Annotated in this window: 208 protein-coding genes, 4 tRNA genes, 1 pseudogene, 2 CRISPR repeat arrays and 1 riboswitch; of the genes and pseudogenes, 128 read left to right on the forward strand and 85 right to left on the reverse strand. The window is 55.2% G+C overall.

From position 1 onward, the window contains the following. Window positions 1-114 precede the first annotated feature (114 nt). Window positions 115-810, reverse strand: a complete 696-nt coding sequence (gene aqpZ, locus ACOTY5_RS03370; protein WP_026080729.1) for an aquaporin Z — start codon at window positions 808-810, stop codon at window positions 115-117. A 290-nt stretch (window positions 811-1,100) separates the two neighbouring features. Here aqpZ and ACOTY5_RS03375 point away from each other — a divergent pair, with 290 nt between their 5' ends. Next, a complete protein-coding gene (locus ACOTY5_RS03375) occupies window positions 1,101-2,759 on the forward strand; it encodes an ATP-dependent endonuclease (protein WP_017693708.1) in 1,659 nt (552 codons plus the stop codon). Here the strand turns inward: ACOTY5_RS03375 and ACOTY5_RS03380 are convergent. After that, the gene (locus tag ACOTY5_RS03380; protein WP_017693707.1) at window positions 2,756-3,712 is read right to left on the reverse strand and encodes a VirK/YbjX family protein; all 957 of its coding nucleotides are present in this window, start codon (window positions 3,710-3,712) and stop codon (window positions 2,756-2,758) included. The genes ACOTY5_RS03375 and ACOTY5_RS03380 overlap by 4 nt on opposite strands. A gap of 159 nt (window positions 3,713-3,871) precedes the next feature. Between ACOTY5_RS03380 and macA the strand changes: the two genes are divergently transcribed. Both macA and macB read left to right on the forward strand, forming a co-directional pair. Then, the gene (gene macA / locus ACOTY5_RS03385) at window positions 3,872-4,987 is read left to right on the forward strand and encodes a macrolide transporter subunit MacA (RefSeq protein WP_017384842.1); all 1,116 of its coding nucleotides are present in this window, start codon (window positions 3,872-3,874) and stop codon (window positions 4,985-4,987) included. Continuing rightward, complete coding sequence (gene macB / locus ACOTY5_RS03390) at window positions 4,984-6,924, forward strand: macrolide ABC transporter ATP-binding protein/permease MacB (RefSeq protein ID WP_015570984.1); 1,941 nt, start codon at window positions 4,984-4,986, stop codon at window positions 6,922-6,924. Before macA ends, macB begins: the two co-directional genes overlap by 4 nt. 70 nt (window positions 6,925-6,994) lie before the next feature. Here macB and cspD read toward each other — a convergent pair whose 3' ends face one another. Then, the gene (gene cspD / locus ACOTY5_RS03395) at window positions 6,995-7,216 is read right to left on the reverse strand and encodes a cold shock-like protein CspD (protein ID WP_006809408.1); all 222 of its coding nucleotides are present in this window, start codon (window positions 7,214-7,216) and stop codon (window positions 6,995-6,997) included. Between the two features lie 267 nt (window positions 7,217-7,483). Here cspD and clpS point away from each other — a divergent pair, with 267 nt between their 5' ends. The 9 genes from clpS to cas6f all read left to right on the forward strand — a co-directional run bounded on the left by clpS (window position 7,484) and on the right by cas6f (window position 20,666). Then, window positions 7,484-7,804: an ATP-dependent Clp protease adapter ClpS gene (gene clpS, locus ACOTY5_RS03400; RefSeq protein ID WP_006174393.1), complete on the forward strand. Its 321-nt coding sequence runs from the start codon at window positions 7,484-7,486 to the stop codon at window positions 7,802-7,804. Between the two features lie 27 nt (window positions 7,805-7,831). Continuing rightward, window positions 7,832-10,111: an ATP-dependent Clp protease ATP-binding subunit ClpA gene (gene clpA, locus ACOTY5_RS03405; protein ID WP_006809407.1), complete on the forward strand. Its 2,280-nt coding sequence runs from the start codon at window positions 7,832-7,834 to the stop codon at window positions 10,109-10,111. A 469-nt stretch (window positions 10,112-10,580) separates the two neighbouring features. Then, window positions 10,581-11,021, forward strand: a complete 441-nt coding sequence (locus tag ACOTY5_RS03410) for a hypothetical protein (RefSeq protein WP_045142249.1) — start codon at window positions 10,581-10,583, stop codon at window positions 11,019-11,021. Between the two features lie 177 nt (window positions 11,022-11,198). After that, window positions 11,199-12,306: direct repeats of the CRISPR family, unit length 28 nt; unit sequence GTTCACTGCCGTGCAGGCAGCTTAGAAA. A gap of 323 nt (window positions 12,307-12,629) precedes the next feature. Then, the gene (gene cas1f / locus ACOTY5_RS03415; protein WP_032647877.1) at window positions 12,630-13,613 is read left to right on the forward strand and encodes a type I-F CRISPR-associated endonuclease Cas1f; all 984 of its coding nucleotides are present in this window, start codon (window positions 12,630-12,632) and stop codon (window positions 13,611-13,613) included. Continuing rightward, complete coding sequence (gene cas3f / locus ACOTY5_RS03420) at window positions 13,610-16,831, forward strand: type I-F CRISPR-associated helicase Cas3f (RefSeq protein ID WP_045142248.1); 3,222 nt, start codon at window positions 13,610-13,612, stop codon at window positions 16,829-16,831. Before cas1f ends, cas3f begins: the two co-directional genes overlap by 4 nt. Window positions 16,832-16,847: 16 nt before the next feature. Then, the gene (gene csy1 / locus ACOTY5_RS03425; RefSeq protein ID WP_045142247.1) at window positions 16,848-18,158 is read left to right on the forward strand and encodes a type I-F CRISPR-associated protein Csy1; all 1,311 of its coding nucleotides are present in this window, start codon (window positions 16,848-16,850) and stop codon (window positions 18,156-18,158) included. Beyond that, the gene (gene csy2 / locus ACOTY5_RS03430) at window positions 18,155-19,090 is read left to right on the forward strand and encodes a type I-F CRISPR-associated protein Csy2 (protein WP_045142246.1); all 936 of its coding nucleotides are present in this window, start codon (window positions 18,155-18,157) and stop codon (window positions 19,088-19,090) included. Before csy1 ends, csy2 begins: the two co-directional genes overlap by 4 nt. A 13-nt stretch (window positions 19,091-19,103) precedes the next feature. After that, on the forward strand, window positions 19,104-20,102 hold the full coding sequence (gene csy3, locus ACOTY5_RS03435) for a type I-F CRISPR-associated protein Csy3 (RefSeq protein WP_045142245.1): 999 nt from the start codon (window positions 19,104-19,106) through the stop codon (window positions 20,100-20,102). A 9-nt stretch (window positions 20,103-20,111) separates the two neighbouring features. Then, window positions 20,112-20,666 (forward strand): type I-F CRISPR-associated endoribonuclease Cas6/Csy4, encoded by a 555-nt coding sequence (gene cas6f, locus ACOTY5_RS03440; RefSeq protein ID WP_045142244.1) that lies wholly within the window; start codon window positions 20,112-20,114, stop codon window positions 20,664-20,666. 22 nt (window positions 20,667-20,688) lie between these two features. Here cas6f and ACOTY5_RS03445 read toward each other — a convergent pair whose 3' ends face one another. The 7 genes from ACOTY5_RS03445 to trxB all read right to left on the reverse strand — a co-directional run bounded on the left by ACOTY5_RS03445 (window position 20,689) and on the right by trxB (window position 28,704). Beyond that, complete coding sequence (locus tag ACOTY5_RS03445) at window positions 20,689-21,162, reverse strand: RES family NAD+ phosphorylase (RefSeq protein WP_045142243.1); 474 nt, start codon at window positions 21,160-21,162, stop codon at window positions 20,689-20,691. Continuing rightward, window positions 21,159-21,602 carry a type II toxin-antitoxin system Xre/ParS family antitoxin gene (parS, locus tag ACOTY5_RS03450; protein ID WP_023296216.1) on the reverse strand — a complete coding sequence of 148 codons (444 nt, stop codon included), beginning with the start codon at window positions 21,600-21,602 and terminating at the stop codon, window positions 21,159-21,161. The genes ACOTY5_RS03445 and parS overlap by 4 nt, the downstream gene beginning before the upstream one ends. Before the next feature lie 240 nt (window positions 21,603-21,842). After that, a CRISPR array of direct repeats spans window positions 21,843-22,710; the repeat unit is 28 nt; unit sequence GTGCACTGCCGTACAGGCAGCTTAGAAA. Between the two features lie 170 nt (window positions 22,711-22,880). Further along, on the reverse strand, window positions 22,881-23,099 hold the full coding sequence (infA, locus tag ACOTY5_RS03455; protein ID WP_002211347.1) for a translation initiation factor IF-1: 219 nt from the start codon (window positions 23,097-23,099) through the stop codon (window positions 22,881-22,883). 284 nt (window positions 23,100-23,383) lie between these two features. After that, window positions 23,384-24,088, reverse strand: a complete 705-nt coding sequence (gene aat / locus ACOTY5_RS03460) for a leucyl/phenylalanyl-tRNA--protein transferase (protein WP_040117448.1) — start codon at window positions 24,086-24,088, stop codon at window positions 23,384-23,386. Window positions 24,089-24,133: 45 nt separating this feature from the next. Beyond that, a complete protein-coding gene (cydC, locus tag ACOTY5_RS03465) occupies window positions 24,134-25,855 on the reverse strand; it encodes a heme ABC transporter ATP-binding protein/permease CydC (protein WP_003858307.1) in 1,722 nt (573 codons plus the stop codon). Continuing rightward, window positions 25,855-27,621 carry a heme ABC transporter permease/ATP-binding protein CydD gene (cydD, locus tag ACOTY5_RS03470; RefSeq protein ID WP_015570980.1) on the reverse strand — a complete coding sequence of 589 codons (1,767 nt, stop codon included), beginning with the start codon at window positions 27,619-27,621 and terminating at the stop codon, window positions 25,855-25,857. Before cydD ends, cydC begins: the two co-directional genes overlap by 1 nt. 114 nt (window positions 27,622-27,735) lie before the next feature. Then, complete coding sequence (gene trxB / locus ACOTY5_RS03475; protein ID WP_003858303.1) at window positions 27,736-28,704, reverse strand: thioredoxin-disulfide reductase; 969 nt, start codon at window positions 28,702-28,704, stop codon at window positions 27,736-27,738. A 543-nt stretch (window positions 28,705-29,247) separates the two neighbouring features. On the opposite strand from trxB, the gene lrp reads away from it, so the two are divergent. From lrp to ACOTY5_RS03525, 10 genes are all read left to right on the forward strand, one after another. Further along, a complete protein-coding gene (gene lrp, locus ACOTY5_RS03480) occupies window positions 29,248-29,742 on the forward strand; it encodes a leucine-responsive transcriptional regulator Lrp (protein WP_000228469.1) in 495 nt (164 codons plus the stop codon). Between the two features lie 135 nt (window positions 29,743-29,877). After that, the gene (locus tag ACOTY5_RS03485; RefSeq protein WP_062933895.1) at window positions 29,878-33,591 is read left to right on the forward strand and encodes a DNA translocase FtsK 4TM domain-containing protein; all 3,714 of its coding nucleotides are present in this window, start codon (window positions 29,878-29,880) and stop codon (window positions 33,589-33,591) included. Between the two features lie 127 nt (window positions 33,592-33,718). Then, window positions 33,719-34,333 (forward strand): outer membrane lipoprotein chaperone LolA, encoded by a 615-nt coding sequence (lolA, locus tag ACOTY5_RS03490; protein ID WP_003858270.1) that lies wholly within the window; start codon window positions 33,719-33,721, stop codon window positions 34,331-34,333. Window positions 34,334-34,342: 9 nt separating this feature from the next. Then, the gene (rarA, locus tag ACOTY5_RS03495) at window positions 34,343-35,686 is read left to right on the forward strand and encodes a replication-associated recombination protein RarA (RefSeq protein WP_006809396.1); all 1,344 of its coding nucleotides are present in this window, start codon (window positions 34,343-34,345) and stop codon (window positions 35,684-35,686) included. A 92-nt stretch (window positions 35,687-35,778) separates the two neighbouring features. Then, complete coding sequence (gene serS, locus ACOTY5_RS03500; protein WP_003858266.1) at window positions 35,779-37,071, forward strand: serine--tRNA ligase; 1,293 nt, start codon at window positions 35,779-35,781, stop codon at window positions 37,069-37,071. Window positions 37,072-37,282: 211 nt separating this feature from the next. Further along, window positions 37,283-39,727, forward strand: a complete 2,445-nt coding sequence (dmsA, locus tag ACOTY5_RS03505) for a dimethylsulfoxide reductase subunit A (RefSeq protein WP_421631831.1) — start codon at window positions 37,283-37,285, stop codon at window positions 39,725-39,727. Window positions 39,728-39,737: 10 nt separating this feature from the next. After that, the gene (locus ACOTY5_RS03510; RefSeq protein ID WP_045142241.1) at window positions 39,738-40,355 is read left to right on the forward strand and encodes a DMSO/selenate family reductase complex B subunit; all 618 of its coding nucleotides are present in this window, start codon (window positions 39,738-39,740) and stop codon (window positions 40,353-40,355) included. 1 nt (window position 40,356) lies between these two features. Beyond that, a complete protein-coding gene (locus ACOTY5_RS03515; protein ID WP_421631832.1) occupies window positions 40,357-41,220 on the forward strand; it encodes a dimethyl sulfoxide reductase anchor subunit family protein in 864 nt (287 codons plus the stop codon). A gap of 274 nt (window positions 41,221-41,494) precedes the next feature. Further along, window positions 41,495-42,643 carry an MFS transporter gene (locus tag ACOTY5_RS03520; protein WP_003858254.1) on the forward strand — a complete coding sequence of 383 codons (1,149 nt, stop codon included), beginning with the start codon at window positions 41,495-41,497 and terminating at the stop codon, window positions 42,641-42,643. Window positions 42,644-42,765: 122 nt separating this feature from the next. Continuing rightward, window positions 42,766-43,287: an anti-virulence regulator CigR family protein gene (locus ACOTY5_RS03525; RefSeq protein WP_045142239.1), complete on the forward strand. Its 522-nt coding sequence runs from the start codon at window positions 42,766-42,768 to the stop codon at window positions 43,285-43,287. 36 nt (window positions 43,288-43,323) lie between these two features. On the opposite strand, the gene pflA is transcribed toward ACOTY5_RS03525, so the two are convergent. From pflA to ycaO, 4 genes are all read right to left on the reverse strand, one after another. Further along, window positions 43,324-44,064, reverse strand: a complete 741-nt coding sequence (gene pflA, locus ACOTY5_RS03530; RefSeq protein WP_003858250.1) for a pyruvate formate lyase 1-activating protein — start codon at window positions 44,062-44,064, stop codon at window positions 43,324-43,326. A gap of 204 nt (window positions 44,065-44,268) precedes the next feature. Then, complete coding sequence (gene pflB, locus ACOTY5_RS03535) at window positions 44,269-46,551, reverse strand: formate C-acetyltransferase (RefSeq protein ID WP_015570975.1); 2,283 nt, start codon at window positions 46,549-46,551, stop codon at window positions 44,269-44,271. Window positions 46,552-46,602: 51 nt separating this feature from the next. Further along, on the reverse strand, window positions 46,603-47,460 hold the full coding sequence (gene focA / locus ACOTY5_RS03540) for a formate transporter FocA (RefSeq protein ID WP_017384832.1): 858 nt from the start codon (window positions 47,458-47,460) through the stop codon (window positions 46,603-46,605). A gap of 406 nt (window positions 47,461-47,866) precedes the next feature. After that, entirely contained in the window at window positions 47,867-49,627 is a 1,761-nt protein-coding gene (gene ycaO / locus ACOTY5_RS03545) for a 30S ribosomal protein S12 methylthiotransferase accessory factor YcaO (protein WP_421631834.1), read from the reverse strand. 127 nt (window positions 49,628-49,754) lie between these two features. On the opposite strand from ycaO, the gene ACOTY5_RS03550 reads away from it, so the two are divergent. From ACOTY5_RS03550 to ACOTY5_RS03610, 13 genes are all read left to right on the forward strand, one after another. Then, window positions 49,755-50,447: a DUF421 domain-containing protein gene (locus ACOTY5_RS03550; RefSeq protein WP_017384830.1), complete on the forward strand. Its 693-nt coding sequence runs from the start codon at window positions 49,755-49,757 to the stop codon at window positions 50,445-50,447. A gap of 162 nt (window positions 50,448-50,609) precedes the next feature. Beyond that, entirely contained in the window at window positions 50,610-51,698 is a 1,089-nt protein-coding gene (gene serC / locus ACOTY5_RS03555) for a 3-phosphoserine/phosphohydroxythreonine transaminase (RefSeq protein ID WP_045142552.1), read from the forward strand. 68 nt (window positions 51,699-51,766) lie between these two features. Then, window positions 51,767-53,050: a 3-phosphoshikimate 1-carboxyvinyltransferase gene (gene aroA / locus ACOTY5_RS03560; protein WP_062934080.1), complete on the forward strand. Its 1,284-nt coding sequence runs from the start codon at window positions 51,767-51,769 to the stop codon at window positions 53,048-53,050. A gap of 185 nt (window positions 53,051-53,235) precedes the next feature. Then, window positions 53,236-53,919: a (d)CMP kinase gene (cmk, locus tag ACOTY5_RS03565; RefSeq protein ID WP_015570968.1), complete on the forward strand. Its 684-nt coding sequence runs from the start codon at window positions 53,236-53,238 to the stop codon at window positions 53,917-53,919. Between the two features lie 111 nt (window positions 53,920-54,030). Continuing rightward, window positions 54,031-55,704 carry a 30S ribosomal protein S1 gene (rpsA, locus tag ACOTY5_RS03570; protein WP_003858235.1) on the forward strand — a complete coding sequence of 558 codons (1,674 nt, stop codon included), beginning with the start codon at window positions 54,031-54,033 and terminating at the stop codon, window positions 55,702-55,704. A 170-nt stretch (window positions 55,705-55,874) separates the two neighbouring features. Then, window positions 55,875-56,162: an integration host factor subunit beta gene (gene ihfB / locus ACOTY5_RS03575; protein WP_003858233.1), complete on the forward strand. Its 288-nt coding sequence runs from the start codon at window positions 55,875-55,877 to the stop codon at window positions 56,160-56,162. A 212-nt stretch (window positions 56,163-56,374) separates the two neighbouring features. Continuing rightward, window positions 56,375-58,639, forward strand: coding sequence for a ComEC family protein (locus ACOTY5_RS03580; protein ID WP_062934081.1), 2,265 nt, complete (start codon window positions 56,375-56,377; stop codon window positions 58,637-58,639). A gap of 36 nt (window positions 58,640-58,675) precedes the next feature. Then, window positions 58,676-60,424 (forward strand): lipid A ABC transporter ATP-binding protein/permease MsbA, encoded by a 1,749-nt coding sequence (gene msbA / locus ACOTY5_RS03585; RefSeq protein WP_003858227.1) that lies wholly within the window; start codon window positions 58,676-58,678, stop codon window positions 60,422-60,424. Further along, window positions 60,421-61,398, forward strand: a complete 978-nt coding sequence (gene lpxK, locus ACOTY5_RS03590; protein WP_045142737.1) for a tetraacyldisaccharide 4'-kinase — start codon at window positions 60,421-60,423, stop codon at window positions 61,396-61,398. Before msbA ends, lpxK begins: the two co-directional genes overlap by 4 nt. A gap of 43 nt (window positions 61,399-61,441) precedes the next feature. Further along, on the forward strand, window positions 61,442-62,671 hold the full coding sequence (locus ACOTY5_RS03595) for a winged helix-turn-helix domain-containing protein (RefSeq protein WP_045142738.1): 1,230 nt from the start codon (window positions 61,442-61,444) through the stop codon (window positions 62,669-62,671). 45 nt (window positions 62,672-62,716) lie between these two features. Then, the gene (ycaR, locus tag ACOTY5_RS03600) at window positions 62,717-62,899 is read left to right on the forward strand and encodes a protein YcaR (RefSeq protein WP_003858220.1); all 183 of its coding nucleotides are present in this window, start codon (window positions 62,717-62,719) and stop codon (window positions 62,897-62,899) included. Next, a complete protein-coding gene (kdsB, locus tag ACOTY5_RS03605; RefSeq protein ID WP_045142739.1) occupies window positions 62,896-63,642 on the forward strand; it encodes a 3-deoxy-manno-octulosonate cytidylyltransferase in 747 nt (248 codons plus the stop codon). The genes ycaR and kdsB overlap by 4 nt, the downstream gene beginning before the upstream one ends. Window positions 63,643-63,784: 142 nt before the next feature. Continuing rightward, window positions 63,785-64,678, forward strand: a complete 894-nt coding sequence (locus tag ACOTY5_RS03610) for a YcbJ family phosphotransferase (protein ID WP_003858216.1) — start codon at window positions 63,785-63,787, stop codon at window positions 64,676-64,678. Here the strand turns inward: ACOTY5_RS03610 and elyC are convergent. Then, window positions 64,655-65,434: an envelope biogenesis factor ElyC gene (gene elyC / locus ACOTY5_RS03615; protein ID WP_045142740.1), complete on the reverse strand. Its 780-nt coding sequence runs from the start codon at window positions 65,432-65,434 to the stop codon at window positions 64,655-64,657. The genes ACOTY5_RS03610 and elyC overlap by 24 nt on opposite strands. Before the next feature lie 120 nt (window positions 65,435-65,554). Between elyC and cmoM the strand changes: the two genes are divergently transcribed. The 7 genes from cmoM to ACOTY5_RS03650 all read left to right on the forward strand — a co-directional run bounded on the left by cmoM (window position 65,555) and on the right by ACOTY5_RS03650 (window position 76,191). Then, complete coding sequence (cmoM, locus tag ACOTY5_RS03620) at window positions 65,555-66,334, forward strand: tRNA uridine 5-oxyacetic acid(34) methyltransferase CmoM (RefSeq protein ID WP_003858212.1); 780 nt, start codon at window positions 65,555-65,557, stop codon at window positions 66,332-66,334. Window positions 66,335-66,337: 3 nt separating this feature from the next. Then, window positions 66,338-67,660: a chromosome partition protein MukF gene (mukF, locus tag ACOTY5_RS03625; RefSeq protein WP_015570962.1), complete on the forward strand. Its 1,323-nt coding sequence runs from the start codon at window positions 66,338-66,340 to the stop codon at window positions 67,658-67,660. Continuing rightward, window positions 67,641-68,345, forward strand: coding sequence for a chromosome partition protein MukE (gene mukE / locus ACOTY5_RS03630; protein ID WP_017384823.1), 705 nt, complete (start codon window positions 67,641-67,643; stop codon window positions 68,343-68,345). Before mukF ends, mukE begins: the two co-directional genes overlap by 20 nt. Next, window positions 68,345-72,793 (forward strand): chromosome partition protein MukB, encoded by a 4,449-nt coding sequence (gene mukB, locus ACOTY5_RS03635; RefSeq protein ID WP_062934082.1) that lies wholly within the window; start codon window positions 68,345-68,347, stop codon window positions 72,791-72,793. Before mukE ends, mukB begins: the two co-directional genes overlap by 1 nt. 179 nt (window positions 72,794-72,972) lie before the next feature. Then, the gene (gene ldtD / locus ACOTY5_RS03640) at window positions 72,973-74,796 is read left to right on the forward strand and encodes a L,D-transpeptidase (RefSeq protein WP_015570960.1); all 1,824 of its coding nucleotides are present in this window, start codon (window positions 72,973-72,975) and stop codon (window positions 74,794-74,796) included. A 175-nt stretch (window positions 74,797-74,971) separates the two neighbouring features. Next, on the forward strand, window positions 74,972-75,523 hold the full coding sequence (locus ACOTY5_RS03645) for a YcbK family protein (RefSeq protein ID WP_003858202.1): 552 nt from the start codon (window positions 74,972-74,974) through the stop codon (window positions 75,521-75,523). 20 nt (window positions 75,524-75,543) lie between these two features. After that, window positions 75,544-76,191 carry an MBL fold metallo-hydrolase gene (locus ACOTY5_RS03650; protein WP_032619969.1) on the forward strand — a complete coding sequence of 216 codons (648 nt, stop codon included), beginning with the start codon at window positions 75,544-75,546 and terminating at the stop codon, window positions 76,189-76,191. Window positions 76,192-76,244: 53 nt separating this feature from the next. Here the strand turns inward: ACOTY5_RS03650 and ACOTY5_RS03655 are convergent, their stop codons facing one another. From ACOTY5_RS03655 to pncB, 4 genes are all read right to left on the reverse strand, one after another. Continuing rightward, window positions 76,245-77,435: an amino acid aminotransferase gene (locus tag ACOTY5_RS03655; protein ID WP_045142741.1), complete on the reverse strand. Its 1,191-nt coding sequence runs from the start codon at window positions 77,433-77,435 to the stop codon at window positions 76,245-76,247. 184 nt (window positions 77,436-77,619) lie between these two features. Beyond that, on the reverse strand, window positions 77,620-78,678 hold the full coding sequence (gene ompF, locus ACOTY5_RS03660) for a porin OmpF (protein ID WP_015570956.1): 1,059 nt from the start codon (window positions 78,676-78,678) through the stop codon (window positions 77,620-77,622). Between the two features lie 606 nt (window positions 78,679-79,284). Further along, window positions 79,285-80,685, reverse strand: a complete 1,401-nt coding sequence (gene asnS, locus ACOTY5_RS03665; protein ID WP_015570955.1) for an asparagine--tRNA ligase — start codon at window positions 80,683-80,685, stop codon at window positions 79,285-79,287. Between the two features lie 168 nt (window positions 80,686-80,853). Further along, window positions 80,854-82,056, reverse strand: coding sequence for a nicotinate phosphoribosyltransferase (pncB, locus tag ACOTY5_RS03670; RefSeq protein ID WP_015570954.1), 1,203 nt, complete (start codon window positions 82,054-82,056; stop codon window positions 80,854-80,856). Between the two features lie 254 nt (window positions 82,057-82,310). Between pncB and pepN the strand changes: the two genes are divergently transcribed. Continuing rightward, window positions 82,311-84,923 carry an aminopeptidase N gene (pepN, locus tag ACOTY5_RS03675; RefSeq protein ID WP_045142600.1) on the forward strand — a complete coding sequence of 871 codons (2,613 nt, stop codon included), beginning with the start codon at window positions 82,311-82,313 and terminating at the stop codon, window positions 84,921-84,923. A 100-nt stretch (window positions 84,924-85,023) separates the two neighbouring features. Here the strand turns inward: pepN and ssuB are convergent, their stop codons facing one another. The 5 genes from ssuB to ssuE are packed head-to-tail and all read right to left on the reverse strand — an operon-like array spanning window position 85,024 to window position 89,264. Further along, window positions 85,024-85,794 (reverse strand): aliphatic sulfonates ABC transporter ATP-binding protein, encoded by a 771-nt coding sequence (gene ssuB / locus ACOTY5_RS03680; RefSeq protein WP_045142601.1) that lies wholly within the window; start codon window positions 85,792-85,794, stop codon window positions 85,024-85,026. Then, on the reverse strand, window positions 85,791-86,582 hold the full coding sequence (gene ssuC, locus ACOTY5_RS03685) for an aliphatic sulfonate ABC transporter permease SsuC (RefSeq protein ID WP_003858185.1): 792 nt from the start codon (window positions 86,580-86,582) through the stop codon (window positions 85,791-85,793). Before ssuC ends, ssuB begins: the two co-directional genes overlap by 4 nt. A 9-nt stretch (window positions 86,583-86,591) precedes the next feature. Next, window positions 86,592-87,737, reverse strand: a complete 1,146-nt coding sequence (ssuD, locus tag ACOTY5_RS03690) for an FMNH2-dependent alkanesulfonate monooxygenase (RefSeq protein WP_017384817.1) — start codon at window positions 87,735-87,737, stop codon at window positions 86,592-86,594. Continuing rightward, on the reverse strand, window positions 87,734-88,696 hold the full coding sequence (locus ACOTY5_RS03695) for a sulfonate ABC transporter substrate-binding protein (RefSeq protein ID WP_045142603.1): 963 nt from the start codon (window positions 88,694-88,696) through the stop codon (window positions 87,734-87,736). The genes ssuD and ACOTY5_RS03695 overlap by 4 nt, the downstream gene beginning before the upstream one ends. Further along, entirely contained in the window at window positions 88,689-89,264 is a 576-nt protein-coding gene (gene ssuE, locus ACOTY5_RS03700) for an NADPH-dependent FMN reductase (protein ID WP_421631836.1), read from the reverse strand. Before ssuE ends, ACOTY5_RS03695 begins: the two co-directional genes overlap by 8 nt. A 249-nt stretch (window positions 89,265-89,513) precedes the next feature. On the opposite strand from ssuE, the gene pyrD reads away from it, so the two are divergent. Together pyrD and zapC are read left to right on the forward strand one after the other, a co-directional pair. Continuing rightward, entirely contained in the window at window positions 89,514-90,524 is a 1,011-nt protein-coding gene (pyrD, locus tag ACOTY5_RS03705) for a quinone-dependent dihydroorotate dehydrogenase (protein WP_015570907.1), read from the forward strand. 166 nt (window positions 90,525-90,690) lie between these two features. Then, window positions 90,691-91,233, forward strand: a complete 543-nt coding sequence (gene zapC / locus ACOTY5_RS03710) for a cell division protein ZapC (protein WP_015570906.1) — start codon at window positions 90,691-90,693, stop codon at window positions 91,231-91,233. On the opposite strand, the gene ACOTY5_RS03715 is transcribed toward zapC, so the two are convergent. Beyond that, on the reverse strand, window positions 91,230-92,339 hold the full coding sequence (locus tag ACOTY5_RS03715; protein WP_062934084.1) for a YcbX family protein: 1,110 nt from the start codon (window positions 92,337-92,339) through the stop codon (window positions 91,230-91,232). The two genes, zapC and ACOTY5_RS03715, sit on opposite strands and share 4 nt — an antisense overlap. A 98-nt stretch (window positions 92,340-92,437) precedes the next feature. Between ACOTY5_RS03715 and rlmKL the strand changes: the two genes are divergently transcribed. The 6 genes from rlmKL to rmf all read left to right on the forward strand — a co-directional run bounded on the left by rlmKL (window position 92,438) and on the right by rmf (window position 100,363). Then, entirely contained in the window at window positions 92,438-94,546 is a 2,109-nt protein-coding gene (gene rlmKL, locus ACOTY5_RS03720; protein ID WP_026080728.1) for a bifunctional 23S rRNA (guanine(2069)-N(7))-methyltransferase RlmK/23S rRNA (guanine(2445)-N(2))-methyltransferase RlmL, read from the forward strand. Between the two features lie 12 nt (window positions 94,547-94,558). After that, entirely contained in the window at window positions 94,559-96,466 is a 1,908-nt protein-coding gene (locus tag ACOTY5_RS03725; protein ID WP_023296269.1) for an ABC transporter ATP-binding protein, read from the forward strand. A 13-nt stretch (window positions 96,467-96,479) separates the two neighbouring features. Further along, entirely contained in the window at window positions 96,480-97,733 is a 1,254-nt protein-coding gene (pqiA, locus tag ACOTY5_RS03730) for a membrane integrity-associated transporter subunit PqiA (protein WP_023296270.1), read from the forward strand. Window positions 97,734-97,737: 4 nt separating this feature from the next. Continuing rightward, window positions 97,738-99,378: an intermembrane transport protein PqiB gene (pqiB, locus tag ACOTY5_RS03735; protein WP_045142605.1), complete on the forward strand. Its 1,641-nt coding sequence runs from the start codon at window positions 97,738-97,740 to the stop codon at window positions 99,376-99,378. Further along, window positions 99,375-99,941, forward strand: a complete 567-nt coding sequence (pqiC, locus tag ACOTY5_RS03740; RefSeq protein ID WP_017384809.1) for a membrane integrity-associated transporter subunit PqiC — start codon at window positions 99,375-99,377, stop codon at window positions 99,939-99,941. Before pqiB ends, pqiC begins: the two co-directional genes overlap by 4 nt. Before the next feature lie 254 nt (window positions 99,942-100,195). After that, entirely contained in the window at window positions 100,196-100,363 is a 168-nt protein-coding gene (gene rmf, locus ACOTY5_RS03745; protein ID WP_003858162.1) for a ribosome modulation factor, read from the forward strand. A 71-nt stretch (window positions 100,364-100,434) separates the two neighbouring features. On the opposite strand, the gene fabA is transcribed toward rmf, so the two are convergent. Both fabA and ACOTY5_RS03755 read right to left on the reverse strand, forming a co-directional pair. Then, a complete protein-coding gene (fabA, locus tag ACOTY5_RS03750) occupies window positions 100,435-100,953 on the reverse strand; it encodes a bifunctional 3-hydroxydecanoyl-ACP dehydratase/trans-2-decenoyl-ACP isomerase (RefSeq protein ID WP_000227926.1) in 519 nt (172 codons plus the stop codon). A gap of 68 nt (window positions 100,954-101,021) precedes the next feature. Then, entirely contained in the window at window positions 101,022-102,782 is a 1,761-nt protein-coding gene (locus tag ACOTY5_RS03755; protein WP_017384808.1) for an AAA family ATPase, read from the reverse strand. Between the two features lie 186 nt (window positions 102,783-102,968). Between ACOTY5_RS03755 and matP the strand changes: the two genes are divergently transcribed. Beyond that, window positions 102,969-103,421 (forward strand): macrodomain Ter protein MatP, encoded by a 453-nt coding sequence (matP, locus tag ACOTY5_RS03760; RefSeq protein ID WP_006809347.1) that lies wholly within the window; start codon window positions 102,969-102,971, stop codon window positions 103,419-103,421. Window positions 103,422-103,486: 65 nt separating this feature from the next. Here the strand turns inward: matP and ompA are convergent, their stop codons facing one another. Together ompA and sulA are read right to left on the reverse strand one after the other, a co-directional pair. Next, complete coding sequence (gene ompA / locus ACOTY5_RS03765) at window positions 103,487-104,539, reverse strand: porin OmpA (RefSeq protein ID WP_017694761.1); 1,053 nt, start codon at window positions 104,537-104,539, stop codon at window positions 103,487-103,489. Window positions 104,540-104,895: 356 nt separating this feature from the next. Then, a complete protein-coding gene (gene sulA / locus ACOTY5_RS03770) occupies window positions 104,896-105,405 on the reverse strand; it encodes an SOS-induced cell division inhibitor SulA (RefSeq protein ID WP_026094322.1) in 510 nt (169 codons plus the stop codon). 217 nt (window positions 105,406-105,622) lie between these two features. Between sulA and ACOTY5_RS03775 the strand changes: the two genes are divergently transcribed. Further along, window positions 105,623-106,249, forward strand: a complete 627-nt coding sequence (locus ACOTY5_RS03775) for a TfoX/Sxy family DNA transformation protein (RefSeq protein ID WP_062934086.1) — start codon at window positions 105,623-105,625, stop codon at window positions 106,247-106,249. Here ACOTY5_RS03775 and yccS read toward each other — a convergent pair. Both yccS and ACOTY5_RS03785 read right to left on the reverse strand, forming a co-directional pair. Beyond that, the gene (yccS, locus tag ACOTY5_RS03780) at window positions 106,206-108,368 is read right to left on the reverse strand and encodes a YccS family putative transporter (RefSeq protein ID WP_015570895.1); all 2,163 of its coding nucleotides are present in this window, start codon (window positions 108,366-108,368) and stop codon (window positions 106,206-106,208) included. The genes ACOTY5_RS03775 and yccS overlap by 44 nt on opposite strands. Before the next feature lie 18 nt (window positions 108,369-108,386). Next, entirely contained in the window at window positions 108,387-108,833 is a 447-nt protein-coding gene (locus tag ACOTY5_RS03785; RefSeq protein ID WP_015570894.1) for a YccF domain-containing protein, read from the reverse strand. Window positions 108,834-108,955: 122 nt separating this feature from the next. On the opposite strand from ACOTY5_RS03785, the gene helD reads away from it, so the two are divergent. After that, complete coding sequence (helD, locus tag ACOTY5_RS03790; RefSeq protein WP_045142606.1) at window positions 108,956-111,010, forward strand: DNA helicase IV; 2,055 nt, start codon at window positions 108,956-108,958, stop codon at window positions 111,008-111,010. A gap of 53 nt (window positions 111,011-111,063) precedes the next feature. Here helD and mgsA read toward each other — a convergent pair whose 3' ends face one another. Together mgsA and csgI are read right to left on the reverse strand one after the other, a co-directional pair. Next, window positions 111,064-111,522, reverse strand: coding sequence for a methylglyoxal synthase (gene mgsA / locus ACOTY5_RS03795; protein WP_003858146.1), 459 nt, complete (start codon window positions 111,520-111,522; stop codon window positions 111,064-111,066). Window positions 111,523-111,602: 80 nt separating this feature from the next. After that, on the reverse strand, window positions 111,603-112,265 hold the full coding sequence (gene csgI, locus ACOTY5_RS03800) for a curli synthesis inhibitor (RefSeq protein ID WP_045142607.1): 663 nt from the start codon (window positions 112,263-112,265) through the stop codon (window positions 111,603-111,605). A gap of 171 nt (window positions 112,266-112,436) precedes the next feature. Here csgI and ACOTY5_RS03805 point away from each other — a divergent pair, with 171 nt between their 5' ends. Then, window positions 112,437-112,850 carry a CoA-binding protein gene (locus ACOTY5_RS03805; RefSeq protein WP_006809337.1) on the forward strand — a complete coding sequence of 138 codons (414 nt, stop codon included), beginning with the start codon at window positions 112,437-112,439 and terminating at the stop codon, window positions 112,848-112,850. A 32-nt stretch (window positions 112,851-112,882) separates the two neighbouring features. Here the strand turns inward: ACOTY5_RS03805 and hspQ are convergent, their stop codons facing one another. Both hspQ and rlmI read right to left on the reverse strand, forming a co-directional pair. Continuing rightward, window positions 112,883-113,200 carry a heat shock protein HspQ gene (gene hspQ, locus ACOTY5_RS03810; protein ID WP_003858136.1) on the reverse strand — a complete coding sequence of 106 codons (318 nt, stop codon included), beginning with the start codon at window positions 113,198-113,200 and terminating at the stop codon, window positions 112,883-112,885. A gap of 60 nt (window positions 113,201-113,260) precedes the next feature. After that, on the reverse strand, window positions 113,261-114,451 hold the full coding sequence (gene rlmI, locus ACOTY5_RS03815) for a 23S rRNA (cytosine(1962)-C(5))-methyltransferase RlmI (RefSeq protein ID WP_017693677.1): 1,191 nt from the start codon (window positions 114,449-114,451) through the stop codon (window positions 113,261-113,263). Window positions 114,452-114,544: 93 nt separating this feature from the next. Here rlmI and yccX point away from each other — a divergent pair, with 93 nt between their 5' ends. Next, window positions 114,545-114,826 carry an acylphosphatase gene (gene yccX, locus ACOTY5_RS03820; protein WP_074132670.1) on the forward strand — a complete coding sequence of 94 codons (282 nt, stop codon included), beginning with the start codon at window positions 114,545-114,547 and terminating at the stop codon, window positions 114,824-114,826. Here yccX and tusE read toward each other — a convergent pair. Further along, entirely contained in the window at window positions 114,823-115,152 is a 330-nt protein-coding gene (tusE, locus tag ACOTY5_RS03825; protein ID WP_003858129.1) for a sulfurtransferase TusE, read from the reverse strand. The two genes, yccX and tusE, sit on opposite strands and share 4 nt — an antisense overlap. 88 nt (window positions 115,153-115,240) lie before the next feature. Beyond that, on the reverse strand, window positions 115,241-115,900 hold the full coding sequence (gene yccA, locus ACOTY5_RS03830; protein WP_003858127.1) for an FtsH protease modulator YccA: 660 nt from the start codon (window positions 115,898-115,900) through the stop codon (window positions 115,241-115,243). A gap of 270 nt (window positions 115,901-116,170) precedes the next feature. Between yccA and ACOTY5_RS03835 the strand changes: the two genes are divergently transcribed. Together ACOTY5_RS03835 and ACOTY5_RS03840 are read left to right on the forward strand one after the other, a co-directional pair. Beyond that, window positions 116,171-117,799 carry an ABC transporter substrate-binding protein gene (locus ACOTY5_RS03835; RefSeq protein ID WP_045142609.1) on the forward strand — a complete coding sequence of 543 codons (1,629 nt, stop codon included), beginning with the start codon at window positions 116,171-116,173 and terminating at the stop codon, window positions 117,797-117,799. Window positions 117,800-117,943: 144 nt separating this feature from the next. After that, window positions 117,944-118,031 (forward strand) — tRNA-Ser (locus ACOTY5_RS03840). Between the two features lie 60 nt (window positions 118,032-118,091). Here ACOTY5_RS03840 and ACOTY5_RS03845 read toward each other — a convergent pair. The 3 genes from ACOTY5_RS03845 to ACOTY5_RS03855 are packed head-to-tail and all read right to left on the reverse strand — an operon-like array spanning window position 118,092 to window position 120,885. Then, the gene (locus ACOTY5_RS03845; protein ID WP_045142610.1) at window positions 118,092-118,853 is read right to left on the reverse strand and encodes an ABC transporter ATP-binding protein; all 762 of its coding nucleotides are present in this window, start codon (window positions 118,851-118,853) and stop codon (window positions 118,092-118,094) included. Beyond that, window positions 118,850-119,881, reverse strand: a complete 1,032-nt coding sequence (locus ACOTY5_RS03850; protein WP_045142611.1) for a FecCD family ABC transporter permease — start codon at window positions 119,879-119,881, stop codon at window positions 118,850-118,852. The genes ACOTY5_RS03845 and ACOTY5_RS03850 overlap by 4 nt, the downstream gene beginning before the upstream one ends. Then, window positions 119,878-120,885 (reverse strand): ABC transporter substrate-binding protein, encoded by a 1,008-nt coding sequence (locus ACOTY5_RS03855; protein WP_045142612.1) that lies wholly within the window; start codon window positions 120,883-120,885, stop codon window positions 119,878-119,880. The genes ACOTY5_RS03850 and ACOTY5_RS03855 overlap by 4 nt, the downstream gene beginning before the upstream one ends. A gap of 173 nt (window positions 120,886-121,058) precedes the next feature. Between ACOTY5_RS03855 and ACOTY5_RS03860 the strand changes: the two genes are divergently transcribed. Then, window positions 121,059-122,672, forward strand: coding sequence for a mechanosensitive ion channel family protein (locus tag ACOTY5_RS03860; RefSeq protein ID WP_045142613.1), 1,614 nt, complete (start codon window positions 121,059-121,061; stop codon window positions 122,670-122,672). A gap of 40 nt (window positions 122,673-122,712) precedes the next feature. Here the strand turns inward: ACOTY5_RS03860 and ACOTY5_RS03865 are convergent, their stop codons facing one another. Further along, on the reverse strand, window positions 122,713-123,231 hold the full coding sequence (locus ACOTY5_RS03865; RefSeq protein WP_003858117.1) for a LuxR C-terminal-related transcriptional regulator: 519 nt from the start codon (window positions 123,229-123,231) through the stop codon (window positions 122,713-122,715). Between the two features lie 254 nt (window positions 123,232-123,485). Here ACOTY5_RS03865 and ACOTY5_RS03870 point away from each other — a divergent pair. Further along, window positions 123,486-123,573, forward strand: a tRNA-Ser gene (locus ACOTY5_RS03870). A gap of 42 nt (window positions 123,574-123,615) precedes the next feature. On the opposite strand, the gene ACOTY5_RS03875 is transcribed toward ACOTY5_RS03870, so the two are convergent. After that, window positions 123,616-124,617, reverse strand: a complete 1,002-nt coding sequence (locus tag ACOTY5_RS03875; protein ID WP_062934088.1) for a magnesium transporter — start codon at window positions 124,615-124,617, stop codon at window positions 123,616-123,618. A gap of 60 nt (window positions 124,618-124,677) precedes the next feature. Beyond that, window positions 124,678-124,847: riboswitch (M-box (ykoK) riboswitch) on the reverse strand. 159 nt (window positions 124,848-125,006) lie between these two features. On the opposite strand from ACOTY5_RS03875, the gene ACOTY5_RS03880 reads away from it, so the two are divergent. Next, on the forward strand, window positions 125,007-125,510 hold the full coding sequence (locus ACOTY5_RS03880) for a DedA family protein (protein WP_015570881.1): 504 nt from the start codon (window positions 125,007-125,009) through the stop codon (window positions 125,508-125,510). A gap of 1 nt (window position 125,511) precedes the next feature. Here ACOTY5_RS03880 and ACOTY5_RS03885 read toward each other — a convergent pair whose 3' ends face one another. Beyond that, window positions 125,512-126,261 (reverse strand): SDR family oxidoreductase, encoded by a 750-nt coding sequence (locus ACOTY5_RS03885; protein WP_033487266.1) that lies wholly within the window; start codon window positions 126,259-126,261, stop codon window positions 125,512-125,514. 100 nt (window positions 126,262-126,361) lie between these two features. Here ACOTY5_RS03885 and ACOTY5_RS03890 point away from each other — a divergent pair, with 100 nt between their 5' ends. Next, window positions 126,362-126,721 (forward strand): winged helix-turn-helix transcriptional regulator, encoded by a 360-nt coding sequence (locus ACOTY5_RS03890; RefSeq protein WP_017384779.1) that lies wholly within the window; start codon window positions 126,362-126,364, stop codon window positions 126,719-126,721. 66 nt (window positions 126,722-126,787) lie between these two features. Here ACOTY5_RS03890 and ACOTY5_RS03895 read toward each other — a convergent pair. After that, window positions 126,788-126,895: pseudogene (locus ACOTY5_RS03895) on the reverse strand (winged helix-turn-helix transcriptional regulator); the annotation flags it as partial. 152 nt (window positions 126,896-127,047) lie between these two features. Here ACOTY5_RS03895 and agp point away from each other — a divergent pair. Beyond that, entirely contained in the window at window positions 127,048-128,289 is a 1,242-nt protein-coding gene (gene agp, locus ACOTY5_RS03900; RefSeq protein WP_017693667.1) for a bifunctional glucose-1-phosphatase/inositol phosphatase, read from the forward strand. Window positions 128,290-128,321: 32 nt separating this feature from the next. Here the strand turns inward: agp and ACOTY5_RS03905 are convergent, their stop codons facing one another. Together ACOTY5_RS03905 and wrbA are read right to left on the reverse strand one after the other, a co-directional pair. Then, window positions 128,322-128,549 (reverse strand): YccJ family protein, encoded by a 228-nt coding sequence (locus ACOTY5_RS03905; RefSeq protein ID WP_006809324.1) that lies wholly within the window; start codon window positions 128,547-128,549, stop codon window positions 128,322-128,324. Window positions 128,550-128,567: 18 nt separating this feature from the next. Beyond that, window positions 128,568-129,164: an NAD(P)H:quinone oxidoreductase gene (gene wrbA, locus ACOTY5_RS03910; protein WP_006809323.1), complete on the reverse strand. Its 597-nt coding sequence runs from the start codon at window positions 129,162-129,164 to the stop codon at window positions 128,568-128,570. A gap of 391 nt (window positions 129,165-129,555) precedes the next feature. On the opposite strand from wrbA, the gene ACOTY5_RS03915 reads away from it, so the two are divergent. The 4 genes from ACOTY5_RS03915 (at window position 129,556) to ACOTY5_RS03930 (ending at window position 131,619) form a co-directional block, all read left to right on the forward strand. After that, window positions 129,556-129,726 carry a general stress protein gene (locus ACOTY5_RS03915; RefSeq protein WP_001273664.1) on the forward strand — a complete coding sequence of 57 codons (171 nt, stop codon included), beginning with the start codon at window positions 129,556-129,558 and terminating at the stop codon, window positions 129,724-129,726. A gap of 116 nt (window positions 129,727-129,842) precedes the next feature. After that, window positions 129,843-130,748 (forward strand): DMT family transporter, encoded by a 906-nt coding sequence (locus ACOTY5_RS03920; protein ID WP_045141440.1) that lies wholly within the window; start codon window positions 129,843-129,845, stop codon window positions 130,746-130,748. 73 nt (window positions 130,749-130,821) lie between these two features. Next, the gene (locus ACOTY5_RS03925; protein WP_001303459.1) at window positions 130,822-131,091 is read left to right on the forward strand and encodes a DUF1778 domain-containing protein; all 270 of its coding nucleotides are present in this window, start codon (window positions 130,822-130,824) and stop codon (window positions 131,089-131,091) included. Window positions 131,092-131,097: 6 nt separating this feature from the next. Further along, window positions 131,098-131,619 (forward strand): GNAT family N-acetyltransferase, encoded by a 522-nt coding sequence (locus ACOTY5_RS03930; RefSeq protein ID WP_045141441.1) that lies wholly within the window; start codon window positions 131,098-131,100, stop codon window positions 131,617-131,619. 58 nt (window positions 131,620-131,677) lie between these two features. On the opposite strand, the gene rutG is transcribed toward ACOTY5_RS03930, so the two are convergent. Genes rutG through rutA form a run of 7 tightly spaced genes read right to left on the reverse strand, consistent with a single transcriptional unit; the run spans window position 131,678 to window position 137,112 of the window. Continuing rightward, window positions 131,678-133,000, reverse strand: a complete 1,323-nt coding sequence (gene rutG, locus ACOTY5_RS03935) for a pyrimidine utilization transport protein G (protein ID WP_045141442.1) — start codon at window positions 132,998-133,000, stop codon at window positions 131,678-131,680. Between the two features lie 21 nt (window positions 133,001-133,021). Further along, window positions 133,022-133,513 (reverse strand): NADH-dependent FMN reductase RutF, encoded by a 492-nt coding sequence (rutF, locus tag ACOTY5_RS03940; protein ID WP_045141443.1) that lies wholly within the window; start codon window positions 133,511-133,513, stop codon window positions 133,022-133,024. Between the two features lie 12 nt (window positions 133,514-133,525). Then, window positions 133,526-134,116 (reverse strand): malonic semialdehyde reductase, encoded by a 591-nt coding sequence (locus ACOTY5_RS03945; protein WP_062934089.1) that lies wholly within the window; start codon window positions 134,114-134,116, stop codon window positions 133,526-133,528. 9 nt (window positions 134,117-134,125) lie between these two features. Next, window positions 134,126-134,926 (reverse strand): pyrimidine utilization protein D, encoded by an 801-nt coding sequence (gene rutD / locus ACOTY5_RS03950; RefSeq protein ID WP_039271149.1) that lies wholly within the window; start codon window positions 134,924-134,926, stop codon window positions 134,126-134,128. A gap of 7 nt (window positions 134,927-134,933) precedes the next feature. Then, a complete protein-coding gene (gene rutC, locus ACOTY5_RS03955; protein ID WP_015570870.1) occupies window positions 134,934-135,320 on the reverse strand; it encodes a pyrimidine utilization protein C in 387 nt (128 codons plus the stop codon). Between the two features lie 11 nt (window positions 135,321-135,331). Further along, complete coding sequence (gene rutB, locus ACOTY5_RS03960; RefSeq protein WP_045141445.1) at window positions 135,332-136,021, reverse strand: pyrimidine utilization protein B; 690 nt, start codon at window positions 136,019-136,021, stop codon at window positions 135,332-135,334. Continuing rightward, window positions 136,021-137,112 carry a pyrimidine utilization protein A gene (gene rutA / locus ACOTY5_RS03965; RefSeq protein WP_045141446.1) on the reverse strand — a complete coding sequence of 364 codons (1,092 nt, stop codon included), beginning with the start codon at window positions 137,110-137,112 and terminating at the stop codon, window positions 136,021-136,023. Before rutA ends, rutB begins: the two co-directional genes overlap by 1 nt. 245 nt (window positions 137,113-137,357) lie before the next feature. Here rutA and rutR point away from each other — a divergent pair, with 245 nt between their 5' ends. Beyond that, window positions 137,358-137,996, forward strand: coding sequence for an HTH-type transcriptional regulator RutR (rutR, locus tag ACOTY5_RS03970; protein WP_003858090.1), 639 nt, complete (start codon window positions 137,358-137,360; stop codon window positions 137,994-137,996). Here rutR and ACOTY5_RS03975 read toward each other — a convergent pair. Both ACOTY5_RS03975 and putA read right to left on the reverse strand, forming a co-directional pair. Continuing rightward, window positions 137,993-138,388 (reverse strand): lysozyme inhibitor LprI family protein, encoded by a 396-nt coding sequence (locus ACOTY5_RS03975; protein WP_017384770.1) that lies wholly within the window; start codon window positions 138,386-138,388, stop codon window positions 137,993-137,995. The genes rutR and ACOTY5_RS03975 overlap by 4 nt on opposite strands. A gap of 100 nt (window positions 138,389-138,488) precedes the next feature. Continuing rightward, window positions 138,489-142,451, reverse strand: coding sequence for a trifunctional transcriptional regulator/proline dehydrogenase/L-glutamate gamma-semialdehyde dehydrogenase (gene putA / locus ACOTY5_RS03980; RefSeq protein WP_045141447.1), 3,963 nt, complete (start codon window positions 142,449-142,451; stop codon window positions 138,489-138,491). 422 nt (window positions 142,452-142,873) lie between these two features. Here putA and putP point away from each other — a divergent pair, with 422 nt between their 5' ends. Further along, complete coding sequence (gene putP, locus ACOTY5_RS03985; protein ID WP_017384768.1) at window positions 142,874-144,382, forward strand: sodium/proline symporter PutP; 1,509 nt, start codon at window positions 142,874-142,876, stop codon at window positions 144,380-144,382. A gap of 78 nt (window positions 144,383-144,460) precedes the next feature. After that, window positions 144,461-144,880 (forward strand): DUF3574 domain-containing protein, encoded by a 420-nt coding sequence (locus ACOTY5_RS03990; RefSeq protein WP_045141448.1) that lies wholly within the window; start codon window positions 144,461-144,463, stop codon window positions 144,878-144,880. Window positions 144,881-144,952: 72 nt separating this feature from the next. Here the strand turns inward: ACOTY5_RS03990 and ACOTY5_RS03995 are convergent, their stop codons facing one another. Continuing rightward, the gene (locus ACOTY5_RS03995) at window positions 144,953-146,137 is read right to left on the reverse strand and encodes a NupC/NupG family nucleoside CNT transporter (protein ID WP_017384766.1); all 1,185 of its coding nucleotides are present in this window, start codon (window positions 146,135-146,137) and stop codon (window positions 144,953-144,955) included. 251 nt (window positions 146,138-146,388) lie between these two features. Here ACOTY5_RS03995 and efeU point away from each other — a divergent pair, with 251 nt between their 5' ends. The 5 genes from efeU to ACOTY5_RS04020 all read left to right on the forward strand — a co-directional run bounded on the left by efeU (window position 146,389) and on the right by ACOTY5_RS04020 (window position 152,893). Further along, window positions 146,389-147,222 (forward strand): iron uptake transporter permease EfeU, encoded by an 834-nt coding sequence (gene efeU, locus ACOTY5_RS04000; protein WP_017384765.1) that lies wholly within the window; start codon window positions 146,389-146,391, stop codon window positions 147,220-147,222. A gap of 40 nt (window positions 147,223-147,262) precedes the next feature. Continuing rightward, entirely contained in the window at window positions 147,263-148,390 is a 1,128-nt protein-coding gene (gene efeO / locus ACOTY5_RS04005) for an iron uptake system protein EfeO (RefSeq protein ID WP_032670154.1), read from the forward strand. A 3-nt stretch (window positions 148,391-148,393) separates the two neighbouring features. Further along, window positions 148,394-149,677 (forward strand): iron uptake transporter deferrochelatase/peroxidase subunit, encoded by a 1,284-nt coding sequence (gene efeB, locus ACOTY5_RS04010; protein ID WP_023296295.1) that lies wholly within the window; start codon window positions 148,394-148,396, stop codon window positions 149,675-149,677. Between the two features lie 500 nt (window positions 149,678-150,177). Next, window positions 150,178-150,969, forward strand: coding sequence for a phosphate starvation-inducible protein PhoH (gene phoH, locus ACOTY5_RS04015; RefSeq protein WP_032670149.1), 792 nt, complete (start codon window positions 150,178-150,180; stop codon window positions 150,967-150,969). 418 nt (window positions 150,970-151,387) lie between these two features. Further along, window positions 151,388-152,893 carry an alanine/glycine:cation symporter family protein gene (locus ACOTY5_RS04020; protein ID WP_017384761.1) on the forward strand — a complete coding sequence of 502 codons (1,506 nt, stop codon included), beginning with the start codon at window positions 151,388-151,390 and terminating at the stop codon, window positions 152,891-152,893. Window positions 152,894-153,137: 244 nt separating this feature from the next. On the opposite strand, the gene ACOTY5_RS04025 is transcribed toward ACOTY5_RS04020, so the two are convergent. The 3 genes from ACOTY5_RS04025 to ACOTY5_RS04035 all read right to left on the reverse strand — a co-directional run bounded on the left by ACOTY5_RS04025 (window position 153,138) and on the right by ACOTY5_RS04035 (window position 154,920). Then, window positions 153,138-153,225 (reverse strand) — tRNA-Ser (locus tag ACOTY5_RS04025). 137 nt (window positions 153,226-153,362) lie between these two features. Next, entirely contained in the window at window positions 153,363-154,040 is a 678-nt protein-coding gene (locus ACOTY5_RS04030; RefSeq protein ID WP_003858068.1) for an isochorismatase family protein, read from the reverse strand. A gap of 19 nt (window positions 154,041-154,059) precedes the next feature. Then, the gene (locus ACOTY5_RS04035) at window positions 154,060-154,920 is read right to left on the reverse strand and encodes a pirin family protein (protein ID WP_045141449.1); all 861 of its coding nucleotides are present in this window, start codon (window positions 154,918-154,920) and stop codon (window positions 154,060-154,062) included. 109 nt (window positions 154,921-155,029) lie between these two features. Between ACOTY5_RS04035 and ACOTY5_RS04040 the strand changes: the two genes are divergently transcribed. Further along, entirely contained in the window at window positions 155,030-155,935 is a 906-nt protein-coding gene (locus ACOTY5_RS04040) for a LysR family transcriptional regulator (RefSeq protein WP_045141450.1), read from the forward strand. A gap of 131 nt (window positions 155,936-156,066) precedes the next feature. Here ACOTY5_RS04040 and ACOTY5_RS04045 read toward each other — a convergent pair. Next, a tRNA-Ser gene (locus tag ACOTY5_RS04045) sits at window positions 156,067-156,154 on the reverse strand. 229 nt (window positions 156,155-156,383) lie between these two features. Here ACOTY5_RS04045 and ghrA point away from each other — a divergent pair. From ghrA to ACOTY5_RS04065, 4 genes are all read left to right on the forward strand, one after another. Then, entirely contained in the window at window positions 156,384-157,322 is a 939-nt protein-coding gene (gene ghrA / locus ACOTY5_RS04050) for a glyoxylate/hydroxypyruvate reductase GhrA (RefSeq protein ID WP_045141451.1), read from the forward strand. An 84-nt stretch (window positions 157,323-157,406) separates the two neighbouring features. Then, window positions 157,407-158,144, forward strand: a complete 738-nt coding sequence (locus ACOTY5_RS04055) for a phosphatase (protein WP_003858061.1) — start codon at window positions 157,407-157,409, stop codon at window positions 158,142-158,144. A gap of 19 nt (window positions 158,145-158,163) precedes the next feature. After that, window positions 158,164-158,718, forward strand: a complete 555-nt coding sequence (locus ACOTY5_RS04060; RefSeq protein ID WP_003858059.1) for a TorD/DmsD family molecular chaperone — start codon at window positions 158,164-158,166, stop codon at window positions 158,716-158,718. A 96-nt stretch (window positions 158,719-158,814) separates the two neighbouring features. After that, the gene (locus ACOTY5_RS04065; protein WP_072159654.1) at window positions 158,815-159,297 is read left to right on the forward strand and encodes a DUF1097 domain-containing protein; all 483 of its coding nucleotides are present in this window, start codon (window positions 158,815-158,817) and stop codon (window positions 159,295-159,297) included. 43 nt (window positions 159,298-159,340) lie between these two features. Here ACOTY5_RS04065 and csgG read toward each other — a convergent pair whose 3' ends face one another. From csgG to csgD, 4 genes are read right to left on the reverse strand one after another with little or no spacing between them, the layout of a single operon-like run. Further along, the gene (gene csgG / locus ACOTY5_RS04070) at window positions 159,341-160,174 is read right to left on the reverse strand and encodes a curli production assembly/transport protein CsgG (RefSeq protein WP_003858055.1); all 834 of its coding nucleotides are present in this window, start codon (window positions 160,172-160,174) and stop codon (window positions 159,341-159,343) included. Window positions 160,175-160,200: 26 nt separating this feature from the next. Continuing rightward, window positions 160,201-160,617 carry a curli production assembly/transport protein CsgF gene (gene csgF, locus ACOTY5_RS04075; RefSeq protein ID WP_003858054.1) on the reverse strand — a complete coding sequence of 139 codons (417 nt, stop codon included), beginning with the start codon at window positions 160,615-160,617 and terminating at the stop codon, window positions 160,201-160,203. A gap of 26 nt (window positions 160,618-160,643) precedes the next feature. Beyond that, window positions 160,644-161,033 carry a curli production assembly/transport protein CsgE gene (gene csgE, locus ACOTY5_RS04080; protein ID WP_003858052.1) on the reverse strand — a complete coding sequence of 130 codons (390 nt, stop codon included), beginning with the start codon at window positions 161,031-161,033 and terminating at the stop codon, window positions 160,644-160,646. Between the two features lie 4 nt (window positions 161,034-161,037). Further along, window positions 161,038-161,688 (reverse strand): biofilm master transcriptional regulator CsgD, encoded by a 651-nt coding sequence (gene csgD / locus ACOTY5_RS04085; RefSeq protein WP_045141452.1) that lies wholly within the window; start codon window positions 161,686-161,688, stop codon window positions 161,038-161,040. Between the two features lie 743 nt (window positions 161,689-162,431). Here csgD and csgB point away from each other — a divergent pair. The 5 genes from csgB to ymdB all read left to right on the forward strand — a co-directional run bounded on the left by csgB (window position 162,432) and on the right by ymdB (window position 164,862). Beyond that, complete coding sequence (csgB, locus tag ACOTY5_RS04090; protein ID WP_032647963.1) at window positions 162,432-162,887, forward strand: curli minor subunit CsgB; 456 nt, start codon at window positions 162,432-162,434, stop codon at window positions 162,885-162,887. Window positions 162,888-162,926: 39 nt separating this feature from the next. After that, window positions 162,927-163,382: a curli major subunit CsgA gene (csgA, locus tag ACOTY5_RS04095; protein WP_003858043.1), complete on the forward strand. Its 456-nt coding sequence runs from the start codon at window positions 162,927-162,929 to the stop codon at window positions 163,380-163,382. Window positions 163,383-163,438: 56 nt separating this feature from the next. Next, window positions 163,439-163,771 carry a curli assembly chaperone CsgC gene (gene csgC, locus ACOTY5_RS04100; RefSeq protein WP_017384752.1) on the forward strand — a complete coding sequence of 111 codons (333 nt, stop codon included), beginning with the start codon at window positions 163,439-163,441 and terminating at the stop codon, window positions 163,769-163,771. 153 nt (window positions 163,772-163,924) lie between these two features. Then, entirely contained in the window at window positions 163,925-164,245 is a 321-nt protein-coding gene (locus tag ACOTY5_RS04105; protein WP_045141453.1) for a type 1 fimbrial protein, read from the forward strand. An 80-nt stretch (window positions 164,246-164,325) separates the two neighbouring features. Continuing rightward, window positions 164,326-164,862 carry an O-acetyl-ADP-ribose deacetylase gene (gene ymdB, locus ACOTY5_RS04110; protein WP_015570849.1) on the forward strand — a complete coding sequence of 179 codons (537 nt, stop codon included), beginning with the start codon at window positions 164,326-164,328 and terminating at the stop codon, window positions 164,860-164,862. A gap of 41 nt (window positions 164,863-164,903) precedes the next feature. On the opposite strand, the gene mdoC is transcribed toward ymdB, so the two are convergent. Continuing rightward, window positions 164,904-166,043 carry a glucans biosynthesis protein MdoC gene (gene mdoC / locus ACOTY5_RS04115; protein ID WP_017384749.1) on the reverse strand — a complete coding sequence of 380 codons (1,140 nt, stop codon included), beginning with the start codon at window positions 166,041-166,043 and terminating at the stop codon, window positions 164,904-164,906. A gap of 255 nt (window positions 166,044-166,298) precedes the next feature. Between mdoC and mdoG the strand changes: the two genes are divergently transcribed. From mdoG to ACOTY5_RS04130, 3 genes are all read left to right on the forward strand, one after another. Next, a complete protein-coding gene (mdoG, locus tag ACOTY5_RS04120; RefSeq protein WP_015570847.1) occupies window positions 166,299-167,852 on the forward strand; it encodes a glucans biosynthesis protein MdoG in 1,554 nt (517 codons plus the stop codon). Next, the gene (gene mdoH, locus ACOTY5_RS04125) at window positions 167,845-170,373 is read left to right on the forward strand and encodes a glucans biosynthesis glucosyltransferase MdoH (RefSeq protein WP_003858032.1); all 2,529 of its coding nucleotides are present in this window, start codon (window positions 167,845-167,847) and stop codon (window positions 170,371-170,373) included. The genes mdoG and mdoH overlap by 8 nt, the downstream gene beginning before the upstream one ends. Window positions 170,374-170,457: 84 nt before the next feature. After that, window positions 170,458-170,685: a YceK/YidQ family lipoprotein gene (locus tag ACOTY5_RS04130; RefSeq protein ID WP_003858030.1), complete on the forward strand. Its 228-nt coding sequence runs from the start codon at window positions 170,458-170,460 to the stop codon at window positions 170,683-170,685. Window positions 170,686-170,692: 7 nt separating this feature from the next. Here the strand turns inward: ACOTY5_RS04130 and ACOTY5_RS04135 are convergent, their stop codons facing one another. The 3 genes from ACOTY5_RS04135 to ACOTY5_RS04145 form a co-directional block, all read right to left on the reverse strand. Beyond that, on the reverse strand, window positions 170,693-171,067 hold the full coding sequence (locus ACOTY5_RS04135; protein WP_015570844.1) for a MysB family protein: 375 nt from the start codon (window positions 171,065-171,067) through the stop codon (window positions 170,693-170,695). Between the two features lie 79 nt (window positions 171,068-171,146). Beyond that, entirely contained in the window at window positions 171,147-172,382 is a 1,236-nt protein-coding gene (gene mdtG, locus ACOTY5_RS04140; protein WP_062934092.1) for a multidrug efflux MFS transporter MdtG, read from the reverse strand. Window positions 172,383-172,523: 141 nt separating this feature from the next. Continuing rightward, window positions 172,524-173,450 (reverse strand): Kdo(2)-lipid IV(A) acyltransferase, encoded by a 927-nt coding sequence (locus ACOTY5_RS04145; RefSeq protein ID WP_003858019.1) that lies wholly within the window; start codon window positions 173,448-173,450, stop codon window positions 172,524-172,526. A 218-nt stretch (window positions 173,451-173,668) separates the two neighbouring features. Between ACOTY5_RS04145 and ACOTY5_RS04150 the strand changes: the two genes are divergently transcribed. Continuing rightward, a complete protein-coding gene (locus tag ACOTY5_RS04150; protein ID WP_045141454.1) occupies window positions 173,669-174,718 on the forward strand; it encodes a rhodanese-related sulfurtransferase in 1,050 nt (349 codons plus the stop codon). 38 nt (window positions 174,719-174,756) lie between these two features. On the opposite strand, the gene ACOTY5_RS04155 is transcribed toward ACOTY5_RS04150, so the two are convergent. The 9 genes from ACOTY5_RS04155 to mdtH all read right to left on the reverse strand — a co-directional run bounded on the left by ACOTY5_RS04155 (window position 174,757) and on the right by mdtH (window position 181,418). After that, window positions 174,757-175,335: a YceI family protein gene (locus tag ACOTY5_RS04155; RefSeq protein ID WP_022650779.1), complete on the reverse strand. Its 579-nt coding sequence runs from the start codon at window positions 175,333-175,335 to the stop codon at window positions 174,757-174,759. A gap of 1 nt (window position 175,336) precedes the next feature. Then, entirely contained in the window at window positions 175,337-175,903 is a 567-nt protein-coding gene (locus ACOTY5_RS04160; RefSeq protein ID WP_017384743.1) for a cytochrome b, read from the reverse strand. Between the two features lie 226 nt (window positions 175,904-176,129). Further along, entirely contained in the window at window positions 176,130-176,243 is a 114-nt protein-coding gene (locus ACOTY5_RS04165) for a YceO family protein (protein ID WP_003858014.1), read from the reverse strand. Window positions 176,244-176,293: 50 nt separating this feature from the next. Continuing rightward, window positions 176,294-177,412 (reverse strand): N-methyl-L-tryptophan oxidase, encoded by a 1,119-nt coding sequence (gene solA, locus ACOTY5_RS04170; RefSeq protein WP_045141455.1) that lies wholly within the window; start codon window positions 177,410-177,412, stop codon window positions 176,294-176,296. A 114-nt stretch (window positions 177,413-177,526) separates the two neighbouring features. Beyond that, window positions 177,527-177,781 carry a biofilm formation regulator BssS gene (gene bssS, locus ACOTY5_RS04175; protein ID WP_015570838.1) on the reverse strand — a complete coding sequence of 85 codons (255 nt, stop codon included), beginning with the start codon at window positions 177,779-177,781 and terminating at the stop codon, window positions 177,527-177,529. Window positions 177,782-178,055: 274 nt separating this feature from the next. After that, window positions 178,056-178,301, reverse strand: coding sequence for a DNA damage-inducible protein I (dinI, locus tag ACOTY5_RS04180; protein WP_003858011.1), 246 nt, complete (start codon window positions 178,299-178,301; stop codon window positions 178,056-178,058). A 74-nt stretch (window positions 178,302-178,375) separates the two neighbouring features. Beyond that, window positions 178,376-179,422: a dihydroorotase gene (pyrC, locus tag ACOTY5_RS04185; protein WP_017384740.1), complete on the reverse strand. Its 1,047-nt coding sequence runs from the start codon at window positions 179,420-179,422 to the stop codon at window positions 178,376-178,378. Window positions 179,423-179,550: 128 nt separating this feature from the next. Further along, window positions 179,551-180,111 carry a lipoprotein gene (locus ACOTY5_RS04190; RefSeq protein WP_017384739.1) on the reverse strand — a complete coding sequence of 187 codons (561 nt, stop codon included), beginning with the start codon at window positions 180,109-180,111 and terminating at the stop codon, window positions 179,551-179,553. A 98-nt stretch (window positions 180,112-180,209) separates the two neighbouring features. Next, window positions 180,210-181,418: a multidrug efflux MFS transporter MdtH gene (gene mdtH, locus ACOTY5_RS04195; RefSeq protein WP_421631840.1), complete on the reverse strand. Its 1,209-nt coding sequence runs from the start codon at window positions 181,416-181,418 to the stop codon at window positions 180,210-180,212. 236 nt (window positions 181,419-181,654) lie between these two features. On the opposite strand from mdtH, the gene rimJ reads away from it, so the two are divergent. The 4 genes from rimJ (at window position 181,655) to murJ (ending at window position 185,490) form a co-directional block, all read left to right on the forward strand. Beyond that, complete coding sequence (gene rimJ, locus ACOTY5_RS04200) at window positions 181,655-182,239, forward strand: ribosomal protein S5-alanine N-acetyltransferase (protein WP_003858007.1); 585 nt, start codon at window positions 181,655-181,657, stop codon at window positions 182,237-182,239. A gap of 9 nt (window positions 182,240-182,248) precedes the next feature. After that, on the forward strand, window positions 182,249-182,899 hold the full coding sequence (locus ACOTY5_RS04205; protein ID WP_032670133.1) for a YceH family protein: 651 nt from the start codon (window positions 182,249-182,251) through the stop codon (window positions 182,897-182,899). A 2-nt stretch (window positions 182,900-182,901) separates the two neighbouring features. Continuing rightward, window positions 182,902-183,825, forward strand: a complete 924-nt coding sequence (locus tag ACOTY5_RS04210; RefSeq protein ID WP_017384736.1) for a Gfo/Idh/MocA family protein — start codon at window positions 182,902-182,904, stop codon at window positions 183,823-183,825. A 129-nt stretch (window positions 183,826-183,954) separates the two neighbouring features. Beyond that, window positions 183,955-185,490: a murein biosynthesis integral membrane protein MurJ gene (murJ, locus tag ACOTY5_RS04215; protein WP_017384735.1), complete on the forward strand. Its 1,536-nt coding sequence runs from the start codon at window positions 183,955-183,957 to the stop codon at window positions 185,488-185,490. 59 nt (window positions 185,491-185,549) lie between these two features. Here the strand turns inward: murJ and flgN are convergent, their stop codons facing one another. From flgN to flgA, 3 genes are all read right to left on the reverse strand, one after another. After that, window positions 185,550-185,975, reverse strand: coding sequence for a flagella biosynthesis chaperone FlgN (flgN, locus tag ACOTY5_RS04220; protein ID WP_003858003.1), 426 nt, complete (start codon window positions 185,973-185,975; stop codon window positions 185,550-185,552). A gap of 4 nt (window positions 185,976-185,979) precedes the next feature. Beyond that, complete coding sequence (gene flgM / locus ACOTY5_RS04225; protein ID WP_003858002.1) at window positions 185,980-186,273, reverse strand: flagellar biosynthesis anti-sigma factor FlgM; 294 nt, start codon at window positions 186,271-186,273, stop codon at window positions 185,980-185,982. Window positions 186,274-186,366: 93 nt separating this feature from the next. Next, window positions 186,367-187,026: a flagellar basal body P-ring formation chaperone FlgA gene (gene flgA, locus ACOTY5_RS04230; protein WP_023296301.1), complete on the reverse strand. Its 660-nt coding sequence runs from the start codon at window positions 187,024-187,026 to the stop codon at window positions 186,367-186,369. 157 nt (window positions 187,027-187,183) lie between these two features. Here flgA and flgB point away from each other — a divergent pair, with 157 nt between their 5' ends. From flgB to flgL, 11 genes are all read left to right on the forward strand, one after another. Continuing rightward, on the forward strand, window positions 187,184-187,600 hold the full coding sequence (gene flgB / locus ACOTY5_RS04235; RefSeq protein WP_003857999.1) for a flagellar basal body rod protein FlgB: 417 nt from the start codon (window positions 187,184-187,186) through the stop codon (window positions 187,598-187,600). 3 nt (window positions 187,601-187,603) lie between these two features. Then, entirely contained in the window at window positions 187,604-188,008 is a 405-nt protein-coding gene (gene flgC / locus ACOTY5_RS04240; protein WP_003857997.1) for a flagellar basal body rod protein FlgC, read from the forward strand. Between the two features lie 11 nt (window positions 188,009-188,019). Then, window positions 188,020-188,730 (forward strand): flagellar hook assembly protein FlgD, encoded by a 711-nt coding sequence (gene flgD, locus ACOTY5_RS04245; protein ID WP_003857994.1) that lies wholly within the window; start codon window positions 188,020-188,022, stop codon window positions 188,728-188,730. A 26-nt stretch (window positions 188,731-188,756) separates the two neighbouring features. Next, entirely contained in the window at window positions 188,757-189,965 is a 1,209-nt protein-coding gene (gene flgE / locus ACOTY5_RS04250) for a flagellar hook protein FlgE (protein WP_015570832.1), read from the forward strand. 20 nt (window positions 189,966-189,985) lie between these two features. Further along, window positions 189,986-190,741 (forward strand): flagellar basal body rod protein FlgF, encoded by a 756-nt coding sequence (locus ACOTY5_RS04255; RefSeq protein ID WP_003857990.1) that lies wholly within the window; start codon window positions 189,986-189,988, stop codon window positions 190,739-190,741. Window positions 190,742-190,752: 11 nt separating this feature from the next. Continuing rightward, window positions 190,753-191,535: a flagellar basal-body rod protein FlgG gene (flgG, locus tag ACOTY5_RS04260; RefSeq protein WP_000625853.1), complete on the forward strand. Its 783-nt coding sequence runs from the start codon at window positions 190,753-190,755 to the stop codon at window positions 191,533-191,535. A gap of 57 nt (window positions 191,536-191,592) precedes the next feature. Continuing rightward, window positions 191,593-192,291: a flagellar basal body L-ring protein FlgH gene (gene flgH, locus ACOTY5_RS04265; protein ID WP_003857987.1), complete on the forward strand. Its 699-nt coding sequence runs from the start codon at window positions 191,593-191,595 to the stop codon at window positions 192,289-192,291. Between the two features lie 12 nt (window positions 192,292-192,303). Beyond that, the gene (locus tag ACOTY5_RS04270) at window positions 192,304-193,401 is read left to right on the forward strand and encodes a flagellar basal body P-ring protein FlgI (protein WP_017384733.1); all 1,098 of its coding nucleotides are present in this window, start codon (window positions 192,304-192,306) and stop codon (window positions 193,399-193,401) included. Then, on the forward strand, window positions 193,402-194,355 hold the full coding sequence (gene flgJ / locus ACOTY5_RS04275) for a flagellar assembly peptidoglycan hydrolase FlgJ (protein ID WP_045141456.1): 954 nt from the start codon (window positions 193,402-193,404) through the stop codon (window positions 194,353-194,355). Between the two features lie 75 nt (window positions 194,356-194,430). Continuing rightward, entirely contained in the window at window positions 194,431-196,071 is a 1,641-nt protein-coding gene (flgK, locus tag ACOTY5_RS04280) for a flagellar hook-associated protein FlgK (protein WP_045141457.1), read from the forward strand. A gap of 16 nt (window positions 196,072-196,087) precedes the next feature. After that, complete coding sequence (flgL, locus tag ACOTY5_RS04285) at window positions 196,088-197,041, forward strand: flagellar hook-associated protein FlgL (protein WP_017384730.1); 954 nt, start codon at window positions 196,088-196,090, stop codon at window positions 197,039-197,041. Between the two features lie 75 nt (window positions 197,042-197,116). Here the strand turns inward: flgL and ACOTY5_RS04290 are convergent, their stop codons facing one another. Further along, window positions 197,117-198,328 (reverse strand): MFS transporter, encoded by a 1,212-nt coding sequence (locus ACOTY5_RS04290; protein ID WP_421631842.1) that lies wholly within the window; start codon window positions 198,326-198,328, stop codon window positions 197,117-197,119. A 94-nt stretch (window positions 198,329-198,422) separates the two neighbouring features. Between ACOTY5_RS04290 and ACOTY5_RS04295 the strand changes: the two genes are divergently transcribed. Beyond that, a complete protein-coding gene (locus ACOTY5_RS04295) occupies window positions 198,423-199,376 on the forward strand; it encodes a LysR family transcriptional regulator (RefSeq protein ID WP_032671510.1) in 954 nt (317 codons plus the stop codon). Between the two features lie 40 nt (window positions 199,377-199,416). Here the strand turns inward: ACOTY5_RS04295 and rne are convergent, their stop codons facing one another. Further along, the gene (gene rne, locus ACOTY5_RS04300) at window positions 199,417-202,533 is read right to left on the reverse strand and encodes a ribonuclease E (protein WP_045141459.1); all 3,117 of its coding nucleotides are present in this window, start codon (window positions 202,531-202,533) and stop codon (window positions 199,417-199,419) included. Between the two features lie 570 nt (window positions 202,534-203,103). Between rne and rluC the strand changes: the two genes are divergently transcribed. Beyond that, window positions 203,104-204,051: a 23S rRNA pseudouridine(955/2504/2580) synthase RluC gene (gene rluC, locus ACOTY5_RS04305; RefSeq protein ID WP_003857970.1), complete on the forward strand. Its 948-nt coding sequence runs from the start codon at window positions 203,104-203,106 to the stop codon at window positions 204,049-204,051. Window positions 204,052-204,128: 77 nt separating this feature from the next. Here the strand turns inward: rluC and ACOTY5_RS04310 are convergent, their stop codons facing one another. Then, a complete protein-coding gene (locus ACOTY5_RS04310; RefSeq protein ID WP_045141460.1) occupies window positions 204,129-204,713 on the reverse strand; it encodes a Maf family protein in 585 nt (194 codons plus the stop codon). Window positions 204,714-204,853: 140 nt separating this feature from the next. Here ACOTY5_RS04310 and yceD point away from each other — a divergent pair, with 140 nt between their 5' ends. The 14 genes from yceD to ptsG all read left to right on the forward strand — a co-directional run bounded on the left by yceD (window position 204,854) and on the right by ptsG (window position 217,180). Next, on the forward strand, window positions 204,854-205,375 hold the full coding sequence (gene yceD, locus ACOTY5_RS04315; protein ID WP_003857966.1) for a 23S rRNA accumulation protein YceD: 522 nt from the start codon (window positions 204,854-204,856) through the stop codon (window positions 205,373-205,375). 16 nt (window positions 205,376-205,391) lie between these two features. Beyond that, window positions 205,392-205,565 (forward strand): 50S ribosomal protein L32, encoded by a 174-nt coding sequence (gene rpmF / locus ACOTY5_RS04320; RefSeq protein WP_003857964.1) that lies wholly within the window; start codon window positions 205,392-205,394, stop codon window positions 205,563-205,565. Window positions 205,566-205,646: 81 nt separating this feature from the next. Next, entirely contained in the window at window positions 205,647-206,681 is a 1,035-nt protein-coding gene (gene plsX / locus ACOTY5_RS04325; protein WP_017693638.1) for a phosphate acyltransferase PlsX, read from the forward strand. 6 nt (window positions 206,682-206,687) lie between these two features. After that, window positions 206,688-207,641: a beta-ketoacyl-ACP synthase III gene (locus ACOTY5_RS04330; protein ID WP_017384725.1), complete on the forward strand. Its 954-nt coding sequence runs from the start codon at window positions 206,688-206,690 to the stop codon at window positions 207,639-207,641. A gap of 15 nt (window positions 207,642-207,656) precedes the next feature. After that, complete coding sequence (gene fabD, locus ACOTY5_RS04335) at window positions 207,657-208,586, forward strand: ACP S-malonyltransferase (RefSeq protein ID WP_015570824.1); 930 nt, start codon at window positions 207,657-207,659, stop codon at window positions 208,584-208,586. A gap of 12 nt (window positions 208,587-208,598) precedes the next feature. Continuing rightward, window positions 208,599-209,333, forward strand: a complete 735-nt coding sequence (fabG, locus tag ACOTY5_RS04340; protein WP_003857956.1) for a 3-oxoacyl-ACP reductase FabG — start codon at window positions 208,599-208,601, stop codon at window positions 209,331-209,333. A gap of 154 nt (window positions 209,334-209,487) precedes the next feature. Further along, on the forward strand, window positions 209,488-209,724 hold the full coding sequence (acpP, locus tag ACOTY5_RS04345; protein ID WP_003857954.1) for an acyl carrier protein: 237 nt from the start codon (window positions 209,488-209,490) through the stop codon (window positions 209,722-209,724). 91 nt (window positions 209,725-209,815) lie between these two features. After that, window positions 209,816-211,057 (forward strand): beta-ketoacyl-ACP synthase II, encoded by a 1,242-nt coding sequence (gene fabF, locus ACOTY5_RS04350; protein WP_045141461.1) that lies wholly within the window; start codon window positions 209,816-209,818, stop codon window positions 211,055-211,057. A 120-nt stretch (window positions 211,058-211,177) separates the two neighbouring features. Continuing rightward, entirely contained in the window at window positions 211,178-211,987 is an 810-nt protein-coding gene (gene pabC, locus ACOTY5_RS04355; protein WP_062934093.1) for an aminodeoxychorismate lyase, read from the forward strand. 2 nt (window positions 211,988-211,989) lie between these two features. After that, window positions 211,990-213,012, forward strand: a complete 1,023-nt coding sequence (gene yceG / locus ACOTY5_RS04360; protein ID WP_017384722.1) for a cell division protein YceG — start codon at window positions 211,990-211,992, stop codon at window positions 213,010-213,012. Then, window positions 213,002-213,643 carry a dTMP kinase gene (gene tmk / locus ACOTY5_RS04365; RefSeq protein WP_045141463.1) on the forward strand — a complete coding sequence of 214 codons (642 nt, stop codon included), beginning with the start codon at window positions 213,002-213,004 and terminating at the stop codon, window positions 213,641-213,643. The genes yceG and tmk overlap by 11 nt, the downstream gene beginning before the upstream one ends. After that, the gene (holB, locus tag ACOTY5_RS04370) at window positions 213,640-214,644 is read left to right on the forward strand and encodes a DNA polymerase III subunit delta' (protein ID WP_017384721.1); all 1,005 of its coding nucleotides are present in this window, start codon (window positions 213,640-213,642) and stop codon (window positions 214,642-214,644) included. Before tmk ends, holB begins: the two co-directional genes overlap by 4 nt. A gap of 10 nt (window positions 214,645-214,654) precedes the next feature. Then, a complete protein-coding gene (locus ACOTY5_RS04375) occupies window positions 214,655-215,449 on the forward strand; it encodes a metal-dependent hydrolase (RefSeq protein WP_045141464.1) in 795 nt (264 codons plus the stop codon). 297 nt (window positions 215,450-215,746) lie between these two features. After that, window positions 215,747-217,180 carry a PTS glucose transporter subunit IIBC gene (gene ptsG / locus ACOTY5_RS04380; RefSeq protein ID WP_006809245.1) on the forward strand — a complete coding sequence of 478 codons (1,434 nt, stop codon included), beginning with the start codon at window positions 215,747-215,749 and terminating at the stop codon, window positions 217,178-217,180. A gap of 141 nt (window positions 217,181-217,321) precedes the next feature. On the opposite strand, the gene fhuE is transcribed toward ptsG, so the two are convergent. Further along, a complete protein-coding gene (gene fhuE / locus ACOTY5_RS04385) occupies window positions 217,322-219,511 on the reverse strand; it encodes a ferric-rhodotorulic acid/ferric-coprogen receptor FhuE (RefSeq protein ID WP_421631843.1) in 2,190 nt (729 codons plus the stop codon). Between the two features lie 353 nt (window positions 219,512-219,864). On the opposite strand from fhuE, the gene hinT reads away from it, so the two are divergent. The 8 genes from hinT to ACOTY5_RS04425 all read left to right on the forward strand — a co-directional run bounded on the left by hinT (window position 219,865) and on the right by ACOTY5_RS04425 (window position 225,948). After that, window positions 219,865-220,224, forward strand: coding sequence for a purine nucleoside phosphoramidase (gene hinT, locus ACOTY5_RS04390; RefSeq protein WP_006809243.1), 360 nt, complete (start codon window positions 219,865-219,867; stop codon window positions 220,222-220,224). A 1-nt stretch (window position 220,225) separates the two neighbouring features. Next, complete coding sequence (locus tag ACOTY5_RS04395) at window positions 220,226-220,600, forward strand: YcfL family protein (protein WP_003857939.1); 375 nt, start codon at window positions 220,226-220,228, stop codon at window positions 220,598-220,600. A 13-nt stretch (window positions 220,601-220,613) separates the two neighbouring features. Beyond that, window positions 220,614-221,258, forward strand: coding sequence for a penicillin-binding protein activator LpoB (lpoB, locus tag ACOTY5_RS04400; protein ID WP_085929697.1), 645 nt, complete (start codon window positions 220,614-220,616; stop codon window positions 221,256-221,258). Continuing rightward, complete coding sequence (thiK, locus tag ACOTY5_RS04405) at window positions 221,239-222,063, forward strand: thiamine kinase (RefSeq protein ID WP_017384718.1); 825 nt, start codon at window positions 221,239-221,241, stop codon at window positions 222,061-222,063. The genes lpoB and thiK overlap by 20 nt, the downstream gene beginning before the upstream one ends. Window positions 222,064-222,074: 11 nt before the next feature. Beyond that, window positions 222,075-223,100: a beta-N-acetylhexosaminidase gene (nagZ, locus tag ACOTY5_RS04410; RefSeq protein WP_003857934.1), complete on the forward strand. Its 1,026-nt coding sequence runs from the start codon at window positions 222,075-222,077 to the stop codon at window positions 223,098-223,100. Between the two features lie 31 nt (window positions 223,101-223,131). Then, on the forward strand, window positions 223,132-223,674 hold the full coding sequence (ycfP, locus tag ACOTY5_RS04415; RefSeq protein WP_006809239.1) for an alpha/beta hydrolase YcfP: 543 nt from the start codon (window positions 223,132-223,134) through the stop codon (window positions 223,672-223,674). A gap of 236 nt (window positions 223,675-223,910) precedes the next feature. Then, a complete protein-coding gene (locus tag ACOTY5_RS04420; protein WP_045141465.1) occupies window positions 223,911-225,215 on the forward strand; it encodes an NAD(P)/FAD-dependent oxidoreductase in 1,305 nt (434 codons plus the stop codon). A gap of 193 nt (window positions 225,216-225,408) precedes the next feature. Further along, window positions 225,409-225,948, forward strand: a complete 540-nt coding sequence (locus ACOTY5_RS04425) for a glycine zipper 2TM domain-containing protein (RefSeq protein WP_017384715.1) — start codon at window positions 225,409-225,411, stop codon at window positions 225,946-225,948. A gap of 60 nt (window positions 225,949-226,008) precedes the next feature. Here the strand turns inward: ACOTY5_RS04425 and ACOTY5_RS04430 are convergent, their stop codons facing one another. After that, the gene (locus tag ACOTY5_RS04430) at window positions 226,009-226,644 is read right to left on the reverse strand and encodes a TetR/AcrR family transcriptional regulator (RefSeq protein ID WP_015570813.1); all 636 of its coding nucleotides are present in this window, start codon (window positions 226,642-226,644) and stop codon (window positions 226,009-226,011) included. Between the last annotated feature and the right edge of the window lie 213 nt (window positions 226,645-226,857).

Below are 226,857 nucleotides of genomic sequence, written 5' to 3' on the forward strand. Positions count from 1 at the left end.
AAAGCTACAAAAAAAGCCGGGTGGCGGCTGCGCCTTACCCGGCTTGTCTATTTGGGGTGGTGCGGCCTGATGCCCTCACCCCGGCCCTCTCCCACAGGGAGAGGGGGAAAACCATTAATCGCGTTTTTCCAGCAGGGTGCGATACAGCACGCCGCCCAGAATACCGCCGATAATTGGCATCACCCAGAACAGCCACAGCTGTTCAAGCGCCCAGCCGCCCTGGAAAATAGCCACCGCGGTGCTGCGCGCCGGGTTAACGGAGGTGTTAGTCACCGGAATGGAGATGAGGTGGATCAGCGTCAACGCCAGACCAATAGCGATGGGGGCAAAGCCCGCAGGCGCGTATTTGTCCGTTGCGCCGTGGATCACCAACAGGAAGCCTGCGGTGAGCACAATTTCAATCACGATGGCAGACAGCATCGAGTAGCCGCCTGGAGAGTGTTCGCCGAAGCCGTTCGACGCAAATCCGCTGGCCGCGGCGTCAAACCCGGCTTTTCCGCTGGCAATTACGTACAGCACCGCCGCGGCAATAATACCGCCGATAACCTGGGCAATAATATAGCCAATAATATCTTTCGCCGGGAAACGTCCGCCCGCCCATAAACCTAATGTGACGGCCGGGTTGAAATGACCGCCGGAAATATGCCCCACGGCGAATGCCATGGTTAATACAGTTAAACCGAATGCCAGCGCGACGCCGACAAAGCCAATACCTAATTCCGGAAATGCGGCTGCCAGTACTGCGCTACCGCAGCCACCAAACACCAGCCAGAATGTACCAAAGCATTCTGCCGCTAATTTTCTGAACATAACCACCTCAATAATAAACGTCCGCGCCCATTCCTGCGCGCGGGTTATATCGCCATAAAGGGATGACGACTCAAAGAGCCAGTATTTTGAAACCATCAACATCCCTTCGCCACTCAAATAAATTCACTAAATTTGATTTAAGGCAATGTGATGTCAATCCTTGTTCAGATCGGAGGTAATAAGAGCATAGCCCAATAATTAAGGGGCGTATATTCTGCTGTCGTGACCCACAGCCTGCCGCTATACTGCTGATAACTTGAAGGAAAAAGTGGCCGAATTGCGGGGGATGTATGCTACTCGAACGTGTGGAGATTGTCGGGTTTCGCGGGATTAACCGCCTGTCGCTGCAACTGGAACAGAACAACGTCCTGATAGGCGAAAATGCCTGGGGTAAATCCAGCCTGCTGGATGCCCTGACGCTGCTACTTTCGCCCGAAGAGAACTTGTACCACTTCGTTCATGATGACTTCTGGTTTCCGCCGGGGGATGTCAACGGACGCGAGAAACACCTGCATATCATTCTGACCTTCCGCGAATCCGAGCCCGGTCGCCATCGCGTGCGTCGTTTTCGCCCTATGTCGCCCTGCTGGGTGCCCTGTGAAGATGGTTTCCAGCGTATTTTCTATCGCCTTGAGGGCGAAATGGCGCAAAACGACGGGGTGTTAACCCTGCGTGAATTTCTTGATGAGAAGGGAAATCCGATCCCGCTCGATAATATTGACGAGCTTGCCCGCCATCTTATCCGCCTCTCCCCCGTGCTGCGCTTACGAGACGCGCGCTTTATGCGGCGGATCCGTAACGGCACCGTGCCGAATATGCCCGAGGTGGAGGTGACCGCCCGCGAACTGGATTTCCTCGCCCGTGAACTGGTCTCACGGCCGCAGAACCTCACCGACGGCCAGATCCGTCAGGGACTGTCTGCCATGGTGCAACTGCTGGAGCACTATTTCTCCGAGCAGGGAACGGGGCAGGCGCGCCACCGTCTGATGCGTCGCCGCTCGCACGATGAACAACGAAGCTGGCGCTATCTCGATATTATCAACCGCATGATCGACCGCCCCGGCGGGCGCACGCATCGGGTGATCCTGCTGGGATTATTCTCCACGCTTTTACAGGCGAAAGGGACGGTGCGCCTGGATCGGGACGCGCGCCCGCTGCTGCTGGTGGAAGATCCGGAAACGCGGCTGCACCCGATTATGCTTTCCGTGGCGTGGCATCTTCTTAATTTGCTGCCGTTGCAGCGAGTCACCACCACGAATTCCGGAGAGCTGCTCTCTCTGACGCCGGTGGAGTATGTCTGCCGCCTGGTGCGTGAATCCTCGCGGGTCACCGCCTACCGGCTCGGGCCCGGCGGGTTAAATGCCGAAGATGGCCGACGAATTGCGTTTCATATCCGTTTTAACCGTGCCTCTTCCCTGTTTGCCCGCTGCTGGTTGCTGGTGGAAGGGGAAACGGAAACCTGGGTGATAAACGAGCTGGCTCGCCAGTGCGGACACCACTTTGATGCCGAAGGGATCAAAGTGATCGAATTTGCTCAGTCTGGCTTAAAACCGCTGATCAAATTTGCGCGCCGGATGGGGATAGAGTGGCACGTACTGGTGGATGGCGATGAGGCGGGTAAAAAATATGCGGCGACCGTGCGCAGCCTGCTCAATAACGATCGTGAAGAGGAGCGGGAACATCTGACCGCGCTGCCTGCGATGGACATGGAGCACTTTATGTACCGCCAGGGATTTGACGACGTCTTTCACCGCGTGGCGATGATCCCGGTAGATGTGCCCATGAATATGCGCCGGGTGATTGCCAAAGCTATCCATCGGTCGTCAAAACCGGATTTGGCCATTGAAGTTGCGACGGAAGCGGGCAGGCGAGGCGTGGAGTCGGTGCCCACGCTGCTGCGTAAAATGTTCTCCCGCGTCCTCTGGCTGGCTCGCGGGAGGGCCGATTAACGGGCAGTCGCCTGCGAAACCTGTTGGATCAGGCTATCAAGCAGGGCATAGCGGCGGCGGTATTCGGACCGTTTTTTACTCGCAATCTCTTCCATCGGTTTGCGTGGCATGGTCAGCGGCAGGGCAAAGTTGCCGTTATCCTGCTGCTGTCCGCCAAGGGAGCGCCAGAAGCTGTCATAGTCAGCCAGCAATTTTCCCTCTTTTTTCTTGCGATAGCGCCAGCTGCGGTAGATGTGGGTGGCGTTACTCACCGCGAGGATCTGCTCGACCGGGAAGGCGCCTGCCAGCGTCATGACCGCTTCAACCAGCAGACGTTTTGGGAACAGTCCGTGACAGGCTTTGGTCGCCAGCTGAATGTGCTCGTGCGGGACATGCGCTTTCGCCCCCTGCATTCCGCCGATGAAGAGCGTTGGCTTGCCCTGGTATGTGCACAGCGTAAAGGTCAGCTCGGCCAGCACCGTGTTCTGGTGGTCGCAAAAAGTGAGGGTCGCTTCCCCTTCTTTGTCCAGAAACGCATCCGCGCTCAGGCGAACGCTAAACTGCTGCTCCTCTTTGCCCGTTAACGTCACCAGCGTGATGCCCTGGCTGGAGAGGTAGCCGTTCAGCAGCGACGCCGGAAGATGGCGGCTCATCATCTCATAGTGATCGTTCAGTGCGTCCAGCGTAGTCTGGCGGCCCATATTGACGGTCAGCCACGGCCGGTGCAGGCGGCACGGCAGGCCGGGCTGCACGCGCAGGATCTGCATCAGACGGGGCTGTTTTGCAAGGTTTCCAAGCAGGCGCGCAGTGGTGAACGGCGTTGCCAGCGAGCGCAACATAAACTTACGTCGATAGGCCGGATTTTGCCACGCCAGCCCCGGCGTGAGGGAACCCGATGCCAGGCTTTTAAACAGTTGCCAGCCCGATTTAGGCTGGGGCAGCGTTGAATAAGGTGTATCGACGATGGAAGACATGTTAGATCCTGCTTCTGGTGGAATATCGCTATTTCAGCAGGCGCTTTATCAACATCGGGTAAACAATTCCCGACGATTACGGGGATCGGGGGTTTCGTTGAGGAGTGGTTTAGATAAAATCAACGGTGATGATAGCCAGAACAATTATTTGGAATATTTATGAACCTGAAGGGAAAACGCAGAAAGCTGTTTCTGCTGCTGGCGGTAGTGGTGTTAGCGGGCGGATTCTGGTTATGGAAGGTACTGAACGCGCCGGTACCACAGTATCAAACGCTGATTGTTCGTCCGGGCGAGCTGCAACAAAACGTGCTGGCGACGGGGAAACTGGATGCCCTGCGTAAGGTTGACGTGGGCGCGCAGGTCAGCGGTCAGCTTAAAACCCTGTCAGTTGAGATTGGCGATAAGGTTAAAAAAGGCCAACTGCTTGGGGTGATCGATCCTGAGCAGGCGCAAAACCAGATCCGCGAAGTGGAAGCGACGCTGATGGAGCTGCGCGCGCAGCGCGCGCAGGCTCAGGCGGAGCGTAATCTCGCTCAGGTCACCCTGACGCGCCAGCAGGCGCTGGCGAAAACGCAGGCTATCTCGAAACAGGATCTGGACACCGCCGCCACGGAGCTGGCGGTGAAGCAGGCGCAGATTGGCACCATCGATGCGCAAATCAAACGGAATCAGGCCTCGCTGGATACGGCGAAAACCAACCTCGATTACACGCAAATCGTTGCGCCAATGGCCGGAGAAGTGACGCAGATCACCACCCTGCAAGGCCAGACGGTCATCGCCGCGCAGCAGGCGCCGAACATTCTGACTCTGGCGGATATGAGCACCATGCTGGTGAAAGCCCAGGTATCCGAAGCGGACGTCATTCACCTTAAGCCGGGGCAGAAAGCCTGGTTTACGGTGCTGGGCGATCCGCAAACCCGCTATGAAGGGGTGCTGAAAGATATCCTGCCGACGCCGGAGAAGGTCAACGACGCCATCTTCTACTATGCGCGTTTTGAGGTGCCAAACCCGCAGGGCGTGCTGCGGCTGGACATGACCGCCCAGGTGCATATCCAGCTGACCGGCGTGAAAAACGTGCTGACGGTTCCGCTCTCCGCGCTGGGTGAATCCGCCGGGGACAATCGCTACAAGGTGAAAGTGCTGCGCAACGGCGAAACCCGCGAGCGGGAAGTGGTGATTGGCGCGCGTAACGACACCGATGTGGTGGTGGTAAAAGGGCTGGAAGAGGGTGAGGAAGTGGTCACCAGCGAAACCCTGCCCGGAGCCGCGCAATGACGGCGCTGCTTGAGCTGAATGACATTCGTCGCAGCTATCCGTCCGGCGACGGGCCGGTGGAGGTGCTGAAGGGCATCTCCCTGCGCGTTGAAGCCGGTGAAATGGTGGCGATTGTCGGGGCGTCGGGCTCGGGTAAATCAACGCTGATGAACATTCTTGGCTGTCTGGATAAGCCCACCAGCGGCACCTATCGCGTGGCCGGGACGGATGTTTCCACCCTGGACGGCGACGCGCTGGCGAAGCTGCGTCGCGAGCATTTTGGCTTTATTTTTCAGCGTTACCATCTGCTTTCACACCTGAGCGCGGCGCAGAACGTGGAGGTGCCGGCGGTGTATGCGGGCGTCGAGCGCAAAAAACGCCTTGAACGCGCGAAGGCGCTGTTAACGCGTCTTGGGCTGGCGGAGCGTGTTGATTATCAGCCTTCGCAGCTTTCCGGCGGTCAGCAGCAGCGCGTGAGTATTGCCCGTGCGCTGATGAACGGCGGACAGGTGATCCTCGCTGATGAGCCAACCGGTGCGCTCGACAGCCATTCCGGTGAAGAGGTGATGGCGATCCTGCATCAGCTGCGCGATCAGGGGCATACGGTGATTATTGTCACCCACGATCCGCAGGTGGCAGCGCAGGCGGAACGCATCATTGAGATCCACGACGGCGAGCTGGTCAGCAACCCGCCGCCACGTCAGTCCAGAGCGGCGGCGCCGAAAGAAGCCTTACCTGCGTCCACCGGCTGGGGACAGTTCTCCAGCGGCTTTCGTGAAGCGCTGACCATGGCCTGGCTGGCGATGGCGGCCAACAAAATGCGCACCCTGCTGACCATGCTCGGCATCATTATCGGTATTGCCTCGGTGGTGTCGATTGTGGTGGTGGGCGATGCGGCGAAACAGCTGGTGCTGGCGGATATTCGCGCCATCGGGACTAACACCATCGACGTTTACCCCGGCAAAGATTTTGGCGACGACGAGCCGCAGTATCAGCAGGCGCTGAAATACGACGATCTGGCGGCTATTCAGAAGCAGCCGTGGGTGAACTCCGCCACGCCTGCCGTGTCGCAAAACCTGCGTCTGCGCTACGGCAACATCGACGTGGCGGCCAGCGCTAACGGCGTCAGCGGAGATTACTTCAACGTCTACGGCATGACCTTCAGCGAAGGGGCGACCTTCAACGCGGAACAGCTGGCGGGCAGGGCGCAGGTGGTGGTGTTAGACGCTAACTCGCGCAGACAGCTTTTCCCCAATAAAACCCGCGTGGTGGGGGAAGTGATCCTGGTGGGTAACATGCCCGCCACGGTGATTGGTGTGGCGGAAGAGAAACAGTCCATGTTTGGCAGCAGCAAGATCCTGCGCGTCTGGCTGCCGTACAGCACCATTTCCGGGCGCATTATGGGACAGTCCTGGCTCAACTCCATTACCGTGCGAGTGAAAGAGGGCTACGACAGCGCGCTGGCGGAACAGCAGCTCGAGCGGCTGTTAACGTTGCGCCACGGGAAAAAGGATTTCTTCACCTGGAACATGGACGGCCTCTTGAAAACGGCCGAAAAGACCACACGTACTCTTCAGCTGTTCCTGACGCTGGTGGCGGTGATTTCGCTGGTCGTCGGCGGGATAGGGGTGATGAACATTATGCTGGTGTCGGTGACCGAACGTACGCGCGAGATCGGCATTCGCATGGCGGTCGGGGCCAGAGCCAGCGATGTGCTCCAGCAATTTTTGATTGAAGCGGTGCTGGTGTGTCTGGTGGGAGGCGCGATGGGGATTGCGCTCTCGATGATGATCGCCTTCGCGCTCCAGCTCTTTTTACCGGGGTGGGAGATTGGCTTCTCACCGATGGCGATCCTCACCGCGTTTTTGTGCTCCACCTTTACCGGCATTTTGTTTGGCTGGCTGCCGGCACGAAACGCGGCGCGGCTGGATCCGGTGGATGCGCTGGCGCGGGAATAACCCGAAAATAAAAATGCCAGCCGATCGGGCTGGCATTTTGCCTGCGGGGTGTACACAATGAATCAGAGAGCTATGCAACCGTTTCTGCTTCAACGGGCACGATAAGACTGGCGTGATTGCCTTTTGGCCCCTGGTGTACATCGAACCGGACGGACTGCCCGGCTTTGAGCGTCCTGTAACCATCCATCTGAATGGTGGAATAGTGAGCGAAGATATCCTCGCCGCCGCCTTCGGGGCAAATGAAGCCAAACCCCTTGGCGTTGTTGAACCACTTAACAGTACCCATTTCCATGCTTCGACATCCTTCGTAAATCTTATAAATTAAGATGGAATGAACCGGTGGTGGAGTGGGGGCTGTTCAAAACCTCGCCAACTCACGCTTGTACAATTTAGAGAAACGGAAGAAGCCGTCAAGCGTTTGGCGCTGGAGTTGGGACAATAATCAACCAAAATTTGAGGCAGTTAACGCTATTGCAACAGTTTGTGACAGACATCGCGGATGACAGTAATAGATGATTGTTATCTAACATCTGAGGTAGATTCAAAGTGGTTATGCATAATGGGTAAGACCAACGATTGGCTGGATTTTGACCAGCTGGCGGAAGATAAAGTGCGCGACGCGCTAAAACCGCCATCTATGTATAAAGTTATGTTAATGAACGATGATTACACGCCGATGGAATTTGTTATTGACGTGCTACAAAAGTTCTTTTCTTATGATGTTGAACGTGCAACGCAACTGATGCTTACCGTTCATTATCGTGGCAAAGCGATCTGCGGCATCTTTACTGCCGAGGTTGCGGAAACCAAAGTAGCGATGGTGAACGACTATGCAAGGGAGAACGAGCATCCGTTGCTGTGTACGCTGGAAAAGGCCTGATAAGGCATAAAATTGGGGGAGGTGCCTATGCTCAATCAAGAACTGGAACTCAGTTTAAACATGGCTTTCGCCAGAGCGCGTGAGCACCGACATGAGTTTATGACCGTCGAGCACCTGCTGCTCGCACTGCTTAGCAACCCATCTGCCCGCGAAGCGCTGGAAGCCTGCTCCGTGGATCTGGTGGCGCTACGTCAGGAACTCGAAGCCTTCATCGAACAAACTACACCGGTGCTGCCAGCCAGTGAAGAAGAGCGCGACACGCAGCCGACGCTCAGCTTCCAGCGCGTGTTGCAGCGCGCGGTTTTCCACGTCCAGTCTTCCGGACGTAGCGAAGTGACTGGCGCCAATGTCCTGGTCGCCATCTTCAGCGAGCAGGAGTCCCAGGCGGCCTACCTGCTGCGTAAACACGAAGTCAGCCGGCTCGACGTGGTCAACTTTATCTCTCACGGAACGCGAAAAGACGAGCCTAACCAGGCATCGGATCCCAGCGGACAGATCAACAGCAATGAAGAGCAAGCAGGCGGGGAGGATCGTATGGAAAACTTCACCACCAACCTTAACCAGCTTGCTCGCGTTGGCGGTATCGACCCGCTGATTGGTCGCGACAAAGAGCTGGAGCGTGCCATCCAGGTGCTGTGCCGTCGCCGTAAGAACAACCCGCTGCTGGTGGGGGAATCTGGCGTGGGTAAAACCGCGATTGCCGAAGGGCTGGCCTGGCGCATTGTGCAGGGCGACGTGCCGGAAGTGATTGCCGACTGCACCATCTACTCGCTGGATATTGGCTCGCTGCTGGCGGGCACCAAATACCGCGGTGATTTCGAAAAACGTTTCAAAGCGCTGTTAAAACAGCTGGAGCAGGACACCAACAGCATCCTGTTTATCGATGAGATCCACACCATCATCGGCGCAGGTGCGGCCTCCGGTGGCCAGGTGGATGCCGCTAACCTGATCAAACCGCTGCTCTCCAGCGGCAAGATCCGCGTGATGGGCTCCACGACGTACCAGGAGTTCAGCAACATCTTTGAGAAGGATCGTGCGCTGGCGCGTCGTTTCCAGAAAATCGACGTTACCGAGCCGTCGGTTGACGAAACGGTGCAGATCATCAACGGCCTGAAAACCAAGTACGAAGCACACCACGACGTGCGTTACACCGCGAAAGCGGTCCGTGCGGCGGTGGAACTGGCGGTGAAATACATCAACGATCGTCATCTGCCGGATAAAGCGATCGACGTGATTGATGAGGCGGGTGCGCGTGCACGCCTGATGCCAGCCAGCAAGCGTAAGAAAACTGTGAACGTGGCGGATATCGAGTCCGTGGTGGCCCGCATCGCGCGTATTCCTGAGAAGAGCGTTTCTCAGAGCGACCGTGATACGCTGCGCACCCTCGGCAATCGCCTGAAAATGCTGGTCTTTGGTCAGGATAAAGCCATTGAGGCCTTAACCGAAGCGATCAAGATGGCCCGTGCTGGTCTTGGGCATGACCACAAGCCTGTCGGTTCCTTCCTGTTCGCCGGCCCGACCGGGGTGGGTAAAACCGAGGTGACGGTTCAGCTCTCCAAAGCGCTGGGCATTGAGCTGCTGCGCTTTGATATGTCCGAGTATATGGAGCGTCATACCGTCAGCCGTTTGATTGGTGCGCCTCCGGGATACGTGGGCTTTGACCAGGGCGGCCTGCTTACGGACGCGGTTATCAAGCACCCGCACGCGGTACTGCTGCTCGATGAAATCGAGAAAGCGCACCCGGACGTATTCAACATCCTGTTGCAGGTGATGGACAACGGGACGCTGACCGATAACAACGGGCGCAAGGCCGATTTCCGCAACGTGGTGCTGGTGATGACCACCAACGCCGGGGTGCGGGAAACCGAGCGTAAATCCATCGGCCTGATCCACCAGGATAACAGCACCGATGCGATGGAAGAGATCAAGAAGATCTTCACGCCGGAGTTCCGTAACCGTCTGGACAACATTATCTGGTTCGATCATCTGTCTACCGAGGTGATTCATCAGGTGGTGGACAAGTTCATCGTCGAGTTGCAGGTTCAGCTGGATCAGAAAGGCGTGTCGCTGGAAGTGAGCCAGGAGGCCCGCAACTGGCTGGCTGAGAAAGGCTACGACCGTGCGATGGGCGCCCGTCCGATGGCGCGCGTGATTCAGGACAACCTGAAGAAACCGCTGGCAAACGAGCTGCTGTTTGGCTCGCTGGTGGACGGCGGCCAGGTAACGGTGGGGCTGGATCAGGCGAAGAACGAACTGACGTACGATTTCCAGAGTGCGGCGAAGCACAAGCCGGAAGCGGCTCACTGAGTTGAACGTTAGGCTAAAAAACCGGGCAAATGCCCGGTTTTTTTATGCGTGCCTTGCTCCCTCTCCCTGAGGGCTGAGAGTTCCCCACAAAATAATGCCTGCACAGACGGCCCCCTCTCCCTTGAGGGAGAGGGCTGGGGTGAGGGCATCAGGCCGCAATGAAATTTTGCGAGGCGCTTTCCAGTTTCTTTCGAGGCTTATTGCTGGATAAATTCACAGGCATAAAATGGCGGCGCACCTGCAAAATCAGGTGTCGGGATTGGCGTCCTGAAAGTGTGTAACCAGCAGTATTGCTGTAGGCTTCGTTCGCCCTAAGGAAAAGGGTATAATTCTGCATCTGGCGGGCGAATCGGAAGCTTCTTTTGAAGCGCCAGGTGCACACACTGGTACGCCAATTCCTTTTCGTCCGCCGCCAGCGAATCTGGCGTTTCCTGCGGTGGTAAATTCATGTGTGTGAAGGAATTACCCAATGAATACAGAAATCAATTACTCCCAGTTCTATAGCGAACTATCTCTCAACCCCGATCTCCCAACTCTCGTCGAGCGCTGTAATCTGCTCACGGAAATCCTGCTGGACTGCAATTCGCTCCCGCAAACGCAGCCCGTTTGCCGTTGTCTTGGTGCTTATCTGGACGTAGTCAAAACTGAACTCGCAGAATCAATGTGTGATTTCCGGGTAGTTGAATTTGACGACGAGGCGGAACGGCCGAAGGAAAAAGAGTGGCTTCTGGAGGATACCGAAACCAAATGCGATTACTGCCGGGCATTAAACCACGCGCTGCTGGTGTCGTATTTTGACCGCGAGATGCTGCCCCATCTGACAGGATTGCTGCATGACATTACATATTCGATGGCGGCAGATGTGGCTGCACCTGAATGTGGAAAGCCTGTAATTCATATCATTAATTAAGTTTAGTGTCGTGCGTCGGGGGAGGGGTTCCGGCGCGGTATGGCGAAACCCTTTTTTCGAGCGGTTCTTTAAGTTATTGATTTTTATTGTGCGAATAAAGGCCGCAGAAAAAAGGGTTTGAGGTAGATATGTTGATTATTTTCTTTTCGAACAATAAGATGGCGAAGATTTCTTCCAGTTCACTGCCGTGCAGGCAGCTTAGAAAGTGTTAACTCGCGATGGTGGTGGCCATGTTGGGTTCACTGCCGTGCAGGCAGCTTAGAAATCCATCTCGATGTAGACAAGGGTTTTCCCGTCGTTCACTGCCGTGCAGGCAGCTTAGAAAAGAGATTGTTGACGACATCAGGATGATGGGGTGTTCACTGCCGTGCAGGCAGCTTAGAAAAATCAGCAGCTGATCCATACAAGGGTTCTTTTGTTCACTGCCGTGCAGGCAGCTTAGAAAGTGCGTCTCGGTCGATGCAAAGTACGTCCCGGGTTCACTGCCGTGCAGGCAGCTTAGAAAACAGAGTCAGAGACCAGGCCGCCACCGAACCCGTTCACTGCCGTGCAGGCAGCTTAGAAAAGCAGGTAGACGACGCGCGCCACAGACTGTGTGTTCACTGCCGTGCAGGCAGCTTAGAAACTTCCCGCGTCGGTCACGCAATCGGACATGACGTTCACTGCCGTGCAGGCAGCTTAGAAAGCGATATCGACGTAGCTGAAAAAGAGACAAAAGTTCACTGCCGTGCAGGCAGCTTAGAAAAGTTCAAGGCTGGCATCTTTGAGCAGTATTACGTTCACTGCCGTGCAGGCAGCTTAGAAAGTGGAGTTCGCCCGTTTCTGGGTCGAAGACCAGTTCACTGCCGTGCAGGCAGCTTAGAAAGCATTTTGAGGCCCATCGTTTTGATGGTCTTCGTTCACTGCCGTGCAGGCAGCTTAGAAAATCGCATCCTTGACGGGCTTCGCCAGCGCAAGGTTCACTGCCGTGCAGGCAGCTTAGAAATTTGAAGCCGGTATAAGTATCTGCACCAAATGGTTCACTGCCGTGCAGGCAGCTTAGAAACATAACGACACCTTTCAAAATCGTTAATTAACGTTCACTGCCGTGCAGGCAGCTTAGAAATGATTGAGCATTAACAGGGGCAGACTGTAGACGTTCACTGCCGTGCAGGCAGCTTAGAAACTGACGGGTCCCGATTTTGCGCTGGGCGTGAAGTTCACTGCCGTGCAGGCAGCTTAGAAACTGCTCTTCGCGAAGACCAGTTAAAACATAACGTTCACTGCCGTGCAGGCAGCTTAGAAAGTAGACCCCGCGATGAATATTCCATACTTAGAGTTCACTGCCGTGCAGGCATCATACCCCCCAAATATTCACTCCAGCTATTTTAAAACCCATAATCATCACCACAATCCTCTTTGTATTTTAAATAAAATCAATACTCATTCACCCCACAACCATATTTCCTCATATATATTATTCACAAAAATAATACATTAAATATGTCAGAGGTTTTTTATCTCGATATTCCGACAATTATTATTCATTTGATACGCGTCACATTTGTCTTCATCTAATCTCCGCTAACATACCTCGCATTCAACATATTGAAATAAAAAGCACTTGCTATGCCAGCGAACAGCATTACCCCATCCGACTTAAAAACCATTCTTCATTCAAAACGTGCCAATATCTATTACCTAGAGAAATGCCGTATTCAGGTAAATGGTGGACGCGTTGAATATGTCACTCAGGAAGGTAAAGAGTCTTTTTACTGGAATATTCCCATCGCTAATACGACGGCAGTAATGTTGGGAATGGGAACATCCGTGACGCAAATGGCGATGCGGGAGTTCGCGCGAGCGGGCGTGATGGTCGGTTTTTGTGGCACGGATGGCACGCCACTCTATTCCGCGAATGAAGTGGATATTGATGTCTCCTGGCTATGCCCGCAGAGTGAATATCGTCCGACGGAATATTTACAGAACTGGGTCTCCTTCTGGTTTAATGAAGAAAAGCGCTTGCAGGCGGCAAAACACTTTCAGTTTATTCGATTACAACAAATTGAAAAACAGTGGTCAGGGTTGCGGATGCAGCGCGAAATGGCCTTTCAGCCAGATAAAGATGCTCTGAATACTCTCCTCGAACGTGCCAGACAGGGTATGGAAAAGGCTCAGGACCACACCTCTCTGATGCTCCAGGAAGCCCAGCTCACGAAATCGCTCTATAAACTAACCAGCCAGACGACAGGTTATGGCAATTTTACCCGAGCCAAACGGGGTGGCGGGGCGGATATGGCAAACCGTTTTCTCGATCAGGGTAATTATCTGGCCTACGGGCTGGCGGCGGTCGCGGCCTGGGTGACGGGCATTCCGCACGGTCTGGCGGTGATGCATGGCAAAACCCGACGCGGCGGGCTGGTTTTTGATATTGCCGATTTAATCAAAGACGCCCTCGTTATGCCGCAGGCATTTATTGCGGCTATGGAGGGTGAAGATAATCAACAGTTTCGCCAGCGCTGTATTAATGCCTTTCAGCAGGCCGATGCGCTGGATGTGATGATTACCACGTTGCAGGAAACCTCGCAGTCGCTGGCGGGGAGCACAAAATGAATGTGCTGATTATCTCTCGGTGTACCAAACGTGCGCGCGAGCAAAGCTGTCAGATTATCGATCAGTTTGCTGAGCGCACTGGAGACGCGGCGTGGCAGACGACGATTACGATGGAAGGTGCCATAACACTGCGCAAGCTGCTGCGTAAAACTGCGCGACGTAATACCGCCGTGGCCTGCCACTGGCTGAAAAAAAACGGTCAAACCGAACTGCTGTGGATAGTCGGGAATTTGCGTCGCTTTAACGCGCAAGGGCGCGTGCCAACAAATCGTACGACGCTGCAAATTATCCGCAATGACAGCGAACACCGCTGGCAAAGTGCAGAAAGCATCGCCTTGCTGGCGGCCATCGCTGGGCTGTTTCACGATTTTGGCAAAGCGGGGATGTGCTTCCAGCAAACGCTGCTGAAAGAGAGTAAGCACCGTTTTCAGCCATACCGACACGAATGGATTTCGGTGCGTCTGTTTCAGGCTTTTGTCGGGCAACAAACCGATGCGCAGTGGCTAGCCTCGCTGGAACATCTCAAGGCAACTGACGAAAAAGCCATGCTGAAAGCCCTGACGATGGATACGCCGGAAAAAAGCGGCAGTCCGCTCGGTAACCTGCCCCCTCTGGCGCGAGTAGTGGCCTGGCTGATGCTGTCACACCATCGTTTACCACAGTCCCATTCGGCAGAGCCACAATTACTGTACTGCGATGGCTGGCTTGAGCGACAGCTGAATGCGGACTGGAACTCGCTTAATCACCGATCTGAAAAGCCTAAATGGACCGGGCGTGATCTAAAAAATGTCTGGAAATTCCCCCACGGCACGCCGCTAAGAAGTAAAACCTGGCGCGAGAAAGCCCGACAGATTGGCAAACGTATCAGGAATACCCCCGCGTTACTTGACTTTGGGTCGCTTGATAACCTGTTTACTCTCCATCTTTCGCGTCTGTCGCTGATGCTGGCAGATCATTTCTACTCGTCGCAGCCTGCGTATTCAGGTTGGCAGGACGACGTTGTCCAGATCTGGGCCAACAGTAATCCTGAGCCCAACCAAAAGCTGGATGAACATAACGTGGGCGTGGCGCATCATGCTCTGCTGATGGGCCGTTCCCTTCCCACATTACGGCGCGCATTACCCGCCATCGCCCGACATAAAACGTTCAGGGAAAGGGCGAAAGATCCGCGTTTTCACTGGCAAAACAAGGCCTGGGATGTCGCCTCTTCGCTACGGGATAAAAGTGCTGAACAGGGATTTTTTGGCATCAATATGGCCTCGACCGGATGCGGTAAAACCTTTGCCAACGCCCGGATTATGTACGCTCTGGCAGACGAGCAGGAGGGATGCCGCTTTAGCGTCGCGCTGGGGTTGCGGACCTTAACGCTACAGACGGGACATGCGTTGCAGTCTCGCCTGGGACTGGACGATGACACACTGGCCGTCGTGACCGGTGCCGCAGCAGTGAAGGAGCTGTATCAGGGCAATGATACCGAAGATACTAGTAGCGCCAGCGGCGAAGCGTTCTTCGCCAGCCATCATTACGTGCATTATGAAGGGGCAATCAGTAGCGGGATCGCTCAGCAGTGGCTGGCGAAAGAACCCGCGCTAAATCGCCTGGTCAGCGCGCCGGTGCTGGTGACAACGATCGATCACCTGATGCCGGCAACGGAAGGCGTGCGCGGCGGCAGGCAGATCCCTGCCATGCTGCGTCTGCTGACCAGCGATCTGGTGCTTGATGAGCCTGACGATTTCGACATTGATGATTTGCACGCCCTTTGTCGACTGGTGAACTGGGCCGGAATGCTCGGTTCCCGGGTGCTGCTTTCCTCCGCCACGCTGCCGCCTGCGCTAACGGAAGCGCTGTTTGAAGCCTATCGGGAAGGGCGCAAAGCCTGGCAGGCCGCATGCGGTCGGTCTGACAGACCGATGAATATCTGCTGCGCCTGGTTTGATGAGTATTGCGCGCAGTCGCAGGACGTGGCCGACGACGCGCATTTTCACCGGGCGCATGGCGATTTTGTTCGCCAGCGGATCAAACGTCTGCCTGACCAGCCGCGGCTTCGTCTGGGGAAACTGGCTGCCGTGGAGCCGCAGTCTTCCAGCAAGACAGATGTTGTCTCCGCGCTGGCGCAGACGCTACGCCAGCAAATGATCGCGCTGCACGGCCTTCATCACAGCACGCATAACGCTGGCAAAACCGTGTCGTTTGGTCTGGTGCGCATGGCCAATATCAATCCGCTGGTTGCCGTCGCGCAAACGCTGATGGCATTACCCTCCCCGGATAATTACAGCATCCATTACTGCGTTTATCACAGCCAGCATCCGCTGGCGGTGCGGGCGGCGATTGAGAGACGACTCGATTGTGCATTTACGCGGCACGAGCCGGAGCGGATCTGGCAGTTGCCTGAAGTTAAGCAGGCGCTGGCATCGCAGGAAAAGCATCATCTTTTTGTCGTGCTCGGCTCCCCCATACTTGAAACGGGGAGAGATCTGGATGCTGATTGGGGAATAATTGAGCCGAGCTCAATGCGCTCGCTGATTCAATTCGCCGGACGTATTCAGCGCCATCGTCAGATCGTGCCTGATAACGAAAATCTGGTGATTCTGGAACGCAACGTGCACGCGCTTCGCGGAGAAAAGGTCGCTTATTGCTTACCCGGTTTTGAAACCGGGCAGCATCTGCTGCCTCATCATGACCTCCATGCACTGATCGATGAAGAGGGTTATCGCACCCTGAATGCGATCCCGCGCATCGCTGAGGATGTTCCCGGCAATGCCCTTGCGGCGCTGGAGCACACCCGGTTGCGTGCCGCACTGCTGGAAGGCGGCGATAAATCAGATGCGGTCGCCGCATTGTGGTGGCGACTACCGCTGACCTGGAACGGTGAGCTTCAGAAACGGACTCCATTTCGACACGCTTCAGCTCAGGCCTCGTTCTTTTTGAGTATGGAAGAGGAGGGCGATGAACCTGAGTTTTGCCTGATGCAGGAAGACGGGGTGTTAAAACCTGCGGGACGGTTTTGCGTGCAGCCGTTATCGATGGCTGACGGCGTTAAGCCGTGGATTGCAATTGATTATGCCGAGGTATTACAGGCGCTGGCCGATGAAAAGCAGATGGAGCTGGAGGCGGTATCGCGTCGTTATGGCGAAATCACGTTGAGAGTGACTAGGGAGGAGGAGACAGAGCAATGGCTGTATCACCCGGTATTGGGTGTGTTCAGGGAATATCTATAAAGAGCCAGGAGCGAGTATGTCAGTTGAAGCACTAAGCGCTTTCATCGCTGAGTACATTGCCGGACGACGGCAAACAAAGCTGGAAGCATTTGATAAAGAGGCCGCAAAGCGCAGCGATACAGATAGCGCAACGCTTGCGGCAGAACGCCGGGAGCTGGAGCTTCGCTATGAACCGAAAGCATGGCTGACGGATGCCGCGAAGCGGGCCGGACAAATTAACCTCGTGACCCATGCGGCGAAATTTACCCACGGGGATTCAAAAAGTTGCAGTATTTACAGCGAGGCAGTGGCGCAGGAAGGGTATCTCAGCACCGCTGCGTTGTCAGGTCTGGATACGGATGCGGTGGGAAACGCTGCTGCGCTGGATGTTGCAAAGCTGCTGCAAACGCGGGTTGACGGTGGCGACTCCCTTCTGGCAAGCCTGAAACGGGGCGATCACGCTGCGCTGGCCGCTTTTGCCGATGACGAGAATCAACTGAGGGAGTGGATTGCGGGGTTTTCCCGTGCGTTAACCCCCGGAGAACCAGCTTCGCACAAGCTGGCGAAACAGGGGTATTTTCCGGTAGAAGAAGGTTACCACCTCTTAAGCCCGTTATTCGCCACCTCGCTTGTACACGCCATGCATCAGAAAATGATTGCCTTCCGTTTTGGCGATGAAGTTAAAGCCATCTGGAAAGCACGTCGCGAGAAAACATGGCACCCCACTCCGCTGACGTTATTCCCGGATGCGGCGGAAATACACTTCGGGGGGACTAAACCGCAAAATATTTCCTATCTCAATAGCGTGCGCGGTGGGCGGTGCTGGCTACTTTCCTGCCAGCCGCCGCAGGGGAAAAGAGCAGAAAAGGCGCCAACAAATCTGCGTTCTGTTTTCGCCTCGGGTGGGCAGTTTGACCGTCGTGCCAGGAGTCAAATACAGTTGCTGGTTTCCTTGCTCACGAAAACGGGCAGTTACACCAGTTTTCGTATTCGCGAGGCTCGTGATGGCTATATCAATATGCTTATCGATCTGTTGTTCGAAATTGCATCTGAACTTCAACGCGAAGCCTGGCAAAACTGGACGCTTAACTGTCCCAATCTGAAACCTCATCAACAGCTTTGGCTCGATCCCTGGCGCACAAAAACAGACGAAGCCTTCCGACTTGAGCGAGAAAAGGACGACTGGCAGGGCGCAATGGCAGAAGATTTTTCCCTGTGGCTGAACGCACGTCTGCGCAAGGCGATGCCGGATTTAGGTGCCGTGGAAAAACGTGAATGGGAAACTCGCGAACGTTTACGCTCTAACCTTCGCGAGATGGAAAAAATCATTCAGGAGGCGCTGAAATGAGCTCACTGATCCTGCTTCGCCGCATCAGAGTTGAAAACGCCAACGCCATTGCTGGCCTGACGTATGGTTTTCCCGCCATCACCCATTTTCTGGGATTTTCCCATGCGTTATCTCGCAAGCTGACGAAAACCCACGGGCTACAAATCGATGGCTGTGCTGTCGTCAGCCACGAGCACCAGATCCACGCGCATACGTCCGGTCGTGATTATCAGTTTGCACTGACGCGCAATCCGCTCACCCGGGACACGAAAACAGCCTCCTTTAATGAAGAGGGCCGGATGCATATGACGGTTTCGTTGCTGCTGGAATGCCATGGGGAAATTCCTAATGGCGAATACGGGCAGCGCGATCTGGCAGAGCATCTCAGCCAGGTTTGCCCTACGCTCAGGCTGGCGGGTGGCATCATCGTCGATATTCAGGCTATTACCGTCATGGCGATGCCGTCCGACAGTCGTGACCTGTGTCGGTTGCAGTGGCAGCTGATGCCCGGTTTTGCCTTACGCGATCGCAGCAGCTGGCTGGGGGAACATTATCAAACGCTTCTTGAGAGCGACCCCAATACCTCGCTGCTTGATGCCTGGCTCGATTTCGCTGCGATGAAGTTTCAGGCTGAAACGCCGGAGGAGGGCGACATCCGTGAGGGCGAACCGGCAAACTGGCACTATGTTCCTAAACCTAACCCCGGTTATCTGGTGCCCTTAATGACTGGCTATCAGCGGATTTCTGCGCTCTATTCCCCCGGCATGGTAAGTAACGCACGTGATGCAGAAACACCCTTTGCGTTTACGGAGGCGGTGTATGGCGTGGGCGAGTGGTGCGGTCTACACCGCATTCATTCTCTTAATGAAATTTTCTGGCGTTTTCATACGACAGAAACGGGCTACTACTGTCAGGGCGCGGGCGCGCCGGTGACATCTGCACATTCAAAATAAAAAGGATTTAGCTATGGCAAAGGCTCCAACTGCCGTTAAAACGGCATCTGTTCTGGCATTTGAACGTAAACTGGCGACGTCGGATGCAGTGATGTATTCCGGAAGCTGGCAGGGGGAAACCTGGCAACCCATCTGCATTCAGGAAAAAGCAGTGCGTGGCACGATTTCCAACCGCCTGAAGAACGCGCTTACTAACGATCCGGCAAAACTGGATGCCGAGATCCAGAAAGCTAACCTCCAGAGGGTGGATGTGGCTGCGCTGCCCGCAGACGCCGACACCTTACAGGTGAAGTTTACCCTACGCGTGCTGGGCAACCTGTCCACGCCTTCCGTGTGTAATGACCGCGCCTATCAGGATGCGCTTCAGCAGGTTATTGACGGCTATATCAGTGAACACGGCTTTGCAGAACTGGCGCGCCGCTATGCAACTAACCTGGCGAACGGGCGTTTTTTTTGGCGTAACCGCGTCGGCGCTGAAAAAATTATCGTGCGTGTGACGGGCAGTAAAACGTGGACGTTTGATGCTTATTGCTACGCACTGCGAGATTTTTCTGCAAGCGATAAGGATCTTGAAGCGCTGGCGCAGGAAATTGAAAAAGGGCTTAGCGGTGAGGGATTTGTGCTGCTGAACGTAGAGGCGCAGGTGTTGCTCGGTGCCGGACAGGAGATCTTCCCGTCGCAGGAGCTGGTTCTTGACAGCAACAGCAGTAAGAGTCGCCTGCTGTATCAGGTTGATAATGTGGCTGGCATGCACTCGCAGAAAATCGGCAATGCGATTCGGACGATCGATACCTGGCATCCAAAGGTGGATGAGCTTGGCGCGATAGCCGTTGAGCCGTATGGATCGGTCACCAGCCGCGGCGTGGCCTGCCGTCAGCCAAAAGAGAAAATGGACTTCTACACGCTCCTTGATAACTGGGTGACGAAAGGGCAGAAACCCGACGCTGAGCAGCAGCATTATGTGATGGCTGTACTGATCCGTGGCGGTGTCTTCGGCGAGAAGGGCGAGTAAGGAGTGATTATGGATCACTATATTGAGATCCGCGTGCTGCCCGACCCGGAGTTTAGCGAGGAGATGCTAATGGCCGCGCTGATGGCCAAACTTCATCGTGCGCTGGGTCAGCGAGGGAAAGGGGATATTGGCGTTAGCTTCCCTGCGCACGGTATTAAGCCCGGCGCGGTGTTACGCCTGCACGGCGAACACCTGGCGTTAAGCGAACTCGAATCGCTGGCATGGCGAAAAGGTCTGAGCGATTACTGTCTGTGCTCGGCAATTAAAGCCGTACCAGAGGTACATCACTGGCGATGCGTATCCCGTGTCCAGGTGAAAAGCAGCGCGCCGCGGCTTATGCGTCGTTCGGTAAAGAAAGGATGGATAACCGAAGAAGAGGCGCAGCAAAGGATACGCACAATGGAGGAAGCGAGGACCGATTTACCCTGGCTCAATTTACGTAGCCTCTCGACGGGCCAGTCTTTCAGGCTTTTTATCCGTCATGGTGAGTTGCTTTCCGCACCTGTGGTTGGCATGTTTTCAACCTACGGACTCAGCGCGACAGCGACAGTTCCCTGGTTCTGATAAATCACAGCCGCATCAGCTTTCAGGGTGCGGTTTTTTCTGCGAGACGGGTATCAAAATTAAAAGGCATTAATTCAACAGAATTGAGTGCTTTGTGGAATGCCGGATGCAATGGATTAAGTATGGCGTTGTTTTCATAGGGAATGATGCAGGAGGGTAAGATGAGTGCGAGAGCGCTGTTAGCCTGCAACCAACCGGTACCCAGATCCATCGTTGATACGGGCGCCGGATTTTCCTGCCAGTCCTCGGGCAGCCACGCTTTATCCAGGTAATCAATCTGGTCATCCGGGATATCAATGCTGAAAAGCTGGTACTGGTTCAGCACGGTGTCTTTTCTGACGTGCACCAGAATTTCCAGTGAAGCTAGCGAGATGGAGGTGGAGACATACACGGCAGGATGGCCTTTATGATTCCAGCGTCCGCCATACTGGTTTGCACCACTGCCACTCCACGCTTCGCTGGCAAAACGTCCTGTCACCAGACGATAAAAAATCATGCGAACACTCCGTGCTCCAGCCGACCAATCAAATCGGTAACTTCCAGCGCACCGGTTTCCGTGGCGATCAGATCGACAGGCGCAACATTGCCAAGCCCACGTACCGGTAACTGCAACCAGTTCCATGCCTCTTCTTTACTGCCGAAATAATCGACAGCCGCATCAAGTACCCGAACGAAACGCGCCACACGTTCGCTCTCGTCGGGCGTCAGCGTCCGGCCCGTACTTTTGCGGCGGGCAACGTTACGCTCGTTGATTCCCGTGACGCGTAAAATCTCCGCTTTCGACATGTCCGTCCACTCGTGAATATTGTCGAGGACGCTGACGGGTAATCCTTGATTGAGATATTCTATCAGCCGCATGCCTCTGCTTGCAGGCAAACCGGCGTAGCGCCACAGCGTGTTATCAGCCGGCCTTTGCGCAGGAACCCATGTTCTCATGATACCTCCTGAGTGATGTCATTTGTCATGAGTAAGTATAGCCATTTGTGAGGGGGTATGGAACGGGTGTTTTTTGTTCAGGGTGGGGTAAAAGAAGGATGGGAGTTGACCCTAATTTTTGACCAAAATGTAATCTATTGATTTTTCGGTTAAATATCCTGGAGCGCAAAAAAAGGGGTTTGAGCAGGGATTTTAGCTTTTTTTGTATGAAAATCATGATGGTGGAGAGGTATTATTTCAGTGCACTGCCGTACAGGCAGCTTAGAAATCCTCCAGTGCCGCGCCTTCGATCGCTTCACCGTGCACTGCCGTACAGGCAGCTTAGAAAAGCACGAATACAAAAGCAGTAGTCATCAACTTGTGCACTGCCGTACAGGCAGCTTAGAAACTCAGCTGTAATGCGCTCCACGCTGTTGATACGTGCACTGCCGTACAGGCAGCTTAGAAATTTGCCGAGACCGTCGAGCAGGTCAAACAACAGTGCACTGCCGTACAGGCAGCTTAGAAATCCATCGCTACGGCCTGGTTGATTACCATTTTGTGCACTGCCGTACAGGCAGCTTAGAAAGGTGAGCGCAGCAGCATGACGGCGCTGAAGAAGTGCACTGCCGTACAGGCAGCTTAGAAAATTGCACTGAAACTATCCAGCGCACGGAAAAAGTGCACTGCCGTACAGGCAGCTTAGAAAGTTATGGATTTCGACGCCAGTAGGGAATGACAGTGCACTGCCATACAGGCAGCTTAGAAATGACTGCCCAGGGTGATTTTGTACCGCCGAAAGTGCACTGCCGTACAGGCAGCTTAGAAAAGTCGAATTGTTGCCAGTCGGCTTTATCCATAGTGCACTGCCGTACAGGCAGCTTAGAAATGGAGCCTGAAAGGTGATGCGCCAGCTCCGGCGTGCACTGCCGTACAGGCAGCTTAGAAAGACAACATCAACAATCGTCATTGCTGCCATCAGTGCACTGCCGTACAGGCAGCTTAGAAAGATGGGGAGCGGCAAAACACAGGCGCTGCTTCGTGCACTGCCGTACAGGCAGCTTAGAAAGCTACGGCTGCGGGTATGAATCCGGTTTTATCGTGCACTGCCGTACAGGCAGCTTAGAAATCATCGAGTGTAAGGCTGTGTGATTTTATTGTGTGCACCACCGTACAACCAACACAAAACCCGAAACAACCCAACCAATCGTTCAAATAATCGACTGTACTAACAAAAAAATAAGGCCGGGTATATCCCGGCCTTATTTAATATTCATCTGCCATTACAGGCGAAAACAATTAGCGACTACGGAAGACAATGCGGCCTTTGCTCAGGTCGTACGGGGTCAGTTCAACAGTCACTTTGTCGCCCGTCAAAATGCGGATATAGTTTTTGCGCATTTTACCGGAGATGTGCGCAGTTACCACGTGACCGTTTTCCAGTTCTACGCGAAACATGGTATTAGGCAACGTATCAAGTACGGTACCCTGCATTTCAATATTGTCTTCTTTGGCCATCTAATCCTCTGGGGTATCACTACCAAGTTTTGAACCGGCAAGATAATGCCGAAATTCCTCAATTAAGTAAAGAATTGCGCGTTTAAAACGCAGCAAAACAGTCTCAGCGTATTGCCCAAGCGTCACGGTACAACCGAACAGAAAGCGCATTCGTAAAGGGGAGACGACAGGATAAACGTCAGGACGTTATCTGAAGCGAGGGTCCCAAACGGCGGCGGGGCAACAGGCAGAAGCTACTCTGCGGCGTAATTATAACACCCTCATAAAAAATATGCGGAAAACATTTAGGCATTGGGTATAAAGAGCGTTCTGGGAACCCAAAAATCGCGTGGTAGGGTCTCCTTTCGGCACTGTTCCAGGTGTTCGATATAGTGTCGGCGGGAGATTTCAACGGCGCCGAGCGAGGCGGTATGCTCATTCAGCACCTGACAATCCATTAACTGTCCTCCACGTCGGGCAAATTCCTGGCTAAAAACCAGCAGCGCGGTTTTCGACGCATTCGTGGCGCGGGAGAACATCGACTCGCCGCAGAACAGCGTACCCTGCGCCACGCCGTACATGCCCCCGACGAGGTCGTCGCCGCTCCACACTTCGATCGAATGCGCGTAACCCAGCTCATGAAGCTGGTGATAGGCGATAATGATATCGCGGGTTATCCAGGTGCCTTCGTGACGATCTTCAGCGCAGCCTTCGATAACCTGGCCGAAGGCGTGATTAAGCGTGACGCGAAAGGGTGATTTTGCATGAAAACGCTTCATGCTGCGGCTCAGGTGAAACTGCCCAGGCCACAGTACGGCTCGCGGGTCAGGAGACCACCATAAGATCGGGTCGCCAGGAGAAAACCACGGAAAGATGCCGCGCTGGTAAGCCATTAAGAGCCGTGCCGGGCTGAGATCGCCGCCCAGAGCCAGCAAGCCGTTAGGTTCACGCAGCGCCCCCTCCGGAGAAGGGAACGCAATATTATGGCGAGAAAGCTGCACCAGGCGCATGACAACAGAACTCCAGTACGCGAGAGAGGACGCTACAAATATAGTCTACAGGCGCTGTTTAAACTGGTAGTAGCGACCTTGTTTTGCCAGCAGCTCTGCGTGACTACCTTGCTCAATTATGTGTCCGTTGTCCATCACAATTATCTGATCGAAATTCACCAGCCCGCGCAGACGGTGCGTGACCATCAGCACGGTTTTACCTTTCATCACATTCGCCAGTAAATCAAGGATTTGGCTCTCTGTCGTGGCATCCAGTCCTTCTGTCGGTTCATCCAGCAGCATCAGCGGCGCATCGTGCAGCAGCGCACGCGCAATGGCCAGACGACGCAGTTCGCCGCCGGAAAGCTGTCGACCCCCTTCACCCAGCCAGCTGTTCAACCCGTCGTCTTCAAGCAGCTTGTGCAGCCCAACCTGCTCCAGCATTGCCCGCAGCGTATCGTCGGAGGCGTCTGGTGCCGCCAGAAGAAGATTATCGCGCAGCGTAGCGCTGAACAGATGCACCCGCTGGGGCACGACGCTGACCGTTTTACGCAAGGCCGCTTCGCTAAAACCAGACAGCGGAACGTCGTTAAACCGAATCTCGCCCTGCTGTGGGTCCCACGCGCGCGTGAGAAGTTGCAGAAGTGTCGATTTCCCACATCCCGTACGGCCAAGGATCGCAATGCGCTGCCCGGCATCAACAGAAAGGGTGATGTCTTCCAGCGCGTTTTGCGCCTGCTTGTCGTAGGCGAAAGTGACATTGCTGAGCGTCAGCGCGACCTGCTCTGGCACAGCGGTTTGACCCGCGCTGAACTTCACTTCCGGCTCCTGCTCGGCAATATCCGTAATGCGCAGCGCAGAGGCAATCACCTGGCCGAGATGCTGAAAAGCGCCCGTGACCGGGGCTAAGGCTTCAAAGGCTGCCAGGGCACAGAAAACAAACAGCGCAATCAGCGGGCCAGGCTGCGCGTTACCGCCCACGCCACCGGAGGCCATCCAGAGCATGGCGATGACGGCAATCCCACCAATTAACATCATCAGCGCCTGGGAGAACGCGGTCAGTTCAGACTGGCGCCGCTGGGCTTCATGCCAGTTCAGCTCCGTATTTTCCATGCGGGCGCGGTACCGTTTGCTGGCACCAAAAAGGGTGAGCTCGGCCTGTCCCTGCAACCAGGCGGTGAGCTGCTGGCGATATTCCCCTCGCAGGCGCGTCAGGTTTTCCCCGGTGGTTTTACCTGCACGATAAAACAGGGGCGGCAGAATAATCAGCGTCATCAGCATGATGCCGCCGAGCGTCAGTGCGATGGGAACATCCAGGAAACTCAACCCCAGCGTGACCACGACAATCACTACAAACGCGCCCACCATAGGTGAAATGACGCGCAGATAGAGGTGATCCAGCGTATCCACATCTGCGACCACGCGGTTGAGTAATTCGCCCTGTCGAAAACGTGCCAGCCCGGCAGGGGAGAGGGGCAGCAGTTTGCTGAAGGTGTAAATACGCAGGTGTTGCAGCACGCGGAAGGTCGCGTCGTGGCTGACCAGACGTTCGAAGTAGCGTCCGGCAGTTCGCGTAATCGCCGTGCCGCGCACCCCGGCGGCAGGCAGCATGTAGTTAAAGCTGTACAGCCCGGCAAAGCCTGCGGCCGCAGATGCGGAGAGGAACCAGCCGGAAAGCGTAAGCAGACCGATGCTGGCCAGCAGAGTGACGATCGCCAGCACGATCCCGAGCGTCAGCATCCATTTGTGGCGTTTATACAATGCAAGATACGGAAGCAGGGCGCGCATCAGATATCCTCCTGACGGTTCGCCAGCAGGGTCGCAAACGGCCCCTGCGCGGCAACAAGCGCGGCGTAATCGCCTTGTTCAACAATGTGTCCGTTTTCCATCACCCAGATCTGATCCCAGTCGGCAATACCTTCCAGCTGGTGAGTCACCATCAGTGTGGTTTGCTGGCGTGAGGCTGCGTTAAGCGCATCCATCACGCGCTGCTCGCTGTGAGCGTCCAGGCTGGCCGCAGGTTCGTCCAGCAGCATTAGCGAAGAGGGATTCAGCAGCGCACGGGCGACCGCGACGCGCTGTGCCTGGCCAACTGACAGCCCGGCAGACTGATCGCCAATGACGGTATCGACACCCTGCGCAAGCAGCGGCAGAAACTCGCTGACCCAGGCGCGGTCGAGGACCGATTGCAGCTCATCTTCACGCGCATCCGGGCGTGCCAGCAGCACATTCTCGCGCAGCGTCGGAGCTGGCAGCTGAGGGTTTTGCCCCACCCAACTCAGCTGTTTACGCCAGGCATCAGGATCGAGCTCGCGCAGCTCCGTTTTGTTGATACGCAGCGATCCGGTGTACGCCATAAAACCTGACAGCGCATTCAACAATGAGCTTTTACCTGAGCCGCTGGTACCCACCAGCACCACACGTTGCCCGGCAGGCAGGGTAAAGTTCAGCGGACCGGCCAGCACTTTGCCTTCAGGCGACAGAACAGAAAAATCCTGTGCTTCAATGGTCACCGGATCGTTCGTATTCAGCGTTACCTCACCACGCTCCGGATTCGCTAGCGGCGTTTCCATGAAGGTTTTCAGGCTGTCGGCAGCACCCACCGCCTGCGCTTTGGCATGGTAAAAGGTGCCGAGATCGCGAAGCGGCTGGAAAAATTCCGGGGCCAGGATCAGCGCCAGGAACCCGGCGGAAAGCGTGACCGCCGTACCGTAGTGGCCAAAGTCCAGCGCGCCGAGGTAGGAGAAGCCAAAGTAAACCGCCACCAGCGCAATCGACAGGGAGGTGAAAAATTCGAGCACGCCAGAAGAGAGAAAGGCCATGCGCAACACTTCCATGGTGCGCTGACGGAAATCCTGCGACGCCAGGCGAATGTTTTCGGTTTCCGCTTCACCACGACCGAAGATCCGCAGGGTTTCCATTCCGCGTAGACGGTCCAGGAAATGACCGCTCAACCGACCCAGCGCCAGGAAGTTACGACGGTTAGCATCTGCCGCGCCCATGCCGACCATCGCCATAAACAGCGGGATGAGCGGGGCGGTGCCTAGCAGGATCAACGCCGCCACCCAGTTAACAGGGAAGATGGCGATAACAATCATCAGGGGCACAAACACCGCCAGCGCCATCTGGGGAAGATAACGCGCGTAGTAATCGTGCATATCGTCGATTTGCTCAAGGATCAGCGTCGCCCAGCTGCCGGCTGGCTTACCCTGGATCCACGCAGGTCCGGCTTCCGAAAGCCGATCGAGTACCTTGCGGCGAATCTCATAGCGGATGTGCTGCCCGGCGTGGAACCCAACCCGCTCGCGCAGCCAGACCACCCACGCACGCAGAACGAAAACCAGCACCAGAACGATAAACGGCAACAGCAGCGCTTCGCGCGGGATGTTCTCCATGATCATATGGTTGAGAATGCGGGCCAGCAGCCATGCCTGGGCAACAATCAACAGACCGCTGATGAATCCCAGAACGCGGGAAATCATAAGCCAGCGGCGGGACAGAACGCTTTGCTGTTTCAGCCAGCGGGTTAACTCTTGTTGACGGGTTTTTTCCATTGCGTACTTTGCAGGTGACGTTATAAGAAATTAGACCTCTGCATGTTACACGCGAGCAAAAATAAAGGCGACCAGTGGCCGCCTTTATTTACGTTTGTTACTGACTTGTAAAGATTATTTGCCTTGTTCAGCCAGCCCGTCCAGGTAGCGTTCTGCGTCCAGCGCGGCCATACAACCGGTGCCCGCAGAGGTGATCGCCTGACGATAAATATGGTCCATCACGTCGCCAGCTGCGAAGACACCCGGAACGCTGGTCTGGGTGGCGTTGCCGTGAATGCCAGACTGCACTTTGATGTAGCCGTTCTCCAGCTCCAGCTGGCCTTCAAAGATAGCCGTGTTCGGGCTGTGACCGATTGCCACAAACAGGCCTGCCACTTCCAGCGTTTCGACGTTATCGGTGTTCTGGGTATCACGGATACGCAGTCCCGCCACGCCCATCTGATCGCCAGTCACTTCTTCCAGCGTACGGTTGGTATGCAGCACAATGTTGCCGCTCGCCACTTTGTCCATCAGGCGTTTAATCAGGATCTTCTCCGCGCGGAAGGTGTCGCGACGGTGAATCAGGTGTACTTCTGAGGCAATATTTGCCAGATACAGCGCTTCTTCCACAGCGGTGTTGCCGCCGCCGATAACCGCAACTTTCTGGTTGCGATAGAAGAAACCGTCGCAGGTCGCGCAGGCTGACACGCCGCGGCCTTTGAACGCTTCTTCAGACGGCAGGCCGAGATAGCGGGCAGAGGCGCCGGTGGCGATGATCAGCGCATCGCAGGTGTATTCGCCGCTGTCACCCGTCAGGCGGAACGGACGGTTCTGCAAATCCACTTTATTGATGTGGTCGAACAGGATTTCGGTTTCGAATTTGGCGGCATGCTCGTGCATGCGCTCCATCAGCAGCGGCCCGGTCAGGTCGTTCGGGTCGCCAGGCCAGTTTTCCACTTCCGTGGTGGTGGTCAGCTGACCGCCTTTTTCCATCCCGGTGATCAGTACCGGTTGCAGGTTAGCGCGTGCAGCATAGACCGCTGCGGTATATCCCGCAGGTCCAGAACCAAGGATTAGCAGCTTACTGTGTTTGGTCGTGCCCATGAGATCCCCATTGTTGTTGGCAGGCAATGGGCTGGATTGTAGGGAATTTGTTGCCGTAAAAAAAGAGCAGGAGAGTTTTGCTTCCGATATATGCAATAGACGCGCCCTATGGGTCAGAGGCGGTCACATCACTTCTGCTACTGAAAACCGCGCGTTTATAAGGCAATAAAATGAGGATTAATACCCCTCCGTAATGAATATCCGGCATGTTGTACTAAAAATCGATGTTTTGCTTTGACAATCCCCTGCGCTTTTGCGAAAACATTCAAGGAAGAAAAAAAGACGCACGAACTGCATGCCGCATAGACATGCACGGAAATGCCATTTTTACCGGGTCAGTGAAATCTACGCATGGTGTGGACAGACGCCATACGTGATGTCTGTGACTGCTTTCGGGCAACGGTCTTCTTACCGCAGAACCCGAATCTACATCGCGTCTAATACATAACCAGGCGATGTGATGAATAACGGGTCCAGGCTCTGAACAGTGATGTGCACAGGGTCCAGGCAGGAGTAGGGAAGGAATACAGAGAGACAATAATAATGGTAGATAGCAAGAAGCGCCCTGGCAAAGATCTCGACCGTATCGATCGTAACATTCTTAATGAATTGCAAAAGGATGGGCGTATTTCCAACGTCGAGCTTTCAAAACGTGTGGGACTTTCCCCGACGCCGTGCCTTGAGCGTGTGCGTCGACTGGAAAGACAGGGTTTTATTCAGGGCTATACGGCTCTGCTGAACCCGCATTATCTGGATGCCTCACTTCTGGTATTTGTTGAGATTACTCTGAATCGTGGTGCACCAGATGTGTTTGAGCAATTTAACGCCGCTGTACAAAAACTTGAAGAAATTCAAGAGTGTCATCTGGTTTCCGGTGATTTTGACTACCTGTTGAAAACCCGTGTGCCTGATATGTCCGCCTACCGTAAGCTGCTGGGTGAAACCCTGCTGCGTCTGCCAGGCGTGAACGACACCCGTACTTATGTGGTGATGGAAGAGGTCAAACAGAGCAATCGTCTGGTTATTAAGACGCGCTAACACGGAACAGGTGCAAAATCAGTGTAGTTTGATTACACTCCTGTTAATCCATACAGCAACAGTGCCGGGGAGTCCCGGCGCTGTTGTCCGTTTTAGCACACAGGCAGGACATGCCTGATACCTGGAGAGCCTTTCTTGAGCCAGGAATACACTGAAGACAAAGAAGTCACATTATCTAAGCTAAGCAGCGGACGTCGTCTCCTTGAGGCGTTACTGATTGTTATTGCCCTTTTTGCCGTCTGGCTGATGGCTGCCTTACTCAGTTTCAACCCCTCAGACCCTAGCTGGTCGCAAACCGCATGGCATGAGCCTATCCATAATTTAGGCGGCGTTCCCGGCGCCTGGCTTGCGGACACGCTCTTCTTCATTTTCGGTGTGATGGCCTATACCCTTCCCGTCATCATTATTGGCGGATGCTGGTTTGCCTGGCGTCATCGACAGAACGACGACTACATCGATTATTTTGCCGTTTCGCTGCGCCTGATTGGCGCCCTGGCGCTGATCCTCACCTCCTGCGGACTGGCGGCGATCAACGCCGATGACATCTGGTACTTCGCCTCAGGCGGGGTGATTGGCAGCCTGTTGAGCTCCGCGCTGCAACCGATGCTTCACAGCAGCGGCGGCACGCTGGCGCTGCTTTGTATCTGGGCAGCGGGCCTGACGCTGTTTACCGGCTGGTCTTGGGTGAGCATTGCCGAAAAAATCGGCAGCTTTATTCTGACTCTGCTGACGTTTGCCAGCAATCGCACCCGTCGTGATGATACGTGGGTCGATGAAGATGAATATGAAGATGAGTACGAAGAGGAAGACGAGGCACCCGTGCAGCGTCGTGAATCCCGCCGTGCCCGTATTCTGCGCGGTGCTCTGGCGCGCCGCCAGCGCGTTGCTGAAAAATTTGCTAACCCGTTAGGCCGTAAAACGGATGCCGCGCTTTTCTCCGGCAAACGTATGGATGAAGAGGAGCAGATTGAGTATCGCGGCGCGGCCGTCGATCCTGATGATGTGTTGTTCTCTGGTCATCGAGCTACGCCGGGTGAGTATGATGAATACGATCCGCTGTTGCATGGTCATTCCGTGACTGAACCGGTAGCCGCTGCTGCTGCCGCAACGACGGCTGCGCAGGCCCATGTTGCGCCTGTTGAAGCCGTGATGCCGTCCTCGCCTGTTCCGGCACCGGAGTCCGCGATCCAGCAACCGCAGGTGGACTGGCAGACTGCGCCAGGTGTCCATACGCCTGAACCGACCATTGCGCCGGAGCCTGAAAGCTATATTCCTGTGCAGCAGGAACAGTGGCAGCAACCGTATCAGCCGCCTGAGCCTGCCAGCGAGCCGCAACAGCCGTATCAGCCGCCTGAGCCTGCCAGCGAGCCGCAACAGCCGTATCAGGCTTATACGCCCGAACCTGCTGAACCTGAACAGCCATACGTTGCGCCGGTGTCTGAACCCGAAGTGGTGGAGGAAGCGAAGCCATCCCGTCCGCCATTGTACTATTTTGAAGAGGTGGAAGAGCGCCGTGCCCGAGAGCGCGAGCAGCTTGCCGCCTGGTATCAGCCCGTGCCTGAGCCGGTGCAGGAGCCTGTTGTAAAAGCGCCTTCTGCGAGCGTTGCACCTGTAGACCCAGCGCCAGCCGTTGCGTCGAGAGCGGAAACCGTGAAGCAGGCAACGGCAGCCGCTGCCGCTGCCGCGTCCGCTCCGCTATTCAGCCCGGCAACCGATGGTGCGCCGCGTCCTCAGGTAAAAGAGGGCATTGGTCCACAATTGCCGCGTCCTAATCGCGTGCGCGTACCGACGCGCCGGGAGCTGGCCTCTTATGGCATTAAACTGCCTTCCCAGCGTATGGCGGAAGAAAAAGCCCGTGAGTCCGACTACGAAGATGATGCCGACGAACTGCATCAGGATGAGCTGGCGCGTCAGTTTGCCGCCCAGCAGACTCAACGCTACGGGAATGAGTACCAACACGATGTTCATTCTCAGCAGGATGAAGATGATGCTGCCGAAGCGGAATTAGCGCGTCAGTTTGCGGCCACGCAACAGCAACGTTATTCCGGTGAGCAGCCTTCGGGGGCAAACCCGTTCTCGCTCTCGGATTTTGAATTTTCACCGATGAAAGATCTGGTGGATGACGGTCCGAGCGAACCGCTGTTCACGCCGAGCGTGATGCCAGAAGCGGAACCGGTGCGCCAGGCGCCAGCGCCGCAGGTTAATGCGCAGCCACAACAGCCAGCGCCGCAGGCTTATGCGCAGCCGCATACACCGCCGGCCCAACCGCCGCAGCCGCAGTTCCAGCAGCCAGCACCACAGCCGCAGGAAAGCCTGATTCACCCGCTGCTGATGCGTAACGGAGACAGCCGTCCGCTGCAACGACCAAGTACGCCGTTGCCGTCGCTGGATCTGTTAACGCCGCCGCCAGCGGAAGTCGAACCGGTGGATACTTTTGCTCTTGAGCAGATGGCCCGTCTGGTGGAAGCGCGTCTGGCTGACTTCCGTATTAAAGCGGACGTGGTGAACTACTCCCCTGGCCCGGTGATCACCCGTTTCGAACTGAACCTGGCGCCAGGCGTAAAAGCGGCGCGTATTTCTAACCTGTCCCGTGACCTGGCGCGTTCTCTGTCGACCGTGGCGGTACGCGTGGTGGAAGTGATCCCAGGTAAGCCTTACGTTGGCCTTGAGCTGCCAAACAAGAAACGCCAGACCGTTTATCTGCGTGAAGTTCTGGATAACACCAAATTCCGCGACAACCCGTCCCCTCTGACCGTGGTGTTGGGTAAAGATATCGCTGGCGATCCGGTGGTTGCCGATCTCGCGAAGATGCCGCACCTGCTGGTTGCGGGTACCACCGGCTCCGGTAAATCGGTCGGGGTGAACGCCATGATCCTCAGTATGCTCTACAAAGCGCAGCCTGAAGATGTGCGTTTCATCATGATCGACCCGAAAATGCTTGAGCTGTCCGTCTACGAAGGCATTCCGCACCTGTTAACGGAAGTGGTGACCGACATGAAGGACGCCGCCAACGCATTGCGCTGGAGCGTCAATGAAATGGAGCGTCGCTACAAGCTGATGTCTGCGCTGGGCGTGCGTAACCTGGCCGGTTATAACGAGAAAATCGCTGAGGCGGCACGTATGGGCCGTCCGATTCCGGACCCATACTGGAAGCCGGGTGACAGCATGGATGCCCAGCATCCGGTGCTGGAAAAACTGCCTTACATCGTGGTGCTGGTGGATGAGTTCGCCGACCTGATGATGACCGTTGGCAAGAAAGTGGAAGAGCTGATTGCGCGTCTGGCACAGAAAGCGCGTGCGGCGGGCATCCACCTGGTGCTGGCAACGCAGCGTCCGTCCGTAGACGTTATCACCGGTCTTATTAAGGCAAACATCCCGACCCGTATCGCGTTTACCGTGTCGAGTAAAATTGACTCGCGTACTATCCTTGACCAGGGCGGTGCAGAGTCGCTGCTGGGTATGGGTGATATGCTCTATTCCGGCCCGAACTCCACCTCGCCGGTGCGCGTACACGGTGCGTTTGTTCGCGACCAGGAAGTGCATGCGGTGGTGCAGGACTGGAAAGCGCGCGGTCGGCCGCAATACGTTGACGGCATCACCTCCGACAGTGAAAGCGAAGGTGGCGGCGGTGGTTTTGACGGCGGCGAAGAGCTGGATCCGTTATTTGACCAGGCGGTTAATTTCGTTACCGAAAAACGTAAGGCGTCCATCTCCGGCGTCCAGCGCCAGTTCCGTATTGGCTACAACCGCGCGGCGCGTATTATCGAGCAGATGGAAGCCCAGGGTATTGTGAGCGAACAGGGGCATAACGGTAACCGTGAGGTGCTGGCGCCACCGCCGTTTGATTAACCTTCAGCGATTGCAAAGAAGGGTAAATCAGCAAAAATTAAGCATATTCTTCTGTCGCCTGCCTTCGGGCAGGTCCAGAATAGAAACGGAACCCCCATATCGGGAAGACGTATTTTAAGGAATAACAATGAAAAAAATCGCCATCGCCTGTGCATTACTCTCCAGTTTTGTTGCCAGCAGCGTCTGGGCTGATGCAGCCAGCGACCTTAAAAGCCGACTGGATAAAGTGAGCAGCTTCCACGCCAGCTTCACGCAAAAAGTGACTGACGGCAGTGGCAACGCGGTGCAGGAAGGTCAGGGGGATTTGTGGGTGAAACGCCCGAATCTCTTCAACTGGCACATGACCCAGCCGGATGAAAGCGTGCTGGTGTCCGACGGGAAAACCTTATGGTTCTACAATCCGTTTGTTGAGCAGGCGACCGCCACCTGGCTGAAAGACGCGACCAGCAATACGCCGTTTATGCTCATTGCCCGTAACCAGTCCAGCGACTGGCAGCAGTACAACATTAAACAAAACGGTGATGAGTTCGTCCTGACGCCAAAAGGCAGCAACGGTAACCTGAAGCAGTTCACCATTAACGTGAGCAGCAACGGTACCATTAATCAGTTCGGTGCGGTTGAGCAGGACGATCAGCGCAGTAGCTATCAGCTTAAGTCTCAGCAAAACGGCGCTGTAGATGCTTCGAAATTCACCTTTACCCCGCCGCAGGGCGTAACGGTGGACGACCAACGTAATAAGTAAGAGGCATGAGTGAGCAACCTGTCGCTCGATTTTTCAGATAATGCGTTTCAACCTCTGGCCGCCCGTATGCGGCCAGAAAATTTAGCGCAGTACATCGGCCAGCAACACCTGCTGGCTGCGGGGAAACCCTTGCCGCGCGCCATAGAGGCCGGGCATCTGCACTCCATGATCCTCTGGGGGCCACCCGGCACCGGCAAAACAACCCTCGCTGAAGTGATCGCCCGCTATGCTAACGCGGACGTTGAGCGTATCTCGGCGGTTACCTCCGGCGTGAAGGAGATCCGTGAGGCGATCGAGCGCGCGCGGCAAAACCGTAATGCCGGGCGCCGCACCATTCTTTTTGTTGATGAAGTCCACCGCTTCAACAAGAGCCAACAGGATGCGTTTCTGCCGCACATTGAAGACGGCACGATTTTCTTCATCGGCGCAACCACGGAAAACCCGTCGTTTGAACTCAACTCCGCGCTGCTTTCCCGCGCCCGCGTTTACCTGCTTAAATCCCTGACCACAGAGGATATCGAAAAGGTTCTGACCCAGGCGATGGAGGACAAAGCGCGGGGTTACGGCGGACAGGATATCGTTCTGCCGGACGACACGCGTCGTGCGATCGCTGAACTGGTCAACGGCGATGCGCGTCGGGCGCTGAATACGTTGGAAATGATGGCCGATATGGCCGAAGTGGATGATGCCGGAAAGCGGGTGCTAAAGCAGGAGCTGCTGACCGAAATAGCCGGTGAGCGCAGCGCACGCTTCGATAATAAAGGCGATCGTTTTTACGACCTGATCTCTGCGTTACATAAGTCCGTGCGCGGCAGCGCCCCGGATGCGGCGCTCTACTGGTACGCGCGTATCATTACCGCCGGTGGCGATCCGTTATATGTCGCGCGTCGCTGTCTTGCCATCGCGTCAGAAGATGTCGGTAATGCCGATCCACGCGCCATGCAGGTCGCTATTTCCGCCTGGGACTGCTTTACCCGCGTCGGACCCGCGGAAGGTGAGCGTGCCATTGCGCAGGCAATTGTCTATCTGGCCTGCGCGCCGAAAAGTAACGCGGTGTATACCGCCTTCAAAGCGGCGATGTCAGATGCACGTGAACGTCCGGACTACGATGTGCCGGTTCATCTGCGCAATGCGCCAACCAAATTGATGAAAGAGATGGGGTATGGGCAGGAGTATCGCTACGCCCATGATGAACCCAACGCCTACGCCGCCGGGGAAGAGTATTTCCCGCAGGAGATGGCACAAACCCGCTATTATCACCCCACAAACAGAGGTCTTGAGGGTAAGATTGGCGAAAAGCTCGCCTGGCTTGCCGGACAGGATCAAAATAGCCCTATAAAACGCTACCGTTAGTTCAATCGTTGCGGTAATGTTGGCAATATATCTCTGTGGCCGCAGGCTGTGGTCACTTTTTCCTTTTTTAATTCGATAAGCACAGGATAAGCATGCTCGATCCCAATCTGCTGCGTAATGAGCCAGACGCAGTCGCTGAAAAACTGGCACGCCGGGGCTTTAAGCTGGATGTAGATAAGCTGCGCGCTCTTGAAGAGCGTCGTAAAGTTTTGCAGGTACAAACTGAAAATCTGCAAGCAGAGCGTAATTCTCGATCGAAATCCATTGGCCAGGCGAAAGCGCGCGGGGAAGATATTGAGCCATTACGCCTGGAAGTGAACAAACTGGGTGAAGAGCTGGATCAGGCGAAAGCTGAACTGGATGTTCTTCAGGCTGAAATTCGTGATATCGCTCTGGCGATCCCGAACATTCCTGACGACAGCGTGCCTGTCGGCAAAGACGAAAACGACAACGTTGAAGTGAAACGCTGGGGCACGCCTCGCGAGTTTGACTTCGAGGTGCGCGATCACGTCACGCTGGGCGAAATGCACGCGGGCCTGGACTTTGCGGCTGCGGTTAAGCTGACGGGTTCTCGCTTTGTGGTCATGAAAGGTCAAATTGCCCATCTGCATCGCGCTCTGGCGCAGTTCATGCTGGATCTGCACACCGAGCAGCACGGCTACAGCGAAACCTACGTTCCGTATCTGGTTAACCACGATACGCTGTACGGTACCGGCCAGTTGCCGAAATTTGCCGGCGATCTGTTCCACACCCGTCCGCTGGACGAGGAAGCAGACAGCAGCAACTACGCACTGATCCCAACCGCGGAAGTGCCGCTGACCAACCTCGTGCGTGATGAGATCATCGACGAAGACGATCTGCCAATCAAACTGACCGCGCACTCTCCATGTTTCCGTTCTGAAGCCGGTTCTTACGGTCGCGATACGCGCGGTCTGATCCGTATGCACCAGTTCGATAAAGTTGAGATGGTGCAGATCGTTCGTCCGGAAGAGTCTATGGACGCGCTGGAAGAGATGACCGGTCATGCTGAGAAAGTGCTGGAGCTGCTGGGCCTGCCGTACCGCCGTATGGCGCTGTGCACCGGCGACATGGGCTTCGGTGCCTGCAAAACCTTCGACCTTGAAGTCTGGGTGCCTGCGCAGAACACCTACCGTGAAATCTCCTCCTGCTCCAACGTCTGGGATTTCCAGGCGCGTCGTATGCAGGCGCGTTGCCGCAGCAAATCTGACAAGAAAACCCGTCTGGTTCATACCCTGAACGGTTCCGGTCTGGCAGTAGGCCGTACGCTGGTTGCTGTGCTGGAAAACTACCAGCAGGCTGACGGACGCATTGAGATCCCTGAAGTGCTGCGCCCTTACATGAAAGGCCAGCAGTTCATCGGCTAATTATTTGCTCTAAGACAAAAAAGCGCCTCAGGGCGCTTTTTTTATGCCTCTGATTTGATACGAAGCAATAACCCCTCCCTCTAAAGTAGTAATACTCCTCCGAACGAAAGTCAGCATAAAACACTGATAACCAAAAATATCGTTATACATAAAACTATATAGCGGTGTATGCCGCCCTTTATTTCTTTGTGAGCAACCAAAGTGAGTCTTTATGAAAATCAAAGCGCCTGAAGCGTTAATGGCTGCCGAGGTCACTCGCCGTGGGTTGATGAAAACCACGGCAATAGGCGGTCTGGCGGTTGCCAGCAGCGCCTTTACGCTCCCTTTTACCCGTCTGGCGTCGGCGGCGGAGGCTCTGTCTCCCGCTTCAGCCCCGGAAAAAGTGGTGTGGAGTGCCTGTACCGTTAACTGTGGTAGCCGTTGTCCCCTGCGTATGCACGTGGTGGACGGTGAAATCAAATATGTCGAAACCGACAATACCGGCGACGATAACTACGAAGGGTTACATCAGGTTCGTGCCTGTCTGCGTGGCCGATCAATGCGCCGTCGCGTTTATAATCCGGATCGTCTGAAATACCCAATGAAGCGCGTCGGTAAGCGTGGGGAAGGGAAGTTCGAGCGCATCAGTTGGGACGAAGCCTACGATATCATCGCGACCAACATGCAGCGCCTGATCAAAGAGTACGGCAACGAATCCATCTACCTCAACTATGGCACCGGGACGCTGGGCGGTACCATGACCCGCTCCTGGCCGCCGGGTAAAACGTTGGTGGCGCGCCTGATGAACTGCTGCGGCGGCTATCTCAATCATTACGGCGACTACTCTTCCGCACAGATTGCTGCGGGGCTGAACTACACCTACGGCGGCTGGGCAGACGGTAACAGCCCGTCGGATATCGAAAACAGTAAACTGGTGGTGTTGTTCGGCAACAACCCAGGCGAAACCCGGATGAGCGGCGGTGGGGTAACCTATTATCTTGAGCAGGCGCGCGCCAAATCCAACGCACGTATGATCATCGTCGATCCGCGCTATACCGATACCGGTGCGGGACGTGAAGATGAGTGGATCCCTATCCGCCCTGGTACCGATGCGGCGCTGGTCAATGCGCTGGCGTATGTGATGATCACTGAAAACCTCGTCGATCAGCCGTTCCTTGATAAATACTGCTTGGGTTATGACGAGAAGACCCTGCCAGCCAGCGCACCGGCTAACGGGCATTACAAAGCGTATATTCTTGGTCAGGGCAGCGACGGGGTAGCGAAAACCCCTGAGTGGGCATCCACCATCACCGGCATTCCAGTCGAACGTATTGTTCAGCTGGCCCGTGAAATTGGTTCAGCAAAACCGGCCTATATCAGCCAGGGATGGGGACCACAGCGTCACGCGAACGGCGAAATTGCCACCCGCGCTATTTCTATGCTCTCGATTCTGACTGGCAACGTTGGTATTCACGGCGGTAATAGCGGGGCGCGTGAAGGCTCGTATGAAGTCCCGTTTGAACGTATGCCAACGCTGGATAACCCGGTTCAGACCAGCATCTCCATGTTTATGTGGACGGACGCGATCGAGCGCGGCCCGGAAATGACCGCGCTGCGTGACGGTGTTCGAGGCAAAGATAAGCTGGACGTGCCGATCAAAATGATCTGGAACTACGCCGGTAACTGCCTGATCAACCAGCACTCTGAAATCAACCGCACCCATGAAATTTTGCAGGACGACAAGAAGTGCGAAATGATTGTGGTGATCGACTGCCACATGACCTCATCGGCGAAGTATGCCGATATTCTGCTCCCAGACTGCACTGCGTCTGAGCAGATGGATTTCGCGCTGGACGCCTCCTGCGGCAACATGTCCTATGTGATCTTCACTGACCAGGCCATCAAACCGCGCTTCGAGTGCAAAACCATCTATGAGATGACTTCCGAGCTGGCGAAACGTCTTGGCGTTGAGCAGCAGTTCACTGAAGGACGTACTCAGGAAGGGTGGATGCGCCATCTGCACGAGCTTTCCCGTAAAGCCATTCCTGACCTGCCGGACTTCGATACCTTCCGCAAGCAGGGCATGTACAAGCAGCGCGATCCGGAAGGGCATCACGTGGCGTATAAAGCCTTCCGCGACGATCCGCAGGCCAATCCGCTGACCACGCCGTCGGGCAAAATCGAGATCTACTCCGAAGAGCTGGCAAAAATTGCCGCAACGTGGGAATTGCCGGAAGGGGACGTTATCGATCCGCTGCCGATTTATACGCCAGGCTTCGAAAACTACAACGATCCGCTGACGGCGAAATTCCCGCTTCAGTTGACCGGTTTCCACTACAAAGCGCGTGTTCACTCCACCTACGGCAACGTTGACGTACTGAAAGCGGCCTGCCGACAGGAGATGTGGATCAACCCGATGGATGCGAAAGCGCGCGGCATCAGTAATGGCGATCGCGTACGTATCTTCAACGGACGTGGCGAAGTGCATATCGAAGCTAAAGTGACTCCGCGTATGATGCCTGGCGTTGTCGCGCTGGGGGAAGGGGCCTGGTATAACCCGGATGCGAACCGTATCGATCAGGCGGGCTGCATCAACGTTCTCACTACGCAGCGTCCGTCGCCGCTGGCGAAGGGCAACCCATCCCACACAAACCTCGTTCAGGTTGAAAAGGCGTAAGGAGTAACCGATGACAACCCAGTATGGATTTTTTATTGATTCCAGCCGCTGCACCGGGTGCAAAACCTGCGAGCTGGCCTGTAAGGATTACAAAGATCTGACCCCGGACGTCAGCTTCCGGCGTATCTATGAATACGCGGGCGGCGACTGGCAGGAGGACAACGGCGTCTGGCATCAGAATGTCTTCGCCTATTACCTGTCGATTGCCTGCAACCACTGCGAAGATCCGGCCTGCACCAAGGTCTGCCCGAGCGGGGCAATGCACAAGCGCGACGACGGTTTTGTGGTGGTGGACGAGGATGTCTGCATCGGCTGTCGCTACTGCCACATGGCCTGCCCGTACGGCGCGCCGCAGTACAATGCCGCCAAAGGCCACATGACCAAGTGCGACGGCTGCCACAGCCGCGTGGAGGACGGCAAAAAGCCCATCTGCGTCGAATCCTGCCCGCTGCGCGCGCTGGACTTTGGCCCGATTGAAGAGCTGCGCAAAAAACACGGTCAGCTTGCTGCCGTCGCGCCGCTGCCGTCTGCGCACTTCACGAAGCCGAGTATTGTGATTAAACCTAACGCCAACAGCCGTCCGACGGGTGACACCACCGGCTACCTGGCAAACCCGAAGGAGGTGTGAGATGGGAAGTGGATGGCATGAATGGCCGCTGATGATCTTCACGGTCTTTGGGCAGTGCGTGGCGGGCGGGTTTATCGTCCTTGCGCTGGCGCTGTTAAAAGGGAACCTCAATGCTGAACAGCAGCAGCGTTTGGTGTTAAGCATGTTTGGCCTGTGGGTGTTGATGGGCATTGGGTTTATCGCCTCTACGCTGCACCTGGGCTCACCGATGCGCGCGTTCAACTCCCTGAACCGCGTAGGTGCCTCTTCGCTGAGTAACGAGATTGCCAGCGGCGCAATCTTCTTTGCCGTTGGTGGGCTGGGGTGGTTACTGGCAGCGCTGAAAAAGCTGCCTTCAGGGTTACGCGCGTTGTGGCTCATCGTCACCATGGTACTGGGCGTTGTCTTCGTCTGGATGATGGTCCGGGTGTACAACACCATCGATACCGTTCCGACCTGGTACAGCGTCTGGACGCCGATGAGCTTCTTCCTGACCATGTTTATTGGCGGGCCGCTGCTGGGTTATCTGCTGCTGCGTGTGGCTGGCATTAATGGTTGGGCGATGCGCCTGCTGCCCGCGGTCTCGCTGCTGGCGCTGGTAATCAGTACCGTTGTCGCGCTCATGCAGGGAGCGGAGCTGGCGACCATTCACAGCTCTATCCAGCAGGCTTCGGCGCTGGTGCCGGATTACGGTTCGCTGATGGCCTGGCGTGTGGTGCTGCTGACGGCGGGGCTGGTGTGCTGGATTGCCCCTCAGCTTAAAGGTTACTCGCCTGCGCTGCCGTTACTGTCCCTGGCCTTTGTGCTGGTGCTGGCAGGGGAGTTAATTGGTCGCGGCGTATTTTACGGTCTGCATATGACGGTCGGTATGGCTATCGCCAGCTAATTTTAGATTTTGTTATAAAAAGCCGGGACATAGCGCCCGGCTTTTCTTTTTTCATTCATGAAATTTTTCGACTGATGTTTCGTTGTAAAAATTCCCGGAAATAAATAAAAACAAATAGATAATTAATATCAGTAGCAGGCTTTGCATTAGCAGGATGAGTTTTTTAAATCGACAAGGCGCATAACGTGCGTGACGCCTGAATCGGTGGATTGACTTTGTTTTTGCCAGTGGCATGATGCGCACGAAATCTGAACTTCCTCACGGTTTTTAATCCATGACCACCTATACCCGCCCGGTGCTTTTGTTGCTCTGTGGCCTGCTTTTGCTGACCCTGGCGATCGCGGTGTTAAACACACTCGTCCCGCTATGGCTCGCCCATGAAAACTTACCGACCTGGCAGGTGGGTATGGTTAGCTCGTCCTTTTTTACGGGCAATCTGCTGGGCACCTTATTAACGGGCAGCCTTATTAAGCGCTTTGGTTTTAACCGCAGTTATTATCTGGCGTCGCTGATCTTTGCCGTCGGCTGCGCCGGTTTAGGCCTCATGGTCGGCTTCTGGAGCTGGATGGTCTGGCGCTTTATTGCGGGCGTCGGCTGCGCCATGATCTGGGTGGTGGTTGAAAGTGCGCTAATGTGCAGCGGAACGTCCCGTAATCGCGGGCGTCTGCTGGCGGCCTATATGATGGTTTACTACGTCGGTACCGTTCTGGGACAGCTGATGGTCAGCAAACTGCCAACCGACCTGATGAGCGTGCTGCCGTGGGTGACGGGCATGGTTCTGGCGGCGATCCTGCCGCTGCTCTTTACCCGCATTGTGAATCAAAACAGCGAGCATCAGGAAGCTACCCACGTCTGGCCGATGCTGAGACTGCGCCAGGCGCGTCTGGGGGTTAACGGCTGCATTATTTCCGGGATTGTGCTGGGCTCGCTCTATGGCCTGATGCCGCTCTATCTTAACCATCAGGGCGTCAGTGATTCCGGGATCGGTTTCTGGATGGCGGTGATGGTCAGCGCGGGGATTGTCGGGCAGTGGCCGATTGGCCGCCTGGCGGACCGCTTTGGTCGTCTGCTGGTGCTGCGCGTCCAGGTTTTCGTGGTCATCATGGGCTGTCTCGCCATGCTCAGCAACGCCGCAATGGCGCCTGCGCTGTTCATTCTGGGAGCTGCGGGCTTTACGCTCTATCCGGTCGCGATGGCCTGGGCCTGTGAGAAAGTTGAGCATCACCAGTTGGTTGCAATGAACCAGGCTTTGTTGCTGAGTTACACCATCGGCAGTTTACTGGGGCCGACTTTTACCGCTATGCTCATGCAAAATTATTCTGACAATCTGCTGTTTATTATGATCGCCAGCGTGTCGTTTATTTATCTGTTAATGCTGCTGCGCAAAGTGGGCGAACATCCAACGCCAGTGGCCCATGCATGACTTATTAAAAGCCTGTCGATGACAGGCTTTTTTGTCCCTGTCACATATAAGACTTTTACTTATTGTGAGTTTTTACTGCCTGGCGATAATTCAAATGAGTTTACCACTAAAAGGCAGCAATCATGTCTACTCGTCGTTTTTCCACTACCGCACTTGCCGTAGTGTTGGCTTTAACGTTTGCAACGGTTCCGGCCATGGCTAATCCTGGAAACGGGAATGGTGGTGGTCACGGAAACGGTGGCGGACAAGGTAATAGCGGCAATCATGGTAACGGGAACGCTGGTAACCATGGTAATAAACACAATAACGGTCAGGCTAACCCTGGGAAATCGGATAAGAGCTTTAAAAACAGCAAAGATGTCGGTAATGATGTGGATGCTCGCGTGAGCTTCGATCATGCCCGCCATCTGGCACTGAATTACGGCTTAACAGGCTACGACTCTCTGCCTCCGGGAATTGCGAAAAACCTGGCGCGCGGTAAGCCACTGCCTCCGGGCATTGCGAAGAAAACCGTGCCAGCCGATATGCTGGGTCAGCTTCCTTCCTATCCGGGCTATGAATGGCGCGTGGTAGGTGACGACCTGGTCTTAATTGCGCTAAGTACGGCGATTGTGACTTCCGTTATTAACGGCGTCTTTAAATAGAATATAAAAAGGCCCGGTTTTCACCGGGCCTTTTCGTTAATACATGACCTTGTGGCCATACTGCTCAAGAATACCTTTGACGCGCTCCATCGTCTCTTTTTTCGGCGGCTTCACGCCATCGAGTTTGTACTCTTCACCCATCGCCACCCATTTATGTTTACCCAGCTCGTGATAGGGCAGGAGTTCAATTTTCTCCACGTTACCCATATCCCGGGTAAATTCACCCAGACGATGTGCAGAGTCATCATCATCTGACCAGCCCGGCACCACCACGTAGCGGATCCAGGTCTTGACGCCTTTATTGGCAATGTATTTGGCAAATTCCAGCGTACGGTGGTTTGAAACGCCAACCAGATTCTGGTGGATCTCATCGTTCATCTGCTTGAGATCGAGCATCACCAGATCGGTCACTTCAAGCAGTTCATCAATAACCGGATCGTAACGGCGCACAAAGCCGTTGGTGTCGAGGCAGGTATGAATGCCTTCTTTGTGGCAGGCGCGGAACCAGTCGCGCACAAACTCAGCCTGAAGAATGGCTTCACCGCCGGATGCCGTCACGCCACCGCCGGACGCGTTCATGAAGTGGCGATAGGTCACCACCTCTTTCATCAGATCTTCAACGGTGACTTCTTTACCGCCATGGGTGTCCCAGGTGTCACGGTTATGGCAGTACAGGCAGCGCATCAGGCAGCCCTGGAAGAAAGTGATAAAGCGGATCCCCGGGCCATCGACGGTGCCACAGGATTCAAAGGAGTGAATGCGACCAATAATTGACATTGCGGTGATATCTCCGAATTTGGCCCATCCGGGGGCCTATGTAGATGCACAGCTCAAAGGCTATGTCGAGTCTGTTTTGGCTGTTATCCATTAAAGTATAGATAGCGGACAAAAGAGACTGATGAAGCGAGGGTGTTAAAAAGGCCCCACTTGCGTGGAGCCTTTATTGTACGCTTTTTAACGCGTGATTTCAGTCAATTCCACTTACATGGACTGAGTGAAAGTACGAGTAATAACGTCCTGCTGCTGTTCTTTCGTCAGGGAGTTAAAACGTACTGCGTAGCCAGATACGCGGATGGTCAGCTGAGGATATTTCTCAGGGTGTTCCATCGCGTCGAGCAGCATTTCACGGTTCATCACGTTCACGTTCAGGTGCTGACCACCTTCGATGGACGCTTCGTGGTGGAAGTAACCATCCATCAGACCCGCCAGGTTAGTTTTACGCACTTCGTCGTCTTTACCCAGCGCGTTTGGCACGATAGAGAAGGTGTAAGAGATACCATCTTTCGCGTAAGCAAACGGCAGTTTAGCAACGGAGGTCAGAGAGGCAACCGCACCTTTCTGGTCACGACCGTGCATTGGGTTAGCACCTGGGCCGAATGGCGCGCCAGCACGACGACCGTCTGGGGTGTTACCGGTTTTCTTACCATACACAACGTTAGAGGTGATGGTCAGAACAGACTGAGTCGGGATAGCGTTACGATAGGTAGTGAGTTTCTGAATTTTCTTCATGAAACGTTCTACCAGGTCAACCGCCATGTCATCAACGCGAGCGTCGTTGTTACCAAACTGCGGATATTCGCCTTCGATTTCGAAGTCGATAGCCAGACCATCTTCGTCACGAATTGGTTTAACTTTCGCATATTTGATTGCAGACAGGGAGTCAGCAGCAACGGACAGACCTGCGATACCACACGCCATGGTGCGAACGACGTCACGGTCGTGCAGCGCCATCAGAGAGGCTTCGTAGCTGTACTTGTCGTGCATGTAGTGGATAACGTTCAGCGCGGTCACGTACTGTTTAGCCAGCCAGTCCATGAAGTGGTCCATGCGCTCCATGACTTCGTCATAGTTCAGCACGTCGCCTTTGATCGGTTCAGACTTAGGACCAACCTGCATTTTCAGTTTTTCATCAACGCCGCCGTTGATTGCGTACAGCATGGTTTTCGCCAGGTTTGCACGCGCACCGAAGAACTGCATTTGTTTACCAACAACCATTGGACTTACGCAGCAAGCGATAGCGTAGTCATCGTTGTTGAAGTCAGGACGCATCAGGTCATCGTTCTCGTATTGCAGAGAAGAAGTGTCGATGGACACTTTAGCGGCGAATTTCTTGAAGTTCAGAGGCAGTTTTTCAGACCACAGAACGGTGATGTTCGGCTCCGGAGAAGGACCCATGGTGTACAGGGTGTTCAGGAAGCGGAAGCTGTTTTTGGTTACCAGAGTACGGCCATCTACGCCCATACCGCCGATAGATTCGGTTGCCCAGATTGGGTCACCAGAGAACAGCTCATCATATTCTGGGGTACGCAGGAAGCGAACCATACGCAGTTTCATGACCAGGTGGTCAATCATTTCCTGAGCGTCTTGTTCGGTGATTTTGCCTGCTTTCAGGTCACGTTCGATGTACGCATCCAGGAAGGTGGATACGCGGCCGAAGGACATTGCTGCACCGTTCTGAGACTTAACAGCGGCCAGGTAGCCGAAGTAGGTCCACTGGATAGCTTCCTGAGCGTTGGTTGCAGGACCAGAGATATCGCAGCCGTATTTAGCCGCCATCTCTTTGATCTGACCCAGCGCACGGTGCTGTTCAGCGATCTCTTCACGCAGACGGATAGTCGCTTCCAGGTTTACGCCGTTTTCCAGGTCAGACTGGAGAGAGACGAACTGTGCGTATTTGTCTTTCATCAGGAAGTCGATACCGTACAGCGCAACGCGACGGTAGTCACCGATGATACGGCCACGGCCATAGGCATCTGGCAGACCGGTCAGAACGCCAGATTTACGGCAGTTCAGAATGTCTTTGGTGTAAACATCGAATACGCCCTGGTTATGGGTTTTACGGTATTCGGTGAAGATTTTTTTCAGCATTGGGTCCAGCTCGCGGTTATACGCTTTGCAGGAACCTTCAACCATTTTGATACCACCGAACGGGATGATTGCGCGTTTCAGTGGTGCTTCAGTTTGCAGACCAACGATTTTCTCAAGGGCTTTGTTGATGTAGCCAGCATCGTGAGAAGTGATGGTAGAAGCAACGGAGGTGTCAAAATCAACTGGCGCGTGAGTGCGGTTTTCCAGTTTAACGCCTTCCATTACGCTGTCCCACAGCTTGGTGGTTGCGTCAGTCGCACCAGCCAGGAAGGATTCGTCACCTTCATACGGGGTATAGTTTTTCTGAATGAAGTCACGGACGTTGACTTCATTCTGCCAGTCACCTTTCGTAAAACCTTCCCAGGCTGTGGCTAACTTTTCATTAAGCTCGGACATGTAACACCTACCTTCTTAAGTGGATTTTTTATTTACTGCCTGAGACAACCATTAATGATGATCGCCGCCACGCAGGTAAATGACCCAGTATGTCAACCCAACTAACAGACCCCCACCGATAATGTTCCCGATAGTGACGGGGATCAGGTTATCAGTAATGAAGTTCATAATAGTCAGGTGTGAAAAACTTTCCGGGGTTGAACCTACAGCAGTCCAGAACTCCGGGCTTGCAAAGTTGCGGATAACAATCCCCATCGGGATCATGAACATATTCGCAATACTGTGCTCAAAGCCGCTGGCAACAAACATCGCAACCGGCAGAACCATAATCATGGCTTTATCCATTAGGCTACGACCAGAGTAGCTCATCCAGACCGCCAGGCAGACCATCAGGTTTGCGAGGATGCCGAGAGCAACAGCTTCGATAAATGTATGGTGCATTTTGTGGTCGGCGGTTTGCAGGACGTTAAGCCCCCAGCCGCCGTTGGCGGTCATATACTCGCCAGAGAGCCACATCAACAGAACAAAGAGCAGACAGCCAATCAGGTTGCCAACGTAAACGTTGAGCCAGTTGCGCCCCAGTTGACCCCAGGTAATTCTTCCGCTGGCTTTTGCCACCACAATCAGCACCGTTGAGGTGAAGAGGTCGGCGCCGCAGATGACGCAGAGAATCAGGCCCAGTGAGAAGCAAATACCACCAATCAGTTTCGCTATGCCGAAAGGCATCCCGGCAGTGCCGGTGGTGGCTGTGATATAGAAGACGAAAGCGATGGAGATGAACACCCCAGCCGTAATGGCCAGAAAGAACGTCGTCATCGGATGTTTCGTGGCTTTGTAGACACCCGCTTCTTCGGCAACTTTCGCCATCGCAGCGGGGAGTAATAGATCAAAAGGGTTGTCAGCTTTCACACTAACTCTCTCTTTATTAAGTCGGCGACGAGATACTAACAAAGCATTATAGAAGAGAAATTGATATAGATCATATCTCGCCTGGCTTATAGGCCCGCAGTGTGTATGGTTTTACAGCAAGGGCGGAGTAAGTATTTGATTATCCGTATAAAAATAAATTTTAAAAGTTATGAAAAGAGTTGAATTTTTTCCTTCAGCCTCCCGTGGAACAGTTAATTAAAATGGAGTATTTATTATAATTAGTAACAGTAAAGCTCAGGTAAGCGTTTTTATATTTACCCGCGATTAACTTAATTATTACAATTAAACGTCATTGCGGAAAAATAAAAAAAAAGGGGCAATGAAATTGCCCCGTAATATAGCTCAGGCGATTGAATACGCCTACAGCCATTAATGTTATATGCGCTTATTTTGACCAGTAAGCGGCTTTTGCCTTCTGCAATTTTTCATACGCATTCAGCAGTGACTGATGCGCCGGGAAGGCTTTCAAATCGCTGTCAACCGCTTGCAGGCCGTAGAATGGTTCTTCACCGCTCAGCGCCGCGCTGGCAGCTTCAACGGCATCCGCACCGTACATACGTACAAAGGCGTTCAGATACTGCAATGGCTCGCGGTCGTCTTCCTGAGAAAGCAGGAGCAGCGTTTGCAGGCAACGGTAATAGTTTGTGCGCTCGGCGGAGAAGACGGACTGGTTAAACTCCATCGTCCACTCGGTCCAGGCCAAAGCCTGATCCAGATCGCCGCCCGCCAGCGCCAGCATCGCTTTCAGCTCGCCGATGCGCAGGGTGTACCAGCCGTTATCTTTTCCGGTCGCCAGACCCAGCAGTTCGCGCACGCGGGTGAAATCATCGTGTCCTTCTTCGTCCAGCTGGGCGATCAGGTTCAGATAATCTTCTTTATCCCGCTCGCTGCCTGGCAGGGCCAGCAGGGTTTCACGCAGATGCGCGCCCATGCTGTTGTTCGCCAGCCACAGATCTTCTGCCGGATAAATGTCCGACATACCTGGCACAATAATACGGCACGCGTAAACACCGAGGTGTTCATAGTCGGCAATGTAGACTTCCTGATCTTCCGCGTTGAAGATCGCCATCAGGGTGGCGAATTCTTCTTCCGTCGTACCGGCAAAGCTCCAGTCCACGAACGGATAGTCCGCGTCCTGTTTGAACATATCCCAGGAGATCAAACCGCTGGAGTCGATGAAGTGCGTTTCGAGGTTGGTGTGCTCGGCGACTTCTTCGTCATCAAAGGTTGGCGGAGTAAAGACATCGAGATCTTTCAGGCTACGACCTTGCAGCAGTTCGGTTACGGTACGCTCCAACGCCACGCCGAAGTCCGGGTGCGCGCCGAAGGAGGCGAAACAGGTGCCATTTGCCGGGTTGAACAGTACCACGCAGATAACCGGATATTTGCCGCCCAGAGAGCCGTCATAAGCAAAGATTGGGAAACCTTCTGCTTCCAGTTTGGCGATGGATTCCACCACGCCCGGGTAGCGCGCCAGCACGTCAGCCGGGATCTCCGGCAGGCTGATGGATTCAGCAATAATGCGGTTTTTGATATGACGCTCGAAAACTTCAGACAATCCCTGCACGCGCGCTTCGTTGCGGGTATTACCGGCAGACATGCCGTTAGACACATACAGGTTGCCGACGATGTTCATCGGGATATAAACGGTCTGCTCGTCAGACTGACGGGTGAACGGCAGGGCGCAGATCCCACGATCCTCATTGCCGGATTGCAGGTCGATCAACATGCTGCCGGTCAGTTCGTTTTCCGGATCGTAGAACGCGCGCAGGCGGGCATCGAGAATGCCTTCCGGCAGTTCATCGTTTTCGGTCAGCGGGAACCATTTTTCGTTCGGATAGTGAACGAACGGACCGTTGGCAATAGTTTCGCCCAGCCAGAAGTCGGCGAAGAAGTAGTTGGTGGACAGACGCTCAAAATACTCACCCAGCGCAGAGGCCAGCGCCGCTTTTTTGGTCGCGCCTTTACCGTTGGTAAAGCACAGCGCACAGTCTTTGTCGCGAATATGCACGGACCAGACGTGAGGCACCGGATTCAGCCAGGAGGCTTCTTCGATATTAAAGCCCAGGTCGGTCAGTTTCTGCTGGAAGCGAGCGATGGAATCTTCCAGAGCGGCGTCTTTGCCGGGGATAAACGTTTGAGTCATGGCGTTCACTTTTATCGTACGTAAAGCGCGCAATGATACGGGTTTTGCGTGACGGGTGCTATCTCCGGCGAAAATAAATGGCTGGACTATGCTTATAAGCAGTAACCTACTGTTAAGGCATAAAAAAATGAAAGCTTTCGATCTCCAGCGGATGGCGTTTGATAAAGTCCCTCCTGAGTTTTTAGGCGAAGTAGCGCTGCGCAGCCTGTACACCTTTGTACTCGTTTTCCTGTTTCTGAAAATCACCGGACGTCGCGGCGTGCGGCAGATGTCGCTGTTTGAAGTGCTGATCATCCTGACGCTGGGGTCGGCGGCAGGGGACGTTGCCTTTTATGACGATGTGCCGATGGTGCCGGTCTTTATCGTCTTCGTGACGCTTGCACTGTTGTACCGGCTGGTCATGTGGCTGATGTCGAAAAGTGAGAAACTGGAAGATCTGCTCGAAGGGAAGCCGGTGGTGATTGTCGAAGATGGTCAACTGGCCTGGGAGAATGTGCAAAGCGCCAATATGACGGAGTTTGAGTTCTTTATGGAACTCCGTTTGAGCAGCGTTGAGCAACTGGGGCAGGTGCGTCTGGCGATTATGGAAACGAATGGTCAAATCAGCGTCTATTACTATTCCGACGATGAGGTGAAGCCCGGCCTGTGCATCCTGCCGGATATGCTCATCGAGCGATACAAAACTGTACCTGAAGCGGGCGAGTACGCCTGCATAAAATGTAGTCATGTCGTGGTTATGCAGGCGGGCGAACATCAATTATGCCCCCGCTGTACGAATCCAGAATGGACGAAGGTTAGCCGGGCTAAACGTAACACCTGACAGCGATTTTGTCGGTTTTGTGACAACGGTACGGCAGATTGTATTGTGTGACGAGGGGCACATTTCTTCGGCCATCAGTTTTAGACATTGCGGCGCGTGTCACTGAATGATAAAACCGATATCCACAGTTATAACTTATGGCTTTTAGCGTGGTGAGGGGAAATGGCTCAAGTCTTTAATTTCAGTTCAGGTCCGGCAATGTTACCGGCAGACGTGCTCAAACAGGCTCAACAGGAGCTGTGTGACTGGAACGGTCTGGGTACGTCGGTGATGGAAGTCAGCCACCGGGGTAAAGCGTTTATTCAGGTGGCGGAAGAAGCAGAAAAGGATTTTCGCGATCTGCTGAACATTCCCTCGAACTACAAAGTATTGTTCTGTCACGGCGGTGGACGCGGCCAGTTTGCGGGTATCCCGCTCAATCTACTGGGCGACAAAACCACCGCTGATTACGTTGATGCCGGCTACTGGGCGGCCAGTGCGGTAAAAGAAGCGCACAAATATTGCACGCCGAATGTCATCGATGCCAAAGTGACCGTTGACGGTCTGCGCGCCGTGAAGCCGATGAGTGAGTGGCAGCTTTCTGACAACGCCGCGTATCTTCACTACTGCCCGAACGAAACCATCGACGGTATTGCCATTCACGAAGAGCCAGACTTTGGCGAAAATGTCATTGTGACGGCGGATCTCTCTTCAACCATTCTGTCCACCCCGCTGGATGTCAGCCGCTACGGCGTCATCTACGCGGGTGCCCAGAAAAACATCGGTCCTGCGGGTCTGACTATCGTTATTGTGCGTGAAGACCTGCTGGGGAAAGCCCATAAGTCTTGCCCGTCAATTCTGGATTACACCGTCCTGAACGACAACGATTCCATGTTCAACACCCCACCAACGTTTGCCTGGTATCTCTCCGGCCTGGTCTTCAAATGGCTGAAGCAAAAAGGCGGTGTGGCGCAGATGGATAAGATCAATCAGCAAAAGGCTGAACTGCTGTACGGCGTGATCGACAAGAGCGATTTCTACCGTAACGATGTCGCCAAAACTAACCGTTCGCGCATGAACGTGCCGTTCCAGCTGGCGGACCGCAACCTGGATAACGTGTTCCTGGAAGAGTCCTTCGCGGCGGGTCTGCATGCGCTGAAAGGCCACCGTGTGGTAGGCGGAATGCGCGCCTCTATCTATAACGCCATGCCGCTGGAGGGCGTTAAAGCCCTGACTGATTTCATGATCGACTTCGAACGTCGTCACGGTTAATTGGCTGTTTTTCACCCCCGCAGCGTTCCTGCGGGGTTTTTATTATGTTGAGTTGAGAGTTGAGTTTCATGGAATCCCTGACGTTACAACCTATCGCGCGGGTAGATGGCACCATTAATCTGCCTGGTTCAAAAAGTGTCTCGAACCGCGCTCTGCTGCTGGCAGCTCTGGCAAACGGCACCACCGTCCTCACTAATCTGCTGGACAGCGATGACGTGCGCCATATGCTCAATGCACTGAAAGCGTTGGGCGTTCAGTACGCGCTGTCTGACGATCGTACCCGTTGTGAAGTCACCGGTAACGGCGGCGCGTTACATTCTGCTGAAGCGCTGGAGCTTTTCCTGGGTAACGCCGGTACCGCGATGCGTCCTCTGGCCGCAGCGCTGTGTCTGGGGAGTAACGATATTGTGCTGACCGGTGAGCCGCGAATGAAAGAGCGTCCGATCGGCCATCTGGTGGATGCCCTGCGTCAGGGCGGCGCGCAGATTGATTATCTTGAGCAGGAAAATTACCCGCCCCTGCGTCTGCGCGGGGGATTCACTGGCGGCAATGTTGAGGTTGACGGTAGCGTTTCCAGCCAGTTCCTGACCGCGCTGCTGATGACCGCACCGCTGGCACCACAGGACACCGTCATCAGCATTAAAGGCGACCTGGTTTCTAAGCCGTACATTGATATCACCCTGCACCTGATGAACACCTTTGGTGTTGAGGTGGAAAACCAGTCTTATCAGCGTTTCGTGGTGCGCGGAGCGCAGCAGTATCAGTCCCCGGGCCACTACCTGGTTGAAGGCGATGCTTCATCCGCCTCCTATTTCCTTGCCGCAGGCGCGATTAAAGGCGGTACGGTTAAAGTGACGGGCATTGGCCGCAACAGCGTGCAGGGCGATATCCGTTTTGCTGACGTGCTGGAAAAAATGGGCGCGGTGGTGACCTGGGGCGATGACTTCATCTCCTGCACCTACGGTGAGCTGAACGCCATCGATATGGATATGAACCATATTCCGGATGCGGCGATGACCATTGCCACCGCTGCGCTGTTTGCGAAAGGCACCACCACGCTGCGAAACATTTACAACTGGCGTGTGAAAGAGACGGACCGCCTGTTCGCGATGGCAACCGAGCTGCGTAAAGTGGGGGCCGAGGTAGAAGAGGGCGAAGACTACATTCGCGTCACGCCGCCGGCAAAACTGCAATTTGCAGAAATTGGCACCTACAACGATCACCGCATGGCGATGTGTTTCTCGCTGGTGGCGTTGTCAGATACGCCAGTCACTATCCTTGATCCGAAGTGTACGGCAAAAACGTTCCCGGACTACTTCGAACAGCTGGCGCGCATTAGCACCCTGGCCTGATGATCGTATGCCGCATCACCTGATGCGGCATTTCCTTACGCTTTCTGACACTCATCCTCTTTCATTTCTTCTACACTCTGCTTCAATCATTCCGTAATTTGCACGCAAAGGTAACAGTTGCGCACGTTGGCGCGTATAATGCGCGGCGTTCATGTAAACGGTATGCCTTAATTAAGGAGAAAAAGATGACGGCAATTGCCCCGGTAATCACCATTGATGGGCCAAGTGGCGCAGGGAAAGGTACTCTGTGCAAAGCGATGGCGGAAGCATTGCAATGGCATCTTTTAGATTCGGGAGCAATCTATCGCGTGCTGGCGCTGGCTGCGCTGCATCATCATGTGGATGTTGCGTCTGAAGAAGCGCTGGTACCGCTGGCTGCGCATCTGGATGTGCGCTTTGTCTCGACCGATGGCAACCTTGAAGTGATCCTGGAAGGGGAAGATGTCAGCGGTGAAATCCGTACCCAGGAAGTGGCCAATGCGGCCTCTCAGGTGGCGGCTTTCCCACGCGTTCGTGAAGCGCTGTTACGTCGCCAGCGCGGTTTCCGTGAAGCGCCGGGGCTGATCGCCGACGGCCGCGACATGGGAACCGTGGTATTCCCCGATGCGCCAGTGAAAATTTTCCTTGACGCCTCTTCAGAAGAACGTGCTCAACGCCGCATGCTTCAGTTGCAGGAAAAGGGGTTTAGTGTTAACTTTGATCGCCTTTTATCCGAGATAAAAGAGCGCGATGACCGCGATCGTAACCGCGCCGTCGCACCACTTGTTCCCGCGCAAGACGCATTAGTGCTGGATTCAACCAGTTTAACTATTGAGCAAGTGATTGAAAAAGCGCTACAATATGCGCGCCAAAAACTGGCACTCGCGTAATCGCGACCGATTTAGCAGTACCCCCGCTGCAAGGGATTGACGGCGGGTATGTGAAACAACCCCATCCGGCACGGAGCCAGGTGGACGTTAATATTAACCTGAAGATTAAACATGACTGAATCTTTTGCTCAACTGTTTGAAGAATCCTTAAAAGAAATCGAAACCCGTCCGGGTTCCATCGTTCGTGGCGTTGTTGTTGCTATCGACAAAGACGTTGTACTGGTTGACGCCGGTCTGAAATCTGAGTCTGCCATCCCGGCTGAGCAGTTCAAAAACGCCCAGGGCGAGCTGGAAATCCAGGTTGGTGACGAAGTTGACGTTGCTCTGGACGCAGTAGAAGACGGCTTCGGCGAAACCCTGCTGTCTCGTGAGAAAGCTAAACGTCACGAAGCATGGATCACGCTGGAAAAAGCTTACGAAGAAGCTGAAACTGTGGTCGGTGTTATCAACGGCAAAGTTAAAGGTGGCTTCACTGTTGAGCTGAATGGTATTCGTGCGTTCCTGCCAGGTTCTCTGGTAGACGTTCGTCCAGTCCGTGACACCCTGCACCTCGAAGGCAAAGAGCTTGAGTTCAAAGTAATCAAGCTGGACCAGAAGCGTAACAACGTTGTTGTTTCCCGTCGTGCCGTTATCGAATCCGAAAACAGCGCAGAACGCGATCAGCTGCTGGAAAACCTGCAGGAAGGCATGGAAGTCAAAGGTATCGTTAAGAACCTCACTGACTACGGCGCATTCGTTGACCTGGGCGGCGTTGATGGCCTGCTGCACATCACCGACATGGCGTGGAAACGCGTTAAGCACCCAAGCGAAATCGTGAACGTGGGCGACGAAATCACTGTTAAAGTGCTGAAGTTCGACCGCGAGCGTACTCGTGTATCCCTCGGCCTGAAACAGCTGGGCGAAGATCCATGGGTAGCTATCGCTAAGCGTTACCCAGAAGGTACTAAACTGACTGGTCGCGTTACCAACCTGACTGACTACGGCTGCTTCGTTGAAATCGAAGAAGGCGTTGAAGGTCTGGTGCACGTTTCCGAAATGGACTGGACCAACAAAAACATCCACCCATCCAAAGTTGTTAACGTTGGTGATGTAGTGGAAGTGATGGTTCTGGATATCGACGAAGAACGTCGTCGTATCTCCCTGGGCCTGAAGCAGTGCAAAAACAACCCATGGCAGCAGTTCGCGGAAACCCACAACAAGGGCGACCGTGTTGAAGGTAAAATCAAGTCTATCACTGACTTCGGTATCTTCATCGGCCTGGACGGCGGCATCGATGGCCTGGTTCACCTGTCTGACATCTCCTGGAACGTTGCAGGCGAAGAAGCAGTTCGTGAATACAAAAAAGGCGACGAAATCGCAGCAGTTGTTCTGCAAGTTGACGCAGAGCGTGAGCGTATCTCCCTGGGCGTTAAACAGCTCGCAGAAGATCCGTTCAACAACTGGGTTGCACTGAACAAGAAAGGCGCAATCGTAAACGGTAAAGTGACTGCTGTTGACGCTAAAGGCGCAACCGTAGAACTGGCTGACGGCGTTGAAGGTTACCTGCGCGCTTCCGAAGCTTCACGTGACCGCGTTGAAGATGCAACTCTGGTTCTGAGCGTTGGTGACGACGTTGAAGCTAAGTTCACCGGTGTTGACCGTAAGAACCGTGCAATCAGCCTGTCTGTTCGTGCTAAAGACGAAGCTGATGAGAAAGATGCAATCGCAACTGTGAACAAACAGGAAGATGCAAACTTCTCTAACAACGCAATGGCTGAAGCTTTCAAAGCAGCTAAAGGCGAGTAAGTTCAGGTTCGCACCATCATTTGAGCTGTAACGCATTTACAGCGCGAAGGATGGAGAGCAGACTTGACAGATTGCAGGATTCGTCCTGTAATCAATAACAAAGGGCGGCTACGGCCGCCCTTGTTTAATAAGCTGTTCAGCTAATGGGTTTGAAAGGAACCGGAGGAATCATGACCAAGTCAGAATTGATTGAAAGACTTGCCAGTCAGCAACCGCATATCCCTGCCAAGGCTGTGGAAGATGCCGTTAAAGAGATGCTGGAGCATATGGCTACCACTCTTGCCCAGGGCGAGCGCATTGAAATCCGCGGTTTCGGTAGTTTTTCTCTGCACTATCGTGCACCACGTACCGGGCGTAACCCGAAGACTGGCGATAAAGTGGAGCTGGAAGGAAAGTATGTTCCGCACTTTAAGCCGGGTAAAGAACTGCGCGATCGCGCCAATATTTACGGTAACTGAGTTTAATCATCAGGGTTAAACTGAGTTTAAAGAAAGCACCTTAGGGTGCTTTTTTTGTATCCCGCCCCTGCATTTCTGAATACGCGCCGCATTTAAATTTTCTCTTTGCTGTAAACGCTTAAAAACGTTGCAGCGCCCGCTGTAAATCACGCCTTTTCTGTCTGACGACGCATCAGTCCCGCCGCATAATCGCCTGAAACATGGAGGTGAAGATGGGGATCCACGTTATCAGTATGTGCGCCATTCTGGCCATAATCCCGCTCTTTTGGTTACCCGTTTTGCCAGATGTGCATCTTGTCTGGTTGCTGATTGCCGCAGGAATTGCGTTATCCGTACAGCAGAGAAAATGGCTCAGGTTTTCAGGCCTCGCATTGCTTTTTATGTGCTGGGGGATCCTGGCCGCTCAGGAAAGCGTGTGGCCGATGAACTATTTAACGCAAGCACCGCAGCAGGCCGAGGTGGTCATTACCGCAACGGACGGCGCAACGATGCATCAGGGAAAGATTGTCAGCCTCAATGGAGAACGCGTATGGGCTGCCATGGGCGTGGCGCTGTATGGCAACTATCTGCCGCAAAACGTCTGCGTGGGTCAACGCTGGGCAATGACCCTGCGGCTCAGGGCGGTACACGGAGAACTCAACGATGGCGGCTATGATTCACAGAAAAATGCCTTTGCCCGACACCAGACGCTGAGTGGACGGTTTACCCATGCGGCGCTCGTTGACGAAGGCTGTAGTCTGCGTGCGCAATACCTGACATCACTACAGAATACTCTTTCAGCATATCAGTGGGGACCCGTGATCCTGGGGCTGGGGATGGGGGAGCGGCTATCGGTCTCGCGGGAGATAAAAAACCTGATGCGTGATACCGGAACGATGCATCTGATGGCAATCTCGGGACTACATATTGCGCTGGCCGCTTCTGTCATCTGGTTTCTGGCGCGGGGCATTCAGTTCTTCCTGACGGGCCGCTGGATTATCTGGCAAATCCCCTTGCTGGCAGGGCTGATTTTTGCCGCGTTTTACGCATGGCTAACGGGCTTGCAGCCGCCCGCGCTGCGCACGGTTATCGCGCTTGTGGTACTGGCTGCATTAAAAATGAGTGGTCGCCAGTGGTCGCCCTGGCAGGTATGGCTTACCTGCGTGGCGGCGATCTTGGTTTTCGATCCACTAGCGGTCCTGTCACAAAGCCTGGCGTTGTCAGCGTTTGCGGTCGCCGCGCTTATTTTTTGGTATCAGTGGTTGCCTCTCCCGCACTGGCAACGTGGCCGGTGCCTGCGGCCGCTGGTTACGCTGTTGTATTTGCAGGTCGGAATGCTGCTGCTTCTGTTGCCGCTTCAGGTCCTGATTTTCCATGGTTTCAGCCTCTCCTCGCTGGTGGCGAACCTGTTTGCCGTTCCTCTGGTCACGTTTATCTCAGTTCCGCTGATCCTACTCGGCATGTTTCTGCATCTGTTTCCGGTCGCTGCGCTGGAAAGTATCGTCTGGCTGGCTACTGATAAATCTCTGGCAGGGCTTTTCTGGCTATTGATGCGTTTACCGAATGGCTGGCAGGACGTTGATGAACGCTGGCAATACCTGACGTTACTGCCGTGGCTGCTGGTCATTGGCTGGCGATTCAGGGCCTTCAGCGCAGCACCCGCAGTCTGTCTGGCAGGCAGCGTGGTGCTGGCCTTTCCCCTCTGGCACAGGGTTAAAACAGACAGCTGGTCCCTGCATATGCTGGATGTAGGGCAGGGGCTGGCGATGGTCATTGAGCGTCACGGCAAGGCCATTCTGTATGACACCGGGCTGGCATGGCCCGGTGGGGACAGTGCGCAGCAGCTGATTATCCCCTGGCTACGCTGGCATCATCTGAAACCGGAAGGGGCGATCCTGAGCCATGAACATCTCGACCACGCGGGGGGACTGGCATCGCTAAAAGCTGCCTGGCCCGCAATGTGGATCAGGAGCCCCTTATCCTGGTCCGGACATCTTCCGTGCTTTCGAGGACAGCGATGGCAGTGGCAGGGTTTAACGTTCTCCGTGCACTGGCCACCCGAAAACACCTCGGCGAAAGGTAACAACCGCTCCTGCGTGGTAAAAATCGATGACGGCGAACAGAGCGTTTTACTGACCGGAGACATTGAAGCGCAGGCAGAACTGGCAATGCTGAGCCACCGCTGGCGTCAGCTTGCGTCTACACTGATTCAGGTGCCGCATCATGGAAGTAACACGTCATCTTCAACACCGTTGCTACAGCGCGTAGAGGGGCAGGTTTCGCTGGCCTCGATGGCTCGCTATAACGCGTGGCGTTTCCCTTCTATTAAAGTGGTCCGGCGCTATCGAACGGAGGGATATCTCTGGCTTGATACCCCGCATTCCGGGCAGATATCTGTGACCTTTTCGCACCATAGTCGGCAAATTCGTCGCTTACGCGAACACTATTTACCGCGTTGGTATCATCAGTGGTTTGGCGCGCCCGTAGATAACGGGTAGAATATGCGGCTATTTCAACAAATGCTGGTTTTTTGAATGCATAACGACAAAGATCTCTCCACGTGGCAAACGTTCCGCCGGCTCTGGCCGATGATTGCTCCTTTCAAAGCAGGCTTGATCGTGGCGGGCGTAGCGTTAATCCTCAACGCAGCCAGCGATACGTTTATGTTATCGCTTCTCAAACCGTTACTGGATGACGGTTTCGGTAAAACGGATCGTTCAGTGCTGCTATGGATGCCGCTGGTGGTTATTGGGCTGATGATCTTACGCGGAATCTCCAGCTATGTATCCAGCTACTGCATCTCCTGGGTATCCGGTAAAGTGGTGATGACCATGCGCCGCCGGCTGTTCAGCCATATGATGGGGATGCCGGTCTCATTCTTTGACAAACAGTCAACCGGCACCCTGCTGTCGCGTATTACATACGATTCAGAGCAGGTGGCGTCGTCCTCTTCCAGCGCACTGATTACCGTTGTGCGTGAAGGCGCATCCATCATCGGCCTGTTCGCGATGATGTTCTATTACAGCTGGCAACTGTCGCTGATCCTTATTGTGCTGGCGCCGATTGTCTCCATCGCGATCCGCGTGGTATCAAAGCGTTTTCGCAACATCAGTAAAAATATGCAGAATACGATGGGGCAGGTGACTACCAGCGCCGAGCAGATGCTGAAAGGCCATAAGGAAGTGTTGATTTTCGGCGGTCAGGAAGTCGAAACCAAACGCTTTGACAAGGTCAGCAACAGAATGCGCCTGCAAGGAATGAAAATGGTATCGGCCTCGTCGATTTCCGATCCGATCATTCAGCTGATTGCCTCTCTGGCCCTGGCCTTCGTCTTGTATGCCGCCAGTTTCCCGAGCGTCATGGAAACCCTGACTGCGGGTACCATTACGGTGGTGTTCTCATCCATGATTGCGCTGATGCGTCCGCTGAAATCGCTGACTAACGTCAACGCCCAGTTCCAGCGCGGGATGGCAGCCTGTCAGACGCTGTTCAGCATCCTCGATTCCGAACAGGAAAAAGATGAAGGTACACGCGTGATCGAGCGCGCTAAAGGCGACCTGGAATTCCGTAACGTCACCTTTACCTATCCAGGCCGTGAAGTGCCGGCGCTGCGTGATATCAGCCTGTCCATCCCGGCGGGTAAAACCGTTGCGCTGGTCGGTCGTTCCGGTTCGGGCAAGTCGACCATTGCCAGCCTGATTACCCGTTTCTACGATATCGACCAGGGCGAGATCCTGCTTGATGGTCACGACCTGCGGGAATATACCCTCCAGTCGCTGCGTAACCAGGTCGCGCTGGTCTCGCAGAACGTGCATCTGTTCAACGATACGGTGGCGAACAACATTGCGTATGCCCGTACCGAAGAGTACAGCCGTGAAGAGATTGAGAATGCGGCGCGTATGGCCTATGCGATGGACTTCATTAACAAAATGGATAACGGTCTGGATACGATCATTGGCGAAAACGGGGTGCTGCTTTCCGGTGGTCAGCGTCAGCGTATCGCGATTGCCCGTGCGCTGCTGCGCAACAGCCCGATTCTGATCCTCGATGAAGCAACGTCCGCACTGGATACGGAATCTGAACGCGCTATCCAGTCTGCTCTGGATGAATTACAGAAAAACCGTACCTCGCTGGTTATTGCGCACCGTCTGTCGACCATCGAACAGGCTGACGAAATCGTGGTGGTGGAAGATGGCGTGATCGTTGAACGCGGCAGCCATGCGGACCTGCTGGAACAGCGTGGTGTTTACGCGCAGCTTCATAAAATGCAGTTCGGTCAATGATTGCACGCATCTGGTCGGGTGAATCCCCTCTGTGGGTGCTGCTTCTCCCGCTCTCCTGGCTGTATGGCCTGGTGAGCGGTGCTATTCGTCTGCTTTACCGCCTCGGGATCAAGCGCGCCTGGCGCGCACCGGTACCTGTGGTGGTGGTCGGCAACCTGACGGCGGGTGGAAACGGCAAAACCCCGGTGGTGATCTGGCTGGTAGAACAGCTCCAGAGGCGCGGTATCCGCCCGGGAGTTGTCTCACGCGGTTACGGTGGTAAAGCGGCGCAGTATCCACTGGTGCTGAGCCCAGCTACGACAACCGCTGAAGCCGGTGATGAGCCGGTACTGATTTACCAGCGTACCGGCGCGCCGGTTGCGGTATCGCCGGTGCGCAGTGATGCCGTGAAGGCACTGCTTGCGGAGCATGACGTACAAATCGTTATTACCGATGATGGTTTGCAGCATTACGCGCTGGCGCGTGACAAAGAGATCGTGGTCATTGACGGCGTGCGGCGTTTTGGCAACGGCTGGTGGCTGCCAGCCGGTCCAATGCGTGAGCGTGCGTCGCGCCTGAAGAGCGTCGATGCTGTGATTGTAAACGGTGGTGAAGCCAGAGCGGGCGAAATCCCGATGCATCTTCGTCCCGGACAGGCCGTGAATATGTTGACCGGCGTGCGTAAAGACGTCGCGCAACTGGAACATCTGGTTGCGATGGCCGGTATAGGTCATCCGCCGCGTTTCTTCGCAACGCTGGAGCAGTGCGGCGCAAAGCTTGATAAACGGGTGCCGCTGGCCGATCACCAGGCGTTAGTTGCCGAAGAGGTTGAAAGGCTGGCAGCGCCGGGACAGACGCTGATCATGACGGAAAAAGACGCGGTAAAATGCCGGGCCTTTGCGAAGGAAAACTGGTGGTATCTGCCGGTTGACGCTGAACTCAGCGGCGAACAGCCGGAACATTTGCTCAAGGAACTGCTCGCGTTAGTGCAGTAACTTCTACGCGGTTCCGGTGGCGCTTTGACTGACAGGAAAACGCATGTCTCTACCGCAATTCTCACTTGCAGCCGCACGAAACCTGCATCTTGCCGCCCAGGGGCTTCTGAAAAAGCCCCGCCGCCGCGCGCAGCCAGCTGATATCCTCTCTACCGTGCAACGCATGTCGTTGCTGCAAATCGACACCATTAACATCGTGGCGCGTAGCCCGTATCTGGTCCTGTTTAGCCGCCTGGGAAACTATCCTCCGCAGTGGCTGGATAATGCGCTAAATCAGGGCGAACTGATGGAATACTGGGCGCATGAAGCCTGTTTTCTCCCGCGAAGCGATTTTGCCCTGATGCGTCACCGCATGCTCGCCCCGGACAAAATGGGCTGGAAATACCGTCCGGAGTGGATGGTGGAACACGCGGATGAAATAGAGCAACTGATTGCCCATATTCAGGAAAACGGGCCGGTACGCTCCGCGGATTTTGAACACCCGCGAAAAGGCGCAAGCGGATGGTGGGAGTGGAAACCGCACAAACGCCATCTTGAAGGGCTGTTTACGTCGGGCAAAGTGATGGTGGTCGAGCGCCGCAACTTTCAGCGCGTCTATGACCTCACGCACCGTGTTATGCCTCACTGGGACGATACGCGTGACCTGCTGTCTCAGGACGCAGCCGAAGCCATCATGCTCGGGAACAGCGCCCGCAGCCTTGGCATCTTCCGCCCACAGTGGCTGGCGGATTATTATCGTCTGCGTCAGCCGCAGCTAAAACCACTGCTGGAATCGTGGCAGCGCGAACAGCGCGTCATGCCGGTCTCGGTAGAGTCGTTAGGTGAAATGTGGTTGCATGCGGATTTGTTCCCTCTGCTGGCGCAGGCGCAGGAGGGCAAACTCCAGGCGACCCACAGTGCCGTGCTGTCGCCGTTCGACCCCGTTGTCTGGGACAGAAAGCGGGCCGGGCAGTTGTTTAATTTCAGCTACCGTCTGGAATGCTACACTCCGGCGCCCAGGCGGCAGTATGGTTATTTTGTTTTGCCGCTGCTGCACAAAGGCCAGCTAGTCGGGCGCATGGACGCTAAAATGCACCGTAAAACCGGCATGCTTGAAATTATCGCGCTCTGGCTTGAAGAGGGCATAAAGGTGACGGCTGGCCTGGAAAAAGGGTTAACGACTGCGCTCAGTGAATTTGCCCGCTGGCAGGGGGCGCATGAAATTGTACTCGGTCGCGTGCCTGCGGGGCTGTTTACGACCTGTCGAGGTGGCTGGGAAACAGGCACTCCCTGAAAAGGGAATGTGATAAGCTTTAGCGATTACCCATACGGAGGAAATATGGATCACCGTTTACTTGAAATTATTGCCTGCCCGGTGTGCAACGGCAAACTGTATTACAGCCAGGATAAACAAGAGCTGATTTGCAAACTGGACAGCCTGGCGTTCCCGCTGCGTGACGGTATTCCGGTCCTGCTGGAAAATGAAGCCCGTTCCCTGGTGGCAGAAGAGATCAAACCATGAGTTTTGTTGTCATTATCCCTGCGCGTTATGCTTCAACGCGCCTGCCAGGTAAACCGCTGGTGGATATCAATGGCAAACCGATGATTGTGCATGTCCTTGAACGGGCACGCGAATCGGGCGCCGGACGCATCATCGTCGCCACCGATCACCCGGATGTTGCGCGCGCGATTGAGGCCGCGGGTGGGGAAGTGTGCATGACCCGTGCCGATCATCAGTCAGGCACCGAGCGCCTGGCGGAAGTCGTCGAAAAATGCGGTTTCAGCGACGAGACGGTGATTGTGAACGTGCAGGGCGATGAGCCGATGATCCCGGCGGCGATTATCCGTCAGGTGGCCGACAACCTGGCACAGCGTCAGGTCGGGATGGCGACCCTCGCGGTGCCGATTCACCACGCTGAAGAGGCGTTCAATCCGAATGCGGTGAAAGTGGTCATGGACGCAGAGGGCTACGCGCTCTATTTCTCCCGCGCCACCATTCCGTGGGATCGCGATCGTTTCGCGCAATCGAAAGAGACAATCGGCGAAACCTTCCTGCGCCACATCGGTATTTACGGCTACCGCGCCGGCTTTATTCGTCGCTACGTCGCCTGGGCACCAAGCCCGCTGGAGCATATTGAAATGCTCGAACAGCTTCGCGTGCTGTGGTACGGCGAGAAAATTCACGTTGCGGTTGCCCAGGAAATCCCAGGCACCGGCGTGGATACCCCTGAAGATCTCGAGCGCGTACGCGTCGAAATGCGTTAATTCGCTGGCATCCCCTCGTCTGGGGGGATGCTCTCCCGCCAGGCTATTTTCCTTTTCTTTTTCATTATTGATCTCTACCGGGTGACATCCGGGTTTCGCGCGCTCATTATAAAAGCAGTAGTCTTAATGGGGGTAATCTCATATGGAACAGCTGCGTGCTGAACTCAGCCATCTCCTTGGCGAAAAGCTAAGCCGGGTGGAATGCGTGAATGAAAAGGCCGACACCGCACTCTGGTCGTTGTACGACAGTCAGGGAAACCCCATGCCGCTGATGGCCAGAAGTTTTACCTCGCCGGGCGTCGCCAGACAGCTGGCCTGGAAAATGTCGATGCTGGCGCGGGAAGGGACTGTCCGCATGCCGACGGTCTACGGCGTGATGACCCATGAGGAGCATCCCGGCCCGGATGTTCTGCTTATCGAACGTTTACGCGGGGTTTCTGTTGAAGCCCCGACGCGTACACCGGAGCGCTGGGAACAGCTGAAAGATCAGATTGTCGAGGCTCTGCTTGCCTGGCATCGGCAGGACAGCCGGGGTCTTGTTGGCGCGGTGGACAGCACGCAGGAAAACCTGTGGCCGCTGTGGTATCGCCAGCGTGTTGAAGTGCTGTGGGGCACGCTGAACCAGTTCAACAACACCGGTTTAACGATGCAGGACAAACGTATTTTATTCCGCACCCGGGAGTGTCTGCCGACGCTGTTTGAGGGCTTTAACGACAACTGCGTGCTGGTTCACGGCAATTTCACGCTGCGCAGTATGCTTAAAGACTCGCGCAGCGACCAGCTGCTGGCGATGGTCGGGCCGGGGATCATGCTCTGGGCGCCGCGCGAGTACGAACTGTTCAGGCTGAGCGAGGGCGGGGCGGCGGAAGATTTGCTCTGGCACTATCTTCAGCGCGCCCCTGTTGCGGAGGCCTTTCTCTGGCGACGCTGGCTCTATCTTCTCTGGGATGAGGTGGCGCAGCTGGTCAACACCGGGCGCTTTAATCGCGCCAGTTTCGATCTGGCCGCAAAATCACTCCTGCCCTGGCTTGCCTGACGAACCTTTGAGCCACTGCCAGAGGCGGCCAAGCGTCTCGTAGCCGACACGATCGCTGTGCATCAGCCATACCGGGGACGGGATTATCCGTTCCCACGGATTGAGCGGGGCGTCAATAGCCATCTGGTTTGCCGGAGCAGGAAGCGGATGCAGGCCCTGCTTCACAAAGAAAATCATTGCGCGCGGCAGGTGTGAAGCAGAGGTCACCAGCAGGAACGGTACATCACCGATGGCCTGTTTCACCGCCGCCGCCTCTTCTTCGGTATCTTTTGGGCTATCCAGCGTGATGATGGCGGAACGTGGTACGCCAAGCGATTCAGCCACTCTTGCTCCTGCTTCAGCGGTACTGACCGGGTTGGTTTTTGCCGCAGCGCCCGTGAAGATCATCTTCGATCCCGGATTGGCCAGCCACAGGCGGATCCCCTCGTTCAGGCGAGGCAGGCTGTTGTTGATCAGGTTCGAGCTGGGCGCCCAGTTCGGATCCCAGGTATACCCGCCGCCCAGCACCACGATATAGCCCACCTTCTGATTTCCCTGCCATGTCGGGTAGGTGTTTTCAATCGGACGTAATAAACCGTCAGCGACCGGTTGCAGGCTGAGTAACAGCAGCGCCAGCCAGCCCACGGTAACGAGGGATTTACCGCTTTTCTGAAAACGGCTAAACCATATCAATGCCAGCCCCAGCGCGATGAGAAGCAACAGCAGGGGAAGGGGAAGCATCATGCCTCCGATATATTTTTTTAGGGTAAAAAGCATCCTTTTTGGTTCCTTTTTTAACCATACAGCAGGCGATTGTCGGTGATATTACACCAGAGTGGTTCATTCTCCGCGCGGGTGTGACAAAATAGCGGTTTTGTAGTGAGTGGAACCCTCCCAATGCGGGATCGCAATTTTGATGACATCGCGGAAAAGTTTTCGCGCAACATTTATGGCACCACCAAAGGTCAGCTTCGTCAGACGATCCTCTGGCAGGATCTGGACAAGCTGCTGGCTGAATTCGGTGACCGACCGTTGCGCGTGCTGGATGCCGGCGGTGGGGAAGGTCAGACTGCAATTCTGATGGCGCAGCGGGGACATCACGTCACGCTTTGCGATCTTTCTGCCGAGATGGTTGCGCGCGCAGGGCGAGCGGCAGAAGAGAAAGGTGTGAGCGACAACATGCATTTTATACATTGCGCCGCTCAGGACATTCCGCAGCATTTGGAAACGCAGGTTGATCTGATATTGTTTCATGCTGTGCTCGAATGGATCGCCGAACCACAAGCGATGTTAAAAACGCTGTGGTCGATGTTGCGCCCGGGCGGTGCGTTATCGCTGATGTTTTACAATGCCAACGGCCTGCTAATGCGAAACGTGCTGGTCGGCAATTTTGGCTATGTACAGCAGGGCATGTATAAAAAGAAACGACGCACGCTTTCACCGGATTTCCCCCGTGAACCGCAGCAGGTCTATGGCTGGCTGGAGGAGATCGGTTGGGAAATTACCGGCAAAACCGGCGTGAGGGTGTTTCATGATTATCTGCGTGATAAACAAAAACAGGATGACTGTTTAGACGCCTTAACAGAAATAGAGACGCGGTACTGCCGCCAGGAGCCTTATCTGAGCCTTGGCCGCTATATACACGTCACCGCGCGCAAGCCGCAGATGCAAGGATAATCTATGAGTGAATTTTCCCAGACAGTCCCCGAACTGGTTGCCTGGGCCAGGAAAAACGATTTCTCCATCTCGCTGCCGGTAGACAGACTCTCATTCCTGCTGGCGGTTGCGACGCTAAACGGCGAACGCCTGGATGGCGAAATGAGTGAAGGCGAACTGGTGGATGCGTTCCGCCACGTCAGTGATGCGTTTGAGCAAACCAGCGAAACCATTAGCGTGCGTGCCAACAACGCAATCAATGATATGGTGCGTCAACGTCTGCTGAACCGCTTTACCAGCGAGCAGGCGGAAGGAAACGCCATCTATCGTCTTACGCCACTGGGCATTGGCATTACCGACTATTACATCCGCCAGCGCGAATTTTCCACGCTGCGTCTCTCCATGCAGCTCTCTATTGTTGCAGGCGAGCTGAAGCGTGCCGCCGACGCGGCTGATGAAAACGGTGATGAATTCCACTGGCATCGCAACGTTTACGCGCCGCTGAAATATTCGGTTGCCGAGATTTTCGACAGTATCGATCTGACTCAACGTCTGATGGACGAACAGCAGCAGCAGGTGAAAGACGATATCGCTCAACTGCTTAATAAAGACTGGCGTGCGGCCATCTCCAGCTGTGAACTCTTGCTGTCAGAAACGTCGGGTACGCTGCGTGAGTTGCAGGATACGCTGGAGGCGGCGGGAGATAAGCTACAGGCCAATCTGCTACGCATCCAGGACGCGACGATGGCGCACGACGACCTGCATTTTATCGACCGTCTGGTGTTTGATTTGCAGAGCAAGCTTGACCGCATTATCAGCTGGGGCCAGCAGTCGATCGACCTGTGGATCGGTTACGACCGCCACGTGCATAAATTTATCCGTACCGCCATCGATATGGATAAGAATCGCGTCTTTGCTCAACGTCTGCGCCAGTCGGTACAGACCTACTTCGATGCGCCGTGGGCGCTGACCTACGCCAACGCCGATCGTCTGCTGGATATGCGCGACGAAGAGATGGCGCTGCGTGATGAAGAGGTCACCGGTGAACTGCCGCCGGATCTGGAATACGAAGAATTTAACGAAATTCGCGAGCAGCTTGCGGCGATGATTGAAGAACAGCTCGCTGTCTACAAAACCAGACAAGCACCGCTGGATCTTGGCCTCGTGGTACGCGACTATCTGGCGCAGTATCCGCGCGCGCGCCACTTCGATGTTGCCCGCATTGTTGTAGACCAGGCGGTGCGCCTGGGCATCGCACAAGCCGATTTCACCGGACTGCCGCCGAAGTGGCAGCCGATTAACGATTACGGAGCCAAGGTACAGGCGCATGTCATTGACAAATATTGAACACGTGATGCCAGTTAAGCTGGCACAGGCGCTGGCGAATCCGTTGTTTCCGGCGCTGGATAGCCAGCTGCGTGCCGGTCGTCACATTGGCCTTGACGAGCTGGATAATCACGCCTTTTTGATGGACTTTCAGGAGTACCTGGAAGAGTTTTACGCTCGCTATAACGTTGAGCTGATCCGCGCGCCGGAAGGGTTTTTCTACCTGCGCCCGCGCTCTACCACGCTTATTCCGCGCTCGGTGCTTTCCGAACTGGATATGATGGTCGGCAAAATTCTCTGCTACCTCTATCTCAGCCCGGAACGTCTGGCGAATGAAGGGATCTTCACCCAGCAGGAGCTTTACGATGAGCTGCTGTCGCTGGCGGATGAAAGCAAGCTGCTCAAGCTGGTTAATAACCGCTCAACGGGGTCCGATCTGGACCGTCAGAAATTACAGGAAAAAGTTCGCTCTTCCCTGAACCGTCTGCGCCGTCTGGGAATGGTCTGGTTCATGGGTCACGACAGCAGCAAGTTCCGTATTACCGAATCGGTCTTCCGTTTTGGCGCCGACGTGCGTGCGGGTGACGATGCGCGTGAAGCGCAGCTGCGCATGATCCGCGACGGTGAAGCGATGCCGGTGGAAAACCATTTGCAGCTCAATGACGAGCACGAAGAGAATCAGCCGGATAGCGGGGAGGAAGAGTAATGATTGAACGCGGTAAATTTCGCTCACTAACGCTGATTAACTGGAACGGCTTCTTTGCCCGAACCTTCGATCTGGATGAGCTGGTGACAACGCTCTCCGGCGGTAACGGGGCGGGTAAATCCACCACCATGGCGGCCTTCGTGACGGCGCTTATCCCTGACCTGACCCTGCTGCACTTCCGTAACACCACTGAAGCGGGCGCCACGAGCGGCTCTCGTGATAAAGGTCTGCACGGTAAGCTGAAAGCGGGCGTCTGTTATTCAGTGCTGGACGTGATCAACTCCCGCCATCAGCGCGTGGTTGTAGGCGTGCGTCTGCAACAGGTTGCTGGCCGCGACCGTAAAGTAGATATCAAACCGTTTGCGATCCAGGGACTACCAACCTCCGTACAGCCGACCGCGCTGCTGACGGAAACCCTGAATGAACGTCAGGCGCGCGTCCTCACGCTCCAGGAGCTGAAAGACAAGCTGGAAGCTATCGAAGGCGTGCAGTTTAAGCAGTTTAACTCCATTACCGACTATCACTCTCTGATGTTCGATCTCGGCGTGGTAGCCCGTCGTCTGCGCAGCGCGTCAGATCGTAGTAAATACTACCGTCTGATTGAAGCCTCCCTGTACGGCGGTATCTCCAGCGCCATTACGCGCTCCCTGCGCGACTACCTGCTGCCGGAAAACAGCGGCGTGCGTAAGGCTTTCCAGGATATGGAAGCCGCGCTGCGTGAAAACCGCATGACGCTGGAAGCGATTCGCGTCACACAGTCTGACCGCGACCTGTTTAAGCACCTGATCAGCGAAGCCACCAACTACGTGGCGGCGGACTATATGCGCCACGCCAACGAGCGCCGTATTCATCTCGACCAGGCGCTGGAGTATCGCCGCGAGCTGTTTACCTCCCGCAAACAGCTGGTGGCTGAGCAGTATAAGCATGTCGAAATGGCGCGCGAACTGGGCGAGCACAACGGTGCGGAAGGGGATCTGGAAGCCGATTACCAGGCGGCCAGCGATCACCTGAACCTGGTGCAGACCGCGCTGCGTCAGCAGGAAAAAATCGAGCGCTATGAAGCCGATCTGGATGAGCTGCAAATTCGTCTTGAAGAGCAAAATGAAGTGGTGGCCGAAGCCGCCGATTTGCAGGAAGAGAACGAAGCCCGCGCGGAAGCCGCCGAGCTGGAAGTGGATGAGCTGAAAAGCCAGCTTGCTGATTACCAGCAGGCGCTGGACGTGCAGCAGACGCGTGCGATTCAGTACAACCAGGCGTTGCAGGCGTTGCAGCGTGCCAAAGAGCTGTGCCATCTGCCGGACCTGACCCCGGAAAGCGCTGACGAATGGCTGGATACCTTCCAGGCCAAAGAGCAGGAAGCCACTGAGAAACTGCTTTCTCTCGATCAGAAAATGAGCGTGGCGCAAACGGCGCATAGCCAGTTTGAGCAGGCGTACCAGCTGGTGGTGGCGATCAACGGTCCGCTGGCGCGTAACGAAGCGTGGGACGTTGCCCGTGAGCTGCTGCGCGACGGCGTCAATCAACGCCATCTGGCCGAACAGGTGCAGCCGCTGCGCATGCGCCTGAACGAGCTGGAACAGCGTCTGCGTGAACAGCAGGAAGCCGAGCGTCTGCTGGCGGAATTCTGCAAGCGTCAGGGTAAAAATTACGATTTCGACGAGCTTGAGGCCCTGAACCAGGAGCTGGAAGCGCGTATTGCGGCCCTGTCGGATACCGTATCGAACGCCAGCGAACAGCGCATGACGCTGCGTCAGGAGCTGGAACAGCTTCAGTCCCGTTCGAAGACGCTCTTACAGCGTGCGCCGATCTGGCTGGCCGCACAAAGCAGCCTGAACCAGCTCAGCGAACAGTGTGGCCAGGAGTTTTCCTCCAGCCAGGACGTCACCGAATACATGCAACAGCTGCTGGAGCGCGAGCGTGAAGCGATTGTTGAGCGTGACGAAGTGGGTGCGCGCAAGCGTGACGTCGATGAAGAGATTGAGCGTTTAAGCCAGCCTGGCGGCTCAGAAGATCCGCGCCTGAATGCCTTAGCCGAGCGTTTCGGCGGCGTGTTGCTGTCTGAAATTTACGACGATGTCGGCCTGGACGATGCGCCGTACTTCTCCGCGCTGTACGGTCCATCCCGTAACGCGATTGTGGTGCCGGATCTGTCGCTGATTTCTGACCAGCTTGCAGGGCTGGAAGACTGCCCGGAAGATCTCTACCTCATCGAAGGGGATCCGCAGTCGTTTGATGACAGCGTATTCAGCGTCGACGAGCTGGAAAAAGCGGTGGTGGTGAAAATCGCCGATCGCCAGTGGCGCTATTCGCGCTTCCCGGAACTGCCGCTGTTTGGCCGCGCCGCGCGTGAAAACCGTATTGAAAGCCTGCACGCTGAGCGCGAAACGCTTTCTGAGCGTTTTGCAACCCTGTCGTTTGATGTTCAAAAAACGCAGCGTCTGCATCAGGCGTTCAGCCGCTTTATCGGCAGCCACCTGGGCGTTGCCTTTGAGCCCGATCCGGAAGCTGAAATTCGCAAGCTCAACACCCGCCGTGGTGAGCTGGAGCGTGCGCTTGCCAGCCATGAAAATGACAACCAGCAAAGCCGCGTGCAGTTCGAGCAGGCGAAAGAGGGCGTTGCGGCCCTTAACCGCATCCTGCCGCGCCTGAACCTGCTGGCGGACGATACGCTCGCCGACCGCGTAGACGAAATTCAGGAACGTCTGGACGAAGCGCAGGAAGCGGCGCGCTTTGTGCAGCAGCACGGCAATCAGCTGGCAAAACTGGAGCCGATGGTTTCCGTTCTCCAGAGCGACCCGGAACAGTTTGAGCAGTTAAAAGAGGATTATGCCTGGTCACAGCAGGTGCAGCGCGAAGCGCGTCAGCAGGCGTTTGCCCTGACGGAAGTGGTGCAACGTCGCGCACACTTCGGCTACTCCGATTCAGCAGAAATGCTGAGCGGGAACAGCGATCTTAATGAAAAGCTGCGCCAGCGTCTTGAGCAGGCCGAAGCAGAGCGTACGCGCGCCCGTGAAGCGATGCGTACTCACGCCGCACAGCTGAGCCAGTACAGCCAGGTCATGGCCTCGCTGAAAAGCTCCTTCGACACCAAGAAAGAGCTGTTAAACGATCTGCATAAAGAGTTGCAGGACATCGGCGTTCGCGCCGACAGCGGTGCAGAAGAGCGGGCGCGTATTCGCCGCGATGAGCTGCATGCTCAGCTCAGTAACAACCGCGCGCGTCGTAATCAGCTGGAAAAAGCGCTGACCTTCTGTGAAGCAGAGATGGACAACCTGACGCGACGCCTGCGCAAGCTGGAGCGTGACTATCATGAGATGCGTGAACAGGTTGTGACCGCGAAGGCGGGGTGGTGCGCGGTGATGCGCATGGTGAAAGATAACAACGTGGAGCGTCGTCTGCATCGTCGCGAGCTGGCGTACCTGTCAGCCGATGAACTGCGCTCTATGTCGGATAAGGCGCTGGGCGCGCTGCGTCTGGCGGTGGCGGATAACGAACACCTGCGCGACGTGCTGCGTATGTCCGAAGATCCGAAGCGTCCTGAGCGCAAAATTCAGTTCTTCGTGGCGGTTTATCAGCACTTACGCGAGCGTATTCGTCAGGACATCATCCGTACCGACGATCCGGTGGAAGCGATCGAACAGATGGAGATCGAACTGGGCCGTTTGACGGAGGAGCTGACCTCCCGCGAGCAGAAGCTGGCAATCAGCTCCCGCAGCGTGGCGAATATTATTCGTAAAACCATTCAGCGCGAGCAGAACCGTATCCGTCAGCTGAACCAGGGCCTGCAAAGCGTGTCGTTTGGCCAGGTCAACAGCGTGCGGCTGAACGTGAACGTGCGTGAGGCGCACTCCACGCTGCTGGACGTGTTGTCTGAACAGCACGAACAGCATCAGGATCTGTTCAACAGTAACCGCCTGACCTTCTCCGAAGCGCTGGCGAAGCTATATCAGCGTCTGAATCCGCAGATTGACATGGGCCAGCGTACGCCGCAAACCATCGGCGAGGAGCTGCTGGACTACCGCAACTATCTGGAAATGGAAGTTGAGGTTAACCGTGGCTCAGACGGCTGGCTGCGCGCGGAATCCGGTGCGCTCTCTACCGGTGAAGCCATCGGTACCGGTATGTCGATTCTGGTGATGGTGGTGCAGAGCTGGGAAGATGAAGCGCGTCGTCTGCGCGGCAAAGACATCTCGCCATGCCGTCTGCTGTTCCTCGATGAAGCCGCGCGTCTCGACGCCCGCTCCATCGCCACGCTTTTTGAGCTTTGCGAGCGACTCGATATGCAGCTCATCATCGCGGCGCCGGAAAACATCAGTCCGGAAAAAGGGACAACCTATAAGCTGGTGCGTAAGGTGTTCCAGAACAGTGAACACGTACACGTCGTGGGCCTGCGTGGTTTCGCCCCGCAGCCACCGGAGTCATTACCGGGCACGGCTGACGCCTCTTAACCCGGGGTGCGACAAATAGCGGCGCTCATGCGCCGCTTTTTTTATTCACTTAACTTGTGTTCAGGGCTGCGTTATCTTTAAACTTCTTTACATAAGGTAAGGCAGCAGCGAGTATGCCTTTCTATACTGAAGGAAAGCTCCAGAATAATGGGCATGTCGTGAAAAACAGGGGGCAAGGGATGTTGCTTAAGAAAAATCGTGGTCGTCAGCTGTCTGCGCTGAGTTTGTGCCTGACAGTGATGTTTGCTCCACTGTTTACCGCTCAGGCCGATGAGCCTGAAATTGTACCGACTGACAGCTCCGCGACGATGGGCGCGCAGCCGACGTCGCTGTCACAACCGCTGGATCAGTCTCCGGCGACGGCCATCATGGCCGGCATTAAACCGCTGCCGGAAGGCATCGATACTGAATCATTACGCCAGCAGCTTATGACCGGCCTGCCCTCGGGCTATACTCCCGCTTATATTAACCAGCTCACGCTGCTTTACGCTGCGCGCGATATGAAACCGATGTGGGAAAATCGCGAGGCGGTACGAGCCTTCCAGCAGCAGCTGGCTGAAGTGGCGATTGCAGGCTTTCAGCCGCAGTTCACGACCTGGGTTGAGCTCCTGACCGACCCTGCCGTTTCCGGACAGGCGCGTGACGTGGTGCTGTCTGATGCCATGATGGGCTACTTACAGTTTGTGGCGGGGATTTCGGTGAACGGCAACCGCTGGTTATACAGCAGTAAACCGTACAAGCTGGCGACGCCTGCGCTGTCCGTCATTAATCAGTGGCAGCTGTCGCTGGATAACGGCGAACTGCCGCGCTTTATCGCAAGCCTTGCGCCTGCCCATCCGCAATATGCCACGATGCATCAGTCGCTTCTTGAGCTGGTCGCGGATTCCCGCCCGTGGCCTCAGCTGCGTGGCACCACAACGCTGCGTCCGGGGCAGTGGAGCAGCGATGTGCCTGCGATCCGCGAAATTATGAAACGCTCCGGCATTCTCGACAGCGGCCCTAAAATTGCGCTGCCCGGTGACGAGACGCAAAATGCGGTCGTCAGCCCGTCGGCGCCGGTAAAAGAGAAAACGGCCGTTGCGTTGAGCAATAAGCCCGCCGCTTACGATCGCGAGCTGGTCGCCGCAGTGAAGCAGTTCCAGGCCGCGCAGGGGCTTGGCGCTGACGGCGTGATTGGTCCATCTACTCGCGACTGGCTGAACGTCTCTCCGGCCCAGCGGGCAGGGGTGCTGGCGTTGAATATCCAGCGCTTGCGCTTGCTGCCGGGCACGTTATCCACCGGCATTATGGTCAACATTCCGGCGTACTCCCTGGTCTACTATCAGGACGGTAGCGAAGTGCTGGCGTCCCGCGTGATTGTCGGCCGACCTGACCGAAAAACGCCAATGATGAGCAGCGCGCTGAATAACGTGGTGGTTAACCCGCCGTGGAACGTGCCGCCGACGCTGGCGCGCAAAGATATCCTGCCTAAGGTATGGAATGACCCGGGTTATCTGGAGCGACACAACTATACGGTGATGCGGGGCTGGAACAGCAAAGAAGCGATTGATCCCTGGATGGTCGACTGGTCAACGATTACGCCTTCGAACCTGCCGTTCCGTTTCCAGCAGGCACCGGGCGCACATAACTCGCTGGGACGTTACAAATTCAATATGCCAAGTTCGGACGCTATCTACCTGCATGATACCCCGAACCATAATCTGTTCCAGAAAGACGCTCGCGCGCTCAGCTCGGGCTGCGTTCGCGTGAATAAGGCCTCGGAGCTGGCGAATATGCTGTTGCAGGATGCAGGCTGGAACGATACGCGGATATCAGATGCCCTGAAGCAGGGGGATACGCGTTACGTCAATATCCGCCACAATATTCCGGTCAATCTTTACTATCTGACGGCGTTTGTAGGCGCGGACGGACGCACCCAGTATCGTACAGATATTTACAATTATGATCTGACAGCGCGATCCGGCGCACAAATTTTGCCAAAAGCGGAACAATTAATCAGGTAAATGAAGTAGTTCGGTAAAAATGATTGTCGTAAGTTATGGTGAATATGAGGCGATCTGGCTGCAAGCCGCGTATTCACTGGGGTTGGGCGCCTTGACGTAGCAGGCTTTGCCAGTTATGGTGCCCTTCGTGCGCTAAGCATATTGACAATTTCTTTTACCTGTAGACCTGATTATCATGGACAAATTTGACGCTAATCGCCGCAAATTGCTGGCGTTAGGTGGCGTTGCGCTGGGCGCAGCAGCCATCCTTCCGACGCCAGCATTTGCCACCCTCTCGACACCTCGTCCGCGTATTTTAACGCTCAACAATCTGCATACTGGTGAGACGCTTAAAGCGGAATTTTTCGATGGCAGAGGCTATATTCAGGATGAATTAGCAAGACTCAACCATTTTTTCCGTGATTTCCGCGCGAATAAAATCAAAGCCATCGACCCTGGATTATTCGATCAGCTTTACCGCTTGCAGGGACTGCTGGGGACCAAAAGGCCGGTGCAACTCATTTCTGGCTATCGCTCTCTGGATACCAACAATGAACTGCGCGCCCACAGCCGTGGGGTAGCGAAAAAAAGCTATCACACTAAAGGGCAGGCGATGGATTTCCATATTGAAGGCGTTTCGTTAGCCAATATTCGCAAAGCGGCGTTATCTATGCGCGCAGGTGGTGTAGGATACTACCCACGTAGCAACTTTGTGCATATTGATACCGGGCCGGTTCGGCACTGGTAATAACGAAACACAGGAGCAGTATGAACTATCGTATTATTCCGGTTACCGCGTTCTCACAGAACTGTTCATTGATCTGGTGTGAACAAACTAAACTGGCCGCGCTTGTCGATCCCGGTGGAGACGCCGGGACAATCAAGCAGGAAGTCGCTGCCAGCGGTGTAACGCTGATGCAGATTTTACTCACCCATGGTCATCTCGACCATGTGGGTGCAGCGGCTGAACTGGCTGAACACTACGGTGTGCCGATTATCGGCCCGGAAAAAGAAGATGAGTTCTGGCTTCAGGGGCTGCCTGCCCAAAGCCGCATGTTTGGTCTGGATGAGTGTCAGCCACTGACACCGGACCGCTGGCTGAACGAAGGCGATCGAGTTAACGTAGGGAATGTAACTTTACAGGTGTTGCATTGCCCAGGGCATACGCCCGGCCATATCGTCTTCTTTGATGATGTGTCGCGCCTGCTGATTTCCGGTGACGTGATTTTCAAAGGGGGCGTAGGACGCAGCGATTTCCCACGCGGCGATCACGGTCAACTGATTCAGTCGATTAAGCAGAAGTTATTGCCGTTAGGTGATGATGTGACGTTTATCCCTGGACACGGACCAATGTCGACGCTGGGCGATGAGCGGTTGCATAACCCGTTCCTTCAGGATGAAATGCCTGTCTGGTAAACCCGGTAAAATAAAAAAGCCTGCGCGATGCAGGCTTTTTTTATGGGTGCAGGTTACAGCACCACGACAATGGCTTCGCACAGCGGCGCCATGTTGTCAGGCGTCATACCTGCAACGTTCACGCGGCCAGAGGCAACGGCATACACGCCAAACTCTTCACGCAGGCGCAGCACCTGCTCTTTGGTCAGGCCGCTGAAGGAGAACATGCCGTTCTGCTTGATGATGAAGCTGAAGTCACGGTCAGCGCCTTTCTCAGCCAGCGTGTTCACAAACAGCAGACGCATGCGCTGAATGCGCTGACGCATATCGTTCAGCTCTTGTTCCCAGATTGCGCGCAGCGCATCGTTGCTCAGGATCGTCGCGACCACAGACGCACCGTGTGCCGGTGGGTTAGAGTAGTTAGCGCGGATCACGGACTTCATCTGGCTGAATGCGCGATCGACGGTTGCTTCGTCAGCAGCCACCAGCGTACAGGCGCCGACACGCTCGTTATACAGACCAAAGTTCTTGGAATAGGAGCTTGCGACAATCAGCTCCTGATGCACGGCGGCGAATGCGCGCAGACCTTCTGCATCTTCTTCCAGACCACGGGCAAAGCCCTGGTAAGCGAAGTCGAACAGCGGCAGCCAGCCTTTTTCAACGGACAGCTTAGCCAGCTGTTCCCACTGTTCAAGCGTAGGATCGATACCGGTTGGGTTATGGCAGCAGCCGTGGAACAGCACCACATCGCCCGCCTGGGCTTCGCTCAGGCTGGCCAGTAGACCGTCGAAATCCAGCGCGTGGTTTGCCGCGTCGTAGTAGGCGTATTCACGCACTTCCAGACCCGCAGAATTAAAAACGCTCTTGTGGTTCGGCCAGCTTGGATTGCTTACCCACACACGCTTCACAGAGGTGTTTTTCGCCAGGAAATCTGCCGCTACGCGCAGTGCGCCGGTACCGCCTGGGGTCTGCGCCGTGCGGGCGCGTTTTTCGCTCACAATGGTGCTGCCTTTGCCGAACAGCAGCTCCTGGGTGCAGCGACCAAATTCAGGGATACCATCAATACCGAGGTAGTTTTTGGTGGTTTCGTTTTCCAGCAGATACTGCTCAGCTTTTTTGACGCTGGTCAGTACCGGAGTTTTGCCGGTTTCATCTTTATATACACCAATACCCAGGTTGATTTTGCCAGGGCGGTCGTCGGCACGAAACAGATCGGCCAGGCCCAGAATTGGGTCGGCAGGAGCGGCAGTAATGTTCTCAAACATGACGAAGTTCCATTGTGATTACAGAAGTGAAATCCGCTATCAGGTTAACGGTAGATTTACAAAATGCCAACCGTTTGCGACGAAAAGCGTGCGGCTTTTCAAAAGTCGCTATTATTTTCTCTCAGGAATAAAAAAACAGGGCCGAAGCCCTGTTCATTAAGCATATAACAACGAGGTGTGCTGATTAGAACTGGTAAACCAGACCCAGAGCCACGATGTCGTCGTTGTTGATGCCCAGCTTGTTGTCATCTTTCAGCTGGTTGATCTGATAGTCAACATAGGTAGACATGTTTTTGTTGAAGTAGTATGTCGCACCAACGTCGATGTAGTTGATGTAGTCTTCGTCACCGATACCTTCTACGTCTTTCGCTTTAGATTTGTAGTAAGCGATGGATGGACGCAGACCGAAATCGAACTGGTACTGAGCGACGACAGAGAAGTCCTGAGACTTGTTAGCGAAACCACGGCTGCCCAGACGCGCTGCGTTACGCATTTCGCCATAAATAGCTGCCAGGTAGATGTTGTTCGCGTCATATTTCAGGCCGGTTGCCCACTGCTCAGCTTTGTCGCCTTTACCCCAATCCAGCGTCTGCTGGTTGTTGGTACGGTCAGCTGCACCATAAGCACCCACAATGCCGAAACCGTCGAAATCATAGCTCAGAGAGGTTGCCCAGCCGTCACCGTTGGAACGTACTGCGTCATCACGTTCATTTTTGCCCAGGTACTGAACACCAAAGTTCAGACCGTCAACCAGGCCGAAGAAGTTGCTGTTACGGTAAGTCGCCAGACCACCCGTACGGCCTGCGAAGAAGTTATCGCTCGCGCCGGTGTCGCCGCCGAACTCAGGCAGCATATCGGTGATGCCGATTGCGTCATAGACCAGACCGTAGTTACGACCGTAGTCGAAGGAGCCTGCGTCACCAAATTTCAGACCTGCGAATGCCAGACGGGTTTTGTTGCCGTTCTGTGCATCGCCACCTTCAGAGTTGTTACCCTGGAAGTTGTATTCCCACTGACCGTAGCCAGTCAGCTGATCGTTGATCTGAGTTTCACCTTTGAAGCCCAGACGCGCGTAAGTGTTGTCGCCATCGTTGCCCGCGTAATCAGAGAAGTAATGCAGGCCAACTGCTTTCCCGTAAAGATCTAATTTGTTGCCGTCTTTGTTATAGATTTCAGCAGCGTTTGCTGCACCGGCTACCAGCAGGGCAGGGACTACCACTGCCAGGATATTGCGCTTCATCATTATTTATTACCCTCATTGGTTTTTTATGACACTCGCCACTGCCGCCAATAAATTCTGTCAATAAATATTTCCGGAACTATTGATGAGAGTTAGGTGTCTTTATGTGTCTGACAGGCATCTTTCCATTCATAGAACCGTTTCGCTACACTGAAAGTGCTACAATCTTCAAGATTAAGTTACCAAAAGAAAATATGTGTAACTAAATATGTATTTTTGGGAACTTTGTGAAGCACCTCAAATTTCAGTGTCGCCTGGCGAATTAAACATCCGCTTTATTCTTATATATATGATTTCCTTATGTTTAATTTAGCTAAAGGCCTTTCGTATAAACAGAAGTTAAACGGCTCATTTTTTCTTATGATCGACAAAAGCCATCCAGATGGCTGTGAAATTGGTTGTTTTTTATGCTATTGCGTAAGAATTGTTTTAAGCGCAATAAGAATGGGGTTATTTTTTTTGTCTCAGGATATTTCGTGGAAACAAAACGTAACAGGTAGAGGTAATGGCGGGGTTGTGGTTTAAAGACGCTTACTTCTGACTGACGAAAACTGACATTGCAGGATAAAATAATGGCCAGCATTTGCTGGCCATTAATGATTTGGTCGGTTAGAAACTTGCGTTACGCGGTGTGCGTGGGAACGGAATCACATCACGTACGTTCTGAACACCTGTTACGTAAGCAATCAGACGTTCGAAGCCCAGGCCAAAGCCGGAGTGTGGAACGGTGCCGTAGCGACGGAGATCGCGATACCAGCTGTAGTCCGCCGGGTTAAGGCCCATCTCCTGCATACGCGCGTCCAGCACATCCAGGCGCTCTTCACGCTGGGAGCCACCAATGATCTCACCAATGCCCGGCGCCAGGACATCCATCGCGGCAACGGTTTTACCGTCTTCGTTAAGGCGCATATAGAACGCCTTAATGTCTTTCGGATAGTTTTTCACCACAACCGGTGCTTTAAAGTGCTTCTCTGCCAGATAACGTTCGTGCTCGGAGGAGAGATCCACGCCCCAGTAAACCGGGTTTTCGAATTTCTCACCGCATTTTTCCAGGATAGCGACCGCGTCGGTGTAATCCACCTGCGCGAAGTCTGCGGAGACGAAGCGCTCAAGACGGGCGATGGCGTCGTTATCGACACGCTCAGCGAAGAATTTCATGTCGTCTGCGCGCTCTTCGAGAACGGCTTTAAACACGTATTTCAGCATCGCTTCTGCCAGGGCTGCCGCGTCATTCAGATCGGCAAAGGCCACTTCCGGCTCCAGCATCCAGAATTCCGCCAGGTGACGGCTGGTGTTGGAGTTTTCCGCACGGAAGGTTGGGCCGAAGGTATAGATCTTAGACAGCGCACAGGCGTAGGTTTCACCGTTGAGCTGGCCGGAAACCGTCAGGAAGGCTTCTTTACCAAAGAAGTCTTTGTCGTAATCGACTTTACCTTCCGGCGTACGCGGCAGGTTTTCCATATCCAGCGTTGAAACGCGGAACATTTCACCTGCGCCTTCGGTATCGGAAGCCGTGATCAGCGGAGTAGAAACCCAGAAGTAACCCTGCTCGTCAAAGAAACGATGCAGCGCCTGCGCCAGCGTATGACGCACGCGGGCAACCGCACCAATCAGGTTGGTGCGCGGACGCAGGTGCGCGACTTCACGCAGATATTCGATGCTGTGACGCTTTGCAGCCATCGGGTAGGTGTCAGGATCTTCAACCCAGCCGGTCACTTCCACCGAGGTCGCCTGAATTTCGTAGCTCTGACCCTGGCCCGGAGAGGCCACCACAACACCGGTGACGATCACGGAACAGCCGGTTGTCAGGTGCAGAACGTCATCATTGTAATTGGGCAGAGAATTATTAATGACGGCCTGTACAGGATCAAAGCAGGAACCGTCATAGACGGCGAGGAAGGAGATGCCAGCTTTAGAATCTCGGCGAGTACGCACCCATCCGCGCACGGTGACCTCCTGGTCAACGGCGACACGGCCCTGGAGTACGTCGGCTACAGGCACAACGCTCATAATATTCTCTCTGTTAATAGTCGGAAAAAATAAACACTTGTCCGCCCTTATAGGGGGGATATCTATGTTACCTGCCATCCGCTATCAGACAAGTAAATTTCACCGTCTTAAGAGAAGAAATAAGAAATTAATAAGAGAAGGGGAGCCATGAAGGCTCCCCCGAAGCCGTTAGCTGGCTTTTTTAACCTGAGGCAGATCGAAGGCTTTACGTAATGCGCGGACAAAGGCTTTGTCATGGCAGATGGTTTTGCCCGGACTGTCGGAGAGCTTCGCGACCGGCTTACCGTTACATTCCACCAGTTTTATGACGATGTTCAGCGGTTTCACCTGAGGAATATCACAGGTTAACCGCGTACCAATCCCGAAACTCAGGTTCACCCGCGATGAGAAATGGCGATAAAGGTCGACGGCTTTCGCCAGGTCAAGGTTATCGGAGAAGACCAGCACCTTACTCATGGGGTCGATGCCCAGTTTTTCGTAATGGGCGATGGCTTTCTCACCCCATTCAACCGGGTCCCCGGAATCATGGCGCAAACCCTGGTAGCGTTCGGCAAACTCAGGGCCAAAGTCGCGCAGGAACGCGTCCATGGTAATGCAGTCGGTAAGGGCAATACCCAGCCGATCCGGGTATTCCTCAAGCCACGCGGCGAGGGCGGCTCGCTGGCTGTTGGCAAGGTCAGGGCTGATCTGCTGGTGCGCCTGAAACCATTCGTGCGCCTGGGTGCCCATTGGCGTTAAATCAAGGCGACGTGCCAGATCGTAGTTACTGGTGCCAACGAACCACGGCTCCTGTTGCAGACGTCTGACAATGGCTTCCTGAACCTCGCGAGAGAAGCGGCGGCGCGTGCCAAAGTCCATCAGACGGAATCGGGACATATCCAGCCCTTCGGTCAGTCTGGAAAACTCAACGAGTTTATTCTCCAGAGCGGCAACCGCCTGCGTCACACCGGTTTCAGGGGAGCGATAGCGGTGGGCCAGCTCGCTGATCACGGCCAGAAGCGGCACTTCCCACATGATCACCTCACGCCATGGGCCGGTCAGACGAATGTCCAGCTTGCCGTTATCATTGGTGACGGTGACCTGTTCCGGGTTATAGCGGAACTCACGCAGCCAGTTCAGATAATCCGCTTTAAAGAAAGGCAGGCCTGAAAGCCACTGATATTCGTCATCGGTGAGCGCCAGATGCTGCATGGCCTCGACCTGTTCACGAATGGAATCTGCGTAGATACCCAGCAAGTCGTCACCCCGGCAGCGAAATTCCGCCGCAACATGGACATCATGATAGTGGTGAAACACGGCTTGCTGCATATGCAGCTTGTACGCGTCGGTATCCAGCAACGTATGCAGAACCGGAGAAGCGAATTGAGTCATAGGTGCGCTGTAGCATCCTCTCACGGGAGCGTTTAGTACAATAAACAACTCCGGAGTATACCCTGTTTAGTGATTTATTGAACCCCGATCACAACATAAGCACACTTTATGGTCGAGAGCATTTCGTGCCCCGTGTTATAAAAATGTAGCTAAAAAGGGCGTTGTGCCTGAAAAGATGAACATTCTGCATAGCGCGTTTTACACAACAGGAATATATTGAATCGTTACTCGACAAACGATGCATAAGGTTTTCTATGACACAACAGCCACAAGCTAAATACCGCCACGACTATCGTGCGCCGGAATACCTGATAAGCGATATCGATCTGACTTTCGACCTGGATGCCACAAAAACCGTGGTGACGGCGGTAAGCCAGGTGACGCGCCAGAGCGCGACAGCCGTGCCGCTGCGTCTGGATGGTGAAGACCTGACGCTGGTTTCCCTGCATATTAACGATGAAGCCTGGTCAGACTATAAAGAAGAAGGCAACCAGCTGGTCATCGACAACCTGCCGGAACGCTTTACCCTGCGCATCGTGAATGAAATTAGCCCTGCCGCCAATACCGCGCTGGAAGGACTTTACCAGTCAGGCGTAGCCCTGTGTACCCAGTGTGAAGCCGAAGGTTTCCGCCACATTACCTGGTATCTGGATCGCCCGGACGTCCTGGCGCGCTTTACCACCAAAATTATTGCCGACAAAACGCTGTACCCGTACCTGCTTTCCAACGGCAACCGGATTGGTGAAGGGGAACTGGAGAATGGCCGTCACTGGGTACAGTGGCAGGATCCGTTCCCGAAACCCTGCTATCTGTTTGCGCTGGTGGCGGGAGATTTCGATGTCCTGCGCGACACCTTTAAAACGCGCTCTGGCCGTGAAGTCGCGCTGGAGCTGTTCGTGGACCGTGGCAACCTTGACCGCGCACCGTGGGCAATGACCTCCCTCATCAACTCCATGAAGTGGGATGAAACGCGCTTTGGCCTCGAATATGACCTCGACATCTATATGATCGTTGCGGTCGATTTCTTCAACATGGGCGCGATGGAGAATAAAGGTCTTAACATCTTTAACTCTAAATACGTGCTGGCGCGTACCGATACCGCCACGGATAAAGATTACCTCGATATCGAACGCGTTATCGGCCACGAATATTTCCATAACTGGACCGGGAACCGCGTCACCTGTCGCGACTGGTTCCAGCTGAGCCTGAAAGAGGGCTTAACCGTCTTCCGCGATCAGGAGTTCAGCTCCGATCTGGGATCGCGGGCGGTGAACCGCATCAACAACGTGCGCACCATGCGTGGTCTGCAATTTGCAGAAGATGCCAGCCCAATGGCCCATCCGATCCGCCCGGATAAAGTCATTGAGATGAATAACTTCTACACCCTGACGGTGTATGAAAAAGGCGCTGAAATTATCCGTATGATCCACACCCTGCTGGGCGAAGAGAATTTCCAGAAAGGGATGCAGCTCTACTTCGAACGCCACGACGGCAGTGCGGCCACCTGCGACGATTTCGTCCAGGCGATGGAGGACGCCTCTAACGTCGATCTGTCTCATTTCCGCCGCTGGTACAGCCAGGCCGGTACGCCGATCGTGACGGTCAAAGACGACTACAACCCGGAAACCGAGCAGTACACGCTGACCATCAGCCAGCGCACGCCGCCAACGGCCGAGCAGGAAGAGAAACATCCGCTGCACATTCCGTTCAGCGTTGAGCTGTACGACAACGAAGGCAACGTGATCCCGTTACAGAAGGGCGGCCACCCGGTGCATAACGTGCTGAACGTGACTCAGGCAGAGCAGACCTTTATCTTCGATAACGTCTATTTCCAGCCTGTTCCTGCCCTGCTGTGCGAATTCTCCGCGCCGGTGAAACTCGAATATAAGTGGAGCGATCAGCAGCTGACGTTCCTGATGCGTCACGCGCGCAACGATTTCTCGCGCTGGGATGCGGCACAAAGCCTGCTGGCGACCTACATCAAGCTGAACGTCAACCGTTACCAGCAGGGCCAGCCGCTGACGCTGCCGGTTCATGTGGCAGACGCGTTCCGTGCCATCCTGCTGGATGAGAACATTGACCCGGCGCTGGCGGCTGAAATTTTGACGCTGCCGTCTGCGACTGAAATCGCCGAGCTGTTTGACATCATCGACCCGATTGCCATCGTCGCCGTGCGTGAAGCGCTGACCCGCACGCTGGCGACCGAACTGGCAGATGAGTTCCTCGCCATTTACAACGCCAACAAGCTGGACGCGTATCGGGTGGAACATGCGGATATCGGTAAACGTTCCCTGCGCAATACCTGCCTGCGCTATCTGGCGTTTGGTGAGGCAGAGCTGGCGAACACGCTGGTCAGCAAGCAGTACCACGAAGCCGATAACATGACGGATGCCCTGGCCGCGCTGGCCGCAAGCGTTGCCGCCGAGCTACCGTGCCGCGATGCGCTGATGCAGGAGTACGACGACAAGTGGCATCAGGATGGTCTGGTGATGGACAAGTGGTTCATCCTTCAGGCCACCAGCCCGGCAGCCGATGTACTCAGCAAAGTACGCAGCCTGCTGAAGCACCGTTCGTTCACCATGAGCAACCCGAACCGCGTCCGCTCTCTGATTGGTGCCTTCGCCAGCAGCAACCCGGCCGCGTTCCATGCCGAAGACGGCAGCGGTTATCAGTTCATGGTTGAAATGCTGACCGAGCTGAACAGCCGTAACCCGCAGGTGGCGTCTCGTCTGATTGAGCCGCTGATCCGCCTGAAACGTTACGATGCGCAGCGTCAGGCGAAAATGCGCGCCGCGCTTGAGCAGCTGAAAGCGCTGGAAAATCTGTCTGGCGATCTGTACGAGAAGATTGCTAAGGCGCTGGCCTGATGTAAAAAAGCCCGGTGGCGCTACGCTTACCGGGCCTACGTGGGGTCGCGGGGCATCGGTTTTCTCCCTCTCCCTGTGGGAGAGGGCCGGGGTGAGGGCATCAGGCATTAGCCTTTATCCGCTGAATCTCCGCTTCCCCACGTTTCATCACCCGATCCAGTACTTCGGCTTCCAGCTCCGCCAGTCTGGCCGATCCCACGCGGCGAGGACGTGGAATATCTACCGTCAGATCCAGACCAATTTTGCCCTCTTCTATTAACAGCACTCTGTCTGCCATTGCCACGGCTTCACTGACATCATGCGTCACCAGCAATACCGTAAAGCCGTGCGTCTGCCAGAGGGTTTCAATCAGATCCTGCATCTCGATCCGCGTCAGGGCATCAAGCGCGCCGAGCGGTTCATCGAGCAGCAACAGGCCGGGACGGTGAATCAGCGCGCGTGCCAGCGCTACGCGCTGCTTTTGTCCACCCGACAGGGCCGCAGGCCACTCTCCCGCGCGATTCTCCAGCCCTACCGCAGCGAGTGCCTGCCGGGCGTCCTCCCGCCAGCTGCCCTTCAGGCCCAGCCCGACGTTATCCATCACCGTTTTCCACGGCAGCAGACGCGCGTCCTGAAACATCATGCGCGTATCATCCTGAATCGTGGCCAGCGGCGTAGTGCCTGCCAGAATGTCACCGCTGTTTGGCGCTTCCAGCCCGGCTAAAAGACGCAGCAGGGTACTCTTGCCGCCACCGCTGCGGCCGACAACGGCCACAAACTGTCCGGCAGAAATATGCAGATCCAGTGCATTCAGAATGGTGTTGTCGCCGTAGCGTTTGGTCACGCCGTTCAGCAGTAACGGTGTTCCCTGGTTCAGTCGTGCAGTATTCATGCTTTCGCCTCCTGAGCGGTGTAGGCCGGGTTCCAGCGCAGCCAGCTACGTTCCAGCCACTGGGCGCTGACGTCCGCAAGTTTGCCGAGCAGGGCATAAAGGATAATGGCAACCACCACCACGTCCGTTTGCAGGAACTCGCGGGCGTTCATCGCCAGATAACCAATGCCGGAGTTAGCCGAAATGGTTTCCGCCACGATCAGGGTTAGCCACATCAGGCCGAGCGCAAAACGCACCCCAACCATAATGGAGGGCAGGGCGCCCGGCAGGATCACATGGGTAAACAGGGCAAAACCTGACAGGCCATAGCTGCGGGCCATCTCCACCAGACCGCGATCGATATTACGGATCCCATGCCAGGTATTGATATAAATCGGGAATAACGTTCCCAGCGCCACGAGGAAAATTTTGGCGCTCTCATCAATGCCAAACCACAGGATAACCAGCGGAATAAGCGCCAGATGCGGCACGTTGCGCAGCATCTGAACGGAGGTATCCAGTAGCCGCTCACCCCAGCGTGACAGGCCGCTGATCAGCCCCAGCGTCAGGCCGATGCTTCCGCCAATCGAAAAGCCAATTACCGCGCGCCAGGAGCTGATGGCAAGATGTTGCCACAGCTCACCGCTGGCGCTTAGCGACCAGAACGCTTCCACAACGCCCTCCGGAGAGGGCAAAATGCGGCTCGACAGCCAGCCAGTTGAAGACGCCAGTTGCCAGACGAGGACAATGCCGACGGGCAGAAACCACGGCGCGGCGCGCAGCAGCCATTTTTGTGCGGTTGCAGACATGGTGGCTCCTTAGCTTTGCGCGACTTTTCTCGGGATAAACGCGTTCGCCACGGCTTCGCCCTGCAACTGAAGCTGACGTGGCTGCGGAATTTCCGGGATAGCGACATCCAGGTGCGGGAACAGCAGTTCACCCACCTTGTACGCCTCCTCCAGATGTGGGTAGCCAGACAGGATAAAGCTGTCGATCCCCAGCGCCGCATATTCATTAATGCGTGCCGCTACGGTTGGACCGTCGCCGACCAGTGCCGTGCCGGCACCGCCGCGCACCAGACCTACCCCGGCCCACAGGTTCGGGCTGATCTCAAGGTTTTCACGCTTGCCGTTGTGCAGGGAGGCCATTCGATGCTGGCCCACGGAGTCGGTTTTGGCAAACGCTGCCTGTGCTTTAGCGATAGTGTCGTCGTCCAGATGAGCGATCAGACGGTCGGCGGCTTGCCAGGCCTCGTCGTTTGTTTCGCGGACGATCACGTGCAGGCGAATGCCGAAGCGTACCGTACGGCCATGTTCTGCGGCTTTAGCGCGTACCTGAGCAATTTTCTCTTTCACCAGCTCCGGTGGCTCGCCCCAGGTCAGATAGAGATCGACCTGCTCAGCCGCCAGTTCCTGCGCCACGTCCGACGATCCGCCGAAATAGAGAGGAGGGCGCGGCTGCTGTACCGGCGGGAAGTAGAGCTGCGCATCGCGAACGTGGATATGTTTCCCTTCGAAGGTGACAGTTTCCCCTTCCAGCAGACGTCGCCAGACGCGGGTGAACTCTGCGGAGGCTTCATAGCGCTCGGTATGATCGAGAAAGACGCCATCGCCCGCCAGCTCCTGCGGATCGCTGCCCGTCACCAGGTTGAACAGCGCACGGCCGTTGGAAAGCCTGTCCAGCGTTGCCGCCTGACGCGCCGCGACGGTGGGCGACACCACGCTCGGGCGCAAGGCTACCAGGAATTTCAGACGCTGGGTGACGGGGATCATTGACGCGGCAACCAGCCACGCATCCTCACACGAGCGGCCCGTCGGGATCAGTACCCCGGTAAAACCGATGCGGTCTGCCGCCTGGGCGATCTGCTGTAGATAGCCGTGATCGACCGGGCGGGCGCCTTCTTCTGTGCCAAGATAGTGTCCATCACCGTGGGTGGGTAAAAACCAGAAAAGATTCAGACTCATGATTTTTTTCCTTCAATGCCAGCGGGTTGCCAGATGCGTTCGCGAATATTCACCTGCTTTGGAACCAGGCGGTTTTGATAAAAGAGGTCTGCCGTTTGCTGCTGGAGAGCGGCAACGTGGGCGTCAATCGGTGCTATGGTGGTGGGAGGACGGTGGTCAAGATAGGTGGCGATCACCGGTTCAGGCAGGCCCATGGTTTTTGCCAGCAGCGTGATGCTCTGCTGACGCTGGCTTTGGGTCAGCGCATCGGCCTGAGAGAAGGTATCCAGCACCTGCTGAATAAATGCGCCATTTTTCTCAGCGTAAGGACGTGCCGCCAGGTAGAACGAACCGGTCTGCTTCAGGGTGGTGCCGTCTTTCAGCACCCGCACACCGCCCTGCAACAGTGCGGCGGAGTAGTACGGATCCCAGATAGCCCAGGCATCAACATTTTTTTGCTGAAACGCCGCGCGCGCATCGGCAGGCGTCAGGTAAACGGGCTGGATATCGGTGAATTTTAGGCCGGCCTCCTGCAACGCGCGCAGCAGCAGGTTGTGCGAGCTTGAACCTTTCTGGAAAGCAACCTTATGGCCTTTGAGGTCGGCGACGCTTTTGATCTCGCTGTTTTCCGGCACCAAAATAACCTCTGCCTTCGGCTTGGCGGGCTCAACGCCAACGTAAACCAGATCCGCCCCGGCAGCCTGCGCAAAGATTGGCGGGATATCGCCGGTGCTGCCTAAATCAATACTCCCGACGTTCAGCGCCTCCAGCATCTGCGGCCCGGCAGGAAACTCGACCCATGAGAATTTGGTCTCCGGGAAACGCTTCTCCAGCAACGCATGGCTTTTCGCCAGCACCATGCTGACGCTGCCCTTCTGATAACCGATACGCAGGCTATCCGGCGCTTTCTCCGCCGCCTGAGCCAGCGACGCCACTGCCAGCAGACCTGCCAGACCGATACGGGTAACTGTTTTAAACATGCGCCACTCCTTGTGATTGATGAAATGCCGCCGCGTGGCGATCCCGACGGTTCAGGGCGTGCCAGAAGGTGTCGAGCGCACTGTCGAGGCGGGTTTGCAGATTCGGCGTGAAATGGGGTTTATGCTGGTAGTCGATTACCTGTGAGTCGTCAGCGAAGACGCCATGCAGGATCTCCTGCGCTTTCAGCGCGTTCAGAACCGGCTTGAGGGCATAATCCACCGCCAGTAAATGAGCTACCGTACCGCCTGTGGCCAGCGGCAGGACGACCTTACCGTCCAGCGCGCGTTCGGGCAGCAGATCGAGCAGCGTTTTCAGTGCGCCGGAAAAAGAGGCTTTATAAATCGGTGTCGCGACGACCAGCCCTTCAGCACTCTTAAGTTGTTCGATCAGGGTTTTCAGCGCCGGGCTGTCGAAACGGGCGTAGAGCAGATCTTCAGGCGCGAAATTGTGCAAATTCCAGTGACACACTTCGACATCCAGAGCATTAAGCTTTTCGCGAGCGTATTCCAGCAGTGCGCTGGAGCGAGAGGGGAAGCGGGGGCTTCCGGCCAGGGTAATGACGCGCATGGTTGCTCCTTATAACTAATTGTTTGCTTTTATCTAACATTCATAACAATTTTCAGGAGTGTGACATTGCGTGGTTATTCCACTAAATGATTTATCCTCAGGATGAATGCAGAAAAATGCATAAGAAGCGAACCGATAAGTAAACGATTGCGTTTTACGTGGCTTTTTTTGCCACAGGTCAATTCCCTTTCCGGGCGGAATCGCACATAATCTCCTCCCGGTTTGCACACCGGGAATCCAGGAGAGTTCATGTACTACCCCTTCGTTCGTAAAGCCCTTTTCCAACTCGATCCTGAGCGCGCTCATGAATTTACATTTCAGCAGTTACGCCGTATTACAGGAACGCCTCTGGCCGCGCTGGTGCGTCAAAACGTGCCGGAAAAACCAGTTCAGTGCATGGGCCTGACTTTCAAAAATCCACTGGGCCTGGCGGCCGGTCTGGACAAAAATGGCGAATGCATTGATGCACTCGGCGCGATGGGCTTTGGCTCGATCGAAATCGGGACGGTGACGCCGCGTCCGCAGCCGGGAAATGACAAGCCACGTCTGTTTCGCCTGGTTGAAGCCGAGGGGCTGATCAACCGCATGGGCTTTAATAACCTTGGCGTCGATCATCTGGTTGAGAACGTTAAGAAAGCCCATTTTGATGGCGTGCTGGGTATTAATATTGGCAAAAATAAAGACACGCCGGTCGAGCAGGGTAAAGATGACTATCTGATTTGTATGGAAAAAGTCTATGCCTATGCCGGTTATATTGCGGTGAATATATCTTCGCCTAACACCCCAGGGCTGCGTTCATTACAATATGGCGAAGCGCTCGACGATCTTCTTAGCGCCATTAAAAATAAACAAACGGCGCTACAGGCGATCCACCATAAATATGTTCCGGTCGCGGTTAAGATCGCCCCGGATCTTTCGGCAGAAGAATTGATCCAGGTTGCCGACAGTTTAGTTCGCCATAATATTGATGGTGTGATTGCAACCAATACAACACTCGATCGCTCTCTCGTTCAGGGAATGAAAAACTGTGACGAAGCGGGTGGATTAAGTGGCCGTCCGGTACAATTAAAAAGCACCGAAATTATTCGCGCACTCTCCGCAGAATTAAAAGGTCAGCTGCCGATTATTGGCGTGGGTGGCATTGACTCTGTCATCGCTGCACGTGAGAAGATGGCGGCAGGTGCATCGCTGGTGCAAATTTATTCCGGCTTTATTTTTAAAGGGCCGCCGCTGATTAAAGAAATCGTCACGCATATCTAATCTTTTCTCTTAATCAGACAACCAGGGCTTTATTTCCAGCCCTGGTTGTTTTATATTCCGTCATTGTTGCTTATTTAAACATTATAGTCTTTTATTACTAGTGTTATAAGCGAAGCGGCAAACAGGACATTTTTAGTACAGGACGTTTAGGGGACGGGAGAGAAACATGCGAATTAAACCTGACGATAACTGGCGCTGGTATTTTTGTGACGAGCATGACCGTATGATGCTCGACTTAGCCAATGGCATGTTGTTTCGCTCTCGTTTTGCGCGCCGAATGTTAACGCCAGACGCGTTTGCTCCCTCAGGCTTTTGCGTTGACGACGCTGCACTCTATTTCTCTTTTGAAGAAAAATGCCGCGAGTTCGATCTCTCCAAAGAACAGCGCGCTGAACTGGTACTAAATGCGCTGGTGGCGATCCGTTTCCTGAAACCGCAAATGCCGAAAAGCTGGCATTTTCTCGCCCACGGCATGTGCTGGACCCCGGCTATCGGCGATGCGGCGAGCGTCAATCTGAGCGATACCGAAGAAGAGGTGAATTTGCTGGTGGTTGAACCCGGTGAAAACGCTGCGCTCTGTTTGCTGGCCCAACCCGGCGTGACCATTGCCGGGCGAGTTATGCAGTTAGGTGATGCCATCAAAGTGATGAATGACAGGCTGAAGCCACAGCTGCGCGTTGATTCCTTCAGCCTTGAACAGGCAGTTTAAGCTTCCAGCTGTACGGATGTTTTCGGGACACAGCTACAGCACAGGATCGTGCCGTCACTGCCAATCGCAGATTTCTTCAGGGCACTTACTTCACCATCGACCAGTTTAATGCGACAGCATCCGCAAATCCCCGCGCGACAGGAATACGGTACGCGGATACCTGCCTGCTCCAGCTGTTCCAGTAGCACCTGCTGATTGTTACCACGGATAACTTTGCCTTCCCAGTGAATATCCACCGCGGAAGCGACGTTGGTGACAACGTCAACCATCTCTTCTTCCTGACCTGCGCCGTACACCCTGGCAGGCCCGCGGGTGAGAATTTCGACCTCGTCGCCCACGCGGATCACGCCGCTGGAGCGGGGGATCAGGTTCTGGCCGAAGTCGACATCGCCGTTATCCTGCGCGGTACGAAATGACTGCAAGGTTTTCAGCGGTTCGCCGGAAGGGTGTTTCTGGCCTTTCTCCGGGCTGACGGTGGTAAAAATACAGCGGCTGCACGGCTTCACGACATCAAAAATAACGCTGCCGATGCGGATCACTTTCCAGGTATCTTCATCCCAGGCATTCGCTCCGGTCACCACCAGATTCGGGCGAAATTGCTCCATCTGCACGCTGGCTTTGCAACGGTTTTGTAAATCACGCAGCGAGGCCTCGCTGGTCAGAAGGAAGGGAAAACCATCCGCGAAGGAGAGAGGAACCGCATCGTGGCGCTTCACGCGACGGGTCAGCGCAGGCCCAACCCAGCGCAGCTGAACGTCACGGGAGAAAAAGCCGCTCAGCCACTGGTTAATGTTATCCGGCGCGATACGCGCGGTAAAATGATTGCCCCACACTTCCGTTGGCGCATCAAGCGGCGCAAAATCAGCAAAGCGGATCACGACGCTTGAACCGTCCGGCGCAGTCAAATGCAGCCCGTCATGAAGCGGGGAAGGGGTAAAGCGAACCATCTGCGGGAACTGACGTGCGGTGATAAACGTACCGTCAGGCTCGGTGACCATAAAAATACGATCGAAGGCGAATCCGCTCATATCGGCCAGCGCGTGAGAGACGCCGATGCCGCGCATGGATTTCACCGGATGAATAAAAAGCTTGGATAACGTCGCCACTGCACACTCCCGCTAAAGAAAATAAGCCTTCAACTTTATGACATACACGCCATATTAGCTATAATGCGCGACAATTTTCTATGAGTAAAAGTGACGATATGAATTCTCTGTTTGCCAGTACGGCCCGTGGGCTGGAAGAGCTGTTAAAAACTGAACTGGAAGCCCTGGGCGCGAAAGAGTGCCGGGTGGTTCAGGGTGGTGTCCATTTTGAGGGCGACACGCGGCTTATTTACCAGAGCCTGATGTGGAGCCGTCTGGCGTCGCGCATCATGCTGCCGATGAAAGAGTGCAAGGTCTACAGCGATCTTGATCTCTACACCGGCGTACAGATGATCGACTGGACAGAGATCTTCACCCCGGACGCTACCTTTGCGGTGCATTTCAACGGCGTCAACGATGAGATCCGCAACAGCCAGTACGGTGCCCTGCGCGTTAAGGATGCCATTGTGGACTGCTTCACGCGTCGCAATAAAGAACGTCCGAACGTTGACCGTGAAAACCCGGATCTGCGTATCAACGTCTGGCTGAACGGCGATACGGCCAGTATTTCCCTGGATCTGAGTGGCGCAGGCCTGCATCTGCGCGGCTATCGCGATCGCACCGGGATGGCGCCGATCAAAGAAACGCTGGCTGCCGCTATCGTGATGCGCTCCGGATGGCAGCCAGGTACGCCGCTGCTCGATCCGATGTGCGGTTCCGGTACGCTGCTGATTGAAGCCGCGATGCTGGCCACCGACCGTGCGCCAGGACTGCACCGCGGCCACTGGGGCTTCAAAGGCTGGGCGCAGCACGATGAGGCCATCTGGAAAGAGGTCAAAGACGATGCGCAGACCCGCGCCCGTAAAGGGCTGGCGGAGTACACCTCTCACTTTTACGGTTCGGACAGCGACGCACGGGTGATTGAACGCGCGCGCAGCAACGCCCGTCGTGCCGGTATCGGCGAGCTGGTGACCTTCGAGGTGAAGGACGTGGCGAATCTGACCAATCCTCTGCCAAAAGGCCCGTACGGTACGGTGATCAGCAACCCGCCGTATGGTGAGCGTCTGGACAGCGAGCCGGCGCTGATTGCACTGCACAGCCTGCTGGGCCGCAACATGAAAGCGCATTTCGGCGGCTGGAACCTCTCCCTGTTTAGCGCCTCGCCGGAGCTGCTGAGCTGCCTGCAATTGCGTGCCGATCGCCAGTTCAAAGCGAAAAACGGCCCGCTGGACTGCGTGCAGAAAAACTACCATCTGGCAGAGGTAGCGGCGGATAGCAAACCGTCAGGCGTGGCGGAAGATTACGCCAACCGCCTGCGCAAAAACCTGAAGAAATTTGAGAAGTGGGCGAAGCAAGAAGGCATCGAATGTTATCGCCTGTACGACGCTGACCTGCCCGAGTACAACGTTGCGGTTGACCGCTATGCGGACTGGGTGGTGGTTCAGGAATACGCCCCGCCGAAAACTATCGATGCGCAAAAAGCGCGTCAGCGTATGCTGGATGTGATTGCGGCCACCATCGCCGTACTCGGCATTTCGCCAAACAAGCTGGTGCTGAAAACACGTGAGCGTCAGAAAGGCAAAAACCAGTATCAGAAGATGGGCGAGAAGGGTGACTTCATCGAAGTGGGCGAATATAACGCGCGGCTGTGGGTTAACCTGACCGACTACCTTGATACCGGCCTGTTCCTCGATCACCGTATCGCCCGCCGCATGCTGGGCCAGATGAGCAAGGGCAAAGACTTCCTGAACCTGTTCTCCTATACCGGCAGCGCCAGCGTTCATGCGGGGCTTGGCGGCGCGCGTAGCACCACCACGGTAGATATGTCCCGGACTTATCTGGAGTGGGCAGAGCGCAACCTGCGTCTTAACGGCTTAACCGGCCGTCAGCATCGCCTGTTACAGGCCGACGTGCTGGGCTGGCTGCGCGATACCGACGAGCAGTTTGACCTGATCTTTATCGATCCGCCGACCTTCTCTAACTCCAAGCGTATGGAGGATAGCTTTGATGTTCAACGCGATCACCTGCGCCTGATGACCGACCTGAAGCGTCTGCTGCGTAAAGGCGGCACCATTATGTTCTCGAATAACAAGCGCGGATTCCGCATGGATCACGACGGCCTGGCCGAACTGGGACTGAAAGCACAAGAAATCAGCCAAAAAACGCTGTCTCAGGACTTTGCCCGTAACCGTCAAATCCACAACTGCTGGCTGATCTCCGCGGTCTGAAAGGAAAAATAAATGTCTTTAATTAGTATGCACGGCGCGTGGCTCTCTTTCAGCGACTCACCGCTTCTCGATAATGCAGAGCTGCATATCGAAGATAACGAGCGCGTCTGTCTGGTGGGCCGTAACGGCGCAGGTAAATCGACGCTGATGAAAATCCTCAACCGTGAGCAGGGGCTGGATGACGGCCGTATTGTTTACGAGCAGGATCTGATCGTCTCTCGTCTGCAACAGGATCCGCCGCGTAACGTCACCGGCAGCGTGTACGATTTTGTGGCCGAAGGGATTTCAGAGCAGGCGGAATACCTCAAGCGTTACCACGAGATTTCGCATCTGGTGATGACGGACCCGAGCGACAAGAATCTCAACGAGCTGGCAAAAGTGCAGGAGATGCTCGATCACCACGGTCTGTGGCAGTTGGAAAACCGCATTAATGAAGTGCTGGCCCAGCTTGGCCTGGAAGCGGATATGGAGCTGTCGGCGCTCTCCGGCGGCTGGCTGCGTAAAGCGGCGCTGGGTCGTGCCCTGGTGAGCGGGCCTAAGGTGCTGCTGCTGGACGAACCGACGAACCACCTGGATATCGAAGCGATTGACTGGCTGGAAGGGTTCCTGAAAACCTTTAACGGTACCATTATCTTCATCTCCCACGACCGTTCGTTCATCCGCAACATGGCTACGCGCATTGTCGATCTCGATCGCGGCAAGCTGGTGACCTATCCGGGCGATTACGATACCTATCTGCTGGAGAAAGAAGAAAACCTGCGCGTGGAAGAGCTGCAAAACGCCGAGTTCGACCGCAAGCTGGCCCAGGAAGAGGTATGGATCCGTCAGGGCATTAAAGCGCGTCGTACCCGTAACGAAGGCCGCGTTCGCGCCCTGAAGGCGATGCGCCGCGAACGTAGCGAACGCCGCGAAGTCATGGGTAGCGCCAAAATGCAGGTGGAAGAGGCGTCCCGCTCGGGCAAGATTGTCTTCGAAATGGAGAACGTGAATTATTCGGTTGACGGCAAAGTGCTGGTGAACGATTTCTCCGCTCAGGTTCAGCGCGGCGACAAAATTGCGCTGATCGGCCCGAACGGGTGCGGTAAAACCACACTGCTGAAACTGATGCTCGGTCAGCTCCAGGCCGACAGCGGTCGTATCCACTGCGGTACCAAACTGGAAGTGGCGTACTTCGACCAGCACCGCGCCGAGCTGGATCCAGACCGTACGGTGATGGATAACCTCGCCGAGGGTAAACAGGAGGTCATGGTTAATGGCAAGCCGCGTCACGTGCTGGGCTACCTTCAGGACTTCCTGTTCCACCCGAAACGCGCTATGACGCCGGTGCGCGCGCTGTCCGGGGGAGAACGTAACCGTCTTTTGCTGGCGCGTCTGTTCCTGAAACCCAGTAACTTATTGATTCTCGATGAACCGACTAACGATCTGGATGTCGAAACGCTGGAACTGCTGGAAGAGTTGATTGATGGTTATCAGGGAACCGTAATGCTGGTCAGCCACGATCGTCAGTTTGTCGATAACACCGTGACCGAGTGCTGGATCTTCGAAGGCAAAGGGCGCATCGGGCAATATGTGGGCGGCTATCATGACGCGCGTGGACAGCAATCGCAGTCGCTGGCGCAAAAACAGGCGAAGACCAAAAATGTCGCTGAACCTGTTGTTGCAAAGGCAGAAACTGTCAAAAAGTCTCCTGCTAAAATGAGTTATAACTTGCAGCGCGAGCTGGAAGGGCTGCCGCAGCGTCTGGAAGAGCTGGAAGCTGCACTGGAAGCACTGCAAATCCAGGTCGCTGATGCGTCATTCTTTACGCAGCCTCACGACTATACTCAGAAAGTATTGGCTGAACTCTCCCAGGCTGAACAGGCGCTGGAAGAGGCATTTGAGCGCTGGGAGTACCTTGAGTCTCTGAAAAACGGCGCATAAACAGGGATAATCTATGTGTGACCAGCACCATGCCGATCGGCATATATTATGCTCGCAATGCGATATGCTCGTGGCGTTGCCAGAGCTTGGTCACGGACATAAGGCTGCCTGCCCGCGCTGCGGCGCTACGCTGACGACCGAGTGGGACGCGCCAAGGCAGCGTCCTACGGCTTATGCGCTGGCAGCCTTATTCATGTTACTGCTCTCCAATCTCTTCCCTTTCATCTATATGAAAGTGGGCGGGATGACCAGCCAGGTGGATTTACTGGAAATACCAGGCGTGATGTTCTCGGAAGATTACGCCAGCCTTGGCACCTTCTTTCTTCTTTTCGTGCAGATCGTCCCGGCTTTTTGCCTGGTCGTCATTCTGCTGCTGGTCAACCGCGTCAGGATGCCCACTGTCCTTAAAATCAAACTCGCGCGGATCCTGTTCCAGTTGAAAAGCTGGGGGATGGCGGAAATTTTTCTCGCGGGTATCCTGGTCAGCTTCGTGAAGCTGATGGCCTACGGCGATGTGGGGATTGGCAGCAGCTTTATTCCGTGGTGTCTGTACTGCGTGCTACAACTGCGCGCGTTCCAGTGCGTGGACCGACGCTGGGCCTGGGACGATATTGCCCCGGCGCCGACGCTCTTGCAGACGGTAAAGGTGGGCGTACCGGGTATCCGTCAGGGGCTTCGCTCCTGCTCGTGCTGCACCGCCGTGCTGCCCGCGGATGTCGAGGTGTGTCCACGCTGTGAAACAAAAGGTCACGTCCGGCGTAAAAATAGCCTGCAATGGACCATGGCGCTGCTGGTGACCTCTGTCATGCTCTATCTGCCCGCCAATATCTTGCCGATCATGATCACCGATCTGCTCGGCGACAGAATGCCCTCGACCATACTGGCCGGGGTGATTTTGCTGTGGAGCGAGGGGTCTTACCCTGTGGCAGGCGTCATATTCCTCGCCAGTATTATGGTTCCGACCTTAAAGATGATTGCCATTGCCTGGCTTTGCTGGGATGCAAAAGGGCACGGTAAGCGAGACAGCGAGCGTATGCATCTGATTTATGAGGTCGTGGAATTTGTTGGCCGCTGGTCGATGATTGACGTGTTCGTGATTGCAGTTCTCTCAGCGCTGGTGCGTATGGGGGGGCTGATGAGTATTTATCCCGCTATGGGGGCGCTGATGTTTGCGTTGGTCGTCATTATGACCATGTTTGCGGCCATGACCTTCGACCCTCGTTTATCGTGGGATCGTGAGCCCGATTCAAGCCATGAGGAAGAGTAAGAGCATGGAAAATAAGAGTGGAGAGGCTAAAGTGCAGAAGGTCAGAAACTGGTCGCCGGTGTGGATTTTCCCCATCGTGACCGCGCTGATCGGTGCATGGATCCTGTTTTATCATTACAGCCATCAGGGACCGGAAGTCACGCTAATTACCACCAATGCAGAGGGGATTGAGGGCGGAAAAACCACCATCAAGAGCCGCAGCGTGGATGTGGGTGTCGTGGAAAGCGCGACCCTGACGGATGATTTAACCCATGTTGAAATCAAGGCCCGCCTGAATGCCGGCATGGAAAAACTGCTCCATGAAGATTCTGTTTTTTGGGTAGTGAAACCGCAGGTCGGGAGAGAAGGGATCAGCGGCTTAGGGACGCTATTGTCCGGGGCTTATATTGAACTCCAGCCCGGCAACAAAGGCGCCCAGCCAGCAAACTATCAGCTGCTGGATTCACCGCCGCTTGCGCCACCGGATGCAAAAGGGATCCGCGTTATTCTGGACAGCAAAAAAGCGGGCCAGCTCTCGCCGGGCGATCCGGTGCTGTTCCGTGGATATCGCGTCGGTTCGGTTGAAACAAGCACCTTCGATCCGCAAAAACGGACCATCAGCTATCAGCTTTTTATCAATGCGCCTAATGATCGCCTGGTGACCAGCAACGTTCGCTTCTGGAAAGACAGCGGGATCGCGGTGGATCTCACCTCTGCGGGGATGCGCGTTGAGATGGGCTCACTCACCACGCTGTTTGGTGGGGGCGTCAGTTTTGATGTGCCGGAAGGTATAGATCTGGGACAACCGGTGGCGGAGAAAACCGCCTTCAGGCTGTTTGACGATCAAAAAAGCATTCAGGATGCGCTCTATACCGATCACATCGACTACCTGATGTTCTTTAAGGACTCTGTACGCGGCTTGCAGCCTGGGGCGCCAGTTGAGTTCCGGGGTATCCGTCTGGGGACCGTGGGACAAGTGCCTTACTTTGTTCCGGGACTCAAGCAGATGCTTGATGATGATTATCGTATTCCGGTGCTGATCCGCATTGAGCCTGAGCGTTTGATTAACCAGATAGGCGAGGACCAGGATATTGGGGAGCATATCAGCGATCTGATGAATCGCGGTCTGCGTGGCTCGCTGAAAACTGGCAACCTGGTCACAGGGGCGTTATATGTCGATATGGACTTCTATCCAAAAGCGCCACCAATGACGGGGATCCGTGAATTTGGCGGCTACAAAATTATTCCTACGGTCAGCAGTGGCCTGGCGCAGATCCAACAGCGCCTGATGGAAACGCTGGATAAGATCAACAATCTGCCGCTGAATCCAATGCTTGAGGCCGCGACGGGATCACTGCATCAGAGCCAGGCGACGATGCAACGTCTGCAAACCGCGCTGGATAATATCAACAAGATCACTGCCAACCAGTCCATGCAGCAGCTGCCGCAGGATATGCAGAAAACGTTGCGCGAACTGAATCGCAGTATGCAGGGCTTCCAGCCGGGCTCAGCGGCTTACAACAAGATGGTGGCGGATATGCAACGTCTTGATCAGGTTTTACGCGAGCTACAGCCCGTTCTGAAAACGCTCAATGAAAAGAGCAACGCGCTGGTGTTTGAAGCGAAAGACAAAAAGGATCCTGAGCCTAAGAGGGCGAAACAATGAAAAAATGGCTAATCATCGCAGGCGCACTGGTATTAACGGCCTGTAGCTCTGGAAGCGATAACAAAAGTTACTACCAGTTGCCGTTAAGCGCGCAATCCGGTGCGCAGAGTAGCACCTCGCAGGGCAGCCGTCTGCTGTGGGTTGAACAGGTTGCCGTGCCAGATTATCTGGCGGGCAACGGGGTGGTCTACCAGACCAGCGATGTGCAGTACGTTATTGCCAACAATAACCTGTGGGCCAGCCCGCTGGATCAGCAGCTACGCAATACGCTGGTGGCGAATCTGAGCAGCCAGCTTCCTGGTTGGGTAGTCGCCTCGCAGCCTCTGGGAAGCGATCAGGACACTCTGAATGTTAACGTGACGGGATTCCATGGCCGCTATGATGGTGCGGTTGTTATCAGCGGGGAGTGGCTCTTGAATCATCAGGGCCAGCTGATTAAGCGTCCTTTCCATCTGGAACTGAAGCAGCAGAAAGATGGCTATGACGAAATGGTGAAAGTGCTTGCGCAGGGGTGGGCACAGGAGTCGGCTGCTATCGCAAGAGAGATTTCCCGGCTGCCATAAGTAAAATTCATCGACGAAAGCCGCACTCAGCTTCTTGCTGATTGCGGCTTTTTTTTCGTTTTATGTTCAGTTTGTTACTTGTCCCGCGTCACATTTTTTGTACAAACGATCTTCCATGTAGCTCACAAATATGACACCCGTATGAATTTTGAACGTTGACGCTGACGCCGATTCGGGGTATTCGTTAACTGTGCTTGCACATATTGCAACCACTGTTTTCTTTCCACCAGACAAAAGAATGAGGGAAACGAGGCATGAAGAGACAGAAACGAGATCGCCTGGAAAGGGCTCATCAACGTGGTTATCAGGCTGGCATCGCCGGACGTTCAAAAGAAATGTGTCCCTATCAGGCCCTGAATCAAAGGTCCCAATGGCTAGGGGGCTGGCGAGAAGCCATCGGAGACAGGGCAGTACTTGCTTGATACCGTCTCTTTAAAAAGAAACCTCCGCAATGCGGAGGTTTCGCCTTTCTGGAAGGGGCTAAATGCCGTTATCAGAAAGCGGAGGTATCCTGGAACAGACCCACTTTCAGGTCGTTCGCGGTATAGATAAGACGACCATCTACCAGCACTTCACCGTCCGCCAGGCCCATAATCAGGCGGCGGTTAACGATGCGTTTGAAATGGATACGGTAGGTGACTTTCTTCGCGGTAGGCAGAACCTGACCGGTGAATTTCACTTCGCCTACGCCCAGCGCACGGCCTTTGCCTTCACCGCCAAGCCAGCCCAGATAGAAGCCAACCAGCTGCCACATGGCATCGAGGCCCAGGCAGCCAGGCATTACCGGATCGCCAATAAAGTGGCAACCGAAGAACCACAGGTCCGGGTTGATATCGAGTTCTGCTTCTACGTAACCCTTATCAAAGTTGCCGCCGGTTTCGGTCATTTTCACGACACGGTCCATCATCAGCATATTTGGGGCCGGTAACTGCGGGCCTTTCGCACCAAACAGTTCACCGCGACCAGAGGCAAGAAGGTCTTCTTTAGTATAGGATTCGCGTTTATCTACCATGTTCTCAGTAAGCCTTATTTTAGTGAAGGACGCAGGATAGCTAACACGTGTACGCTGAACAAGTCCGATCAGTTAGCACTAAACCAACTTAACCAGCGTAACGGCCACGGATAACGATGACGAGCATCCTGCTGTGTCGCCTGAGCTATACGTTCCTGAATGGTCTGCATCAGGGTTGTCTGGCCTTCGCCGTCCCAGACCAGGTTTGTCAGTAAGGGTAGAGCATCCTCAACCCCTTCGATGGCCCAGACGGCGAATTGTTCCTGCTCTACCGCATCCAGAATCGCCTGGCTCAGGCTCAAATGGCGAGCGTTAGGCGCCGGAATAATCACGCCCTGTTTGCCGTTTAAACCGCGCTGCTGGCAGATAGCAAAGAAGCCTTCGATTTTCTCATTCAGTCCACCCACCGGTTGAGCACGACCAAACTGATCTACGGAACCGGTAATCGCAATATTCTGATTAATCGGTACGTCTGCAAGCGCGCTGATCACGGCGCACAGCTCTGCCATCGAGGCGCTGTCGCCGTCGACTTCACTGTAGGACTGCTCAAAGGTCAACGAGGCAGAGAAGGGGATCTGCTGCTCCAGCTGAAGTTCAGACATCAGGAATGCCTGCATGATCATCATGCCTTTGGCATGAATGTTTCCGCCCAGTTCGGCCTTGCGTTCGATATCGGTAAATTCGCCGTCACCAATGTGCACGACACAGCTGATACGGGAAGGCTCGCCAAAGGCGCGCGGGTGTCCGGGGAACTCGATGACGGACAAGGCGTTGATTTGCCCGATACGTTCGCCTTCGGTCTCCACCAGAATCTGTTCCAGCAGAATTTCATCCTGCATACGGTCAGCAAGATAACCTTCACGCCATTCACGCTGGGCCAGCATCTGGCTAAGCTGCTCACCGGTAAACGGACCGTTGCCGCTGATAACGCCCACTTCACGTAGCTGTTTACCGATCCAGAGCGGGCAGAGCGGCAGGGTTTCCTGATCGCCAGTGTATCGTACGGCCTCGCGGATTAAGCCCGGCCACGCATCCTCGGCAGGCGAGGGCAGCGCGAAACGTTCCGCCACGGCCATAACCCACTGACACCACTGCGCCATGTCATCGGCATCGGCGATCTGAATATTGTCTTCAAATTCACTGTAAACCGCCTGCTCCGCGAGTTCTGGCTCCATTTCCTGGAAATCAGCCAGAGATTCACGGTCACCCGTCAGCACGACGGTCAGCGACAGCGGCATAGACGGAATGGAAACAGGCAGCGGACGTGAATCGTCGTAGCCTATCCAGTCAAAACGTTGCTGCATCACCACCGTTTTCAGACGCATCCACAGCAGAGGCTGTGCGAGCAGGGTGCGAAGGGAGATGAGCAACACACCACCGTTCGCGCGGTGTACCAGACCGGGTTGCAGTGACACATCGCCATTGAACTGACGAAGGCAGCCGAACAGCTGTTCTGCTTCCACCCAGTTGGCGGTGATCACTTCGCCTTTTGCAGCGAATTGTCCGTCTGCCTGCGTGGCAGGTTCGAAGGTCACGTCACGTCCGGCAATATGATACTGACCACCAAAAACGGCATTCGTTTTTGGATGCAACTGGCGCATGGCATCACCGAGAAGCGTCAGATACTCGGCTTCTTCCGGGGCTTTGAGCAGCATGAAAGGAGATGTAGCCCATGGGGATGACATCTGCTCCAGCGCGTAATGCAAACGCGGTTGTGTATCGCTAAGTATGAATTCGTGTTCTTTTGTGAGGTCTGGCTGTGCAAACAGCTCCTGATAGCTCTCGGTATCCGGAACCAGGTCACGCCATGCAAGTTTCGTAATGGTCAAAGTTGATGTTTTTTAGTCAGAAGTAAAACCGTGGAGTATACCGTAAGCGGCGCACTCTGCCCAATCAGGATTCGGGATTTCGTCATGCGGATCGCCTGCGGCGTTTCACAGGATATGATTTCTTTTCAGCAGATTGCCAAAAAACTGATATTCTGAACAGAGTTACACGGTAACACTGAGATCGCAATGAAATATCAACAACTGGAAAACCTCGAAAGCGGCTGGAAATGGAAGTACCTGGTCAAAAAGCACCGTGAAGGGGAGCTGATCACCTGCTACATCGAAGCCAGCGCGGCACAAGAAGCTGTGGATATGTTGCTGACCCTCGAAAACGAACCGGTACAGGTCAACGGCTGGATTGAGAAACACATTAATCCGGCCTTGTTAAACCGGATGAAGCAAACTATCCGTGCTCGTCGTAAACGGCATTTCAATGCCGAGCATCAGCACACCCGTAAGAAATCCATCGACCTGGAGTTCATGGTCTGGCAGCGTCTGGCCGGGCTTGCGCAGCGGCGCGGGAAAACCCTGTCGGAAACGGTGGTGCAGCTGATTGAAGATGCCGAGCACAAAGAGAAGTATGCCAGCCAGATGTCGACGCTGAAGAACGATCTACAGGCACTGTTAGGTAAAAAATAAGCTTTTTACTTTTCTTCAGATAATAAAAAACCCCGCATCGCGGGGTTTTTTTATAAGACGATAACTTATGCCGCAGGCTGAGTTACAACGTCTTTGATACCTTTAACTTCGATCTCTACGCGACGATCTGGTGCCAGGCAGTCGATCAGTGCAGCGCGTGGTTTCACGTTGTCACAGGTAGAACCGGTAACTGGGTTAGATTCGCCCATACCACGTGGGGAGATCTTGTTAGCTGGGATACCTTTAGATACCAGGTAATCAACTACAGACTGAGCACGTTTCTCAGACAGACCCTGGTTGTAAGCGTCAGAACCGATACGGTCGGTGAAGCCCAGAACCACTACAGAACCGTCTTTAGGATCCAGGTTGCTCAGCTGGGTGTACAGCTGATCAAGTGCCTGCTGACCTTCTGGTTTCAGGGTAGCTTTGTTGAAGTTGAACAGAACGTCAGACTTCAGAGTGAAGTGCTTGGTCTGTACTTCTGGAGCTGGAGCCGGAGCTGGAGCTACGACTGGCGCATCTTCCTGCTGACCGAAACGGTAAGAAACACCAACGCTCAGCATGCCGTTGTCTGGACGAACGCCAACGGTAGCACCGTCACCGATGTTGTTAACCCACTGGTATTCCAGACGGGTAGCGATGTCACGGGTCATTGCCCACTCAACGCCACCAGCGAATACTGGGGAAACACCAGTGTCGTGGTCGTCACCAGCGATGCTGTTGCTGGAGTCTGCACGCCATACCATGCCGCCCAGACGGGTGTACACGTCCAGGTCGTCAGTCACTGGGTAACCCAGTTTAGCGGTCAGCTGTACGCCTTGAGCTTTGAAAGCGCCATTTACGTTGTCGCCTTTGTAAGGCATACGACCTAACCAGTCGTAACCCATTTCAAAGCCAACATACGGGTTAACCTGATAGCCACCGAACGCACCTGCACCCAGCTGGCTCTCGTGAGTAGGGCCATCGTTGTTCAGGCTGCTGTTGTACCAACCGGTGTCATGGAACTGAGACCAGCCCAGTTTACCACCTGCATACCAGGTATTATCTTTCGGAGCGGCCTGCGCTACGGTAGCGAAGCCAGCCAGTGCCACTGCAATCGCGATAGCTGTCTTTTTCATTTTTTGCGCCTCGTTATCATCCAAAATTTGCCATGAATATCTCCATCGGAGGAATCACGGTTAAATCCTTCACCGGGGGGCGTGGTCAAATATAAACCTACCGATATCTTCGGCTTAGGCCGAGCACCCCTGGCGATGTAAAGTCTACAACGTAGCTGAAAACTTACAAGTGTGAAGTCCGTCAGGCATATGAAAAAAAAAGTTCCGTATACCTAATATTTAACAATTTTTGAACGAATTTTGTGCAGTAAAATTAACGAGAACCGCGTCAGACAAGCCTTGCCGCAGTTTTGGCGCGTTGAACTTTTTTTGCATACTGCGGTCGAAAAAAATTCCAGGAAAACTCTTAAAATGACTCAATGGTACACATTTGAGTGAATTTTTAGCCCGGGATGTTGTCCTCTGCGATAGGAATCTCCACGAACCGGCCGCATGATGAAACCCATCGCGTTACCTTCTTCAGCCGCTTCAGTCAGACGCAAATGTTCCTCTTGCGACAGATCCTCAGGCAACCACCCAATCACGACGCTATAGTTCCCGGTACGTAATGCCCGGACCATCGACTCGACCGTATCGCAAGGGGAGAGTTGATTAATCTGCATCACCTTCGCTAACGGCAGGCCAGCCGACTGAACCCATTCACGACTTAATTTTTGCTGTGGCGTCAGCCAGAGCTGCCAGCGAGACTGTTGCCCGAGCTGCTGCAAAAGCGGCAGGAGTAAGAGTTGTGTTAACAGCGGCTGGTCTTCACGGTAAACCACTTCACTGATAAGCCCTGTCGATACACGCCCGATAGAATTCTGCGCAGCATTGCCTGCGGCAGAAGTGGAAGGTGTTAAGTGATTTGCATAGCCTGAAGTGTACATATTCATTCCAGCCCTGTAGTTACTGTATGGATATACAGTAACCCCTGTGTGCATAAAGATCAACCTCATTTTCGGAAAGCGACTCGCAAATTTCATCCATTCCTGGTGAACCTGAAAAAATCATCTTGCCCAACGGCAATAAGTTGCCTATTTTCCTGCTAACGGATCCGTTAGTAAGAAATATCGTGTTTACTGTATGATTTTTAATGGAATTATCATGAAAAAGATATCTTATGATCGGATTTATCAATCTCAGGAATACCTCTCTCCGCTGGGCGAAATTCATCATCGCGCCCTGTTTGGCGGTTATACCCTGGCCGTGGATGAAGCGGTGATCGCGATGGTGTCTGACGGCGAGCTGTACCTTCGCGCCTGTGAGCAAAGTGCAAAATACTGTGTAAAAAACGCCTCCTCTTTTCTGACCCTGATGAAACGAGGACGGCCAGTGCTGCTTAATTACTACCGTGTGGATGAAGGTCTGTGGCAAAACAGGGAAAAGCTGCTTCAGCTCTCCTCGTTTGCGCTCGATGCCGCCAGGAAAGAGCGCTACCAGCGCCATCAGCGTAACCGGCTTAAGGATCTGCCGAACCTGACCTTTCAGATTGAGGTCCTGCTTATGGAGGCGGGCATTACCAATGAAGAGACGCTACGACAGTTGGGGGCGAAGACGAGCTGGCTGAAAATGCGCTCTAAGAATAAAGCGCTGAGTATCCGGGTATTGTTCGCGCTTGAAGGCGCCATCGAAGGGTTACATGAAGCGGCACTCCCGGCGGATATTCGCCGGGAGCTTATGGAGTGGTTTAATGCGCTGCCTGAGTCGCAGGGCCATCATTCCGCCAGGTAGCGATCTTCTGTCGCAGCCGACAAATTTCCGGCAGCAAAGCGATAAGCAGGCCAATTTGCTGTAGGACCAGCGGAGCTTTGTTGTCGGTGCCAGGATCAAGGTGTGCGATACGTTGCACCAGTTCATCCAGTGCCTGGTGAACCCGTGGCTCATCCGCAGGTTGATGATGAAGCGCATCATCAACGTAGCAAACGGCGTCGTCCAGCAGCGCCAGGATGCCCGGATTTGTCAGTTTCTCACGGTGGGCGCCAAGGGTAGAGATATAGCTGGTGAACGTGTGGTTCAGACACAGCAGGCGGAAGGCTGTCTCCCGGATTTCTGCCGTGGCGCGCGGCTCAGTTGACATATTCGAGACAACGGAAGCCAGCTCTGCGTCCGTGTTATGCGCATCGCGACGGGCAATCCGATAGGCCAGACGGTTATCGCGACCCTGATGGTATTGCTCAAGAATAGCATCCAGATAGCGGCAGTTGGCGTTCATTGCTCTGTCGGACACGCGCGGTAAGTTACGAAAACGCCAGTCCGGCCAGATAAAGCTCACCGCCGCCCAGGCAATGGCGCAGCCGATTAGCGTGTCGATAACGCGGGGGAGGGCCACTTCAAAGCCTTCACCCAGCAGATTGAAGCAGAGCAGCACCAGCAGCGTGATGAACATCGTGGCGTGGGCGTACTGCACATTGCGGAAGGCGAAAAACAGTACACCGGTAATCACAATCAGGATCAGTTGCCCTTCTACGGATGGCACAAAGTAGAGCACCGGCAGCCCGATGGCGACCCCGACTAATGTCCCGACAATACGCAGCGCGAGCCGATGGCGGGTAGCGTTATAGTTCGGCTGGCAGACAAACAGGCTGGTCAGCAGGATCCAGTAACCGTGGTGCAACCCTGTTATCTGGATAAATGCATAGCCGACGCACAGAACCAGCGACATCCTTACCGCATGGCGAAAGAGGGCGGATTCCGGCGTAAAATGACGGCTCAGGCGCAGCCACATATCGCTGAAACCGTTGAGACTGTCGTCGGCAAGCTGGTTGTCGGCGTCATTGCCCGGCATTGCCATCGCCTGTTCAGACTCAATGGTGGCGAGCTGAGCATCGATGGCTCTCAGGTTGTTGAGCAAGAATCCCAGGGCTTTGAACTGTTCCGGCGATGTCCCACTGGCCTGAACGCGATCGAGGGCCGCATCCAGATGACTGAATGCGCGTTCAAAGCGAGGATCGTGCTGATAGGGCGTGCGCAGCAGTATTGAGCGCGCAAGTTGCTGGCAGGCCTGAGACTGCATCGACAGCAGGCGCTGGAAACGGAACATCACGTCGCTGTAGCGGAATTTCTCGCGCAGGTCAGCGTACTGCACATGCGAGGAGCTGGCGCGCTCGTGAATATCCTGGGCGACAAAGTAGTAGTGCAGTGTGCGCCGGGTACCGCGCTGACCGCGATCGCCGCGCAGACGGGTGAGCAGAGACGCTTTGGTCTGATTCAGCGTGGCGACCAGTTGGCCATTTGCCAGCGCCAGATCGTACAGGGGCGCCTGGCTGTCCTCTTCAATATCCGGATCAAACAGCCGGGATTTCAGCTCCAGATAGTGGGCCAGCTGTTCGTAACTGCGGGCAATGTTGTCCTGTAAGGCACGAACCGGAAAAATAAGATGTCCGGTTAAGGTCAGCAGGTTATACCAGATAGCGCCCAACAGCAGCAGGACCGGCTGCTGATACCACTGATCGTAAAGAGAGACGCCCAGCATGGTGTAAATGGCAATCAGCAGGGCGCCAAACGCGATAGTGGCGTAGCGTTGCCCGAGGCCGCCGAGCAAAATGAAGCCGCTGGTGGACACCGTCAGCCCTAAGGCAAACAGCCAGGGCCAGGGGAAAAGCAGCTCAACGGAGGCGGAAGCAATAAAGAAGCAGACCAGCGTGATGACCAGATTACGCAAACGACCGGCCAGGCGGTCGTCGAGATCCGCCAGCGCACCGGCCACCACCCCAAGCGTGAGGGGGATGGTGAGCTTCACGTCATTTAGCCACCACGGCAGAGCGACGGTGCCGCAGAGGGCGATAAAGATCCTGACGTTATACAGCCAGTTACTGTTCCACGTATAGCGACGAAGCAGGGGGCTTAGCATGAGTGCGGCCAGTCCTTATTACTGAAAACGGCGACGGGCGTTGGCTTCACGCGCGGCTTGCGCGACTTCGACCGGGACAACACGGCGTCCTACCGGCCACAGGGCGATGGTAGCAATTTTGAAATTAGCGATGCCAACCGGAATGCCTATAATCGTGATGCACTGGGCGATACCGGCGAAGATATGCATCAGACACAACCACCAGCCAAAGAAGATCAGCCATAAAATATTCAGCAGCGTGCCGCCGGTATTCATGAAGGCATTTTTTCTTTCCGGCTCCAGCTCATCCACGTGTACGGCTTCATTTCCATAAGGAACGAGGGACAGTTTGGTGATTTCCCAGCAGGAGCGCGTCAGCGGAAGGGTGAAGATGAGCACGATGCTCACCAGGGTGGCAAAAAGCCAGGAAAGGGTGGTGGCAAAACCGCCAAGGACAAAATTCAACACATTCAGAACGGTACGCATAAACCCTCATTTCCTTCGATATGATTAACGCCCGGTGATTGTAACGTTTTTTTGGGCTGGAGCACCTTAAAACTGGCAGTTAAACTGTCTGACAAATTATGACCTCGTGGATCCGGCAGGATATGGAACTGAAAGCAACTTCAATGGGCAAACGCCTGGCGCAGCACCCTTACGACAAGATTGTCCTGCTCAATGCAGGAGTGAAAGTCTCCGGTGAACGCCACGAATACCTTATTCCGTTTAATCAGCTACTGGCCATTCATTGTAAACGAGGGCTGGTATGGGGGGAGCTGGAGTTCGTCCTGCCGGCAGACAAAGTGGTGCGACTCCACGGGACCGAGTGGGCGGAAACCCAACGCTTCCACCATCATCTGAACACGCGCTGGCAGCAGTGGAGCCAGGAGATGAGCGTGATTGCCGCACAGGTTCTGCAACAGGTGCTGGACGATATCGCGCTAAGCAATACGCAGCAGAAGTGGCTGACGCGCCAGCAAACCGCCGGGCTTCAGCAAAAAATCGCCCAGGCGCTGACGGCATTGCCTTTACCGGTGGCGCGGCTTGAGGAATTTGATAACTGCCGCGACGCGTGGCGGAAGTGCCAGGCCTGGCTGAGCGATATCGAGAAAAGCCGTCTGGCGCATAACCAGGCCTGGACTGAGGCGATGCTTACGCAATATGCCGACTTCTTCAGTACGGTGGAGTCATCGCCCCTCAATCCTGCCCAGGCGCGCGCCGTGGTGAATGGCGAACAGTCTTTATTGGTGCTGGCAGGTGCCGGGAGCGGCAAAACGTCGGTGCTGGTGGCGCGCGCGGGTTGGCTTCTGACAACGGGCGAGGCGGTTGCAGACCAGATTTTGCTGCTGGCCTTTGGTCGCAAGGCTGCGCAGGAGATGGATGAGCGCATTCAGGCGCGTTTGCATACCCAGGATATCTCGGCGCGCACGTTCCACTCCCTCGCTTTACACATCATTCAACAGGGCAGCAAAAAAGTTCCTGTTGTCAGCAAGCTGGAGAACGACGCTCAGGCTCGCCAGGCGCTGTTTATCAAGGCATGGCGTCAGCAGTGCAGTGAAAAAAAGGCGCAGGCGAAAGGCTGGCGTCAGTGGCTTGAAGAGGAACTCAACTGGGAGGTGCCGGAGGGCAGCTTCTGGCAGGATGAAAAGCTGGCGCGCCGGCTGGGCTCTCGTCTAGACCGGTGGGTAAGCCTGATGCGCATGCACGGCGGCTCTCAGGCGGAGATGATAGAAAGCGCACCGGAGTCGATCCGCGCTGTGTTTTCTAAACGGGTTAAGCTGATGGCGCCGATGCTGAAAGCGTGGAAAACCGCGCTGAAAGACGAAAACGCGGTCGATTTTTCGGGGCTGATCCATCAGGCCATCATCATTCTGGAGAAAGGGCGCTTCGTCAGCCCGTGGAAACACATTCTGGTGGATGAGTTTCAGGATATCTCGCCGCAGCGCGCTGCGCTGCTTTCGGCGCTGCGGGCGCAGAATAAACACACGTCGCTGTTTGTCGTGGGCGATGACTGGCAGGCTATCTACCGTTTCAGCGGGGCGCAACTATCCCTCACGACGGCCTTCCACCACTATTTTGGGGAAGGCGATCGCAGCGATCTGGACACCACCTACCGCTTCAACGCGCGGATTGGCGAAATAGCCAACCGTTTTATTCAGCAGAACCCGCACCAGCTGTCGAAACCGCTTAACAGCCTGACGTCGGGTGATAAAAAGGCCGTCACGCTGCTGGCGGACGATCAGCTGGAGCCGCTGCTGGATAAACTGAGCGGCTATGCGAAACCGGATGAGCGCATTCTGGTGCTGGCGCGTTATCACCACCTCAAGCCGACGGCGCTGGAAAAAGCGGCGACGCGCTGGCCAAAACTTCAGCTCGATTTTATGACCATTCACGCCAGTAAAGGGCAGCAGGCCGACTACGTGATTGTGGTGGGGCTAAAAGAGGGGAGCGACGGTTTCCCTGCACCGGCGCGGGAATCCGTGATGGAAGAGGCGTTATTACCTGTTCCGGAAGATTTCCCGGATGCAGAGGAGCGGCGTTTACTGTACGTGGCGATAACCCGCGCGCGCCATCGCGTGTGGCTCTTGTTCAACAAAGAGGAGCCGTCGGTGTTTGTCGATATTTTGAAAAGTATTGACGTGCCGGTGGCGAGAAAGCCGTAACGCGCCGGGCAAATTCTGTAGGCCCGGTAAGCGCAGCGCCACCGGGCAAAAAACTACTTCAGTCTCTCCGCAAGATAACGCTGATAATCCGGGATCAAAATCTCCACCGGATCGTTAAACTGCGGCGATTCAATGATGAAATCTGCCGTTGAAAGATTGGTGGCTACCGGAATGTTCCACACCGTCGCCAGACGCAGCAGCGCTTTAACGTCCGGATCATGCGGAACCGCGTTCAGCGGATCCCAGAAGAAAATCAGAACGTCAATTTTACCTTCTGAAATCTGAGCACCTACCTGCTGGTCACCCCCCATCGGGCCGCTCAGCATGGCATTCACTTCCAGACCGGTTTCGCGGTGGATCAGGTTGCCGGTTGTTCCCGTGGCAGAAAGGGCATGATGCTGTAAAAGAGGCTGATGGCGACGAACCCAGTTAAGCAGCATTTGTTTACAGTGATCGTGCGCAACCAGAGCAATGTGCTTGCGCGCCGGAAGTGTGCGTGTTGTCAGTTCCATAATCTTATCCGTGAGGTTACCTCGTTACACGATGACGGGAACTGGCTGATGCTGCAAGAGAAAGGACGAAAAAATGTGGCTTACGACGAAGGTTGTTGCTTCGCCCATTGCAGAAAACGGGCGCGCGTGTCCGGATCGGCATTCTGGAACCAGAACTTGAGGCGTTGCTCAGTAAGGGTCTGCGACTGAGGGGGGAGTACATCCAGCTCCGATACGCCCGAAAGCAGGGTACTGTCATCCGCCATCATGGTGGCGAACTGGGGCAGCGAGGCGCGCCTGCTGGCCCTGTTGTAGGTCTCGGTGTCCGCTTCATAGTCTGTTCCCTTTGGCCTTTTTGTCAGCGCCAGAATATCCAGTTTTACCGGGATGGGCATGGAGTCCCCGTCCACCAGTTCTATGCGCGGCGAGGCATCAAATGCCAGTGACTCCTTTTCTGTCTCAAGGCGCGGGAGACGAAAATTGACCTGGCTGATAAGCTGGGTATTAAAGCTGACCACCAGCGGAGGCGAAATGTACACCTGCTGTTCGTTGTCGGCGAGGCGAATGGTCTTTTCCACCCGAAAAACCACCTGGTGCGGGCCGTTATCCAGCTCGATACTGTCTGCACCCCGCAGCAGGGAGCTGGAGACTTTTTTCCCGTCCAGCACCAGCAGGTCAATGTCGGTTGAGAGTCTGAGGGTGGTTGCGAAAACACAAACCGGCATGATTAACGCAACCATAGCCCAGGCAATGCCGGTTTTCATAGCAGACTCCTGTAGACAAACTACCCGGTAAGAATGTATCAAAAGTTTTCGACAAACACGTTTACTAACATATAGACATATTCTGCCGTTTTGCCCTCATACTTCTGTATGGGATGCGTGGTTGAGATGTCCGCTTTGACGTACACTTTGAAAAAAGCCAGGAGGAAGAGCATGAAAGAGAACGACATTGTCGAGATTCTGACGTCCACGCGCACTATCGCGCTGGTCGGCGCGAGCGATAAACCGGATCGCCCAAGCTATCGGGTCATGAAATACCTTCTGGATCAGGGTTATCACGTGATCCCGGTCTCGCCGAAGGTGGCGGGGAAAACGCTGCTGGGCCAGCAGGGCTATGCGACGCTCGCGGACGTGCCGGAAAAGGTGGATATGGTGGACGTTTTTCGTAATTCAGAGGCGGCCTGGGGCGTGGCGCAGGAGGCGATTGCCATTGGCGCGAAAACGCTGTGGATGCAGCTGGGCGTGATTAATGAGCAGGCGGCCGTGCTGGCGCGCGATGCCGGGCTGAAGGTGGTGATGGATCGCTGTCCGGCAATCGATATTCCCCGTCTGGGGCTGGCAAAATAAAAAAAGCCCGTTTGACGGGCTTTTTTACACCTTTAGTTGCGCAGTCTTGGTGCCTGTAACTGTTTGCGGATGGTCTGAGCAAGCTCGTCCATAGTGGGTTGTTCCGGATGCTCATCCTGTAGTTCACCACTCAGCTGCGCTTCGGCAAGATAGGTATGGACAGGCTGACCATCGTCGCCCTCCATAACCACATGATACCAGGGCGCGGCGCGAAGCTCTGCGTCAACGGCCAGATCGTCTGCTGACGGTTCATCAAGGGAATACTCCGGGTCGATATCCACGACCACACCCAAATATCCAAGCAAGGTGTGGCGGACCTGCTGGCCGATACCGAATTTGCTGGCAATCATAGTCACCTCCCGGGAAACATTACATACACACTATGTGCGGGCAATATTTCTCTTTTCAAGTTACATGACGCGACAGGCAAACCCTTTCAGATACAGCCCTTCCGGGTAGGTAGCGATCACCGGGTGATCGGCGGCCTGACGGAACTGCTCTATAAATTGTACATCACGACCCGCATCTATTGCGGCATCGGCGATGATTTTTTGGAATAAATCTGTCGTCATCAGGCCAGAGCAGGAGAACGTCAGCAGCACGCCGCCCGGGTTCAGCAGCTGGATCGCCAGCATGTTGATGTCTTTATAGCCACGGCAGGCGCCCATCAGCTGGCTTTTGTTTTCAACAAACTTCGGCGGGTCCATCACGATGACGTCAAATTTCTCGCCCTGGTCGCGGTATTTACGCAGCAGTTTGAATACGTCGTCGCGCACAAACTCCGCTTTGCTCAGATCCAGCTTATTCAGCTCAACGTTCTGCTTCGCCACGTCCAGCGCTTCCTGTGAGGTGTCGACGCTCACCACCTGAGCACAGCCGCCCATCAGGGCAGAGACCGCAAAGCCGCCGGTATAAGAGAAGCAGTTCAGCACGCGTTTATCGGCAACGTACTGGCGCGTTGCCAGACGGCTGTCACGCTGGTCGAGGTAATAACCGGTCTTATGGCCGCCCTGGATATCCACCAGCAGCTTCATGCCATGTTCTTCGATAGGCAGCAGGGCAGGCGGCAGTTCGCCGGTGACCGGGCCTTGCGTCAGCTCCATGCCCTCTTTTTTACGTACCGCCACGTCGCTGCGGTCGTAAATGGCACATTCCGGGAACAGGGTTTGCAAGGCGCTAATCAGCGCGGCACGCTGGTATTCCGCCCCGGCGCTCAGCAGCTGCAACACCAGGAAATTGCCGAAGCGGTCAATGGTCACGCCCGGCAGCCCGTCGGACTCTCCGGCAATCAGACGATAGCTGTCCAGCCCGTCACGCTTTGCCAGCCACTCGCGCCACTGCTGCGCCTGTTGCAGACGACGGACAAAGAAGTCGATATCGATGGTTTCGTCTTTATCGAACGTCCAGACGCGCGCGCGGATCTGAGATGCTGGCGAGTATGCGCCGCGTGCTAACCATTTCCCCTGATGGTCAACAATATCGATGGTTTCACCGAGGCTGGCTTTACCTTCCATGCGGGCAACCGCGCCGGAAAAGACCCAGGGATGACGGCGCAGTAATGACTTCTCGCGCCCTTTGGCTAACACTAAACGTACACTCATAATTTGCTATTCTGTCGATTCCAATGAAATGGCCGCCATTTTCCCGACTTCAGTGAGGAAATGCAACGCGCCAGTCGGATAAGGAGAAGGATGATGTCAAATGTTTGCACCATTGCCTGGGTCCATGGCCTTGTACAGGGCGTCGGATTCCGCTACAGCACCCAGCGCGAAGCCCTACAGCTCGGGCTGACAGGGTATGCGCGTAACATGGATGATGGCAGCGTGGAGGTTGTGGCCTGCGGTGAGGCGGATCGGGTTGAGAAGCTGGTGGCGTGGCTGAAAGCGGGCGGACCGCGCAGCGCGCGGGTTGATAAGGTGCTAACGGAACCGCATCAACCCGACCGGGAATACGCTGACTTCAGAATTCGCTATTAAATGCATTTTACCGGCTTTGGCAGGCCGGCGATTTTTGTCGCCTGTTTAGCCGGGCCTTTCGGAAACAGGCGATACAGATAACGGCTGTTGCCTTTCTCTTCGCCAAATTTATTCGCCATGGCTTTGACCAGCATGCGGATAGCCGGCGAGGTGTTGAATTCAAGGTAAAATTCTCGCACGAAGCGCACCACTTCCCAGTGTTCCGGGGAGAGGGTGATTCCTTCGTTTTCCGCAATTTTCTCCGCCAGCGCTTCGCTCCACTGGCTGCTCTCTTTCAGATAACCGTCGTTATCGGTTTCGATCTCTTTGCCTTCAAAACTCAACATATTCATTCACACGTTAGTCAAAAACAGCCTCAGTCTACCAAAAAAACAAAGCCCCGCATAAGCGGGGCCCTGTTCACAGCACGGTGAGTTAATCGCGGCTGGCGAAGCCCAGGATGCTCAGCAGGCTGACAAAAATGTTGTACAGCGACACATACAGGCTCACGGTGGCGCGGATATAGTTCGTCTCACCGCCGTGAATGATGTTGCTGGTTTCATACAGGATTGCGCCGGATGAAATCAGGATAAACACCGCGCTGATTGCCAGATGCAGCGCAGGCAATTGCAGGAAGATGTTCGCCAGCATACCGACCAGCACAATCACGATACCTGCCATCAGCATACCGCCAAGGAAGGACATGTCCTTACGGGTGGTCAGCACGTAGGCCGAGCAGCAGAAGAACACCAGCGCGGTACCGCCCAGCGCCATACCAATCACGTCGCCCATTCCGGCAGACAGATAGGCATTCAGGATTGGCCCCAGAATGTAGCCCAGGAAGCCGGTAAAGGCGAACGCGGAGAGAATACCCACCGGTTTATCCGCGGTTTTGTAGGTCAGGAACATCAGACCGTACATACCTACCAGCGTGAGGATCAGGCCCGGAGAAGGCAGCATCAGTACGGTGCTGGCCGTCGCGGTGATCGCCGAAAACGCCAGCGTCAGGCTGAGCATGAAATAGGTATTGCGCAGCACCTTATGGGTGCTGAGTAGCGATGTGCGGTCGCGTGAAGAAGTAATTATACGATCCATGAGTCACTCTCTTATGACAGATGTAATTAGCGCAAAGAATAGGAAACGGCGCGGCAGACGCAAAGTGGTTTTACCCATCTTTACTCAGCCCCTTAGGGATTATGCTGGTTTTTTATTCTGGCAAAGCCTTTGTACTCAGAATGAAGTGCGGTTTGTAGGGCGTATTCAGATCAACCTCTTATAGGTCACTGAAAAATATTGCGTTATTTCCCTAAGGCCGCTAAGAGTTATTTCCGGATCGTCATAAAAACAGACAATAAGGCGAAGGAAATGAAACCACAAACACGCACGCACTTTACACTCTCTTTGTTAACCGCAGGGATCCTGTGCGCCAGCACGGCAACCTGGGCGGCTAACGTGCCGGCAGGAACCCAGCTGGCAGATAAGCAGGAACTGGTCAGGAACAACGGCAGTGAACCCGCCTCGCTCGACCCGCATAAAGTCGAAAGCGATGTCGAATTCAATATTATCAGCGATTTATTCGACGGGCTGGTCAGCGTCTCTCCGGCAGGTGAAATCCAGCCGCGCCTGGCGGAGAAATGGGAAAATAAAGACAACACCGTCTGGACGTTCCATCTGCGTCCGGGCATTACCTGGAGCGATGGAACCCCCATCACCGCAGAAGATATTGTCTGGAGCTGGCAGCGGCTGGTCGACCCGAAAACCGCCTCTCCGTATGCCAGCTATCCCGGTAGTATGCGTATCGTCAACGGCACTGATATCGCAGAAGGCAAAAAAGCGCCCGAGTCGCTGGGGGTGAAAGCCATCAATGACACCACGCTGGAAGTTACGCTCACGCAACCTAACGCCGCTTTCCTGGCGATGCTGGCTCACCCGTCTCTGGTGCCAATTGATAAAGTCCTGGTAGGCCGTTTCGGTGATAAGTGGACCAAACCGGAGCACTTCGTCAGCAGCGGGGCCTATAAACTGTCACAGTGGGTGGTTAACGAACGCATTGTGGCGGTGCGTAACCCGAAATATTGGGATAACGAACATACCGTCATCAAGAAGGTGACCTATCTGCCCATTTCCTCTGAAGCTGCTGACGTCAACCGCTACAAAGCGGGCGAAATCGACATTGTCTACACGGTGCCGATCAACCAGTTTGCTCAGCTGAAGAAAACGCTGGGGAGCGAGCTGGACGTTTCACCGCAGCTTGCCACCTATTATTATCAGTTCAACACCACCCGGCCGCCGTTCAACGACGCCCGCGTGCGCAAGGCGCTGAACCTGGCGCTGGATAAAGACATCATCGCCGGGAAAGTATTAGGGCAGGGCCAGCGCCCGGCATGGCTGATCAGCCAGCCGGATATTGGCGGCGTCAAGCTCCAGAACCCGGATTACGCCAGCTGGCCGATGGATAAACGCATTGCCGAGGCGAAAAAGCTGCTGGCCGAAGCCGGATTTAACGACAGCCATCCGCTCAGCTTTAATCTCCTCTATAACACCTCGGAATCGCACCAGCGTATTGCCATTGCCGCCAGCTCAATGTGGAAGAAGAACCTCGGCGTGGAGGCGAAGCTGCAAAATCAGGAGTGGAAAACCATGCTTGATACCATGCACACCCATAACTTTGACGCGGTACGCTACGCCTGGATTGCCGATTACGACGATGCGGCAACCTTCCTGAACAACTTCCGTACCGGGGACAGCCAAAACACCACTCAGTACAGCAATCCGGACTACGATCGGGCACTGGTGAACGCGGCGAAATCGAAAACGGCGGAGGAGCGCGGTAAATTCTACCAGCAGGCAGAAGATCTGCTGGGACGGGATGTACCGGCGATCCCGGTCTATCATTACGTGCGCACGCACCTGGTGAAACCGTGGGTAGGGGGCTTCACGCCAGACAAGCTCGGGTACTACTACACCAAAGATATGTACATCAAAAAGCACTAACGATCCGCAGTGGATATTATGCTGCCAAAACGGCCAATCTGTCGTCTATTCAACCGATTAAACGCATTTTGGCTATTTTTAAAGCGAACGAATGCGCGCACTCTTTACAGCGCGCGGTGAGGTGTTTATAGTTCGCCTCACTTAGGAAGCGTGGCCGAGCGGTTGAAGGCACCGGTCTTGAAAACCGGCGACCCGAAAGGGTTCTAGAGTTCGAATCTCTACGCTTCCGCCAAATTCGAAACCCCTGCGATAGCAATATCGCAGGGGTTTTTGCTTTTGCGCCAGGCTTCCGTCATGCCACCATGTTATAGCTTATCGTGATCCCGGCGTCGGCCTTGCAGACCTGAGCTTTTACGCACCAGGTGTCCTCGATGTTTGCCGGCGTCAGAACCGCTTCTGGCGCGCCCGCGGCGGCGATCTGCCCGGCCTTCAGGAGGATCAGACGCTGGCAATAATTGGCCGCAAGATTGAGATCGTGCAGTGCAACCACCACCGTAAGCGGCAGCTGTGAAACGAGCCGCATCAGCTCCAGCTGGTGCTGAATGTCCAGGTGGTTTGTCGGTTCATCGAGCAACAGCACCTGCGGCTGCTGGGCCAGCGCGCGGGCTATCTGGCTTCGCTGGCGCTCTCCGCCAGACAAAGAGTGCCATCGCCGCTGGCGTAAGCGGCATAACTGCATCAGGCCAATCGCCTGCTCAACCGCAGCCTCATCGTCGCGCGAGGTTTTCTGGAATGTTTTCCGGTAGGGCGTACGCCCCAGTCTGACAATGTCCTCAACGGTCAGTTCTCCGTCGACCTCAGCATGTTGCGGGACAAATGCCATGTGCTGCGCGCGTTTTTTCAGCGGCATCATGCCTAGCGTTGTGCCATTAAGCGCCACGCGTTCGCTGAGTCGTGGAAACAGCCCGGCGAGACAGCGCAGCAGCGTCGACTTGCCCGAGCCGTTTGGCCCTAACAGGCCGATAATCTGCCCGGATGGCAGGTCGAGATCGATATCCTTAAGCACCGTCTGCGCTTGTCGGGTTACGGTTAACCCGGCCACAGTAATATTCATGGATGCTCCTTTCGGTTTTGATAAAGCAACGCCACAAAGACGGGGGCGCCTACCAGCGCAGTCACCACCCCGATGGGCAGAACCTGGTGCACAATCAGCGTGCGTGAGACGATATCGGCGAGGATCATAAAGTGGGCGCCGATAAGAAACGTCAGCGGGATAGATAGACGATGGCCCGGCCCACATAGCATGCGCGTTACATGGGGAATGACCAGCCCGACAAACCCCACTGCGCCCGTGGCGCTCACCAGCGTTGCGGTAACAATGGCACAGGTCAGCAATAAGACAATACGCACGGCGGTAACCGGGATCCCCAGCGTGGTGGAGACCTCATCCCCGAAGGTGAAGGTGTCCAGCGCCCGTGAAAAGAGCAATACCACCAGTAAACCCGCAAGCGTAACGGCCAGCGCCAGCAGCGTGTCAGGCCAGCGCACGCCGCTCAGACTTCCCAGCAGCCAGAACATGACGCTACGGGACTGCTCGGCATTGGCGGACGTACTGACGACGTACGCGGTCATGGCGTTGAAGAGCTGGGTGCCCGCAATGCCAGCCAGCAAAATGCGCGACGGGCTTTCACTCATCCCGTTCGTAATCACCATGATGAGCGCAAAGGCGGCGCACGAACCGACAAACGCACCGCTGCTTACGCCAATCACGCTCCCCCCGATGCCGAGAAGCATCACGCAGACGGCCCCCAGCGATGCGCCCGCGGAAATCCCCAGCAGATAAGGCTCAGCCAGAGGGTTACGCAGGATCGATTGTAACACCAGCCCGCACAACGCCAGGCCGCCGCCGTTGCACGCGGCCATTACTGCCCGGCTCATGCGATATTGCCAGACGATACCTTCCTCCGTTTGCGGCAACGCATAAGAGGTCAAACCCAGTCCGTTGAGGATCGCTTTCCCGGTACTGGCATACGACACCGGCATATCACCGATACTGGCGGCAAAGACCAGCATCAGCGGCAGCGCCATGGCACCTGCTGCCAGTAAACCCTGCTGGCGGCGGTCAAAAGCGAAATGACTCATTGTTCATCCCGGAAAGAAGCCAGCCGATCGCTGATAAGCTCAACCGCATCGACGTTACGCAATGAAGGGTTTAACGACATCGCTGACACCACGATGATGTGGTTGTTCCTGACCGCAGGCATGTTCTTTGTCACCGGGTCACTGCGCAAGAACGCTTTTTTTACCTCAACGTCATCGGCAGGGTAGAGCCTGCGGGACATCCCGGCGATAACAATCACGTCCGGCTGCGATCGGGCTATATGTTCCCACGTTACAGCGGGCCATTCGTCGTGAGAGTCAATAATGTTCTTCAACCCCAGCGTGCGGCTGATCCAGCCAGGCGCGCCGTAATTCCCGGCCACCCAGGGATCGCCATTCAGACGGCTGCTGGAGAACCAGAATACAACGCTAAGCGGTTTCGTGGAGGCGCGCGCCTGGGCCTTTTTAATACGCTCCGCCAGCGCACGATTGAGCTGCTCACCTCGCGCGGAAACATCAAAAATCGTCGCCAGATCTGTCACTTCCCGTGTAATTTCAGCCAGTGAAAACGGCGCGCTACGTGCTCCGTCTGCGTTTGAGGTTTCCGTTACCGTTTTATCCGTGCAGTCGGCAGGGGAGATCCACGTATTAATCCCCAGCGACGCAAACTGCTCACGGGTTCCCACTTCTCCCTGCGGACCAATGTGCCAGTGATACTGTGCGAGAACGAGTTCAGGTTTCTGTCCTACCACGGCCTCAAAGGAGGGGGAATTATCCGCAAGCCGGGGGAGGTTTTTCCCGGCATCCTCCAGCGTGGGTGGGAGCTTGCCGAACCAGACTGACGTCGCGGCGATCGTTTTCTCCAGCCCCAGTGCGAGCAGTAATTCTGTTTCATGCTGACCCACGGTCACGACGCGCTGAGGAGCATGCGTAAAGGTCTGCTTAACGCCGCAATTTTCAATCGTGAGGGGCCAGGTGGTTGCGGCGAAAGCGGCAGGCGCCATGGAGAGCAGTGAAGCCAGAAATAACCCATTTTTAAGTAACATAGAACGCAATCCGAAATTGTTATGTTATAACATAATACATATATTGTGACTGAGAGCAACACGCTCACCGTCGCTTGTTGCAGAAACGAAAGGCTGGACTATTCTCAACATACCCACCTGGCATTCGCGGGTTGCCTGAAAAATAACAAGATTTCTGACCTGGGGTAGTAAGGATGAAAAAGATCCTGCTCGCGTTTGCGTTCTGTTTTGCCGCCCTGAGCGCCTTCTCATCGTATGCCGCAGAGCCCCGCCAGGCGCCTACGGAGCAGGAGCGCGCCCGAACGGTCTACATCTTCCATCAGCCCATCGTCATGCTCCAGGCGAAATTTGGCCTGACCACGCCGGAAGAACGCGTTTTACGCATCCGCAACACCCTGCGCAATTTTACCGAGGCGGATGTGCGTGAGCCGCTCAGCATCGTCCCCGTGACCCGCTATAACCAGCAGGGACGGCTAATAGTGATGAACGGGAAACCTGTGATGCTGCTGACGGAAGGGGATTTGGACGAAGGGGACGATCTTACCCTCGATCAGGCCGCACAGCGCGTGCTGGCGCGCATGGAAGCGCAAAGGATGGCGCTGCGCGATCAATACGATACCGGCTGGCTGGCGCTGTCGACGGTAAAAACAGCCGCTGGCCTGCTGGCGCTGTTGCTGCTCTGCTACGGCGCGTGGCGATCCTGGCGCTGGTTCCGGCGCGTCTACCGTCGGCGTATTGTGGAGAATCGCAGCCGGGTGCCGCAAAGCTGGCGGCGGTACATTGGCGCAATTGAGATTCGGCTTTACGCCTTGCTGATGTTCCTGCTGGGGTTGATCGGCTTTTACGTCTGGCTGAGCTGGGCATTCAGTCTGTTTCCGTGGACGCGGGTGTGGGGCACGTCGCTGGGAGACTGGACGCTTCGCGTGGTGCAGCAAATCGCCCTGGCGATTGTCTCGGCCTTGCCGGGGCTGACGATTGTGCTGATCATTTTCCTCATTACCGCATTTATTCTGAAGCTTCTTAAGATGGTGCTGAATCAGGTGGAGGCTGGTCGTCTGCAACTTCCCGGCGTACATCCGGAAACCGTGGGGGCTACCCGTAAGCTCATTTCCGTTGCCGTCTGGCTATTTGCTCTCTCCGCCGCCTGGCCGTTTCTTCCCGGTGCAAACTCGCTGGCGTTTAAAGGTATTAGCGTCTTCTTTGGCCTGATGCTAACGCTGGGCTCGGCAGGGGTGATGAACCATGCCATGAGCGGTCTGGTCCTGATTTACTCCCGCGCGCTGCGCAAAGGCGATGTCATTCGGGTGGCGGATAACGAAGGCAAGGTCAGTGAAATTGGCATGCTGGCGACCAAAATTATTACCCGGGAAAATTATGTCGTTACCGTGCCCAACGCGGTGGTGGTGAGCGGTAAGATCACCAATCTGAGCGCGCTACAGCCCGATGGCAGCCTCAATCTGACGGTCAGCGTCACGATCGGTTATGACACCCCATGGCGTCAGGTGCATGCCATGCTGGAGCTGGCCGCGAAACGGGCAAAAGGGATTGACCTTTCCGAGCCGCCGCTGGTACGCCAGTTAGGGCTAATGGACTGGTATATCGCTTACGAATTGCAGGTCCGTCTGCTGCCCGAACAGTCCCTCGCGGTTGCCCGCAATGAACTGCATAGCCAGATACAGGATGTGTTTAACGAATTTAACGTGCAGATCATGTCCCCGAATTTTGTTATGCAGCCAGAGGGCAGCGTAATGGTTGCCAAAGAGAACTGGTATACCGCGCCAGCCAAACCCCCTCAGGGCGAAACGTGACGGCCCGGTTTTTCCGTGGCAAGGCAAAATGTTACAGCTTTTAATCGACGATCGCCGATTTTACACGGGTCATCGCCAGAATGTTTTTTGAGCGCATATTTAATTTCTCGAGGATCCTCACGCGGTAGGTGCTGGTCGTTTTTTGTGACAGTTGCAGCTTTTTCGCGATCTCATGGTTTTCCAAATGAAACAGCTTCAGCACGTCATATTCGCGTCGCGTAAAGGAGTGTGTTCTGAGCGCCCGGTAAAAGCGCATCAGCTGCTGAAAAGGGTGAGCAGTAAAATGCATCGACGAATAGATAATATTATCGATTCTCACTGCGCGGTTGGCTTCTATCTCATGCATCAGGACAATGTAATCACGCTTAACTTTTTTGACCTGCCGAATGGTTTTATTGCGTAACTTATCCTGTTCAATCGCAATGATAAAATCCATCGCCTGATCGACCCCATCAAGATCGTGAATATCCGCGTCATCGCGAATCAAATGGGTTGATGTCAGGGAGCTTGATACACCATGGCAAAGGTAATAGTTATCACTGATAAATAAAAAATTCATAATCGTCGTTAAATAAAGTCATGGCTAATCTCTTATCGCAGTGATCTACGGTTAATGGGTGTTGTGCGAAAAAGAGTCTAAATGACCACCCGCGAATCTAATAAACGTTATGAATGTAAAAATAAATGTTTACATTTTAGCCAGTCGATGGCGAAGAAATCAGCGGGACGGAAGGGGAGGACGGAAGACGTGTAATGTTATGCAATTTCGTGCTTTACATCATGCTCAGAGATGTTTATAGTGCGCCTCACTTTGGAAGCGTGGCCGAGCGGTTGAAGGCACCGGTCTTGAAAACCGGCGACCCGAAAGGGTTCTAGAGTTCGAATCTCTACGCTTCCGCCAAATTCGAAAACCCTGCGATAGCAATATCGCAGGGTTTTTTCGTTATTCCAGCCCCAGCGTATACTGCGCGATTTTGAAGTAGATAATCAGCCCGGTCCCGTCGATTAGCGTGGCGATAAACGGTGCGGAGACCACCGCCGGATCGATTTTGCAGCGTTTCAGTACCATCGGGATCACCGACGAGACGATGGCGCTCCACAGCGTAATGCAGACCAGCGTCAGGCTGACGATGAGCGTGATTTCCATCCCAATACCCATCATCCAGGCGCGAACGCAGCCCGCCAGACCCAGCGTGGCGGCAATCATTAACGAGGTGCTGATCTCTTTGCGCAGCACGCGACCCACATCGCGAAGGTGGACTTCACCCAGCGCCATGGCGCGCACCAGCGTCGAGGTGATCTGCGTCCCGCTGTTTCCGCCGGTGCCAATCAGCAGCGGAATAAAGAACGCCAGCGCGATGGCAGATTCCAGCGCCTCTTCAAAATGCTGGATCACCGAACTGGTATACGCTTCCGCAACAAACAGCAGCAGCAGCCAGACGGAGCGTTTCTTCCACAGGCTGAAGGCGCTGGTTTCCAGATAGGGCTTCTCCAGCGGCAGCGTCGCCCCCTGAAGCTGGGCATCTTCAGTAACGTCATCTTCGAGCAGATGGGCGATTTCACGCTCGGTAAGGCAGCCCACCAGCTTGCCGTGGGTCACCACAGGCACCACATCCGCACCCGCGTGCGCCGGCAGCCCGGCGACATCCGCCCGCTCATCTTCCGGTTTGAGCTGAATAAAATCCGATATCATCAACCCCTTAACAGGCTGCACGGTATCCGTGGCCTGCAATAATTTGCGTACGGCGATTAAACCTGCGAGGCGACCGTTATCTTCGATAAAAATATGCGACGGAATATCATCATCTTTTAATTTTTCAAAGAACTGCTCGCGTGCCAGAGCTACGCATAATGAAATATCGATAACGATAAAATCGGTATTCATATATTGCGCGATGGCGCTGTCATTAAAAACCAGGTTTTGGTTGTGAATAGCGTAAGACATAGTAAATTCCCTTTGAATATTAAAATCTCTCAGGGGCGAGCAAGACAGGGCATGTCGGAAAGGAGATCCCCACGTCCTGGGTTCAGCACTGTACACCGTATCCCACAAGGGAAGTTATACTGACAAAGCCTTGATTCGACAGTGCCTGTTTTACCCTGTGCCGGTTCTCTCGAACCCACCAGAGCGATAACGTGTATTTGTACAGGAGCCTCGCCATAACGAGATCGTTGTAAAACGAGAGGGATAATACGCCTGTTTAAATTTAGTGCTCAGAAAATTAAATAATGTTTAAGAACGGTTTAGGTAAATCTTATTAATAAAATGTTGAGGGTTTATTTAAGGTTATTCATTTTAAATGGACAATTAAATTATTAACGGGGGAGGGGAAAATGACATGGTTTGATAACCTGCTGAATCATTTTGCGCTATATCCGGCACATCTGTTTGTGCTGTTATTCGTGATGGCGCTGAGCAAATCGACGGTGCTGATCTCCTCCGTGCTGCCGCCTGCGTCGGTGATGCTGCTGGCGGGCATTACCGTCAGCCAGGGGAGCATGCATCCTGCGCTGACGTGGCTCGCCGTGGTGATGGGGGCAACGGCGGGTTCGGTGCTGAATTACCATATCGGCCAACTGATGGGGCATACCAGGATGGTCACGCGCTTCACCTCAAAGCATGCCAATAAGTTCCTGCGGGTCCAGCATCAGCTGCAAAAGAACGGGGTCATCGTGCTTTTTACGTCGCGCTTCCTGGCGGTGTTGCGTTACATCGTCCCGCTGGCGGCCGGGATGCTCAGGCTGAACGCCGTCAAGGTCTACGCCGTCAGCCTGCTTTCCGCCTGTGCGTGGGCGGCGCTGTATGTCGGCGCGGTCACCGGCATCAGCGCCTTTTGAATTACAGGCTCCCCATTCCGCCGTCCACCAGCAGTTCCGTTCCCACCGTGTAGCTCGACTCGTCGGAGGCCAGATAGAGTGCGGCTTTTGCCAGCTCGGTCGTCGAGCCCATTCTGCCCAGCGGCACCAGCTTAATGACCTCTGCCATCATCGCGTTAAGCGCCTCGTCGCTTAAGCCCGTTTTTGTAAACGCCGGGGTTTCCACCGGACCGGGACTCAGACCGTTGACGCGGATCCCGCGCGGCAGCAGCTCCGCCGACAGTGTACGCGCCAGCGACAGCAGGGCGGCCTTGCTCGCGGCATACGCGCTGCTGGTGGGCAGGCCGATGCGCGCGCTCACGGAGCCGCAGAGGATCACCGAGGATGGGTTATTCAGCAGCGGCAGCAGCGCCTGAATTAAAAAGAACGGTCCCTTCAGGTTGATGTTCATCAGACGGTCCCAGGCCTCTTCCTGCCAGGCTTCCAGCGGCGCGTGCGTCACGTCACCGGCGTTGAGAAAGACCGCGTCGAGGCGCGGCCAGCGGGCGGCGAGGGTCTCCGCCAGCGCTTTTTGCGACGAAATATCGCCTGCGTCGGTTGGGATCACCCAGGCCTTATCGCCCAGAATGCGCTCTGCTTCGGCGAGGGTATCCGGGTTGCGTCCGGTCACGGCGACGCGCGCCCCTTCGGCGATAAACGCCTGCGCGGTGGCGAGACCGATACCGCTGGTGCCGCCGGTAATCAACGTATACTTATCGGTTAAACGACCCATGTTCTTCTCCTGAAATGTCTCTGGAGAAAGCACTATAGAAACGTTAGTATCGAAAGGAAACCAGGTACCAAATGGATACTAACGAGGCAAGAGGTGTGAAATGGCAGAGCTGCTGGAAGCGTGCTGCGAAAAAAAATCTGAGGCGTATACCTGCCCGATGACGCAGTTTGTGAATCTGATTTCCGGTAAGTGGGCGATCCCCATTCTCTATCGCCTGATTGTGTTCAATACGCCCGTTCGCTTTGGCGATCTGCTGCGTGCCGCTGCCCCCATCACCCAGAAAGAGCTGACGAAGCAGCTGCGCCTGTTTGAGCAGCGCGGGCTGGTGACGCGAACGGTCTACCCGGAGATCCCGCCGCGCGTGGAGTATCAGATCACCGAGCTGGGGCTAACCCTTCAGGACGCACTCTCGCCGCTGGCCGCCTGGATGAGCGAGTACGGCGACCAGCTTCAGCGTTAGGCTACTGTTTTACGTAGCGCGGATCCCCGCTTCATCGGTGAGATCGGCCAACAGAATATCGACTGCCACCCCGTAGCGCGCGTCGCGAACAATCAGCAGCGACCACCAGTCGCCGATAATATCCAGCGAACGGGCGACGGGGCAGGTGCTCTCTTCAAGGCGGGTACGTTTCACAGCGAATTCTCCGGTGGGGTATGGTTTTTTTATAAAACTAATCGGCACACGCCGTAAGCACGTTAATCATCAGTTTGAGAAATGCTTCCCGAAAAACCTGTCACGGATCTGTCACACTCAGGGCGACATTAAAAACGTGTGAGGAATTAGGGATGAGAAAAGCACTACTCGCAGTTGCCGTGGCAGGTACCCTTTCCGTGACCTTTGGCGCACAGGCGCAGGACACGCCGGACGGCTATCAGCTGGAACAGGTGCTCATCATGAGCCGCCACAATCTGCGCGCGCCGCTTGCCAATAACGGCAGCGTGCTGGAGCAGTCCACGCCGAAGCAGTGGCCGGAGTGGGACGTCCCGGGTGGACAGCTCACCACCAAAGGCGGCGTACTGGAAGTGTATATGGGTCACTATATGCGCGAGTGGCTGGCAGAGCAGGGGATGGTGAAGACGGGTGAATGCCCGCCAGCGGATACCGTCTATGCCTACGCCAACAGCCTCCAGCGCACCGTGGCGACCGCGCAGTTCTTTATCACCGGCGCGTTCCCCGGGTGCGATGTTCCTGTGCATCACCAGGAAAAAATGGGCACCATGGACCCCACCTTCAATCCGGTCATTACCGATAACTCCCCTGAGTTTCGCGAGAAAGCGCTGAAAGCGATGGAGACGGAACGGCAGAAAATGCAGCTGGATGAAAGCTACAAACTGCTGGAACAGCTGACAAACTACAGCGACTCGCCGTCCTGCAAGGAGAAAAAAGTCTGCTCCCTGACGGAGGCGAAAGATACGTTCAGCGCCGATTATGAAAAAGAGCCGGGCGTCTCTGGGCCGCTGAAGGTGGGTAACTCGCTGGTGGATGCGTTCACGCTACAGTATTACGAAGGCTTCCCGACAGACCAGGTGGCCTGGGGGGAAATCAAAACCGATCAGCAGTGGCGCGTGCTGTCGAAGCTGAAAAACGGCTATCAGGACTCGCTGTTTACGTCGACGGAGGTGGCGCAGAACGTGGCTAAACCGCTGGTGAAGTACATTGATAAAGCGCTGGTGACCGACCAGGCAAAAGCGCCAAAAATCACCCTGCTGGTGGGGCACGACTCTAACATCGCCTCGCTGCTGACCGCGCTGGACTTCAGGCCTTATCAGCTGCACGACCAGCAGGAAAGAACCCCGATTGGCGGTAAAATTGTCTTCCAGCGCTGGCATGACAAAAACACTAATCAGGAGCTGATGAAAATTGAGTATGTCTACCAGAGTTCAGAGCAACTGCGTAACGCCAGCGTACTGTCGCTGCAATCCCCTGCGCAGCGCGTGACGCTGGAGCTGAAGGGCTGTCCGGTGGATGGCAACGGCTTCTGTCCTGTCGATAAATTCAATGCGGTGATGAACAACGCGGCGAAATAGAAGATAACCCCCCGCGTGGGCGGGGGGAACGTTCAGACGTTTTTACGTTCGATGGTTTGCTCGCCCCAGAACAGCGAGTCTTTGTCGGTTTTTTCGAAGGCGCGAACCAGCACTTCATCGTTGCCTTCTTCCCAAATCTGCTCAGCCAGCTTTTCGTCATAATTGGCGACTTCAAAGATGGCTTCGGCAATCTCCGGAGAGGTATTGCGTAAACTTGCCCATTCGCCCACGTGGTGAGCTTTGGATTCTTGAGTTGGCATACTTGTCCTCCTGTTGGGTTAGCCGTTCAGTTTTTTGGCAAGACCCGCGACGTATTCACCCTGATAGCGGGCGATTGAAAGTTCTTCATTGCTTGGCTGACGTGAACCATCGCCACCGGCAATGGTGGTCGCACCATACGGTGTCCCGCCACGAACCTGGGAAACATCGAACAGTTCCTGCGCGCCGTAGCCAATCGGCACAATCACCATCCCATGATGGGCAAGAGTAGTCCAGGTGGAGGTGATCGTCTGCTCCTGGCCGCCGCCCGTGCCGGTAGAGCTGAACACGCTGGCCAGCTTGCCGTATAACGCGCCGGAGGCCCAGAGCCCGCCCGTCTGGTCGAGGAAGGTGCGCATCTGGCCGGACATATTGCCGAAGCGGGTCGGGGTGCCGAAGATAATGGCATCATAGTCCGCGAGCTCCTGCGGGGTGGCAACCGGGGCGTTTTGTGTTTTCCCCCCGGCTTTGGCGAAGGCTTCCGCCTGCATGGTTTCCGGTACGCGTTTAACCACGACCTCAACGCCGTCTACTCTGTTTGCGCCTTCTGCTACTGCGTGAGCCATGGTTTCAATGTGTCCATACATGGAATAATAGAGCACCAGAACTTTTGCCATTTTGCATCACTCCTCGTTGGTTTTTCTTACAGCGGATCGCTGCGTTCCTTTAAAGATATGACATCACAGCCAGACTGCAAAAATGAACGGCATTTCTTTGATATATAACAATATCTTTTGGTTACGCGCCTTGTAGCAAAATGAAACAACTTTCGCAGCGCGGATTTTTCAAAATATAAGAACGGCTTATGAATGACTTCCCCGATATTTCATACGAAAGGCTGAGATCATGTTGCAGAATATTACCTCTCGCTTGCCTGATAGCCGCATTACACTAAGCTTAGTTTCACGCGGCACAGATAAAGGCACTGTCCTTGAGCCGCGAGGTGAAAGAATCCTCTTTTACTGAATGCAATATGATGTCTAATGTTTCACACTCTGGAGGTTAGAGATGGCAAACCATCGTGGTGGTTCAGGTAATTTCGCTGAAGACCGTGAAAGAGCATCAGAAGCAGGTCGTAAAGGTGGCCAGTCTAGCGGGGGCAACTTCAAAAACGACCCTCAGCGCGCATCAGAGGCTGGTAAAAAAGGGGGTAAAAATAGCCACGGCAGCAACAAGTAGTACGCCGGGTTAACTCCCTGCCGCCGGGTTTCCCGGCGGTTTTTTTATGTCTGTTACATTGAACTGTCATCAAAGGCATCGCACACTACAGGATTGATTCTTCGTGCTGGTGTCCCATGTCCGTTTCCCGTTTTACCTTCTCCATTAAGCCTCAGGAAGCGATCCTGATTTTGATCACCATGTTCTGGGGCGGAACCTTTCTTGCCGTTCAGTACGCGGTCACGATGAGCGATCCGTTTTTCTTTGTAGGGCTGCGCTTTGCAACCGCGGCGATTGCCGTGGCGCTTATTTCGCTGAAAACCCTGCGCGGGTTGACCCTGAGAGAGCTTAAGGCGGGTGTCGCCATTGGTGTGGCGATTGCCATGGGCTACAGCCTGCAAACGTGGGGGCTCCAGTCTATCTCCAGCAGTAAATCCGCCTTCATCACCGCCATGTACGTACCGCTGGTGCCGCTGTTGCAGTGGCTGTGCCTCGGCAGAATGCCGGGCCTGATGTCGTGCATTGGCATCGTGCTGGCGTTCATCGGCCTTATTTTATTAGCCGGGCCGGAAAATAATCTGCTGGCGCTGGGGCCGGGGGAGATCATCACTCTGGTGGGGGCCGTTGCCATTGCGGCAGAAATTATTCTGATTAGCGCCTGGGCAGGAAAAGTGGACGTCAAGCGGGTGACGGTGGTGCAGCTTGCCACCGCGTCGCTGGTGGCGTTCGCGACGATGGTGCCGGCAGGGGAGTCCGTCCCGCCGATGTCTACCGGGCTTATCGTCGTGGCGCTGGGGCTGGGCATTTTCAGCGCCATTATCCAGGTCACCATGAACTGGGCGCAGCGCAGCGTATCCCCGACACGGGCGACGGTCATTTATACCGGTGAACCGGTGTGGGCGGGTATTTTCGGGCGACTCGCCGGGGAACGTCTGCCCCTGCTGGCGCTGGTGGGCGCGGCGTTTATTGTTCTCGGCGTGCTGGTGAGTGAGTTAAAACTCAGAAAGCGTCGGAATGCGGTGAACGATTTTACGGCCGAATAAGCTTTTGATTGAAATAAAGGGCAGGTTTAACTACGATGTGTACGGATGAAAACCGTACACGATAAATGAAACCATGCCAGCACTCAAAAAACAGCGTATCGATCTTCGCCTGTCGGACGAAGACAAAACAATGATTGAAGAAGCGGCAGCGATGACCAACCAAACGATCACCCAGTTTATGGTGAACAGTGCGTCAGAGCGTGCTGCCGAAGTCATCGAACAGCATCGGCGTCTCGTATTAAACGAAGCCTCATGGAATGCCGTTATGGATGCCATCGACAATCCGCCAGAGCCAAATGAACGCCTGAAGCGAGCGGCGAAACGTCTTCGAAACATGGAGTGAAGCGTCGTGGCAAATCTCACGATCGAAATGTTATCAGAGGGAACCGATTACGATTTCGGCGATTTCGATTGTGGTGAACCCTCGCTAAATGCCTTCCTTACCGAGCACCTGGTACGTCAGCACGGCGGGCGTATTTTACGCGGCTACCTGCTTAAAGAACGCGACCATCCGCGTGTCCTGGGCTATTACACACTCTCGGGAAGTTGCTTTGAAAAAGCGATGCTTCCTTCAAAGACTCAGCAGCGCCGCATCCCATACAGCAACGTCCCCAGCGTGACGCTGGGGCGTCTGGCTGTCCATAAAGAACTCCAGGGAAACGAGTGGGGAACAGCGCTTGTCACACACGCTATGCGCGTTGTTTATCTGGCGTCGCAGGCTGTGGGCGTCCACGGAATTTTTGTGGATGCGCTTAACGAACGGGCCAAACGATTTTATCTGAAGCTGGGGTTTATCCCGCTGGCAGGTGAAAACAGCAGTTCGCTGTTCTTCCCCACGCAATCTATAGAACGACTGTTTGAGCAGGCGTGATCGCTCTTAAGGAACATGCAGGTCGGGTAAGGCGTCGCCGTTACCCGACGTGTTGATTTCACGGATCCTGAGTCACCACGGCGCCCTGCGGCGCGGCAGCCATCCGGCGGCTCAGCAGGGCGTTGAGCAGGATCGCGCCGAAGGTCGCCGTGCCAATCCCGCCCACCGTAAACCCGCCCAGCGTCAGGGCGAAATCACCCGCCCCCAGCACCAGCGTTACCGCCACCATGATCAGGTTACCGTTCTGGCTCAGATCAACATGGTTCTGCACCCAGATGCGTGCCCCCGCGACGGCAATCAGACCAAATACCACAATCGAGGCGCCGCCAATCACGGGTGCCGGGATGGTGTGGATCAATGCGCCGAATTTCGGGGAAAAGCCGAGCAGCATCGCCATCACCGCCGCCGCCACGAAGACCAGCGTCGAATAGACTTTGGTCACTGCCATCACGCCGATGTTTTCCGCGTAGGTCGTCACGCCGCTGCCGCCGACCGAGCCGGAGAGCATGGTCGCCAGACCGTCTCCCACAAACGCCCGCCCTATATACGGATCCATATTGCGCCCGGTCATTCCCGCTACGGCTTTCAGGTGGCCCAGGTTTTCAGCCACCAGAATCACCGCGACAGGCGCGATGAGCATCATCGCCTGAGCGTTAAAGGTGGGGGAGGTCATCTGCGGCAGGCCGAACCAGGCGGCCTGGTGAATCAGTGTGAAATCAACCGGTTTGCCGAGGCCGAACACGTTCGCCAGCAGCGCGTAGACCAGACAGGCCGCAATCAGCCCGACCAGGATCAGCAGCCGCTGGATCATGCCGCGCGTAAAGACCGCCACCACGCCGATGCACAGCACCGTAATCACCGCCATCCAGCTTTCAAACGGCGAAGCGGAGACGCTCTTCACCGCAATCGGGGCGAGGTTCAGGCCTATCGCCATCACCACCGCCCCGGTGACGACGGGGGGCATCATCCGCTCGATCCAGCGTGTGCCGACTTTCATCACCACCAGACCGGTCAGGGTGTAGACCAGCCCACAGGCGATAATGCCGCCGAGGGCCACGCTCAGGTTGGGGTTAATACCCTGACCGTTAAACCCGGTCGCTGCAATGACCACCCCAACGAAGGCGGCGCTGGAGCCCAGATAGCTGGGCACACGCCCGCCGGTGACAAAAAAGAACAGCAGGGTACCCATACCCGACATCAAAATGGCGAGGTTAGGATCCAGCCCCATCAGCATGGGCATCAGCACCGTCGCCCCAAACATCGCGACCGCATGCTGCACGCCCATCACCATGGTCTGCCCGAGCGGGAGCCTTTCATCCGGCGCGACCACGCCTGCTTCTGTGGAGGTCGATTTCAACTGCCAGTGGGGAAGTCCGAACATGATCTGTCTCCTGAAGGCGGATTAACAGGCGGGTCGCATAAGTGCGTGATAGCCGCGGTCGAACCACACCAGCCCTTGCGGCGCCGGGTGGCGTACGATGGATACGATGTCGCAGAACAGAATGTCGTGAGTGCCAACGCTCACCACCTGGCTGATACGGCAGTCGAACGAGGCCAGCGCATTTTCCAGACGCGGGCAGCCCGTGTCGCCCGTTTGCCAGCGAGCGGCGGCAAAGCGTTCCGCCATCGGCGTTTTCCCGCCAAACAGGTTGGATAATGGCTCCTGTCCGGCACTCAGCGTATTAACACACAGGGTGCGGTTCTCGCTGAAAATCGGCCAGACGGACGCGCCACGGTTGAGGCAAACCAGCAGAGTGGGCGGGGAATCGGTTACGCTGCACACCGCGCTGGCGGTGAAGCCCGCTTTTCCCGACGGGCCGTCGGTGGTGATGATATTGACCGCTGCGCCGAGGCAGGCCATGGCGTCGCGAAAGGTTTGTTTATCCGGTGTCATCACGTTCGCTCCTTACGCCAGCCCGCAGGCATCGTCAAAGGCCAGACGCGGCAGGCGTCCGTACAGTTTGCTCATATCGCCATAGCCGATGTTAATCAGCAGATTGCTTTTGAGTAGCGTGCCCGTGAAAAAGGCCGCGTCCACTTTTTCCCGGTCAAAACCCGACATCGGCCCGGTGTCCAGCCCGAGCGCGCGGCAGGCGAAAATCAGGTACGCGGCCTGCATTGAGCTGTTGCGAAAGGCGGTCTCTTCCGCCAGCGCGGGGCTGGAGGTAAACCAGCTTCTGGCATCGCCGTGTGGGAACAGTTCAGGCAGGCGCTCATAAAACTCGCTGTCCCAGGCGACAATCGCCGTGACCGGGGCAGTGAGCGTTTTCTCAAGGTTGCCGCTGGAGAGCGCCGGGCGCAGCTTCTCTTTTCCTTCCGGGCTTCGCACAAACACAATGCGCGCCGGGGAGCAGTTGGCGGACGTCGGCCCCCATTTCATCAGGTCATAAATCTCGCGCAGCGTCTCGTCACTGACCGGTATATCCAGCCAGCCGTTATGGGTACGTGCGCCGGTAAACAGCGTTTCCAGCGCGGCGGGCGTGATGGCTTCGCTCATTCAAGCTCCTTACAAAGCGGGTTCTGGGCTGTGCAGCAGGCTGGCAAGCCCGTTCAGCAGCAGAGTGTTAAAGGTGTCCGGCGCGGTCACGTTGCAGGCATGCCCGCCCTGGCGCATGACCGTTTTGCGGGCGTGCGGGAGAGCGGCGTGCAGTTCAGCGGAGCAGACGGACGGCACCAGCAGATCGTCGGTGGAACAGATAATCTGCACGGGGCAGCGAACGCGTGCAGCGTGGCGGCTAAAATCGGCCTGCTTCAGGGCATGCAGCCTGCGCAGCAGATTGGCTTTGCCCTGAAAATGGGCCAGCGCCAGCGCCTCCTCGGCCTCAAGCCGCGGGGCGCGGGCGGCCATCCAGTCTGCCGGGTAGAGGAACAGCGGCTGTGCTTCTACCCACGCCTGCGCGCCGCCCGCATGCAGCAGGCGTTCGCGAACGTCAAAACAGCGGCGGGTATGGGCATTGAGGGTCAGCCAGCCGTTGACGCAGACCAGCGCGGTGAGGGCGTCGGGCTTATCGATAGCCAGCCGCAGGCCGACCAGCGCCCCCAGCGCGTGACCGACCACGCAGTAACGGGCGATCCCGGCCTCGGCTAACGCCAGCGCGAGCTCGTCGGCTATGTGTGCGAGGGTGTAGTCTTCCGGCAGGGTATCCGGGTTATTCCCCGTGCCCCGCTGGTCGTAGCACACCACCTGATACTCCTGCCCCAGCACGGCGAGCTGGGGCAGCCAGTAGCTGCCGCTGCCGCCGAGCCCGGCAATCAGTACCACCACGGGCGCGCCCGCAAAGGGGGGCGGTGAAATGGACAGTTTCATGGCCGCCTCACTTCGCGATGTGCGCAACGGTGGCAATTTCAACCAGCGCTTCGGGCTTTACCAGCCCGCACTGGATGCAAAACCGCGCCGGTTTATCGCCGGGGAAAAACTCCGCGTAAATCTCGTTAATCGCGGCGTAGTTTTTCCAGTCGGTGATAAAGATGCTGTTGAAGGTCACGTCCTCCATCGTCCCACCCGCCGTTTCGATCACGGTTTTGATTGTCTCCAGCACGTGGCGGGTTTGCGCCTTTGGGTCATCGATAAACACCACGTTGTTGTCTTTATCAAACGGCAGCGTGCCCGAGACATACACCACGCCGTCGGCGAGGGTGCCGGGGACAAACGGGGCAATCGGGGTGCTGGTGCCCGGCGGAATAATCACGGATTTCGGCATAGCGGTTCTCCTCAGGCGATGTGGGCGAGCGGGGGATCCAGCGCGTCGCAGAAATCATTGACGTTACTGACCCAGCCAAAAAAGGTTTCGATATTGAACAGGGCGGCTTTCTGGGCAAAATCCGGCCCGGCCTGATGGGTGGCATCCTCCAGCACCACCCCAAAATACTCGAGGAAAAAGCCGTCGCGCAGGGTCGACTCCACGCACACGTTGGTGGCAATGCCCGTAAAGACCAGATGGCGAATGCCCCGGCTGCGCAGCAGGCTGTCGAGCGGGGTATTGAAAAAGCCGCTGTAGCGCGGTTTCGGCAGCACGATATCGCCGGGTTCCGGTACCAGCTCATCCACCAGCTGATAATCCCAGCCGCCTTTCGCCAGCAGCGTGCCCTGGAGTTCGGGCCGTTGGCGCATGGTTTTCAGGGCGTTGGATTTGTGAAAGTTGGGTGAGCCGGGACCGCCAGCCTCGACGTACTGGTCGTCCCAGCCGTTCTGGAACCAGACGATCAGCATGCCCGCAGCACGCGCGGCGCTCACGGCGGTTTTGATGTTCTCAATCATCGGCTGCGTGGTGGAGACGTCAAACCCGGCCAGATCCAGATACCCGCCTTTACTGGCATAGGCGTTTTGCATATCCACCACGATCAGCGCGCTGCGCTGCGCGTCTAAGGTAATGGCTTCCGGGCGAGCGTTGAGGGTCGTCATTACGCCACCTCCTTCGTCACGGCAGGGATGTGGGCGCGGCACTGCATCAGCGGCTGAATGCGCTCGCCGAAAGTTTCCACGCCGGTGAGAAAATCATCGAAGGTCAGCAGCACGCCTTCGGCGCCGGGCACGGCAGCCACTTCGTCGAGCATTCTGGCCACGCTGGCATACGAGCCAACCAGGGTGCCCATGTTGATATTGACGGCAGACGTCGGGTCGGCCATCTGGCGAACGTTGGTGTCCGCGCCGGAGCGGGTATCCTTCTGGCTCTGCTCGGTAAGCCAGCTCAGCGCTTCGTCATCCGCGCCGTCCTTGTATCGTTCCCATTTGGCGCGCGCGGCGTCGTCGGTTTCGTCGGCAATCACCATAAACAGCACGTAGGAGCCCACGTCGCGCCCGGTTTTGTCGGCGGCCGCTTTCATACGTGACGCGGTGGGCGCGAAGGCGGCCGGGGTGTTAACGCCTTTGCCGAAGCAGAAGTTGAAGTCGGCGTATTTCGCCGAGAATTCCATTCCCGCGTCGCTCTGCCCGGCGCAAATCACCTTCATCGGCACCGACGGCTGCGGACTGACGCGGCAGTCGTTCATGGTAAAGAAGTCGCCTTTGAAATCGCTTTTGCCGGTGCCCCATAGATCGCGCAGCACCTGCACATATTCAGTCAGGTAGTCGTAGCGACGGGAGAAGTAATCGTCCCCCGGCCAGATCCCCATCTGCTCGTACTCCGGCTTTTGCCAGCCGGTGACCAGGTTAACGCCAAAGCGCCCGCCGGAGATGGAGTCGATGGTGGAGGCCATCCGCGCCACGATTGCCGGGGGAAGGGTAAGGGTGGCGGCGGTGGCGTAAATCTGGATGCGCGAGGTTACCGCCGCCAGGCCCGCCATCAGGGTGAAAGACTCCAGGTTGTGGTCCCAGAATTCGGTCTTACCGCCGAAACCGCGCAGCTTGATCATCGAGAGCGCAAAGTCGAAGTGGTAGTGCTCCGCTTTCTGCACGATGGCTTTATTCAGCTCAAAGGTCGGCATGTATTGCGGGGCAGTGGTCGAGATAAGCCAGCCGTTGTTGCCGATCGGTACAAATATGCCAATTTTCATCACGAACCTCTCTTCATTACGTCGCAGGTGTCACGATGTTTTTGCAAAGGCAGTGCCAGTTTTGAAAATCACTTTGTTATTAATGTGTTAAATGATGGTTGTTAAAATTAACAGCGAAAATGTGGACTGGATGGTCAAAATCATTGCACAGAAAACAGGCACTCATGCGCGCTGAGGGTGCAGAAGGTCGTGGCGAGACGGGGGTTTTGCTATGCTGAGCGCAGGACAAAAAATGGAGAGCGAAAATGACACAAGGCGCAGTGAAAACACCCGGTAAACGTTCGCAGGCGGTGAGCGCCAAGAAACAGGCGATCCTCAGCGCTGCGCTGGAGACATTTTCGCAGTTTGGTATTCACGGTACGCGCCTTGAGCAGGTGGCGGAGCAGGCCGGGGTGTCCAAAACCAATCTGCTCTACTACTACCCGTCAAAAGAGGCGCTCTATATCGCGGTGATGCAGCAGATCCTCGATATCTGGCTGGCACCTCTCAAGGCGTTTCGCGAAGAGCTGGCCCCGCTGGTGGCGATAGAGGAGTACATACGCCTGAAGCTGGAGGTATCGCGTGATTACCCGCAGGCATCAAGGCTGTTCTGCCTGGAGATGTTGCAGGGCGCGCCGCTGTTGCAGGCGGAGCTGACGGGAGATCTAAAGCAGCTGGTGGACGATAAATCGGCCATTATTGCCGGATGGGTCGCCAGCGGAAAACTGGCGCCCGTCGATCCGCATCATCTGATCTTCATGATTTGGGCCTCAACCCAGCACTACGCTGACTTCGCGGCCCAGGTCGAGGCGGTGACTGGTAAAACGCTCCAGGACGAGGCGTTTTTCCAGAGCACCCTGGAAAACGTACAGCGGATGATTATCGAAGGGATCCGCGTGCGCTAGTTTCCCGGCGGAAGAGGACAGCTTAAGTCGCCCTCTTCACACTGCATCAGCGTGGCCAGAAACGCTTCGCGCTCCGCGGTTTTCTCCGCCAGACACTGGTTCACAATCATTGGCTGAACGCTCCCGCCTTCCGTACCCGAACCGATAAACGCACAGTCCGCGTCGCGCAGGCTAATCCACGCCTGCTGCGCCTTTTTCAGGAGATCGCGCTGAGGCGCTGCCGCACGTTTGATGGCGGCCTGATACGTCTCGTTGAGCTTTTTATCGGCGGCCTGGTACTGCTGCGCGCTACAGGTGTTCAGTTCAAGCTGGGTGGTCGCGTTATCGCACTCGTCGGCCAGCGCGCTGGCGCTCATGAGCAGGGCTGCACCTGCGAGAAATACTCTTTTCATCATCCCCTCCATGTAAAAAAGCCGGATACGCTGTGCTTATCCGGCCTGGGCTATTTTGTAGCCCCGGTAAGCGTAGCGTCACCGGGGAGAGTTTACACGATTAACCGATTGTCATCAGGCTGGCGTTACCCCCCGCCGCCGCGGTGTTGACGCTGAGCGAGCGCTCAACGTACAGGCGCTCCAGCAGCAGGTTGGTCTCCCCGCGGGCGAAGCCCTGCACCGAGACAATCGCGCCGCTGCGGGCCGCCACCTGCTCGCACAGTTCGCGCAGCTGGTCGGAATCACCGTGGTAGATCACCGCGTCAAACGGCTGGGTCAGCAGGGCATCGGCCTTCGCAAAGCGAATGCGGGCCGAGACCGCTTTTGGCAACTGTTTGGCGAGGTCGCGATGCAGGGCATCTTCCGGCCACAGCACCTCACAGCCCGTTGCCGTTGCGGCTGCCAGCTGCACCAGCGCATCCTCCTCGTTATCCGCCACGCACAGCACACGCTCGCGCGGCATCAGCGTCCAGGTGTTGCGCTCACCGGTTGGACCCGGCAGCAGACGCTGTGTTCCCGCCTGCGCCAGCTCGCCGTACTGCTGTGCAATCGCATGCAGTTCGGGACGATTTTCAGCCCACTTAATCAGCGCGTCCAGCGGCTGGGTCAGCACGGCTTTCACCTGCGCATCCACCGGATATTCCGCGTCCTGACGCGCCAGCGTCACGCCCAGCGCATTTTCCGGACGGTTTGCCAGCAGGCGGTACAGATAGAGCGGACCGCCCGCTTTCGGGCCGGTGCCGGAGAGACCTTCACCGCCGAACGGCTGCACGCCCACGACCGCGCCAACCATGTTGCGGTTGACGTACAGGTTGCCGACTTTAGCATTACCGGTCACCTGGGCAATGGTTTCGTCGATACGGGTATGCACGCCAAGCGTCAGGCCGTAACCCGAGGCGTTGATCTGATCGATCAGCTCGTTGAGGTTGTTACGGTTGTAGCGCACCACGTGCAGTACCGGGCCGAAGACCTCTTTTTTCAGCTCGTCGAAGCTTGCCAGCTCAATCAGCGTTGGCGGCACGAAGGTGCCTGTCTGCCACTCGCGGGCATCTTCGCTGTTCTCGCGCACCGCCTGGAACACCGGACGGCCTTTGGCACGCATGGTCTGAATGTGATTTTCAATGTTGGCTTTGGCTTCCGCGTCGATCACCGGCCCGATGTCGGTGGTGAGACGGCCCGGGTTGCCCATGCGGCATTCCGCCATCGCACCGCGCAGCATCTTCAGCGTGTGGTCAGCCACGTCATCCTGTAAGCACAGTACGCGCAGAGCGGAACAGCGTTGGCCCGCGCTGTCGAAGGCAGAGGCCAGCACGTCAACGACGACCTGCTCGGTGAGCGCGGAGGAGTCCACGATCATGGCGTTCATGCCGCCGGTTTCAGCGATCAGCGGGGTAGGACGGCCCTGCGCATCCAGACGGGTGGCGATGTTGCGTTGCAGCAGGGAGGCCACTTCGGTCGAACCGGTAAACATCACGCCGCGCACGCGGTTATCGGAGGTCAGTTTGGCCCCGACCGTTTCACCGCGCCCTGGCAGGAGCTGCACCACGCCCGCCGGTACGCCCGCTTCCAGCAGAATGTTAATGCCCTGGGCGGCAATCAGCGGGGTCTGCTCTGCCGGTTTTGCCAGCACGCTGTTGCCTGCGGCCAGCGCCGCGGCAATCTGGCCGGTGAAGATCGCCAGCGGGAAGTTCCACGGGCTGATACACACCACCGGGCCGAGCGGACGGTGGGTTTCGTTGTCGAAATCATCGCGCACCTGACCGGCGTAGTAGTGCAGGAAGTCGACCGCCTCGCGCACTTCGGCGATGGCGTTGCTGAAGGTTTTACCCGCTTCACGCACCAGAATGCCGATCAGCTGCTGCATCTGATCTTCCATCAGCACCGCCGCGCGTTCCAGAATGGCGGCACGCTCCTGCGGCGGGGTGGCAAACCAGATTGGCGCATTGTTCACCGCGCTCTCCAGGGCCTGCTCCACTTCCGCTTCCGTGGCTTCGCGCACGTAGCCGACGATATCCTTCGGCTCTGCCGGGTTGATCACCGGCTGCATTTCACCGTCCTCAACGGACTGCTCAAGGATCGGTTTGGCCTGCCACTTCTGCAATGCGCTGTTAAGCAGGGCGGAAGAGAGCGACGCCAGACGGTGTTCGTTGGCGAGATCCAGACCCGCCGAGTTGACGCGACCTGCACCATACAGCTCGCGCGGCAGGGCAATCTTCGGATGCGGCAGACCAATCTGGCCTTCCTGCGCCGCCATCTTCTCAACGGCCTGTACCGGATCGGCCACCAGTTCGTCCAGCGGCAGGGTGGTATCGGCGATGCGGTTAACGAAGGAGGTGTTCGCCCCGTTCTCCAGCAGACGACGCACCAGGTAGGCCAGCAGGGTTTCGTGGGTACCTACCGGGGCATAGATTCGGCACGGACGGTTCAGCTTGCCGTCGGCCACTTTACCGGTCACCTGCTCGTACAGCGGTTCACCCATGCCGTGCAGGCACTGGAACTCGTACTGGCCCGGATAGTAGTTTTGCCCGGCCAGGCTGTAGATCGCCGCCAGGGTGTGGGCGTTGTGGGTAGCGAACTGCGGATAAATCAGGTTCGGCACGCCGAGCAGTTTTTTCGCGCAGGCGAGGTAAGAGACGTCGGTATAGACCTTGCGGGTATAGACCGGATAACCTTCCAGACCTTCCATCTGGGCGCGTTTGATTTCGCTGTCCCAGTAGGCGCCCTTCACCAGACGGATCATCAGGCGGCGACGGCTGCGGCTGGCCAGGTCAATCAGGTAGTCAATGACGAACGGGCAGCGTTTCTGGTAGGCCTGGATAACGAAACCAATCCCGTTCCAGCCCGCCAGCTCCGGCTCGAAGCACAGTTTTTCCAGCAGGTCGAGGGAGATCTCCAGACGGTCCGCCTCTTCGGCGTCGATGTTGATGCCGATGTCATACTGGCGCGCCAGCAGGGTCAGGGACTTCAGGCGCGGGTAGAGTTCTTCCATCACCCGGTCGTACTGCGCACGGCTGTAGCGCGGGTGCAGGGCGGAAAGCTTGATAGAGATGCCCGGACCTTCATAAATACCGCGACCGTTGGACGCTTTACCGATGGCGTGGATCGCCTGCTGGTAAGAGACCATGTAGGCCTGCGCGTCGGCGGCGGTCAGCGCCGCTTCACCCAGCATGTCGTAGGAGTAGCGGAAGCCTTTGTCTTCCAGCTTGCGGGCGTTCGCCAGCGCTTCGGCAATGGTTTCCCCGGTGACGAACTGCTCGCCCATCAGGCGCATCGCCATGTCCACGCCCTTGCGGATCAGCGGCTCGCCGCTCTTGCCGATGATGCGGTTCAGAGAGCGCGACAGGTTGGCTTCGTTATGGGTGGAGACCAGCTTGCCGGTAAACAGCAAGCCCCAGGTGGCGGCGTTAACGAACAGGGACGGACTGCGGCCAATGTGGGAGTGCCAGTTGCCGTTACTGATTTTGTCGCGGATCAGGGCATCGCGGGTGGCTTTATCCGGAATACGCAGCAGCGCTTCCGCCAGACACATCAGCGCCACGCCTTCCTGCGAGGAGAGGGAGAACTCCTGCAACAGACCCTGCACCATACCGGCGCGTCCGCTGGCGGTTTTCTGGTTACGCAGCTTGTCGGCGAGCTGATACGCGAGGCTGTGCGCCTGAGCGGCAACGGCTTCCGGCAGGCGCGCCTGCTCCAGGAGCATCGGCACGGCGTCGGTTTCGGCACGGCGGTAGGCGCCGGTAATGGCGGCGCGGCTGACGGACTGCGGCAGGATCTGCTCGGCAAATTCCAGGAACGGCTGGTGGTTCTCTTCAACGGCCGTCGCGGCCTCTTCGCTTTCGTTCGCTGCACCCGCCAGCAGGGCAGGCAGCTCCGGCAGACCTTCTTCACTCTCCAGTCTTTCCAGATAGTTAAAAATCGCCTGCTTGATTAACCAGTGCGGTGTGCGGTCGATGCGGGTCGCAGCGGTTTTAATCCGTTCGCGGGTAGCGTCATCCAGCTTAACCCCCATGGTGGTCATCCCCATGCCAAAACTCCTGTTGTTCTGTAATAGCGTTCTGTTGATAGCGTGAAATATCCACCATGTTGCAACTTTGTGCAACCGTGTTAAATGTGACCTGGTCTGCAAGCTGGAAAATGAATGGATTGTTAACGATTGGTTAGCTGTGAAAAAGAACGTGCGGCGGTTTCTGAGCCCAGTTTTTATGCGGTGCTTAACACTTTTTAAAGGTGCAACCCGTAAAAGCGTGAGCGAGTGCAACCTATAGGAAAGACGTATAAAACCAGGGATGAAATTCATGTAAATGCAGTGTTAAATCGTTTGTCAGTGGGATGCGTATACGGCAGGATAGCGCGCCCAACGGAAACACATACACACATCACTACGTTCCGGTGATGACATAACAAGGCAACCCGGACGGTTGTCGCTCGACATTTTGGAGAATTTGAATGGCTATTAGCACACCGATGCTGGTGACATTTCTCGTTTATATTTTTGGCATGATCCTGATAGGGTTTTTGGCATGGCGTTCCACTAAAAACTTTGACGACTACATCCTCGGCGGGCGCAGCTTAGGCCCGATGGTCACCGCACTCTCTGCGGGCGCTTCCGACATGAGCGGCTGGCTGCTGATGGGGCTGCCGGGCGCGATTTTCATCTCCGGTATCTCCGAAAGCTGGATCGCCATCGGCCTGACCGTTGGCGCGTGGATCAACTGGAAGCTGGTGGCAGGCCGTCTGCGCGTGCACACCGAAGCCAACAACAACGCCCTGACGCTGCCGGACTACTTCACCGGACGCTTTGAAGATAACAGCCGTATCCTGCGCATTATCTCCGCGGTGGTGATCCTGCTGTTCTTCACCATCTACTGTGCCTCCGGCATCGTGGCGGGCGCGCGCCTGTTCGAAAGCACCTTCGGCATGAGCTATGAAACCGCCCTGTGGGCCGGCGCCGCAGCAACCATCCTCTATACCTTCGTGGGCGGATTCCTGGCGGTAAGCTGGACCGATACCGTGCAGGCGAGCCTGATGATCTTCGCCCTGATCCTGACTCCGGTGATTGTCATTTTCACCGTCGGCGGCTTTGGCGAATCGCTGGAAGTGATCAAGCAGAAGAGCATCGAAAACGTCGATATGCTGAAAGGGCTGAACTTCGTCGCCATTGTCTCTCTGATGGGCTGGGGCCTGGGCTACTTCGGCCAGCCGCACATTCTGGCGCGCTTCATGGCGGCGGATTCTCACCACACCATCGTTCACGCGCGTCGCATCAGCATGACGTGGATGATCCTGTGTCTGGCGGGGGCGTGTGCGGTCGGCTTCTTCGGTATCGCGTACTTCAACAACAACCCGGCGCAGGCGGGCGCGGTGAACCAGAACGCCGAGCGCGTGTTCATCGAGCTGGCGCAGATCCTGTTCAACCCGTGGATTGCCGGTATTCTGCTCTCCGCGATCCTCGCGGCGGTGATGTCCACCCTGAGCTGTCAGCTGCTGGTGTGCTCCAGCGCCATCACCGAAGACCTCTACAAAGCGTTCCTGCGTAAGGGCGCGAGCCAGAAAGAGCTGGTGTGGGTAGGGCGCTTTATGGTGCTGGTGGTTGCGCTGGTGGCGATTGCGCTGGCGGCAAACCCGGAAAACCGCGTCCTGGGGCTGGTGAGCTACGCCTGGGCGGGCTTCGGTGCGGCATTTGGTCCGGTGGTGCTGTTCTCTGTACTGTGGTCACGCATGACCCGCAACGGCGCGCTGGCGGGGATGATTATCGGTGCGGTAACCGTTATCGTCTGGAAACAGTTCGCGTGGCTGGGCCTGTACGAAATCATTCCGGGCTTCATCTTCGGCAGCCTCGGTATCGTGGTGTTTAGCCTGCTGGGTAAAGCGCCGTCTGCGTCTATGCAGAAACGCTTTGCGGAGGCGGACGCGCACTATCACTCAGCGCCGCCGTCTAAGCTCCAGGCTGAGTAATTTTCCCCTCACCCTCACCCTAACCCTCTCCCCGGTGGGGAGAGGGAACAGACCGTTCACCAGTGTGAGTAATAATAAATGATGATTAAAACAGGGTTGATGGCGGCGGCATTAATGCTGCTGGCGGGTTGTAACGCGCCCACGCAGCACGCGCCGGTAGAAACCTGCAAAGCAGAAAATCAGATGCAGCAGACCGCGCTCTATTTCGGCTTAAACCGTCCTGCCGGGGCGCAAATCACAGGCAACGAATGGCAGCAGTTTGTCGACCAGGACGTGACGCCACGCTTTCGCGATGGTTTAACGGTATTTGATGCGCGCGGTCAGTGGCTGGGGAATGATGGAAAAGTGGCGCGCGAGCCGAGCAAGGCATTGATGCTGATCCACGGTAAAAATGCGCAGAGCGAGAAGAACATCGAAGCGTTGCGCGGAATTTATAAATCACGCTTCGCGCAGGAGTCGGTGATGCGGGTCGACCAGCCGGTGTGCGTGCAGTTTTAATGAAAACGGCGGGATAACCCGCCGTTGTTGTATCGTAGGCCCGTGCAAGCGAAGCGCCGCCGGGCACAAAACTTACAGCACCAACCCCGCAAAGCTCGCCGACAGCAGGCTTACCAGCGTTGCCCCGTATACAAGGCGTAAACCAAACCGCGACACCACGTTACCCTGTTGCTCATTCAGACCTTTTATTGCCCCCGCCACAATGCCAATGGAAGCGAAGTTAGCGAACGATACCAGGAACACGGACAAAATCCCCAGCCCGCGCGGTGACATTTGATGGGCTATTTTTTGCAGCTCGATCATCGCCACAAATTCATTCGCCACCAGTTTAGTTGCCATAATGCTCCCCGCGCTTAAGGCATCGCTCAGCGGAATACCAATAAGCCACGCCAGCGGATAAAACACATAACCCAGAATCTGCTGGAAGCTCATGCCAAATATGCCGGAGAAGAGGGCGTTAATGGCGCTAATAAGGGCGATAAAGCCAATCAGCATCGCCAGAATAATCATCGCCACCTTAAAACCGGCCAGAATATACTCGCCCAGCATTTCAAAGAAGCTCTGGGATTCGTGCAGTTTTTCCAGCCTGATATCCGGCTCCGCTTCCGGGCGGGCCGGGTTAATGACCGAAAGAATAATAAAGGTGCTGAACATGTTCAGGATCAGCGCCGCGACGACAAACCTGGCGTCGAGCATAGTCATATAGGCCCCGACAATCGACAGCGAAACCGTCGACATGGCCGTGGCAGCCATCGTAAACAGACGACGCGAGGAGAGATCGCCCAGCACGCCTTTGTAGGCAATGAAGTTTTCCGACTGACCGAGGATCAGCGAACTCACCGCGTTAAAGGATTCCAGCTTGCCCATGCCGTTCAGTTTTGACAGGAGCGTCCCGATCACCCGAATAAAGATCGGCAGAATACGCCAGTGCTGAAGAATACCAATCAGCGCCGAGATAAAAATAATGGGGCAGAGCACGCCAAGGAAAATGAACGCCAGCCCTTTTTCACCCATCCCGCCAAAGACAAAATTCGTCCCTTCGGCAGCGAATTTAAGCAGCGACTCAAAGAAACCGGAAACGTATTTAATAATAAACAGGCCGCTTTCTGCGTGGAGGAAAAAGAACGCCAGCGCGATTTCGATCACGATCAGCTGTAAAACGAAACGAATACGAATTTTTCGGCGGTCGAAACTCACCAGCCAGGCGAGCGCAAGAATAATCACCAGCGCCAGCAGGAAATGGACAATTTTAAACATGGCTTATTTTCAGTTGGTTTTCGAGGCGGACATTTAGCCACAGCCCCGGTTAACCGTAAATGGGCATTTTCGTTATACCTTATAAACGTAACGGTTACTCAGGCAATTATTACTCCGCAATGCGTTTACATCTGGTCATCAAAACGCAACACATTTCGCTTGTTTTTCTTGTTGCCGTAATGATAATCACTATCACAAGAATTTACTTTTCTTTGCATCAGTTGACCGCGATAAACATTTAAGGTGTCGGCATGTTTGTTCCTTTTCTCATTATGTTACGTGAAGGCCTTGAAGCGGCCCTGATTGTTAGCCTTATCGCCAGTTATCTGAAGCGTACCCAGCGCGGACGCTGGATTGGCGTCATGTGGGTTGGGGTTTTCCTTGCTGCGGCGCTCTGCCTGGGCCTCGGTATCCTCATCAACGAAACCACCGGGGAGTTCCCGCAGAAAGAGCAGGAGCTGTTTGAAGGGATCGTCGCCGTGATTGCGGTGGTGATCCTCACCTGGATGGTGTTCTGGATGCGCAAGGTCTCCCGTAACGTGAAGGTACAGCTTGAGCAGGCGGTGGATAACGCCCTGCAAAAAGGCAACCACCACGGCTGGGCGCTGATCATGATGGTCTTTTTCGCCGTGGCGCGTGAAGGCCTGGAGTCTGTGTTCTTCCTGCTCGCGGCTTTTCAGCAGGACGTGGGCATCTGGCCGCCGCTGGGCGCGGTGCTCGGGCTGGCCACGGCGGTTGTGCTTGGCTTCCTGCTCTACTGGGGCGGCATTCGTCTTAACCTGGGCGCGTTCTTCAAGTGGACCAGCCTGTTTATTCTGCTGGTGGCCGCAGGGCTGGCGGCAGGGGCGATCCGCGCCTTCCACGAAGCGGGTCTGTGGAACCACTTCCAGGACGTGGCGTTCGATCTCAGCAACGTCCTGTCGACCCATTCACTGACCGGTACCCTGCTCGAAGGGATCTTCGGCTACCAGGAAACGCCGAGCGTCAGCGAAGTGGCGATGTACTTTATCTATCTGGTTCCGGCGCTGATCCTGTTCGCTATGCCGCCGCGTACCGGCTCGCAGACGTCGCGCGTAGCGCCGTAAGTGCTGTTTTAGTTACAACATACTTTTAAAGGGATGAGTCATGGCCATTCAGTTCCGTCGTAGTGCGTTACGCGCAGGCATTGCCGCGCTGTTCGTGTCTGCCTTCACCGCTCAGGCGGCAGATATTCCGCAGGTAAAAGTCACCGTCAACGATAAACAGTGCGAGCCGATGACCATCACGGTTAACAGCGGTAAAACGCAGTTTATTATTCAGAACCACAGCCAGAAGGCGCTGGAGTGGGAAATCCTGAAAGGCGTGATGGTGGTGGAAGAGCGCGAGAATATCGCGCCGGGCTTCAGCCAGAAGATGACCGCAAATCTTCAGCCCGGGGAATATGACATGACCTGCGGCCTGCTGACTAACCCGAAAGGTAAGCTGATCGTCAAAGGCGCAGCGACGGCGGACGCGGCCAAAGGCACGGCGCTGCTGAGCCTCGGCGACGCCATTACCGCCTATAAAGCCTACGTCACCAAAGAGACAGCGGACCTGGTGGCAGGCACCAAAGCCTTTACCGACGCGGTGAAAGCGGGCGACATCGAAAAAGCGAAATCCCTGTATGCGCCTACCCGTCAGCACTACGAGCGCATTGAGCCGATTGCCGAACTGTTCTCTGACCTCGATGGCAGCATTGACGCCCGTGAAGACGACTATGAGCAGAAGGCCGCCGATCCGAAATTCACCGGCTTCCACCGTCTGGAAAAAGCCCTGTTTGGCGATAACTCCACCAGTGGGATGGAGAAATACGCCGAGCAGCTCAACAGCGACGTGCTGGAGCTGCAAAAACGCATCAGCGAGCTGGCATTCCCACCGTCGAAAGTGGTGGGTGGCGCAGCGGGCCTGATTGAAGAAGTGGCCGCCAGCAAAATCAGCGGTGAAGAAGATCGTTACAGCCACACCGACCTGTGGGACTTCCAGGCGAACGTCGACGGCGCACAGAAAATTGTCGATCTGCTGAGGCCTCAGCTGCAAAAAGAGAACGGCGAGCTGCTGGCGAAAGTGGATGCCAACTTTAAGAAAGTTGACGCTATCCTGGCGAAATACCGCACCAAAGACGGGTTCGAAACCTACGACAAGCTGACCGATGCTGACCGTAACGCGCTGAAAGGCCCGATAACCACCCTGGCGGAAGATCTCTCCCTGCTGCGTGGCGTACTGGGTCTGGATTAAGCGATGAACAAGCATGACGAATACGACGTGGCGGAACCTTCCCGACGTCGGTTGTTAAAAGGGGTAGGGGCGCTGGGCGGCGCGTTTGCCCTGGCGGGAGGCTGTCCGGTGGCGCATGCGGCAAAACCGCAAAGCGCCCCTGGCACGCTCTCCCCGGATGCGCGTATGGAAACGCAGCCGTTTTATGGTGAGCACCAGGCGGGGATCCTGACGCCACAGCAGGCCTCGATGATGCTGGTGGCTTTCGATTCGCTGGCGAGTGATAAAGCCGACCTTGAGCGTCTGTTCAGGCTGTTGACCACGCGTATTGCCTTCCTCACCGCCGGCGGTCCCGCACCGGAAACACCGAATCCGCGCTTGCCGCCGATGGATTCCGGCATCCTCGGCGCGTTTATCGCTCCCGATAATCTGACCATCACCGTGTCGGTGGGGGAATCGCTGTTTGATGATCGCTACGGACTGGCGAAGCAGAAGCCGAAAGCGCTGCAAAAAATGACGCGATTCCCGAATGATTCTCTCGACGCGGCGCTGTGCCACGGCGATCTGCTGTTGCAGATCTGCGCTAATACCCAGGATACGGTGATCCATGCCCTGCGCGATATTATCAAGCACACCCCGGATCTGCTGAGCGTGCGCTGGAAGCGGGAAGGTTTTATCTCTGACCACGCCGCGCGCAGTAAAGGGAAAGAGACGCCGGTCAACCTGCTGGGCTTCAAAGACGGCACCGCCAACCCGGACAGCAGCAATACCGCGTTGATGAAGAACGTGGTATGGGTGACGGCGGATCAGGGCGAACCGGCCTGGGCGGTCGGAGGCACCTATCAGGCGGTGCGTATCATTCAGTTCCACGTGGAGTTCTGGGACCGCACGCCGCTGAAAGAGCAGCAAACTATCTTCGGTCGCGATAAGCAAACCGGCGCACCGCTCGGCATGAAGCACGAGCACGATGAACCCGACTACGCCCGCGATCCGAACGGGGATGTCATCGCGCTGGACAGCCATATTCGCCTCGCCAATCCTCGCACCAAAGAGACGCAATCCAGCCTGATGATGCGCAGGGGCTACAGCTACTCGCTGGGGGTGACCAACTCCGGTCAGCTTGATATGGGACTGCTGTTTGTCTGCTATCAGCACGATCTGGAGAAGGGATTCCTCACCGTGCAGAAGCGGCTCAACGGCGAAGCGCTGGAGGAATATATTAAGCCCATCGGCGGCGGCTATTTCTTTGCCCTGCCCGGCGCGCGTGACGCGAACGCCTGGCTCGCTCAGGGTCTGATAGAAGCCTGATAATCGTCCCTGCGACAGTTCGCGGGGACATTATTTTTTCGAAGGACTATCTTATTGTTATATTTCTGTAATATTTCTATATAAGACTGATTTTCCATGTAGGGGTAGTCCTAAAAGTTGCATTCAGGTAAAATAAATGTTGCATTTATGATAATTCCTGATGTACTTAAGAGAAGACAGCGGTAGTTCCCGGCAGTGATGCTAACTCACTATGGAGATCGCGAATGGTTGCGTCCTGTACTGGACAAGGTAAACACATCAACCGCAGTACCCGGCGCGGAGGCTCAGACTCCGGCAGCGATTTCTTCACCACCAAATTCTCTCCTTCACCTCAAGAACCTTTTTCTACCGACGTGCATAACGGTGCGCGTAGCCGTTGTATATCGTCATCCGGTAATGCAAGCAATGGCTTACAAGGAAGCCAACCCTCTGATGTTCGTGCGCATAATCGTGCCGATGCTGGCGCGTGTGATGAATACCAACAACTCAAGGTGCTATCCATGGGAAGACAGAAAGCAGTGATCAAAGCTCGTCGTGAAGCAAAACGTGTGCTGAGACGGGATTCACGTAGCCATAAGCAGCGTGAAGAAGAATCGGTCACCTCGCTTGTGCAGATGAGCGGCGTAGAATCCATTGGCATGGCGCGGGACAGCCGCGATGCATCGCCAATTGTGGCGCGGAATGAAGCTCAGGCGCACTACCTGAATGCTATCGAGAGTAAACAGCTCATCTTTGCAACCGGGGAAGCCGGATGCGGGAAAACCTGGATCAGCGCCGCCAAAGCGGCGGAGGCGCTGATTCATAAGGACGTGGAAAGGATCATCGTTACCCGTCCGGTACTGCAAGCGGATGAAGATCTGGGCTTCCTGCCCGGCGATATTTCCGAGAAGTTTGCCCCGTACTTCAGGCCCGTCTATGACGTGCTGGTGAAGCGGTTGGGCGCTTCCTTTATGCAGTACTGCCTGCGACCAGAGATTGGCAAGGTGGAAATCGCGCCGTTCGCCTATATGCGCGGACGTACATTTGAAAATGCGGTCGTTATTCTTGACGAGGCTCAGAACGTGACCGCTGCGCAAATGAAGATGTTTTTAACGCGCCTCGGGGAGAACGTGACGGTTATCGTCAACGGCGATATTACCCAGTGTGACCTGCCGTCGGGCGTGAAGTCCGGCCTGAGCGATGCCATGTCACGTTTTGATGAAGATGAGATGATAGGGGTGGTCCGCTTCACAAAAGAGGACTGCGTCCGCTCAGCGCTGTGCCAACGAACGCTGGAAGTGTACTCCGACTAAGATCATTTCACATTTTAAGTCATTTCTTCCCGGCGTTATGCCGGGAAGCTTCCTTTATTCCCTCTGCACGCGTGGCTTTTTTAAATCATATTTATTTCCTATAGCATTCAACAGGATGTACGCCCCGTTTTGCGGTAATAATAATATTACTGTTAATTTGCTGCGAACGCTTTTTATACAGGTCACGGAAATGTGATATGTATTTATAATACCCACAAAATATCTATGAATATAATGATCATGCTAATTATTGGTTTAAAATTAAACGTGAATGTTGTCACAGAACATGACTAAGCAGTAAAAATTAAGTTGGTGTCTTTTGGGTAATTATCTATGTTTCGTACTTGTTCAGACAAAATTCTAAAAAGAAACTCGCCAGGGGATCGTTTCCTCTGGAACATCACGCTAAGGGTCATACATGAACGAACTGGTTAGTGCAATTAATGGTGTTATCTGGAGCCCGGCGTTAATATTTTTATGTCTGGGTGTCGGCCTCTATTTCTCGCTGCGTAGTCGCTTTCTGCAATTACGGCATATAAAACTTATGATTACCCTGATGTTTCAGGGGCGTCCTACCGAGGCAGGCGTGTCGTCGTTTCAGGCGCTGACGATGACGCTGGCGGGCCGCGTGGGGACAGGGAATATTGCCGGTGTAGCGACCGCCATTACCTTTGGTGGACCCGGTGCGCTTTTCTGGATGTGGATCGTGGCATTTTTGGGGGCGAGCTCTGCTTTTGTCGAATCCACGTTAGGGCAGGTTTATAAAGAGAAAATTAACGGCGAATATCGTGGTGGTCCTGCCTTTTATATTGAGAAAGGGTTAGGCGTGAAGTGGTACGCATGGTTATTTGCCATCGTAACGATTTTCTCCTGCGGATTATTACTGCCAGGTGTGCAGGCAAACTCTATTGGTGCGAGCCTGGATATTGCCTTTGGTCTGAGCCCAAATGTCACGGCGGCGTTACTTGCTGTGCTGTTGAGTTTTATTATTTTTGGTGGCGTAAAAAGGATTGCCAGCTTTAGCAGCATGGTGGTTCCGTTTATGGCGCTCGGCTATATTATTGTGGCGTGCGTGATTATCGCTATCAATATTGATCAGCTTCCTTCAGTTATATTGCTGATCTGGAAAAGTGCTTTTGGCCTTGAAGCTGGGTTTGGCGCTATTCTGGGCCAGGCCATCATGTGGGGCGTGAAGCGTGGCGTCTATTCCAACGAGGCGGCGCAGGGTACCGGGCCACATGCCTCCTCGGCGGCGGCCGTAAGCCATCCGGTGAAACAGGGGCTGGTTCAGGCGTTCTCCGTGTACATCGACACGCTGTTTGTCTGCTCCGCGACCGGGTTTATGCTGTTGATCACCGGGCTGTATAACGTGCAGGGCGTCGACGGCGCAGCGCTCTATACCGGAATAGCGGGCGTGGCCGCAGGACCGGGATATGTCCAGACGGCAATGGAAAGTATGATGCCGGGCTTCGGTAATTATTTTGTTGCCATCGCGCTGTTCTTCTTTGCCTTCACCACGATCATTGCTTACTACTACATCGCTGAAACGAATATCGCCTACATCAACCGTAAGATTCATCGCCCGTGGCTGACGTTCCTGCTCAAGCTGTGTCTGATGGCTTCGACGGTATATGGCACGGTACGCACCGCGGATCTGGCCTGGGGATTAGGGGATATCGGCGTAGGGCTGATGGCATGGCTCAACATTATTGCCATCGTTCTGTTGCATAAAAAAGCGTTTGCCAGCCTGAAGGATTATGAAATCCAGAATGCACAGGGGTTGGATCCACACTTTGACCCGGTTCGGCTGGGGATTAAAAATGCGGATTACTGGCTGGAGGAGCGTAAGGATGAAGCGGGTTTGAATATTGGCCAGAGACTTGCTCCCGAGGGAAAGCAACCGGCTGGAAAGCTGAATAGCTGAGGAATGGTTGAGACAGGCCCGTGCTTTTGTACGGGCTTTTTTTTGTAGGTGAGGCAGCTCGTGTCGCACCGGGGGGGATTGACTCGCTTCGCTCGCCCTGCGGGCAGCCTGTTCGCTATGCTCTCAGTCTGTCCAACTGGCTGCCGCCAGTTGTCGAACCCCAGTCGGGGGTTCTCATCCCCCCCTTTTCGGAGAATATAAAAGAAAAAAGCCCGTACTTTCGTACGAGCTCTCATCTTAAATATGGCGGTGAGGGGGGGATTCGAACCCCCGATACGTTGCCGTATACACACTTTCCAGGCGTGCTCCTTCAGCCACTCGGACACCTCACCATATTGTTTTGCTGCCTGACCGCTTGGGGGGCAACGGGGCGCTACTATAGGGAGTTGCGCTAAAACGGTCAAGCAGATTTTCAGCATTCGTGCTTGTTCGGTTAAGCCTTAATCAGCTTATGTCGCAGCGCGCAGGATTAACGCTGCGAATCGAGCACTTCGCTATTTTTCACCACGTCCTGCGCTTTGCTGTAGCTTTCGATCAGCAGCTGGTAGGCCGGGAAGATGTGTGTGTACACCTCAGCCCATTCACCCGCATCTTCACGGTTCCACGTGCGCTGAATTTCGGAAGCAACAGCAGCCGTGTCCATCGGCACCACGCCTGCCTGCACCACGCGCGCCAGGGTGATCTCCTGCGCCATTTTGCTGTAGGTGCCGGAGGCATCAATCACCGCAAACACTTTATATCCGTCCGCCACCGCGCTGATGGACGGGAAGGCCATGCAGACGCTGGTGATCGTCCCCGCGATAATCAGCGTTTTGCGCCCGGTGGCTTTCACCGCCGCCACGAACTCCGGGTTATCCCAGGCGTTGATCTCACCCTTGCGTGCCACATACTGTGCGTGCGGCGCGTTGGCGTGGATCTCCGGGATAAGCGGGCCGTTCGGTCCCTGTGGAACCGACGCCGTGGTGATCACCGGGATCTTCGCCAGCGAGGCGATTTTTGCCAGCGCTGCTGCACGGGCGCGCAGCTCAGGCATTGGCATGTCTCCTACGGTCTGGAACAGCCCGCTCTGGTGATCGATAAGCAGCATAACGGCATCGTTTACGTCAATAACGGGACGTGCACCGTTGAAGTTTGCAGGGGTAGACATAATGCGCTCCTTATTACGTTTAGATTTGGCCAAAGCGGCCGGAGTTGAAATCGCGAATAGCCTCGGCAATTTCGGTTTTACTGTTCATCACAAACGGGCCATAGCCCACGATGGGTTCATTCAGCGGCTCCCCGGCCATCAGCAGCACTTTGGCATCGCTGCTGGCTTCGAGATGCAGTTTGTCACCGCTCTGACTCAGCACGACCAGTTGCGCCTCACCGGCAGGCGTGGTGCCGTTCACCGTCACGCTGCCTTCAACGACAACCAGCGCCGTGCTCCAGCCTTCGGGCTGATTGAGCGTCAGATGGCTACCCTGGCGCAGCGCGAGATCCCACACGTTCAGCGGTGAGAAGGTATGCGCCGGGCCGGTTACCTCTCCAAAACGGCCAGCAATCACGCGCAATGTTCCGCTGTTATCCGGCAGGGTGACCACCGGGATATCCGACTGAGTGATGCTCTGGTAGCCAGGCGTCGCCATTTTGTCTTTAGCGGGCAGGTTGACCCACAGCTGCATCATTTTCAGTTCACCGCCTTTCTGCGAAAACGCGCTGGAGTGGAACTCCTCGTGCAAAATACCTGCGCCTGCCGTTATCCACTGCACATCGCCTGGGCCAATAACGCCGCCTCTGCCAGTGGAATCACGGTGCTCCACTTCGCCTGAGTAGACGATGGTCACCGTTTCAAAACCGCGATGAGGATGCTCGCCCACGCCGCGTTTCGCGCCGTCCGCCGGGAAGGTATGCGGTCCGGCGTAGTCCAGCAGCAGGAACGGGCTCAGGGGCTCGCCGTGCGTCTGGTAAGAAAACATCGAACGAACCGGAAAACCGTCACCGACCCAGTGCGGACGAGGTGCGGTATACACGCCTGTTACGTTTTTCATGATTAACTCCTGATGTCCTGTTGATGGAATTAGCTTATATTCAGGGCTAATATCCCGGTAGATAGCAAAAATGACATTCACTGTTCCTTAAATGGAACAATGGAGGCGTATGCAGGATCTCAATGATTTCGTATGGTTTGTGAAGGTGGTGGAGCATGGCGGCTTTGCGGCGGCGGGGCGGGCGCTCGATCAGCCTAAGTCGAAACTGAGCCGTCGGATTGCGCAGCTGGAAGAACGCCTGGGCGTTCGGTTGATACAACGTACCACGCGGCAGTTTGCGGTGACGGAGGTGGGGCAGACATTCTATCAGCACTGTAAAGCCATGCTGGTGGAAGCTGAAGCTGCGGAGGAGGCGGTGGCTGCTTTACAGGCTGAGCCGCGCGGTATGGTCCGGATCACCTGTCCTGTCACCTTGCTGCACGTTCACGTGGGGCCCATGCTGGCACGGTTTATGGCGCGCTATCCAGGGATCAACCTCCAGCTCGAAGCCACCAACCGCCGGGTCGATCTGGTGGCGGAGGGGGTGGATGTGGCGATCCGCGTTCGTCCGCGCCCGTTTGATGACAGCGATCTGGTATTAAGGGTGCTGGCGGACAGGGGGCACTGTCTGGTTGCCGGGCAGGCACTGATTGAACGGATGGGCAACCCGGCGATGCCCTCTGAACTCAGCGAGTGGCCGGGGTTAAGTATGGGGGCGGGCAAGCACCTGCATAAGTGGGAATTGAGCGGGCCGGAGGGCGCAAAGGCAGAAATTCACTTCACGCCGCGCCTGGTGACTACCGACATGCTGGCGCTGCGGGAGGCGGCGATGGCGGGCGTGGGCGTGGTACAGCTGCCCATTTTGATGGTGAAGGATCAGCTGGCTTCAGGTGAACTTGTTCGGGTGCTGAATGCCTGGGAACCCAGACGGGAAGTGATCCACGCGGTGTATCCATCCCGGCGCGGCCTGCTGCCATCGGTCAGGACGCTGGTGGATTTTCTGACTGAAGAGTATGCAAAGATGGTTGAGGACTAGCTTTTTGTAGGTCGGGTAAGCGTAGCGCCACCCGACACAATTACCGCAGAGGCTGCAAAGTTCGAACCCCCCACAGGCGTGCAACATGCGAAAAAAAAGCCCGCATTTTCATGCAAGCTCTTCTTGAAATATGGCGGTGAGGGGGGGATTCGAACCCCCGATACGTTGCCGTATACACACTTTCCAGGCGTGCTCCTTCAGCCACTCGGACACCTCACCATATTGTCATCCCGTTGTTGTCGGGACGGGCGCTAATGTAAGGAAAAGCCGTACTGCCGTCAACCCACTTTTTCAGTAATTTAGCGTGTTTAGACAAACTTCAGGCAACCTGATTCCGAAATGTGCGAAATGCGCCTCTTTTATCAGCAACGCGGTTTAGCGATAAATTTGTTATGCTGGCAAGCCAGTTGAAAATGAAAATAAAACAGCGCAATAAAAGGCAATGACTATGGATATTATCTTCTATCACCCCACTTTTGATACGGCTTACTGGATTAACGCGCTCACGGCGGCACTGCCTGGCGCACGCGTTCGCGAATGGAAACAGGGCGATAATGAACATGCCGACTACGCGCTGGTCTGGCATCCCCCGGTCGAAATGCTTCAGGGACGCCGTTTGAAGGCGGTGTTTGCTCTTGGTGCGGGTGTGGATTCCATTCTCAGTAAGCTGAAGGCACACCCTGAAATGCTGCCGGAGGATATTCCCCTGTTTCGTCTGGAAGATACCGGTATGGGGCAGCAGATGCAGGAATATGCCGTGAGCCAGGTGCTGCACTGGTTCCGCCGCTTCGACGATTATCAGGCGTTTAAACAGCAATCCCACTGGGAACCGCTTCCGGATTATCAGCATGAAGATTTCACCATCGGCATCCTCGGCGCGGGTGTACTGGGTTCGAAAGTCGCCGAAGCGCTCGCGCCGTGGGGCTTCCCACTGCGCTGCTGGAGCCGGAGCCGTAAGGATTATCCAGGCGTCGAGAGCTTTGCCGGAACGGACGAACTCCCGGCGTTCCTGAAAGGGACTCGCGTCCTCATTAACCTGCTGCCGAATACGGCGGAAACGGTCGGCATTATCAATGGCACGCTCCTCAACCAGTTGGCAGAAGACAGCTACTTAATGAACCTGGCGCGCGGGGTACACGTTGTGGAAGACGATCTGCTGAAAGCGCTGGATAGCGGTAAACTGAAAGGCGCAATGCTGGATGTCTATAGCCGCGAACCGCTGCCGACAGACAGCCCGCTCTGGGCACATCCGCGCGTGGCGATGACGCCTCATATTGCGGCCGTGACGCGACCGGCGGAGGCCGTGGCGTACATCTCGCATACCATCAGCGAAATAGAGAAGGGCAACACGGTGACCGGACAGGTCGACAGACAGCGAGGCTACTGAGAGAAACCCGGCGTTCGCCGGGTTTTTGCTAATATTCGCCGCTGATAACTGCTATCCTTTGGAAAAACCGCAGAGGAGAGAAAGATGTATCCCGTTGACCTGCATATGCACACCGTCGCCAGTACCCACGCTTACAGTAACCTCCATGATTATATCGCTCAGGCGAAGCTGAAAGGCATTAAACTGTTTGCGATAACCGATCACGGTCCGGATATGGCGGATGCGCCGCACTACTGGCATTTTGTGAATATGCGTATCTGGCCACGCCTGGTGGACGGTATCGGGATACTGCGCGGCATCGAAGCGAACATCAAAAATACTGACGGTGAGATTGACTGCACCGGCCCGATGCTGACCTCGTTAGATCTGATCCTCGCCGGCTTCCACGAGCCGGTCTTTGCGCCCCAGGATAAAGAGACCAACACCGCAGCGATGATTGCCACTATTGCCAGCGGCAACGTGCACATTATCAGCCACCCGGGAAATCCGAAATACCCGATTGATATTCAGGCCGTGGCGCAGGCGGCAGCGAAGCACCGCGTGGCGCTGGAGATTAACAACTCCTCCTTTGTTCACTCGCGTAAGGGCAGTGAAGCCAACTGCCGCGAAGTGGCGGCGGCCGTGCGTGACGCGGGCGGCATGGTGGCGCTGGGCTCTGATTCACACACGGCCTTCACGCTGGGTGATTTCAGCGAGTGCCTGAAAATATTGCGGGACGTGAATTTCCCGGAAGAACAGATCCTGAACGTCACGCCGCGTCGTATGCTCGACTTCCTTGAGTCGCGCGGCATGGCACCGATTGATGAATTTGCCGATCTTTAATTAATAACGGAATAAAAACATGAATGAGTTTTCCATCCTTTGCCGCGTGCTGGGCACCTTATATTACCGCCAGCCGCAGGATCCGCTGCTGGTTCCGCTGTTTACCCTGATTCGTGAAGGTAAACTGGCGCAGAGCTGGCCGCTGGAACAGGATGAGTTGCTGGAACGCTTGCAAAAAAGCTGTGATATGCAGCAGATTTCAACGGATTACAACGCGCTGTTTGTGGGGGAAGAGTGTCGCGTGTCGCCGTATCGTTCTGCCTGGCAGGAAGGTGCGACCGAAGCGGAAGTTCGGGCGTTTCTTTCAGAACGGGGCATGCCGCTGACGGATATGCCTGCCGATCATATCGGTACCCTGCTGCTGGCGGCCTCCTGGATTGAAGATAATGCAGGTGATGATGAGAACGAGGCGATTGAAACCCTGTTCGAAACGTATTTGCTTCCGTGGGTTGGCACCTTCCTGGGTAAAGTTGAAGCCCATGCCACCTCGCCGTTCTGGAGAACGCTGGCTCCGCTGACGCGTGACGCTATCGCTGCCATGTGGGACGAGCTGGAAGAAGAGAACGAAGAGTGATTCGAATCACAAAAATCCTGCAACGATACATTTCAACTTGCACGTAATGTGCTTCTGATCTCATTTCTAAGGTGCGCATCTGCTAAGATGCGCACCATGAACATACTACTTTGTATTGCAATCACGACTGGCATCCTCTCCGGCCTCTGGGGTTGGGTGGCTGTCTCTCTCGGCTTGTTGAGCTGGGCTGGTTTTCTTGGCTGCACGGCCTATTTCGCCTGCCCGCAGGGTGGTCTCAAAGGGCTCTTCATCTCCGGCTGTACTCTGATGAGCGGTGTGATTTGGGCGCTGGTCATTATGAAAGGCAGCGCGCTGGCGCCGCATGTGGAAATCCTGGGGTACGCCATCACCGGCATTGTGGCCTTCCTGATGTGCGTTCAGGCAAAACATCTGCTGTTGTCCTTTGTGCCCGGCACGTTCATGGGTGCCTGCGCGACCTTTGCGGGGCAGGGGGACTGGAAGCTGGTGGTCCCTTCGCTCATGCTGGGGTTACTGTTTGGCTACGCCATGAAGAACAGCGGCCTCTGGCTTGCGGCCCGACGCGAGAAGAGCCAGAGCGTTCCTGCGGTAAGTAAATAAAAAAAGGCGAGACGGAAATCTCGCCTTTTTTATGCGCCGCCGATTATGACTCCGGCGGCACCGACATCTCACGGTATTTCACCAGCACCGCATTACTCACGTCACTTTTATTCTGAAGATCCCACAAGCCGCGATCGATACCGTCATTAATCAGGAAAATCACGCCGGTTTCGATGGCCGACATTAGACACAGCATGACCGGCTCGTTAGAGGTATAGCCAATTTCACCCTCCAGCAGACGCTGGTAATCGATAAAGCGGAACACCCCGGCCTGCACTTCATAAGAGAGAATCGTTTTGCTGGTGGTCACGGAGGATAATATCTCACCCGTGCTCACGTTAACCACGCGCAGGTTGACGGCAATCTGATCCAGCTGATACTGCGTGTCGGCCCCGATGCCAAAGTAACGCGCACCCGCGCCGCCCGATTTCACGTTACTTTCGTAGCCGATAATCGAGCCTTCCACCATGATATTGGCTGCGGTGAGAGACTGTAGCGGCATGCGGTTATTGACGCCAACGGTACCATTCTCCTGCGCGGCACGAATGATTTTTCGTTCGTTAAGCAGGTTTTGCAGCCCCTGACGTTCCAGCGGGATAAACCAGCGAGAATCTTTCAGGGCGGTGACCAGCATTGCGGTGGCGCTCTGCGGTACGGCCGTCGAGAAGTTACTGGCCGGATACGGTTTGAACTGGCCCGTCTCATCCTGAATGTTATAGACCGAGACGAATATCTTCCCGGTAGGGACCGGCAGATGTGTCAGATCCCGGTAGCTCTGGGCACGAGGCATTAGGGTGGGTTTAGCGGCTTCTTTTGGCGGGGCAGTTAAACAACCGCTTAATAAGCACACTGCAACTAAAATAAAAAAGCGCTGCATAATAATTGTCCTTATTTTGGGGTTGTTTAGAAATCAGTTGAACTGGTCTGCAAACCGGAAACCTGGATTGTCGACGTTTTACCGGTTTTTCGGTCTGTCACATTTAACTGAAGCTGCCCGTCTTTATTGGCAATATCGACGATAAAGTCGTTAGTGACCATCCGGCCGGGTTTTCCGGTATTAATGTTGGTTAATAAGCCACCTAATATTTGCGACTGGATGGCCTGAGTGAAATTATCCAGGGCCGACGGGGTCTCGATACCGAAATCATCGTCATAGCTGGGGTCTTTATAGGAGTTTTGAGCCTGAGCCTGGTTAAGCATAAAGGCTCCGTTATTCGGGTTGCCGCCAAAATTAGGGTTGCGGAACTGGAATGTCATATTTCCGGCCCAGCTCAACGGCGCAATGAGCATTAACGAAATCACTGTGTGTGCGAGACGCATTACAGCCTCCGAAATAGGTGTCGTTGCTAGAACTCATCTTTTGCTAAATCGCCTGTGCTCAAAAGGGCTTTGTCTAACTGTAGGCGGTTAATAGCTTCTTCTGTTTGTGCCAGCGCGAAAGCGACGTTCTGATCGAAGTCTCTTTTCGTTGGGAATAAAAAAGTCTGGTAAATAACGTCCTGATTAGCGGTTATTGTGATCCAGCTTCCCCACCGCGCACTGGGCCGTTCGTTGATGGTTAAGTTACCCGGATAATCGCTTTCCCACTTATCGCTGAAGGCACGATAAAAATCGTGTCCGACAGAGGTGACGGTGTGGTCGGTCAACAGTCCGGGAACTTCCACCTCAACAGCCTGAAGGTTTCCGGCAGCAAGCATAATGCCTGCGGCGGCAATCCAACTTAGGGTGCGTTTCATGCTATTAACGCCTGAGGTTATCGTTTGCCCACGACACCGCCTGCGTGCGATTTTTAACAGCTATCTTTTTGAAAAGATTATAAAGATGCGTCTTAACCGTATTTTCGCTGATAAATAACGAACGGGCGATTTCAATATTTGAAGCACCAATACGCAGTTTGTTCAGGATCTCTTTCTCACGGTGCGTCAGAAGGGCCGATTCTGAACTGTTATAGCGATAATTTCCGGAGTGGGTAATGAGGTAGCTGGCCAGTTTTTGCGAGAAATAACACTCCCCGCGCAATATGCCCTGCAAACCTTCCACGACACGGTTTTCTTCTTCAGTGACGTAAAACACGCCGTTAATATGTGGCCAGCTCTCAATTTCGCGGAAAGGATACTCATCAGGCGTATTTAATAACAATACGCGGATATTATTGTTTTTCCTGCTTAAATTATCTTGCCAGTAATGAATGAGTTTTTTATCCGCTTCCATCATATCGAGAAGAATGATGCTGCCAGGAGCGATGTCATCAAAAGAACGTTGAATATTATGCAGTTTCCCGTTAAGGGCCAGGCATTGCTTTAAATGCTGCAATAACGCTGTCGCTTGTAAGGAAGGTTTTGTGATCAACAATAATGTATGACCGGGTAAGCTATGGACTTCATTAAACATGATGAAACCCCACGTTATTTATGACACCCGGCAGCTGCCCTCGTATTATTGAAAAGGGCACCAGAAGTACTGACAGGTGTGGCACTGCTGTGTGTAGTTAAAAAACCTCCTCCAAAGGAGGCGGTAAAATTAAAAACAAATAACGTACTGCTGTTTTCAATCTAGCTATTGCAAACTTTAAAGCAAGTGTTAATCGTGTAACATAATGTAAAATTCGATATTAAGTTGTGTATTTTGCAGAGCTAATAGATTTTAAGGTAAGGGGAAAGTTGTACAGGTGTATAAACATGCACAGATTTTAAAAACCATACTCTATATTATAATGAATTGAATTATCTGGCTTTGTATTATTGTAAGCCAGCCGGTAAAAAGTATGAACTCTGCTAAAAACATAAGACTTCCCTAAGCCAGAATGTTTTCTTAAGAAAACTTGCTTCGTGTCACGCACGTGGCAAAGGGTATTGTCGTTTTTGTCTGAAGAAGCCGGTGCAGGTTGGACAGTCTGTCTCGCTGTTGTACAAGCGCAGGAAGACATTTTTGGTTTCTGCTTCAGGCGTGTATCGCATCGTTTCAGGCGAGATTTACGACTTTGAGGTGAATGAGCATATAAAAATAAGGCACACGGGTGAGATATTAAATATGTTTCGGCAGACATACTCTTTTCCGTAACGCGGCGTTAACAAAACGAATCGCGTTAACGGGTAAAGACATACCTATTTTATAGCCAGGTCCAGGGTGACAGCATGAAAAACAAAACGTTGTTTATGATGTTTACATTACTGGGTGCGCCTGGGTTTGTAATCGCAGGTGATTCAGATTTAGCCAGTTCTGAATATAATTTTGCGATAAATGAATTAAGTAAAGCTTCATACAATCAGGCAGCCATTATTGGTCAACAGGGTTCAGGTAATAATGCTGATGTACGCCAGGGCGGTTCTAAATTGCTGTCCATTATTTCCCAGGAGGGCGGGAATAACCGCGCGCATGTTGATCAGTCAGGGACGTATAACCTTGCTTATATCGATCAGACCGGTAACGGCAACGATGCGAGTATTAAGCAGGGCGCTTTTGGCAACACCGCCATGATTATCCAGAAAGGCTCGGGTAACAGGGCGAATATAACGCAGTATGGTACGCAGAAAACAGCAGTTGTAGTACAGAGACAGTCGCAAATGGCTATTCGCGTTATTCAACGCTAGCGATGTGTGACGCCTTAATCAATCCGATGGGGGTTTACCATGAAACTTTTCAAAGTGGCAGTTATTGCAGCAATCGTAGTTTCTGGCAGTGCTTTCGCAGGTGCGGTACCACAATTTGGCGGCGGCCACGGTGGTGGCTGGGGTGGCGGCAATAACGGCCCTGACTCAACCCTGAGCATTTACCAGTACGGCGGCGGTAACTCCGCGCTTGCTTTGCAGACGGACGCCCGAGATTCTGAATTGACCATTACCCAGCACGGTGGCGGTAACGGCGCAGATGTTGGTCAGGGCTCTGATGACAGTTCTATCGATCTGCTGCAAAAAGGCTTTGGTAACAGCGCCACCATCGACCAGTGGAATAGCAAAGACTCTGTTATCAACGTGAAACAGTTCGGCGGCGGCAACGGCGCGGCGGTAGACCAGACAGCGTCCGGCTCAACGGTGACTGTGCACCAGGTTGGCTTTGGCAACAACGCGACCGCACATCAGTACTGATTCAATTCTGTACCAAAAAACAGGGCATGTGCCCTGTTTTTTTTCGGGAGGATCTCATGAGCACCTTCATTCTCCTTGCTGCGCTTGCCAGCCAGATAACGTTCAGCACCTCACAGCAGGCAAATATGACAACCATTATTCCTCAGGTCACGCTGGCAGACGCCTGCGAATGTCAGGTTGAGGTGTTATCTGTCCGACAGGGGCAAGCGGGACAAAGTACATCGCGGCAGAAAAATACTCTTTTTATACCCGCTAATCAGCCGATTGATTTAACGCGAATCAGTTTAAATATTCGTTCAGGGGATGCGGTAAAAATAATCGTCACCGTTTCCGATGGAAAATCGCTTCATTTATCACAGCAGTGGAACGCACCGGTAAGTACGCTTTAATAATTCATGAAATCAATGATTTAATAAAGTGGCGGCGCTGCACAGGTAAGCTATGCTGATATCAAGAACCCAGTCATCGGGTTGCTTAAATTGATACGTCATAACGGAGCGTTTTTACCCCTCAAGGACGAATTTCATTGAGGAGTACAAATAATGTTCAAATCCGCAGCGTGTATTATTTCTGGTCTGGGACTGATCCTGTCCTCTTTTTTATCTCCGGCTTATTCAGCAACTATAGAAGATGGTGGGGTGATTCATTTTCGTGGCGCGGTGGTCGCTGACCCGTGCGAAGTCACGCCCCGGCATCAGCAGTTTGCGATCTCCTGTCCGGAAAATAACCGTATGAAAACGCATACCATCAGTTATGACGAGGCGCTCCGGGGCCATCATCCTCATTCAGCTCTGGCCGCTGTCAGCATGAAATACCTGAATGAACAGAAAACGCTTGCGGTCGTTCAGGTGGATTACCGCTAACCGACGTTTTTTTCACGGCAGTTTTTCTCCTTCTCCCTCTGCGATACACTGATGAAAAAGGCGGGTTGCAGAGGGTGTTTATGAGACCGCAAATCGACGTTATTCATGGCGATATCACGACGGTACACGTTGACGTGATCGTCAACGCAGCCAATTCCTCCCTGATGGGTGGGGGCGGGGTGGACGGTGCCATTCACCGGGCCGCAGGCCCTCAACTCCTTGAAGCATGCAAAACCGTGCGTCAGCAGCAGGGAGAGTGCCCGCCGGGGCATGCTGTTATTACGCTTGCAGGCGATCTCCCGGCCAAAGCGGTGATCCATACCGTTGGACCCGTCTGGCACGGTGGCGACCGCCATGAGGCTGAGATTCTGGAGCAGGCGTATCGTAACTGCCTGCGGCTTGCGGCGGATAACGGGTACAAGACCATGGCGTTCCCCGCCATTAGCACCGGGGTATACGGTTATCCAAAGGAAGCGGCAGCTACAATCGCCGTGAATACCGTTTATCACTACCTTTCCCTCAAACCCATGCCGGAAAAAGTCATTTTTGTCTGTTTCGATGAGCACACCGCCGACCTGTATCAGCGGATTTTGACCGCGCGCAGCCAGGCATTTTGATGTCTGAAGTGCAAAAACGGCGCCCTGGAGGCGCCGTTTTGTTATCCCGCTTTAACCTGAGGTTTGCCTGAGAACAGGAAACGCAAAAGCGGGATCCGCAGATGGATTTCATACAACACGATGGCAATGCCAACCACAAAGACCAGGCCGGTGAAGAAGCCCAGCGCATTCGAGGCGATATGCGGCGTAATGTACGCCCCGAAAAACAGCGTCAGCGGATGGTGAACCAGGTAGATAAACAGCGAAGCATTAACGAAATAGGTAACGCGGCTGGATTTAAAATTCAGCAGACGATGGCCAAGGGCGAACACTACGTTAACCATCCACAGGCCCATCAGCATCGTTATCACGCTCTCTGTCTCATACATCCACGCGTCCCCGCTGCCATAGCGCTGATTGAGAAGATAGGCGGCAAAGGCCAGCGCAGCACCCACCGCACACCAGGGGGAGGGGGTGGTAAACAGCGCTTTAAGCCGGGGATGAATAAATGCCAGCGCCCCAATCAGGAAGAAGGGAATGTAGAACAGGGTCTGCATCACCACGAAATTAAACAGCCCATCGCTCAGAATGGGAGGGTAGACAATGAGCAGGGTACGCCTGACGGCGGCATACGCGACCCCCAGCGCAAGAAACAGCAGAGATAGCTTGCCCAGGGTGATGTTGGCGAAGAAGGTCGAGGATGCGGTGCTCGCGCGCTGGCGCAGCTGGCTGAAGATCAACAAACTCACCGTGGTTAGCACCACCAGTACCAGCAGGAACCAGAGGTGGGAAATCAGCTCCCAGACCAGGGTGTTGTATTTCTCATAGAAGGAGAGATTCGGCCAGTTTTCCGCCTTGCCTTTAACATGCTGCAACATGATGAACTGCGGCAGCGTCAGCAGCGGAATGGCCGTCAACATCGGTATGCCCACGCGCTCCACGCGCACTTTCCACCATCGTTTGAGGGGATAGCGCAAGAAGAGCATGTAAGAGAAATAACCGGAAATGACAAAAAACACCTGCATGCGGAAGGCATGGATAAAATCATTAAACAGCGTCAGCCACCAGGAGGGCATCTGGCTGTTCACGTGCCAGGTGTGGCTGGAATAGATCAGTGAAATATGAAAAGGGATCCCCAATAGCATGAGCCATGCGCGGATCGAGTCGAGGAAATATTCACGTTGTACAGGGGTTGTGCTCATATAACTTTGCGCATTCTCAGACTTTTCGCCTTATCCCTAAGGCTCATAATGGTTACATTCGGAGCCAACCCTACACCAAGACCGACACCCTGTCTCCAGGATAAGCACGCAAAGTGAAAAGCGGGTTCTTTCATTTGCTTAATCCATGAGCCAGCGAGCTGAACAAAGCAGTGATAATGTTGTCGGATTGCCTGAGTTTCCATTAAAATGGATCGGATCGATATAAGCACACAAAGGGGGAAGTGCTTACTTATTATGAAACATAAACCACAAATGATGAAAATGCGTTGGTTGGGTGTAGCAGTGCTGTTGTCACTGTATACCTCATCTGCACTGGCCTTTAACATCGATGATGTCGCAAAACAGGCTAAATCGATGGCGGGCAAGAGCTACGAAGCGCCAAAAAGTAACCTGCCCTCCGTTTTCCGCGACATGAAATACGCGGACTATCAGCAGATCCAGTTCAATCACGATAAAGCGTACTGGAACAATATTAAAACCCCGTTCAAGCTTGAATTTTACCACCAGGGTATGTACTTCGACACGCCGGTTGCCATCAACGAAGTGACGGCGACCGCGGTACGCAAAATCAAGTACAGCCCGGATTATTTCAATTTTGGCGATGTGCAACACGATAAAGACACGGTGAAAGACCTCGGCTTCGCAGGCTTCAAGGTGCTTTATCCGATTAACAGCAAAGATAAAAACGACGAAATCGTCAGCATGCTTGGCGCCAGCTACTTCCGCGTGATTGGCGCGGGGCAGGTGTACGGGCTTTCTGCGCGCGGTCTGGCAATTGATACCGCGCTGCCATCAGGTGAAGAATTTCCACGTTTTCGCGAGTTCTGGATCGAACGTCCAAAACCAACCGACAAACGTCTGACAATTTATGCGCTGCTGGACTCCCCTCGTGCGACAGGCGCTTATCGCTTCGTGATCATGCCAGGGCGTGACACGGTGGTTGACGTACAGTCTAAAGTTTACCTGCGCGATAAAGTGGGCAAACTGGGCGTCGCGCCGCTGACCAGCATGTTCCTGTTCGGGCCGAACCAGCCCTCTCCGGCGACCAATTTCCGTCCTGAACTGCATGATTCCAACGGCCTCTCCATTCATGCGGGTAACGGCGAGTGGATCTGGCGTCCGCTGAACAACCCGAAACACCTCGCCGTCAGCAGCTTTGCGATGGAAAACCCGCAGGGCTTTGGTCTGCTGCAACGTGGCCGTCAGTTCTCCCGCTTTGAAGATCTGGATGACCGCTACGATCTGCGTCCAAGCGCCTGGGTTACGCCGAAAGGCGACTGGGGTAAAGGCAAGGTTGAGCTGGTTGAAATTCCAACTAACGATGAAACCAACGATAACATTGTGGCGTACTGGACACCGGATCAGCTGCCGGAAGCCGGTAAAGAGATGAACTTCAAGTATGCGATCACCTTCAGCCGTGACGAAGACAAGCTGCACGCACCGGATAACGCGTATGTTATGCAGACGCGTCGTTCGACGGGTGACGTGAAGCAGTCCAACCTGATTCGTCAGCCGGATGGCACGCTGGCATTTATCGTGGACTTCACCGGGCAGGATATGAAAAAACTGGCCCCGGATACTGCCGTGACGGCACAGGCCAGCATTGGCGATAACGGTGAAATCGTTGAGAACGCCGTGCGTTACAACCCGGTCACCAAAGGGTGGCGTTTGACCCTGCGCGTGAAGGTGAAAGATCCGAAACAGACCACTGAAATGCGCGCCGCGCTGGTCAGTAACGATAAGCCGCTGAGTGAAACCTGGAGCTATCAGCTACCTGCCAATGAATAATACATCTGAATATATTGATGCCATGCCGCTGACGGACATTGAAAAAGCGGCACTCCCTGCGAGCGACATCCGCGCGGTTCACACCGCGCTGGATGGTGAACATCGTCACTTTTCCCGTGATGATGATACGCCGCTGGGGTCAGTGAAGGCACGTCTGGAGCAGGCATGGCCGGACTCGCTGGCAGAAGGGCAGCTAATCAAGGATGACGAAGGGCGTGACCAGCTACAGGCGATGCCGAAGGCCACGCGTTCCTCCATGTTCCCCGATCCGTGGCGCACCAACCCGGTGGGCCGCTTCTGGGATCGCCTGCGTGGGCGTGACGTGACGCCGCGCTATCTGTCACGTCTGACCAAAGAACAGCAGGCATCCGAGCAGAAATGGCGTACCGTGGGAACGATTCGTCGTTACATTCTGCTGCTGCTGACGCTGGCGCAGACGGTTGTCGCCACCTGGTACATGAAAACCATTCTGCCGTACCAGGGCTGGGCGTTGATTAACCCTGCTGACATGATTGGCCAGGATATCTGGGTCTCCTTCATGCAGCTGCTGCCGTATATTTTACAGAGCGGCATTCTTCTGCTGTTCGCGGTGCTGTTCTGTTGGGTCTCCGCCGGGTTCTGGACGGCGCTGATGGGCTTCCTGCAACTGCTGATGGGGCGTGACAAATACAGCATTTCCGCGTCGACGGTCGGGGATGAGCCCCTCAATCCTGAGCACCGTACCGCGCTGATCATGCCTATCTGTAACGAAGACGTTGACCGCGTATTCGCCGGGCTGCGTGCCACCTGGGAGTCCGTGAAGGCGACCGGTAACGCGGCGCATTTCGACGTCTATATCCTGAGCGACAGCTACAATCCGGATATCTGCGTGGCGGAGCAAAAAGCCTGGATGGAGCTGATTGCCGAGGTGCAGGGGGAAGGGCAGATCTTCTACCGTCGTCGTCGTCGTCGTGTTAAGCGTAAGAGCGGAAACATTGATGACTTCTGTCGTCGCTGGGGTAACCAGTACAGCTACATGGTGGTACTGGATGCAGACTCCGTGATGAGCGGCGACTGCCTGAGCGGGCTGGTCCGTCTGATGGAAGCCAACCCGAACGCGGGAATTATTCAGTCCTCGCCAAAAGCGTCCGGTATGGACACGCTGTATGCGCGCTGCCAGCAGTTTGCGACCCGCGTCTACGGGCCGCTGTTTACTGCCGGTCTGCACTTTTGGCAGTTGGGTGAATCCCACTACTGGGGCCACAACGCCATTATCCGCGTGAAGCCATTCATCGAGCACTGCGCCCTGGCGCCGCTGCCGGGTGAAGGGTCGTTTGCCGGGTCCATTCTGTCGCATGACTTTGTGGAAGCTGCGCTGATGCGTCGCGCAGGGTGGGGCGTCTGGATTGCCTACGATCTGCCTGGCTCGTATGAAGAGCTGCCGCCGAACCTGCTGGATGAGCTCAAACGCGACCGCCGCTGGTGTCACGGTAACCTGATGAACTTCCGCCTGTTCCTGGTGAAAGGGATGCACCCTGTTCACCGTGCGGTGTTCCTGACGGGCGTTATGTCCTATCTGTCTGCGCCGCTGTGGTTTATGTTCCTGGCGCTCTCAACCGCGTTGCAGGTTGTGCATGCCCTGACGGAGCCGCAGTATTTCCTGCAACCGCGCCAGCTGTTCCCGGTGTGGCCGCAGTGGCGTCCGGAGCTTGCGATCGCGCTGTTCGCGTCGACCATGGTGCTGCTGTTCCTGCCTAAGCTGCTCAGTATCATTCTGATCTGGTGCAAAGGTTCGAAGGAGTACGGTGGTTTCTGCCGCGTGACCCTTTCACTGCTGCTGGAAGTGCTGTTCTCGGTCCTGCTGGCGCCGGTGCGTATGCTGTTCCATACGGTGTTTGTGGTGAGCGCGTTCCTGGGATGGGAAGTGGTGTGGAATTCACCGCAGCGTGACGATGACTCTACGCCGTGGAGTGAAGCCTTTATGCGCCACGGCTCTCAGCTGCTGCTGGGCCTGGTGTGGGCCGTTGGTATGGCCTGGCTGGATCTGCGTTTCCTGTTCTGGCTTGCGCCGATTGTGTTCTCGCTGATCCTGTCGCCGTTTGTATCGGTGATCTCCAGCCGTTCCACGGTGGGCCTGCGTACCAAACGCTGGAAGCTGTTCCTGATCCCGGAAGAGTATTCTCCGCCGCAGGTGCTGGTGGATACCGATACCTATCTGGAGCAGAACCGCAAACGCACGCTGGATGATGGCTTTATGCATGCCGTGTTTAACCCGTCATTCAACGCGCTGGCAACCGCGATGGCGACGGCGCGTCACCGCGCCAGCCAGGTGCTGGAGATCGCCCGCGATCGCCACGTTGAGCAGGCGCTGAACGAGACGCCAGAAAAGCTTAACCGCGACCGTCGTCTGGTGTTGTTGAGCGATCCGGTGACGATGGCACGGCTTCACTACCGCGTGTGGTCCTCTCCGGAGAGATACTCTTCGTGGGTGAACTACTACAAGGACGTGAAGCTCAATCCGCTGGCCCTGAAGGCGAAGTAAGTTGTTAAGTAGGGCGGGTAAGCGAAGCGCCACCCGCCAAATAAAATACCGGCTTAATCGCCGGTATTTTTTTAGAGGTCAGAAATGAAAGTAATCATTGTCGTCATGATGGCATGCCTGCTCAGCGGTTGCGGCAGCATTATCAGCCGCACCATCCCCGGGCAGGGCCACGGGAATCAGTACTACCCCGGCGTACAGTGGGATGTCCGTGATTCCGCATGGCGCTATCTCACCGTGCTCGATCTGCCGTTTTCGCTGATTTTCGACACGCTACTGCTGCCCATCGATGCCAGCCACGGCCCCTACGAGTAGCGGTGACTTATCGCTCGTCCCATTCGTCCGCTGCGGCCTGACCCTCTTCGGTATCCAGCGGCGGTTCGAGCTGAAACTCACCTTCGTCCCATTCGTGCAGCGTATTTTCTTCCAGCCACTCCTGACGTAACTCAATTTCGTCATAGTCGCCGTCGAATACCGCCTGCGCACCTTCACCACTGAGTATCGGCAGACATTCACCATCTTCACCTTCATCAGCAAAGAATTCGGCCTGCCACATAATATCGCCGTCCTGTAGGACGTATTTTTGGATATTGAGTTGTTGCACGTCAGCATCTTCTTCCTCAACGCCGGGATTATCGGCGAGGAACTCTTCGCGAGCGGCATCAATTGCTTCTTCCAGCGTGGCGTACATGGTCATTGGTGTCTCCCTGTTTTTCGTGAAGGTATTCAGGGAAAGAATAGCTGATTATGTGATTTTGCAAGTATGAATGCGAAAATTAGCCGTCACGATGTTGTCTTATTCGCGCCGGGCGTAGCGCCCGGGATAAGCTGAGCCACGAATAAACGGCGTTGAACAGCACGACGCCTGCCGTCACGATAAAGACCGCCCGGAAACCGAAGCTGGCCGAAATCCCCGCGCCGACCAGCGGTCCGGTGACGTTACCCAGATCGCGAAACGACTGGTTATAGCTGAAAATACGACCGGCTATCTGGTTGGTGGAGTTATAGACCAGCAGCGTCTGTACAGCCGGGAGTAGCGCACCATCCGCAGCCCCCAGCAGGAAGCGCAGGACGCCGAGCTGCCACGGAGACTGCACCAACGCCATGGGGATCAGCAGCAGGACGGAGACGATCAGGGCGCAGATCAGGATCTTTTCCGGGCCGATACGGTCTCCCAGCTTGCCGAGCCTCGGCGCGCTCAGTAGCGCCGCCACGCCGGGAACAGAGGCGATTAGGCCGCTGATAAAGGCGATATTGCTGACGTTTCCCGCCAGGTCGCGTACGTAGAGCGTCAGTATAGGCGCGATTGAACCGGTGGTCACCTGGATAATCATGGTGGTTACAAACAGGCTCAGCACCAGCTTTGGGTTTTTCAGCGAGGCCAGCACATCCCGGGCGTGCAGCATCTCTTTTTTGGCCACGGGCGTGAAATTCTCGCGGATACAGATAAGCGTCACCAGGAAGCAGAGGAACAGCACGCTGGCGGTAATGAAGAATACCGGCCGCAGTCCGTAGTGGTCGGCCAGCAGCCCGCCCGCCAGTGGGCCCAGCAGTGCGCCGCTTACGCCGCCAGTGGATAGCGTGCCCAACGCCCAGCCGCTTTTCTGGCGCGGGATTTGGGTGGCGATCAGGGCGTTGGCGTTAGGGATAAATCCCCCGAGCAGGCCCAGAAGCGCGCGTAGTATCAGGAACTGCCAGACATTCTGCGCCACCCCCATCAGCAGCATAATGATCGCCATGCCGAGCGCGGAGCGCAGCAGCATAATTTTGCGGCCTTTGCGATCCGCCAGCCCACCCCAGAAAGGCGACGCAATGGCGGAGAACAGGAACGTAATGCTGAACACCAGGCCGGACCACATATTCAGGGCGCTATGTCCGGTGACGCCGAGCTGTTCAACGTAGAGGGGCAGGAAGGGCATCACCAGGCTAAAGGCGGCGCCAGTAAGAAAACAACCCAGCCACGCAACCGTCAGGTTACGTTTCCAGTTTATGGGAGCATCTGTGGGGGACATAACTATCCGCATAATGAGGTGCAGGGCACCGTGAACAGTGAGGTAATAAGCCTGCTAATTATGCGCCCGGGGTATGATTGCCGCAATGACGGGGAGCTTTTAAAGCTAAAACAACATGCGGCCCGGAAGGCCGCACGCAGGTTAATACCGGGAAGGGACGCCCTGAGGCCGGGTTTTAAAGCGGCGATGCAACCACATGTACTGCTCCGGCGCGAGCATAATGCATTTCTCGACAACGCCGTTCATCCAGCGGGCGGTGGTTTCTGCATCAATCAGCGGTGGCGCGAGTTCCGGCTCCAGCATGATGAGCTGATAGCCTGAACCGTCTGGTTTACGGCGCGGTACAAACGGCACGATAGCCGCTTTGGACATCCGCGCCAGCATCCAGGTCCCGGTGGTCGTCGCTGCATCTTCCACCGCAAAGAACGGGACAAACACGCTGGATTGCGGGCCATAGTCATGATCCGGGGCATACCAGACCACTTCACCTGATTTCAGGGCGCGGATCATCCCTTTCAGGTCTTTGCGATCGATCATGCTTTTATTGGAGCGCATGCGTCCGTTGGTCTGGATCAAATCGATCACCGGATTATCGTTAGGACGATAAACGCCAATACCCGGGGCCTGCATGCCGAACATGCGCGCGCCAATTTCGAGCGTCAGGAAATGAACGCCAATCAGCAGGACGCCAGTCTGGTTGGCCTGAAGAGTATGCACCGGCTCCATGCCGGTCCCGGCCACTTCCGTCCAGCGCGCCATGCGTTTATCCGACCAGAACCAGGCCATACCGGTCTCCATCAGCCCCATGCCGACAGATTCGAAGTTTTTAACCACCATGTCGTGGCGCTCAGATTCACTCATCTGAGGAAAACAAAGCTCAAGGTTACGATACGCGATCCTGGCGCGACGCTTCATAAACTGCTGAGCAATGCGGCCCAGTCCTTTACCCATGCGGAAAATGACGGGATAAGGCAACTGTACAATTAGCCACAACAAGCCAATGCCTGACCATGTTAACCAATAGCGGGGATGCAAAAGCGCGGCAGTAAATTTCGGTAACTGGGTCATGTCTGTCCTGTGTTCTAACGTCCTGAAAGGATATTGTCTCATTTTTTAAGGCATAGCCAAAATGTCTGTCATCGAAACATGAAAGAATATGCAAATGTTAAGTCTGATTAATCAGGTTGACTGAAATGTAGCGTAAATTGTGTGGATGTAAATTGTCTTTGTTTGCTATATCATGCCGACCGATTTTTAATTCTCAACGATTGCAGGACTTGTACACCATGCCAGTGTTACACAACCGCGTATCGAATGAGATGTTGAAAGCGCGTATGTTGGCCGAAACCGAACCGCGCACAACGATCTCTTTCTATAAGTATTTCACCATCGATGATCCCCAGGCGACCCGCGATGCGCTTTACCAGGCTTTTACCGCCCTGAATGTGTTTGGTCGCGTCTATCTGGCGCGTGAGGGGATTAACGCGCAGATCAGCGTGCCGGAAAGCAAGGTCAGCGCCTTCCGCGACCTCCTTTACGGGTTTGATCCGGCGCTTAACGGCTTACGCCTGAACATTGCGCTGGATGATGACGGTAAATCATTCTGGGTGCTGCGCATGAAGATGCGCGAGCGTATTGTGGCGGATGGCATTGACGATCCGAGCTTCAATGCCGCTAATGTGGGGGAGTACCTGAAGGCCGCTGAAGTGAACGCGATGCTCGACGATCCGGATGCGGTGTTCATCGATATGCGTAACCACTACGAATATGAAGTGGGGCACTTCGAGAATGCGATGGAAATTCCTGCCGACACCTTCCGCGAGCAACTGCCAAAAGCCGTTGAGATGATGCAGGAGCATAAAGACAAAAAGATCGTTATGTACTGCACCGGGGGGATCCGCTGTGAAAAAGCCAGCGCCTGGATGAAGCACAACGGGTTTAATAAAGTCTGGCACATTGAGGGTGGGATCATTGAGTATGCCCGTCGCGCCCGTGAGCAGGGTTTACCGGTGCGTTTTATCGGTAAGAACTTTGTGTTTGACGAGCGTATGGGCGAGCGAATTTCAGAGGACGTGATCGCGCACTGCCACCAGTGCGGAACACCGTGCGATACGCATACCAACTGCAAAAACGACGGATGTCATCTGCTGTTTATTCAGTGCCCTGCATGTGCCGAGAAGTTTAATGGCTGCTGTAGCGAGCTGTGCAGTGAAGAGAGTATCTTGCCTGAAGAAGAGCAACGTCGTCGCCGTGCCGGACGCGAGAACGGGAATAAGATCTTTAATAAATCCCGGGGCCGACTGAATACCAAACTGGGTATTCCGGACCCGGAGTAAAACACTGCCCGGCGGCGCGAAAGCCTGCCGGGCCTGTTTTATGACTTCTGCTGAACGCCTTCCACCGAAATAATCAACTCAACATCCTGCGATGCCGGGCCTAAATCCGTGGTGATATTAAAATCTTTCAGATGAATTTTGCCTGCGGCTTCAAAGCCAGCACGTTTGCCACCCCACGGATCGTCGCCCTGTCCAATTAATTTGGCATCCAGTGTGACCGGTTTTGTTACGCCGTTCAGCGTCAGATTCCCGGTAATAGCGAGCTTATCACCGTCTTTCTTCACCTCTGTCGACGCGAAAGTAGCTTGCGGGAATTTGCCCACGTTCAGGAATTCAGCACTGCGCAGATGTTTATCACGCTCGGCGTGATTAGTGTCGACGCTGTTAGTATTAATGGTGACATTCACTTTATCGGCAGCAGGGTTTTTCTCGTCGAAAGTAAATGTGCCATCGAAATCATTGAACGTGCCATATAACCAGCTGTAACCCAGATGCTGAATACGGAAATTGACGAAGGCATGCTGGCCCTCTTTATCAATTTTATAGTCGGCGGCCAGGGCCGAACCGGTGGTAAATAGCAGCGAACCTAATGCGATACCCAACAGGCGTTTTTTCATTTTATGCTCCAGAGTCAACTGACGAACGGCCAAGCATGCGCTTCAGCGTATCGTCTTTATCAATAAAGTGGTGTTTCAGGGCCGCAAGGCCATGCAGGACAGAAAGGATTACTACGCTCCATGCCAGCCACAGATGAACCACACCTGCGGTGTCAGCCTGGGAACCGGCGTCAGCCAGCGTGGCTGGGACGTCAAAAAGCCCAAACACGCTGATCGGTTTACCGTCTGCGGTGGAAATGAGATAGCCGCTGATCAGAATGGCGAAAAGCAGGGCATAGAGTGCGATATGCGCGCCAACAGCGCTTATGCGGGTAAGTCGGCCATGGCTTTTGGGCGCTGGAGGTGGCGGAGAGATATGTCGCCAGATCACGCGAAAAACCAGACCCATCATCAGCAGAACCCCAATGCTTTTGTGCAATTCGGGGGCCTGATGATACCAACCGTCATAATAGCTTAATGTCACCATCCAGAGGCCGAGACCAAACATGGCATAAACGGCAAGTGCAAATAGCCAGTGTAAACACATGGATATTATTCCGTAGCGACGGGAGGAGTTACGCCATTGCATATGAATTTCCGTTCTCAAATGACTGAGCAATAAAAATGGACGGGTTAAATAAATAATGCAACTGAAAAAAATGAATAATGTTTTTTATTTAATTTATTTCAGCGAATTTGAATGTGTTTCCGCAATGTATTTCAATCGCTTCGTTCAATAAATTTGAGGTGACGTTTTTTAAAAAATATAAGTTAAATAAATTTAAAGGAGTGTCAATAAACGTCAGCGAGAATTTTCAGAAGAATACAATATAGATAACGTCAATGATCGCCAGCAGCGACCAAAGAACAATGTAGAGCATAAAATGCTCGCGGATGTTATTGATAAGGTAATTCACCAGTCTGCGCATCATGCCTCTATCGCTAAACAGGCCCCGGTTATTCGGAGCCTGTAGAGGTATTATCGATCAAAGCGCGAGAGCGCGAAGGGCTTGAGATCAAACGAAGGCGCGATCCCCTGCGCAAACTGGGCGGCGATTTCACCTAACACAGAGGCAAATTTAAACCCGTGACCGCTGAGTCCGGTTACGAGCAGGGTGTTATCGTGTCCCGGAAGGGTGTCGATGATAAAATCTTCATCCGGGGTGTTGTCGTAGGTGCACGCTGCGCCGTAAAGCAACCCGCCTACGCCCGGCAGGATATTACGCAGGAACGTGAAGGCTTCGGAACCATCCTGCGGATAAGCGCCGTACGGCTTGCGTTCTTCCGCAGAGGAAATTACCTGCCCGCCGTTATGTTTGCCAATCTTGAGCGCGTCTTTTTCCGAGGGAAAACCGTAGAACTGGTCGCCATTGGGTAGCTCGCCTGTAAACGCCGGGAATTTGTTCTGACTGCTGTAACGCCCGTCAGACTGGAACCAGGAGAAGACTTTTCGCACCGGCTGGATGGGCAGGTCCGGCAGCAGTTTCGTCACCCACGTTCCCGCACTCACCAGCAGACGCGTGGCGGTATATTCACCTTCAGAGGTGGTGACGGTTGAACCCTCTGCATGGTGGGTGATGCCCGTGACCGGACAGTTGAACAACTGTGCGCAGCCCGCTTTGGCGGCGAGATCAATCCAGGTCTTAATGGCCGTTTCGCTGTGCAGTACCCCGGAATTGGCTTCAAACAATCCAATGTAGTCTTCAGGAACAGAAATTTCCGGCCAGCGCGCCATGATGCCGTTTGCATCCAGACGCTCGACGTCCAGGCGGTAGGCTTTCGCGCTCTCCTCGACGGTCGCCAGAAACGTGGAGCTGGCTGGCCCCAGGTTAACGACCCCGGTGCGCTCAAAAATGCGATCTTCGGTGAGTGTGGCCAGCTCATCCCACAGCGTCTGAGCCCGAAGCACCAGCGGTACATAACGTTCACCTTCGCCGTAAGCGTGACGGATCAGACGGGTATCGCCGTGATGGCTTCCTTCAGAGTGGGGGGGAAGGTGGGCGTCAATCATCAGCACTTTCAGACCCGCCTGCGTGGCGTAATAACCGGCGGCAGATCCTACGGAGCCGCTTCCGATAATGATTAAATCGTATTTCATAGGCTTCTCTTTACTAACGCTTTGTTAGCAGAGTAATTAACTAAGTGGGCTTATACAAGAGCGAAATAAATAAGGCACCGCGAGGGTGCCTGTTGAGTGAAAAGGGGCATAAGGTCAATGCCGTTTATACTCATTTTCCTGATAGTCGCCAGATTCTATTTTTGCGATGCCTGCTTCTAAAATAGAGATAAACTGACGGGCGACGTCTGTTGTAAGCCACAGCGTCTGTCCAACTTCCGCTTCATCACGGTTTTGCTGATTTGGGGTCTGGTAGTGCAAACGCAGCATCAGCGCATCGTAGCTGTCTACGGTGCTGATATCCCAGCCAACAAGCGGATGGGTCTGGATGACTTCACTATTCTTTTCCATTATAACCCCCTTAATGCGTGTTAGAAGACAACGACTTTGAGGTTCAATGCATGTTTTTCTGAAAGCAATTTCAGTATATCAATTAATAAGGGTTCAGAAGGAAAAAATAAACGGGTAGCAACACATTTTTATGCTTTTTAGGATTGTTCGAACAATAAAACGCCATCTTGTTCACGATTTTCTAAGAAGATGCTGAAATATTCTGAACTTTCAGGAGACGAAACGAAAAAAAGCCGGGGCGACCCGGCAAAAAAACACAATGAGGGAGCAAATTTTAATCAGTGATGAACCAGTCGTCGGCGCTTTCCCATGTTTCCTGCAAAATTTCGCTGATGCGTTCTTTGTCTTCTTTCGCGCCGCCGATGACGGAAAGATGGTTTGCTGTCGCATAACGTACCGTTACGGCGCCATCGTTTTCAGGAAAAGTGCTGTTAATACGTCGGGATAGTTCACCCGCCAGAGCGTCGAGTGCGCCAGCAGGCAGGACGGTGGATTTGGCTATGGTGACTTCGATACGCATAAATGCCCCCTGTGTAATATACTGTTTATTTATACAGTTATATTGTCGGTTTGACAACAGGGGGCGCGATTTTTTTAGCGTTTTACCGTCCAGTTTACGGTTTCACCGGCCAGGAAGGGGATCAGCGTATCGTCGGTGAGCGCAATCGACGCTTCAACCTGGCTTTCTTTGCGCTCCAGCTCAATGAACGTGTCATTAACCGGCAGACCGTAGAAACGCGGGCCGTTAAGGGAGCAGAAGGCTTCGAAATGGTCTAACGCATTCATCTCTTCAAACACGGTTGCGTAACTTGCCAGGGCGGTCGGGGCGTTAAAACAGCCTGCACAGCCGCAGCTCGCCTCTTTACGGTGACGGGCATGCGGGGCGGAATCCGTGCCGAGGAACGCGCGCGGGAAGCCGCTGGCGACCAGCTCACGTAGCGCCTGCTGGTGGATGTTGCGCTTGAGGATCGGCAGACAATACAGATGTGGGCGAACGCCGCCCACCAGCATGTGGTTACGGTTAAACATCAGGTGCTGCGGGGTGATGGTGGCGGCAATCAGCTCGTTTCCATCCCGGACATACTCTGCGGCATCTTTAGTCGTAATGTGTTCAAACACCACTTTCAGCCCCGGAAGACGCTGGCGCAGCGGCTCCATGACCGTTTCGATAAAACGTGCTTCGCGATCGAAAATATCAATGTCAGCGTGGGTCACTTCCCCGTGCACCAGCAGCGGCATGCCCAGTTTTTGCATACGCTCCAGAACAGGCATGATGGCATCAATACTGGTCACCCCATGGCTGGAGTTGGTGGTGGCATTCGCCGGGTAGAGCTTCGCGGCGGTGAATACACCTTCGTTAAACCCGCGCTCAACTTCATTCGGATCCAGCGAGTCCGTCAGGTAGCAGGTCATCAATGGGGTAAAATCGTGTCCGGCCGGAACGGCGTCAAGGATACGCTGGCGATAGGCAATCGCGGCCTCGACGGTAGTGACTGGCGGAACCAGGTTAGGCATAACAATCGCACGGCCATAAATTTCGCTGGTATACGGCACGACGGTTTTCAGCATGTCGCCATCACGAAGATGGATATGCCAGTCGTCTGGGCGGCGGATTTTGAGAACCTGGGATTGTACAGTCATGGAAGCTCCGGCTTGAAAGAGATCAGTCATAAGAGGGCTGTTTTTGCCGGACACAAATCATAAGCGGAAACGTTTTCGTTTGCACACTATTCCGTTAAAAAAAACGGGCGCCTGAGCGCCCGGAGTGTTTAGTCGGTGAAAGGGATGATGATTTCACCCGGTTTCACCTCTATCCCTTTGGCATATTTTTTCGCCAGAGATTCGCCTTTGCTCTTGTCTTCGCTCAGAACATAGGCAGGCTGTTGGTTAAAGTAGTTCTGCAACGACTGGTTGAGATACGGCATCAGCGTTTGCAGCACCGGTTTCATTTTTTCCGGCGTCACAACTGCATCGACGATTTCCATCTCTTGCAGGAAAATGGCCCCTTTCTCTTTATTGAAGACCGGCAGCGCCTTGAGCTTCAGCTTGATATCCGCTTTCTGATTGCCGAAGAGCGAGGTCATATCGAGGCTGGCATCGCCGGAAAGGGTGACTTTGTTAGGCTCCTCGCGCCCAATCTGGCTGGCGAGATTCGTCAGGACGATATGCGCATCCGCAAGGCCGGGCACGCCGATATCTTTTGAAAAGTTATTATGTTTTTCCAGCGCCTGATTAATTTCCTGCTCACTGACGGTGTACTGCGTAAGCTGGTTACATCCCACCAGCAGACCACTGACAATTAACGCAGCGGCAATAACGATCTTTTTCATGGCGTTCCTCAACATAAAATCGGCGCATCTGTCCTGATACGCCAGTATGTCAGGGTGATCCAACAGAAACCAGCAGAAAAAACTGATAATGAAAGGGGTCAGGCGCCAGGCTCCAGCATCCCGCGGGTGCTGCGTTTATCACTGAACTGCCACCAGAGGGCAATCAGCGTCATAAAGCCGACCATGCCGAGCATGACCCACGGCAGCTCCGGCTGATGGAGCGCTTTTCCGGCATCAAACAGCCAGCCACCACCGGTGTAACCCAGTGCGCCGCCAAGCGCCAGCCCGAGACGGCTGAAGCCCATGTAGCTGCCGCGGGCCCGGGTGTCGGCAAGTGACGCGCTCAGCGTTTCACGGGCTGGCTCGGCAATGATTGAGCCAATATAGAAGGTGCAGATGAGCATAAACAGTTGCTGAAGCGAACTCACCAGGCCGATGGGCATCATGCTCAGCGTCATCAGCAACAGCCCGGCCATCAGACGGTGCTCAAGCCGGAAACGGCGCTCGCTCCAGCGGGCAATCGGATAGAGCAGCGTCAGAGAGAGGCAGGCCTCAATGGCATACATCCATTTCACCGCTGCCGGCGTGCCGGCAATATCGTTAACCATAATGGGCAGCATCAGCATGACCTGCACGGCGAGCATGTAGTAGCCGGTCAGGGTTAACACATAGGTGACGAAGCGTTTATCGCTTAGCACACGGTCAAGCCCTTCCCGCACAGGTGCTTTCACCGTTGACAGCTTCCACGCGGGCAGAAACAGACCGTTAAACAGCGCGCAGAGAATAAACAACACCGCGCCGGTGGCGCAGACCAGGCGGAAATCGTATTGCAGCAGCCAGCTTCCCAGCAGGGCGCCCACCACCGCGCCAGCGCTGTCCTGCATCATCAAAATCGAAAAGAAGCGCCCCCGGTGTTGCGGACGGATAAGCTTAACCACCAGCGCGGTACGCGGTGGGTCGAAAAGGGTGCCGCCAATCCCGGAAAGGAAACAGGAGAACCACAGCAGCCAGGGTTCATGAGCGATTGCCATGGTGGCGAATCCCGCCGCACGTAACAGCATGCCGGTGACGATCATCGGTTTCGCGCCGAAGCGGTCGGCTATTGCGCCGCCAAACACGCCCAGACCCTGTTGTACAAACTGGCGTAGACCCAGCGCGATCCCGACCATCAATGCCGCCCAGCCCATTTGATCGACAAAACGAATCGATATAAGCGGAAAAACGACAAAAAAGCCGAGCACGACCAGCATGTTATCGACGAGCAGGAAATATTTACCCAGGCTCCTGGCCTGTGATACGCGGGACATTTTCCCTCCAGGGAAAATAAAAGGTGAGCACGCTAACATTCTGCGGTGTCGCCGGGCTTTTTCCCATACCCGCTGGCGACAATATTTCTTTATCAAAAAGGTGCTTTGATAGAGAGTTCTCATCGAAAAATGTGAAAAGCGATCAAAATGGTATGTCACTGTTTTCACAGAAGGCACAGGCGCAGGTATAGTAAAGCTAACAGGCAGAGCAGAAGCGACGGGAAGGAGTGGTAACGATGTTTGGCTATCGCAGTAATGTGCCAAAAGTGCGTCTGACGACGGACAGGCTGGTCGTTCGTCTGGTGCATGAGCGTGATGCCTGGCGTCTGGCGGATTATTACGCCGAGAATCGCCAGTTTTTAAAACCCTGGGAACCCGTTCGGGACGAGAGCCACTGCTACCCCTCTGGCTGGCAGGCGCGCCTCAGTATGATTGCAGAATTTCATAAACAGGGAAGTGCGTTTTATTTCGCGCTTCTCGATCCGGAAGAGAAAGAGATCGTTGGCATTGCCAATTTTTCAAACGTGGTACGCGGGTCGTTTCACGCCTGTTACCTCGGGTATTCCATCGGTCAGAAATGGCAGGGGCAGGGGCTCATGTTTGAGGCGCTGACAGCGGCGATTCGCTACATGCAGCGCACGCAACATATCCATCGCATTATGGCCAACTACATGCCGCACAATAAGCGCAGCGGCGATCTGCTGGCCCGCCTGGGGTTTGAGAAAGAGGGCTATGCCAAAGATTATCTGCTGATTGACGGCGAGTGGCGGGACCATGTGCTCACCGCGCTCACCACGCAGGAGTGGACCGCGGGTCGTTAAGGAGAAAAAATGAAATATCAGTTAAATGGCGCCGAAGCGCGCGTGGTCGGCTGCCTTCTGGAAAAGCAGGTCACCACGCCGGAACAGTATCCTCTGTCCGTGAATGCCGTCACGATGGCCTGCAACCAGAAGACGAACCGTGAGCCGGTGATGAACCTTGGCGAGCACGAGGTGCAGGATACCCTTGACGAGCTGGTGAAGCGCCACTACCTGCGCACCGTCAGCGGCTTCGGTAATCGCGTCACTAAATATGAACAGCGCTTTTGTAATTCCGAATTTGGCGATTTAAAACTCAGCGCCGCAGAAGTGGCAGTGATCACCACGCTGCTGCTGCGCGGGGCGCAGACGCCGGGTGAACTGCGCACACGCGCCTCCCGCATGCATGAGTTTCAGGATATGCAGGACGTTGAACAGACGCTGGAGGGGCTGGCCTCACGCGAGGACGGTCCTTACGTGGTGCGTCTGCCCCGCGAGCCGGGCAAGCGTGAAAGCCGCTACATGCACCTTTTTAGCGGCGACGTTGAGCCCTCTGCGCTGGCCGTAGAATCCGACACGCCAGCATCAAACGACAGCCTGAACGCGCGCGTGGCGGCCCTGGAAGACGAGGTTGCCGGGCTGAAGCAGCGTCTGGATGCGTTACTCGCACATCTGGGAGATTAATCGTGACAACATTACGCATTGGTGTTGTGGGGCTGGGAGGGATCGCGCAAAAAGCCTGGCTGCCCGTTTTAGGCGCCGCGTCCGACTGGACGCTGCAAGGGGCGTGGTCGCCCACCCGCGAGAAAGCAGAGCGCATCTGCAAAACCTGGCGCATCCCTTATGCCGGTTCGCTACAGGATTTAGCCCGTGAATGTGATGCGGTATTTGTGCATACCTCAACCGCGACGCACTACCAGGTGGTGAGCGAGTTGCTGAACGCAGGCGTTCACGTCTGCGTGGATAAACCCCTGGCGGAAAATGTACAGGATGCTGAGCGACTGATTGAGCTGGCCGCGCGTAAAAAGCTGACGCTGATGGTCGGCTTCAACCGCCGTTTTGCGCCGCTCTATCAGCAGCTTAAAGCGCAGTCCGGCTCGTTCGCCTCTCTGCGTATGGATAAGCACCGTACCGACAGCGTGGGGCCTAACGACCTGCGCTTCACGCTGCTGGATGATTATCTCCACGTCGTGGATACGGCCCTGTGGCTGAGTAACGGAAAAGCCCAGCTGCAAAGCGGCACGCTGCTGACCAACGAGCAGGGAGAGATGGTTTACGCCGAACATCATTTTGCCGTTGAGCATTTGCAGGTGACGACCAGCATGCATCGTCGGGCGGGCAGCCAGCGCGAGTCCGTGCAGGCCGTTACGGATGGCGCGCTGTATGACGTCACCGATATGCGAGAGTGGCGGGAAGAGAAGGGCAATGGCGTGGTCGCGTTACCGGTTCCCGGCTGGCAAAGCACCCTGGAGCAGCGTGGCTTCGTGGGCTGCGCGCGTCACTTCATCACCTGCGTGCAGAATCAGACGGTTCCTGAAACGTCCGGGGAGCAGGCTATTCTGGCGCAGCGCATTGTGGAACGACTCTGGCGCGAAGCCATGTCGGAATAACGCGTTGTAACATCTGCCGATAGTAATTCGTTGAAATCCGGTTAGACTAAGCGCCGCTTGTTGGCTTTGCCGGGTGGCGCTAACGCTTGCCCGTCCTGGAAATCCGTAGGGTTGTGGAACTTCACGTTAATGAACTTATTAAAATCGCTGGCGGCCGTCAGCTCGATGACCATGTTTTCCCGCGTGCTTGGCTTTGCGCGCGATGCCATTGTGGCAAGGGTTTTTGGCGCCGGGATGGCGACTGACGCCTTTTTCGTCGCCTTTAAGCTGCCAAACCTGCTGCGCCGTATTTTTGCCGAAGGGGCCTTTTCACAGGCATTTGTTCCGATCCTCGCAGAATATAAAAGCAAACAGGGCGAAGATGCCACCCGCGTCTTTGTGGCCTACGTTTCCGGATTACTGACGCTGGCGCTGGCGATCGTGACCGTCCTGGGGATGCTGGCAGCGCCCTGGGTGATCATGGTGACGGCGCCGGGTTTTGCTGACACAGCGGATAAATTTGCCCTGACCACCCAACTGCTGCGTATAACCTTCCCCTATATTCTGCTGATTTCGCTGGCGTCGCTGGTGGGTGCCATCCTGAATACCTGGAACCGCTTCTCCGTTCCGGCCTTTGCCCCCACGTTCCTCAACGTCAGCATGATTGGCTTTGCGCTGTTCGCCGCGCCGCATTTTAACCCACCGGTGCTGGCGCTGGCCTGGGCCGTGACCGTCGGCGGCGTGTTACAGCTTGCTTACCAGCTTCCGCACCTGAAAAAAATCGGCATGCTGGTTCTGCCGCGCATTAATTTCAAAGATGCGGGCGCAATGCGCGTTATCAAACAGATGGGACCGGCGATACTCGGCGTGTCCGTTAGCCAGATCTCGCTGATCATCAATACCATCTTCGCCTCTTTCCTGGTGTCGGGCTCGGTGTCCTGGATGTACTACGCCGATCGTCTGATGGAGTTTCCATCCGGGGTGCTGGGCGTGGCGCTGGGGACTATTCTGCTGCCGTCGCTGTCGAAAAGTTTCGCCAGCGGCAACCACGATGAATACTGCCGCCTGATGGACTGGGGCCTGCGTCTCTGTTTTCTGCTGGCGCTGCCAAGCGCGGTGGCGCTGGGGATCCTGGCGAAACCGCTGACGGTGTCGTTGTTCCAGTATGGAAAGTTCACCGCCTTTGATGCCGCCATGACCCAGCGTGCGCTCGTAGCCTACTCGGTGGGGCTGATGGGGCTGATTGTCGTGAAGGTGCTTGCGCCCGGTTTCTATTCACGTCAGGACATCAAAACGCCGGTTAAGATTGCCATTGTGACGCTGATCATGACGCAGCTGATGAACCTGGCGTTTATTGGACCGCTGAAACACGCGGGGCTGTCATTGTCGATTGGTCTGGCGGCCTGTCTGAACGCCGGGCTGCTGTACTGGCAGCTGCGCAAGCAGGATATCTTCACACCGCAGCCGGGCTGGGCAAGCTTCCTGCTGCGTCTGGCGATTGCGGTAGTGGTGATGGCGGCCGCGCTGGTTGGCATGTTGTATGTCATGCCTGAGTGGGCGCAGGGCACCATGCCTTACCGCCTGATGCGTCTGATGGCCGTGGTGGTGGTCGGTGTGGTGGCGTACTTTGCCACGCTGGCGGTGCTTGGCTTCAAAGTGAAAGAGTTCACCCGCCGCACGGTATAAACGCCAAAAGGGGAGTTCACCAGAAGGTGCTCCCCGCTTCATGACGTGCCGCTACTGCGTCAAATCGAAATCTTTTTCCCACCCGTGATACGTGCCGTGGCCGTCTGACCATCCGCACCGTACAGCCCCGGCTCTTTATAGGGCTTTAACACTTCAAGCGCCTGCTGATTACGGATAATCTGTCCTTCCAGCAGCCAGCCGTTATGCTGGTTGAGATCGCGAAGATGCTGGGTTTTTTCTGTAATGGTCTGCCAGCGTTCGTTGATCTCATCATTGGCGCTGCGTTTCGCGTCTTGCTCAGCGCGTCGCTGTTTTTCCAGATAATCCAGGGTCGCCAGCAGCGAGCTTTTATCTTCAGTTATGCGTTGCAACGCGCTGCCGTTGATTTGACCAGAAGAGAGGTGGTGCTGTTCTGCATCCATCACCGTTTTCAGGTCGTTCAGGACCACCGTCATCTGATCCAGTATTTCTGACAGTCGACTCATACGGTTAGTTACTCTGGAGGAAACTCTGTGCGTCCTGAATCAGCGCATCAGCGATTTTGCTGGTATCCATTTTCAGTTCGCCGTTACGGATAGCCGTTTTCAGCGCTTCAACACGTTCCATATTGATATCGCTGCTGCCTGGCTGCATCAGCTTCGACTGCGCATCGCTCAGCGTGACGCTGGTGCTGTTAGCCGTCGACGTTTTTTCCAGACGCGTTTTTTGCGGGGCAGCCTCATTCGTTTCGCGAGGTTGTACAGTGCTAACCGGCTTCAGGGCTGATGTACGATCAATGCTCATAGTGTTGTCCTCATCGAGGGTTCGCGGCGTTTGCGCCTGACATCATCATTTGTTGAATATTTATCGGCAGTCGCCGCGAAATCTTTAAAAAGATTACAGGTTAATCAGAATATTCCCATCAGGACCGACCGTGCCGCTGACCACCTGGCCTGAGGACATTCTGACCCGGGCATTTTGCGCCACTGCGGCATTATTCAGCGCTTTTCCTTCACTGTTGATACTAAAGCCTTCGCCATTGGCGACCACCATCACCTGTTGTCCCGCTTTCACCCGCCACGCCTGGCGCAGCATGGATAGCTGTATCGCCTGTCCAGGAGCGACATCGCGCAGGCTGACCGCCTCCTGAGCCTGGTTGATATCCAGCATCGTCCGCGGTGGAAGCTGATCCAGACGGCCTCGCTTCAGCGTTACGCTGTCAGGTTGCAGCAGGCTGCCCCGGGGAATGGGAACGGCGGCGACAACATAATTGCCCGTCGCCTGAACCGCAACCTGTAAGTAGCGTTTTTCATTGGCGCAACGCGCCAGCACGTTCACGTTGCCCCATAAGCGGGTGCTGCCGGTCACGCTAAATGACGGGGCTTCGCAGGAAGGATAAAGGTTAGGCGGGGTGCGCACGGTCACGCGTACGTCATCGCTGAAACCGGCCAGCTTCTGCGCAAAGAATGCATTGAGCTGGTCCTCTAACCCCTCAGCCTGCACCAGAGGGCTTAAAAGCAGTAGGGTCGCCGCCAGGCCACGTTTAAAAGTCCGCATCGCACGTTCCACCATGTCCAGAATTTAGCAAATTCTACCCGCAGTGGTTTTCCATCAACGCAACAAATAGCGACGCATTTTGCGCTTATTCCGTCGATAGGGGAGACGGGGTGAGATTTAAGCTGTGAACTGAAATTTTCTCATCAGCGGAGGAGACATGCTCGATAAACTCGACGCCGCGTTACGTTTTCAGCAGGAAGCGCTCAATTTACGCGCCCAGCGGCAGGAGATTTTAGCCGCCAATATCGCCAACGCGGATACCCCCGGGTATCAGGCGCGCGATATTGATTTTTCCAGTGAACTCAAAAAAGTGATGGAGCGTGGACGTGCCGAAGGAACGGGTGTCTCACTGGCCCTGACATCCTCACGTCATATTCCCGCTCAGGCGATGACCGCGCCAACGACCGACCTGCTTTACCGTATTCCCGATCAGCCCTCACTTGATGGCAATACCGTCGACATGGACCGGGAGCGCACACAGTTTGCCGATAACAGCCTGCAATACCAGACAGGTCTGACGCTACTCGGCGGGCAAATTAAAGGCATGATGACCGTCCTACAGGGGGGCAATTAGTAAATGGCCTTGCTGAATATTTTTGATATCGCCGGTTCGGCATTAACGGCGCAGTCCAAACGACTGAACGTGGCCGCCAGTAACCTGGCCAACGCCGACAGCGTGACCGGCCCTGACGGGCAACCGTATCGCGCTAAACAGGTTGTCTTCCAGGTTGATGCTGCACCGGGTGCGGCAACGGGCGGCGTAAAAGTGGCGGACGTGGTTGAGAGCCAGGCACCCGACAAGCTGGTTTACGAGCCTGGCAACCCGCTCGCGGATGCCAGCGGCTACGTGAAAATGCCGAACGTGGATGTGGTCGGGGAGATGGTGAACTCCATGTCCGCGTCGCGCAGTTACCAGGCAAATGTCGAAGTGCTTAATACCGTGAAGAGCATGATGCTCAAAACACTCACTCTCGGCCAGTAAAGGAGACACGCATGTCCATCGCCGTAAACGTGAATGACCCGACAAATACCGGCGTCAACAGCACCAGCAGTGCGACCGGTTCCAGCTCTCTCACCGGGAGCAATGCCTCCGATTTACAGAGCAGCTTTCTGACCCTGCTGGTGGCGCAGCTGAAAAATCAGGACCCGACCAATCCGATGCAGAACAACGAACTGACCACGCAGCTTGCGCAGATCAGTACCGTCAGCGGCATTGAGAAACTGAACACTACGCTCGGCTCGGTCTCCGGTCAAATCGATAACAGCCAGTCCTTGCAGGCCGCCAACCTGATCGGTCACGGGGTGATGATCCCGGGGACCACGATTCTGGCGGGCACCAGCACTACCGATGGCACGTCCACCACCACCACGACGCCGTTTGGCGTTGAATTGCAGCAGCCGGCCGACAAAGTCACCGCCACAATCAAAGACGCCAGCGGCAACGTGGTGCGCACGATTGAGATTGGCGAGCTTAAAGCGGGCGTTCATACCTTTACCTGGGATGGCAGCCTGACCGACGGCACTAAAGCGCCTAACGGCTCGTATCAGGTTGCGATTAGCGCCAGCAACGGCACCACTCAGCTGGTGGCTCAGCCGCTACAGTTTGCCCTGGTTCAGGGCGTCATCAAAGGTAGCGATGGTAACAAACTGGATTTGGGTACCTCCGGTACCACCACACTCGACGAAGTTCGGCAGATTATCTAAGCCTTCATACTTATCAGGAGTAAGTCATGGCCTTTTCTCAAGCGGTCAGCGGCCTGAATGCTGCGGCCACCAACCTGGACGTCATTGGCAACAACATCGCCAACTCCGCGACCTATGGTTTTAAATCCGGTTCTGCGTCTTTTGCAGATATGTTTGCAGGCTCTAAAGTGGGCCTGGGCGTGAAGGTTGCGGGTATCACCCAGGACTTCACCGACGGGACGACCACCAACACCGGTCGCGGTCTGGACGTCGCCATCAGCCAGAACGGTTTCTTCCGTATGGTGGATGCCAACGGTTCCGTGTTCTACAGCCGCAACGGCCAGTTCAAGCTGGATGAAAACCGTAACCTGGTGAACATGCAGGGGCTTCAGTTAACCGGTTATCCGGTTGCCGGCACGCCGCCTACGGTGCAAACCGGTGCGAATCCGCAGGCGATCTCCATCCCAACGACGCTGATGGCGGCGAAGTCCACCACCACGGCCTCTCAGCAGATCAACCTGAACTCCACCGATACCGCGCCAACCGTCGCCTTCGATCCGTCCAACCCTGACTCTTACAACAAGAAAGGCACCGTGACGGTGTTTGACAGCCAGGGTAATGCGCACAACATGAACCTGTTTTATGTCAAAAACGAGACGCCAGCTAACTCCTGGAAAGTGTATTCGCAGGACGGCAGCGTAGCGGGAGATGCAGCGAAACTGGCAACCACGCTGACCTTTAACGAGAGTGGTGTGCTGACGGGGGGCGATGATATCAAGATCACAACGGGCACCGTTCCGGGCGCGACGCCAGCCACGTTTGACATGAGCTTCGCCAACTCCATGCAGCAAAACACCGGTGCGAACAATATCGTGGCGACGAGCCAGAACGGCTATAAGCCGGGCGATCTGGTGAGCTACCAGATCAACGATGACGGTACCGTTGTCGGTAACTATTCGAACGAACAGACCCAGGTGCTGGGCCAGATCGTGCTGGCAAACTTCGCCAACAACGAAGGCCTGAAATCCGAAGGGGATAACGTCTGGTCTGCCACGCAGTCTTCCGGGGTTGCCCTGCTGGGAACCGCGGGTTCCGGTAACTTCGGCACGCTGACTAACGGTGCGCTGGAAGCCTCCAACGTCGATCTGAGTAAAGAGCTGGTGAACATGATCGTCGCGCAACGTAACTACCAGTCCAACGCGCAGACCATCAAAACCCAGGATCAGATCCTCAACACGCTGGTTAACCTGCGTTAAGCAGCTGACGGGAAAGCGCAATGGATCACGCAATATATACAGCGATGGGCGCAGCAAGCCAGACGCTCAATCAGCAGGCTGTTACCGCCAGCAACCTTGCGAACGCTTCCACGCCAGGTTTTCGTGCGCAGCTCAACGCGCTGCGTGCGGTGCCGGTAGAAGGGCTGTCATTGCCCACGCGTACGCTGGTCACCGCCTCCACGCCGGGCGCCGACATGACGCCAGGTCAGATGGATTACACCGCGCGTCCGCTGGACGTTGCCCTTCAGCAGGACGGCTGGCTGGCGGTGCAAACGGCTGACGGCGGGGAAGGGTATACCCGCAACGGTAATATCCAGGTGAGCGCCACCGGGCAGCTGACGATTCAGGGGCATCCGGTTATGGGCGAAGCCGGTCCGTTGACGGTGCCGGAAGGGTCAGAGCTGACCATTGCGGCAGACGGGACGATCTCGGCGTTAAACCCGGGCGACCCGGCGAACACCGTTGCGCCTGTCGGTCGTCTGAAGCTGGTGAAAGCGGAAGGCAACGAAGTGCAGCGTGGCGATGACGGGATGTTCCGTCTGACCCAGGCGGCGCAGGCCACGCGTGGCGCCACGTTACAGGCCGACCCGACCATCCGCGTGATGTCCGGCGTGCTGGAAGGCAGTAACGTCAAACCGGTGGAAGCCATGACCGACATGATCGCCAGCGCCCGCCGCTTCGAAATGCAGATGAAAATCATCAGCAGCGTCGATGAAAACGCAGGCAAGGCTAACCAACTTCTGGCTATGAGTTAACAGGACTCCCTATGATCAGTTCTTTATGGATCGCGAAAACCGGTCTGGACGCACAGCAAACCAATATGGATGTGATTGCCAACAACCTGGCAAACGTCAGCACCAATGGTTTCAAGCGCCAGCGTGCGGTTTTCGAAGATTTGCTTTATCAAACGATTCGTCAGCCAGGGGCGCAGTCTTCTGAGCAAACCACGCTGCCGTCCGGTCTGCAAATTGGTACCGGCGTGCGCCCGGTCGCCACCGAGCGTCTGCACAGCCAGGGCAACCTGTCCCAGACCAACAACAGTAAAGACGTTGCCATTAAAGGTCAGGGTTTCTTCCAGGTGCAGCTGCCTGACGGGACCTCCGCCTATACCCGCGATGGTTCGTTCCAGGTGGATCAGAACGGCCAGCTGGTGACGGCGGGCGGTTTCCAGGTTCAGCCTGCGATCACCATACCGGCGAACGCGCTGAGTATCACCATTGGTCGTGACGGCATCGTCAGCGTCACTCAGCAAGGTCAGGCCGCGCCGGTCCAGGTTGGACAGCTCAACCTGACCACCTTCATGAACGATACCGGACTGGAAAGCATCGGCGAGAACCTCTACACCGAAACGCAGTCTTCCGGCACGCCAAATGAAAGCACCCCGGGCCTGAACGGGGCGGGGCTGCTGTATCAGGGGTATGTGGAAACCTCGAACGTTAACGTGGCGGAAGAGCTGGTGAATATGATCCAGGTCCAGCGCGCCTATGAAATTAACAGTAAAGCAGTGTCGACGACCGACCAGATGCTGCAAAAACTGACGCAACTCTAAGGTGTAGCCCGGTGCGGTAAACGTCGCACCGGCTCCCTGTTTTCGAAGATGAAGGCAATGCAAAAAAACGCGGCGTTTCGTTATCCGATCCTGACTGTTCTGGCCGTCACCCTCAGCGGGTGTGCCTGGATCCCGTCTAAACCATTGGTACAGGGTGCGACTACCGCCCAACCCGTTCCCGGCCCCGCGCCGGTGGTGAACGGCTCTATTTTCCAGACCGCGCAGCCGATTAACTACGGTTATCAGCCGCTGTTTGAAGACCGTCGTCCGCGTAACGTTGGCGATACGCTGACCATTGTGTTGCAGGAAAACGTCAGTGCGAGTAAGAGCTCGTCGGCGAACGCCAGCCGCGACGGCAAAACCAATTTTGGCTTCGACACCGTGCCGCGCTATCTGCAAGGGCTGTTCGGCAACGCCCGTGCGGATGTGGAAGCCTCCGGCGGCAACACCTTTAACGGTAAAGGTGGTGCGAACGCCAGCAACACCTTCAGCGGAACGCTGACGGTTACGGTTGACCAGGTTCTGGTGAACGGCAACCTGCACGTGGTGGGCGAAAAACAGATCGCCATTAACCAGGGTACGGAATTCATTCGCTTCTCCGGTGTGGTTAACCCTCGCACCATCAGCGGCACCAATACCGTACCGTCCACTCAGGTGGCGGATGCGCGCATTGAGTACGTCGGCAACGGCTACATCAACGAAGCGCAAAATATGGGCTGGCTGCAACGCTTCTTCCTTAACTTATCGCCGATGTAAGCGAGGTGACCTATGTATAAATTTCTCTTCGCCGTGGCGCTGTCGCTGGTCGCTACCGTTGCGCAGGCCGATCGCATACGCGATCTCACCAGCGTGCAGGGCGTGCGCGAAAACTCGCTGATTGGCTACGGCCTGGTGGTGGGGCTGGATGGGACGGGTGACCAGACGACCCAGACGCCGTTCACCACCCAGAGCCTGAACAACATGCTCTCGCAGCTCGGTATTACCGTACCGGCCGGGACCAACATGCAGCTGAAAAACGTGGCGGCCGTGATGGTGACCGCGTCTTATCCGGCCTTTGCGCGTCAGGGGCAGACCATCGACGTGGTTGTCTCGTCGATGGGTAACGCCAAAAGCCTGCGCGGCGGTACGTTGCTGATGACGCCGCTGAAAGGCGTCGACAGCCAGGTGTATGCTCTGGCGCAGGGCAACATTCTGGTTGGCGGAGCAGGCGCGTCGGCGGGCGGCAGCAGCGTGCAGGTGAACCAGCTGAACGGGGGACGTATTACCAACGGCGCGATCATCGAACGTGAGCTGCCGACCCAGTTCGGCACCGGCAACACCATTAACCTGCAACTGAATAACGAAGACTTTACGATGGCGCAGCAGATCGCTGACACCATCAACCGCAGCCGGGGCTACGGCAGCGCCACCGCGCTGGATGCCCGTACCGTGCAGATCCGCACGTCAACCGGCAGCAGCAACCAGGTGCGGTTGCTGGCCGATATCCAGAATATGGAAGTGAACGTGCCGGTGCAGGATGCGAAAGTCATTATCAACTCCCGTACCGGCTCGGTGGTGATGAACCGCGAAGTGACGCTGGACAGCTGCGCCGTTGCGCAGGGCAATCTCTCCGTCACGGTTAACCGCTCGGCCAACGTCAGCCAGCCGGATACCCCGTTTGGCGGCGGTCAGACGGTAGTGACCCCGCAAACGCAGATTGATTTACGGCAGAGCGGCGGTTCGTTGCAGAGCGTGCGCTCCAGCGCCAACCTGAACAGCGTGGTGCGTGCTCTGAATGCGCTGGGTGCAACGCCAATGGATCTGATGTCCATTCTGCAATCCATGCAAAGTGCAGGCTGCCTGCGCGCCAGACTGGAAATCATCTAAATGCTGACCGATAGCAAACTGTTGACCAGTGCCGCCTGGGATGCCCAGTCGCTCAACGAGCTGAAAACCAAAGCGGGCAAGGATCCGGTGGCGAATATCCGCCCGGTTGCCCGTCAGGTGGAAGGCATGTTCGTACAAATGATGTTGAAAAGCATGCGTGAAACCCTGCCGAAAGATGGCATGTTTAGCAGCGATTCCACGCGGCTTTACACCAGCATGTACGATCAGCAGATTGCCCAGCAAATGACCGCCGGAAAGGGGCTCGGCCTGGCGGACATGATTGTGAAGCAGACCGCAGCCGCTCAGGGGCTCCCGCCTGAAGAGGCCCCGCCGCAGGTGCCGCTGAAGTTTGATCTCGAAAAGGTGACCAGTTATCAAAATCAGGCGCTGACGCAGATGGTGCGTAAGGCGATGCCGAAGCCGGCAGAAACGCGTGACGAGCCGCTCTCCGGCGACAGCAAAGACTTCCTGGCGCAGCTCTCCCTGCCGGCGCGTCTTGCCAGTGAAGAGAGCGGCGTGCCGCACCATCTGATTCTGGCGCAGGCGGCGCTGGAGTCGGGCTGGGGGCAACGTCAAATCCGCAGGGAGAACGGCGAGCCGAGCTTCAACATCTTTGGCGTGAAGGCCACCTCCAGCTGGAAAGGGCCGACCACCGAGATCACCACCACCGAATATGAGAACGGTGCGGCAGTGAAGGTGAAAGCCAAATTCCGCGTCTACAGCTCGTATCTGGAAGCGTTGTCGGATTATGTCGGGCTGCTGAGCCGGAATCCGCGCTACACCGCCGTGACCCAGGCCGCCACGCCAGAGCAGGGCGCTCAGGCATTGCAGAATGCTGGCTACGCGACCGATCCAAACTATGCGCGCAAGCTGACCAGCATGATCCAGCAGCTGAAATCCATGTCTGAGAAGGTCAGCAAAGCGTATAACACAGATCTCGAAAATCTGTTCTGAAAGTTCTCAAGTCCCGGTGGAGGTTGCCGATAACCTTCATCAGGACTCGTGTCTGAACGTATAAAAGGAACCCCCATGTCCAGTTTGATTAACAGCGCCATGAGTGGCCTCAGTGCTGCGCAGTCGGCACTCAATACCGTCAGTAATAATATTTCAAGCTACAACGTGGCAGGTTATACCCGTCAGACCACCATTCTGGGGGCATCAAACAGCACCCTGACCGGCGGTGGCTGGGTGGGTAACGGGGTCTATGTCTCCGGTGTTCAGCGTGAATATGATGCGTTTATCACCAACCAGCTGCGCGCGGCGCAGAACCAGAGCAGTGGGCTGACCACGCGCTACCAGCAGATGTCAAAAATTGACGATGTGCTTTCTGATACCACGAACTCGCTTTCTGCCAACCTCCAGGATTTCTTTAAAAGCCTGCAAACGCTGGTGAGTAACGCAGAAGATCCGGCTGCTCGCCAGACGGTACTCGGGAAGGCGGATGGTCTGGTAAACCAGTTTAAAACCAACGATCAATATCTCCGCGATCAGGATGCGCAGGTCAATACGGCGATTTCTACCAGCGTCGATCAGATCAATAACTACGCGAAACAGATTGCCAATCTTAACGATCAGATCTCCCGACTGACTGGCGTCGGTGCGGGCGCATCTCCGAACGAACTGCTCGATCAGCGCGATCAGCTGGTGAGTGAACTGAACAAGATTGTCGGTGTGGACGTCACCGTACAGGACAGCGGCACCTACAACATCTCTATCGCCAACGGTTACACCCTGGTACAGGGCAGCAACGCCAGCCAGCTGGCGGCGGTGAAATCCAGTGCGGACCCAGCGCGTACAACAATTGCGTATGTGGATGCCGCAGCGGGCAACGTGGAGATCTCAGAAAAACAGATCACCACGGGGTCGCTTGGCGGGCTGTTAACGTTCCGTTCTCAGGATCTGGATCAGGCGCGAAACACACTTAACCAGATGGCGCTGGCGTTTGCGGATGCCATGAATACCCAGCACCAGGCTGGCTTTGATGCCAACGGGGATGCAGGCGGCAAGCTGTTTGATTTTGGCTCGCCGGCAGTGCTGAGTAACGGTAAAAACACCGGAAGCGCGTCCGTTACGGCCACGATGACGGACAGTACAAAGGTCCAGGCGACAAACTATAAAGTTGAGTACAACGGTACTGACTGGACAATCACGCGTCTGTCGGACAATACCAGCTTCACGGCCAAGCCTGACGGCAGCGGTAATCTGTCGTTTGATGGTCTCAACGTTAAGATTAGCGGCTCAGCCGATAATAAAGACAGTTTCATCGTCAAACCGGTGAATGACGTCATTGTGAATATGGACGTAGCGATCAGCGACGAATCCAAACTGGCGATGGCCTCCGCGAAAGGAAGCGGCGAAAGCGACAATACCAATGGCCAGAAGCTGCTGGATTTACAGAGCGCCAAATTGGTGGGAGGGAACAAAACCTTTAACGATGCTTATGCCGCGCTGGTCAGTACGGTGGGCAGCACCACGGCGTCGCTGAAAACCAGCAGCGAAACCAAAGTTAACGTGGTGACGCAGCTGACCAAACAACAGCAGTCAATCTCCGGGGTTAACCTGGATGAAGAGTATGGCAACCTGCAACGCTATCAGCAGTACTATCTGGCGAATGCGCAGGTGCTGCAAACGGCGAGCACGCTGTTTGATGCATTGATCAATATCCGCTAAGGCTGAGGCATAAAAAATGCGTATTAGTACTCAAATGATGTATGAGCAAAGCATGCGCGGCGTGACGAACTCCCAAAGTCTCTGGCTCAGCTACGGCGAGCAGATGTCTACGGGGAAGCGTATCAACCGTCCGTCTGACGATCCGATTGCCGCCTCGCAGGCCGTTGTGCTCTCTCAGGCTCAAACGCAAAACAGCCAGTATGCGCTGGCACGCTCCTTCGCTACGACGAAAGTCTCGCTGGAAGAGAACGTGTTATCGCAAGTGACAACCGCCATCCAGGCTGCTCAGGAAAAGATTGTCAATGCGGGCAACGGTACGTTAAGTGACGATGACCGCGCTTCGCTGGCCACGAACCTGCAAGGTATTCGCGATCAGCTCATGAACCTGGCTAACAGCACGGACGGTAACGGTCGCTATATTTTTTCCGGTTACAAGACCGAAGCGGCGGCTTTCGACCAGGCGACGGGTGATTATAAGGGCGGCGGAACGCCAATCAGCCAGCAGGTTGACTCCGCGCGCACGATGCAAATTAGCCATACGGGCACTGAAGTTTTCGATAGCTTCACCAGCAATGCCAAGCCAGAGCCAGATGGTAGTGCGCCGGAAACGAATTTGTTCAAGATCCTCGACTCCGCAATTGAAGCGTTGAATACGCCGATTGGGGAGGACGAAACGAAAGCCGAGGCGTTTACGGCGGCTATTGATAAAGCCAACCGTGGCCTGAGCAACTCCCTCAACAACGTGCTGACCGTGCGCGCCGACCTCGGCATCAAGCTGGATGAGCTGGGCAAGCTGGACGCTCTGGGTGAAGACCGCGCGCTGGGTCAGACGCAGCAGATGAGTAACCTGGTTGACGTGGACTGGAACTCGGTGATTTCGTCCTACACCATGCAGCAGGCGGCGTTGCAGGCCTCGTATAAAGCCTTTAGCGATATGCAGGGTATGTCTTTGTTCCAGATGAACAAATAAGACTCTGACCTGTTTGACATGTCTTGAAACTGGGCATGTTTTGACTGCCCAACCCGTCCGGGTTGGGCATTTTTTTTACACACGTTCTGCCTGTGCGGACAGCACCCGGGCGCTTTCAATCACTCTGATAGCCAGCGCAATGGCACCACACAGGGTTGCCAGAGCCACCACGCCAGACCAGCCTGCCAGCGTATAGATATTGCTGCCTAATGCCGAGCCCAGCGCCATTCCGATGAAAATGACGGTAAACAGCAGGGCGTTCAGGCGTCCGCGGGCCTGCGGCTCAAGGCTGTAGACCAGGTTCTGGTGGGCCACGAGGCTGGACTGCAAGCCGAGATCGAAACCGACCGCGGAGAGGGCAATCAGGATCAACTGACCGTGTACACCCAGTGCCGGCATCATGAACATCAGGGCAAACGAGAGGGTCACCAGCGCGGCACCCAGCTGGGTCACTTTACCGGCGCCCAGCTTATCTGCCAGACCCCCTGCCAGCGGTGCAGCCAGCGCACCAGCGGCTCCGGCAATACCAAATCCACCCGCTACGGCGCTGCCAAGGTGATACCGTTCCAGCAGCATGACCGCCAGCGTTGACGAGAATGCGCTAAAGGCAATCGACAGAAAACCCTGAGCCAGCGCCGCGCGACGCAGTGCCGGGTAACGACGCCACAGGTGCTCCATGGAACGCATCAGCGCGGGATAGCTCAGCGTGGAGTGAATAGCAAAACGTGGGAGTACGGCCCACATCACCACGCCGACAAAGGCAATGCTTGCAGCAGCCAGCTGATACATCACCCGCCAGCCAAAGGCTTCACCGACCACGCCGCTGACGGTTCTGGAGAGCAAAATCCCCAGCAGCAGGCCGGTCATCACCGTGCCGACCGTTTTTCCCTGTTTACCTTCCGGCGCGAGGATCGCTGCGGCCGGGACAATATCCTGCGCCATGGTGGCGGCCATGCCAATCAGCAGGCTGGTGAGCAGCAGGGAGTGCAGTTGTCCGGTCAGGCTACAACCCAGCAGGAACAGCGCCAGGGCCGCACTTTTTATCAGGATCAGCGTTCTGCGGTCATGACGATCGCCGAGCGGGAGCAGAAACAGGATGCCCAGGGCATAACCCGCCTGGGTGAGCGTCGGGACCATGCCCATGCCTTCGATGCTCAGATGCAGGTCTGAGCCCATCAGCGGCAGCAGAGGCTGGGCATAATAGATGGATGCCACGCTAAAGCCCGCACCGAGCGCCAGCATTAAGATTACCCAGCGGCTTACGGCCCGGGTGGTGGTTGTGTTCATAAGATGTTCCTCATTCGTCGTGTGCGGCTATTTTTTATCAGTACGCCTTGCGACGGTAGCGGGCGCGGTGGTAAAACGCTTATACGTGTGGCGTATGGGTAAAAATGGTATGAAAAGGTCTGAGCGTATAGATCGGGTAGAACTGATGCGAACGTTTGTTCGCATTGTGGAGGCGGGGTCTCTTTCTGCGGCGGCACGTCAGCTGGCAACAACCCAGGCCACGGTGAGCCGACGGTTGCAGTCGCTTGAGACCATGCTGGGAGTACGCCTGATGCTGCGCACAACCCATACGACCCGGCTGACCGATGACGGCGAACGCTGCTATCAGCATGCCCGACGGGTGATTGACAGCTGGCTGGCGCTGGAAGACGAGGTAGGGCAGACGGAAGATGAACCGGTTGGGGTGCTGAGGGTGCGCGCCCCGCACGCGTTTGGCCAGGATCAGCTTCTGAAACCGTTAACCGAATTTTTACAGCGCTATCCCCAGCTTTCTGTAGAGTGGATGCTCAACGATCGCTCGGTTGATTTCCTCGGCGACAACCTTGACTGTGCTATTCGGGTGGGTGTGGAAGTCGATCCGGCAACCGTGTCCGTGCTGCTGGCTGAAGTGCCGCGCTCGGTGGTGGCTTCACCGGAATTACTGGCCCGTTATCCCGCGGTTAAAACGCCGGAAGATTTGCAGCAGCTTCCCTGGATTGCCATCAGCTCTTTTTATCAACGCCATGTGGAGCTTTTCCACGATGCATCATCTGCCCCGGCGCGGGTTACCATTACGCCACGCCTGAGTACCGACAGCCTGTATGTGGCGCGCAATACGGCACTCACCGGGCTGGGCGTGGCGGTGGTATCCAGCTGGACAGTACAGGATGATATTCAGGAAGGAAGACTGGTGCATCTACTGCCAGAGTGGCAGCCGGCAGCGTTACCGGTACATCTGGTTTACCCCTGGTCTCGTTATTATCCGGCGCGCTTGCGGCGTTTTCTGGAGCTGATGCGGCAGATAATGCCGGAGGTCACCGGAATGAGAAAGCCCCTGCAACAGCCATAAAAAAGCCGACCCGAAGGTCGGCTTTCAGTCTTAGTGTGCGTTATTCAACAGGCTGAGGACGAGTAGCTGGCGCAGTAGCCATGTGCGTTGCACTGTGACCACCGGCAGCACCTTTGCCTTCGAAGTTGAATGCCGGACGAACCCAGTCGCTATGGCGTGGCGCTTCAGGTACATACTCAGGTGCCGGGGCGCGAGTCATCGGCGCGGTAGCAACGTGAGCAGGCGCTGGAGCGGCAACGACCTCAACCGGCTCGGATTTCACTTCAGCTTCTTTGACCTCTTCGACAACAGGCTCAACCTGAATCTCGACGTCCTGAACAACCTCTTCCGTCACCGTTTCGACGGTAACGTCTGCGGGTTCTTCTGCTGCGGAGACCGGCTCAGCTTCCTCCGCGACTTCTTCAGCCACCACGGTATCTTCTTCGGCAATGATCTGCGGGGCGGCATCAACCGGCGCAGCAATCACTTCAGGATGGGTCGTTTCCACTTCCACAGCCTGCGGTGCCGCCGTGTCAACAACCTGCGGTTCAACCAAGGTTGCCGCTTCAGTCACGACGTCTTCCACCGCTGCTACCGGTGCAATCACCTCTTCGGTCACAGCCTGTTCTTCAACAGCCTGCTCCGGGCGAGCAACCGGATAACGGATCCAGACTTTACCGGATGCCATCTCAGGTGAGGCGCACGCCACGGTCAGCGGCATTGGCGACTGAGTCGGGTAACGCTCGTCACGGTAGCGACGACGACGCTGACCGCTCACGCGCAGATGACGCGGAGAACGACGGGAGCGACGCGGCATACCTGCGTTGTCACGGTTTTCGCTGCTTTCGTCCTGCTCAACCTGATTTTCCACTACGGCTGGCAGGTCAACTTTTGCAACCTGGGTACCCGTTGTGCTTTCTGCTGCTTCAACCGCGATAACGTCGTTTTCTTCCGTCTGAACAGCACCCACACGTACTTTCTGGGTCAGCTGACGCTGCTTACGACGCGGCATAACCTGAGTACGCTCTTCCTGCTCCGTGTCCTGCTGTTCAACAGGCGCTTCGCGGTTCAGGTTTTTGACTTCCTGCTGGGCCTGGCGTTTCTCGTCGTTACGACGACGGTTACGCTCGCGGCGAGGTTGCTGCTCGTCACGCTGTTTGCTCTTCTCGGACTCATCGCCCGCCTGCTGGCGAATCTCACGATCTTCAACGTTCTGCTGTTGCTTCTCGCGACGGTTGCGACGGTTGTCCTCGCGTTGTTCACGACCTTCGTTGTTCTCGGAACGATTATCACGGCGCTCGTTACGATCGCTACGGTCGTTGCGGTCATTACGATCGCGACGATTGTTCTGACGCTTACGACGGTCCTGCTGACGCTCTGGTTTCGCTTCTTTTGGCGCTTCTTTCGGCTGCTCAGGCTGAACTTCTTCGCCAGCAAACATTTTTTTCAACGCACCGAAGATGCGGCTCAGGAGACCCGGCTGCTCAGGCTGCGCTTTTGGCGCGGCAGGGGCCGCCTTTTGCACGGCAGGTTTTGCCGCTGGTTTTTCCAGCGTCGCTTCCGGCGGGGCTTCCGGCATGATGAAGGTTGCTAATGCAGGCTGCTCAGGCAGTTTACGCTCGGCAGGCTCTTCATCCGATGGCAGCGCCATTTCTTCTTCATGCAGCTTCGGCAGCAGGTAGCTGAGGGTGCTTGTCTCTTCGCCTTTACGCACGCGCAGCACGTGATAGTGCGGGGTTTGCATCTCGTCGTTTGGCACGATGATGCAGCGAACACCGCCCTGACGCGCTTCGATTGCGCTTACCGCTGCACGTTTTTCGTTCAGCAGGTAGGAGGCAATCGGCACCGGAACGATGGCGTGAACCTCTTTGGTGTTCTCTTTCAGCGCTTCTTCTTCAATCAGACGAAGAATAGAGAGGGAGAGCGATTCATTGTCACGCACGGTACCCGTACCGGAACAGCGCGGGCAGACGTGATGGCTGGACTCGCCGAGTGACGGGCTCAGACGCTGACGGGACATTTCCAGCAGGCCGAAGCGCGAGATATGGCTAATCTGGATACGTGCGCGATCCTGGCGCACCGCTTCACGCAGACGGTTTTCAACCGCACGCTGGTGGCGAACCGGGGTCATGTCGATGAAGTCGATAACAATCAGACCACCCAGGTCGCGCAGGCGGAGCTGGCGGGCGATTTCATCAGCGGCTTCAAGGTTGGTGTTGAAGGCGGTCTCTTCGATGTCGCCGCCACGGGTTGCACGCGCGGAGTTGATGTCGATAGCGGTCAGCGCTTCGGTGGTATCAATTACGATAGAACCGCCGGACGGCAGACGCACTTCACGCTGGAAGGCAGACTCGATCTGGGATTCAATCTGATAGTGGCTGAACAGCGGGATTTCACCGGTGTACAGTTTAATTTTGCTGGTGAAATCCGGGCGACCCAGCGCGGCGATGTGCTGGCGAGCCAGCTCAAGCACTTTCGGGTTATCAATCAGAATTTCACCGATGTCCTGACGTAGATAATCACGGAAGGCACGCACAATAACGTTGCTTTCCTGGTGGATCAGGAACGGAGCAGGACGGCTCTCAGCCGCTTTCTTGATGGCTTCCCAGTGCTTCAGACGGAAGCTCAGGTCCCACTGCAACGCTTCGGCAGATTTGCCGACGCCTGCGGTGCGCACGATAAGGCCCATGCCGTCTGGCAGCTCGAGACTTGCCAGCGCTTCTTTCAGCTCGGTACGGTCATCGCCTTCGATACGGCGAGAGATGCCACCCGCACGCGGGTTGTTTGGCATCAATACCAGATAACTTCCTGCCAGGCTGATAAAGGTGGTCAGTGCGGCACCTTTGTTGCCACGCTCTTCTTTATCGATCTGGACGATAACTTCCTGACCTTCACGCAGAACATCTTTAATGTTCGGACGGCCATGGGAGTTGTAGTTTGCAGGAAAATATTCGCGGGCGATTTCTTTGAGAGGAAGGAAACCGTGACGCTCAGCACCGTAATCGACAAATGCAGCTTCAAGGCTTGGTTCAATGCGGGTGATTTTGCCTTTGTAAATGTTCGCTTTTTTCTGTTCGTGTCCAGGACTTTCGATATCCAGATCGTACAGGCGCTGCCCATCCACAAGGGCGACACGCAACTCTTCTTGCTGAGTTGCGTTGATTAACATTCTTTTCATCGTAACTTACTCGTTATTCTTACATTGACGACAAAGCTGCGGGCAAGGTGACGCTTTCCGGGGTATGAACCGATGGCCTCGTGTCTATTCACGTCGCCAACCTCACGGTTGTCGCTCGCTTAAGAGGCGCAGAGTGTCGGTTGCCTGGGTTTCATACGGAAACACAGCGCAATTATCAGGGGAATTGCCTGGGAAAACTCTCCAGAGAACAATCCTTATACCGGGAAGTACTGCAACCCGCAGCCCGCTAACTGCCTGAAAGATCAATACGTCTTACGCCATTGCTGCGTGGATGATCGGTCAGACAAAATTGGTCATTCCGTCGACATCCTTACAAAACCCGGATTTAACGCGGAAAACGGATTCATTATTCCACTGCTCGCCGGGTTATAGCAAGATGACTTTTACCAATTATCACCCGGTTACTCACAGTTTCTTCACTTCAAGGGGGTGATTGGTTTAATAACCACCAAATCGATTGCGCGAAAGGGGAGTGGTCCGGATAAAAGTAAATATAAGCATAGAAAAATGAGTGGCGCTAATGTCTGACGCTATTTAGAATCGCCAACCATGAAAACAGAGACTCCAGCCGTAAAAATGGTTGCCATCGCCGACGACGAGGCGGGGCAACGTATCGATAATTTTTTGCGCACCCAGTTGAAGGGCGTGCCAAAAAGTATGATTTATCGCATCTTGCGTAAGGGCGAGGTGCGGGTGAACAAAAAACGCGTGAAGCCAGAGTATAAGCTCGAGGCGGGCGATGAAGTCCGGATTCCACCGGTACGTGTTGCAGAGCGTGAAGAAGAGGTCGTTTCTCCGAAGCTGCAAAAAGTCGCGGCCCTGAGCGACGTTATCCTTTATGAGGACGACCACATTCTGGTGCTGAATAAACCGTCCGGAACGGCGGTACACGGGGGGAGTGGTCTGAGCTTCGGCGTGATTGAAGGGTTACGCGCGCTGCGCCCGGAAGCGCGTTTCCTCGAACTGGTTCACCGTCTTGACCGCGATACCTCTGGCGTGCTGCTGGTGGCGAAAAAACGTTCTGCGCTGCGTTCTTTGCATGAACAGCTGCGCGAAAAAGGGATGCAGAAAGATTACCTGGCGCTGGTGCGCGGCCAGTGGCAGTCCCACGTGAAAGTGGTGCAGGCGCCGCTGCTGAAAAATATTCTGCAAAGCGGCGAGCGCATTGTTCGTGTTAATCAGGAAGGGAAACCGTCTGAGACGCGCTTTAAAGTTGAAGAGCGCTACGAATTCGCCACGCTGGTGCGCTGTAGTCCGGTGACGGGGCGTACCCACCAGATTCGCGTCCATACCCAGTTTGCGGGCCATCCGATTGCGTTTGATGACCGCTATGGCGATCGCGAATTTGATAAGCAGCTGGCGGGAACAGGGCTGTCGCGTCTGTTCCTGCACGCGGCAGCGCTGAAATTTACCCATCCTAATACCGGCGAAGTTATCCGTATTGAAGCGCCGCTGGATGAGCAGCTCAAACGCTGTCTGAAAGTTCTGCGCGGCTGATTTTGTGCCGGGTGGCGCTGCGCTTACCCGGCCTACATGTTTTTCTCCCTCTCCCTGTGGGCATCAGGCCGCAACGGTCACATCGTCAGCGGATTACACTCTTCTCGCCTTAACATCTGGCACAGCGCAATCAGCGGCAACCCCACCAGCGTGTTGGGATCGCGGCCATCGAGCTTGTCGAACAACGCAATCCCTAGTCCTTCACTTTTAAAGCTCCCTGCACAGTTTAGCGGACGTTCCCGACGCACATAATCCATAATCTCCTGCTCGCTAAGATGACGGAAGTGCACATCAAACGGCTCGCACTCGGTTTGCAGATGACCGGAAGCCGAATTATAAAGCGCCAGGCCGGTATAAAAGGTCACGATACCGCCTCGCGCACGCAACAGCTGCTGGCAGGCGTTTTCTTCCGTATGCGGTTTGCCGGTGATTTCGCCGTCCAGCACACAAACCTGATCGGAGCCTATAATCAGATGTGCGGGGTAACGTACGGCCAGCGACTGTGCTTTCTCTTTCGCGAGACGGGTCACCAGATGACGCGGTGACTCGCCCGGCTGTGGCGTTTCATCCACCTCCGGCGCAGCGCATTCAAACGGGATCCCGAGCCTTTCCAGCAGCATTCGGCGATAAGGTGAAGTGGAAGCAAGGACGAGATTTGGCATATTTTTATCACCAGATATAGCGTATCGATGCCAGCCATTTTAAACTACAGGCCGCAATGTGTGCGAATAATTGGCAAAAGGCAGCTCTGGTTGCCTTTTTCTTTGACTCTATGACGTTACAAAGTTAATATGCGCGCCCTATGCAAAAGGTAAAATTACCCCTGACTCTTGATCCGGTTCGTACGGCTCAAAAACGCCTCGATTACGAAGGAATCTATTCTTCCGATCAGGCTGAGCGTATTGCCGAATCTGTAGTCAGTGTGGACAGTGATGTAGAATGCTCCATGTCGTTCGCTATCGACAACCAGCGTCTCGCCGTGTTAACCGGTGATGCAAAGGTGACGGTAACGCTCGAATGTCAGCGTTGCGGGAAACCGTTTGTACAGCATGTTCACACAACGTATTGTTTTAGTCCGGTTCGTTCTGACGAACAGGCTGAAGCACTCCCGGAAGCGTATGAGCCGATTGAGGTTAACGAATTCGGTGAAATCGATCTTCTGGCGCTGGTTGAAGATGAAGTCATCCTCTCCCTGCCAGTCGTTCCGGTGCATGATTCTGAACACTGTGAAGTGTCCGAGGCGGACATGGTCTTTGGGGAACTGCCTGATGAAGCGCAAAAACCAAACCCATTTGCCGTATTAGCCAGCTTAAAGCGTAAGTAATTGAGGAGTAAGGTCCATGGCCGTACAACAGAATAAACCAACCCGTTCCAAACGTGGCATGCGTCGTTCCCATGACGCGCTGACCGCAGTTACCAGCCTGTCTGTAGACAAGACTTCTGGTGAGAAACACCTGCGTCACCACATCACCGCTGACGGTTTCTACCGCGGCCGCAAGGTTATCACTAAGTAATCACGCGTCAGCGTGATTAGGCTTAGTGAGGAACTTCCCCGTGCAAACGGGGAGTTTACCGAACCAGGCTGCGACGATACCTTGACACGTCTAACCCTGGCGTTAGATGTCATGGGGGGAGATTTTGGCCCTACCGTGACAGTGCCTGCAGCATTGCAGGCACTGAATTCTAATTCGCAACTCACACTTCTTTTAGTCGGTAATCCCGACACAATCACGCCATTACTTGCAAAAGCTGACTTTGAACAACGTTCGCGTCTGCAGATTATTCCTGCGCAGTCAGTTATTGCCAGTGATGCCCGGCCATCGCAGGCTATTCGTAATAGCCGCGGCAGCTCTATGCGAATGGCGCTGGAACTGGTGAAAGAAGGGCGAGCGCAGGCTTGCGTCAGCGCGGGAAATACTGGCGCGCTGATGGGGCTGTCGAAATTATTGCTCAAGCCGATTGAGGGCATTGAGCGTCCGGCGCTGGTGACGGTATTACCGCATCAGCAGAAGGGCAAAACGGTGGTGCTGGATCTGGGCGCTAACGTGGATTGTGATAGTACAATGCTGGCTCAGTTTGCCGTTATGGGGTCGGTGCTGGCTGAAGACGTGGTCGGGATTAACAATCCCCGCGTTGCTTTACTGAATATTGGTGAAGAAGAGACTAAAGGCCTGGACAGTATCCGCGACGCTGCGGAAATACTCAAACAGGTCCCCTCCATCAACTATATTGGTTATCTCGAAGCCAATGAGTTGCTGACGGGCAAAACGGATGTATTAGTGTGTGATGGCTTCACCGGAAACGTGACGTTGAAGACCATGGAAGGGGTCGTACGAATGTTCCTTTCTCTGCTGAAATCGCAGGGAGAAGGTAAAAAAAGGTCCTGGTGGCTGATTTTATTAAAGCGTTGGTTACAAAAAAGCCTGACGCGGCGATTCAGTCACCTCAACCCCGACCAGTATAATGGCGCCTGTCTGTTAGGATTGCGCGGCATCGTGATTAAGAGTCATGGCGCCGCCAATCAGCGAGCATTTACCGTCGCGATTGAACAGGCAGTGCAGGCGGTGCAGCGACAAGTCCCTCAGAGGATTGCCGCTCGCCTGGGATCTGTATTAGCTAAAAGTGACTGAGCGTACATGTATACGAAGATTTTAGGTACCGGCAGCTACCTGCCAAAACAAGTGCGTACCAACGCCGATCTTGAAAAAATGGTAGATACGTCTGACGAGTGGATTGTCACGCGCACAGGTATCCGTGAACGTCGTATCGCCGCGCCAGACGAAACTGTGTCCACCATGGGCTACGAAGCCGCTCAGCGAGCGCTTGAGATGGCTGGCATTGATAAAGAACAGATCGGGCTTATTGTGGTGGCGACAACCTCTGCCACGCATGCCTTCCCAAGCGCAGCGTGCCAGGTGCAGAACATGCTCGGCATCAAAGGCTGCCCGGCATTTGATGTTGCAGCAGCGTGCGCGGGTTTCACCTATGCGCTGAGCATCGCCGATCAGTATGTAAAATCGGGCGCCGTAAAATATGCGCTGGTGATCGGCGCTGATGTTCTGGCGCGTACCTGCGATCCAACCGATCGCGGCACGATCATTATTTTTGGCGATGGCGCGGGCGCGGTGCTGCTGGGGCAGTCCGAAGAGCCGGGCATCATCTCCACGCACTTGCATGCCGATGGCCGCTACGGCGAGCTGTTAACGCTGCCTAACGCCGATCGCGTTAATCCTGATAACTCCATTTACCTCACCATGGCAGGTAATGAAGTATTCAAGGTGGCGGTGACTGAGCTTGCGCATATTGTCGATGAGACGCTGGAAGCCAATAACCTTGAACGCACCGCACTCGACTGGCTGGTGCCGCATCAGGCGAACCTGCGTATCATCAGCGCGACGGCGAAGAAGCTGGGCATGTCTATGGATAACGTTGTGGTGACGCTTGATCGCCACGGCAACACCTCTGCGGCATCGGTACCGTGCGCATTTGACGAAGCGGTACGCGATGGACGAATTAAACGGGGCCAACTGGTCTTGCTTGAAGCCTTTGGTGGCGGGTTCACCTGGGGTTCCGCGCTGGTTCGTTTCTAGGATAAGGATTAAAAAATGACGCAATTTGCTTTTGTGTTCCCGGGACAGGGCTCGCAAACTGTTGGGATGTTGTCTGAAATGGCAGCAAACTATCCGGTTATTGAAGAGACTTTCCGTGAAGCCTCTGACGCGCTGGGTTATGATCTGTGGGCGCTGACCCAACAGGGCCCCGCTGAAGAGCTGAACAAAACCTGGCAGACTCAACCGGCACTGCTGGCAGCCTCCGTCGCATTGTGGCGCGTATGGCAGCAGCAGGGCGGCAAAGCGCCGACGCTGATGGCGGGTCATAGCCTGGGTGAATACTCTGCGCTGGTCTGCGCAGGGGTGATTGCCTTCGCTGACGCGGTACGCCTGGTTGAATTGCGTGGTAAATTCATGCAGGAAGCGGTGCCAGAGGGCACGGGCGGCATGTCTGCCATCATCGGTCTGGATGATGCGTCTATCGCTAAAGCCTGTGAAGAATCTGCTGAAGGTCAGGTCGTTTCTCCGGTAAACTTTAACTCGCCAGGCCAGGTGGTAATCGCGGGTCATAAAGAAGCGGTTGAGCGTGCAGGTGCTGCCTGTAAAGCTGCGGGCGCAAAACGTGCACTGCCCCTGCCGGTGAGCGTACCGTCTCACTGCGCGCTGATGAAGCCCGCTGCCGATAAGCTGGCGGTTGAGCTGGAAAAAATGACCTTTAACGCACCGACGATTTCCGTTGTGAATAACGTCGATGTGCAGTGCGAAACCGCGCCGGAGGCTATCCGTAACGCGCTGGTTCGCCAGCTCTACAGCCCGGTTCAGTGGACTAAAACCGTTGAATTTATGGCGTCTCAGGGCGTTGAACATCTGTATGAAGTTGGTCCAGGTAAGGTACTTACCGGTCTGACAAAACGTATTGTAGACACCCTGACTGCCTCGGCGATTAACGAGCCGGAAGCCATGAAAGCGGCACTCTCGCAATAAAAGAGGAATACCATGAGTTTTGAAGGAAAAATTGCCCTGGTGACCGGCGCAAGCCGCGGTATTGGGCGCGCTATTGCTGAAACACTGGTTGCGCGCGGCGCGACGGTGATCGGGACTGCGACCAGTGAGAATGGCGCACAGGCCATCAGCGACTATCTGGGTGCGAACGGTAAAGGTCTGGTACTGAATGTGACTGAACCAGCATCTATCGAATCTGTTCTGGAAAATATTCGCGCAGAGTTTGGCGAAGTGGATATTCTGGTCAATAATGCCGGGATCACTCGCGACAACCTGCTGATGCGAATGAAAGACGACGAGTGGAACGATATTATCGAAACCAACCTGTCATCTGTATTCCGTCTGTCAAAAGCGGTAATGCGCGCTATGATGAAAAAGCGTCATGGTCGTATTATCACTGTAGGTTCTGTGGTTGGTACCATGGGAAATGCTGGTCAGGCTAACTACGCTGCGGCGAAAGCAGGTCTGATCGGTTTCAGTAAGTCGCTGGCGCGTGAAGTCGCGTCCCGCGGAATTACTGTAAACGTTGTTGCTCCGGGCTTTATTGAAACGGACATGACGCGTGCGCTGACTGATGAGCAGCGTGCGGGTACGCTGGCGGCAGTTCCGGCGGGTCGTCTTGGCGACCCTAAAGAAATCGCCAGCGCGGTTGCATTTTTAGCCTCTGACGAAGCGGGTTACATCACTGGTGAAACCCTCCACGTCAACGGCGGGATGTACATGGTTTAATCACGATCGAAAATATTTGCGTTATTTGGGCAAATGGCCTCAAAATAACGTAAAATCGTGGTAAGACCTGCCGGGATTTAGTTGCAAATTTTTCAACATTTTATACACTACGAAAACCATCGCGAAAGCGAGTTTTGATAGGAAATTTAAGAGTATGAGCACTATCGAAGAACGCGTTAAGAAAATTATCGGCGAACAGCTGGGCGTTAAGCAGGAAGAAGTTGTGAACTCCGCTTCCTTTGTTGAAGACCTGGGCGCAGATTCTCTTGACACCGTTGAGCTGGTAATGGCTCTGGAAGAAGAGTTTGATACTGAGATTCCGGACGAAGAAGCTGAGAAAATCACCACCGTTCAGGCTGCCATTGATTACATCAACGGTCACCAGGCGTAAGTGAACATCTCCAGGCGGTCATTCGACCGCCTGAGTTTTATCTTTTGTTGTCCCACGAATCTCTTTTTTTATCCCTCCCTGGAGGACAAGCGTGTCTAAGCGTCGTGTAGTTGTGACCGGACTTGGCATGTTGTCTCCTGTCGGCAATACCGTAGAGTCCACCTGGAAAGCTCTCCTTGCCGGTCAGAGCGGCATCAGCCTAATCGACCATTTCGATACTAGCGCCTATGCAACGAAATTTGCTGGCTTAGTAAAGGATTTTAACTGTGAAGAGATCATCTCGCGCAAAGAACAGCGCAAGATGGATGCCTTCATTCAATATGGAATTGTCGCTGGCGTTCAGGCCATGCAGGATTCTGGCCTTGAGATTACGGAAGAGAACGCGACCCGTATCGGCGCCGCTATCGGCTCCGGGATTGGCGGTCTTGGTCTGATTGAAGAAAACCATACATCTCTGATGAATGGCGGCCCGCGTAAAATCAGCCCGTTCTTCGTTCCGTCTACGATTGTCAACATGGTGGCAGGTCACCTGACCATTATGTTCGGCCTGCGTGGCCCAAGCATCTCAATCGCGACAGCCTGTACGTCTGGCGTGCATAACATCGGCCAGGCCGCGCGTATCATTGCGTACGGCGATGCAGATGCTATGGTTGCGGGCGGCGCTGAAAAAGCCAGTACCCCGCTGGGCGTCGGTGGCTTCGGTGCAGCGCGTGCGCTCTCTACCCGAAACGATAATCCGCAGGCGGCGAGCCGTCCGTGGGATAAAGACCGTGACGGTTTCGTGCTGGGTGACGGTGCAGGCATGATCGTACTGGAAGAGTACGAACACGCGAAAAAACGTGGCGCGAAAATTTATGCTGAAGTTGTTGGCTTTGGCATGAGCAGCGATGCTTATCACATGACGTCTCCTCCAGAGAACGGCGCAGGCGCTGCGCTGGCGATGGAAAACGCCATCCGCGATGCGGGCATTACGCCGGCACAGGTTGGCTACGTTAATGCCCATGGGACGTCTACCCCTGCGGGCGATAAAGCAGAAGCGCAGGCTGTTAAGTCTATCTTCGGCGAATCTGCCGGCCGCGTAATGGTAAGCTCCACGAAATCCATGACCGGTCACCTGCTGGGTGCTGCGGGGGCAGTAGAGTCAATCTACTCTATTCTCGCGCTGCGCGATCAGGCTGTACCGCCAACCATCAACCTGGATAATCCGGATGAAGGTTGCGATCTGGACTTCGTTCCTCACGAAGCACGCCAGGTTAGCGGTATGGAGTATACCCTGTGTAACTCCTTCGGCTTCGGTGGGACTAACGGTTCTCTGATCTTCAAAAAGGTCTGAGTCTGGTTAGTCGCTGACGATAAAAAAGGTCCGCTTGCCGGGCCTTTTTTATTAGGTGAAATCCCCTTGTCCGGCTGCTCACATCCTGCCAGACTGAGCCTCCACGCATAAGGAGCCACCATGTTTTTAATTAATGGCCTTGAGCAAGACACGCTGCCGGCAAGCGACAGGGCGACCCAGTTTGGCGATGGCTGTTTCACGACTGCGCGTATTCTCGACGGTGGCGTGTGTCTGCTCGGGGCCCATATCCTTCGTTTACAAAAAGCCTGCGAAGCATTACTGATCCCCTTCTCGCAGTGGGACATTCTTGAAAGTGAAATGCGTCGGCTGGCGTCAGATAAAGCAAGCGGCGTCCTGAAAGTCATTATTAGCCGCGGGAGCGGTGGCCGGGGCTATAGCGGTTCTGCCTGTCTGCATCCTACGCGGGTCCTTTCCGTTTCAGATTATCCTTCCCATTATGCGCACTGGCGTGAAGAGGGCGTAGCCCTGGCGTTAAGTCCGGTACGTCTGGGGCGAAACCCGATGCTCGCTGGCATAAAACATCTCAACCGCCTTGAACAGGTGCTTATTCGTACTCATCTTGAGCAGACGGAGGCCGGGGAGGCGCTGGTTCTTGACAGCGAAGGGTACATTACGGAATGCTGTGCGGCTAATTTACTCTGGCGGAAGGGCAGTGACGTGTTCACGCCTTCGCTGGAGCAGGCCGGCGTCAACGGCATTATGCGGCAGTTTTGTATGCACCAGCTGGCACGTGCAGGCTTTCGCGTTGTCGAAGTCAACGCTAAGGAAGAGGCGCTGCTGTCTGCCGATGAAGTTGTTATCTGCAATGCGCTGATGCCCGTTGTCCCCGTTCGCGCTTATGGCCGCAAATGCTGGTCATCCCGCGAGCTGTTCCAGTTTCTGGCCCCGTTATGTGAGCAAACCAGGTAGTCATGAAGAAAATGTTACGCTTTGTCCTCCTTCTTATCGTTGCGTTCGGTATCGCTGGCGGAGCGGGAGTGTGGAAAGTCCGTCAGCTGGCGGAGAGTCAGATCCTGATTAAAGACGAGACGATTTTTACCCTGAAAGCGGGTACCGGGCGGCAGGCGCTTGGTCAGCAGCTGTATGACGACAAAATTATCAATCGCCCACGCGTATTCCAGTGGCTGCTGCGTATTGAACCGGACCTGTCCCATTTCAAGGCCGGCACCTATCGCTTTACCCCTGGCATGACCGTGCGCGAGATGCTGCAACTGCTGGAGAGTGGTAAAGAAGCCCAGTTCCCGCTGCGTTTTGTGGAAGGTATGCGTCTGAGCGATTACCTCAGGCAGCTGCGGGACGCGCCATACATTAAGCATACGCTGAAAGATGACCGCTACCAGACCGTGGCAGACGCCTTAAAATTCGAACATCCCGAGTGGGTGGAAGGCTGGTTCTGGCCCGATACGTGGATGTATACGGCAGGCACTACCGATGTGGCCATTCTGAAGCGCGCGCACAACAAAATGGTCGCGGCGGTAGACGCTGCCTGGAAAGGGCGAGCAGAGGGCCTGCCTTATAAAGATCAAAACCAGTTCATGACGATGGCCTCGATCATCGAGAAAGAGACGGCCGTTGCTGCCGAACGTGACCAGGTTGCCTCGGTGTTTATTAACCGTCTGCGCATCGGCATGCGTTTGCAAACCGATCCTACCGTCATCTACGGCATGGGCGAAAACTACAACGGCAGGATTTCCAGAAAAGATCTGGAGACGCCAACGGCGTATAATACCTACGTGATTAGCGGCCTGCCGCCTGGACCGATCGCGACGCCGAGTGAAGCATCGTTGAAGGCCGCCGCGCACCCGGCCAAAACGCCGTATCTCTATTTTGTGGCTGACGGAAAAGGGGGGCATACGTTTAATACCAACCTGGCCAGCCACAATCGCTCCGTTCAGGACTATCTGAAGGCACTTAAGGAAAAAAATGCGCAGTAAATACATTGTCATTGAGGGACTCGAAGGGGCGGGCAAAACAACTGCCCGTAACGTGGTGGTGGATACGCTTAAGTCGCTTGGCGTTGCCGACATGGTCTTTACCCGCGAGCCGGGCGGTACGCAGCTGGCGGAAAAACTGCGCAGCCTGGTTCTGGATATCAAATCCGTTGGCGATGAAGTTATTACCGACAAAGCGGAAGTGCTGATGTTCTATGCTGCGCGCGTTCAGCTGGTGGAGACGGTGATCAAACCCGCTCTGGCAGAAGGGAAATGGGTGATTGGCGATCGCCACGATCTCTCAACCCAGGCGTATCAGGGCGGTGGCCGGGGTATCGACCAGACCATGCTGGCTACGCTTCGCGACGCGGTTCTGGGCGATTTCCGTCCTGACCTGACGCTGTATCTGGACGTGACCCCTGAGGTGGGCCTGAAGCGCGCCCGTGCCCGCGGCGAACTGGACCGCATTGAACAGGAGTCTTTTGATTTCTTTAACCGCACCCGTGCGCGTTATCTGGAACTGGCCGGGCAGGACAAGACCATTCGTACCATCGATGCGACGCAATCCCTTGAAGACGTTACGCGTGATATTCAGCAGACCGTTACGCAGTGGCTACAGGAGCAGCAGGCATGAAATGGTATCCATGGTTGCGCCCACACTTTGAACAGCTGATCGGCAGCTATCAGGTTGGTCGGGGGCATCATGCGTTACTGATCCAGGCGCTGCCGGGAATGGGTGATGATGCGTTGATTTACGCCATCACCCGCTTTCTGATGTGCCAACAGCCGGAAGGACATAAAAGCTGCGGTAAATGCCGGGGTTGCCAGCTCATGCAGGCGGGCACGCATCCTGACTATTACACCCTCGAACCCGAGAAGGGCAAAAATACGCTCGGTATCGACGCGGTGCGTGAGGTCAGTGAGAAACTGTACGAATATGCGCGTCTGGGGGGGGCGAAAGTGGTGTGGCTGAACGACGCCGCGCTGCTCACGGAAGCCGCCGCCAATGCCCTGTTAAAAACCCTGGAAGAGCCGCCAGAGAATACCTGGTTTTTCCTCTCCTGCCGCGAGCCGGAACGCTTGCTGGCGACGCTGCGCAGTCGCTGCCTTCTTCACCACCTCGCTGTCCCTCAGGAATCCTGGGCGCTCGCCTGGCTTGAGCGAGAAGTGACGGTGTCACAAGATGCGGCGCGCTCGGCGTTGCGCCTGTGCAGCGGTGCGCCTGCGGCTGCGCTGGCCTTATTGCAGCCGGAAGTGTGGTCTCAGCGTGAAACGCTGTGTCGTGCGGTTGAATCAGCCCTCGACAGCCATGACTGGCTGAGCGTGCTGCCAGCGCTGAACAGCGATCAGGCTCCGGAACGGCTACACTGGCTGGCCGCACTGCTGCTGGATGCGCTCAAAATCCAGCAGGGGGCGACGCTTCTGACTAACCCTGACGTGTGGGCGCTGGTCACCACGCTGGCGAATCGCCTGTCAGGGCAGTCGCTGCACGCTATCCTTCATGATATCTGCCAGAGCCGTGAACAACTTTTGACAGTGACCGGTCTCAATCGCGAGCTTTTACTGACCGACCAGTTACTGCGTATCGAACACTACCTGCAACCGGGCGTCATACCGCCGGTTTCCCACCTCTGAGAGAGACGTTATGTTTTTAGTCGACTCACACTGCCATCTTGATGGCCTGGATTATCAGTCCTTGCATAAAAATGTGGACGACGTGCTGGCGAAAGCCGCCGCGCGTGATGTGAAATTTTGCCTGGCCGTGGCGACCACGCTGCCGGGTTATCGCTCCATGCGTGAACTGGTTGGCGAGCGCGATAATGTCGTCTTCTCCTGCGGCGTGCATCCGCTGAATCAGGATGAAGCGTACGACGTTGAGGATTTACGCCGTCTTGCCGCAGAAGAGGGCGTAGTGGCGATGGGCGAGACCGGTCTCGACTATTTCTACACCCCGGAAACGAAACCTCGCCAGCAGGAATCCTTCCGCAACCACATCCGTATTGGCCGTGAACTGAATAAGCCGGTTATCGTTCATACCCGCGATGCGCGCGCCGACACGCTGGCGATCCTGCGGGAAGAAAAGGTGACGGATTGCGGTGGCGTACTACACTGTTTCACTGAAGACAGAGAAACGGCGGGTAAGCTGCTTGATTTAGGCTTTTATATCTCGTTCTCGGGGATTGTAACGTTCCGGAATGCTGAGCAACTGCGTGATGCGGCGCGATATGTTCCGCTGGATCGTATTCTGGTGGAAACCGATTCCCCGTACCTGGCACCGGTGCCTCATCGCGGCAAAGAAAATCAGCCAGCGATGACCCGGGATGTCGCTGAGTATATGGCCGTTCTGAAAGGTGTCAGTATTGAAGAGCTGGCTCGCGTGACAACGCAAAACTTCGCCAGTCTGTTCCATATCGACCCCGCCCACCTGCAATCTGTCTGATACGCCTGTTATTTTTAGGCTCGTAATTAATAAGTAAAACGAGTAAAGTTCACCGCCTCATTTGGGGCGGTGATGGCGTTTTTAGACACATCCAGACATGCTTTATGTAAATATCTGCAAGTTTTTTGGCCGTCTTGAACTGAAACGTGATAGCCGTCAAACAAACTCAGAGGGAATTATTTTACTCTGTGTAATAAATAAAGGGCGCTTAGATGTCCTGTCCACGGCGCGGTACTCCCCCCGGGCCAATGCGTGAAAACGTAAAAAAAGCACAAATACTCAGGAGCACTCTCAATTATGTTTAAGAATGCATTTGCTAACCTGCAAAAGGTCGGTAAATCGCTGATGCTGCCAGTATCCGTACTGCCTATCGCAGGTATCCTGCTGGGTGTCGGTTCTGCAAACTTCAGCTGGCTGCCAGCCGTAGTTTCCCACGTGATGGCCGAAGCAGGCGGTTCTGTTTTTGCTAACATGCCGCTGATCTTCGCTATCGGTGTTGCTCTGGGCTTCACCAATAACGACGGTGTATCCGCGCTGGCGTCCGTTGTTGCTTACGGCATCATGGTGAAAACCATGGCTGTGGTTGCGCCGCTGGTACTGCACTTACCTGCTGAAGAGATTGCCGCTAAGCATCTGGCGGACACCGGTGTTCTCGGTGGTATCATCTCCGGTGCGATTGCAGCGTATATGTTTAACCGCTTCTATCGCATCAAGCTGCCTGAGTATCTGGGCTTCTTCGCGGGTAAACGTTTTGTGCCGATCATTTCTGGTCTGGCCGCGATTTTCACCGGTGTGGTTCTGTCTTTCATCTGGCCACCAATCGGTACAGCAATCCAGACCTTCTCTCAGTGGGCGGCTTACCAGAACCCGGTTGTGGCGTTCGGTATCTACGGCTTCATTGAGCGCTGCCTGGTACCATTTGGTCTGCACCACATCTGGAACGTTCCATTCCAGATGCAGATTGGTGAATACACCAACGCAGCAGGCCAGGTGTTCCACGGCGACATCCCACGCTACATGGCGGGTGACCCAACGGCAGGTAAACTGTCTGGTGGCTTCCTGTTCAAAATGTACGGTCTGCCGGCCGCCGCAATTGCGATCTGGCACTCTGCTAAACCAGAGAACCGTGCAAAAGTGGGCGGTATCATGATCTCCGCAGCGCTGACCTCGTTCCTGACCGGTATCACCGAGCCGATCGAGTTCTCCTTCATGTTCGTTGCGCCGATCCTGTACATCATCCACGCGGTACTGGCAGGTCTGGCATTCCCAATCTGTATCCTGCTGGGTATGCGTGACGGTACGTCCTTCTCTCACGGTCTGATCGACTTCATCGTTCTGTCCGGTAACAGCAGCAAGCTGTGGCTGTTCCCAATTGTGGGTGCGGGCTACGCAGTGGTGTACTACACCGTCTTCCGCGTGCTGATCAAAGCACTGGATCTGAAAACGCCGGGTCGTGAAGATGCAACGGAAGACAGCAAAGCCGGTGTGACCAGCGAAATGGCGCCTGCTCTGGTAGCTGCTTTCGGCGGTAAAGAGAACATCACTAACCTGGACGCGTGTATCACTCGTCTGCGTGTGAGCGTTGCCGACGTTGCGAAAGTAGACCAGCCGGGTCTGAAAAAACTGGGCGCAGCGGGCGTCGTTGTTGCAGGTTCTGGTGTTCAGGCAATCTTCGGTACGAAATCCGATAACCTGAAAACCGAAATGGATGAGTACATCCGCAACAACTAAGCTGTGACCTGGGGAGACTAAGGCAGCCGAATGGCTGCCTTTTTTATTACTGCGGCTTGTGGTGCCGGGTGGCGGCGGCACCTTACCGGGCCTACGTGATGGGTAGGCCCGGTAAGCGCAGCGCCACCGGGCTTCTGTCACTCAGAAATCGTAGCTCGCGCTCACCGAGACGTTCAGCGGCGCGCCATACACTACATAAGAGCCGACGTAATCGTAATACTCTTTGTCGAACAGGTTGTTGACGTTAGCCTGCACCGCAAAATCTTTGGTGACCTGATAACGGCTGAACAGGTTCACCAGCCCATAGCTGCCTTGCTCCGCGCGGGAACGTCCTGCCGGGCCGCCTTCCACGTCCGTCCACACTTTGTTCTGCCAGTTTACGCCGCCGCCCACGGTCAGTTCCGGCAGCATTGGCAACTGATAGCGGGTGAAGAGCTTCATGGTTGTGCGCGGCTGATCGGAGCTGACGGCGTTGCCATTCTTATCTTCTGCGATGTAACGCGTCGCGCCGAAGGTCAGCTGCCAGTTATCGGTCAGGGCACCATTGAGCTCGAACTCGACCCCTTTGCTGACCACCCCGTCCAGCGATTCATAGATCGACTCACCGCTCGGCATGTAGGTATAGGTGTTGCTGGCGACGTTATCCTGCTCAATGCGGAAAATCGCCAGCGAGGTGGTGAGGCGGGTATTAAACCAGTCCGCCTTCACCCCGGCTTCGTAGCTTTTACCCGTGGTAGGGTCAAGATAACGTCCGCTGGCATCGCGCTTATCCTGCGGCTGGAAGATAGAGGTATAGCTGACGTAGGTCGACCAGTCCTCATTGATGTCATACACCAGGCCGGCGTACGGCGTGACATCATCTTTGGTGCTTTCCAGACGGGTATTCGGCGATCCTGCCGGGTTATAACGAATGTTATATTGGGTGTAGCGCGCGCCCAGGATCAGGTGCAGCGGATCGGCCAGCGAGAAACGAGCCGACGAATAGGCTGAAGACTGGCGAATATCATCCTTGCTGTAGAGTTTCCACGGCGTCCACTGGGGATCGGCGATGTTCCCGTTCCAGTTCTTAAAGTTGCCGACATCAACCATGCCGTATACCGCATCCGGCATGGAGTTGTCGTAATGGTTACGCTGACGGCTGAAGCTGCCGCCGAACATCATTTCGTGCTGACGGCCAAAGAGATCGAAGCCGCCGCGCAGGAAGGCGTCAACCGCATCCTGTTTACGTTCCCCACGGTTCCAGCCTCCGTAACCCACCAGGCCCGCACCGGTCTCTTTATCCGGATAGCCGGACATATACATCAGTTTGGAGTCGAAGTTGGTTTCAGCGTGCATACCGTTGATGTGCGCTTCCCAGCCATTATCGAAACGCTGAGTCAGGTTAGCGAAGATGCGGGTGCTGTCTTTATCTGAATAAGCCCAGTCAGGTGCGACAGTCTGGCTGCGATTGTAGTGGGTCTTACTTCCGTCGCTGTACCAGGTCGGCAGCCCGCCCCAGGTTGGGTCGGCGGTATGGCTTTCCTGATACTCATACCCTACCGAGAGGGTGGTGCTGTCGGTGACATCCGCGTCCATCACACCGTAGAGGAATTTCTTCCGGTAGTGGTAGTTATCCACGAAGCTGTCGTTGTCCTGATAACCCGTAATCAGACGGCCCCGTACCTTACCTGACTCTACCAGCGGCGCCTGGAGATCCAGCACGTAGCGCTGCTTGTCCCAGCTGCCGTAACTGGCGGAGACGTTACCTTTAAATTCCGGGCTGTCCGCGTGCTTACGCACCATATTAACGTACGCCGCCGGGTTGCCCGTGCCGGACATCAGGCCGGTGGCGCCGCGAACCACTTCGATGCGGTCATAAATCGCGGTATCCGCGGCGGTATCACCAAAGTTCCACACTTCACTGATGGAGGTTGGCAGGTCGTCATAGGCGTAGTTGCTGACGAAAAAGCCGCGTGAGTAAAACACGGTACGGTCGCTGTCCTGCACCTGGGCCGTAATGCCCGTGGTATTCGTCAGCACCTGTCCGATGGATTGCAGATTCTGGTCAGCCATACGTTGCTGGCTGATAACGCTGACGGACTGTGGGATGTCGCGGGGAACCAGCAACAGTTTGGTGCCGGTGGTGGTGGTTTTTACGCTGTAATCCTGATCCTGGCTGGCAGAAAGATCCTGTGTGTTGTCAAAACCCCCGTCTACGACGACGGTATCTTCGGTGGTTGAAGCAGCGAAAGCGGCGGTTGGCGTCAATGCCATAGCAATGCAGGCGGCCAGCAACGAAGGTGTTGCGGCAGGCTGATGTTGCCTATCCCTGGTGTGATTAATGAAAGACATCATCAAACCCTTAGTGAATGGTGAAGGTAATTCGCGACAGTCCCGCTAGCACGGGCTGACGTCGTTTTCTATGTTAAAAATGCGCATGAAAATGCAAATGCGAAATATACGCATTGTGATTAACGCTGTAAACAGATGTTTCGGGATGAACTGAAATAAGGTTTCAGAAAAGAAATGTCCTAAAGCGATGCCTCTTCAGCCAGATGGCGGACAATCAGGAAAGAAATCACGGGAGAAGGTTGAAAGGACAGGAGAAACTCGCTCATACTCTTGTCTTGTGTCACGCAGTAAATCAGACAATGTGTGTTAACAACGGACGCACGACGCCAGATTAAACTTAAAAGGAAAAGGTCATGGCTGAAGAAACGATTTTCAGTAAAATTATCCGCCGCGAAATTCCATCGGATATTGTCTATCAGGATGAACTGGTCACGGCTTTCCGCGACATTTCTCCCCAGGCGCCGACGCACATCCTTATTATTCCCAATATTCTGATCCCGACCGTTAATGACGTTAAAACCGAGCATGAAGTGGCGCTGGGCCGTATGCTTACGGTAGCCGCGAAAATCGCAGAGCAGGAAGGGATTGCTGAGGACGGATACCGTCTGATCATGAACTGTAATCGCCATGGCGGTCAGGAAGTCTATCATATTCATATGCATCTGCTGGGTGGACGTCCACTGGGACCGATGCTGGCACATAAAGGTCTTTAATATGTTAACTGGGCGTATTGCAGCGCTGATCGTGACGCTGGTAATGGTTGGGTGCAGCGCGCGTCCCGCCATCCCGGTCAGTGAAGAACAGACGCTGGTGATGGAGTCCTCAGTGCTTGCTGCGGGCATCACGGCGGAGAAACCTTCGCTGACCATAAGCGAAATCCAGTCTTCAGCCTCCTCTACGCTCTATAACGAAAGGCAAGAGCCAGTGACGGTGCATTATCGCTTCTACTGGTATGACGTGAGAGGTCTTGAGATGCACCCGCTTGAGGCGCCGCGCAGCGTGACCATCCCGGCAAGATCGTCAGTCACGCTCTACGGCAGCGCCAGCTATCTGGGTGCACATAAGGTGAGACTTTATCTTTATTTGTAAGGAGTGAACCTTGATTAAAACAATGAGCCGTTATGCGCTCCTGAGTGCTTTTGCACTCTTTCTGGCGGGTTGTGTGACGCGAACGGAAGAACCAGCACCGGTAGATCAGGCGAAGCCGGGAACGGAACAGCCAACAACGCCAGCGCAGCCTGTTCCAACCGTGCCGTCTGTACCGACCATTCCGGCGCAGCCTGGCCCGATCGAACATCCGGACGACACCGCACAGCCTGCGCCGCGAGTACGCCACTATGACTGGAACGGCGCGATGCAGCCGATGGTGGGCAAAATGTTGCAGGCACAGGGCGTTACGCCCGGCAGCGTGCTGCTGGTGGACAGCGTGAACAACCGTACAAACGGTTCCCTGAATGCGGGAGAAGCGACGGAAACCCTGCGCAACGCGCTGGCAAACAACGGTAAATTTACGCTGGTCTCAGCTCAGCAGCTCGCGGTCGCCAAGCAGCAGCTTGGTCTGTCGCCTCAGGACAGCCTGGGTTCGCGCAGTAAAGCGATTGGTATTGCCCGCAACGTTGGCGCGCAGTATGTCCTTTATTCTAACGCGACAGGCAACGTGAACACGCCGTCGTTGCAGATGCAGTTAATGCTGGTTCAGACCGGCGAAATTATCTGGTCAGGTAAAGGTGCCGTTACGCAACAATAAGCGCACGCGTCATGACGTCCTGACGCGTTATTTCCCTCAGTACCGTGTTATCGCGCCGCAAGCCCCCGCCGGGCTTGGCGGCGCGAGTTGCATTATTGAGCGTGGCGACCATCGGCTGGTTTTACGTCAGCATCACGATGCCGCCGCGCCTGCCTCCCATTTTCGTCGCCAGTTCCGCGCCCTGAAGCGCCTGCCCGCCGACCTTGCGCCACAACCTCATCTCTTTATCAGAGACTGGATGGCGGTGGCGTTTATTGCGGGTGAGATCAAAAGCGAGCTTCCCGATACGCCTGCGCTTGCAGCCATGCTGTATCATCTGCATCGCCAGCCGCGTCTGGGCTGGCGGGTAACGTTACTTCCTTTGCTGGATCACTACTGGCAGCAGGCTGCGCCTGGACGACGCACGCCCTACTGGCTGGCGCAGCTTAAGCGGCTACGCAGAGCGGGAGAGCCGCAGGCGTTACGTCTGGCGCCGCTGCATATGGATGTCCACGCGGGTAATATCGTTCATACCACGGCAGGCGAGAAACTTATCGACTGGGAATATGCCGGAGACGGTGACGTGGCGCTCGAACTCGCTGCGGTCTGGATGCCTGATGAGGCGTCGCGCGAGCAGCTGATAACCGCCTATGCCCGAAACGCCAACATCAATGCGCTCACCCTTGCGCGGCAGGTCGCGCGCTGGCGTCCGTGGGTGTTGATGCTGATGGCGGGATGGTTTGAAATGCGCCTTCAGCAGACAGATGACAAACAATTTATTGCGCTGGCAAATGATGCCTGGCGTCAGTTACAAACGAAAGGATAAGAGAGGTAGGTGTGGGTCCAGTAATGTTGGATGTCGAAGGGTTTGAGCTGGATGCGGAAGAGCGCGAAATTCTGGCGCATCCGCTGGTAGGGGGGCTGATTCTTTTCACCCGCAATTATCATGATCCGGAGCAGTTGCGTGAGCTGGTTCGCCAGATCCGTGCGGCGTCGCGCAATCACCTGGTGGTGGCCGTAGACCAGGAAGGTGGGCGTGTGCAGCGTTTCCGCGAAGGGTTTACCCGTTTACCCGCCGCGCAATCTTTTGCTGCGCTGCTGGGGATCGAAGAGGGCGGTCAACTGGCGCAGGACGCCGGCTGGCTGATGGCCAGCGAGATGATCGCCATGGATATCGACATCAGCTTCGCCCCGGTGCTGGACGTAGGACACATTAGCGCGGCAATTGGTGAGCGTTCGTATCATGACGATCCGCGTATTGCGCTGGCAATGGCGACGCGCTTTATTGACGGTATGCATGCTGCGGGCATGAAAACCACCGGCAAACATTTCCCGGGCCACGGGGCGGTGACGGCGGATTCCCATAAAGAAACCCCGCGCGATCCGCGCCCGGAAGCAGACATTCGCGCTAAAGACATGTCGGTTTTCCGCTCGCTGATCGCTGATAACAAGCTGGATGCCATCATGCCTGCGCACGTCATCTACAGTGAGGTCGATCCGCGTCCGGCCAGCGGCTCTCCGCACTGGCTGAAAACCGTACTGCGTCAGGAATTAGGCTTCAATGGCGTAATTTTCTCTGACGATTTATCCATGGAGGGGGCGGCAATTATGGGTAGCTATGCCGAACGTGGGCAGGCTTCGCTGGATGCGGGTTGCGATATGATCCTCGTCTGCAATAATCGTAAAGGGGCGGTGAGCGTGCTGGATAACCTGTCGCCGATCAATGCTGAACGTGTTACACAATTGTATCATAAAGGTTCATTTAGTCGTCAGGAGCTGATGGACTCGGCGCGCTGGAAAACGGTAAACGCCCGGCTTGAAGCCCTGAACGAGCGCTGGCAGGCACATAAAGCAGCCCTTTAATTCATCCCGGAAGGCGTAGCGTGGTGAGACGATGATCATTTATTTACACGGTTTTGACTCAAACAGTCCTGGTAATCATGAGAAAGTGCTGCAATTGCAGTTTATCGATCCGGATGTCCGGCTGATCAGTTACAGCACACGTCATCCGAAGCATGACATGCAGCATCTGCTTAAAGAAGTGGATAAAATGTTGCAGCTCAATATCGACGATCGCCCGCTGATCTGCGGCGTGGGGTTAGGAGGATACTGGGCAGAGCGCATCGGTTTTTTGTGCGATATCCGTCAGGTCATTTTTAATCCTAACCTCTTTCCGAACGAAAACATGGAAGGCAAAATCGATCGCCCGGAGGAGTACGCCGACATCGCAACTAAATGCGTGAGCAATTTCCGTGAAAAGAACCGCGATCGGTGTCTGGTGATCCTCTCCCGCAACGATGAAGCGCTGAACAGCTCCCGCGCCGCCGAGCTTCTGCACCATTACTACGAAATTGTCTGGGACGAAGAGCAGACCCACAAGTTCAAAAACATTTCCCCGCACTTGCAGCGTATTAAAGCCTTTAAAACGCTGGGCTGATCTCCCTGAACCTGATAAAGGCCCGGTACGTGAAAGCGTACCGGGCCTCTTTTTTGTCAGAGTTGTCTACTTTTAAACCATCAAAACTTGATACATATCAATTTTGGTATGACCAATGCGCCTGACGTGCTATTCTCAATGAATCTGAATGGTTTCAGCGCAGTAACCTGTTGTTAATTAAGGGTTATTTATATAACTTTTAATTAACAATTGGTTAATAATTTGAGGGGGTCACGTTGACTACGCCATTGAAAAAGATAGTGATTGTCGGCGGTGGTGCTGGCGGACTGGAGCTGGCGACACAGCTGGGTAAGAAGCTGGGTCGCGGTAAGAAAGCCAAAATCACGCTGGTGGATCGTAACCACAGTCATCTGTGGAAGCCGTTACTGCACGAAGTGGCGACCGGGTCGCTGGATGAGGGCGTGGATGCGCTGAGCTATCTGGCGCATGCGCGTAACCACCACTTCCAGTTCCAGCTGGGTTCGGTGGTGGATATCAATCGTGAAAACAAAACCATCACGCTGGCTGAGCTGCGTGATGATAAAGGCGAGTTGCTGGTTCCTGAGCGCAAGCTGGCCTATGACACGCTGGTGATGGCCCTGGGCAGTACCTCCAATGATTTCAACACCCCAGGCGTAAAAGAGCACTGCATCTTCCTGGATAACCCGCATCAGGCGCGTCGTTTCCATCAGGAGATGCTTAACCTGTTCCTGAAGTACACCAATAACATGGGTGCTAACGGCAAGGTCAACATTGCTATCGTGGGCGGCGGCGCAACGGGCGTTGAATTATCGGCGGAGTTGCACAATGCGGTCAAACAGCTGCACAGCTACGGCTATAAAGGGCTGACTAACGAAGCGCTGAATGTGACGCTGGTGGAAGCAGGTGAACGTATTCTGCCTGCGCTGCCGCCGCGTATTTCCGGCGCGGCGCACAACGAGCTGACCAAACTGGGCGTGCGCGTGCTGACCCAGACCATGGTGACCAGCGCGGATGAGGGCGGCCTGAATACCAAAGACGGCGAATATATCCAGGCCGACCTGATGGTTTGGGCTGCGGGGATCAAAGCGCCTGATTTCATGAAAGATATCGGTGGGCTGGAGACGAACCGCATTAACCAGCTGGTGACAGAGCCGACGCTGCAAACCACGCGCGATCCGGACATCTTCGCCATTGGCGACTGTGCCTCCTGCGCACGTCCGGAAGGCGGATTTGTACCGCCTCGCGCCCAGGCCGCGCACCAGATGGCAAGCCTCGTGCTGCATAACATCCTGGCGCAGATGAAAGGCAAACCGATGAAAGCCTATGTCTACAAAGACCACGGCTCTCTGGTGTCGCTCTCAAACTTCTCCACCGTGGGCAGCCTGATGGGTAACCTGATGCGCGGCTCCATGATGGTGGAAGGGCGCATCGCCCGCTTCGTGTACATTTCTCTGTACCGTATGCACCAGATTGCGCTGCACGGCTACTTCAAAACCGGCCTGATGATGCTGGTTGGCCGCATCAACCGCGTGATCCGTCCACGCCTGAAGCTGCACTAATTTCTCTCTCCCTCCGGGCCCTCCGGAGGGAATTCTTAGCACATCATGCTGTGCATTTCCCTCCTGACGCTTAAGAGTTCTCTTAAACCCACGTTGTCCCGGTCAACAGCCCTGATTTTGATCCTTTATCTTATTGGCGAAGCGTTTATTGCGCTGCAAAATTGCTACCAATTGCAACAAAGGAGGAAGTCCCGTGAATAAATCAATGTTGGCGGGTATAGGGATTGGCGTCGCAGCTGCGTTAGGTGTGGCTGCCGTTGCCAGTCTGAACGTACTTGATCGTGGCCCGCAGTATGCGCAGGTGGTTTCCGCTACACCGATCAAAGAGACGGTCAAGACGCCTCGTCAGGAGTGCCGTAATGTTTCTGTCACCCACCGTCGTCCGGTTCAGGATGAAAACCGTATCGCTGGCTCCGTGCTGGGCGCGGTTGCTGGTGGGGTGATTGGTCATCAGTTTGGTGGCGGCCGTGGTAAGGATGTCGCGACGGTGGTTGGTGCGCTGGGTGGCGGTTATGCCGGTAACCAGGTACAGGGCGCGATGCAGGAAAATGATACCTACACCACAACGCAGCAGCGCTGTAAAACCGTGTATGACAAGTCTGAAAAAATGTTGGGCTACGACGTAACCTACAAAATTGGCGATCAGCAGGGCAAAATCCGCATGGATAAAGATCCTGGCACGCAGATCCCTCTCGACAGCAACGGTCAGCTGATACTGAATAACAAAGTGTAAAAAAGATGTTCTCTGAACTTAGCTCCTCATGCGCTCAGGCTGAGGAGCTTTTTTTTTGCGTCAGAGTTTAAGAAGTTCAGGCCACAGGCGCAGCGTTGTTTGCGTAATCCCCTGCAATTTTTCCAGCGTCGCGCCTTCACGGGCGCTGATGGACATCCCCTGTAAAATACAGCTCAGATACTGGGAAAGCTCCTGCGGACGGCAATGCGCCGGTATTTCGCCGCGCTGCTGACGCTGAGCCAGAAACGTGCTGAGCGTCTCCTCCTGCATCGCATGTCGCGATTTGACCGTGTTGGCAATCTCTTTAGACGATGCCGCGAGGGTCGCGGAGGTGTTGATCATAAAACAGCCCGCAGGCGTGTCCTTGCTGGTATAGCAGGTCGCGATTGCCGTGAAATAATCCTGCAATGCCTGCTCAACCGTTTTTTCTTCGCAGAACAGCTGGGCTTCATGTTTTGCCGCGAAGCGCGCGATGTATCTGTCCAGAACGGCCCGGAATAAGCCTTCTTTGTTGGTGAACTCTGCGTACAGGGTAGGGGCTTTCGCGCCCGTTGCTTCCACGAGATCGGAAAGCGACGTGGCTTCATACCCATGCTGCCAGAAGAGCGTCATGGCCTTATCGAGCGCCGCATCCCTGTCGAACACTTTTGGTCGGCCACGGCTTTTCTTCGCGCAACGCGTGACATCGGTTGTCATGTGCCGTTGGTCCTCTGTTGTTTTGTTGAATAGTCATTATAAAAATAAACGTCTGCAACGACCAGCGGTGATTTCTGAAAAATAATTTAATTTTATCTTTATGAAATATAAGGCAAATGAAATTAATTTAACGACCATTATAAAAATGGGTTGACGTGTGACCTGGATCACATCTATCATTTACCTATCGATCGTTAACTAAATAACTAACGA

Origin of the sequence: Enterobacter cloacae complex sp. SHL018 (assembly GCF_049237905.1) — a bacterium.
In the GTDB taxonomy this organism is placed as follows: domain Bacteria; phylum Pseudomonadota; class Gammaproteobacteria; order Enterobacterales; family Enterobacteriaceae; genus Enterobacter; species Enterobacter hormaechei_C.

What these genes read in the sequence shown, in the direction of transcription:
- aqpZ (WP_026080729.1), bottom strand. Translation starts at nt 810, where the DNA reads ATGTTCAGAAAATTAGCGGCAGAATGCTTTGGTACATTCTGGCTGGTG.
- ACOTY5_RS03375 (WP_017693708.1), top strand. Translation starts at nt 1,101, where the DNA reads ATGCTACTCGAACGTGTGGAGATTGTCGGGTTTCGCGGGATTAACCGC.
- ACOTY5_RS03380 (WP_017693707.1), bottom strand. Translation starts at nt 3,712, where the DNA reads ATGTCTTCCATCGTCGATACACCTTATTCAACGCTGCCCCAGCCTAAA.
- macA (WP_017384842.1), top strand. Translation starts at nt 3,872, where the DNA reads ATGAACCTGAAGGGAAAACGCAGAAAGCTGTTTCTGCTGCTGGCGGTA.
- macB (WP_015570984.1), top strand. Translation starts at nt 4,984, where the DNA reads ATGACGGCGCTGCTTGAGCTGAATGACATTCGTCGCAGCTATCCGTCC.
- cspD (WP_006809408.1), bottom strand. Translation starts at nt 7,216, where the DNA reads ATGGAAATGGGTACTGTTAAGTGGTTCAACAACGCCAAGGGGTTTGGC.
- clpS (WP_006174393.1), top strand. Translation starts at nt 7,484, where the DNA reads ATGGGTAAGACCAACGATTGGCTGGATTTTGACCAGCTGGCGGAAGAT.
- clpA (WP_006809407.1), top strand. Translation starts at nt 7,832, where the DNA reads ATGCTCAATCAAGAACTGGAACTCAGTTTAAACATGGCTTTCGCCAGA.
- ACOTY5_RS03410 (WP_045142249.1), top strand. Translation starts at nt 10,581, where the DNA reads ATGAATACAGAAATCAATTACTCCCAGTTCTATAGCGAACTATCTCTC.
- cas1f (WP_032647877.1), top strand. Translation starts at nt 12,630, where the DNA reads ATGCCAGCGAACAGCATTACCCCATCCGACTTAAAAACCATTCTTCAT.
- cas3f (WP_045142248.1), top strand. Translation starts at nt 13,610, where the DNA reads ATGAATGTGCTGATTATCTCTCGGTGTACCAAACGTGCGCGCGAGCAA.
- csy1 (WP_045142247.1), top strand. Translation starts at nt 16,848, where the DNA reads ATGTCAGTTGAAGCACTAAGCGCTTTCATCGCTGAGTACATTGCCGGA.
- csy2 (WP_045142246.1), top strand. Translation starts at nt 18,155, where the DNA reads ATGAGCTCACTGATCCTGCTTCGCCGCATCAGAGTTGAAAACGCCAAC.
- csy3 (WP_045142245.1), top strand. Translation starts at nt 19,104, where the DNA reads ATGGCAAAGGCTCCAACTGCCGTTAAAACGGCATCTGTTCTGGCATTT.
- cas6f (WP_045142244.1), top strand. Translation starts at nt 20,112, where the DNA reads ATGGATCACTATATTGAGATCCGCGTGCTGCCCGACCCGGAGTTTAGC.
- ACOTY5_RS03445 (WP_045142243.1), bottom strand. Translation starts at nt 21,162, where the DNA reads ATGATTTTTTATCGTCTGGTGACAGGACGTTTTGCCAGCGAAGCGTGG.
- parS (WP_023296216.1), bottom strand. Translation starts at nt 21,602, where the DNA reads ATGAGAACATGGGTTCCTGCGCAAAGGCCGGCTGATAACACGCTGTGG.
- infA (WP_002211347.1), bottom strand. Translation starts at nt 23,099, where the DNA reads ATGGCCAAAGAAGACAATATTGAAATGCAGGGTACCGTACTTGATACG.
- aat (WP_040117448.1), bottom strand. Translation starts at nt 24,088, where the DNA reads ATGCGCCTGGTGCAGCTTTCTCGCCATAATATTGCGTTCCCTTCTCCG.
- cydC (WP_003858307.1), bottom strand. Translation starts at nt 25,855, where the DNA reads ATGCGCGCCCTGCTTCCGTATCTTGCATTGTATAAACGCCACAAATGG.
- cydD (WP_015570980.1), bottom strand. Translation starts at nt 27,621, where the DNA reads ATGGAAAAAACCCGTCAACAAGAGTTAACCCGCTGGCTGAAACAGCAA.
- trxB (WP_003858303.1), bottom strand. Translation starts at nt 28,704, where the DNA reads ATGGGCACGACCAAACACAGTAAGCTGCTAATCCTTGGTTCTGGACCT.
- lrp (WP_000228469.1), top strand. Translation starts at nt 29,248, where the DNA reads ATGGTAGATAGCAAGAAGCGCCCTGGCAAAGATCTCGACCGTATCGAT.
- lolA (WP_003858270.1), top strand. Translation starts at nt 33,719, where the DNA reads ATGAAAAAAATCGCCATCGCCTGTGCATTACTCTCCAGTTTTGTTGCC.
- serS (WP_003858266.1), top strand. Translation starts at nt 35,779, where the DNA reads ATGCTCGATCCCAATCTGCTGCGTAATGAGCCAGACGCAGTCGCTGAA.
- dmsA (WP_421631831.1), top strand. Translation starts at nt 37,283, where the DNA reads ATGAAAATCAAAGCGCCTGAAGCGTTAATGGCTGCCGAGGTCACTCGC.
- ACOTY5_RS03510 (WP_045142241.1), top strand. Translation starts at nt 39,738, where the DNA reads ATGACAACCCAGTATGGATTTTTTATTGATTCCAGCCGCTGCACCGGG.
- ACOTY5_RS03515 (WP_421631832.1), top strand. Translation starts at nt 40,357, where the DNA reads ATGGGAAGTGGATGGCATGAATGGCCGCTGATGATCTTCACGGTCTTT.
- ACOTY5_RS03520 (WP_003858254.1), top strand. Translation starts at nt 41,495, where the DNA reads ATGACCACCTATACCCGCCCGGTGCTTTTGTTGCTCTGTGGCCTGCTT.
- ACOTY5_RS03525 (WP_045142239.1), top strand. Translation starts at nt 42,766, where the DNA reads ATGTCTACTCGTCGTTTTTCCACTACCGCACTTGCCGTAGTGTTGGCT.
- pflA (WP_003858250.1), bottom strand. Translation starts at nt 44,064, where the DNA reads ATGTCAATTATTGGTCGCATTCACTCCTTTGAATCCTGTGGCACCGTC.
- pflB (WP_015570975.1), bottom strand. Translation starts at nt 46,551, where the DNA reads ATGTCCGAGCTTAATGAAAAGTTAGCCACAGCCTGGGAAGGTTTTACG.
- ycaO (WP_421631834.1), bottom strand. Translation starts at nt 49,627, where the DNA reads ATGACTCAAACGTTTATCCCCGGCAAAGACGCCGCTCTGGAAGATTCC.
- ACOTY5_RS03550 (WP_017384830.1), top strand. Translation starts at nt 49,755, where the DNA reads ATGAAAGCTTTCGATCTCCAGCGGATGGCGTTTGATAAAGTCCCTCCT.
- serC (WP_045142552.1), top strand. Translation starts at nt 50,610, where the DNA reads ATGGCTCAAGTCTTTAATTTCAGTTCAGGTCCGGCAATGTTACCGGCA.
- aroA (WP_062934080.1), top strand. Translation starts at nt 51,767, where the DNA reads ATGGAATCCCTGACGTTACAACCTATCGCGCGGGTAGATGGCACCATT.
- cmk (WP_015570968.1), top strand. Translation starts at nt 53,236, where the DNA reads ATGACGGCAATTGCCCCGGTAATCACCATTGATGGGCCAAGTGGCGCA.
- rpsA (WP_003858235.1), top strand. Translation starts at nt 54,031, where the DNA reads ATGACTGAATCTTTTGCTCAACTGTTTGAAGAATCCTTAAAAGAAATC.
- ihfB (WP_003858233.1), top strand. Translation starts at nt 55,875, where the DNA reads ATGACCAAGTCAGAATTGATTGAAAGACTTGCCAGTCAGCAACCGCAT.
- ACOTY5_RS03580 (WP_062934081.1), top strand. Translation starts at nt 56,375, where the DNA reads ATGGGGATCCACGTTATCAGTATGTGCGCCATTCTGGCCATAATCCCG.
- msbA (WP_003858227.1), top strand. Translation starts at nt 58,676, where the DNA reads ATGCATAACGACAAAGATCTCTCCACGTGGCAAACGTTCCGCCGGCTC.
- lpxK (WP_045142737.1), top strand. Translation starts at nt 60,421, where the DNA reads ATGATTGCACGCATCTGGTCGGGTGAATCCCCTCTGTGGGTGCTGCTT.
- ACOTY5_RS03595 (WP_045142738.1), top strand. Translation starts at nt 61,442, where the DNA reads ATGTCTCTACCGCAATTCTCACTTGCAGCCGCACGAAACCTGCATCTT.
- ycaR (WP_003858220.1), top strand. Translation starts at nt 62,717, where the DNA reads ATGGATCACCGTTTACTTGAAATTATTGCCTGCCCGGTGTGCAACGGC.
- kdsB (WP_045142739.1), top strand. Translation starts at nt 62,896, where the DNA reads ATGAGTTTTGTTGTCATTATCCCTGCGCGTTATGCTTCAACGCGCCTG.
- ACOTY5_RS03610 (WP_003858216.1), top strand. Translation starts at nt 63,785, where the DNA reads ATGGAACAGCTGCGTGCTGAACTCAGCCATCTCCTTGGCGAAAAGCTA.
- elyC (WP_045142740.1), bottom strand. Translation starts at nt 65,434, where the DNA reads ATGCTTTTTACCCTAAAAAAATATATCGGAGGCATGATGCTTCCCCTT.
- cmoM (WP_003858212.1), top strand. Translation starts at nt 65,555, where the DNA reads ATGCGGGATCGCAATTTTGATGACATCGCGGAAAAGTTTTCGCGCAAC.
- mukF (WP_015570962.1), top strand. Translation starts at nt 66,338, where the DNA reads ATGAGTGAATTTTCCCAGACAGTCCCCGAACTGGTTGCCTGGGCCAGG.
- mukE (WP_017384823.1), top strand. Translation starts at nt 67,641, where the DNA reads ATGTCATTGACAAATATTGAACACGTGATGCCAGTTAAGCTGGCACAG.
- mukB (WP_062934082.1), top strand. Translation starts at nt 68,345, where the DNA reads ATGATTGAACGCGGTAAATTTCGCTCACTAACGCTGATTAACTGGAAC.
- ldtD (WP_015570960.1), top strand. Translation starts at nt 72,973, where the DNA reads ATGTTGCTTAAGAAAAATCGTGGTCGTCAGCTGTCTGCGCTGAGTTTG.
- ACOTY5_RS03645 (WP_003858202.1), top strand. Translation starts at nt 74,972, where the DNA reads ATGGACAAATTTGACGCTAATCGCCGCAAATTGCTGGCGTTAGGTGGC.
- ACOTY5_RS03650 (WP_032619969.1), top strand. Translation starts at nt 75,544, where the DNA reads ATGAACTATCGTATTATTCCGGTTACCGCGTTCTCACAGAACTGTTCA.
- ACOTY5_RS03655 (WP_045142741.1), bottom strand. Translation starts at nt 77,435, where the DNA reads ATGTTTGAGAACATTACTGCCGCTCCTGCCGACCCAATTCTGGGCCTG.
- ompF (WP_015570956.1), bottom strand. Translation starts at nt 78,678, where the DNA reads ATGATGAAGCGCAATATCCTGGCAGTGGTAGTCCCTGCCCTGCTGGTA.
- asnS (WP_015570955.1), bottom strand. Translation starts at nt 80,685, where the DNA reads ATGAGCGTTGTGCCTGTAGCCGACGTACTCCAGGGCCGTGTCGCCGTT.
- pncB (WP_015570954.1), bottom strand. Translation starts at nt 82,056, where the DNA reads ATGACTCAATTCGCTTCTCCGGTTCTGCATACGTTGCTGGATACCGAC.
- pepN (WP_045142600.1), top strand. Translation starts at nt 82,311, where the DNA reads ATGACACAACAGCCACAAGCTAAATACCGCCACGACTATCGTGCGCCG.
- ssuB (WP_045142601.1), bottom strand. Translation starts at nt 85,794, where the DNA reads ATGAATACTGCACGACTGAACCAGGGAACACCGTTACTGCTGAACGGC.
- ssuC (WP_003858185.1), bottom strand. Translation starts at nt 86,582, where the DNA reads ATGTCTGCAACCGCACAAAAATGGCTGCTGCGCGCCGCGCCGTGGTTT.
- ssuD (WP_017384817.1), bottom strand. Translation starts at nt 87,737, where the DNA reads ATGAGTCTGAATCTTTTCTGGTTTTTACCCACCCACGGTGATGGACAC.
- ACOTY5_RS03695 (WP_045142603.1), bottom strand. Translation starts at nt 88,696, where the DNA reads ATGTTTAAAACAGTTACCCGTATCGGTCTGGCAGGTCTGCTGGCAGTG.
- ssuE (WP_421631836.1), bottom strand. Translation starts at nt 89,264, where the DNA reads ATGCGCGTCATTACCCTGGCCGGAAGCCCCCGCTTCCCCTCTCGCTCC.
- pyrD (WP_015570907.1), top strand. Translation starts at nt 89,514, where the DNA reads ATGTACTACCCCTTCGTTCGTAAAGCCCTTTTCCAACTCGATCCTGAG.
- zapC (WP_015570906.1), top strand. Translation starts at nt 90,691, where the DNA reads ATGCGAATTAAACCTGACGATAACTGGCGCTGGTATTTTTGTGACGAG.
- rlmKL (WP_026080728.1), top strand. Translation starts at nt 92,438, where the DNA reads ATGAATTCTCTGTTTGCCAGTACGGCCCGTGGGCTGGAAGAGCTGTTA.
- ACOTY5_RS03725 (WP_023296269.1), top strand. Translation starts at nt 94,559, where the DNA reads ATGTCTTTAATTAGTATGCACGGCGCGTGGCTCTCTTTCAGCGACTCA.
- pqiA (WP_023296270.1), top strand. Translation starts at nt 96,480, where the DNA reads ATGTGTGACCAGCACCATGCCGATCGGCATATATTATGCTCGCAATGC.
- pqiB (WP_045142605.1), top strand. Translation starts at nt 97,738, where the DNA reads ATGGAAAATAAGAGTGGAGAGGCTAAAGTGCAGAAGGTCAGAAACTGG.
- pqiC (WP_017384809.1), top strand. Translation starts at nt 99,375, where the DNA reads ATGAAAAAATGGCTAATCATCGCAGGCGCACTGGTATTAACGGCCTGT.
- rmf (WP_003858162.1), top strand. Translation starts at nt 100,196, where the DNA reads ATGAAGAGACAGAAACGAGATCGCCTGGAAAGGGCTCATCAACGTGGT.
- fabA (WP_000227926.1), bottom strand. Translation starts at nt 100,953, where the DNA reads ATGGTAGATAAACGCGAATCCTATACTAAAGAAGACCTTCTTGCCTCT.
- matP (WP_006809347.1), top strand. Translation starts at nt 102,969, where the DNA reads ATGAAATATCAACAACTGGAAAACCTCGAAAGCGGCTGGAAATGGAAG.
- ompA (WP_017694761.1), bottom strand. Translation starts at nt 104,539, where the DNA reads ATGAAAAAGACAGCTATCGCGATTGCAGTGGCACTGGCTGGCTTCGCT.
- sulA (WP_026094322.1), bottom strand. Translation starts at nt 105,405, where the DNA reads ATGTACACTTCAGGCTATGCAAATCACTTAACACCTTCCACTTCTGCC.
- ACOTY5_RS03775 (WP_062934086.1), top strand. Translation starts at nt 105,623, where the DNA reads ATGAAAAAGATATCTTATGATCGGATTTATCAATCTCAGGAATACCTC.
- yccS (WP_015570895.1), bottom strand. Translation starts at nt 108,368, where the DNA reads ATGCTAAGCCCCCTGCTTCGTCGCTATACGTGGAACAGTAACTGGCTG.
- ACOTY5_RS03785 (WP_015570894.1), bottom strand. Translation starts at nt 108,833, where the DNA reads ATGCGTACCGTTCTGAATGTGTTGAATTTTGTCCTTGGCGGTTTTGCC.
- helD (WP_045142606.1), top strand. Translation starts at nt 108,956, where the DNA reads ATGGAACTGAAAGCAACTTCAATGGGCAAACGCCTGGCGCAGCACCCT.
- mgsA (WP_003858146.1), bottom strand. Translation starts at nt 111,522, where the DNA reads ATGGAACTGACAACACGCACACTTCCGGCGCGCAAGCACATTGCTCTG.
- csgI (WP_045142607.1), bottom strand. Translation starts at nt 112,265, where the DNA reads ATGAAAACCGGCATTGCCTGGGCTATGGTTGCGTTAATCATGCCGGTT.
- ACOTY5_RS03805 (WP_006809337.1), top strand. Translation starts at nt 112,437, where the DNA reads ATGAAAGAGAACGACATTGTCGAGATTCTGACGTCCACGCGCACTATC.
- hspQ (WP_003858136.1), bottom strand. Translation starts at nt 113,200, where the DNA reads ATGATTGCCAGCAAATTCGGTATCGGCCAGCAGGTCCGCCACACCTTG.
- rlmI (WP_017693677.1), bottom strand. Translation starts at nt 114,451, where the DNA reads ATGAGTGTACGTTTAGTGTTAGCCAAAGGGCGCGAGAAGTCATTACTG.
- yccX (WP_074132670.1), top strand. Translation starts at nt 114,545, where the DNA reads ATGTCAAATGTTTGCACCATTGCCTGGGTCCATGGCCTTGTACAGGGC.
- tusE (WP_003858129.1), bottom strand. Translation starts at nt 115,152, where the DNA reads ATGTTGAGTTTTGAAGGCAAAGAGATCGAAACCGATAACGACGGTTAT.
- yccA (WP_003858127.1), bottom strand. Translation starts at nt 115,900, where the DNA reads ATGGATCGTATAATTACTTCTTCACGCGACCGCACATCGCTACTCAGC.
- ACOTY5_RS03835 (WP_045142609.1), top strand. Translation starts at nt 116,171, where the DNA reads ATGAAACCACAAACACGCACGCACTTTACACTCTCTTTGTTAACCGCA.
- ACOTY5_RS03845 (WP_045142610.1), bottom strand. Translation starts at nt 118,853, where the DNA reads ATGAATATTACTGTGGCCGGGTTAACCGTAACCCGACAAGCGCAGACG.
- ACOTY5_RS03850 (WP_045142611.1), bottom strand. Translation starts at nt 119,881, where the DNA reads ATGAGTCATTTCGCTTTTGACCGCCGCCAGCAGGGTTTACTGGCAGCA.
- ACOTY5_RS03855 (WP_045142612.1), bottom strand. Translation starts at nt 120,885, where the DNA reads ATGTTACTTAAAAATGGGTTATTTCTGGCTTCACTGCTCTCCATGGCG.
- ACOTY5_RS03860 (WP_045142613.1), top strand. Translation starts at nt 121,059, where the DNA reads ATGAAAAAGATCCTGCTCGCGTTTGCGTTCTGTTTTGCCGCCCTGAGC.
- ACOTY5_RS03865 (WP_003858117.1), bottom strand. Translation starts at nt 123,231, where the DNA reads ATGAATTTTTTATTTATCAGTGATAACTATTACCTTTGCCATGGTGTA.
- ACOTY5_RS03875 (WP_062934088.1), bottom strand. Translation starts at nt 124,617, where the DNA reads ATGTCTTACGCTATTCACAACCAAAACCTGGTTTTTAATGACAGCGCC.
- ACOTY5_RS03880 (WP_015570881.1), top strand. Translation starts at nt 125,007, where the DNA reads ATGACATGGTTTGATAACCTGCTGAATCATTTTGCGCTATATCCGGCA.
- ACOTY5_RS03885 (WP_033487266.1), bottom strand. Translation starts at nt 126,261, where the DNA reads ATGGGTCGTTTAACCGATAAGTATACGTTGATTACCGGCGGCACCAGC.
- ACOTY5_RS03890 (WP_017384779.1), top strand. Translation starts at nt 126,362, where the DNA reads ATGGCAGAGCTGCTGGAAGCGTGCTGCGAAAAAAAATCTGAGGCGTAT.
- agp (WP_017693667.1), top strand. Translation starts at nt 127,048, where the DNA reads ATGAGAAAAGCACTACTCGCAGTTGCCGTGGCAGGTACCCTTTCCGTG.
- ACOTY5_RS03905 (WP_006809324.1), bottom strand. Translation starts at nt 128,549, where the DNA reads ATGCCAACTCAAGAATCCAAAGCTCACCACGTGGGCGAATGGGCAAGT.
- wrbA (WP_006809323.1), bottom strand. Translation starts at nt 129,164, where the DNA reads ATGGCAAAAGTTCTGGTGCTCTATTATTCCATGTATGGACACATTGAA.
- ACOTY5_RS03915 (WP_001273664.1), top strand. Translation starts at nt 129,556, where the DNA reads ATGGCAAACCATCGTGGTGGTTCAGGTAATTTCGCTGAAGACCGTGAA.
- ACOTY5_RS03920 (WP_045141440.1), top strand. Translation starts at nt 129,843, where the DNA reads ATGTCCGTTTCCCGTTTTACCTTCTCCATTAAGCCTCAGGAAGCGATC.
- ACOTY5_RS03925 (WP_001303459.1), top strand. Translation starts at nt 130,822, where the DNA reads ATGCCAGCACTCAAAAAACAGCGTATCGATCTTCGCCTGTCGGACGAA.
- rutG (WP_045141442.1), bottom strand. Translation starts at nt 133,000, where the DNA reads ATGTTCGGACTTCCCCACTGGCAGTTGAAATCGACCTCCACAGAAGCA.
- rutF (WP_045141443.1), bottom strand. Translation starts at nt 133,513, where the DNA reads ATGACACCGGATAAACAAACCTTTCGCGACGCCATGGCCTGCCTCGGC.
- ACOTY5_RS03945 (WP_062934089.1), bottom strand. Translation starts at nt 134,116, where the DNA reads ATGAGCGAAGCCATCACGCCCGCCGCGCTGGAAACGCTGTTTACCGGC.
- rutD (WP_039271149.1), bottom strand. Translation starts at nt 134,926, where the DNA reads ATGAAACTGTCCATTTCACCGCCCCCCTTTGCGGGCGCGCCCGTGGTG.
- rutC (WP_015570870.1), bottom strand. Translation starts at nt 135,320, where the DNA reads ATGCCGAAATCCGTGATTATTCCGCCGGGCACCAGCACCCCGATTGCC.
- rutB (WP_045141445.1), bottom strand. Translation starts at nt 136,021, where the DNA reads ATGACGACCCTCAACGCTCGCCCGGAAGCCATTACCTTAGACGCGCAG.
- rutA (WP_045141446.1), bottom strand. Translation starts at nt 137,112, where the DNA reads ATGAAAATTGGCATATTTGTACCGATCGGCAACAACGGCTGGCTTATC.
- rutR (WP_003858090.1), top strand. Translation starts at nt 137,358, where the DNA reads ATGACACAAGGCGCAGTGAAAACACCCGGTAAACGTTCGCAGGCGGTG.
- ACOTY5_RS03975 (WP_017384770.1), bottom strand. Translation starts at nt 138,388, where the DNA reads ATGAAAAGAGTATTTCTCGCAGGTGCAGCCCTGCTCATGAGCGCCAGC.
- putA (WP_045141447.1), bottom strand. Translation starts at nt 142,451, where the DNA reads ATGGGGATGACCACCATGGGGGTTAAGCTGGATGACGCTACCCGCGAA.
- putP (WP_017384768.1), top strand. Translation starts at nt 142,874, where the DNA reads ATGGCTATTAGCACACCGATGCTGGTGACATTTCTCGTTTATATTTTT.
- ACOTY5_RS03990 (WP_045141448.1), top strand. Translation starts at nt 144,461, where the DNA reads ATGATGATTAAAACAGGGTTGATGGCGGCGGCATTAATGCTGCTGGCG.
- ACOTY5_RS03995 (WP_017384766.1), bottom strand. Translation starts at nt 146,137, where the DNA reads ATGTTTAAAATTGTCCATTTCCTGCTGGCGCTGGTGATTATTCTTGCG.
- efeU (WP_017384765.1), top strand. Translation starts at nt 146,389, where the DNA reads ATGTTTGTTCCTTTTCTCATTATGTTACGTGAAGGCCTTGAAGCGGCC.
- efeO (WP_032670154.1), top strand. Translation starts at nt 147,263, where the DNA reads ATGGCCATTCAGTTCCGTCGTAGTGCGTTACGCGCAGGCATTGCCGCG.
- efeB (WP_023296295.1), top strand. Translation starts at nt 148,394, where the DNA reads ATGAACAAGCATGACGAATACGACGTGGCGGAACCTTCCCGACGTCGG.
- phoH (WP_032670149.1), top strand. Translation starts at nt 150,178, where the DNA reads ATGGGAAGACAGAAAGCAGTGATCAAAGCTCGTCGTGAAGCAAAACGT.
- ACOTY5_RS04020 (WP_017384761.1), top strand. Translation starts at nt 151,388, where the DNA reads ATGAACGAACTGGTTAGTGCAATTAATGGTGTTATCTGGAGCCCGGCG.
- ACOTY5_RS04030 (WP_003858068.1), bottom strand. Translation starts at nt 154,040, where the DNA reads ATGTCTACCCCTGCAAACTTCAACGGTGCACGTCCCGTTATTGACGTA.
- ACOTY5_RS04035 (WP_045141449.1), bottom strand. Translation starts at nt 154,920, where the DNA reads ATGAAAAACGTAACAGGCGTGTATACCGCACCTCGTCCGCACTGGGTC.
- ACOTY5_RS04040 (WP_045141450.1), top strand. Translation starts at nt 155,030, where the DNA reads ATGCAGGATCTCAATGATTTCGTATGGTTTGTGAAGGTGGTGGAGCAT.
- ghrA (WP_045141451.1), top strand. Translation starts at nt 156,384, where the DNA reads ATGGATATTATCTTCTATCACCCCACTTTTGATACGGCTTACTGGATT.
- ACOTY5_RS04055 (WP_003858061.1), top strand. Translation starts at nt 157,407, where the DNA reads ATGTATCCCGTTGACCTGCATATGCACACCGTCGCCAGTACCCACGCT.
- ACOTY5_RS04060 (WP_003858059.1), top strand. Translation starts at nt 158,164, where the DNA reads ATGAATGAGTTTTCCATCCTTTGCCGCGTGCTGGGCACCTTATATTAC.
- ACOTY5_RS04065 (WP_072159654.1), top strand. Translation starts at nt 158,815, where the DNA reads ATGAACATACTACTTTGTATTGCAATCACGACTGGCATCCTCTCCGGC.
- csgG (WP_003858055.1), bottom strand. Translation starts at nt 160,174, where the DNA reads ATGCAGCGCTTTTTTATTTTAGTTGCAGTGTGCTTATTAAGCGGTTGT.
- csgF (WP_003858054.1), bottom strand. Translation starts at nt 160,617, where the DNA reads ATGCGTCTCGCACACACAGTGATTTCGTTAATGCTCATTGCGCCGTTG.
- csgE (WP_003858052.1), bottom strand. Translation starts at nt 161,033, where the DNA reads ATGAAACGCACCCTAAGTTGGATTGCCGCCGCAGGCATTATGCTTGCT.
- csgD (WP_045141452.1), bottom strand. Translation starts at nt 161,688, where the DNA reads ATGTTTAATGAAGTCCATAGCTTACCCGGTCATACATTATTGTTGATC.
- csgB (WP_032647963.1), top strand. Translation starts at nt 162,432, where the DNA reads ATGAAAAACAAAACGTTGTTTATGATGTTTACATTACTGGGTGCGCCT.
- csgA (WP_003858043.1), top strand. Translation starts at nt 162,927, where the DNA reads ATGAAACTTTTCAAAGTGGCAGTTATTGCAGCAATCGTAGTTTCTGGC.
- csgC (WP_017384752.1), top strand. Translation starts at nt 163,439, where the DNA reads ATGAGCACCTTCATTCTCCTTGCTGCGCTTGCCAGCCAGATAACGTTC.
- ACOTY5_RS04105 (WP_045141453.1), top strand. Translation starts at nt 163,925, where the DNA reads ATGTTCAAATCCGCAGCGTGTATTATTTCTGGTCTGGGACTGATCCTG.
- ymdB (WP_015570849.1), top strand. Translation starts at nt 164,326, where the DNA reads ATGAGACCGCAAATCGACGTTATTCATGGCGATATCACGACGGTACAC.
- mdoC (WP_017384749.1), bottom strand. Translation starts at nt 166,043, where the DNA reads ATGAGCACAACCCCTGTACAACGTGAATATTTCCTCGACTCGATCCGC.
- mdoG (WP_015570847.1), top strand. Translation starts at nt 166,299, where the DNA reads ATGAAACATAAACCACAAATGATGAAAATGCGTTGGTTGGGTGTAGCA.
- mdoH (WP_003858032.1), top strand. Translation starts at nt 167,845, where the DNA reads ATGAATAATACATCTGAATATATTGATGCCATGCCGCTGACGGACATT.
- ACOTY5_RS04130 (WP_003858030.1), top strand. Translation starts at nt 170,458, where the DNA reads ATGAAAGTAATCATTGTCGTCATGATGGCATGCCTGCTCAGCGGTTGC.
- ACOTY5_RS04135 (WP_015570844.1), bottom strand. Translation starts at nt 171,067, where the DNA reads ATGACCATGTACGCCACGCTGGAAGAAGCAATTGATGCCGCTCGCGAA.
- mdtG (WP_062934092.1), bottom strand. Translation starts at nt 172,382, where the DNA reads ATGTCCCCCACAGATGCTCCCATAAACTGGAAACGTAACCTGACGGTT.
- ACOTY5_RS04145 (WP_003858019.1), bottom strand. Translation starts at nt 173,450, where the DNA reads ATGACCCAGTTACCGAAATTTACTGCCGCGCTTTTGCATCCCCGCTAT.
- ACOTY5_RS04150 (WP_045141454.1), top strand. Translation starts at nt 173,669, where the DNA reads ATGCCAGTGTTACACAACCGCGTATCGAATGAGATGTTGAAAGCGCGT.
- ACOTY5_RS04155 (WP_022650779.1), bottom strand. Translation starts at nt 175,335, where the DNA reads ATGAAAAAACGCCTGTTGGGTATCGCATTAGGTTCGCTGCTATTTACC.
- ACOTY5_RS04160 (WP_017384743.1), bottom strand. Translation starts at nt 175,903, where the DNA reads ATGCAATGGCGTAACTCCTCCCGTCGCTACGGAATAATATCCATGTGT.
- ACOTY5_RS04165 (WP_003858014.1), bottom strand. Translation starts at nt 176,243, where the DNA reads ATGCGCAGACTGGTGAATTACCTTATCAATAACATCCGCGAGCATTTT.
- solA (WP_045141455.1), bottom strand. Translation starts at nt 177,412, where the DNA reads ATGAAATACGATTTAATCATTATCGGAAGCGGCTCCGTAGGATCTGCC.
- bssS (WP_015570838.1), bottom strand. Translation starts at nt 177,781, where the DNA reads ATGGAAAAGAATAGTGAAGTCATCCAGACCCATCCGCTTGTTGGCTGG.
- dinI (WP_003858011.1), bottom strand. Translation starts at nt 178,301, where the DNA reads ATGCGTATCGAAGTCACCATAGCCAAATCCACCGTCCTGCCTGCTGGC.
- pyrC (WP_017384740.1), bottom strand. Translation starts at nt 179,422, where the DNA reads ATGACTGTACAATCCCAGGTTCTCAAAATCCGCCGCCCAGACGACTGG.
- ACOTY5_RS04190 (WP_017384739.1), bottom strand. Translation starts at nt 180,111, where the DNA reads ATGAAAAAGATCGTTATTGCCGCTGCGTTAATTGTCAGTGGTCTGCTG.
- mdtH (WP_421631840.1), bottom strand. Translation starts at nt 181,418, where the DNA reads ATGTCCCGCGTATCACAGGCCAGGAGCCTGGGTAAATATTTCCTGCTC.
- rimJ (WP_003858007.1), top strand. Translation starts at nt 181,655, where the DNA reads ATGTTTGGCTATCGCAGTAATGTGCCAAAAGTGCGTCTGACGACGGAC.
- ACOTY5_RS04205 (WP_032670133.1), top strand. Translation starts at nt 182,249, where the DNA reads ATGAAATATCAGTTAAATGGCGCCGAAGCGCGCGTGGTCGGCTGCCTT.
- murJ (WP_017384735.1), top strand. Translation starts at nt 183,955, where the DNA reads ATGAACTTATTAAAATCGCTGGCGGCCGTCAGCTCGATGACCATGTTT.
- flgN (WP_003858003.1), bottom strand. Translation starts at nt 185,975, where the DNA reads ATGAGTCGACTGTCAGAAATACTGGATCAGATGACGGTGGTCCTGAAC.
- flgM (WP_003858002.1), bottom strand. Translation starts at nt 186,273, where the DNA reads ATGAGCATTGATCGTACATCAGCCCTGAAGCCGGTTAGCACTGTACAA.
- flgA (WP_023296301.1), bottom strand. Translation starts at nt 187,026, where the DNA reads ATGCGGACTTTTAAACGTGGCCTGGCGGCGACCCTACTGCTTTTAAGC.
- flgB (WP_003857999.1), top strand. Translation starts at nt 187,184, where the DNA reads ATGCTCGATAAACTCGACGCCGCGTTACGTTTTCAGCAGGAAGCGCTC.
- flgC (WP_003857997.1), top strand. Translation starts at nt 187,604, where the DNA reads ATGGCCTTGCTGAATATTTTTGATATCGCCGGTTCGGCATTAACGGCG.
- flgD (WP_003857994.1), top strand. Translation starts at nt 188,020, where the DNA reads ATGTCCATCGCCGTAAACGTGAATGACCCGACAAATACCGGCGTCAAC.
- flgE (WP_015570832.1), top strand. Translation starts at nt 188,757, where the DNA reads ATGGCCTTTTCTCAAGCGGTCAGCGGCCTGAATGCTGCGGCCACCAAC.
- ACOTY5_RS04255 (WP_003857990.1), top strand. Translation starts at nt 189,986, where the DNA reads ATGGATCACGCAATATATACAGCGATGGGCGCAGCAAGCCAGACGCTC.
- flgG (WP_000625853.1), top strand. Translation starts at nt 190,753, where the DNA reads ATGATCAGTTCTTTATGGATCGCGAAAACCGGTCTGGACGCACAGCAA.
- flgH (WP_003857987.1), top strand. Translation starts at nt 191,593, where the DNA reads ATGCAAAAAAACGCGGCGTTTCGTTATCCGATCCTGACTGTTCTGGCC.
- ACOTY5_RS04270 (WP_017384733.1), top strand. Translation starts at nt 192,304, where the DNA reads ATGTATAAATTTCTCTTCGCCGTGGCGCTGTCGCTGGTCGCTACCGTT.
- flgJ (WP_045141456.1), top strand. Translation starts at nt 193,402, where the DNA reads ATGCTGACCGATAGCAAACTGTTGACCAGTGCCGCCTGGGATGCCCAG.
- flgK (WP_045141457.1), top strand. Translation starts at nt 194,431, where the DNA reads ATGTCCAGTTTGATTAACAGCGCCATGAGTGGCCTCAGTGCTGCGCAG.
- flgL (WP_017384730.1), top strand. Translation starts at nt 196,088, where the DNA reads ATGCGTATTAGTACTCAAATGATGTATGAGCAAAGCATGCGCGGCGTG.
- ACOTY5_RS04290 (WP_421631842.1), bottom strand. Translation starts at nt 198,328, where the DNA reads ATGAACACAACCACCACCCGGGCCGTAAGCCGCTGGGTAATCTTAATG.
- ACOTY5_RS04295 (WP_032671510.1), top strand. Translation starts at nt 198,423, where the DNA reads ATGGGTAAAAATGGTATGAAAAGGTCTGAGCGTATAGATCGGGTAGAA.
- rne (WP_045141459.1), bottom strand. Translation starts at nt 202,533, where the DNA reads ATGAAAAGAATGTTAATCAACGCAACTCAGCAAGAAGAGTTGCGTGTC.
- rluC (WP_003857970.1), top strand. Translation starts at nt 203,104, where the DNA reads ATGAAAACAGAGACTCCAGCCGTAAAAATGGTTGCCATCGCCGACGAC.
- ACOTY5_RS04310 (WP_045141460.1), bottom strand. Translation starts at nt 204,713, where the DNA reads ATGCCAAATCTCGTCCTTGCTTCCACTTCACCTTATCGCCGAATGCTG.
- yceD (WP_003857966.1), top strand. Translation starts at nt 204,854, where the DNA reads ATGCAAAAGGTAAAATTACCCCTGACTCTTGATCCGGTTCGTACGGCT.
- rpmF (WP_003857964.1), top strand. Translation starts at nt 205,392, where the DNA reads ATGGCCGTACAACAGAATAAACCAACCCGTTCCAAACGTGGCATGCGT.
- ACOTY5_RS04330 (WP_017384725.1), top strand. Translation starts at nt 206,688, where the DNA reads ATGTATACGAAGATTTTAGGTACCGGCAGCTACCTGCCAAAACAAGTG.
- fabD (WP_015570824.1), top strand. Translation starts at nt 207,657, where the DNA reads ATGACGCAATTTGCTTTTGTGTTCCCGGGACAGGGCTCGCAAACTGTT.
- fabG (WP_003857956.1), top strand. Translation starts at nt 208,599, where the DNA reads ATGAGTTTTGAAGGAAAAATTGCCCTGGTGACCGGCGCAAGCCGCGGT.
- acpP (WP_003857954.1), top strand. Translation starts at nt 209,488, where the DNA reads ATGAGCACTATCGAAGAACGCGTTAAGAAAATTATCGGCGAACAGCTG.
- pabC (WP_062934093.1), top strand. Translation starts at nt 211,178, where the DNA reads ATGTTTTTAATTAATGGCCTTGAGCAAGACACGCTGCCGGCAAGCGAC.
- yceG (WP_017384722.1), top strand. Translation starts at nt 211,990, where the DNA reads ATGAAGAAAATGTTACGCTTTGTCCTCCTTCTTATCGTTGCGTTCGGT.
- tmk (WP_045141463.1), top strand. Translation starts at nt 213,002, where the DNA reads ATGCGCAGTAAATACATTGTCATTGAGGGACTCGAAGGGGCGGGCAAA.
- holB (WP_017384721.1), top strand. Translation starts at nt 213,640, where the DNA reads ATGAAATGGTATCCATGGTTGCGCCCACACTTTGAACAGCTGATCGGC.
- ACOTY5_RS04375 (WP_045141464.1), top strand. Translation starts at nt 214,655, where the DNA reads ATGTTTTTAGTCGACTCACACTGCCATCTTGATGGCCTGGATTATCAG.
- ptsG (WP_006809245.1), top strand. Translation starts at nt 215,747, where the DNA reads ATGTTTAAGAATGCATTTGCTAACCTGCAAAAGGTCGGTAAATCGCTG.
- fhuE (WP_421631843.1), bottom strand. Translation starts at nt 219,511, where the DNA reads ATGTCTTTCATTAATCACACCAGGGATAGGCAACATCAGCCTGCCGCA.
- hinT (WP_006809243.1), top strand. Translation starts at nt 219,865, where the DNA reads ATGGCTGAAGAAACGATTTTCAGTAAAATTATCCGCCGCGAAATTCCA.
- ACOTY5_RS04395 (WP_003857939.1), top strand. Translation starts at nt 220,226, where the DNA reads ATGTTAACTGGGCGTATTGCAGCGCTGATCGTGACGCTGGTAATGGTT.
- ycfP (WP_006809239.1), top strand. Translation starts at nt 223,132, where the DNA reads ATGATCATTTATTTACACGGTTTTGACTCAAACAGTCCTGGTAATCAT.
- ACOTY5_RS04430 (WP_015570813.1), bottom strand. Translation starts at nt 226,644, where the DNA reads ATGACAACCGATGTCACGCGTTGCGCGAAGAAAAGCCGTGGCCGACCA.